Below are 179,851 nucleotides of genomic sequence, written 5' to 3' on the forward strand. Positions count from 1 at the left end.
GCCATCTTCAATGAAGCTGCGAGTTGCGCCGCCTGTTAGCGTGACAGGCTTTGTCGCATTCCAAGCAATCTCTAGCATCGAGCCATAAGAGTCTGGCGTTGGGCCTGAAATGGTGCCTGAACCCATCATGTCGCCAACTTCTACTTTGCAGCCAGTGATGGTGTGATGGGTAAGCTGCTGCGCCATAGACCAGTACATGTATTTAAAATTGGTCTCACAAACCACGGTGGCGCTATCGCTGTTTTCGGGCATGAGTTCTACTGATAAATTGATATCAAAGCTATTATTGCTGTCTGTTTCATTCAGATAGGCAAGGGGTTTTGGTTCTTGAGTCGGGCACGGGGTTTTAAACGGGGCCAATGCCTCCATCGTCACAATCCAAGGAGAAACCTGGGATGCAAAGGTTTTGGCATTGAATGGGCCTAAAGGCACGTATTCCCATTTTTGGATGTCACGGGCAGACCAATCGTTGAGCAGGACCATGCCAAAGATATGATCAAACGCCTCATCTACTGCGATGGGCTGACCGATGCTATTGCCTTTACCAACGACAAACGCGGTTTCAAGCTCAAAATCCAAACGCTTACAGGCAGAAAAAATAGGACGATCATCGGCATTTGGTTTGAGCTGACCTGATGGGCGGACAATATCAGTGCCACTCACGACCACGGTGCTGGCGCGTCCATTATAGCCAACGGGCATCTCAGTCCAGTTAGGCAATAGCGCATTACTTGGGTCACGGAACATCGTGCCGACGTTGGTGGCGTGTTCTTTTGATGAATAAAAATCGGTGAAACCAGGTACTTGTACCGGCAGGTGCATGGTGACGTCTGCTTGCTGGAACAATGCCTTTTTTTGTAAATCTTGATTGTCACGTAAATCTTGATTGTCACTAGATAGCAGGGTTTGAATGGTTTTGCGCGCTTGCGTCCAGTTGTCTTGACCAGAGTCAATGAAGGCGTTAAGCGTTGGTTGATCAAAGTAGGGACCGCCATCCAAGCTTAGTAAACCTGCGGCTTCGATGGCAGCGAGATCCAATACTTGCTCGCCAATCGCCACTCCAGAACGGCGCTTGCCATTAGCAGTGTCGCTAAAAATGCCATAAGGCAGATTATGAATTGAGAAATCTGAATCGCTTGCGATGTCGATAAATGAGGTGAGGGTTGAGTCAACCGTTGACATAAGATGCTCCTTGCGAAAAATAAATGATAAATTACGTTATAATTAATTGCTTACGAATAATGTAATTTATAGAAAGTCAGATTGCAAGTTTTTTATATAGCGAGCATCTATTGTATGGATGCAGCCAATGCTAAATAACATAGGTAAACATAATATTACGTGCCACCGAGACAAGTTTTTCTCATTCGCTGTGCCTGCGCAGACAGAGGCTTTGACTCAGCAGCACTTTGCTTTTTTATAGTGTATTGACGGTGATTTACATGAGTTTTGGACGAAAAAAAGGCTGAGCAGTTGCTCAGCCTTTCTTATTATATTTGCCGTTGTATCAAATTCGCTTAATTGCTACGCGAATCAGTTCAATAACGGGTTTAATCAGTCTTTTAAAACATCAGCCATGGCATTGGCCACATAGTCGATGTTGCTGGTATTTAAGCCAGCCACGCACATGCGTGAATTAGAAATCATATAAATACCGAACTCGCTCTGTAAGCGCGCGACTTGCTCAGGCGTCAAGCCAGTGAAGCTAAACATACCGTTTTGGCGCGTAATGTAATCAAAATTACGATTCGGAACTTTGCTTTCTAAGACGGATTTGAGTTTGAGACGCATGGCTTTGATACGATCACGCATCGCATAAACTTCGCTAACCCACTGGTCGTGTAGTGCTTCATCATTCATAACGATATCGACGACACGTCCGCCGTGTGATGGCGGGCTTGAGTAGATGCGACGTACAAAAGCGTTGAGCTGACCAAATACGCGCTCGGCTTCGTCCACGGTTGGGCACACAACAGATAAGCCGCCAACACGCTCGCCATAGAGCGATAGGTTTTTAGAGAATGAGTTGCTCACAAACAATGGCAGACCCATATCGACCGCTTTACGAATGGCATAAGCATCGCTGTCCATGTCGTCGCCAAAGCCTTGATAGGCGATATCCATAAATGGAATCAAGCCGCGCTCTTGAACCACGTCTAGCACAGTGTCCCATTGCTCACGAGTCAAATCCATACCCGTTGGGTTGTGGCAGCAAGGATGTAATAACACCACATCGTCTTTATTCAAGGTTTTGAAAAAAGCGATCATCTCATCGAATTTGACGCTATTGTTGGCTTTGTCATAGTACGGATATTTACCAACTTCAACATCTGAGCCTTCAAAAATGGCAATATGGTTGGCCCACGTTGGATCGCTGACATAACACTTGGCATGAGGGAACCATTCATTGATAAACTCTGCGCCGACTTTTAACGCCCCAGAACCACCAATCGTAGCGATGGTCGCAACCAAGCCATCTTGTAAGACTTTTACGTTTTTACCAAACAGCAGCTCTTGACAGCCTTTGCGATGCCCTGGCAAACCTGCCATTGGCAAATACGGACGAGGCGAGATGGGATCTGCAATGCGCTGCTCGGCAGTTTTTACACAATCGAGTACCGGCAATACGCCATCTTCATCATAATAAATACCAATCCCCAAGTTGACCTTGTTTGGATTGCTATCTTCCAAGAATTTTTCCATGAGCCCTAAAATCGGATCACCAGCGTAGTAGTCGACACGTTCAAACATGTTGCTTCCTTATAAAATATAAATCGAACCGCCAAAAATCATAGAGCAAATCGACGGCTAACTCAATATGAGATTCAGATATCTTGAATAATTCCCAGAATAATTACCCAAATGGCTTAGTTTTTTGACAATTTTAACGTTAAACGCGTTTTGTCAGTCAGCATTTAAATATGCTGTAGGTCATCAAAGTGACCAGAAAAGTAAGTTTGTAAAAACATTTTGAATGCGATAGTGGCGGGCGAGAGGGCGCGTGAAGAACGCTGATAGATAAAAAACTGACGCATTTTGATGGGCTGGGTCAGTGGTCTCATCTGCAAACCATTGGCGCTGACCCAGTCAATGACCTCTGGCATGTAAGGCAGGCACAATGTAATACCGAAGCCTTGACGCGTCATCTCAAGCGCGGTGGACATAAAATTCACCTTATAACGGGCTTGCTGGATATGACTTGAGATGCGCTCATCGAGCTCTGCGGTCACTTGTTCGATAAAGGGGCCTTGTAAGGTAATGAGCGGAATATCCAATAAATCCTCCCAAGTAATTTCAGGCTTTTGGGCCAGTGCGTGATCATCAGGCGTGACCACGCAAAACGGTAGCTGGTATAACAAATCCGCACTGATATCATCATCAGCCTGCATAAACTCAAGCTCCGTACCAACGCCCAAGTCTACCTCAATGTCTTGCACATGCCTGAGTAAGTTCTCAGCAGAGCAATCCAATAATGACACATCAATCTCAGGATATTTTTTGGCAAATTGAGCAATCACCGCAGGCATAGAAGACGCTGCAAACTGTGAGACGGCCAGTCGCACCTGTCCTTGCGCAAGGCTGGTTAAGCTACTGGCCTCATTTTCAAACAATTGCATCTCATTCAAGATACGCCGAGCTTGCGGCAGCAAATGCCGTCCTACTGCGGACAAAGACAGCTGGCGTGTGGTGCGGTCAAACAACACAATACCAAGGCTGGATTCTAATTCTTTGATCAAACCACTAACGGCAGATTGGGTCAAATGCATCTGGTCGCTGGCACGTGTAAAACTGCCATGGTCAGCGACTTTGATAAACGCGGTCAATTGGCGAAGGCTGATATTCATAAGTAAACCTGATAAATAAATCATAAAAAACAATTAGTCTTATAAATAAAGCTAATCTAATATAAATACAACGTCAACCAAAAAGATTGATGACCAATCGTTTTATCGCATTTTTACCACCAATTGAAATTAAGGATGATTACAATGGCAGATTTATTTGACAATCCAATGGGGCTACAAGGGTTTGATTTTGTCGAATTCGCCTCGCCTCAACCTGAAGCGGTCGCGACCTTGTTTGAACAACTTGGGTTCAGCCATGTTGCCAATCACAGATCTAAAGACGTGGCTTTATACCGTCAAGGTGACATCAACCTCATCATCAATCGTGAGCCATCAAGCCCAGCCAGCTATTTTGTCGAAGAGCATGGCGCAGGCGCTTGTAGCATGGGTTTTCGCGTTCAGGATTCCAAAAAAGCTTATGAGCGTGCCATCGAGATGGGCGCACAACCAATCAACGTCCCAACTGGGGTGATGGAACTACGACTGCCAGCCATCAAAGGCATCGGCGGCTCACTTATCTATCTGATTGATCGTTTTAAAGATGGCGAGTCCATTTATGATGTCGATTTTGAGTTTTTGCCAAATGTAGACAGAAACCCTATCGGCTATGGCTTTAAAGTTATCGACCACCTGACTCACAATGTCTACCGTGGGCGTATGGCGTATTGGGCAAACTTCTATGAGCGTATTTTTAACTTCCGTGAAATTCGCTATTTTGATATCACGGGTGAATATACAGGTCTGACCAGTAAAGCCATGACCGCACCTGACGGCAAAATTCGTATTCCACTAAATGAAGAATCTAAGCAAGGCGGCGGACAGATCGAAGAGTATTTGATGCATTTCAATGGCGAAGGGATTCAGCACATTGCCTTGGCCAGTGATGACTTACTTGCCAGTATTGATATGCTCAAAGCGGCTGGCATTCCACTCATGACCGCGCCAACGGCTGCCTATTATGAGATGCTCAATGAGCGTTTGCCAAACCATGGCGAAGATGTTGATGCATTACAAACTCGTGGCATCTTATTGGACGGTACAACAGAAGATGGTACGCCACGTCTATTACTACAGATTTTCTCTGAAACCATCTTGGGTAGCCCAGTATTCTTTGAATTTATTCAACGTAAAGGCGATTACGCAGAAGGTTTTGGCGAAGGTAACTTTAAAGCCTTGTTTGAGTCAATTGAGCGCGATCAGTTACGCCGTGGTGCCATTGGTCAGCAAGAAACTGAAACGCCTTAATGCTCGAACGCGACCATCGTGAGTACATTAGTAAAAGGCAAGTACAATAATAAAAGGTAACTAAAACAATAAACGGACAAGGCAAAAGGAGTTTGTCTTGTTCGCATCAGTCCAATCGTCACAAGTACGCTATAGTTGAAATATTTTAAAGTCGCTACCGTATTGCTGGTGTGAGTTTTTTGCAGTTTCTGTCTGCGAAAGCACAGCAAGCAAGAAAAATTTGTACCAGCAGCACGTATTTTAGCGATATTACTTTTCACCGACTGTGGTCTGTAGGACAGTGACGCTAAGGTCGTTGATGCAAACGCAATATACCCATTGCAATAAAAGGAATATCGGCATGGAACGCCTCCAACAGACAACTTCTGATACCAAGAATGCCAATGTCAACGCCAGTGCTAAGGACGCAACCTTAACACCTCTTAGTAATGACGGTTTTGGTCAAGAGGATGCCACGAATAAAAAACAGCCTTATGTCTCACATCAGCCAGATAGCCATGGTCACATTCAATATGGCGACCATGAAAACGCGATGTGGCAAGCGCTGCTCGAACGTCAAGCCAATGAGATACCTAACCGCGCCTGCTCAGCCTATATAGAGGGTTTGAGCAAACTCAACCTACCTGCCACGCACATTCCGCAGCTCAGCGATATTGATGAAGTCTTGCAAGCCACCACAGGCTGGCAGACGGCGGCTGTGCCTGCGTTAATCAGCTTTGGCAAATTTTTTAAACTGCTCGCCAATAAGTCTTTTCCTGTAGCGACGTTTATCCGTCGATTCGAAGACATGGATTATATCGAAGAGCCTGATATTTTTCATGAAATCGTCGGGCATTGCCCACTGCTGACACACCCTGCGTTTGCAACCTTTAACGAAACTTATGGCAAGTTGGGTCTTGAAGCCACCAAAGAAGAAAGATGGTTTTTGGCACGGCTTTATTGGTTCACCATTGAGTTTGGTTTGGTTGGGCGTCGCCCTGAAGAGCGCAGAATCTATGGCGGGGGTATTCTAAGCTCACCTTCTGAGACGATTTATGCGCTTAGTAATGAGTTACAAAATCCGTCACAGCCAATCCCAGAGTGCCGAGCTTTTGACCTGCTGGACGTGTTACGCACGCCATATCGTATCGATCAGATTCAGCCGATTTACTATGTCATTGATGATTTGGATACGCTGTTTGACATCGTTGACAGTGACATCATGGGCATGGTCAAAAAAGCCATGTCATTGGGATTGTTTGAGCCAAGTTATTCCATAAAAACCAGTTGATGGTGGTAAGACCATCGTCAATTTACAATATAAGTGATACAACCATCATTGAGAGTACTTTAGGATTAAATATTTCAATCGTCGTAGCACCACATCGACATGGATGTACACCAATTAAAAAACACACGTTAAAATAAAAGGACATTATAATGACTGCATTATCACAAGCCAGCTGTGAAGCCTGCCGTATCGGCGCACCGACAGTGGATACGGCTGAAGCAAATGAGCTACTACAACAAATCCCTGATTGGTCACTGATCGAAGTGGATGGCATCAAACAATTACAGCGCCAGTATAAATTCAAAAATTTTGTCAAAGCAATGGCATTCGCCAATCAACTTGCAGACATCGCTGAAGCAGAAGGGCATCATCCAGGCATCTTGGTAGAGTGGGGCAAAGCGACCGTGACATGGTGGTCGCATAGCATCAAAGGCTTGCATCACAACGATTTTGTTATGGCGGCTAAGACCGATCGTTTATTGGATTCGTAATCCGATTGGCAATCGCCAAGCAAACTCATTAAACTTGCCCCCACTTAAATTCAATATTTAAATTCAACCTAACGCCAGACTGTACTGGCGCTTTAAGGATGTGTGATGCCGCCAAAAATATTAACCCAAATTTCACCGCAACTGGCATTTATGATTTCTGCCATTGTCATTGCCATCATGGGCGTGACCATGATTGGTTTTGGCTGGGTACCACATTTATCATTGATACTCGCTATCTGTTTTTTATTGGCTATCGGTTTGTATAAAGGCTTGAGCTTTGATGACATGCAAATGCAAATGGCATCAGGGGTCATGCGGGGTATTGGTGCGATATATTTGTTCTTCTTTATCGGTTTAATGGTTGCCGCTTTGATGATGTCAGGTGCCATTCCAACCTTGATGTATTTTGGTTTTCAGCTGATATCACCTGAGTACTACTATATTTCTGCCTTTGTCTTAACCTCAATTATCGGTATTGCCTTGGGCAGTAGTTTGACGACGGCGGCGACGTTGGGCGTGGCGTTTATTGGTATGAGTAATGCCTTTGATGCCAATGTTGCGATTGCGGCGGGCGCAGTGGTATCGGGTGCGTTCTTTGGTGATAAGATGTCGCCGTTATCAGACACTTGTACCATCGCGTCATCGGTTGTGGGTATTGATTTGTTTGAACACATTCGTAATATGATGTACACCACAGTACCTGCATGGATATTGACAGTTCTGCTTTTTTGGTTTTTTTCAGGACAGACGGCAGGCTCTGATCTTAGCGAAGTGACCATATTGCAAGGCCAATTGATAGAGAGTGGTTTGGTACATTGGTATGCAGTGCTGCCTTTCGTGGTGCTGGTTGGGCTGGCTATTTTTCGCGTCAATGCGATCTATACCATCATTTGCACCATTGCTGTGGCTTTGATCATTACTTATTTGCATAGCTCGCCAAGCTTTGGTCAGTTGGGTGGGTATTTGTTTGCAGGTTATGCGCCTGCTGAGTCATTAGAGCTGGGTGAGGTAGGCGGTATGCTGTCACGCGGCGGTGTGCAAAGCATGTTCTTTACGCAAGCGATTGTGATATTGGCATTGAGCCTTGGTGGACTGCTGACGGCACTCGGTATTTTGCCTGCCTTGTTGTCTGGTATCAAAGACACTTTGACGACATCAGGACGTGCCATATTTGCCGCTGCCATGTCAGCACTCAGCATCAACGTGCTGATCGGTGAGCAATATCTGAGTATATTATTGTCTGGTACGGCCTTTCGCCCCACGTTTGAGCGCTTAAATTTGCATCCCAAAAACTTGTCTCGTACGATTGAGGACGCAGGCACGGTTATCAACCCATTAGTGCCTTGGAGCGTGTGCGGTGTCTTTATCAGCCAAGCGCTCGGCGTACCTGTTTTGGATTACTTGCCTTACGCGTTTTTCTGCTATCTGTCTCTAGGGCTGACGATATTATTTGGCTTTACGGGTATCACGATTAGCCATGTAAAACGCCATGAGCCGATTAAAGCAGTCTAAAAAGTTTTAAACCGCTAACGTCTTGATGATAAAAGTGATAAAAAGTGAGGGCGCACCTCTACTAGAGGTGCGCCCTCACTTTTTAAATGCCTTTTTTAAGCGCTTTTTTTAAACACCTTGTAGCATGACCGTGTCGTTGTTTAGCGATACTTGATAGGCTGCCAGTGCTACGTCTACATCATCTAAACACTGTCCTGTAGCAAGATTAAAACGCTGCTTATAAATCGGCGAGGCGACATACAGTACTTCTTCATCTATACCAGCCTCATTGACAATCGTCGTGCCACCAATCAGACCGCGAGACAGTACATTGGCTTGGCTGAATGGGTCATAATTATCAATGGCAAAAAGGTCGTTTTTTTTGGTACGAAAGATGGCAATTTGCTTGCCGTCTATCAGTGCACACACGCCAGTTTCAGGGAGAATGTCATTAAGTGGGCAAACGGTGTGCTGTTTCATAGCGTGTTATCCTTAAAGGTTATAGCGATAAGCGACGATGGTGTGCTTTGCTAAAACACAAAGCACATGCAAAGTTATAAAGTTATTAGGCCAACTCAACCACTCTAATGGCAGATTTCTCAGAATCAGTGGCAGGGCGAATTTGCTCGCGTTCGGTCACAAACACCACATTGTCATCGCCTTGCTCACTATTCACAAAATGACGGAAGCGTTTGAGCTTTTCGGTGTCATTGATCGTCTCCGCCCACTCGCAGACATAATTTTCGATTAACAGCGCCATTTGTGTCTCAAGCTCCTCAGCGATTCCCAAACTGTCTTCAATGATGACCGCTTGTAAGTACTCAAGCCCGCCGTCTAGACTTTCGCGCCATTTTGACGTGCGCTGCAATTTATCGGCTGTTTTGATATAAAACATGATGATACGGTCGATATATCTGACCAAGGTTTCGGTATCAATGCCAGTGGCAAACAGCTCTGCATGGCGCGGTGTGATACCGCCATTACCACCGATAAATAAGTTCCAGCCGTTTTCGGTTGCAATCATGCCAAAGTCTTTGCTTTGTGCTTCGGCACATTCTCTCATGCAGCCTGAGACGCCCATTTTTATTTTGTGCGGTGAGCGCACGCCTTTGTAGCGATCCTCCAACCTCAAAGCCAGACCCATACTGTCGTCGACCCCATATCGGCACCAGTCATTACCCACACAAGACTTGACGGTGCGTAGCGATTTGCCATACGCATGACCTGTCTCAAATCCTGCCTCTACCAATTGTGTCCAGATATCGGGCAGCTGCTCCATACGCGCACCAAATAAGTCCACACGCTGGCCGCCCGTGATTTTGGTGTAGAGATTAAATTCTTTTGCGACTTGCCCGAGCACGATGAGTTTGTCGGCTGTAATCTCGCCACCCGGTACGCGTGGCACGACTGAGTAAGTGCCGTCTTTTTGGATGTTGCCCAAGTAGTAATCGTTGCTATCCTGTAGCGGTGTCAGCTCAGGTTTTAGCACGTAATCATTCCAACACGATGCCAAGATAGAGGCGACAGTCGGTTTGCAAATCTCACAACCATGACCGCGACCATGTTCGGTTAGCAGCTCATCGAATGTCTTGATGCCGTGTACGCGAATCAAGCTGTACAATTCCTGACGAGAATAGGTAAAGTGCTCGCATAAGTCGTTTTTGACTTCAAACCCAAGCGTTTTTAGCTGATAACTCATGGTGTCTTTTACCATCGGTGCACAGCCGCCACAACCTGTCCCTGCTTTGGTCACTGCTTTGACGTCAGAGATTGAGTACGCACCGTTTTCAACCGCTGAGCAAATTGAGCCCTTTGTCACGTTATAACAAGAGCAAATCATGGCCGTGTCGGGCAAATTGTCAATGCCCATCATGGGTTTTTCGACGTTGGGCAGAATCAAGCTTTCAGGATGGGCTGGCAGGTCAATGTCATTGAGATACAATTGCAGTAAGTTATTATAATCTTCGGTATCACCAACCAACACCGCACCAAGCAAGCGTTTGTTATCAGCAGTAGTGACCAGTTTTTTATAGATGCCTTCAGCAGGGTTTTGATACAGGTAGCTCAGGCCGCCTTCCGTCCTGCCATGAGCATCACCAATACTACCGACATCGACGCCCATTAGTTTTAACTTGGTACTCATATCAGCGCCTGTAAAGGTTTGCTCACTATTACCTGCAATTTGTGCGGCACAAATACTGGCCATGCTATAACCGGGTGCCACGAGGCCAAATACTTGATTGTCCCACACGGCGCATTCGCCAATAGCGTAGACGTGATCGGCATTGGTGCGACAATGCTCATCGATCCAAATGCCGCCACGCGCACCCATGACAATGCCGCACTCTGGATTGTTTTTGATAATGGCATCTTGTGGTCTAATCCCTGCGCTAAACACAATCATATCGGTGTCCAGCGTGGTGCCATCGGTGAACTGCATGGTGAGGTAACGAGCATCATTGTCTGTGTTATCAGCGTCAGAGACGCAATCTGTATGAGAAATAATTTCTTGGGTGTTCTTACCTGTCAAGACCGTGACGCCCAGCGCCTCGATTTTGCGCTTTAAAATCTCACCGCCCGCAGCATCAAGCTGCACGCCCATCAATTGCGGCGCAAACTCGACCACATAAGTCTCCAGACCCAGCGTAACCAAGGCTTTTGCTGCTTCTAGTCCAAGTAGGCCGCCACCGACGACCACGCCTTTTTTGACGCTTGGCAATTGGGCAATCGCCAAAATCTCATCCAAATCTGCAATCGTACGATACACATGACAGTGTGGATGCTCACGACCTTTGATGGGAGGCACAAAAGGATAAGAACCCGTTGCCAGTACCAGCTCACTGTACTCAATCTGCTCGCCACTTGCGGTGGTGATAGATTGGTTGGCGGAATCAATATTCACAATCTGTTGGTTTAGATGCAGCTGTATCTGCGATGACTCATAAGCGGCTAAGTCCACGAGATTCAGTTTATGGGCGTCTTTGTGCTCAAAATAACTGGATAAATACACACGGTCATAAGCAGGGCGGTCTTCTTCTGCAAAGACATGAATCTCAAATTGTTCATGCAAGCCTTGCTCAATGGCTCTTTCAACAAAATGATGACCGACCATGCCGTTGCCAATGACAATCAAATTACCTTTTTTTTCTAAGACCGCATTTTTCATGACTGAGTTTTTTTCAATTGTGTCGTTTGTGCCCATTGTAGTGCTGCTCATGCGTCTGTCCTCTATATCGCTGATAAATGACATTTAGATGCCTACTGATACAGAGCATTCAATAACTGTGCCAAGCACTCTTAGGTTGACGTAATTTTGAGGCATGCTCTTAGGAGTGGTGGTCAGACATATAGGGCGAACCCTAGGCGTCTTAATGGTTTTCAAAGACTCAGCCTAAACAAAAGGGACGTAGGTATCACTGTCTAGACCCATAATGGGGAGATGAATTCTCTGTCTTGTCTCAATATCTAGATGGCAGGCCATTGCACCAAAATAGATAAAATTATGCACCAATTTGGGTTCAATAGCGGTTTGTCAAATGGATGACAGTATTTGCGTATATAGGTATCTACTTATTATTATCCAAACATTCATCCAATATTATTACTATCCCTCAAGCCTTGATAAAAAAGCGCTGTAGCACTGATTGAGTATCCAGATTCATTTTATGGAAGCAGCTTTACCATGTAACTGGCATAGCCATTGCACCGCATCAACTGTCTCATGAATTATTTCATGAGCAATTGACGCTTTGTGATAACCGAGAACTTCACCATTTAAGGAAGCTGCCGCCTATGTCATCGCCATCATCGAACCCCGTTGCTACTACTAAAGATAAGCTGAATGTGCTGTCTTTCGCAGGTAAAAATAAAATCCTTCATTTAGGTTGGATGGCGTTTTTTCTGACTTTTTTTGTATGGTTTAACCATGCACCATTTTTGTCCGCGATTGGTGAGACATTGAACCTCACAACCGACCAAGTCAAAACGCTATTGATACTAAACGTGGCATTGACCATCCCAGCGCGTGTCATCATTGGGATGTTGACGGATCGTTTTGGGCCGCGTCTTGTCTATACAGCGATTTTGGCTATCGGTGCCATACCCTGTTTTACCTTTGCGTTCGCGCAAGATTACAACACCTTGGCACTGTCTCGTTTTTTACTGGGCTTTGTTGGTGCAGGTTTTGTGGTGGGTATTCGTTTGATGAGTGACTGGTTCCCGCCCAATGAGCTTGGCACGGCTGAAGGCATTTATGGCGGTTGGGGTAACTTTGGCTCAGCCGCTGCGGCGCTACTATTGCCAACGGTAGCAATCGTGGCGGCGGCGATTGTGGGCGGCGATGAAGGCTGGCGTTATGCCACGGCCATGTCAGGTGTGGTGATGGCGCTTTATAGTGTGGTTTTTTATAAAATGGCACGTAACACGCCTAAAGGGGCGACCTACTTTAAGCCCAAAAAATCAGGCGCGATGATGGTGACCTCAGCCGGTGATTTTTGGCTCATGATGGCATTCAAATTGCCGATGTATTTGGCCTTGGCGTTACTAGCGTGGAAGCTATCGCCTGCTGGTGTCAGTTTGCTTAGCCAGTCTAGCGTCACGCTTATCTATATTGGCCTTGCGGTACTGTATGTCTATGAGTTCATCAGCAGTTACCGCTTTAATAAAGAGGTCTTTACCACGCCGGTACCTGACGCGCATCGTTATGATTTTAAGCAGGTTGGTATTCTTAATATTCTGTATTTTGCAACTTTTGGTTCAGAGTTGGCGGTTGTCTCTATGTTGCCCTTATTTTATCAAGAAACCTTCAATTTATCGGTTGTGATGGCAGGTGTATTGGCATCGAGTTATGCTTTTATGAATCTGATGTCACGTCCAGGTGGTGGTTGGCTCAGTGATAAATTCGGTCGAAAAATCACCCTATTGATTCTGACAGCAGGGTTGGCGGTCGGTTATCTATTGATGGGTATTCTGGATTCAACGTGGCCGCTGGCTCTCGCTTTGTTAATTACTATGTTTTGCTCTTTCTTTGTGCAGGCGGGCGAAGGCGCTGTGTTTGCGGTGATTCCATTAATTAAGCGTAGTATGACAGGGCAGTTCGCTGGTATGACTGGTGCTTATGGCAACGTCGGCTCAGTGGTTTATCTCACCATTCTCAGTCTGGTGTCTTATCAAGTGTTTTTCTTTGTGATTGCTGCAACGGCAGTGGTTGGGTTTTTTGCGCTATTTTTACTCAAAGAGCCTGAAGGCGTCATCATTGAAGAGATGCCCGATGGGACGTTTGCCGAGATTCAAGTCAGTCACAGCTAAGACGGTTAAAGCTAAAACAAGAAAAACAAATAGGAATGACATTGAATACGATGCTAAAAGCCCAACCAAGCGCCAATCAAGAAAAACCTCAATATGGTGCTGATAAAAGCCCGAAGCAGGCCACTACGGATGCAAGGGCTGCTATGAGCGCTGTTATTGAATCCAGTCATCCTAGAGACGATGTTGCCTTGTGGTGGCTGGATTTTTTTACCACAAACGGTCGTAAAACCGAAAACCAAGACAGTCTACTGATCACCACTTGTTTGATGCCTCACTTGTCACAACAGGCATTGAACAAGCAAAACGCATACACGCAACCGACGATGTTGCCATCTTCACAGTCGAAAGCACCACTCTTGGTGCTTATGGCAGATGGCGTGAGTGCTTGCCAGTTCCCAAAGCAGGCAAGCCAGCTGGTCGTCAATACAGTGGCAGAAAAAATAACGTTGGCGTTATCAAAGCTTGCGTCTGTATCGCCTGAGAGACAGCACCCAACGCAAGCCGTGTCAGTAGATTTTGATGATGATCAAGTGGCTGGCATCATCAAAATGGCGGTGAACAAAGCCAATGACATGCTGTATTTTCCGCAAACCTACCAGCGAGTGCCGCCGTTATTATCGACGTTATCAGGATTGTTATGTGTTGGCGATCGTATTCATTTGTTTCATACCGGAGACTCACGTATTTATCGGGTTGGGCCTGACAGTCTGACGGTCTTGAGTGAAGATCACCGTATTCATCGCGGTCAAGACAAAGGCGCGCTGTCGGCTGCTATTGGCGCAGATGGGCAGCTGGATTTGCAGCAATCGGTATTTACACTGCATCAAAACGAGTGCTTGGCCATCATGACCGATGGTGTTTATGAGCATATTGATGACGTCGAGTTGGCGTTTGAGCTGTGTACGGCGGCGACACAGATGGGTCAGAGATTATCTGAGATACCTAGTCCACCAGCAGATTTTTGTGTCAGTCAGACTGTTTGCGAGCAGGCTTTTGCAGAGGGCAGTCATGACAATTTGAGCATGATTATGCTGAGTATGAATGCGATGCCAACACTGTCTAATCATATAGAGAACCATATAGAAAAATTGGATACCCATGCAAAACCCGAGGCCGTGATTCATGACAATCATCGCTATCAGCTGACGCCAGTGTTAGAAGTCGGAGACAGCATCGATGGTTTTACCGTGGTGAGTATCATCGCGCGTACGGCTCGTAGTCAGGTGTATTGGGTAAAAGATGAGAGCGATCACGACTTTGTATTAAAGTCGCCCAGTCTCGATACGATAGAAGACGGACATTATCTGCGTGATTTTTTACAAGAGCGCAAAATCGGTCTGAGTCTGTCAAAACACCGCCGAGCTGGCGAGTCTGCTCACAATCAATCTGACCCAAATCGCTTGCAAGTAACGGAGTCAACCAAAGCTAGTGCTCACGGAATCGGATCTGGGTTAAATGTTTCAGGGCTGCTGCGCTATTATCCTGTCCCTGCCAGTACGATCTACTTGTATCACTTAACTGAGTATATAGAAGGTGAGAGCTTACGAGATTTTATTGATCGTCATGCCCCATGCGATGTTTGGCAGACCTACGACTTGCTTATCAAAATCGCTATGGCGGCCCGAGTGATGCACCGCAATTATCTACTGCATCAAGATATCAAGCCTGAAAACGTACTGCTGACCAAATCAGGTGCCATAAAATTAATCGACTTTGGTTCTGCAAGCTCGTCAATTTTAAAGGACAGTACGCGACCACCGAATGGCGATCTGCACTATGCTGCACCAGAGTATTACACCGATGCACCAAAAGGGGTTCATTCTGATCTGTTTTCAATTGCAGTGATTGGTTATGAGCTATTGACAGGAAAATTGCCATTTGGCTCACAAGAATTAATGAACCCGCAGCAGGCTTTAGTCATGCCAGCGAAACCGCTTCGAGAGCAAAATGTGCCAGCCACAAGTCAACAAGCGCTGATACGAGCGCTGCATCCCAACCCCAAGGTTCGTTATCAAGCAATTGGCGAGTTTTTGCAAGACTTCAACCCTGACAATAGTACGCGCAGCCGTGACCCTGAGCCACTCATCAAAAGCAACCCCTTGCTGGTGTGGCATGGCATTTGCTTCGTACAGACTGTCCTTATCGTTTTATTGTTGTGGGCGTATCTGTCGTAGTGTGCTTACTTTCAATGACATATCACCTCCTGTTTACTGCTGCGTTATGCTGCTAAGGAACGTCGCTTTATGTTGCTCCATACATCAAAAACAGCCGCCAATCTTGTTACTTGTACCGACTTAACCAAAAGATCAGCTTCTTTTGCTGCGATCAGTCATGCTGATGCAGGTGGTATGAGTCAATCTGATACATATCAATCTAGCGCTTATAAAATCAAGCAGGGTCATGATACAAATGACAGCGCAGGGGTCATCATCATTGGCGCGGGTATGGCGGGTAGTCGATTTGCCATTGAGCTTGCGAGGGCGCAGCAGCAAAGCATCCAAGAAAAAAATGCTCACTTAAGCGGCATGACGTTAGCTGATGCTTGTGTGCCACTGCCTATTACCTTGATTAGTAAAGAGCCACAAGTGGGCTACAACCGAATCATGTTATCGCCTGTATTGTCAGGAGAGACAGCGTTTGAGGACACCTATTTATACGACAAAGCAGATTACGAGGCACTAGGCATCACGGTGCTGGCTGGTTTGAGCGTGGATACCATCAATACCGAGCGGCAGTATATCAAGCTCGATGATGGGCAAGTACGTCGCTATGCAAAATTGGTCATTGCGACTGGCTCCACTGCTCGAATCATCCCATTTCCCAATCATACGGCAAAAGGCGTCCAGGTGTTTCGAGAGGTGGCTGATGTTACCGCATTGACCAGTTATGCACGTCAAAACCAAACAGGGCTGGTCATCGGCGGTGGCGTATTGGGGTTAGAAGCGGCTTGTGCAATGGCTGCGCAAGGTGCTCGCATGACCGTCGTGCATACAGGGGATTATGTGCTTAATCGACAGCTTGATCTGTCTGCTGCTCAGCTTTTACAAGATGAGTTGAGGTGCCGCGGTGTGAGCCTAGAGTTGTCTGCCGATACAAAAGCCATTGCCATCAATGACAAGGAGGAGGTGTGCGGTTTGGTCTTAAAAGACGGTCGCACCTTGCCAGCGGATTTTGTTGTCATGGCAGTCGGCGTCATGCCCAATACGTCCTTGGCAAAAGCCAGTGGGCTTGACGTCAATCGGGGCATTGTGGTGGACGATTGTATGCACACCAGTTGTCCTCATGTGTATGCGATTGGCGAATGTGTTGAGCTAGATGGGGAGCTGTTTGGTATGGTCGCGCCTATCAATCAGCAAGTCGATACGCTCGTCTCGGTATTAAAAGAAGCCGTCATATCAAGCTCTATTAAAGCAGACGATGCCAAATCTTTACAAGCGCACTGGCAACCCTTTATCAGCAAACTCTTATCGTTAAAGTTAAAAATATCGGGCGTAGCAGTGTTTTCAGCAGGTCAAGTTACTTTTAGCGATATGGAGGCTGAGCGCATTGAAAGGCTTGTTTATCGTCAGCCGGCCTTAAACCATTATCACTGCCTTTATATAAAAGATAATAAAGTCATCGGAGCCGTACTCTATGGAGACATTCATGATGGCAGCTTTTATAGCCAACTCATCACGGATAACATTGATATATCGCTTATCAAAGATGACTTAATATTTGGCAGCGCTTATTGTGATTTGGACGCACAGGCTATGAGTAACACAACCACTGATCACATACGCGATGAGGCATGTGTGACTGAATTAGTGGAGGAAGTCTCATGAGCCAAACGATTGCCACTCATACCATAAGCACTGATAAAGACATTAACCAATTGGCATCACTAGACACGGTGAATAAGACAACCAAAACCATTCGCACCACCTGTCCTTATTGCGGCGTTGGCTGCGGTGTGCTCGCTCAGACTGATGAGGTAGGGGCAATCAGTGTCAAAGGAGATCCTAATCATCCTGCCAACTTTGGCAAATTGTGCTCAAAAGGTAGTGCCCTTGCTCAAACGCTAGGCACGGAGCGCCGATTGACTCAGCCTTATTATCAAAACAAGTCAGCGTCCATGTGGCAGCATCATAGGATGCCGCCAGACACATCCACTTGCACTACTGCGGTAAATACACCGCCACTTATTGAGCATACCGATTGGAACACAATATTGGGCGATATTGCTGAGCGTTTGAGTGACACCATCGCAGAATACGGGCGAGACAGTATTATGTTCTATGTCTCAGGTCAGCTATTGACGGAGGATTATTACGTTGCCAATAAGTTTATTAAAGGTTTTATTGGGAATAATAATATCGACTCCAACTCTCGGCTGTGTATGTCGTCAGCGGTAGCAGGACATAAGCGCGCGTTTGGTGCCGATCTGGTACCGGGTAATTACGAAGATTTGGAAGCTTGTGATCTACTGGTGCTGGTTGGCTCAAATATGGCGTGGTGTCATCCTATCTTATTTGGACGTTTTTTGGCTGCCAAAAAGTCAAACCCAAACAAAAAACTGGTGGTGATTGACCCGCGCCGTACCGACTCTTGTGAGTTTGCCGATTTGCATTTGCCCATTGCGGCTGGCACTGACACGCATTTATATAATGGCTTGCTGTGCTATTTGGAACAGCAAGGCTGTCAAGATGATGCCTATACCCGTCAAAGCATAGGCGCTGAGTCGGCTTTGGCGGCGGCTAGAGAATGGACAATCGATAAGGTAGCATATGCTTGCCAAGTACCAAGCGCTCGCATTCGTCAGTTTTATGAGTTGGTCGCTGCCAATGACAAAACAGTGACAGCGTTCAGCATGGGCGTGAATCAATCCAAAAGCGGCACGGACAAGGTCAACGCCATTATCAATACCCACTTATTGACAGGACGTGTGGGTAAAATCGGCGCAAGTCCATTTTCATTGACCGGTCAGCCCAATGCGATGGGCGGGCGAGAAGTGGGTGCGCTGGCCAATTTGCTGGCGGCACACTTGGATTTAGACAACATCGATCATCGTCAGCTGGTGGTGGATTTTTGGGCATCACCTCAGCCTATCGCGGCAAATGTTGGGATCAAGGCTTGCGACGCTGCAGATGCAATATTGGATGGACGCATTAAAGCCATTTGGATCATGGCCACCAATCCCGTCGTGAGTTTGCCAGAAGCGGATAAGTTTCGCCAAGCGCTGGCAAAATGCGACTTGGTGATTGTGTCTGATTGCTCAGTGGACAGTGATACAGTCAAATGCGCCGATATAGTACTACCTGCACAAGGTTGGGGCGAAAAATCAGGAACGGTGACCAACTCCGAGCGACGCATATCGCGCCAGCGCGCATTGATGCCTGCAACTGGAATGGCAAAACCTGACTGGTGGATATTGTCGCAGGTCGCCAAACGTATGGGGTTTTCAGGGTTTGATTATCGACACCCTAGTGAGATATTCAATGAGCACGTGGCTTTGACAGCTTATGGTAATGATAAAAATCAAACCGTATCAGCCATCAACCAACCTCGTTATCTCAATCTCGCTAAAGATTTATCCCTCTTTATGGCAGAAGCAGAGAGTGACGGGCAAGCGATTCATTGTAGGCACATGCCAACGGCACTGAGCAATGAAGAGTATGATTCAATGCCACCATTTCAGTGGGGTGGTACGCGCATAGCCATGATTGATATAGAGAGTAGGCCGTTAGATAAGTCAGCAAGCAATATTACCAGCGTAGCAGCTTCGTGTACGAAATCACAGCTTATCGCCATTACGCCTGCTGCTGACGCCAGTGTCCCCAATCGGCACCGACACCAGCGAAGCGGTAAAAAAAGAGACGCACATCATGATATGAATACCTTATTAAGGAAAGATGTACCAAGCATTGACTTGCGCCTTATCACTGGTAGGCTGCGTGATCAGTGGCACACGATGACTCGCACAGGTCTAGCACCGCAGCTGAACCAGCACCAATCGGTGCCAATGCTGACCATCCATCCTGATGATGCCGATCAACTTGGTCTAAAGACGGACGACTTTGTACAACTCCAGCGCCAATACGAAGCTGGCATGTCAGTAGATGAAAAGGCAAGTTGTGTGCTGGTACAAGTGGCCATTAGTGATGGGATGCGAGTTGGTGATGCGTTTATGCCCATGCATTGGAGCAATGCGTTTGCCACCTTTGCTCGTGTGGGCGCGCTTATTCCAACGGTTGCCGATCCACACTCAGGACAGCCTGAGTTAAAAAACTCTGCCGTTAGCATGACAGCGGTGCCAATGCACACCTTTGGTAAGATTTTGGTGCATCCGGATTGGCAAGACGCTGTTATGGGGCAATTGCGCAAGGTTTTGGATGATTTTGAGGCAAAAATACGGCAAAAAAAAAGGTTTAGAAAAAACAAAGATATGACAAATAAATTGGATGCAGCAAGCCACTGTACCGCGATTACGTGGAGTCTCAGTCGTCAAACAAATAGCGTGTTGATCAATTTTGCTTGCCCAAGCATTGATGTCAGTCAGCCGCTGAGCACCTCTCATTTTTGGCAACAGTTCGCAGAAGCGTTGCAGTCTTCCAAACCATTACTATCGCAGCCACATAACATCCATACAGCGCATACGATCAATGAAAAACAGGATCAAATACGCTTAGTGATGACTCAGTCGGCTTATGATATGACAGGGGTAGAGCACACCGCAGCAGACAATCAAAACCCTTCTGAACAGCTCATCATGGCGGTTTATCTTGCGCCAATGCTTAGAGACTTACCCAGTATACATTGGCTTGATAGCTGCTTTGCTGATACTAGACAAATCCCTGTCAACCAACGTTATAAGTGGCTATTGGCTGGACGTCCTGCCAGTGGTTATGTCGATCCTGGGGCGCTGGTTTGTTCATGCATGTCCGTTGGCAAAAATATCATTATTGAAACGATTACGCAGCAAGGCTGTACCAGTGCGTCGGCTGTTGGGAAGCTATGCCGAGCAGGTACCAATTGCGGCTCTTGTGTGGGTCAGATTAACGAATTGATTGCAGAGTATGCACCGCTAACACAGGCTTAATAAGTCAGATGGCATGTCACTTGCAGTGTCTTATGTACGATTCAAACCGACTGAGTAAAAATTACTGTTTACCCAACTGCCTTATTCTTATGACGTCATTTTTAACACGCTACTTTTATTATGTAACGTTTATCACGTTGTTTTAGTGTACCCATACTGTCCTCAGGAGCGACCATCATGACCCATTTACCTGACTTTACTCACATCAGTGCAGCTTATGACTCTACTGCTCAAAATTATACAGAGAATAAAAATGACAAAAAGGGTGTGGTTTATCTAGTGGGTGCAGGGTCTGGTGATCCTGAATTATTGACACTCAAAGCATTGAGGGTGATGCAGCGTGCTGATGTGGTGCTGTATGACAGTCTGGTTTCTGAAGATATTTTGGACATGTGTGCGGTGACAGCTGAAAAAATATTCGTTGGTAAGCGCCGTGCCAATCATGCGCTGCCACAGGACAGCATCAACGAGCTGCTGGTCAAACATGCCCTCGCCAATAAAACCGTGGTCAGATTAAAAGGCGGCGATCCTTTTATCTTTGGGCGGGGCGGTGAGGAGATTCAAGAGGTGGTTCTTCATGGTATTTGCTTTGAATCCATTCCGGGTATCACGGCTGCCAGTGCGGCGGCCAATCGCGCGGGTATTCCGCTGACCCATCGCGATCACGCTCAATCGGTGCAGTTTGTGACTGCTTGCAAAAAACTGGGCGCACCCAATGACGACTATAGCGAATTGCTCGATAGCACTCAGACGGTCGTGTTTTATATGGGACTACATCGTTTGACTGAGATGACACGCGGACTTATTGACGCAGGCCGCGACAGTGCGACGCCCTTTGCCATCATCAGTCATGCCAGTCTGCCCACGCAGCAAGTGCTCATCGGGACATTAGAGGATATCGCCGAACAACAAGCGGTTGCCAATCTTCCCACACCAGCCCTATTAATTATGGGCGAGGTGGTCAATTTGCATAGTGAGTTTGCAAACTATAACCTTGCGGCATTGGGTCACACTTTGGAGGTCAGTTGTGTATAAGGCGCTTATAAATATGCGTACAAACAGTCATCAATCATGACGCCAATAGACTTTAATCACTGAATCGCTACGCTCTAATCCCAGTCTTTGTTGGATAAGTCCTCGAAGTGCTTTGGCTGTGCCAGCTTCCATCGCGCCCCAAACCTTGTCAATATGCAATGGATGCGTGGTCAAGTATTTGCCCAGTATATCGTCAATCAAAATGGCCAGCGCTTTACCGGAATTGACCTGACCTGTCACGACAGGCAGCAGCGTAAACGCGGTGTCTGTTCTGTCCGTCATCATCTTTATCTCATCAAAGTACGCTTGATCAGCGGCGTCTTGGGTGACACAAACAACCAAAGGCGCTATCGGGTTTTCCCAAAGCTCTAGCAATCGGGCAACGGTAGGCATTGAGGTTTCATCAGCGATCAGCAAGGCCTGACCGTCTTGTAAGTGAGCCGTTTTTTCAGGAAACTCGCGCTTACTCAAGACCGTATCGCCCGCTTGTAACGAGCGTGCCCAGTCACCGCCTGGCGTATCACCATGCAAAAATACATCGACCCATGCGCGTACGCCATCCGACGTCTGCCATGCTTTGCGCAAGGTGTAATAGCAATGAGCGCGTGTCAGAGTGGTGTTATCCCTTTTTGCGCTGGTGAAGTTATGAGCCAAATCAAACAAATACGCATAGCCTGCTTCATCAACGGGAATAGAGTTGTTGGGAGAAGCATTTATAGTAGGCGCTGTTAACTCAAGGCGAAGCATGTTTTGACTGACCTTATAGCTGTCTTGTACGACAAAAGTCTGAGTGGTCAGCTTGATGGTTTTTTTGCCAAGCTTTTTATCTGCTTTTTGTTTGAGCAAAATATATTGCGTATTTAAGTCGCTGAACTGAGTGATGGGTGCTGTAAAGGGAATAAAAAACGTCTGATCAGAGCTCTGAATGGACGTTTTTTTTGTGCCTGTCGGTTGTATTTGCAAAACGATGACCTCGGCATAGATAGCAACCAGTTGTACAGTTGCCTCGGCTATATCTTCTGAAGACAAGGCCGTAAAAGCCGTCAAAAATCCAATTAACTCATCATAATGTTCTTCATTGATATGCGCGATGGCACTAGCAATCTCAGGAAATCTCAAGGGTGTATAAAGGTTTGTTTGGTCATAACCAGCGTGATTAACAGCAGATACGGAGTGGGTCATAGGGATACTCACGAACAATAGTGAATGAAAAAAGAAAGCGCATTAGTTAATGATAATTGTTTTTATTATCATTTGCGAGTAGAATCAGTTTTTATTGACTTCCTAGTATGGTCATAACGACTTTCATCGATAATGAGTATCTATATGCTACGTGTAAACCAACTAACCATCAGCCGCCAAGGCAATACTTTGCTAGACAATATAAGCTGTGAATTCAATAGCAATGAGTTGATTGCCTTAGTTGGACACAATGGTTCAGGTAAATCCACATTGATTAAAGCATTGGCAGGTGAGATGAGCATTAATGGGGGCAGTATCAGTCTAGATGAGCGCCATATCGCTGATTACAGTAATAAGGAGCTCGCTCAGCAAATGGCTTATCTGCCTCAACAATTGCCAGATGCGGCTGGATTTACGGTAAGTGAGCTGGTGATGCTCGGGCGCTATCCGCATCAAAAATGGTTGCAAAAACCCAGTCAGATTGACAAAGACAAAGTCGAACAGGCGATGCGTACCACTCAAGTAGAGGCGTTTGCTGAGCGTACGACGACCACACTGTCAGGTGGCGAGCGCGCACGAGTATGGCTTGCGATGTGTTTGGCACAAGACACGCGATATCTGTTGCTCGATGAGCCATTAGCGGCTCTGGATATGCATTATCAGCTCGAAGTAATTCAGCTCATTCGTCGCTTGGTTGATGAGCAAGGCTTAAGTGTGATTATCATCGTGCATGACATCAATTTGGCAGCGCAATATGCCGATCGTATTATTGCCCTAAAAAATGGCCTTATTTGTCACAATGGCACTATCAAAAGCACCATGCAGCCGGACATACTGCGCAGTATCTTCAATGTGGATATGCAGCTACTGAGTCACCCTATCACAGGACACCCTGTTGCCGTCGCGTAATATCTGAGTCCGCTTTACTTATCCCTTTCATATTTGCCTAAAAAGATAGACTGTTATGTTCTCTGTCCTGACCAACGTTAAATCTCCTAGACCTATCATAAAACCTTTAATCACAAAACAGCTTAGCTCAGCTGGCACTAAAGCAATCTCGCTTCCTATAACTATACTCTCATTATTGACACTAACGCTCGCGCTTACAGCCTGTCAGAAACCAACGATGGGACAAAAAGACGCGCAGATAGACAAGCCTAATGACGTTAAAATCAATATTGCTTCTCCCGATTGGGGCAATGCCGCAACGTTGACTGCCATGGGTTATCCACCAATTGCGACAGGCGATGTTCGAGTGTGGGATAGATGGGTTGGCACACCAAAACTGCCAACCTCAACAGTTGATGTCGGTATCCGTTATCAGCCTAACGCTGAACTGATTGCTCAGTTACCCGTTGATATGGTAGTAGATAACTTTTTTTATGAGCATGCTCGCAATCTTTATGGTGATGTTCCCGCTGAGTCGGTGATGTTTGCGGCAAAAGGGAAGAGTGCGACTTGGGCGGATTATGCCGAGCCAACTCGGAAGCTGGGTACACTGATTGAGGAGCCTAAACTTGCGGAAGATTATATTGCCAAAAGCCAAGACGATATAAGTGTCGCTGGCGCACGTCTCCAAGAGCGGTATCCAAAAGTCAAAAAGTTTGCGGTGGTACAGTTCTCTGATGCCAATAACATGCGTATGTATGTCGCCAATAGCTTATTTCAGCCTGCACTTACGCAGATGCAAAAAGAGCTTGTGGTGCTGGATGAAGGCAACTCATGGGGCTTTGTCCCTATACGGATGGGTGATTTGGCACAGTTAGGGGATAATGTTTGTTTATTGATCATCGATCCTTTGAGTCCCATTACAAAAGCTGAGATTAAAGACAGTTTGATTTGGCAGCGTTTGGGTTATGGCAACAATCGCTGCATGGGTGAGTTACCGCCTGTATGGATTTATGGCGGCATGTCATCGTTGGTGGGTTTGGCAAATAACTTATCAGCAGTTGAATTAAAAGGCGGGGAGGCATCATGACCGCCAATACTACCAACCATTTTCACCGTGCGATTGGTCATCGTAATGCTGATCGCACCCATACTGATCATACTATAAATAATACCAACGCTATGACATCACTTTCTACTTCTCAGCCAGTACAGTCATCAGCAGCACAGTCTAAAATATCCTCTAAAACACTCTTTAATAAACGGCTAAAGCAGCGTGGGCAACCTGATAGTCCACCACCGAATCCATCACGACAAAAAAACGTTCTCGTAGCCACTGCTTCGTGGCGATTTTGGCTTATGCTCATTATGCTGATAAGTTTGTGTGTATGGAGTAGTTGGACGTTAATCGCTCAGGAGTGGACGCGTCCTTTAGGCGAGTTGTTTTTTCCAAGCTCGCAGTTGGATATTGCCAGTATGGCAACGCAGCTACATATAGTGGCGACCAGTATTGTGGCGTTGTTGGTTGGCGGGTTGCTTGGCGTGGTCAGTATCTTGCTCCAGCAGTTAGTCAAAAACCCCCTTGCTTCAGACACCACCTTGGGCGTTGGCGTTGGCGCACAATTGGCAATGTTGATTGTCACGCTTTTTTTACCAAGCTTGGCGATTTATGGTGGGATTTATGTGGCCTTTGTTGGCGCCATCATCAGTATGGGGCTGGTCTTTGCCTTGTCGGCACCCAGTCGCTTTAACCCTTTGATTTTAATATTGGCAGGTTTGGTGGTGAATATCTTACTCGCTGCCGTCGCCAATGTGTTGGTGCTGTTTTTCGCTGAACGTAGCAATGGCATGCTGTCGTGGGCAGCAGGATTTTTGGCGCAAAACAGCTGGCATACCAGCGTGATGCTTGCGATTACAGCAATGGTGATGACGGTTCTGTGTTTGCCTTTATTGAAGCCGTTGACCTTGATGAGTTTAGACGACATGCAAGCCAAGCGTTTGGGTGTGCCTATTAACGCTATACGCGCCATCGTGGTGCTTATCGTGGCTATTGTGACTGCGTTGGTGGTCAGTGAAGTGGGTCTGATTGGGTTCATTGGTCTTGGTGCTGCCAGTCTGGTCAATGCGCTGGGCGTATCCTCAATTAGCAAGCGTTTGGTTGCCGCTTTTTGCTTAGGGGCGCTGCTACTGTGGCTCACTAGCAATCTGGCGTTATTGCTTGAGCCAATCTTGAGTATGCAAATCCCAGCTGGTGCAATGACAGGAATATTGGGAGCACCGCTCATTATTTGGTTGATTTTGCGCCAGCGCCGTGAGCGAATAGAGACGGTCACGCCTATGCTGACAGGCACTCATACGCCTGTTATGCTTTGGCGATGGGGTGTGGGTGTGATGGTAATGATTGTACTGGCATGCTTGTTTGTACAAGATTTAAGTGGTTGGGGACTGAGTACAGAGTGGGCAATCACTCAGCAGTACAGGCTGCCTCGCAGCTTGAGTGCGGCAGCGACAGGTCTGATGCTGGCTGTTGCAGGCGTATTATTACAAACACTCACACGCAATCCGATGGCAAGTCCAGAAGTACTGGGAGTCAGTTCAGGCGCCGCGCTTGGGGTTATTTTAGGGTTTTTATTGTTACCCAGTTTGGGATTGTCTGCCGGCTCAGGTACGTTGTTGATGTCAGGATTGACTGGTGCGATAGCCGTATTGCTACTCATTGTTTGGCTGGCACGTCGAGTAAGCTCAGGCTATCTGCTCTTGGTCGGTATCGGCATTGCCGCCATGATGGATGGGGTGATGCATATGGTCAAACTGTCTGGTGATCCGCGTCTAGAGGCGATGCTCAGCTGGTTATCAGGAACGACTTATAGCGCCCAACCGAGTACCGTATGGTATCTCATTGGTATTGCGCTTGTCTTATTTGTCTTGAGCCTATTACTCATCAAGCCGCTGCGTGTACTGGGTTTGGGTTCAGGCGTTGCTCGTACGCTAGGGGTGGCTGTGACGCCAGTGACGATGGCACTATTGGCATTGGTGGCAGCGTTAAGTACGGTTAGTACGCTGGCTGTAGGGCCATTAAGTTTCATCGGGTTAATGGTGCCACATTTGGCGACCTCTCTTGGCGCGGTGAGACTTGAGCGTCAATTGCCTTTGGCGGCTTTATTGGGCGCAGGGGTGATGGTATTGGCAGATTGGATAGGGCGTTATGTCATCTTCCCCTATGAGCTGCCTGCGGGCACAGTTGCTGCCATCATTGGCGGTGCTTATTTTTTATGGCTGATTCGCAAAGTACCGATTACTGTCAGTCGATAGCTTTTTATATTAAAAAGACATGCGAACAATATTCATGAGCGTAAGCCCATGAATATTGTTGTGCGCGTCCTTATAAGCATGAATAAATCTTCATTTTGTACAAATTCTCAAGCCAATCGTTTAAAAATAAATAAAGTGGGTTGACAGCAGAGTAAAGGTCATCAATAATACGTCTCACAAATGATAATGATTATCACTTTTATTATCATTTACAATTTTATTGAGGTTGTAGTGGATTTACACTACGTTTTTTAAATGATGCCGACTGTCTTTATAACGACCATACCAATAACGGTGTGTTCAATGATGATGTCTATAAGCTGTCTGCAAACAGTAAAACTTGTACTCGAGTTTTGGTGCATAAAACGAATAAGGTTCGATGCCATGTCTACGTCTTTTTTAAAAGAAAAAAACAATAACAAACGCTATTTACATCGCCAAGCTCAGTTTGAATCTAAGGTGCGCAGTTATCCACGCAAATTGCCTTTTGCGATCCAATCAGCCACAGGTGCTTGGATTACTGATGTAGAAGGCAATAATTACATAGATTGTCTATCAGGAGCAGGGACGCTGGCACTTGGACACAATCATCCTGTGGTCACTGAGAGTATCAAACAGCTTTTGGACAGCAATCTGCCGATGCACACTTTAGACATTACCACACCATTAAAAGACAAATTTAGCGAATTCATGTACACACTCTTGGCGACCGAGAGAGATGAGTATTGCTTGCAGTTTTGTGGACCAACAGGCGCTGATGCTGTAGAAGCCGCGATTAAATTGGCAAAACAAGTCACTGGTCGTTCAGGCATCGTCAGCTTTAGCGGTGGCTATCATGGGATGACGCATGGCGCGCTCGCTGTCACTGGTAATTTGGCACCCAAGCAAGGCATCGAAGGTTTGATGAGTCCGGTACAGTTTTTACCTTACCCCAATGCGTACCGCTGCGCTTTTGGTTTGTCTTCTGAGCAAAGCGTTAGCGCTCACATCGCGTATTTTGAGAACTTTTTACAAGATGTAGAGAGCGGCGTGGTCAAGCCCGCAGCCGTTATTTTAGAAGTGATACAGGGCGAGGGCGGGGTTAATCCCGCACCGATTGAGTGGCTCAAGCAGGTGCGACGGGTGACCAAAGCACTGGATATCTTATTGATTATTGATGAGGTGCAAACAGGGTTTTGCCGTACAGGACGCTGGTTTGCCTATCAATATGCAGGCATTGATCCCGATATGATTGTCATGTCAAAGGCCATTGGTGGTGGTTTGCCGCTGGCAGTACTTGGTATCAAAAAACAATACGATGCTTGGCAAGCGGGCAATCATTCCGGCACTTTTCGTGGCAATCAACTGGCGATGGCAACAGGACTTGCGACCCTCAAATATCTAAAAGACCACGACATGGCATCTTATGCGGCTGAGATGGGCGCTTGGTTCATGGCAGAGTTAAACGGCTTACAAAAACGCTATCCTAGAATTGGTCATGTCAGAGGTCGAGGTCTGATGATCGGCATGGAGATTATAGATCCAGACCTTCCCAGACAGCGTGATGGTAGTTATCCTGCCGATAGTGCGACGGCGGCAAGCATTCAACAGGCATGTTTTAGACACGGTCTGGTCCTTGAAAAAGGAGGGCGCGGCGGTACGGTGCTGCGTCTCTTACCACCGCTTAACGTGACCAAAGACGAGCTACACCAAGTATTAGATAAGCTTGAGCGGGCGCTACAAGAAAACCAATAGCGCTCAGTCGCACATCGTCATTTCTGTATGACTGTTTTAAAAAAACGTATAACAACCATCGCTTCTCTTATGTGAATAGAGACGCAAGATAAACTGGTGAGGATACTTTGCATTTATTAAACGAGCAAACCAGTGAGCAATACCTCACGCAGATGCACAAAACGAGCGCCATTATTAAAGAATGGCTCAATGACAATAATATGTACTCAGGCGGCACACCGCAGCAAGTACAAGCGGCGACCTCAATCAATATCCAGTCACAAGGACGAGATATCGAGGCCATACTAGCGGACATACAAGACAAATTTTTGCCCAATTGTGTGTCCACGGCACACCGTCATTGTCTGGCGCATTTGCACCCGCCGACTTTGGTGATTGGTCAAATTGCTGAGATGATTATTGCCGCAACCAATCAAAGTATGGATTCTTGGAATCAAAGCCCTGCCGCCACTTATATCGAAAAAGATTTGGTGGAGTGGCTGTGTCAGCTGTGTCAGTTTGAAACCAGTGATGATGTTCAAATACACACCCAAACAGACGCTCAAGTTGATAACCAAACGAGACACAAGTCAGGTGGCGTGTTTACTAGTGGCGGCACCCAAAGCAATCTAATGGGGCTGCTGTTGGCACGCAATAAATTCTATACCGCTAAAGGCATTGATGTACATAAAGAGGGCATGCTGGGTCAGCCTCGCGGCATTATTCTGTGCTCAGATCAAGCGCACTTTTCTATCGAAAAAAACGCAGCCTTATTAGGGCTTGGCGTACAGTGCGTTGAAAAGGTAAAGACCGATGCGAGTGGCGCAATGCTTATGTCTCATCTACAGCAAAAAATAGCGGAGACTGGCGCAGATAATGTGATAGCAGTGATCGCTACGGCTGGCACCACAGATCTGGGCGCGATTGATCCTTTAACAGACATTGCCAATATATGTCGTGAGCAAAAAATATGGCTACATATAGATGCAGCATGGGGCGGGGCGTTACTTCTGTCTCAGCGTTATCGCCATCTTATTGAAGGTATCCAAGTAGCGGATTCCATCACGTTAGATTTTCACAAGCATTTCTTTTTACCGATCAGCTGCGGCGCTTTTTTATTAAAAAATCAACAAGATTTTGAGAGCATTCGTCATCATAGCGAGTATCTCAACTCTTTTGATGATGAAAAAGACAATATCCCAAATCTGGTCACTTATTCTCTTCAAACCACGCGTCGATTTGATGCTTTAAAGCTTTGGATGGCGCTTGATTCATTGGGGACAGAGGATTATGGCGTTTTGATTGACAACTGTCTTAGGACAGCGAGACAAGCGGCAGAGCTGATTGAAAACCATGCAGATTTTGTGTTGGTGCACCAACCGATTATCAGTAGTGTCTTATTTTATTTTAAGCCAAAAGATACCGCATTGTCTGACGGCCAGCTGTCTCAGTTAAATCGCCAAATTGCGCAGGACTTATTGATCAATAATATTGCCAACGTGGCCACCACTCAGTTTGAGCAGCACCTTTGCCTAAAATTCACTATTTTAAATCCTAATACGCAAGCCTGTGACATCAACAATATTATAAAACAGATGACTATCACAGGTTTTGATCGACTCCAAAATTATGAGGGACAACACTATGATGCACCATAAAACGCTTGATCGTTTGACACTACAAAACTTAGTGAACGCCTACAGTTATGAGACAGGTCGCGGCAAGATTGTACCCGTAGAGCAGCAGGATGGGCAATACAAACAAATCTCACAAGACAAGCCTGTTTTGGTATTAAACCTCGCTCCGCATGACACTATTATGGCGGTGCCCGTGGATAGAGTCAGCCAATTGGGTCAGCACCGTTTTGCTGATACACCTTCTGTATTGAATGAAGCTTCATTAAAAACCCCTTCGACAAATGATACACAGTCAGAGCCACAATGGTTAAAGCCTTCTGCTATGAGTCTTGCCTCTTTTATTATCGAAGACCTCGTGCATCAGTACAAAGATGAGGTAAAACTGGATGGTAATGGCGTGCTCAAACGCTGGCTTGAGAGTTATGAAGGGCTGCAAATTATTTTAGAGCATCGCAGTGATGAGATGGATGATATTGTCGATGATAGACAGAACTTTATTCAAACTGAGCAAAGTCTGATTTATGGACATGCCATGCATCCAATGCCCAAAGGTCGCGCAGGTTTTTATGGTGCTGAATGGGCAAAATATGCCCCCGAAACCAACAGTAAAACGCAGCTGAACTATTGGCTGGTGCATCCTGACTATATTGTCGAAGAGTTCGTCGATGGCGATAGTATTACCACTGAGCTAAAGACCAAGCTACTCGCGGATATGAGTAACTATCAACGACAGCTCATTACCCAATATCCTGATCATAAGCTATTGCCATTACATCCTTGGCAAGCGACGTTTTTGCAGCAACAAGCATGGTATCAAGCGTTAACGGAAAAAGGTCAGCTCTTTGATTTGGGCGTGCTTGGGTGGCATTTGCATCCGACGACCTCGGTACGTACGCTCGCAGCATTTGAGGCACCTTGGATGTTTAAATTGTCGCTATCGGTAGCGATTACCAATTCTGTGCGTATTAATTTGCCAAAAGAGTGTAAGCGTGGTATGCACGCTTGTCGAATATGGCGTAGCGACTACGGTGAGCAGTTGGGTGCTGAATATCCTACGATTGCCGTATTGAACGACCCCGCTTGGATTGCGTTGTCTATAGACGGCAAAATCATCGATGAGACCATTTGTATCTTGCGTGATAATCCTTTTACTCAGTCTATGCAAGTCACCAATCTTGCAAGTTTGAGTCAAGATCATCCCACTCGTCTCACCAATCGCTTTGCCACTTTATTCCAGTCTATCCATGAGCGTACCGGTAAGCAGTTGGACGAGATTGCGACCGAATGGTTTGATACTTATCTAAAAGTCGGTTTTATACCGCTTATCGATCTGTACTACAAGCATGGGCTTGCGTTTGAGGTGCATCAACAAAACAGTCTGATAGAGCTAAAAAATGGCTATCCTGCGAAGTTTTGGGCAAGAGACAATCAAAGCTTTGGCTATATTGCTGAATATGCCAAACCGCTTATTGATGCATATCCTGAGCTGATCAGTGAAGCAGAGTGCGTCATTCCAGAAGATTTTGCTGACTCGCGTATTGCTTATTATTTAGTGGGTAATACGATCTTTGGTCTCATCACCGCGATTGCCCGCACGCAGCTTGTCAGTGAAACCACTTTATTGGCAACGTTTCGATATTGCTTAGAGACACTAGACAGTCAGTATCCGCACCGCTCTTTAATCGATCTATTGCTGCGTAGTCCGACCTTGCCATTCAAAGGCAATCTGCTGACCAGACTTCATGCATTAGATGAGCTGACAGCACCTGTTGAAACCCAATCTATCTATGTTGATATTCCCAATCCTATAAGTGCTTAGGGTCGATATGGTCAATATTAAGGGAACCAGATGCAGGTCATTATCTTGCAGAACTGATAACCATTTCCTTACTTGTTGCATCGAGGATGACAGAGGTTTTGGAGCCTTTATCCCAGTTCTGCTGACAGGTATTTATAGTGACCTGACGATAGCTCGATATAAATTGATATGTGAATAAGTGCTATAAAGCAATAAGGAATCAACGTGTTAGATATTCTTGGTATCGGTTTGGGGCCATTTAATCTTAGTCTGGCGGCATTGCTCGATAAAATAGATGTCAATGCCAAATTCTTTGAGCAAAAGGCAGGATTTAATTGGCATAAAGGTATGCTCTTACCGCACACCACGCTACAAGTGCCCTTTATGGCAGATTTGGTGACATTGATAGACCCGACCAGTCCCCATTCATTTTTGAACTACTTGCATACGCAGCATCGATTGCTGAAGTTTTATTTTTTAGAGGACTTTAAGATTTATCGCAAAGAATACAATCACTATTGCCAATGGGTAGCAGGGCAACTAGATAGTTTGGTGTTTGATGCGCAAGTGATAGACGTGGCGTTTAATGACAATAGTGCTTGCTTTAACGATGACGATAGCGCCTATGCCAACACACATAACGGGTTTATCGTCACAGTTCAAGAGCGAGGCGAGCGAAAAACGTATTATGCCAAAAACTTAGTCATAGGGACGGGCACGCAGCCAGTACTGCCGCAAGCGTTGCAAAAACTGGCCAATCAAGCCCCTGAGCGCTGTATGCACACCGCGCACTTTGCTAATAATTTCGATTTTGAGGCGATTAAAGCACGGGGTAATAAAGAAAATAGGCATAAAGTAGACGATAGATTAACCAAAATCGTGGTTTTAGGGTCTGGTCAGTCATCGGCTGAGGTATATCGCGAATTGTTTGACCAACAACTTGATAGCAACGACGAACCAAGGTTCCAATTGGACTGGGTAACCCGCTCATCTGGCTTTTTCCCAATGGAATACTCGCCACTGGGGTTAGAGCATTTTAGTCCCGCTTATACCGATTATTTTTATCAGTTGGACGGCGTGACCAAAGCAGAAGTCGCGCCCAAGCAGGATTTGCTCTATAAGGGCATGGGGTTTGACACCATACGCGATATTTATCATAAGCTCTACGAGCGTAGTATTGGCAATCAATCACCACATACGACACTGCTGTCTAACTGTGCAGTGGTTGAGGCAAGCCTTGACGACACTTTATCTGAGAAGACTTTAAAAGTAACGTTTGAGCAGTGCGAACAGCAGCAGACGTTTACGGCAGATTACGACTGTCTCATCGCTGGCACGGGTTATCGTCATGCGCTGCCTGCTTGCCTAAATTCATTGCTGTATGCCATTGAGTATGATGAGTTTGGACAACCAAAGATTGATCGGCATTACGCCTTGGTGTATCAAAATCATGATAATAATAGCGGCAAAATATTCGTACAAAACCAAGAAATTCATACTCATGGCGTGGGCACACCTGACTTGGGATTGGGTGCCTATCGAGCTGGGCAAATCATTAATCAATTGATAGGTAAGACCGTATATGACACCAATGCGTTAGAAGTATTCCAACAATTTGGCGCGTCGGTCTAATGTCGTTGTCTTAATGTCAGTTCAATATAAAAACGAGTCAGCGTGACTGGAATGCTTATCTTTAAACGAGAAGTTTTGCAGCCTCTGTCTGCGAAGGCACAGCAAGCAAGAAAAATTCATTCCAGCTCAGCGTTGGTATATAACGTATCTGTTTTATTTAGAATCGACTATATCAATAAGCAGTATCGTGGATTTTTAAAAAAGCGTACGTCTCTACTGATAGAAATTTTACTTTTAAACCACACAAAATAAGGAGCTATTTATGCCGACCATCACACAGGATCTGCCAGATACTTACGCCGCAGAGGCTTATGAAAAAACGTTTGGGCTACGAGCTATCAAATATCCTGAAGACATGCCAATGCTCTATCAATGGATGCACGCTGAGCATGTGGTCGAGCAGTGGCAGCTACATCTGCCTATGCCGCAGCTGCAAGTACATTTTGAAAAAATGCTGGCCGATGACCATCAGCGTCTCTACATCGTACTTTGTGAGGATGTGCCTATCGGCTATGTAGAGATCTATGAAGGCGCTCGCGATCGTTTGTCTCACTATTACAAGGCCGACGAAAATGACATGGGCTGGCATCTGCTATTGGGTGATACTGCCGTCGTTGGCAAAGGGTATCTCAAACCAATAGTGATGATGCTTAGTAAGTTTATCTTCGAGCATACTGACGCCAAAAAAATAGTGGGCGAACCTGATAGTAAAGTTGAGGCGTATAAATGGGTGGCTGATGGTTTTGCCTATCAGTTACAACGATTGATCGATATGCCTGAAAAAAAAGCAGCGCTTTATTTTTGTAATCGTGAGGAATTTTTTGAATCGAGTGGCTATCTCAAATTTTATGGTGCGGCTGCTTTATGATTCGATTTTTTGTGGTTGCTGGAGTAAACGCGCTGTATCCGTCATGTCATTACGGGTCAATGATATAAATGATGGTATCTCTCAAGAGCCGTGAAAAATTGAGCAATGAGAAGTTGACAGGCAAGCCACGTCGACAAGTACTTTTGACCTTGTTGCTTGGCGGCACGGTCATCAGCTTTAGCAATAGCGCCCTCAATCCTGCTATTCCTGTTTTTATGTCGGTGTTCGACGTCGATATTGTGATGGGCGGCTGGGTACTGAATGCTTACGTGCTGTCTATGAGCGTGGGGCTTATGCTCAGTGGGTATTTGCATAAAAATTTTGCGTTTAGGCCAGTTTATTTGACCGCAATTATCGGGTTTATGCTGGGGTCGGTGATTGGAATGTGCGCGCCCTCTATGACGATGGTCATCGTAGCGCGTGCTATACAAGGGCTAAGTGGTGGTCTGACGATTCCGCTGTCGATCGGCATGCTCTACCAGATATATCCGCAGCATAGACACGGTAGAGTGATGGCGCTGTGGGGCATTGTTATTATGATGTCACTGGCATTTGGTCCGTTAGTTGGTGCTTACTTGGTTGAGCAGTTTACATGGTGGACATTGTTTGCCGTGACGCTGCCGCTAAGTGCAACGGTCACTCTGATGGTGTGGCGATTTTTACCAAATGTTGGCTCGCCCAAGGTCGATAAGACTTTTGATGTGATAGGGTTTGTCAGCTTGTTGGTTTGGCTGCTGGCTTTGATGACATGGCTGAGCACGCTCAAAACAGATTTTCATACCAGCCTTGCGAGTGTGATTGAGACCAGTCTGCTTGCTGCCATGTTCTTGCTATCTTTTATGGTTTGGTGGGTGTATGAGCGCTGTCAGAGTCAGCCATTATTAAACGTACGCTTGTTTAGCAATACCGTGTATTTGCACAGTACGATTATCAGCGTGACACAAACCTTGGGCCTGATGGTGGGTTTGTTGTTATTGCCTATTTTAGTTCAAGAGGTCATGGGTAAGAGTGCCTTGTGGACTGGCGTGCTTTTGATGACCGCGACGCTGATGTCTAGTATCACCACGCATTTTGCTGGCAAGCGCGTGGATAAATATGGCGCGAGAGACATAGGAATTTTGGGTATTGTCCTTAGTGCGTCGTCCATGCTACTGCTGGCATGGTGCTTGTATCAGCCAACGCTTTGGTTATTGATAGTGATCATGAGTATACAAGGGGTGGGTGTGGGAATGGCCTATCTGCCCACCACCACGGTCGGTTTTAGTAGCTTAGCCAAAGAGATGGTGACAGAAGGTGCTGCCCTTAACAACATCAGTCGCCGAATCGTCTCTACCGTCTTTATAACATTGGTGACGATTTATATCGCAGGACGCGGGGCACAGTTGTTAGCGGCAGGTAATAGACAAAGCGTTGGTATGGCTATTCAAGAGATTTTTGTTGCTTTGGCTGTAATTCTATTTTTGACCATTTTTTCGGCGCGGCGATTACCAAAAGCGGTCTGAATGAGTAAGTGATTAAATGCTTTATAGAACCTATGTAGTGAATGTGTCAAACCAACCGAATTGAGGCATTTTTTTAAATAAAAAACGTAAATAATTATCATTCGCTTTAATATTTATTGATTATATCGACTTTACTTAACCGTTTTTTTTCAGTTTTAGGAAAGGATATTTAACCATGAAAAATCATCAAATAGACCATAAAAGTCATGACCAAAAGATTGACGTGACTGCGCCGTGGCAAGCACCAATCGATCACAAAGCCATGCAGCGCGTGGAGCAGCGGGTGATTAAACAACTACTACAAGCCCTACTGTATGAAAACATTATTGAGTTTGACTATGAGAATGCGACATCGAGCGATGACGACACGCTTTTAGACTTTACCATCAAGACCGCTAATCATATCCATTATCAGGCTCAAGGTTATATTCATTATAGTTTTGACATCATTCGTTTTAACGATTGCAACGTACAGCGCGTCATTGATGGCAAGACTCATGATGCCACGCTTGAGAATGTCATTAACGATATCTTATTAAAGATAGAAGATGCCACGTTAAAAGACAGTTTTATCAAAGAGCTGCGTCATACTTTAATCAATGAAAACCAAGCACAGCGACTGTCACCGCATTTATCAGTACCAAACATGCCAGCAGCTATTGATAGGCTGACTTACGAGCAACTCGAAGGCTATTTGATGGCAGGGCATCCCTATCACCCTTGTTTTAAATCGCGTATCGGTTTTGATTTACAAGACAATTATGACTATGGGCCAGAGTTTGATCAAAATATCGAGGTGGTGTGGTTGGCGGTCAAAAAGGATTTGTTGGTCAGCAACACTGCTGCCGATATAGATGTTGATGAGTGGATTAAAGACTATGTGGATATGGATAAGTTTGCCGCGTTACATGACAAGTTAAATCATATCCTTACGACCACGAGTGAGCAGGGTGAAATTGAAGCCATTGTCGCCAATGCCAATACTGATGTTAAAGCCAATGCTTATGGTTTGATACCAGCGCATCCTTGGCAATGGCAAAATATCTTAATTTTAGCGCTACAAACCCTTATTAAGACACAAGACATTATCTATTTGGGCAGTACGGGTAACCAATATCGCGCTCAGCAGTCGATTCGCTCCTTGTCTATGTTGCAAGAAGACAAGGATTATCTCAAGCTCAGTATGCATTTGATGAACACTTCAAGTACCCGTATTTTAGCCAAGCATACGGTGATGAACGCGGCGGTCGTGACCAAATGGTTGAATCAATTGGTGGCAGAAGATGCGACAGCGCAGGCGCTATCTATTGCCTTTTTGGGTGAGACGGTGGGTGTCAGTCTAGATCATGAGGTACTACAAGCGCGTGGCTACCAGCATCCGCACATCTATGGCGGATTGGGGGTAATTTGGCGCGAAAACGTAAGTCGGTATTTATCAAGCAATCAAACGGCTTTTCCTTTAAATGGGGTCAGCTATGTCAATACGGATGGCTCTATACTTATTGATCCTTGGATTAAAAAGTACGGCGTCGAGGCTTGGACGGCTCAGCTTATCAAGGTGACGGTGGCGCCGATACTGCATCTCTTGTTTGGTCATGGCGTTGCCCTCGAATGTCATGCGCAAAATATCGTGCTGGTACACGAAGCAGGATTTCCTGTAAAAGTCCTACTAAAAGACTTGCATGATGGGGTGCGTTATTCCCCAAAACATCTGACTCGACAAGACTTGATTCCCAATTTTTATAGCTTGCCTGCCGTTCATGCGGCGCTCAATCGTGGCTCCTTTATCGAAACAGAGGATACGGACGGCATTCGAGACATGACGGTCGCTTGCTTGTTTTTTGTGGCATTCGCTGACATTGCTATTTTTATACAAACCCACTATCACTATCCTGAAGCTGAGTTTTGGCAACAGGTGTCTGACTGTGTGACTGAGTACCAGTCTTGTCATCCAGAACATGAGGCAAGGTTTGAGCTATTTGATGTCTTCGCGCCGCAAACGCGTATTGAGTCTTTGGCAAAGCGTCGCTTGTTCGGCGATCATGTATTTCCAATTAAATACATCAATAACCCATTAGCCAAAAGCCGAGCACACGCATCATGTTAAGTACTGATAAAACCGCCAATATCAAGACAATGCCAATCTTGCCAACTTTATATCCAGTTCAAACGGATCATCCCGCTATCAAACCAGATGCGGCAAGAATACAAAGCGCATTAATCACCTATCTGACCGAGTGTGTCTTGCTTGAGGAGTGGATAAAAGCGTCTTTGATCGAGGTAACAACGACGACAGATTATCTCGCAAGTCAAAAGTTGCAACCGCATTTGGTGTTATTACCAAGTGCTTATCAAACGTTTTTTGCTGAAAATAATCCGCTATTGGTGATTCAAACGAGTAAAGATAATCGCCTATTGTTATTGGTAGAGTCGGGGTATACATCGTCGTGGCGATTGCATAAATCTTGCTTGCCTGTTTTATACCGCCAACAAGATAAGTCTCATTTCAACAGCTCCGACCACGATAGCGACAACTCTAATGACAATTCGTTTCAACCACTAGAACCAATCGAAACCGTAGAGACGCTTTTGAATATTTTGCTGTCTGCGATGGATCGATCTTCTTTAAGTGAGAGCGGAATATTAAAGCTAAAAGAGAGCCTGCAAGCGGCGATCATTGCCAAGACCCAATCTGCTCGTGCCAACATCACCACGACAGTTTATGCTCAACCACATTGGTATCAAACCTTAATTGCCGCCGAGCAATGGGGTTCACTGATGGATCGACCTTTTCATCCATTGGCAAAGGGCAAACTGGGTTTTACGGCCATTGAATATGAGCGTTACATGGCAGAGTTTAATCAGCCCATTGCGTTGGCATGGGTGGCGGTTGCCAAAACCCATCTGATGGTGGCGGATCAGGTAGAGGACATTGACCAACAAAATCCAGCAGCTTATTTATTAGATGCAGCGCAGCAAAAAAAATTGGCAGAGGAGATGGTAGAGCGTCATTTGAGCGATACGCATGTGGCATTACCTGTCCATCCTTGGCAACTGACTCAATTGATTAAAGCTGGTTTTGCTACCGATTCTGTTGGCAGTGATGATATGAGTAACAATGCCATGAATAGCCACGCGGATAGCTATGCCAAGGATCTGGCAGATGGCACAATCGTCAAGCTCAGGTTTGATGCGGCAGTCACTTATGCCAGTGCTTCAATGCGTAGTATGTTATTGAGTGCGGATACGCCCCACAGTATCAAGCTGCCAATCGGTGTGTATGCCTTAAATTCAAAGCGGTATTTGCCCGCCCTAAAACTGATCAATGGTGAAAAAAACCAGGCAATTTTGATGCAGGCAAGACAGATAGATGAAGCATTGGCAGCGACGCTGCGGCTTTGGGATGAGCGTATTTGGTGGGGCTATATGTCACCGATGCATGTGCAAGACAAATGCTCGACCAACCCGTATTTTTATCAAGAAAAACCCACGCATCTGGGCGCAATGCTCAGAAGTTTGCCTACCGATCTGTGCGAAGATCAAACCCGCCTGATGCCGATGGCAAGCTTAGGCATGTTGGTCTACAAAGATGGCGTCAGTCACCATCCTTTTGATGAGATGATTCAAGCGAAGTATTTAAGCTCTAAACCAGCGCCTGATCAATCAGTATCTATAAACGCAGAATACATAAAATCTGCGGCTACCGAATACTTCAAAAACTTGTGCGATGTGTTTTTGGGTACGATGCTGCGCTGCTTACGTTTGGGGCTTGCACCTGAGATGCATGGACAAAATGTCGTGATGGTCAGCAAACGCCATCGTTTTACCAGTATATTACTGCGCGACCATGATTCGTTACGCATTTACCTGCCGTGGCTTGCGCATTATCAAATTGCAGACCCTGAGTATTTAAGCCTGCCCAATTTTAAAAACCGATTGTACCGAGACAGTCCGCAAGCACTGATATTTTATTTACAGTCATTGGGCATATTGGTCAATATCCGCGCCATTATTGAAGCGTTGTCTGAGCATTATGAGCTTAGTGAAAATAGACTTTGGCTTGAGGCAACGAGCAGTATTGATAATGCGCTGGCAAGTATTGATTTTGATACTGATCAAGCGCAGTTTGTCCGTGAGCAGCTACTGACCAATCCATACTATCCACACAAAACCTTGCTGCTGCCAGTGATTGAGCGCGGTGATGATCCGCATGGCAGCATGCCTGCAGGGGAGAGTAGAACCATCAATCCTTTTTTTAGCGCAAAAAATATCGAAGCAAACCCTATGGCACATTCAGTACACAAGCATAGTGAGGCAAAAATAAATGGATAACATCGATATTGAGACGCTAGTAGAGAGCTACAAAGACATCGGCACGTCGACGATTGGTCATCTAAATGAGAGCGGGTACTTACCAGATATCAAAGCGCTATATCCTTGTACGCACACGGTGGTTGGCAAAACAGTGACAGTGGTTTTGAACTCCGATAACACAAAGGTCATCCATCAAGCTCTGATTCAAGCGCAGCCGAATGATGTCTTATGTATTGATGCCCAAGTATTGGGCAACAAAGCCTGTTGGGGTGCGCTGCGTACTTGCGCTGCAATTTATGAAAAGCTTGCAGGCGTGATTGTTATTGGACAGGCAACCGATTCGTTACACATCCAGCAACTGGGTCTGCCTGTCTTTGCTCAAGGCGTAAGCTCGGTCACTACATTTAAAAGTAATGCCACAGAAGGCGTGCTGGGAGCTGATATCTGCTATCGTTTTGGCGAGCAACATACGCTTATCCGCTCAGGCGATATCGCTATTATGGATAACGATGGGGTGTTCGTACTGTCGCCAGAGGTTGCGCAGCAGTTATTACCTGACTGCCAAGACAAGCATCAGCAAGATGAGGAAAAGTTCCAGCTATTTTTTGACGCCTATCAAAACAAGCAACTGGATTCCTTATTCAGACAGTAGTCATACTGTTTTTTAGATGAATGAATGACAAATCAATTGGTTAAGTGGTTTATGTGTTCATACATGAGCGTATATCAATCATTTATCTGTCAAAGTCATGGCTCTGATAGAGAGCAGCCAAGCGATAGTTTGTAAACAAGTGTGGAAATGTAAATAATTATCATTTACAATGCGTCAGTCACAAACCTAGTACACTTTGTATTATAAGCCAAACATACTTTAACCTGTCTCCACTTATACAGATATAAGCGAACTAACCATGAAAAGTCATCATCAAGTTGCTCTCTCTCTTCTCACGCTATGTATCAGTCAGCAGTTATATGCACAAACGGATGTCAATGCTTCTACAACAGATGCCGTTGAAAACGCGGCTATCAGTGAAGTGCCAAGCACAACGTTGGATACTATTACGGTAACTGCGCGTGCTAAAACGGGCACAGCACTGGCACAAAAAATCAGTGAGATGCCAGCGGTCACGCAAGTGATTGGTGAAGAGGACATTCAAGCACAGGCGACAGGCAACCGTACCACAGGCGATATACTGGCTCAGCTGATTCCAAGTTTGGGTGCTAGTAGTGGCTCAACCAGTAATTATGGTACGACCATGCGTGGTCGTCCAGTACAGTATTTGCTTAATGGGGTGCCGTTATCAGGATCACGTAGCTTATCACGAGAGCTAAACAGCATTGATCCTTCTCAACTTGAGCGGGTAGAAGTGCTGTCTGGTGCGACGAGTATTTATGGGTCTGGCGCCGCAGGTGGTTTGATCAATCTAGTGACAAAATCCGCAGCAGGTGCTGGTTTTACAGGTCAGACTCGACTCGGTATCGACAGCAGTCGTGAATTTGAATCCGACTCTCTCGGTTATCATGTGGGGCAGAGCTTGGGTTATGGCGGCGAACGTGTCTATGGCCGCTTGGATGTGGATTACGAAAATAAGGGTGGCAAGTTCGATAGCCGTGGTGACCGAATCGGAACAGACGTCAATCAAACCGATCAACAAGATACCGAGTCATTAAGTGTCAATGCCAACTTAGGTATGGACATTGATGATAGCCAAAGCGTAAACCTTGCAGTGACCTATTACAACGATGAGCAAGATACTGATTATGGCCCAGATTACGGTAACAACTTAGGAGTATTATTACTCGGTACGCCGCCGTCTTTAAAAGCAATTGATGGCGCTCGGATAGAAGATCAGCCTTATACCACCAAAAAATCAGTGAACCTAAACTACAACAATGATGATGTTTTTGGTTCTAATTTAAGCGTTACAGGTTACTACCGCGATGAACAGGGACGTTTTTATCCTTCGGCTAAAGACGGCAGAAAACAAGCCCGTGAAGTATTGCTAGAAAACGGAATCGACATAGACAAAGCGAAAGAGCTGGCAGCTGATGCGAAATTCGTTATGCAATCAGAAGCCGATATCGAAGTGATGGGTTTACGTGCGGCGATGCAGACTGAGACTGAGCTTGCTGACAAGCCAATACTGTTGAGCTATGGCACGGATTTTGAGCGTGAGAACAGTGAACAAACTTACCATGGACAAGACTTCACCCAGTTCGAGGACAGTAATGGTCTGGTCTCAAAGGCAAATGGTATGAGCTATAATAGCGGGCCAGACACGACCATCGATAAAATTGGTGCCTTTGTCAACTCTGACATAGACATCACTGACAAATGGCATGCGAGTGCAGGCGTCCGTTATCAAAAGCTCAAATCAAAAACAGATACCTTTACCCCCTTTTATGAGCAGCTGTTAGAAGAATATTTTAATGGCTCTAGTACTGACTACCAAGCAGGTGACGTCGCAAAAGGTAAGACAGATCACGACAAAACCTTGTTTAATCTTGGTAGCAGTTATCAGCTGACACCGAACGATCAAATATTTGCCAATTTCTCTCAAGGTTTTACCACGGCTGATATACAGCGTGCGTTACGTGATGTACGCGCAGGGTTTGTGGTCAACTCAGACAACGTGCAGCCTATCGCAATCAATAATTACGATTTAGGCTGGCAAGGCAAGCGCGGTGACACCTCAGCAAGAGTAACGGGTTTTTATAATACTTCAGATAAAACCGTTCAGTTTACCAATGACTATACGGTAGAAGTGGTGGATACCGATGAGCGCGTCTATGGCGTCGAAGGTTCACTGACTCAAGATATCAGCGATAATTGGCAAGTGGGTGGCAGCGTGGCCTACACACGTGGCCAGTATAAGAAAGATGGCGATTGGTTGGAGTTAGACGCGGTACGTTTGACACCGCTCAAAGGTACGGCGTTTGCGCAATACAACTTTGATGAAGGCAGTAATATTCGTCTGCAAGCGCTGGCTATCGGCGGCGATGATAGAGCGTTCAAAGACCAACAAAAAGATCCCAAGGCGAGTGCGCAGCCAGTCACAGGATACATGACCTTGGATGTACTGGGTCAAGTAAAAATGCCAGTGGGCCGAGTCGGTTATGGCGTTTATAACGTCCTCAATAAAGACTATCAAACGGTTTATCATCAAACCACGTTTGGTGATCTCAATCGTCTGCCCGCAACAGGCACGACTTATGGCTTGAGTTATACGGTTGATTATTAAACTATCTAAAGTACAGATAATAAAAATAAACCCCACCATTTAAACATTTAAATGGTGGGGTTTTTACATTGCCGTTTATATCCATTAAAACATTAAAGCTTACGCTCTCTTGCTCGTGCAATGTCCAAAATCAACGCTTTTAATAGACTGATTGCCATCAAAATAATGATAAAGGAGAAGGGAATCGCCGCCACAATCATGGCTGAAGTAATCGCATTTAATCCGCCCGCCAATATCAACGCACCAATGACCGCAGTCAGTGCAATGCTCCAAACGATGATATGTTTTGGGCCGTTCTCGATATGGACTTCACCTGCCGCATTTAAGGTATTGACGACCAGTAATGCAGAGTCGGCTGACGTCACCAAATAGGTGAGTAGGAGCACAACCACCATCGACGATAAGACACCTGCCATCGCTGGATTTAGCATAAAACCAATAATCTCAAACAGCTGCGCGGTCAATCCTGAATCAAAAATCTTACCGTTTGCGATACCGCTTAACTCTAGATCAATGCCAGTACCACCAATGAAGGAGAACCAAACAAACAGGGTCAAACTTGGGGCAACAATACCAATCAAGCCAAACTCGCGAATGGTACGGTTTTTAGAAATACGTGCCAAGAACAGACCAACAAAGGGGGCAAACGCAATCCACCATGCCCAGTAAAAAATAGACCAGCTGGTTTGCCAAGCACCCAGCTCGGTATTAGGATCCCAAACTGTTACTGCCATTGCAGGCAGATGTATCACATAGCTAAAAATACCTTTACCCAGCATCTCTAACGCAAACATCGTTGCGCCAAAAATCAAGAAGAAAGCTAACAGTAAAAATGACAGCACCATGTTGATGTTACTGAGCCATTTAACACCGCGTCCAACACCTGATAGGGCTGAAATCATAGAAAGACACATGACCACAAGTAACGACATCAATAATGCGCCTGTCGTCGGTTCAGGATTGACTGCATCCGTGACCAGCCACGAAATACCAGTAATACTATACAATCCTGAGGCAAAAGAGCTGAGTCCAATACCGATGGTTTGCGCCACGCCAAAGATAGTCGCAATGACGGCAGCCACATCGATGATATTACCAAGTGGCCCTTCTAAGTGTTTGCCAAATAAAGGCGCAAGTGCCGAACGCATGGTGAGCGGCAAACCGCGTGTATAAGCAAAAAATGCCAAACAGATACCAACCAAACAATACGTCGCCCAAGCACTGATACCCCAGTGAAAAAACGCATAACGAAAGGCGGTGTCTAATGCTTCATCACTTTTGGGTATGACGAGATTATCAATAGGAGCCAATGCGTTAGCCGCGACCTGATCTTGATAAAAGGTAAAGACATCAGCGCCTTGCGGCAGTGCGATACCATTGCTGCTCATTGATGACAAAATGAGCTCTTTTGACATAATGATGTCAGGGTTATTCATCAAATGCCAAAGGGGTTCGGCGGCGCTATACGTTAAGACACCAATCCCAATCCCTGCACCAAATATCATCGAAAACCAAGAAAAATTCGAAAATTCTGGTTTGCCATTTGGGTCAGAGCCAAGCTTAATACGGCCAAATGACGGCCATAAAATAACCGTCAGACAGACCAAAATATAAAAGGCGATAGAATAGGTGTAGTAGCCGTTTAGATTGGCATACGACCAGTTCTTCATGGCATCGAGCATGGCACCAGAACGCTCGATGTCACTTAGAATCCAAATCACCACCAGCGTTACAAAAATCTTCGAGGTTACGGTGACAAAACGATTGAAACCTTTATAAAAACCTTTGTCATGGGTTTTTATCTTTAACTCTTCTAAAGGAGGACGGATAGCCATAGTTTTTTCCTTAAAACTTAATGTAGCTGACTACACCAGTTGGTTATCTCATGATAAAAGGATTAGCCATCGGCTCCGCCGAGATATTAATCCATGTGGTTTTTGTGCGTGTGTATTGCAGTACCGATTCGCTACCAGCCTCACGCCCGTAGCCTGATTGGTTATAACCACCAAACGGTGCAGTTGGAGAAATAGCACGGTACGTATTGATCCAGCAAACGCCTGCCTTAATTTGCTTAGAGACGCGATGGGCGCGAGCCAAATTCTGTGTGAATACGCCTGAACCCAAGCCGTATACACTGTTGTTTGCCATTGCAATCGCTTCATCTTCGGTATCAAACGCGACTAATGACATGACAGGGCCGAACATCTCAATGGTTTGCGTTTCGATGTCCGTATTCGGGCATTCGACGAGCGTTGGGCAAAAGTAGTTGCCATTTGCCAATTCCGCATCTTCAGGAGTCTGACCACCAAAGCGAATGGTTGCGCCTTGTGCGACTGATTTTGCTAATGTGTCTTTGATACGCTCAACCTGCGCTTTGGTGCATAAAGGGCCAACGTGCGTCTCAGGATTGAGTGGATTGCCAATCACGATGTTTTTGGCTTTTTCTTCTACGCGTTTGATGATTTCAGGCAAGATAGAGCGATGAACGAAGCCGCGAGAGCCTGCCACACAAGACTGTCCAGACGCGCCAAAGTTACCAGCGATCAAGCCGTTAGCAGCACTCTCCAAATCTGCATCTTCGAAGACAATGATAGGAGACTTGCCACCCAGCTCTAAGCTTGTGACCGCAAAGCTATTGGCAGAGTTTCTGACCACGTGACGCGCCGCTTCAGGCCCACCTGTAAAGGCAATCTTATCGACATCAGGATGACTGGTCAGAGGAATGGCGCAGTTTTCGGCATCCCCTGTGATGACAGAGACCACCCCTTTTGGGAAGCCTGCTTGCTCAATCAATTCAGCAAACGCAAACATCGGACAAGGCGCGACTTCTGACGCTTTTAAAATAATGGTACAGCCCGCCGCTAACGCTGGGCCAAGTTTGGTCGATGTTAAGAACATCTGGGCATTCCACGGTACGACCGCAGCGACCACACCGATGGGTTCACGAGTGGTGAAGACATGCATGTCAGGCTTATCAATCGGTAACGTCGCGCCTTCAACTTTATCAGCAAGACCCGCGTAATAACGATAATAGTCGCTGACATAGCGGGTTTGAGCGACCGTTTCGTGAGCCAGTTTTCCACTGTCTGTCGTCTCAATCTCACCAAGTCTCTCAGCGTTTTCTTCGATCAGTTCAGCCAAGCGGTACAATAACTTGCCACGCTGAGTGGCGGTCATTTTTGCCCATTCAGGATTGTTAAGGGCTGCTTTTGCACCGCTGACAGCACGCTCAACATCGTCAGGGCTGGCACAGGCAAACGTTGCCCATGCTTCGCCAGTCGCAGGATTATAGCTGTCCAAGTGTTGGTTGTTACTGCCTTCGCACCACTCACCGTTGATATAGAGCTGGTAATGAGGTTTGGTCATGGTGATTCTCCAAATTTTTTAGGTTGTCTGTTTAGCCCGCACTAGAGTAAGAGACTCAAAATATTTATGCAAACGCAGGCATGACATTATCAATAAAACGGCGTAACGAATCGCGTTTTTGCTCATACGTCATACTAGAGTCAATCCAAAATGCAAATTCGTCATAACCCAATTCTTCATAGACTTTGAGCTTTTCAATGACTTGCTCAGGCGTTCCTATTGGCATGTTTTCTAACATTTTTTCAGGCGCATACATATCGATTGCTGCCATTTCTTCTTCGCTCAATGGCTCAAGCAAGCCTTGACGAATGGGGCGCTCGTTTTTGAACCACGCGCCAAAGTAGCAGTAAAAACGACTGATGGATTTTGCTGCTGTCGCCACATCATCGGCATCACTACCCACATAAGCGTGCTGTAGTAGCATGATTTTTGGGTTCTTACCTGCACCATGTTCAGCTTTGGCATTTTTAAACGCCGTCATGAGGTTTTGAATTTCTGTCATGCCTTGCCACAGTGGGGTGACTTGCACGTTGCAACCGTTTTCTACTGCAAAGTTATGGCTATGAGGGTCACGAGCTGCAATCCACATAGGCACGCCGCCACTTTGTACCGGTTTTGGTGCTGAGGTGGTCGATGGGAATTGGGTGAATTTGCCATCGTGGGCATAGTCGCCTTTCCATAGTTTTTGGACGGCAGGGACAAGCTCTCGCATGCGTCCGCCCGCTTCCATGGCATCCATACCCGGCATTAAGCGCTCGTACTCAAAATTATAAGCACCGCGCGCGATACCCAAATCCAATCGGCCGCCTGTGATGATGTCGGTCATGGCAGCTTCGCCAGCCAATTTGATCGGATGCCAAAAGGGTGCAATCACTGTACCCGTGCCTAAGCGCACGTTTTTGGTGTGATGGGATAGATCAATCAAATTTAAGAATGGGTTGGGGGCGATGGTAAAATCCATACCATGGTGTTCGCCTGTCCAGATAGCGTGCATACCGCCTTGGTCGGCCATTTTTGCCAGCTCAATAAAATCACGATGGAGCTGTTCATAAGATTGTGATTCGTCGAGGCGTTCCATGTGTAGGAATAGTGAGAATTTCATAAGGCATATCCTTTGCTATTTGTTTTTACTGACTGTATTTACAGGTCATGTTTGTTTAAGTGTCGTTTAGCTATAAAGTTTAATGGACGCGGCCCTTTTCTTCTTGGCCAACATAGACGCCATAAAGACCGTTTTCGCTCTCTGCGGCGTAGCGAGCCATCATCGAATTCATGGCTGAGGTCGCAAAATCTTGTTTTTCAATATCATCGATTGCCACGTATTCACCAAGCCCTTGGGTCTCTGCTGAGTTTGCAATGGCGCGGTAAAAGATATAGTTGGTATTGGTTTTGGTGTTTTCATAGATTGAAAACACAGCGCCTAATTGCGCATCTATACCGTTATCTGTCAAAAACTGTTTGATGGTGCTGACTGCGTTGGTATTGTCATCGGTTGTCGTATTAGGTAAGACAGCTTTGCCTTCGCTTTTGTTGATAATCACTTTACCGTTATGCTCGATAATAACGCCAACACAGACGTGTTTTTCTTGGGTGCTGATGTCTGCCGCTTCGCGCTCTAAGGCCAAACTAAAATAACCGCCTGACGCATAACCCAAACCATGGCCTTCACGATTAGAGAAATTCAGTACTTCTCCGACTAGAAGATTGTGGTCACCTGCATCAAGGTTGCGTTCGGTTTTACAAGAAAAATGTGTGAGCGCACCATCAATGACAGGGTTGCCTTGCTCATCCTTGTGCCACTCAATCTGACTAAAACGGTCTTCTTTAGAGCTGGCAAAAATGTTCGATACAGCCTGCTGATCTTCACTTAGAATGTTGACAACAAAGCTGTCACAGTTGGCAAATACCTCAAAGGTAGATAAAGATTTTGCTGGGCAAACCAGCAGCAATGGCGGATCAAGCGATACCGAGGTGAAGGAGTTGGCTGTAAAACCGACAGGCGTACCATCTTTACTCACCGCTGTTATCACAGTCACCCCAGTCATATAACTGCCAAAGGCGTTGCGTAGCATTTTAGGATCAAGTTGTTTCATGAGAACCTCTTTTTCAAATTAAGCATATTTTAGATTACACATTGGCCGTATGGTGCGCGTCGCACTGGGCAAAAAACCTTTCCAAGGCGCTATTAACGGCATTGGCGTGTGTCATTTGTGTCATATGGCGCGCTTCTGGCACGATAACAGCATTGGCATTCGGCAGGATTTCAGCCATCGTAAGCGACATCTTAGCGCTTGAGTTGATGTCCATCTCACCTGTCAACAATAATGCAGGAACGCTAATGGTTTTGAGTTCTGCTGCTGGAATACCCCGCAGATGTGCGAACATCTGATAAGCTTGCGCGTACCCCAAACGGTTACCATTATTTAGCCATGAGCGGCACAGCTCCGCTTCATTGTCATATTGCGGATTACCATCGAACCATCTGGCAATCGGCTTATCAGTCACATTTTGATCAAGATCGTTGAGTAGTGATTCTGCGCGAGTTTGTACATCTTGCGCCGCATTATCAGGACGATTATAGATGGCATTGAACGCGGCAACGCCTCTGACCATTTTTGGGTAACTGACCGCCGTTTGTAGGGCAGTCATTGCACCAAGCGAGTGTCCAACGACAATGGCACGCTCTCCAACCACATTTTGGATAAAAGTGTTTAGAGCCGCCGCAAAGTCTTCTAACATAAGCGTGGGCTTGGGCAATAAATCACTTTCCCCATGTCCTGGCATATCGATCACATAACAACGATAACGGTCGTCAAAGGCTGATACCTGCTGATACCAGCTTTCTGCTCGCAAGCCCACGCCATGAACAAAAACGACGGGAGTGGTTTTGTCATTTTCATGCTGATTGTCTTGATTACCATTAGAGTAATAAGCAATGCCGTCAGAGATTTTGCGTGACCATTTCATCAGTAACTGCTCCTTAAACGGCGGCTGGGTTATTCAAATCGTGACCGAGATCTTTTAGGTCTTGGTAACGATCACCAATGCGATGATGAGGACGACCACCAGTGGCACCGCCTAACACAATCACTACTTCATCGTCGCGAGGCGCATCAGGAATAGCAAATTGAATCGTCAAATAATGCGAGCGGCGCCCAGCGTCATCTTTGTCCATCAATGGAACCATGATAGGGGTGTTGGCAGTGCCACGTGTATTGGTAAAGGCCAAATACGTATTGGCAGACAAGGCTTCACGATAAAAATTGCCAAAATGTAAGGTATGAATCAGACCTGAGGCATGTTCGATTTCGCCATTTAGACCCACTACAGCGGCTTTACCATAAGCTTCAATTTGGTCAGCCCCACCTGCTAAAGCGATGATTTTGTCCGTCAGCAGTTTACCTAGTACAGGGGCGAACGCTTTGATTTCAGGTTGCAAGTCTTCAGCATAACGACCAGCCCATGGATTGGTCACAACAGCTGCAACCGCAAACATGCGTAGAGGTGTATCGGCTGACTTATAGCCTTCAACCAAAGTCTCTTCTTCAAAAGTGACGATTTTTCTGATTTCTGGTTTTTGCATGATGGCTTCCCTTTTAAATAATCTTGAGTAATAAATGGTTTCTAACAATATTGGTATACCATAATACGGTATTAAATAAATTACTAGCTTTTTTTGAAAAAAAATATTATGGTATACCATGATACGATGTACAAGCTTACTGCTTTTTTGTGCCATACTCGCTATACTTCTTTTTTACATCTAAGAGAGCAGAGACCTTATGTTAGAAAAAGTAGAAAAACCAAAGACCCTAAAAGACACAGCGCTCGAGCAATTGCGCTTGGCTATCATGATTGGACAGCTTGCACCAGGTCAGCGATTGGTGGAGCGTACGATCTGTGAGCAGTTGGGTGTCAGTCGTACCGTGGTACGAGAGTGTATAAGGCATCTAGAAAGCGAGCATTTGGTGACTTTTTCTGCAGGCGGTTCTTCAGTGGCTGTGCTTGAGAGCGATGAGATTCGTCAAATCTACCATTTGCGAGCCATGCTCGAGAGTGAAGCGGTTCGGCACTGCGCTGAGCAAGCCAGCCCTGAGTTAGTGGAATTATTGCAAGAAGGGTTGATTCAAATCCGAGACAATTTGCATGCAGGAGATGTGGTCGAAGCACTGGCGCATTCTTATGCCTTTTACGAGCGTCTCTTTGTGACGGCTGGCATGACGGTTGCGTGGGAGTTGACAGAGCGCTTGAATGGTCGTATCGGTCGTTTGCGTTTTATGACCTTATCGACCAAAGAGCGTTCGGTAAAAGGCCCAAACAATCTACAAGACATCGTCAACAATATTGCCAAAGGTGATAGTAAAGCTGCTGTTAAAGCTTGCCGCAAACATATCGATGAAGCCTGCCGTATGGGTTTGCATCTCAACCAACAATAAATAATAGGGAATAATCATGGATAAAACACGATTTGAGCTTGGTCTCACCAAGCGTAAAGCCGTCTTAGGCGCTGAATATGTAGACAAAAACCTACAGGCCGCCGACGATTTCAACCGTCCGTTTCAAGAAGCGATGACAGAATGGTGCTGGGGTTTTGGTTGGGGTGATGAGGCCATCGATGCCAAAACCCGTTCTCTGATGAATCTAACCATGATTGCGGCACTCGGCAAAATGCATGAGTGGGAGCTACATCTAAATGGTGCCATCACCAACGGCTGTTCGGTGGAAGAAATTCGTGCCGCGATTCATGCCATCGCAATCTATTGCGGCGTACCCCAAGGCGTAGAATGCTTTCGCATTGCCCGTCAAGTATTAACCACACGCGGATTATTAGAAGCCTAAAAACCTGCTGGAGAGAGAAATGCAATTAAAAAACGATGCGTTGTTTAGACAACAAGCCTTTATCAATGGCGTGTGGTGTGATGCTGACGATAAGCAAACCCATGAAGTACTGGATCCAGCGACAGGAGAGGTCATTGGTACGGTACCAATGATGGGCGGTGATGAAACTCGTCGCGCCATTGAGGCTGCGGACACGGCGCAATTAACATGGGCAAAAAAAACGGGTAAAGAGCGCAGTATTGTTTTGCGTCGTTGGCACACGCTGATTGCCGAAAACATCGAAGATTTGGCGCTACTCATGACGCATGAGCAAGGCAAGCCAATCGCTGAAGCTAAGGGTGAGATTCAAAGCGGACTCGATTATCTAGAATGGTTTGCTGAAGAAGCGAAACGGGTTTATGGTGATGTGATTCCTGGCCACATGGCAGATAAGCGTTTGATCGTCATCAAACAACCTGTTGGGGTTACCGCCGCTATCACTCCGTGGAATTTTCCACACTCAATGATTAGTCGTAAAGCAGGGCCTGCCTTAGCAGCCGGTTGTCCAATGATTGTCAAACCTGCGATGGAGACACCATACTCAGCATTGGCAATGGCGTATTTGGCACAGCAAGCGGGTATTCCTGACGGTATTTATAGCGTGGTGACAGGGGATCCGATTGCGATTGGGGAGGAGATGACCACAAACCCGATGGTCAAAAAAATCAGTTTCACCGGTTCAACGCGCGTGGGTAAAATCCTGATGAAACAGTGTGCTGATACGGTCAAAAAGATGTCAATGGAGCTGGGTGGCAATGCACCTTTCATCGTTTTTGATGATGCTGACATAGACGCTGCCGTCACTGGCGCGATGATGAGCAAGTATCGCAACAGTGGTCAGACATGCGTGTGCGCCAACCGCTTATTTGTGCAAGCGGGCGTGTATGAAGCGTTTTCACAAAAACTGGCAGAACAAGTACGCGCCATAAAAGTCGGTAACGGCTTAGAGTCAGGGGTGACACAAGGCCCGCTAATTTCGAAAGCTGCGGCTGATAATACCGAGGCGTTGGTTAAAGATGCCAAAGACAAAGGCGCGACGGTACTGTGCGGTGGTCAACGAGTCGATGCGGATAAAAACTTCTTTAATCCAACCATTTTGACCGACGTCAACAATGACATGCGGATTGCTAATGAAGAAATTTTTGGCCCTATCGCGCCCATTTTTAAATTTGACACAGACGAAGAAGCAATTGCCTTAGCCAATCGTACTGAGTATGGCTTGGCAGGTTATTTTTATAGCCGAGATATTGGCCGTGTATGGCGTATCGCTGAAGCGCTTGAAGTCGGTATGGTCGGCGTCAATACAGGTATGCTGACCACGGAGTTGGCACCGTTTGGCGGGGTTAAAGAATCTGGTCTGGGGCGTGAAGGATCAAAATACGGTATCGAAGAATACGTTGAAACCAAATATATTTGTTTAGATATCAGCTGAGATAAATGACGAATATCATAACGTGCGGCTGAAATAAATTTTGTGATTGCTGTGCTTTCATCGACAGCTACCTAACATGTATTTTAGCCGCGCTGTGTTTATTTTATAGTGAATTAAAAACACGCTTATTATTTTGCGGGTATCGGCTCATCCCAGTAAGGCGGTGAACCGTAATACCCTTCAATAAAATCAATGAAGCATCGGATTTTATGCGGCAGTAGTTTTCTGTGCGCATACACCGCATACAAGCCTAACGTTTCGGGCTCATATTCAGGCAGCACTATCACCAGCTTACCGTCTACAATGGCTTCGCTGGCAATAAAAGTGGGTTGCAGCGCCAATCCCGCACCTGCTATCGCTGCATTGACCAGCAAATCTCCATTATTACTGCTCAGCCCGCCATCTCGCTGACTGCTCTCTATACTCAGTCCTTGATAAATCTCTTCTTTACTGCTTCTTTCCATATAGCTGTAATGTAGATAACGATGATTTTTTAAATCTTCAGGGTCGCGAGGGATACCATGCTTGTTGAGATAGTCAGGCGAGGCACATAAGATGACTCGAATAGGCGCTACCAGCTTAGCAATCAATGAAGAGCTTTTGAGCTGTCCAATACGAAGCGCCACATCAAACCCTTCTTCCACAATATCTACCTTACGATCTGTTAATTGTAAATCGACATTGACTGAAGGGTAGAGGGTCTGAAAATCCGTGATCAATTGCGCCATATGTTTTAATGCAAATGACACGGGCGCGCTGATTCTTAACGTTCCTTTAGGCTTTTGTTGAAACCCGCCCAGTTTGGACTCCATGTCATCGATACTTAACAGTATTTGCTGAGCATGCTGAAAATAGTGCGTGCCAGCTTCTGTTAGACTGACTTTGCGCGTGGTGCGGTTGAGTAATCGTATCTCAAGACGTTCTTCTAGCTTTGACACATACTTGCTCACTAACTGCGGCGACAGTTGCATCGCGGTTGCAGCATTGCTAAAACTGCCTTCAGTGACGACTGACACAAAGGCGCGCATGGCATCGATTCTGTCCATTACTGATGATTTCCTTGAAATGACTACGAATATTATTATCAACATTTTGTTGTTAGTTATTTGCTATTAGTTATCTTACTCTTTTACTTTGTTGATAGTAAAGTGTATTGCCTTATCGAGACGAACATAAGTCTCCACATACATTTTATAGAGTAACCATCAATGACAAATTCAACCTTAAAAAAAATCTTCCTATCAAAAGCTGGGATAGCCGCGCTAATACTGCGTGTGCCAGTTGGTCTTATTTTGGCCGCGCATGGTGCGCAAAAGTTATTTGGCTGGTTTGGCGGTAATGGTTTGGCAGGCACTGCTGGCTGGATGAGTAGTATCGGGATTGAGCCAGGTTATCTGATGGCCATATTGGCTGGTAGCGCTGAATTTTTTGGTGGTTTGGCATTGGTGTTAGGATTATTGACCCGACCAGCCGCAGTGGTTGCCGCCTTTACCATGATAGTCGCTATTTTTTCGGTACATATTAGTAATGGTTTATTTGCAAGCAATAATGGCTATGAGTATGCGCTAACCTTATTGGTTGTATTGGTTTCTTTGGCGATACAAGGCGGCGGCCACCTAAGTCTTGACAATCAGTTGGCAAAAAAATAAACCACTTGTGGACGTTATAGCCAATTACTCAAAATCAGTCTAATGTGTCCAATCAGCCTTTACACACGTCTGTGCAAACTCCTCTTGCGCCGCGTGTGTTTAGGGAATGATGTTATCTAAAAAAATCACTTTTGTAATTTTATCCCTCACCAATATACTTATCCCTCTGCTCAATCAATCTGCTTCGTTCAAAAATAATAATTTTAGATGTCTTCTAACAATATGATATTTATATTAAAATTTTTTACTCTAATTCGTAAACAATAATAATTATCATTATTGTTTGTATTATCCTTACAATGTTGCTAAAGTGTGCATTCTTTATTGCTGAACAGTTAACTGTTGTTTGGTTTGTCTGTTTTAAAATGTGGCCTGTATCAATATGCTGACCATTTAGTGTCTATCAGTTGCAGTCAAAGAATGCCAGTTTTTCTTTTTGATCAAAATTCCATTGTGTTTGCTCAAAACATAAACACACTTTAGCCTCACATTATTCATTTTTACATCGTGTATGTGTGCTATTACTGAGCTTTCTTTGATGGATGACGCTAAAAGGTATTGATAAAAACAAGTACTTTCAGGATTGTTATTTATGCCGATGTTATCAACACCTTCTTATAAAAAACCTGTTCATACAAAAAAATTATCCCGTTTTGGGACTGGTCAAGCGCTGTTGAGTGTCGCTATTGCCTCTATTCTTAGTACGACGGCATTTGCCGCTGAAAGCAATCAGCTTACGGCACAAGAAGCGACTGAGCAGCAAGAGATGCCAAGCACTCAGCTTGATACCATTGTTGTCTTAGCGGCTAGAGATGAGTTGGTGCAAGCACCAGGTCTATCTATCATTAGTGAAGAAGCCATCGAAAAAGCATCGATTTCTAATGACATCTCAGAAATCGTGCGTAAAATGCCAGGCGTAAATTTGTCAGGTTCGTCTACGTCGGGCCAGCGCGGCAATCAGCGCCAAATCGATTTGCGCGGTATGGGCCCAAATAACACACTTATTTTGATCGATGGTCGACCAGTCACTTCTCGTAATGCCGTGCGTCCTGGTCGCGGCAGTGAGCAGGACACCCGCGGTGACTCACAATGGGTACCGCCAAGCGCCATTGAACGTATTGAAGTTTTGCGTGGACCTGCAGCAGCTCGCTATGGTTCTGGTAGTATGGGCGGCGTGGTCAATATCATAACCAAAGCACCGACCAAAAAAGAGTTTTCAGTATCAGGTCATTATGAGCTGCCAGAGAGTAATTTTGAAGGCGACGATTGGCGGACTAACATCAATATGGCAGGCCCGCTAACAGATAAGCTGTCCTTCCGTACCACACTTGGCTATCATGAGAGTGAAGGAGACGATCCTTATATTAATGCAAAAGATGCAGTCATTGTTGATGGGCGTGGTGGTCCAGAAGCTTCTGTTGCGGCAGGTCGTGAAGGGGTCGAAAATATAGATGCGCGCCAGCTGTTTGAATACGCGATGGATGCGATGAATACCGTTGGCGTTGAGATTAATTATAGTAATCAAAGCAATCGCTGGGCGGGTGATTCGCAGTTTCAAACCGTCAATGATGATTTGGTCAATGCCTTAGCGGGTCAAGAAACCAACAAAATGGAGCGTTATGGCGCGGCATTCACTCACCGCGGTGAATATGACAATAGCAGTAGCAATAGTTACTTAGAATATACGCGTACTGTCAATGAGCGCCTCAACGAAGGCAGCGCAGGTCGTAATGAAGGTCAAATTTCAGTTCCTGGTGAAGGAGAAGAGTACACTTGGACAGAAGCGACTTATGACACGCTAAATGCAAAATCAGAGTGGGATATCTACTTTGACCGTCATACGTTGACGGCGGGTGCAGAATTCCGTGGTGAAAAACTGGATAATCCAGTGGTTGCCAACTTAGCATTTGATGACGGGTTTGAGTTCGGTGATACAGAGACCGATCCTTCTAAGCGGGATCCAAAGACAGACTCGTATCTTATCGGTGCTTATTTAGAAGACAATTATCAACTCAATCCTGATTGGTATATCACGCCTGGTATCCGTTTTGACTATCATGATCAGGCTGGTAGCAACTGGTCACCCAGTATTAACACCACTTGGAACTTTAGCCCGAACTGGTCGGTAAAAGCAGGTGTCAGTCGCGCATTTAAAGCGCCTTCACTTTATCAGCTTGATCCGAACTATATCTACTATACTGGTGGTAATGGCTGTCCATCTAATGTACCGCTCGATCAACGAGGCTGCTATGTCTTGGGTAACCCTGATTTGGATCACGAAACCTCTTGGAACAAAGAGTTGACCTTTACTTATAAAGACAATGATGGGCTCAATGCAGGCTTAACTTACTATCATAACGATTATGACAATCGGATCGGTGCAGGTGTCGATCGTGTAGGTGTGATAGGGGTCGTGGCAGATGGCATTGCTACCAGTCGTTCTGTATTCCAGTGGGAAAACCAAGGCGATGCGGTTATCGAAGGTCTTGAAGGATTTGTCAAAGTACCTGTCACAGATACCGTCACATGGTCAACCAACTTAACGGGCAACATTCGCTCAGAGCGTAAAGATACGGGCGAGCCGCTATCGTTAATTCCTAAATTCACAGCGAACACAAGTGTCGATTGGGACATTACCCCGCGCTGGAATACAGATTTTGGCGTCAGCTACTACGGAACCATCGAGGCACCTAATATCTCTGTGACAACTGGCGATGAGCTTGGTACTGCAAAACTTGACCGTGAACCTTATGCACTTGCTAATGTGAGCACGCGCTATAATCTAACGGACGCTATCACCGTCGGCGCTGGTGTCAAAAACATATTTGATAAACAAGTCAAACGAGAAGGTACGACGACCAATGCTGGTGCGCGTACGTTCAATGAACCCGGTCGTTATTATATCTTTGATGTCAGCGTTGATTTTTAATACTGATTCACTTTGATAAATAGGTTTTTTGCGAAAATGAAAGGTTTGAGTATATGCTTAGACCTTTTTTTATGATGTCTTTTAAGGGGGAATTAACGCTACATAGCTACTGTCGCCTGATTGTATCAAAAACGATACAGCGCTGATCCTATCTTGACAGTGAGAATGGCGCTCACGTATATTTTAGGATGCCAACTTCGATGTCAATGACTTGCTGCTTGGCGGTAAATCTATCCAAGGTATTGTCGAGGGCGACTCAACCACTAAAGTCTTTATTCCGCAGCTGGTTGAGCTGTATCTACAAGGACGTTTCGCCTTTGACAAATTGGTCAGGTACTATGATTTTAAAGACATCAATCAAGCCGCAAAAGACAGCGAAAAAAGGATCACCTTGAAGCCAATTATTCGTATCGCGGATCATGCTTAAGGCTGTTTATTTATAAACATAGGAGCGTGTATGGTGTCGAATATATCATTGTCATCGCTCCCTTTATCGATGATACTATGCTCTAATTTTAGACAGAATAAGATGCGCAATTGTGGTGTTATCTTGGGCTTTATGGTCTTATTTTTGGCTGCATGTTCTATCAATCCACAAGAAAAAGGCACTATTGTCCTCAATAACAAAAGCGATTATCTGTTATCTGATATTAAGATCAAATATACCAATAGTAAGCGTGTGGACTTGCTCGGCGATTTGCCTGCGCATACGCCCTATACGTATAAAATTCACTATACAGATTCTGAGGATTCTATCACCGTGTATTATATGGATCACGAGCAACGCAAAAAATCGCTAACGGCCGTCGGTTATGCTGCTAAATATGATCGGCAGCGTTATGTGCTGCACATTAGCTAATTAATACCCATTTAAACTACTGTTACCTAGTCCAATATTTAAAAGACTTCTATCACATGATAGCGGTCTTTTTTTTGGGTATTCAAAACAGAGGAGCCTGATTGCTATGCTTCTTTCTGAAATAAATAAGAACACTTTTCACCATAACTGTTTACCTTCCGACACTTTCGTTATAGTATAACGTTTTTTTTGAAATGTTATACTATAACGGAAGATATATGAGAAAAATTGCTTTAGTTTCTGTGTTAATCGCGCTAGCAGGGCTGGCTTGGTACGTCATCGCGGGCTCAAAAGCAGCCGATGGTCAATCAACCACCACTACGCAAAAGGAGGATCAACAAAACCTTATCGTAGTCACTCCTTGGGAGCTGACCTCTCTTGATCCGAGTAAGTCAGGGTTTATTTTTCAGCGTTTGCAACTTGCCGAAACGCTTGTTGACGCGGCTCAAAACGCTGATCTACAGCCCATGCTTGCCAAAAGCTGGTCTGCCAATGACAAAGGCGATGTTTGGACGTTTGTACTGCGTGATGGTGTCAAATTCCATGATGGATCACCATTGGCTGCTGAGGACGTGGTAAAAAGTCTGGAGGTCGCATTAACCAAGCCGACGGCTCTAAAGTCTGCCTTTATTTCACAGATTAAAGCGATTGATAGCCAAACGGTTGAGATTAGATTAGAAAAACCATTAATGTCCTTGCCTGCTTACTTGGCGCATTCAACCAGTATTATTTTGGCAAAATCCTCGTTTGATACTAACAATGAAGTCAAAGCCTTGATTGGTACTGGCCCTTATTACGTCACCAAATTTGAACCACCACAAAAAATTGAACAAAAAGCCTTTGCAGACTACTGGGGCGAAAAAGCTAAAATCAAAGATGTCACGTATCTGGCAAACAGTCGGAGTGAGACTCGCACGTTACTGGCGCAAAGCAAACCCAATTACCTCATTTTTACCTTAGATTCAGCGAGCCTGACACGCTTGCAGCAAGACCCAAATTTGCAAGTCAAATCAAAGTCGCTGGCTCGTACTATTCAATTAAAAGTCAATGCCAAAAACCCTTTATTCAGTGATGCCAAAGTGCGTCAAGCGCTCAGTGATGCCATCGATAGACGCGGTATTGCTCAGTCTGTCATGCGTACAGACAATGCAGTGGCTGAGCAAATACTGCCGCCTATTTTTAAAGACTGGCAAATCGATACGCCTACCCAAAGCGCCGATCCTCAAGCAATCAAACAGCGCCTACTAGACTTAGGGTTTACGGCAGATGCAAGCGGCATGCTACAAAAAGACGGCAAGCCATTCACATTCACTTTACGCACCTTTTCTGACCGTCCAGAACTACCAATCATTGCAACGGCGCTACAAGCCCAGTGGAAAAAAATAGGGGTAGATGTAGACGTATCTGTAGGTAATTTTTCAGAGATTCCAGCGGGTCATCAAGATGGCACGCTAGAGATGGCGCTGTATGCCCGTAACTATGGCATGACGCCTGACCCAGTGGGGTCACTCATAGAAGACTTTGATCCAAACGGCAGCGATTGGGGTGTCATGAATTGGCAAAATGCGGCATTGAGCAAGGATTTATTAACGCTTGAGACGACCAAAGGCAACGATATAGCGACCAAAAAGCGCGTCTCAAAAATTATTTTTGATGAGCGACCTATCGTGCCGGTGGTGTACTACCAACAAAATGCCGCCGCTCATAAATCATTAAAGGGTTTAGAAATCGATGGTTTAGAACGCAATTTTTATTTAAACAAATTGTCTTGGTAATTGGGCTATGTCTTCATTTTTATCACCATTTTTGAAATGAAGACATGCGCTAGCTGTTGCCGTAACTCGCTTTATACATTTGAAAAATAGTGATTAATAACTATGTTTAAGTATTTTTCCCATCGTTTATTACAACTGGTCTTTGTCATATGGTCGGTTGGGACATTGACGTTTATTTTGACCCGAAGTTTACCTGGTGATATGGCGTACCGTATCGCTGCCAGTCGTTATGGTTATGATCAAACCGATGCCGCTGCGGCCGCCATTGTGCGCTCAGAGCTTGGTTTGGATCAAGCATGGTGGCACAGCTATATGGAGTGGCTAGTCGATTTGGCGCAGCTCAAACTGGGTCATTCATTGGTAAGTGGTGAGTCTGTCTGGAGTGAGATCGCGCATCAATTCGGGCACACACTAGCACTGGCACTTGTGGCATTGGCCTTATCACTTATCATCGGCCCGCCTTTAGGGTTACTGGCGGCGCAAAGACCGAGTGGGATATTTGACCGTTTAACCTTGGTGGTTAGTACCGTATTGCGCTCTGTGCCCGTTTTTATTATTGGTATTGCTCTAATCACACTACTGGCCGTACAGGTCAAGTGGTTGCCCGCGGCAGGATATGGCACGCCGCAACATTACATTTTGCCTGCGTTGACCTTGGCGATTGGGCTAGCGGCGGTCTCTATCCGCGTCAGCCGCCACGCCATGGTACAAGTGCAGACGTCTGAATATTATCATTTTGCTCATTTAAAGGGGCTTGGTAAATGGACGGCGTTTTGTCGTCATGGTCTGCGCAATGTGGCCATTCCGATTTTGGCATACCATTCAGTGCAGCTGGTGTATCTGGTTGAAGGGGTGGTGATTGTGGAGAGCTTGTTTGCATGGCCGGGGAGTGGTCATGCGCTGGTGCACGCGATTGTCGCTCGTGATGTGCCGATGATACAGGGCACCGCACTTATCATGGGCGGTATGTTTGTCGTACTAAATATGATGGTGGACTTATTGAGTAGCCTGATTGATCCCCGTATTGATTTATCACGCTAACGGTCATCAAAAAAGCAGCGATCACACATAAATCCACCAGTGTCAGCGCATTGATAAATGGGTACAGCGTCAAGCTCGCTTGCCTCATACTCATTTTCAAAGGCTTTGACTGTAATACTAGGAAGACTAACTTCATGAATGTTTTTAAATCATTTGGCAAACCACAACCCTCCCAGAGTTTTGGGGGTATTTTATTACTCTTACTGTTAGTGTTTGCCTTTTTGCAGCCTATTTATTATCCAATGGATGCCAATGTCCAAGATTTAAACGGTATGTTACAACCCTCGAGTCTCAGTCACTGGTTTGGTACCGATCATTTTGGACGAGACATGCTGGCACGGGTGGCCTCCGCCATTCGCTTGTCATTTTCGCTTATTGTGCTGTCAGTGAGTTTTGCCTTATTTTTTGGGCTATTGCTGGGTGTGCTCAGCGGCTATTTTGGCGGCTGGATTGACTTTGTTTGCAGGTTTCTGTGCGACATCGTGATGGCGCTACCAGGGCTGCTGTTCGTCTTGTTGTTTGCGGCTATCGCGCCAAACAGTTTTTGGTCACTATATCTTGGTATCTCATTAGTGTTATGGGTAGAGTTTTTTCGTATGGTACGCGCCATGACGCAAACCATTGCCAGTAGCCGAGAAATTGAATCCTCACGGTTGATGGGTATGGATTTTTTCTATTGCTTTAAGCGCCATTTTTTACCAAAAATTTTGCCTGTCATCGCAACCCTAAGCGCCTTTGCTGCGGGCAATGCGGTATTAGCACTGGCGACCTTGGGCTTCATTAACGTGGGCTTGCGACCACCAACGGCTGAGCTTGGGCTGATGATGACTGAGTTGTTTCCTTACTATTATCAAGCGCCATTTATTTTTCTACAGCCGATTATCGCGGTGTTTGTTTTAGTACTAAGCTTACAGTTAATGTCAGGGAAAACAAAATGATAGACCAGCAAACAGCAAAAAAAGTATTGGTGCAAACCAACAATGTAGCAGTGTTTACCAAGTCAGGACAGAACTTGGTCGAGCCTATCAGTTTGACATTGTATGAAGGACAAAACGTCACTATCTTGGGCGAAACGGGATCAGGCAAGAGCTTACTTGCGCAAGCCATCATGGGTGCTTTGCCTGAGGAATTGGTCGCTCAAGGTGACATACTGATCGAAAACCAAGCACTAGACAATGCGCAATTGCGTCAATATTGGGGCAGGCGTATGGCGATGCTACCGCAAGAGCCGAGCCGTTCTCTTAATCCAACCATGACCATGCTCGACCAAGTGTGGGAGAGTTTGTTTTTCGTCGCCAAAAAAGACACCAACACCAGTAAGCAATTGGCAAAAGAAAAAATCGAGCACTTGGGACTGGCTAAATCCGCTGATTATTATCCGCATGAGTTGTCAGGCGGCATGGCACAGCGCGCCTCATTTGCGATTGCCACCTCGGGCGGCGCGTATATTGTCATCGCGGATGAGCCTACCAAGGGCTTGGACGACGCCAACAAGCAAGCAGTCATCGCGCTGTTGAAGAACGTCGCCGAAAATGGCGGTACGCTTTTAACGATTACGCATGATATCGATGTGGCAAGATCACTGAGTGGTGGTGCCAATGATCGCATGATGGTCATGAAAAAAGGCAAACTGTTAGAACAGGGCAATGGCGAGCAGGTACTCAATCATCCCGCGTCAAACTATGCCAAGCAGCTGATCGCAGCGGCACCGCACAACTGGCAAAGTCAAGATAGGACGGTCATTCAAGATAGCCCCTTGCTCACTGTGCAAGACTTAAGTCTGGCTCGTGGTAAGCGAGTTTTGTTTAAAGGCTTGAGTTTTAGCTTACAAAAAGCCGAAGTGCTGGGCGTGATTGGTGGCAGTGGTATTGGTAAAAGCTCGTTAGGTGATACGTTATGTGGTTTGCTAAAACCTGCCAGTGGCACCATTACGTGGCAGGAAAAACCCAATAGCCATCAAGTGCTAAAGTTATATCAAGACCCTCCAGCTGCCTTTGCCTCGCATGCCAGCTTACAAACATTGCTCAACGATGTCATTAAAAAGCACCGTTTAGATGCCAGTCGCGTACCTGTCTTGTTAGAGCAGTTAAAACTTGATAAACAGGTTCTTGAACGTAACGCGCTCAATGTCTCAGGTGGGGAGTTGCAACGGGTGGCAATTTTGCGTGCATTGCTCTTTAATCCTGTCTTGCTGTTTGCTGATGAGGTCACCTCCAGACTCGATCCCATCACCCAAAAAGAAACGCTGGATCTGCTAGTAGCGCAGTGCAAAGCGCAAAACTGCACACTAATCATGGTCAGCCACGATCATCACATCATGAGACATTACTGCCATCAGGTGATTGATTTGGAGTCATTGGCGGTATAGCAAATATCAAAGTGGCTGATAAAGCGGAACCTACTTACTTATGATAGTTAATCTTAAATAAAAAAGGTACGGCCATCATAAGGCGCAGCAAGCAAGAAATATGACGCTGACAGCCCTGCATGTATTTTATATTGAATTGACTATAAGAAAAGTCCAAAAAACACGCGTTTTTTGGACTTACTTTTTATGTAGGATAGTGACGTGCTAGTATAAATTTTCTTTGGGGTTTAGCTCAAAGAGTTGAGTTTACGCTGGCGAGATTGATAGCGGCTATAATAATAAATTGCCAAACCCGGTATGTATAGCAGCAGAGACAATAGGAGATTTTCAACGCCTGCTGCATAAATCAGCCAGACACCATAAACACTTGCTCCAAGACCGATGGCTTTGATACTCCAGCGCTCTGATTGAGCAAAGGAAACTTTGACCAAATACGCTCCTACCAAAAAATAAGGGATCAGGATCATCGAGGTGGAGATAATCACCAAGGTGTTATACCCTTCGCCCGTCCAAAAAATCATCAATAAGCAAAATTGAACCGTCAAACTGGTGAGCATCAGTGAGGCAGTCGGTGTGCCTTGCTCATTTTGCTTAGTAAAGATACGCGGAAATGCATTGTACTTGGCCGCCGTAAACGGCACTTCAGCCGAGTAGAGAATCCAGCTCAAATAAGACGCCAGTACCGAGACAATCAGGCCAATACTAATGACCCATTTACCCACATTGCCAGTCATTTGCGCCATGATTCCTGCCATTGAAGGATTGCTCAAAGCAGCGACATCCATGCGGCTCATGACCCCAAGCGACAGCAAAGTGATTGCAATATACAATACCAAAGCAAAAATCACGCCTATATAGGTGGCGCGACCGATATCAGAGCGCTTCTTTGCGCGCTGCGATAAGACAATGGCACCTTCGATACCTGTAAACACCCAAAGCGTGATCAGCATCGTCCCTTTAACCTGCTCCATAAAAGGCACATTCAAAGTCTCGCCTGCGCGGTCAGCCACGAAGGTTTGCATATCAAAAGCATAGTAAGCAAACACAATAAACGCAATGAGTGGCAAACTTTTGGCTAAGGTCGCCAGCAGATTGATAAAAGCCGCTTGTTTGACACCGCGTAGTACCAAATAATGCACCAGCCATAAAATAGCAGATTCACCTATGAGCGCCCATAAGGTATTGCCTTCACCGAACACAAGGCTGTCGGGCGTATCTATAAAGCTACCCAATGCAGCAAACGCCACCACCAGATAACCCACCACGCCAATGGTGGCGCACAGCCAATAGCCCCATGCCGAAAAGAAGCCTGCCAAGTCGCCAAATCCTGTTTTGGCATAGGTATAAATACCGCCGTCCAGCTCAGGCTTGAGACGAGATAAATGCAAAAAGCAGCCAGCGAGGAACAAAATACCCACACCTGTGATGAGCCATGCAGTGATGATCGCATCCACACCAGCGACTTCTGCCATGTTTTGCGGCAAGCTAAAAATGCCAGCACCGACCATCGAGCTAAACACGATGGCAGTGAGCATGGTTAACCCAATTTTTTGTCCGTTTTGCATCGTGCTATCTCTGTGTTGTGGTAGTGCCTGTGAAGTGCTGGCTCAGCTCCTGAATATGCTCAGGGCCAATACCGCAGCAGCCACCAATCAATGAGGCGCCTTGCGTTTGCCATTTTTGCGCCCATGTCAGATACGCTGGCGGTGTTAGATCTTCACGCACTTCATCAAGGCCATCATTGGCAGTGGCGTCTTTTGGTTGCGGCGGGAAGGCGTTTGCATAAGCACCAAGCTTGATCTGCGTGGCACCTTTATCTTGCAAAACACTTTGCGCCACATCAAGGGCTTGGTCGATCACTTCTGGCTGACAGCAGTTAAACAAGATTGCTTCTACCTTGAGATTGGCTAGAGTGGCGATGGCTTCTTCTACCGTTTCGCCTGAGCGCAAGCGCGGTACATCAAGATGCTCGCTGTCCTCCAACGTGAATGATACCCAAAGTGGCTTGTTGTCAGTATCTAGCGTGTCTAACAGTTCACGAACAGCAACAGACTCTGCGATCAGGCTTTGAGTCTCCGCCAGCCAAAAATCCACATGAGGCGCTAAGCCTTTGATAAGTGGGGTGGCAATATCTTCTACGTGTTCCGCATCAAACAAGTCGGCACGGTATGAGCCAAATAATGGCGGGATAGAGCCAGCTACCTTGGTGCTTGTACCTTCAAGCTCGACTGCTGCACGCGCCATCTCGCCTGCTGAGGCAGCCAAATCTTGTGCCTGATTGGCAAAGCGTTCATCGCCAATATGAAACGGTACGAGCGCGTAGCTATTGGTAGTGATGACTCCAGCGCCGCTTTGGATAAAGGCACGGTGCACATCGCGGACGATCTCAGGTGCTTCGATCATCGCAAGCGCCGACCATTCAGGCTGACGAAATGGTGCACCGCGCTTTGCCAACTCTCGTCCCATACCGCCGTCTAGAATTGTGATTGTATTGGTTGACATAATAAGTCCTTCTTTGTTGTAAATAGACACCTCTACCATCGCTCTTTTTTGGATAGTAGAATTATTTCAGGGTCGAAATACTAGGCGTAATAAAGAAGATATGCAACCAAAAGTTTGGCAACATTAAAAACTTATCACTTTTACTGTCTCTTTCTGATTTTTAATGAGTGTTTTAAAGGTAGTAAATAGTGAGTAGATGATTCGATACGATCATCTAGTCGCAGGTGATTATTGGCAGTATGGCTAAGTATAGCTGGGCATATGCAGTAGCGTTACTTTCGCTTAACAACTGTACACGCGGCCATCGTTGACAGCCCAACTTTAATCTGGGCATTATGGATAGCGAGAGACTCTCACAACACATAATAAATAATCAAAGGAGCATGATATGAAAGCCGCACGTTTTTATGACAAAGGTGACATCCGTATTGAAGACATTCCAGAACCTACCGTTGAGCCGGGTACGGTCGGTATCGACGTGGCATGGTGCGGTATTTGCGGCACAGATTTGCACGAATTTATGGAAGGGCCGATTTTTATCCCGCCATGTGGTCATCCGCATCCCATCTCAGGGGAGTCCGCGCCAATTACCATGGGACATGAGTTCTCAGGGGTGGTCTACGAAGTCGGCGAGGGTGTCGATGATATCGAAGTCGGTCAGCACGTGGTGGTTGAGCCGTATATCATTGCCGATGATGTCTCTACCGCAGAAGGGGAGAACTATCATTTATCAGAAAATATGAACTTTATCGGATTGGGCGGACGCGGCGGCGGCTTGTCGGAGAAAATCGCGGTCAAACGCCGCTGGGTACATCCTATCTCAAACGACATCCCACTAGACCAAGCGGCACTCATTGAGCCATTATCGGTCGGCTATCATGCCTTTGTACGTAGTGGCGCAAAAGAAGGTGATGTGGCATTGGTCGGCGGCGGTGGCCCCATCGGTCTGTTATTGTCGTCAGTTTTAAAAGCCAAAGGTCTGACGGTTATCTTGACCGAGCTGAGTGCCAAGCGTAAAGAAAAAGCCAAAGACAGTGGTGTTGCCGATTATATATTGGACCCTACCGAAGTCGATTTAAAAGAAGAGGTGATGAAAATCACTGACAATCGCGGCGTAGACGTGGCGTTTGAATGTACCAGTGTCAATGCGGTGCTGGACTCACTCGTCGAGCTGACCAAACCTGCTGGCGTGGTGGTGATTGTCTCTATCTGGAGCCATCCTGCAAAAATCAGCGTGCATAGCGTGGTGATGAAAGAGTTAGATATTCGCGGCACCATTGGCTATGTGAACAATCACGAAGACACCATCAAGCTGGTCGAAGATGGTTTGGTTGATCTTGAGCCATTTATTACCCAGCGCATCAAGCTAGATGATTTGATCTCTGAAGGGTTTGAAACGCTGATTCACAACAATGAATCTGCGGTCAAAATCATTGTGAATCCAAATTTATAAGCGATATTTTTTGAATAAAGTTGACCTTATAAAGTAATAGTCAATGATAAGAAAAAAAGCGCCATCTTATTAGAATGGCGCTTTTTTTTGTTTCGAGCTAATAATCGTCATGTGATGGATTTATAAAAACAAAGTAGCGTTATTTTTTATTAAAACGGAAACATCAGCCTTAGGTGATGCACCATAAGCCCTTTTATACTCTCGATTAAACTGTGAAGGGCTTTCATAACCTACGAGACTACTCGCTGTCATTGCGTCGACACCTTCGAAGGCCATTAAGCGTCGTGCTTCTTGCAGCCTTAATTTTTTTTGGAACTGAAGAGGGCTCATCAGCGTGATAATTTTAAAATGTTTATGAAATGCAGATAGGCTTAAATGTGCTTCTCTTGCCACGGCCTCAGCACTAAATGGTTTGTTAGCGTTTGCTTTTATCCAAGCAATCGCTTTTGCTATCTGTTTACTTTTTCCAACCCCTAAACTCTGTGCCATCAAATGATGTCCAGCAGGTGTTGAAAGCAGCCGATAAAGAATCTCTCGCTTAATCAATGGTGCTAAAAACTCAATATCTTCAGGGTTATTTAATAATGAGGTTAATCTCATAATAGGGTCGAGAATATCCTGTGTTGCTTGCTCTATTCGAAGTCCTGATGAAATAGGGCTGTTAACCTTTTGTTTATCATGAATAGCGACTACCAAATCCGCTAATATAGACGAGTCTATGTTTAGCTTTATACACAGATAAGGCGCTTGTTTTGACGCTTCTATTACTTGTCCTGTTAGCGGCAAGTCAAAAGAGACTGACAAATATTTAGACATGTCATAGTCGAATATTTGTCGCCCCAATATTACCCGTTTTTTCCCTTGTAAAACGATACATATCGCAGGCTTATGAAGCGTCCATAATTCTTCGGTAGGATAATCGCTTCTAATGATTTCTAGATCAGGAATTTTAGTCGTAAAAATCCCACTCTCTATTGCATGGGGAGTGATGTTCTCAATGATGTTAGTAATAGTACGATGCATAGCCTTACCTTTATCATTTACTCCAAGAGCGAATACTCAGCTATAGCCGTTATCGTCAACACTTAACTCCTAATATATATAGTTGATCCTAAATAAAATGGATACAAGAAATGATAGATCGAGACTGGAACCAATTTTTCTTGCTTACTGTGCCTACGCCGACAGAGGCATCAAAAAATTAGTCCCATTCTCGCTGTACCTTTTTTATATTGGATTGATTATAGAATTTTAAGGGGATGTTTTAATCGTTGATATCAGTTTTACGAGAATAATCCGCCCATTTATTCAAATCATTTTGACGATTGCTGTTTGCAGTACCTAAATATTCAATCGCATCAGAGCCAGCAGCCAATCGCATGGGGCGTGTGGGTTTTTGCGCTATTTCGACGAGCAATTGCCCTAACTTTTTTGGATCGCCAGCTTGCTGTTGGTTTTGAGAACGATACGCATCATTTAAAGCTTTGGCGTATTGCGCATAATCATCGATGGCTATTGTGCCAAATTTCACTGACGACTGGTCAAGAAAATCTGTACGAAAGAAACCTGGTTGGACGATGGTTACGTCTATGCCAAATTGCTTTACTTCCAAGGCTAGGCTTTCTGAAAACCCTTCCACTGCAAATTTTGCCGAACAGTAAATGGATGAATTCTCAAAGCCCAAACTACCCCCTATTGAAGAGATATTATAAATCAATCCTGAGCGTTGCTTGCGCATGAAGGGTAGCACTGATCGACACATTGACATTAAGCCGAAAACATTGGTGTCAAATTGTGCTTTCACTTTTTCTGGTGTGACTTCTTCAAATAACCCAAGTTGGCCAAACCCTGCATTATTAACCAGCACATCAATACTACCAAATTTTTTAAAAGCTGTTTCTGTGATACGTTGAATTTGTGGTTCGTCACACACATCTAACTCTAGTAGGAGTAGGTTTTTGGTATCATCAAACACGTCTTTTAATTTTTGCAAGTCTCTTCCAGTCGCTACCACGTTAGCCCCTGCTAGTAATGCTGCACTCGCTATCTGAAACCCTAACCCTCTAGTAGCCCCAGTAATTAACCACGTTTGCTTGTGTAAATTATTCATTGCTTACTCCTCATTGTTTATAGGTGCATTGTGCAAGAATAATGCAATACAGTAATAGATCGATTTTGCGCGATGATTGCCTAATACTATCTGTGTTTTTACCCAAGCAGCGGAAACTGATACAGATAAGCATAAATAAACGTAGCCACAAACACTATGATGACGCCCAGCCATACCAGTGAGATTTGTCCTTTTGACCACGACACACGCCAATTGATTTTACCTCGGGCGGTCAGCCATTCCATCATACTAATGGCAATCGTCAGCCATAATGTCCCCACCAAAAACCCACCCATCACGTCACTCAGATAATGCTCATTGAGTACGATTCGGCTCAATCCTATGAGCAAGCATAATAAGAGCGCGAGCGATAATATCCGAACTTGGCGAATAAAGCGTTGGCTAAAGCGAATCGCCATATAAGCGAGAAAACCATACAGCGCAATACTGATGGTCGCATGACCACTGGGAAAAGAATAAGTATGTTCCATCAGCAAAATATCAATCGGTCGTGACCGCTGAAACACCATCTTGCTCAAAAACGTAAAGGCGGTACTGCCGATGGTTGAGAGTAGCAGACCGACCAAAATATAAGGCTGACGCACGACCGCGCAGAGGATTGCTGTTAGCAGAATGATTAAGCAAGTAATCGGCGTAGAGCCTAAACTGGTGATAAAAACAAAAGCAGGCACGATGCTTGAATCTTGTAGCACGCTCATATGCTGCGACACAAACAGATCGGTGGTCACAATAGAGTCGGCCTCCACAATATCCTCGACCAAGCCTGCAAACAGCGCCAGAATATATACATTTAAAAGCGTCAAAACGGTGAGGATTAGACCAGAAAAATGACCACGGGCAAAGCGCTTGGTAATAAATCCAAACATTGCTGGGTATCTTTGCTGTAGACGTATCATCAGCGGTAGGCGTGCGATATGTCCGCGCAACCAAAAATCGACGCAAGAGAGCAACGCCAATATTCGCTTACCATAGCGAATCATGAGGCGTTGTATCAGCCATAACAGTGCTATCGTCAAAATAAGCACCATACCCAAGCTGATGAGCTGAGGGCGTTGTTCAATGAGCGCAATCATGGATAGCTTATTCCTTTATCGTGGCTGATATGGCACTAAATAATGCGCTTATCATCGTGTCTACTATGTCGGTTGGTTGGATACAGGGATTGAGACTATAGATGACATGTTTGATAACGTCTAGTCTAAATAATCGGCTGATACTGTAGCAGACCACGCGCTCATTGCTGTCTGATTTTCTTTACCATATGTCATTATTTGAGCGTTTTGCGCCATTCACTACTGCTTTTGTATTAGCGCAAAGCGGATACCTATTTAAAAGTAAAAATTGCAAAAAATAAGGTGATAAATGGGCGGCAAAGCTGCTACCTTTAACACTCGTTTTCCTTTTTTATTATTCATAGAGAGTATCGGTAAATATCCAATGAAAATATCAGCTCAAAAACCTCTAGCCAGTCTAGTACTTAGTCTACTGGCTGCAACCTTATTCATCTCTGAAACGGCTCAAGCAGCATGCTCCGATGCGTGTTTAAAGGGTAAAGTGGATGCGCAAGCCAAACAGTTGATGGCAGCGCATAATATTCCTGGTATGGCGTTTGGCATAATCGTCGATGGCAAATCACATTTTTATAACTATGGTTTGTCTGACAAGCAGCGCAACCAGCCTGTGTCAGAGGACACAATTTTTGAGCTGGGTTCGGTAAGTAAAACCTTTACTGCCACGCTTGCCAACTATGCTGAGTTAAACGGCACATTGGCGCTAGATGACACCGCAGACAAATATATTCCTTACCTAAAAAATAGTGCCATTGGTAATACCGAGCTGATCAACTTAGGAACCTATAGTGCTGGTGGATTGCCATTACAGGTGCCTGAAGATATTGAGAATGATAAGGAGTTGTTGCAATATTATAAGTCTTGGCAACCTGAGTTCCCTGTCAATTCCACTCGTCTGTATTCTAATGCCAGTATCGGACTGTTTGGACATATAGCTGCGCTGAGTATGGACACTGACTTCACCAAGCTAATGGAAAACAAGCTATTGCCTTCACTAGGTATGAGCAATACTTTTGTCAATGTGCCTGCGGATAAGATGGGTGATTATGCGTTTGGCTATAATAAGGCAGACGAGCCAATCAGGGTCAACCCCGGTATGCTAGATGCAGAAGCTTATGGCATCAAATCGACCAGTGCCGATATGACCCGTTATCTGGCTATGAATATAGGTCTACTGCCTTTAGACAATCAGATGCAGCAAGCACTAGATAATAATAGAAAGGGCTACTATCGTACTAACTCATTCACACAGGGGCTTGCGTGGGAAATGTATTCGTTACCGACCACATTGCCAACGCTTTTGGAAGGCAATTCAACAGACACTATTTTAAAACCTCAGCCGATCCAAATGAATGAACCACCAGCGCCTATACGCGATGATGTGTGGGTCAATAAAACAGGGTCAACGAATGGGTTCGGGGCTTATATTGCGTATGTACCTGCGAAAAAAACAGGCATCGTCATTTTAGCCAACAAGAACTATCCGAATACAGAACGAGTCAAAGCCGCGTATACGATTTTAGAAAGTGCGATTGGTCAATGATAAAATGAGTCATTGATATGAATGATAGGGCATCAGCATGATGCTACGCAGCAGTGATACCCAAAACATCAGGGCAGTGGACAAAGACTCTAGGGTTTATCTGGCGTCTTTGTCGCTTAGGTTCTTTATCATATCGATTTAGAAGCGTTTAACAGTAATTAAGAGCAGCCCTCGACCAAATAAATGGCTTCTGGAATACCGATATCGATACTCTCTACCTCACCTTTTAACGCACGCTTATTGTCTACCGTCCACTCAGTCTCGCTAATGATGTTATTACTGAGCTTTTGACCACCTTTAATATGATACTCAATTTGAATGGACAAGGTGTCGTTTGCATCATTCATCTTAATATCTTCTGGCTTTAAAAGTGTGCCCACATCATTGTTATTGGTCACGATAAAATTGACGTTCGCCGTCAAGTTGTAATAATCACCTTCAACGGCATATTTATCAACAGCATAAGTAAGACTGTCATCATGCGCGTTCATGACCGCCGTAGCAGTATCACCCACATGTACACCCGTATAGAATGGCGTTTTGGGATCTCTAATCGTAATTAGCGCTACTTTGCCATCTATGACTTGATATAGGACAGACGCGCGTTTGCCGTAAGCTTGATCCATATAGGATTGTTTTGAATCGCTCACATAATAGCATTGCTCGTTGTCACTCTCTTGTTTGGTCAGTCCTAAGTCCGCCAAAAGCGCAGGGGTCACCACTTGTCCAAAGCCCAGCTTTTGATAGCCAGATGGACTCACCGCTTGGTCATCGGTAGGACTTGTTTCGGTGCTGGTTGGTGCTTGTTCTGTGACATTTTTATCATTAACAGCAGCAGGGGCTGGCGTGTCCGTTTGCGCCGATGTTGTATTTTCATCAGCTTGGGCTGCACTATCATCAGAAGGTGAGGGTTGTGACTCGCAGCCTGTAAGCAATTGTATGCCGCCCACAAGGCAAGCTGAAAATAATAGTGACGTCACTTTTTTGGACAATAATTGGTTATGAGAATCAAACATGGTCATACTCCTAAAAACAAACTTCATATCGCTTAGCCACATAGCGTAATAGCATAGCATTGCGATATCAATCCTATATATACAAAACAACATACGCAGATTTGCCGTGCCATCTGGCAATTTATTATTGACTTATAACACATTAATGTTAATCTAACCACTCTTTGGGGAGTAGCCTGCTTTCGTCTTACGAAAGCGTTCACATCAACATACTTGGCCACATGCCATGGTGTGAACACCGCTCGGTTGGCGAGACCATCGATATATACACACTGCAGGTCGAGGGTGTGGGTATGTCGTGGACTCTATACTCGACCGAGAGAATCAAAATGAACCCTATCGCTCTTCTTTTACTTGCTTTTTCTATGTCTACTGATGCCTTTTCTGTGGCCATTAGTAAAGGAGCAGGTCTCAAAAACCCACGTTTTACCGAAGCTTTGAGAATGGGCCTTATTTTTGGCTCTATTGAAGCAATCACGCCTATTATTGGTTGGTTGATTGGTCGTTCTGCCACTACTTTTATAGATGCGTCTTTTATTGAGGCATGGGATCATTGGGTAGCCTTCGTCATTCTGGCAGGTTTGGGATTGCATATGTTGTATGCAGGTCTGAAACCTGATGATGAAGAACAAGAAGCACCATCACAGCATTCTTTCTTCAAATTGGCGCTCACCGCTTTCGGTACGAGTATCGATGCAATGGCCATCGGTGTCAGCTTGGCCTTCATTGACGTCAATATTTTCTTGGCAGCAGGTTTGATCGGTTTGGCGACCGCTATTATGGTCACGTTGGGTGTGATGCTAGGTAAAGCGCTTGGCTCACTGATAGGTCATAAAGCCGAAGCATTTGGCGGTGTCATGTTGGTTGTCATCGGGGCATGGATACTGATAAGCCATCTTTAAGGTCGCGACACTCATTTAAAATCCGTGCACTGAAAAATGGTATAAAGAGACGGGTATTATGTTTTGCGTGTTCGTTATCAGTGGCTACAAAACAGAGATATTTAAATTATCAAGGACGAGTGGGCAATCACTACGGATGACGCCAGTATGTATCATGGCATCATCCGTAGTAGAGCAGGCGTTAAGTTCTTACTTGCTTTAAGTGCTTTTTGAGGACGTGGTCAAATATAAATGGTCCAAATGGCAAGAACGAGCCAATAACGCCTGCAGGTACGGCCCAAATAGGCATTTTTATTCTCATCGCTGTTGTGACTAGTACAACGATATAAGCCACAAATAACATACCGTGTGCCATACCGACATATGTCACAACCTCTGGAATGCCCATCATGTACTTCAAAGGCATGGCGATGCCTAGCAGTAATAAAAAAGAAGTCCCTTCTAAATAGCCCATAATCATAAGGCTTTTTAACGCCATGTTTTGTGCCTTATTGAGGTGCGGTATGGGTTCAATACTTGACTGAGAGGGCAACACGGTATTTTCCTTTTATGACCATTAATAAATAATAAGAAGTAAGGCGGCGGTATATCCCGCCGTTTTTAGTATCAATGTTTGCTATTTTAGAGCAAGGTAGCCTGCATCAGAAAAGTACTGCTGGCCAGCGCTTGAGCGCAAATAATTCGAGAAATCGGTCGCTATGTCTGAATCGCTGATGACAATACCATCTTGTAAAATAGGAGGATAAGAATCGGCTGCCAAGGTATAGAACTGGTCGGGCGTGGCCTTGATTGCGGTGAGCTGTGACTGCGCGACAAACCCATAATCGACACTCCCTGTATGAGCATACTGAAATGCCTGCCCAATATTTTCAGCTTGTATGAGACGCTTTTGTTCAGTAAGCGCGTCATAGAGGTTCTGAGTTTGTAAATAAGACTTTGCCGATTCGCCGTAAGGGGCAAGTTTTGGGTTGGCAATGGCAACTTTTGTATTCGATCCAGTCGTTAGTATGTCATTCAATGTGGTCGGATTAAACTCTTTTAAAGAATGCGTCACGCTATAAAGTGCTAGCTGACCTTGAGTATATGTAAAAGGTTGCGACCATGCTTGATTGCCAGACGTTTTATTATTCAAATTTTCTTTGACCAATTTAGCAGGAAATGCTTGGTTGGCGGCCAAAAATATGTCGTAAGGGGCGCCAGAGGTAATCTGAGCATATAACTTACCTGAAGAAGCGTAGGTAACTTCAATCTCTTGAGCAGGCAGGTTTTTGTCGGCTTTATATCCTTCAATAATCTTGGGCAATACATCTGACAGATTGGCTGCTGCTGCGATACGAATGGCGTCTCTGTGTTCGGTGGCGTTAGCAGTATCTAAAGAGGTAGAATTGGCGGTTTGTTCTTTGGTACATGCCGTTAGCATGAGTGCCACGCAGGCTGTTGTGACAATTAGGGGTTTGATCATTACTCAACCTTGTTATTGATTCTTATTATTTAACTTTTACTACTTTAATGAGATAAATAGGCTTTATAGCAGTATCTTCTTAAATTCTCAACTGTGCTTGCCGTATTTCATACAAGTCTTCTGCCCAATCAGATGATTACCAAGCACGCTTCATTGAGAAATAGTAAAGCATAATGACATATACAATAATAAATAAACCCTTGTCAGCACTAGTCTACAAGGGTTTTTTAATATCTTAATGTGTGAGGCGTTGTAGTCATTAACCAGTATTGCGTAAACCTGCTGCCAAAGCATTGATACTACGAATTAATGGGTCTTCAACGTCAATATTGCTCTTGTCACTTTCATGGTGTTGCGCATCGCCTTTTTGTCTGGCACGTTTTAACAGCTCGATTTGTATATAGTTAATGGGGTCTAAATACGCATTTCGCCATTGCAGGGACGCGGCAAGATTGTGCTGATTTGATAATAACGAGGTTTGCTCAAGTAACGCGTTCAGACCTGAATAGGTCAGTTCGTGCTCTTCTATGACCGCTGCCATAATCTTATCACGCAAGGCTTCATCATCACACAACTGGCTGTAGGCTTGCGCGATGCTCATCTCAGATTTGGTAAATGCCATCTCGATGTTGCTAATAAACACGCTAAAAAACGGCCAATGAGCGTTCATCTCTTTCATCAACGCTTCATCTGCTTTCACACTATGCAGCGCACTACCGACCCCGTACCACGCTGGCAGTGTAAAACGAGCTAATGACCAACCAAAAACCCAAGGAATCGCCCGCAAAGTGGTTTTGCTTGGCACGCCTTTTTTGCGATGCGAGGGACGTGAGCCAATATTCAATAAGGAAATCTCTTGTACAGGGGTGACCTGTGAATAGAATTGATAAAACCCTTCGGTATGGTCGGTCAATTCGCGATAGCGACGCTCGCCTGCCTCTGCCAACCGCGCAAAGAGCGACTCATAATTGGGCAGCTCAGCGGGTTGTACCACAAACCTCGACGAGCAAGCTTTTAGCGTACCTGTGATACCCATGGTCAGCTCAAACACTGCGGTATCGGTGTTGGCGTATTTGGCGTAAAGTACTTCGCCTTGCTCTGTGACTTTGATTTGACCGTGCAGTGTACCAGCAGGCTGAGCGGCAATGGCATTGTGTGTGGAGCCACCACCGCGACTGACAGAGCCACCGCGTCCATGGAACAAGCGCGTTTTGATGCCATATTTTTCGGCAATACGATCAATGGTTTGTTGTGCACTATAAAGCTGCCATGCCGAGGTAATGATGCCGCCATCTTTTGAGGAGTCGGAATATCCCAGCATGATTTCTTGCGTGTTATCTGAGTTTTGAAGCAATCCTCGATACAGAGGATTGTCTAACACAGCAGGTAAAATCTGATCGATGTTTTTAAGATCTTCGATGGTCTCAAACAAAGGCGCGACTGGTAAATCAGCGGATAAATGCCCCTCGTCATCCACGCTACATAAGCCTGCAAAGCGCATGAGCAACAGCACTTCTAGTATTTGGCTAGCGTTGTTGGTCATCGAAATCACATAGCTACCAAAGGTGTCTTGTCCGACCAATTTGCGCAATGTCGCAACCGAGTTCATCAAGGCCAATTGTTCGCGGGTTTTATCCGTTAAATCATCGGTATAAATCAGCGGTGTACCCGGTTTTTTGAGTAAGCGCGTCAGCCACTCTTGACGCTCTGTTTCATTAAGCGTGTGATAGTCGGGCAAATTTGAGGCGCTTGCAAAAATATCTGCAATGACTTCGCCATGATAAGACGACTCTTGGCGAATATCGAGGGCCGCCAAATGAAAGCCGCACGTTTTGACCAGACGAATCAGATCAAGCAGCAGTCCTTCACCATGCGCAGTATCATGAGTATTGACACTTTGACGAATGATGCGCAGATCTTCTAGCAGTTCTTGCGGGTTAGTATAAGCGTCTTTTTTGGCGTCGCTGTCAGCCCCTTTGCTTTGAATCAGTTGATTGGTGGCTTTGACTTTGTTCAGAATTAAAGAGAGTAATCGGCGGTAAGGCTCGTTGCCATAGTCATCAAGGTTGTAATCAAACACGCGCTGATCAAGCTCGCTATACTGGTTGATTTTTTCATAGACGTCGGGCGCAACCGTCACGATGGTATCGCTATGAATCAGTTGGCGGCGCAGTTTTTTTAGCAGCACTTGATAGTGACGCAGCACGGTATCAGCGTGCATGAGCACAGCAAGCTCTGTGGTCTCAAACGTCACAAACGGATTGCCATCTCTATCGCCACCGATCCAAGAACCAAAGCTCATAAAGGCGGGTAAAGGGTAGTCGCTCAATTCTGGATAGATATCGACAATGGCGGCTTTCATATTGCGATACACCTTGGGAATGGCATTAAATAGGCTGGCATTAAAATAATGCAGACCGTTATTTATTTCATCATAAACCAAGGGCTTACGGGTACGTACCTCATCAGAGGACCACAGCAAATCGATGGTTTGCGCGGTTTGCGCTTTTGCTTGCTCATAAGCAAGGCTGTTTTCATCAAAGTTGTTTAACGCATCGCTATGGGTAAATAGACTTTGTAAAATATTCATCGTCGTGCGGCGGCGCGCTTCGGTAGGATGCGCGGTAAAGACGGGGATGAATGTTAATTGATCAATGAGTTCCTGCATTTGCTCAGGTTCAATATTTCGTTCACGGCACTCAAGTAAGGTGCGACGAAACGATCCTTCCCAGCTTTGTTCGGATTGAGCCCGTAGTGCCTGACGCTGCTCTCGTAAGTAGTTTTCTTCACTCAAATTGGCTAAGAAAAAATAAATAGAAAAACTGCGAATGACGTTTTTTAAGGTTTGATTGTCTAAAGAGGCGATAAAATCGATGAGCTGCTGTTTATGGGTATCATCAGGTGCGCGTCGCTGCTGGATAAACCCTTTTCGCAGTGTCTCAATGGTATGGATGGTTTGCTCTCCAGTCTGACGAGCAATGGCGTCACCGAGGAACGATGCCAGTAAGCTGATGCGTTCTCGTAATACGTCGTTATCTATAATCATCCTTGCCCTCTTATCAAATTGGTTAGCAAAACAGCCGTATGGTTATAACGGCAGTGCCCTCAAAGTGTGGTATGTATGCTGATAGTTGATAGGTATTGTATAAAGCCATTCTGAATGTAGCGTGATACTCATAAAATAGAGCGTTTATCACGTGGCGTCAAGATACTCTCTGATGAGCACATTATTTAATCATCATAACCAAGCCTTTTTGAGGGTATGTCACGCAACTGACAGCGATGGCAAAAAATTTTAAGTTTTTTTATTCAATAGTATTTATAGCAGATTCATAGACTTAAACGTCATGAAACAAATGTGCTTTGCTGTATTAAGGGGAGTAAGGGTCGATGTCGCATTGTAATCTAAAAACCATTCTGTTAACTTCGAATAACGATAATACGTTTATCAATACATAAAACATGGCTGTATAAAAGACCTTAATCTGATTTTAAAAGACTTTCGTCTGATAAAAAGGATAAAAATAAGAGGCTATAACTATGCTGGATTTAGCGAATATGACTCCAGAGCAGGTAAGAGGTTTAATCGGAAAAAACCAAATCAATCAGCCCACATCTGGTATGTGTACAGGTCACATCCAAGCCAATGTCGTCATTGTTCCTAAAAGTCTGGCATATGATTTTTTGTTATTTGCCCAAAGAAATCCAAAGTCTTGTCCTGTACTAGACGTGACGGATGTTGGCAGCTCAGAGCCACGTCTCATGGCAAAAGGCGCAGACTTAAAATCTGAAGTACCCAAATATCGTATATATAAACATGGCGACTTAGTAGACGAGGTATCAGATCTAAAAGATTACTGGCGCGATGATCTGGTTTGTTTTCTTTTGGGGTGTAGTTTTTCTTTTGAGTCTGCACTATCAAATGCCTCCATCCCTATTAGGCACGTAGAAGACCATCATAATGTGCCGATGTACCTCACCAACATAGATACTGAACCTGCAGGCCAATTCCATGGAAAAATGGTGGTCAGCATGCGCCCGATACCCTATAAGCTTGTGACGAGAGCCGTACAGGCCACTTCTCGGTTTCCTCAAGTGCATGGCGCACCCATTCATATAGGCGATCCCAGTCTCATTGGTATCAATGACATTCATTCTCCTGATTTTGGGGACGCATCTATCATAAAAGCAGGCGAAGTTCCTGTATTTTGGGCATGCGGTGTCACGCCGCAAAGTATCGCCATGACCAGCAAACCCGAACTTATGATCACGCACGCGCCAGGCTATATGTTTATTTGCGACCCAAAAGATGAAGACTTGGCAGTGCTGTAATGTCTGTCCCTTGCACTCGCTTATATTAAGTATTTTAAAAACCAATTCCTACCAATCAGCTTATCAAAGGCGCATAAACACAACGTCTTAATCAAAAACCATTGCTCACTTTTATACTAACGGAATAGCAAAACACATGAATATGAATATTAACTTCACGGATTTAGAAAAACTAATAAAACTGGCCGAAAGCTCAGACATAAAATCTTTAGAACTGACCGATGGCGACACACGTATCTCTATCGTTTGTCATGCTGATGGCAATGACAACGGCGAACACCATTCTCCTACCAACGCCCCTCATTCAGAGCAGCGCTCAGCAGCAGGCGCTTCTACTCAGAAAACCAGTAACAATGATAGTGAGATGACAAGCTCTGATACAACTAACGAAACAGTAGCTACTGAGAACGCACCCAATCAAGTAACGGCTCCAATGCTAGGCACTTTTTATCTGCGTCCAGAACCAACTGCTGATGCCTTTTTTACAGTCGGTGATCAGATAGAGGCGGGGCAGACGCTGTGTATCATCGAAGCCATGAAAATGATGTATGAAGTCAAGGCAGAAACGAGCGGTACGCTTAAAGAGGTTTTGGTAGAAGAAGGTGAAGTCGTAGAGTATGAGCAGCCTTTATTTGTGATAGCGCCAAACCGTTAGGGTCAAGCAATACCGCGTCCATAACGCTACATAAATACTGTATTTGACATCATATTTTTTAGGAAAACAGACATGTTCTCAAAAATCTTAATTGCCAATCGTGGCGAGATTGCTCTACGTATTATCCGAGCTTGCAAACAATTGGGTATTCACACCGTCATTGCGCATTCTGAAGCCGACAAAGACTCACTGCCAGTACGCTTAGCCGACGAAAAAGTATGTATCGGCCCTGCTAATGCCACAAACAGCTACCTGAACCAAAGAGCAATCGTCTCTGCTGCCAAAATAACAGGCTCACAAGCCATTCACCCAGGCTACGGATTTCTGTCCGAAAATGCAGATTTTGCGGCTTTGATTGAAGAGTCAGGACTGATATTCATTGGCCCAACCGCAGATAACATCAGAAAAATGGGTGACAAAGTTGCTGCAAAAGAACAGATGACGATGGCTGGTGTACCCTGCGTACCGGGCTCCGAGGGTGCGTTGCCTACTAAGCCAGAGCAAGTCATTAAGATTGCCAAAGACGTCGGTTATCCGGTAATCATCAAGGCAGCCAGCGGTGGTGGCGGTCGCGGTATGCGAGTGGTCGAAAAAGAAGCGGATTTGCTGTCTGCCATTGCTATGACCCAAACAGAAGCCAAAGCCAACTTTGGCAGTTCAATCGTTTATCTCGAAAAATACTTACAAGCACCTCGCCATATTGAGATACAAGTACTGTCTGATACGCATGGCAATGCTATCTATTTAGGTGAGCGCGATTGCTCAATGCAGCGTCGTCATCAAAAAGTCATTGAAGAAGCGCCAGCCCCCGGTATTACCGAAACGCAGCGTCAACAGATCGGACAGGCATGTGCGAGGGCGTGTCAAAAAATGCAGTATAGAGGGGCAGGCACGTTCGAGTTTTTATACGAAAATGGCGAGTTCTTTTTTATCGAGATGAATACCCGCGTTCAGGTAGAGCACACCATTACCGAGATGATAACGGGTGTGGATATTGTCCGCGAGCAAATAAGAGTGGCTGCGGGCTTATCACTTGCGCACAAGCAAAGTGATATCGCGATCACAGGGCACGCTTTTGAATGCCGTATCAATGCTGAAAATGCCAATACGTTTTTGCCCAATGCAGGACGTATAGATTATTGTCATATGCCAGCAGGGTTTGGGGTTAGAGTGGACAGTCACATCGAATCCAACTATACCGTGCCGCCCTCTTATGACAGCTTGATTGCCAAAATATGCGTACACGATCATTCAAGAGAACAGGCGATAACAAAAATGCAAGCTGCCTTATCAGAGGCGCAAATCACAGGTATCGATACCAATATAGGTCTGCATCAGCGTCTATTTAAAGACAAAGTATTCTGTGACGGTCAAATGAGTATTCATTATCTGGCTGAATGGATACAAGACAATATATAACGATACATAATAAAAATGAGCGCCAAAAAAACACAAAAGCTGAAAAAAAATGGAGCGCATACAAATGGAACGACAGTGGCAAATATGCAGTGAAACCAATCTGGCTTTATTCTTACCAAAGCCAGTGACGCTAGACAAACAACGACAATGCTGGGCGTTAGCGGATATTATAAAAAAAATGCCAGAAGTTATAGAAGTGGTGATTGGCATGAATACGCTCAGTGTATTTACGGTTTCATTGACCCTGACTGAGCTCAAAAATGTAGAGCAGGCGTTATCTGAGTTACTAAATGACATGCCCTCAAAAACCATAAAAGGCAAGCATGTCGAAATCCCTGTGCATTATGGTGGTAAGTACGGCCCTGATCTTGCTGCTATGGCAAAGGAATTGAACCTCTCGGTGGAAGACGTTGTCAATCTGCATACTGAGGCGACTTATACCGTATATTTCATTGGTTTTCAGCCAGGATTTCCTTATCTTGGCGGCTTATCAGAATCGCTCTATTTCCCCAGACATGCCATACCTCGAACGCAAGTACCAGCAGGCTCAGTCGGTATAGGCGGCGAGCAAACGGGAGTTTATCCTTTTGAGTCGCCAGGCGGTTGGCAGCTACTGGGTCAAACCGATACGGCATTATTTGACTTGACCAAAGACTCTCCGACGCTGCTTAACGCAGGCGATACCTTGACGTTTACAGCGATTGATATTCATGAATAAAGCTAATATGAATAAAAAATATAAATAGGTGATATCAATGAAAATTTTAGCCGCAAGTGCCCTTGCTAGTATCCAAGATTCGGGACGATTGGGCTACCGAAGCATGGGTGTGGGTAGAAACGGAGCAATGGACAGGTGGTCTTTGCAAGCTGGCAACGCATTGATGAAAAACAAGCTTAACGAGCCAGCGATTGAGATTGCTTTGGGTGGTTTGACCATACAGTTTGAAGAGGCGGTCAGTTTTTGCCTAACAGGTGCTTTATACGAAGCGTACTTAGATGACGAGCGCATTCCTTGCTATTGGCGTATCAATGCAAAACCCAAGCAAACGCTCAAGCTGGCACGTCCGTTACAAGGTATGTATACCTACCTATGTGTACATGGCGGCTTTGATATTGAACCAGTGCTGCAATCGACCAGCACCAATACTAAAGCGGGCTTTGGCGGGTTTGAAGGTAGGTATCTTAAAGCCGATGACACCTTAAACGTAAGAACAACTTCAAGCTTACCCGTTATCGGAGTGGCTCGCCTTGCGCCAACTCAAATGATCAGAGTGATAAAAAGTAGTGAGTATGAGTGTTTTACCGCTGCTTCCCAAGAAGCGTTTGAAACACAAAGCTGGAAATTGCAAACTAACAGCAATCGTATGGGCTATCGCTTAGCTGGCGAGTCCGCACTTGAGTTTGCTGAGCCTGTAGAGATGAGCTCGCATGGCGTGGATATTGGTATGATTCAAGTACCACCGCAAGGGCAACCCATTGTATTGATGGCAGATGGGCAGACGACGGGAGGCTATCCCAAAATTGCTACTGTTATCAATGCAGATATTGGACTGATGGCACAAATTCGGTTCGGTAAAACGTGTCAGTTTACGCTCGTAGATTTAGAACAAGCATTACATGAACAACAAAAAAGACACCATTACATTAAGAAAATTAAGGAATATGCTGATGAAAATTGATTTAAATGCCGATGTCGCTGAAGGCTGCGGGCAAGATGATAAGTTATTGACCATCGTCAGCTCAGCCAATGTCTGCTGCGGTCTTCACGCAGGGTCTTATGAGGAGATGTTGGCGACCTTGCAGTTGGCTAAAGCAAACAATGTAAGAGTCGGCGCGCATCCAGGATTGAACGATAGAGAAAACTTTGGTCGTACCAATCAAAGCTTGGATAAAGCCAGTTACCGCGCTTTATTGGCCTATCAGTTGGGGGCCACCAAAGCGCTCTGTGATTTGGTGGGTGTGCCTTTGGAGTATGTCAAACCACATGGTGCGCTGTATAACCAAGCAGCGGTTGATGAGGCGTTGTCAGATATTTTGGTCAGTGAAATCAAACGCTTTGACCCAAACTTAAAAGTGATGGGCTTGTCGGGTGGTCACCTTGTCAAGTCAGCGAAAAATCATGGTTTAGTGTCGATATCAGAAGTGTTCGCCGATCGCAACTATGAGGAGGACGGCTCATTGGTCTCCCGTAGTAAAGACAATGCATTGATCACTGATACCGATGAAGCAATCAATCATGTATTACAGATGATTACGGAGGGAGTCGTTACCAGCGTAAGCGGCAAAAAAGTGCCAGTAGAGGCGCAAAGTATCTGTTTACACGGTGATGGGGAACATGCCATTTTATTTGCTCAAGAGATTAAAAAACAGCTAGAGATCAAAGGTATTAAGATATCCGCTCAATAGTAATTTGAATCGACTTATTTTGTATAACACAAGGATGTTCATGAGTACCTTAAAAAAACACAATACCGCCATTTTGGGCGCGGCCTTTTTGATGGCCACATCAGCTGTCGGACCAGGGTTTTTGACCCAAACGGCTACCTTTACCGAAAGTCTGATGGCAAGTTTTGGTTTTGTTATTCTAATATCTATTATCATGGATATTGGCGTACAGCTTAATGTTTGGCGCATCGTCGCTGTCTCTAGAAAACGGGCGCAGGAAATTGCCAACTTAGTGTTCCCAGGCGTCGGTTACTTGCTTGCATTTTTAATCATTGCAGGCGGGCTTGCTTTTAACATTGGTAACATTGGCGGTGCAGGTCTTGGCATGCAGTCTATGTTCAATATCTCGCCGATCACAGGGGCGTTGATTAGTGGTGTTGTCGCAGTGGCCATATTCTTAGGCAAAGAAGCTGGCCCGATAATGGACAAGTTTGCTCAGCTGATGGGCTTTATCCTCATCATACTGATCATTTATGTGGTGTTCAAATCTGACCCACCATTGGCCGAAGCCGTCACTAAAACCATCATGCCCGATAAGATTGATGCAGTGGCTATCGTGACTTTGGTTGGCGGTACGGTTGGCGGTTATATCACGTTTTCAGGCGCACACCGCTTATTAGAAGCAGGCGTGAGCGGCGAAGAAAATCTGGGTGCGGTGACGCGAAGTTCAGTGTCTGGTATTTTGATTGCTTCTGTGATTCGTGTGTTCTTATTCCTTGCTGTGTTAGGCGTGGTGTCTCAGGGCTTTACCTTGAATCCAGCAAACCCAGCCATGTCGCCTTTTGAATATATCTTAGGCAATGCAGGCAAGGTAATTTTTGGTATGGTCATTTGGGCCGCCTCTGTGACTTCTGTGATTGGTGCTGCCTACACTTCTGTGTCTTTTATGACCAATTTTCATCCGTTTATTGAAACGTACAAACGCTATTTTATTATTGGCTTTATCGTCATCTCAACGCTGGTGTTTGCCACTATCGGTAAGCCTGCTCAAGTATTGGTATTGGTTGGTACATTAAATGGTTTGGTACTACCTATCGCCATGGTTATCATTCTGATCGCTGCTTATAGAAAAAACATCGTTGGTAACTATAAGCATCCTATTTGGATTGCCGCATTTGGTTGGTTGATTGCCATTGTGATGAGTATTTTGAGCGTGATAACCATCGCGAAATATCTTGGTATGAGTTGATAATTAATTAAGGGGTTTATGATGGATATAGAGCAAGTAGAACGTGTGGTCAAGCTGGTTGAGCGCAGTCAGTTACACGAAATGACGATTGCGAATAACGGGCAATCTATTACTGTGGTGAATAATGTAGCCTCACAGAATAGTGGATACCCTACAGAGGCCATACTAACACATGAGTCAAAAGAGGCTAATAATGTAGTGTTAGAGGTATGCGCGACTTATGTAGGAAACGTATATTTAAGCGAAGATGATACAACTGAGAATCTGGTACACGAAGGAGATAGTATCGAAAAAGGGCAAACGATTTGCTTTATTAAGGAGTTGACCCGTTTGCTCCCTGTTATCAGTGATAAAGCAGGTATCGTTGACACCATTTTAGTTAAAAATGGACAAAACATTGAATATGGTCAGCCTATTTTAAAATTGAAAAGCAGTACATATAGTTAATCCACTATAAAATAAATACAGGGCTACTGAGATAAATTTTGCGCAGCCTCTGTCTGCGAAGGCACAACAAGCAAGAAAAATTTGTTCCAGTAGCGCGTGCTAATCGACGTACCTCTTTTATATAGGACTGTCTATATCTTATATGGGTTAACTTAGCATTTAGTCAGCAATTTATTGGTTTCGTATTTGACGGTATCTTGTCTTTATATGGGCTTGGTACCGTTATTTTTATGGGCAGTGACTAAAGGTTTCATTATTAAGAAATGCTGAGAAAATTGGTAAATATCTGCTGTTGGAATCACAACACTTTCATAACAATGGCTGCTATGACGACAGATAAAATAGAACACGTATCCAAAACTGAAACCATAATTCAAACAATAAGGACGGTTTATGACTATGCATAAAACTATTTTAATCACTGGTAGCACGGACGGCATTGGCAAATTGGCCGCTTTAAAACTGGCAGAAGCAGGTCATCAGGTGTACCTGCATGGCCGCGATGCGGACAAACTGGCTAGTGTCATTGCAGAAGTAAAAGCCGTAGCGACAGGCGACGCGGTAGATCATATTGATGGATTTGTCGCTGATTTCTCTGATTTAACGGCTGTGCTCAAGATGGCCGCAGACGTCAATGAAAAATTGCCAAAGCTGGATGTCTTGATAAACAATGCAGGAATTTATACCACATCAGCTGCAACGACCAAAGATGATTTGGACATACGCTTTGTGGTCAATTACCTAGCACCTTATGAGCTGACCAATGCGCTATTACCGTTACTCAAGCAGTCTAGTAAAGCGCGTATCATCAATCTAAGTTCAGCCGCTCAGACACCGATATCATACGAAGCGTTTGCAGGACAAACCACCTTGGATGACAAAGCTGCCTATGCGCAAAGTAAGCTGGCGCTCACGATGTGGAGTATGGCCTTAGCTGATAAGGTTGCCAACGATGATATCAGTGTGATTGCTGTGAATCCAGGATCATTGTTGAACACCAAGATGGTTGACGAAGCGTATGGTCATCACTGGTCATCAGCAGACAAAGGCGCAAATATCTTAACGGCACTTGCCATCTCAGATGAATTTGCTAATGACACGGGTAAATACTTTGATAACGATATTAAAGATGGCGACCATGGTGATGCGAGAGGCGAATTTGGTCAACCGCATGCCGATGCGTTAGACAAAGAAGCCATTGCCAAGCTTGAAGCGCAAACTCAAACCGTATTGCAGTCCATTTTTGCCTAGCACGTATGTTTTACGGCATCCATAACTATTAGAAATTAAATAATCAAAAATACTTTTATTAAAAATAGGACAACATATTATGACCACCATCAAAGCCATTGGCTATCAAGACAATCTCGCCATCGATAACGAACAAGCGCTACAAGACATTACCCTTGATAAGCCAACTGCGACAGGCCATGACATTCTGGTAGAGGTCAAAGCCATATCCGTCAATCCCGTAGATTATAAAATCCGTCAATCGCGTCCTGCACCAGAGGGTGAGTACGCAGTGATTGGTTGGGATGCGGCGGGCGTTGTGACGGCTGTCGGCGACGAAGTTAGCCTATTCTCAGTCGGGGATAAGGTCTATTACGCAGGGGATTTGACTCGTTCAGGGAGCAATGCTGAATATCAGCTGGTTGATGAGCGTATCGTTGGGCGTATGCCAAAATCGTTGTCATTTGCAGAAGCGGCAGCATTACCGCTGACTACGATCACGGCTTGGGAGATGTTGTTTGAGCGCCTGCAAGTGCCTGTTACTGATAGCTTGACAGATAAAAATGGTGGTGACGAGCGTGCTAACGACGTCTCGGTGTTAGTTATTGGTGCAGCGGGAGGCGTAGGTTCTATCTTAACGCAGTTGTTAAAAACACGAACTTCTGCCACAGTCATCGGTACAGCATCACGAGATGAGAGTGTACAGTGGTTAAAGGATCTAGGCGCAGATCATGTCATTAATCATCGTAACCCATTGTTTGACGAGCTACAGAAGACAGGCATCACTGAGGTAGATTATGCCATCAGCCTAAACAACACCGACGATCATTATGCAGAAATCATCAAATGCTTGAAGCCACAAGGTAAATTAGGGCTCATCGATGATCCTGAATCTTTAGACGCCAAGGCGCTTAAAACTAAATGTCTGAGCCTACATTGGGAGTTTATGTTTACGCGCTCTATGTTCCATACGCCAGATATGATTGAGCAGCATCGTTTATTGACGGACGTGGCCAATATGATTGATGCAGGCGAGATCAAAACCACCGTTGCTCATAATCTTGGCACTATCAAAGCTGAGCATGTACGCCATGCCCACCAAATGTTAGAAAACCAACAAGCGCATGGCAAAATTGTATTAGAAGGTTGGTCTGCGTAGGATTCGCTATCTTGGTAGGCTTGATACGTGGCCTACCAAGATAGCGCTGGTGCAAAAAATAGCATAAACTATCCGATAAAATGCATCACTCTATAGATTTTTCAGTTCCATTTCTTGAGTCTGACTTTCTATTTGTTGGCGTGTCTCTGCATCATATCAACTACTGGTAAGAGTTTCTTATTCGTTAAGCTGTGCTCCTTAACACCTTCTAAAATAGTTTCGTAACCATTATGAAAATGAATGTCACCACCTTTATTGAGCATCAGCTGTAGCAAGTCAAGTTCCTCTGGCTGTCCGTTGATATAAGCTAAAGGAATAATATTCTTTAGATTTGCTGCGTTCGGGTTAGCGCCAGCTTCAAGTAAAGCCATAGCAGCACCTACATTTTCCTTACGCATTGCATAATGTAGAGGAGTCATGCAATAGCAGTCCTGAGCATTGACATCAACACCTTTATCAATAAGGTATTCGATACTTTCACGCGGTGGCATTTCTTGATTGAAATCTATTAAAGTAGAATGTAGCCAATTCCATTTTTCTGATTCAGTTGTTCTATCAAAACTACATGCACCAGAATCAACGAGCTCGTCAATTTTATTAAAATCAGCTTCATCAAGTGCTTCTAAAAACTCAATTGCTTGCTCTGTTCGTCTCTCTATACCCATAGTTCAGTACTCACTTAGATCTTAATTCTGAGGACAAGGTAGCAGTAAAATGCAATAACTTTATCAGTAAAAAAGCTATGAAATCTTAGACTTGTAAACACGAAAATGATAACGGTGGTTATTTTTTATAAAAACAATATTAAGCCATCACTGCCATATCTTACCCAACACCCTAAACCAATTTTTTGACGTGACTTTTTCAATAAGCGCATCAGAGAAGTGGCGTTGTTGCATCCGATCAATCAGCTTAGCGATTTGACTGATATCAGACAATTCATCAGGCAATAAGCAACCATCAAAATCAGAGCCAAAGCCAACGTGATCTTCGCCTAGATGGTCTATCAGATAAGCAAGGTGATCGACGATCACATCAAGGGAGGTCTGCGCATCTCGCTGCCCATCCGCACGCAGAAACGCCACATCGAAGTTCACCCCAACCATACCACTGCTTTGTTTGATGCCAGCCAGCTGTCGATCGGTTAGGTTTCTTGCTTGCGGACATAGAGCATGGGCATTGGAGTGGGTTGCGACAATCGGCTGATTCGCAATCTCTAACGTATCCCAAAACGCACGCTCATTCATATGGGACACGTCAATCAGCATGTGCTTATCACAGCAAGTTAAAATAAGGTCTTTGCCTTCGGGGCTTAGACCAGAGCCTGTGTCTGGAGAGTGCGGAAAAGACGCATTTAAACCATCACCGAATAGACTTTTTCTATTCCACAGTGGGCCGATACTTCTGAGTCCTGCTTCATAAAATACATCCAGCAACTCAGGCTCAATAGCCAAAAACTCAGCGCCTTCAAGATGCAAAACGATAGCCAATTGATGGTTCTGCTGACAGGCTTTGATTTGTGCCACAGATGTACAGATATGAACCTGACCGTCTGATCGCGCCTGCAATTGCTGGGAAAGTTCTAATTGCGCACAGCAAATATCAACGACTTCTTGCGCAGTGAAGTCTGAGTTTGATGAGTTAGCTAGTTTGTCAGGATGATTGTTTTTTACATAAGCATAGGGCGGTAAGAAAATAGAGAATAATCCGCCTATCCAACCTGCTTGTCGGCAGCGCTTTAAATCTAAATGTCCTGGGAGCGTGCCATAAATAAAATCATGCACAGGGTCGTCAGCCGAGCTTAGCCACAGGCGGGTCAATAGATCATTATGACCATCAAAAATTACAGGCTGATTATTCATCATTAATCCGTGACCGTACGCGTGGGAATCAGTTGCTCTTGACTTATACTTAATAGTTTAGAATTTTTAGGGTTCCTAAAGCGTAGCTCTTCAAACGGAGTTGGCGTCTCGCTATTGATACGTGCTTCCTCGATCAGGTAGTGATAAGGTGATTTGCCACATACTGGATCGGCGTTTTTTGCATCGCCCGTCAGCATAAACGCTTGGCAACGGCAGCCACCATAATCGCGTTCTTTATCGGGGCAGCTTTGGCACATATCAGGCATCCACTCATCACCGCGAAACTGATTAAAGCTTGCAGAGTCATACCAAATATCTTTAAGTGGTGTTTGGCGTACATTAGGAAATTCTATAGGCATCTGTCTTGCGGCATGGCAAGGTAGGGCAGTACCATCGGGTGCGACGGTCAAGAAAATCTTACCCCAACCATCCATACAAGGTTTTGGACGTTCTTCGTAGTAATCAGGCACCACAAAGATCAGTTTGCATTTGATACCGCGATCTTCAATTTTTTTGCGGTATTCATTGGTGATGCGCTCGGCTCTGACCACTTGCTCTTTGGTCGGAAGTAAACCTTCAATGTTTTCAAACGCCCAACCGTAAAACTGGCAAATAGCCAGCTCAACCGTATCTGCTTCAAGCTCTAAGCACAACTCGATAATCTGATCGATCTGATCGATGTTTTGGCGATGAATCACAAAGTTGAGCACCATCGGATAGTCATACTGCTTGACCAGACGTGACATCTCATACTTTTGTTCAAAGGCATGTTTGGAACCAGCTAAGAGGTTATTTACTGTGGGGTCGCTGGCTTGGAAGCTGATTTGGATATGCTGCAATCCTGCGTCTTTTAAACTGGCAATGCGTGCTTCAGTCAGTCCCATACCTGAGGTGATGAGGTTGGTATAAAAGCCTTGCTTGTGGGCATAAGCAACCAGCTCTTCCAAATCTTGGCGAACGAGTGGCTCACCGCCCGAAAACCCAAGCTGCACCGCGCCCATTTGCCGCGCTTGGTCAAACACAGCAAACCACTCCCCAGTTGTCAGCTCTTCTTTATACTGAGCATAATCAATGGGGTTGGAGCAATATGGACACTGTAATGGGCAGCGATAAGTCAGCTCCGCCAGTAGCCATAATGGTAGTCCTACTGGCGCAGTCATACTAAATCGATCCAATGTTCACGCTGGGCGACAAGCATGTATTCGATAATGTCTTGCTCGATTTCGGGAATATCACCAAATATCGCTTTTACCTTTTGGATGATATCCGCAATGGAGGCTTGACCATCGATATGCTGACCAATGATGCTAGCGCTGTCATTAAGTTTGATCATACCTTCAGGGTAAAGCAACACATAAGCATTTTGGGCTGGCTCAAATTGAAAGCGATAACCATGACGCCATATAGGTACGATAGAATGATCTAACTCAGGTATACTCATTTGAACAATCCTTTATGCCAGACTTTATCCGTCGTTACGCTTTGGTAGGGCGCTTGGTCATGCACATAAGCCAAGCTCAACGCATCCAAAATCGTCCATAAAATATCAAGCTTGAACTGTAAGATTTCAAGCATACGCTCTTGTTGTTCAACCGTTTTGAATGAGTCGAGCGTAATGGTCAGACCATGCTCAACATCGCGGCGAGCTTGACTCAAACGTGAGCGGAAGTAGGTATAGCCTTCTTCTTTGATCCAAGGATAATGTTTGGGCCAAGACTCTAAGCGAGACTGATGAATCTGCGGAGCAAACAGCTCAGTCAGTGAGCTACTGGCGGCTTCTCGCCATGAGGTGCGACGCGCAAAATTCACATAAGCGTCAACGGCAAACCGCACACCTGGTAAAACCAACTCTTCAGAAATCACTTGCTCACGCGTCAAACCAACCGCTTCAGCCAGACTGAGCCACGCCTCGCGGCCACCACCATCAGGATACACACCATCTTGATCAATCATGCGCTGGATCCACTCTTGACGCACCCGCTGATCGGGACAGTTCGCCATGATGGCTGCGTCTTTTAGTGGAATATTGATTTGATAGTAAAATCGGTTGGCAACCCACGCTTGAATTTGCTGCTGCGTTGCCTGTCCTTCATGCATCATGATATGAAAGGGATGATAAATATGATAATACTGACCTTTTGCCAAAATCGCTTGTTCAAACGCTTCTGTGCTCAGTGCTGTTTTTTCTTCTTGCATCGCTTTTACCTTAATATTTCGGTCTTCACCTTACAACTCAATCTGCATGCCATCAAAAGCCACTTCAACCCCATGCTGTTTTAGTTGGGCTTTTTGTTCAGACTTTTCGTTCAGTATTGGATTGGTGTTGTTGATATGGATCAATATCTTGCGTGAATTGGTGAGTTGATCTAAATAATGGAGTGAGCCATCTTCGCCACTGATGTGCAAATGCCCCATGTCTTGACCGGTTTTTGTACCGACGCCGCACTCTTGCATCTCATTATCAGTCCATAGCGTGCCATCAATCATCACGCAATCAGATGCTTTCATGATTTGCATGACGTCATCGTCAATTTTGCCCAAACCTGGGGCATAGAACAACTGCTTTTGTGTTTTTAAATCTTTCACAATCAAAGCAATATTGTCGCCATCGTGTGGATCATTGCGATGCGGAGAATAAGGGGGTGCTGAACTTCTGATAACCAATGGCGTGAGCTCTAAATTGCTGTAGCCGTCAATTTGAAAGCTCTTTTTTGGATCGATTTGATTGTATTGTAGGCCGCCGTTCCAATGCTTTAGCATCGTAAACAGCGGAAAGCCTGTGCTGAGGTCTTGATGCACCATGTCTGTACACCATATCCGAATCGGGCATCCTTCACGTAGGGTCAATAGGCCTGTGGTATGGTCAAGTTGACTGTCCATCAATACCACATCGGTAATTCCTGTGTCTCTCAAGTGACGAGCTGGTTGAGCCGCTTTAAAGTCAAATAACTGCTGGCGAATATCAGGTGAGGCATTGAATAGTATCCAATCCACGCCATTTTCTGATATGGCGATTGACGATTGGGTACGCGTCTGTGCGTCAATAGTGCCAAGGCGTACGCCATGACAGTTGTCGCAATTGCAATTCCACTGCGGAAAACCGCCACCAGCTGCTGAGCCTAAAACATGAATATACATAAATCAATTTTTCCAAATTTCTAAAAAAATAAAAGCCCTAATTATCTAGGGCTTTTAATGTACTGAGTTCTAGTAAATCTTAACGTGCTTCAAAATACATAGTGATTTCGAAACCGATACGGATGTCTTGAAAAGCGGGTTTAGTCCACTGCATGGGATGTCTCCGAAAAATTATTATGGGATCATCATTAAGATGAATGAAAGTAACCATCTATAAAGTAACTATATATCAATGGTATTATAAGCCGACCCTCAATGTCAATTTGTTAAAAATTATGTTTGAAGGGTTTTGGTAACAAAGACTGACGATAGTGAACGCTCTGACTCTAATGCTTAGGTTCTATAAAGCACTTTAACCACATGCCAGCCAAATTTGGTCTTCACTAAGTGCGGGGTCAGTATCTCACCGCTGAAGCAAACTTTATCAAATGCGGGTACCATTTGACCTTTTGTAAACTCGCCTAAGTTGCCGCCTTGTTTACCTGATGGGCAGGTGGAATGTTTTTTAGCCAGCACATCGAACTGAGCACCTTTTTTGAGCTTGGCAAGGATGTCATCAGCCTGTTCTTTGTGTTTTACTAAAATGTGTAATGCGCTAGCGGTACGAGCCATGATGGAGACCTTTCATAAAATATCGATTATCAAGGCATTATATCATGGCTTATCTTAGTTGCTAACCTCGCTTGGATACGCTATCAAATGGTAAGTGAGAATATAATTCTAACTAAGATAGCTAAAAATAGCTTTCACATGTATTAAGAAATCTTAGTATGAATAGCGGCCTAAACTGAAACCACAAGTTAATTTTTCGGGTAATAAGCAGCCGACAAGGGAATTTCTTGAAAAAATGCATCATCAAGCGCATGAGCTATGCTTTATCGCGAACTCAGTGAAAACTGAGGTGGTGACGGAGATTGTGGTTTAATATGGGAGATTCTATTGGCTTATTATGTGTATAAGATTAGACAAAAATATGCTAATTTTATACGTGTTAGCTTCTACACTTAGTTATTTGACAAAATAGTTATGGCGCTGGCTTTGAATTAAGCTAACCCACGAAAAGCGGAGGTCAACACCGTGTGGGAGTCATTATGTCTAAATGGCAAAAGGAGTTGTATGGTGGATTTAGAGTTAGATCACATTTTTATACTTACCGATAAACCAAAAGAGGCGGGTGATCTTTTAGTTTCTATGGGGCTAGAAGAAAGTTTTAGTCGGGATCATAAGGGGCAGGGTACTTCCAATCGTCGATTTGCGTTTTCTAATGGAATGCTCGAAATATTATATTTACGTGATAGTGAAGAGTCTAATAATGGTCCAGCTAAAAATTTGAGGCTTCCTGCACGGATACAAAAAGAAAATGCATCGCCCTTTGGAATAGTTCTGACTCGAACTAACGATTCAAAACTAGGAATGCCGTTTAGTGGTTGGAAATATCAACCAGATTATTTTGAGCCACCCAATGCATTCCATGTTGGAGATAATTCTGAGATATTAGAAGAGCCTTTGTGTATTTATGTGCCTTTTGTTGGTACAGTTAGCAGAATTGAAGAGATAGGAACATTTAAGTCTATTAGTAACGTTCAAGTATCTGTTCCGCTAGGGAACATGTCAGATACGCTACGTACATTACAATCGGCTGATAGACTTGAAATTGAGCTTGGTAGTGAGCACATGGTAACACTTACGCTTGACAATGAGCGTAGTAGATTATCTAAAGACTTACGACCAGTTTTGCCATTAATCATTAATTGGTAGGCACCGAAATATAACAAGTGGTTACTATGGGCTGCAATACGATTTGCGCTCTAAAGCCCAAGAACCAAGCGCTAGGTGAATCAAAACGGAGTTGATATATGTTGGAAATTAGACCTATTCACTTCGTTCAAAATGATAACACATGCCTTTTGCAGATTAACCCGGCGTTATGTGCCTTTCAGTCAATTATAAGGTTAGTAACAAATGAAAAATGTCATTAGTGACGATAAAATCAGAGACTTCCGAGATTTAATAAATTCTAACTCAAACTTTGTATATCAAATCTATAAGAATAAAGGTGGTAAGAACCTCTTTAACCTAGTCTGTTCTTGTCTAGACTGGATTACAGTATCAGTTCGACATTTAGAAAATGCACCTGAGCTTGATAAAAATATAGATACAAAATCTATGCAGGTCTATTCTTTGATATCTTCGATTGACCTCATATCTGAATCAATCAAACAACTGCACAGAGTCTTTGTAAATGAAAATAATATACCATTTTTAGGTGAGAAAAAGTGTTTTAATGAGCGACTGTTTTCTAATGAAGATGATAACGAATATTTCAAAACTATAAGAGCTTGCTTTGGTGCTCATCCTGTAAATCTAAATCAATCGAAATCAAAGCGCTTTGCTAGTTGGCCTTTTGAGAGTCATATCAATAGCAGCGATTTATGTGTCCATTTATACAGTAGAGATATAAATGAAGAAGATCTATTGTTAAACGTGAATATAAATGAGTTATTAAAATTTCTCGTTATTCGATATGACTACTTAGATGTTATTTCAGACAGGATAGAAAGTTTATTCAGCAAATATCGGAAAGACCTTTCAGATCAAATGATTGAAACGAAATCTGATCCGCTTGAACAGCTCTATATTCTTAGAAATGAGTCTAAAAAACGCTTAGACAACGATTATTATAATCGTGAAATTGATGATCTAATTATGATTTTCGAAGCAGAAGTTACTGATCCTGAACTTGTGCAAATAGCTGATAATTACAAAGAGTCTCTCTTACCTCTGATTGAAGAAATTAAGAGTAATCTTCAAGTGATGAACATCGTTGATTTAGAAAATGACTCTATAGTTAGAGTTCGCTCAAACCTTGGCGGGCAGTTAAACTATGAGCTATCAAAGTTCTATAGTTGGGTGTACGGTGATAGAGACGATCCACTACTGAGCTACTACTTTGAACGATTTAATGAAGTTACAAAAGGTAAGTTTAATTTCACTAGTTGTGATGAAATTAACCTGACGTTTCTTAAAGCAAAGTTGATGTTAGCCGAATAGAATACAAAATCAGGAAGGTTTATTCTTATAACCACAAATGGATTAAATTCATTAGTGAATCCATTAACTCTTTAAACCACAGATTGACTTGTTTTCGTTCAATACTAGCACTGAGCTGACTGTCAACACTTGAACGATATGAATCTTTACTTCTCTTTTAATTGTGCCAAACAGCATAACCTCGCGTTTTAAACACTTCTACGCCGAAAAGCACTCATTAATAGCTCTATTCATAACAGCAAGGCTCAATCGGTCATAACCCATTGAGCCTTACTATCTATACACTTACTCTATCGGAGACGGCTTACCATGTGGGCTTGAGCGTAGATATTGTTTAGGCGCTTTGACTTTTGCGCCAAGCTTTGCAGCAGCGTGCCAAGGCCAGTGCGGGTCGTATAGCATGCCTCGTGCCAATGCAACTGCATCCGCTTGCTGCTTGGTGATGATACTTTGCGCTTGCTCGGCTTCGGTGATTAATCCCACTGCAATGACGGGTATATTGACCGCTTCTTTTATCGCGGTTGCAAAAGGCACTTGGTAGTTAGCTTCCACAGGAATTTGCTGTTCTGGACTCAGTCCTGCGGTGCTCACATGGATATAATCACAGCCTAACGCCTCTAGTGCTTTAGCCAGTTCGATCGTTTGTGTAAGATCCCAGCCGCCCTCCACCCAATCGGTTGCAGACACACGCACACCCACGGGCTTTTCACTTGGAAATTCAGTTCGAACCGCTGTAAACACGTCAAGCAGCAAGCGCATTCTATTCTCAAGATTGCCGCCGTATTGATCATCACGGTTATTAGAAAGCGGGGATAAAAACTGATGTAATAGATAGCCGTGCGCCCCATGAAGCTCAATCAAGTCAAGACCCAGCGCATCTGCGCGTTTTGCCGCATGGACAAAATCACTTATTAACTCGTCAATATCATTTTGAGTCATTGCTGTAGGCACGGTAGAATTTTCATCATATGCAAGCGCTGACGGTGCCACCGTTTGCCAACCATTTACCTTATCAGGGGCAATCGAACCGCCGCCGTCCCATGGTTTTTCGGTTGACGCTTTACGCCCAGCATGCGCAAGTTGTACACCTATCGGCATAGGGCTGTACTGTCTGATAGCGGTGAGTGTTTTATCCAGTGCCGCTTGCGTCCGGTCATCCCATAATCCCAAGTCCGCATAGCTGATACGTCCTTGTGGGTTGACCGCAGTCGCTTCTAAGATAAGTAGTCCTGCGCCGCTCAAACTCATTTGGCCCAAATGAATCGTATGCCAATCGCTTGCCGCGCCATCATTGGCGGAGTACTGGCACATAGGGGCGATTATAATACGGTTGTCTAATGTGAGTTGCCCAAGTGTCAAAGGCGAAAAAAGTTGGCTCATGGTGAATCCTTAAAAAACGCGCCTATAGGCACGGAAAATAAAATACAAAAGCGATATGAATTATTTATGGTCGATGCTCTTTAAAAGAGACGTGAGACTGGGATGAGTGCTGCGCAGTCTTTGTATGAACAGCGTGCAATAAAAATCTATACCCGTCTCACATTATGATGAACGTATCAATTTTATTGAGAACTGACTATGTGTGATTACCGCTTGGATAGTTGATGGGGATGACTGGTTATTTTTATAGGGCGCATTTAACGGCAGGTTGTTAGATTTAGACTCAGGTCGTTTAAAAATTGTTAGTAGGTATTTCTTCGTATGATGTTTCACTACTTGGTTTTTACTACAATGCTTTTGCAAGGTATAGAACGGCTAGAGAGCCGCTATCTTGGCTTAAGTGGATTGTCGATTAAGAATTATCGATTTGCTATGAATAAAGTGTAGATGAGCAAGGTGAAGACAACCTCAAAAATCAGCTAATGTACAGATTGTCTTCAATGCTATTTTTCATATGTAGCAGGCGAGGGGCGATGTCTTCTTCTAATTTATCACGACTAAGGACGAAGCTTGGTGCGCCGCAGTTAAAGGTCAATAGGCCTTCAGTCGGATGCATCAATGCTGTGGCAACCGCGTTAACGTCTTTTTGCCATTCACTGATAGAAAAACAATAGCCATAATCGTCATAATCTTTAAAAGCTTTATCCAGCCCGCGTCTGATTTTTAACCAATCGTCTTTATGCTTCGTACGAATGGCATCCAGTATGAATTCTTGCTCCGCTTGCGGCATGCTGGCTAGGCAAGCTCTTCCCATTGAGCTTAAATGAATCGGTAAATACGAGCCAACATTGCGTCGCATGGTTGTGGTGCTAGATCCTTGCACGACATTGAGATACACCATCGTTAGGCGATCACGAGTAGCCATAGCCACGGCACTATTAGCATAGTCTGCCAACTCCTCCATAAAGGGGGTGACCAAATTATTGATAGAGATATTGACCATCATGGTATAGCCAAATCCCAACACGCCTACAGAAAGTTGATACTTGCTACTATTTGGAGATTGTTTTAGATAACCTAACTTGACTAAGGTATAAGTGAGACGCGTGATGGTTCCTTTCGGAAGCCCTGTTAATTGACTTAACTCTTGGTTTCCTAAGAAAGGACGTTGCGGGGTAAAACAACGTAGCAGCTCAAGTCCTCGGGCTAAAGCAGTGATGAACTGTCTATCGCTTTGATCTCTCATCTCTGCAATGGGCTCTAGCAACTCAATATGCGTCGTATGATTAGCGCCTTCGTCTGTAGGATTTTTAGTGGTCATATATTCTTATTTAGTCTCAATTAAGTGAAGGTAAGTACAAGGGTACATACTACTTGTAAGGCTATTTGTATCGTCAGATTAACATAAAAGCGAATAGAATATGATTGGGTAAAATTTTTCGTAGCCTCTGTCGGCCTAGGCACAGCAAGCCAGAAAAATTTTACCAGTCACGTATTATAATATTGTGTGTTCCTTACTTATTAACATGCATTCAAATTTTTACTACAGCTATTATAATCTATTTCGCTATGCGGTACATACTTGGACGACTATTGTGCTTTTTGTGGATCATATTGCTGTTCTTTGATAAACAAGGTTGGGATAAGACCACATAAGAAGTACGCGCCTGCCATCAACAATAAGCCTGCGCCGATAGAGTTGTGCATGGCCATATAACCAATGGCGACAGGGGCAATCACTGAGCCGAGTCGTCCAATATTGAAAGCCCCGCCAATCGCCGTTCCGCGAATAGCGGTGGGGAAGCTCTCGGTCAAGTAAGTGGCATTAATGGCATAAGGAATACCATATAAGAAACCAAAGGTGATCATCAGCCAGCCGATGTTTTCTGGCGTGTGCATATAGACCAAAATAGGGATAAATAAGGCGGTGCCCATGGTACCAAAGGCAAACACGATTTTGCGACCGATTTTATCAGCGACAAGGCCTGCGACGACTTTAGCAAACATCATGGTCAAATACGTACCCGCCATGTAAAGTGCCATCTCTTTAAATTTTATACCAAGCTCGGTTTCTAAATAAGAAGGTAGCCAGTTACTGACCCCAAAATAACCAAAGAGTAATAATCCTGAGCTCATCGACCATAAGATAAACATCAAGCGATGTTTTGGATTTTCGAATATGGCTTTATACGGGTTTTCAGGTTTTTGAAGTGAGTTTTTGAGTCCGTTAAGCTTAAGTGCGCGCGCCGCTTTCCAAGACTGCGGCTCAGGAATCAAAAAATACATAGAGATTGAGAGAAGAATAGGGATAAAGGTTAAGAGATATAAGGTGCGCCAGCCATAGGCAGGAATGATCCAAGCGGAGATGCTCGTGATCACTAAAGACCCTAAGGTGAAACCGGTCATTAGTGCAGCAAGCACGGTCGTTCGATGTTTAGTCGGCACCATCTCAGACATCAAGGTATTGGTTGCGATATACAAACTACCAAGACCCAAGCAGGCGACGAACCGTAAAGCCACAAACTGCTCATAGCTCTGCACAAATCCGCTAAAACCAGACAAGATAGAAAACATTGCTGTTGCAATCACAATAATACGCACGCGACCAAAACGATCACAGGCCCAGCCGCCAAACACGCCGCCGATGGCCATACCAAATAAAGACCAACTGCCAAGCGCGCCCGCTTGAACATTGGTCAGCCCAAACTCCTCTTTCAGACTTGAGAGGGTAAAGGCAAGAATACCAATATCGGCACCATCACATAACAAGACTAAAAAACAAAAAAAGAATGCCAATTTCCAAGGTTGCTTTTGTGCAGCAACCAAGTCTGGATTTGAAGTTATAGCAGCACTTTTCACAATATATATCCTTATTGTTGTGAGAGTAAAACACTATAGTGACGTGGCTAACATGACTGAGGTATCTGCGTCCTAGCAAATACCTCAATACGTTTTGATAGAGTTAATGCCTGCTGATAGTCAAACCAATGGCATTGAAATAGATGAGTATTACTCGCTCACTTCTTTGATCATATTGCGTGCAATGATGATTTGCTGAATCTGAGTCGTCCCTTCATATAAGCGGTATAAACGCACATCACGATAAAAACGCTCAATACCATAATCAGCGATATAGCCTGCGCCGCCATGAATTTGAACGGCTCTATCCGCGACGCGGCCACACATTTCGGTAGCAAACATCTTGGCACATGAGGATTCGGTCACGACATCTTTGCCTTCATCACGCAGACGAGAGGCATCTAATACCATAGATTTGGCGGCATAAATCTCTGCCTTTGAATCGGCAAGCATCGCTTGAATGAGCTGAAAATTGGCAATGGATTGGCCAAACTGTTTGCGATCTACCGCGTAATGTAGCGCGTCATTTAACATACGTGTAGCAGCGCCTGTACTGGCAGCTGCAATATGTAAGCGACCTTTATCCAGCACTTTCATGGCCGTTTTAAAGCCTACGCCCTCGACACCGCCGATCAATGCACTGGCAGGAACGACGCAGTTATCAAAGGTCACATCACAAGTGTGCGCGCCTTTTTGTCCCATTTTTTTATCAATTTTGCCAAGTGTGATACCTGGCGTGTCACTCTCAACGATAAATGCTGAGATGCCGCCAGAACGTTTGTTTTGCGGATCCGTACGCGCCATCACGGTAAATACCCCAGCTTGAGGCGCATTGGTTATATAGCGCTTGGTACCATTAAGTACGTAATTGTCACCATCTTTGATGGCAGTGGTTCGAAGTGATGCAGCATCCGAGCCTGACTCTGGTTCGGTCAAGCAAAAAGAGCCAATAATCTCACCGCTGGCAAGTTTTGGCAGATATTTTTGTTTTTGTTCTTCGGTACCGTCAATCACAAGACCAGACGAGCCAATACCATTGTTCGTACCTATCAATGAGCGAAAGGCAGGTGAGGTGCGCCCCAACTCAAAAGCCACAATGACTTCCTCTTCCATCGTTAAACCAAGGCCACCGTAGGCTTCAGGAATCGTTAATCCAAACAAACCCAATTCACGCATTTGCTCAATGATGTCTTCTGGTAGTCGATCGTTTTCTGCTACCCAGTCCTCTTTTGGTATCAGCTGATCGGTGACAAACTGGCGGACGGTTTGGACGATATGGTCGAGTACTTCCTTATCTCTAATCATGGATTTCTTCCTTGTTGAAACAATGGCTAAGCTTGCCTAATGGGGGTGTTACGATTCATTCGAATAAACAGCATAATAGATAGTTTAGTAAATTACAACGATTTTGGTTCAAAAAACCGCAATGCGGTATTTAATGATACTGGAATATAGTAGCATGATGATTTTCTTTTGATTATATCCATGTTTATCGCTTCACAAATCAAAATAAAAAGTATATATTGGAATTAAATATCGCTATGCGGTATTTATTATTTTAAAGGAATTGTTTACAAAGGTTTAAAGGGAAAAATGTCATGGAAGAGCAAATAATTTTGACTGAGCAGCAAACGAACGGCGTTTGCGTGATAACGCTCAATCGACCCAAAGTTCGTAATGCGTTAAATACTGAACTACGTCAAAAACTGGCAGATATCTTTATCCAGCTCAATGATGATCCACAGACTAAAGTCATTGTGCTAACTGGTGGTGATAAGGTATTCGCAGCTGGCGCTGATGTTAATGATTTTTTGACGGCAAAAACCGTCGATGTATATCTACGTCATAGTGAGCGTTATTGGGATGCGATTACCAATTGTCGCAAGCCAATTATTGCTGCGGTCAATGGTTATGCGCTTGGCGGCGGCTGTGAGCTGGCTATGCACGCTGACATCATTGTCGCTGGCAAGTCTGCTAAATTTGGTCAACCAGAGATCAAAATTGGGCTGATGCCAGGAGCTGGGGGCACGCAGCGATTGTTTCGCGTGATTGGCAAGCATAAAGCCATGAAGCTGATACTAACAGGCGATATGATCAGCGCTGAGGCCGCGGATCAAATGGGATTGGTTTCTGAAGTGGTAGACGATGAAACCACCATCAAGCGTGCCATTGAAATTGCTGAAAAATTGGCCAGTTACTCGCCCATTGCATTGATGCAAATCAAAGAAGTGGCCAATCTTGGTGTGGATATGCCACTACAGGCTGCATTGGCTTTGGAGCGTAAAGCCTTTCAGATTTTGTTTGATACTGAAGATCAAAAAGAGGGTGTGAAAGCCTTTTTGGAAAAACGTGACGCCAATTATAAAGGTCAGTAGCGTGTGGTTTGCTAAGGATAAGCAGACCAATTTTTTGAAAATAAAATTATTCAACAAGATCATATAAAGGACGACTATGACCGCCAATACAACAAATATCAAATCATTGGCCATCATCGGCACAGGTGTCATGGGCATGGGTATCGCCCAAATTGCTGCCCAAGCAGGTATTCAGGTGCTTTTGTTCGATGCCAAAACGGGCGCTGCTGCACAAGGGCGTCAATCTCTTCAAACCATGCTCGAAAAACTAACGGCGAAAGGTAAGTTCACTGACGCGCAGCTTCAATCTGCTCTAGAAAACTTGATAGTGATTGACAATATAGCCAACATATCTACAGTAGATGTCGTTGTTGAAGCCATTGTTGAAAACCTAGAAATCAAACAACAGCTTTTTAAACAATTAGAAAGCATTGTGCCTGCCGAGACGATTTTGGCAACCAACACTTCCTCATTAGCCGTGACCGCGATTGCTGCCAATTGTGTGCATCCAGAACGTGTGGCTGGATTTCACTTTTTTAACCCAGTGCCGCTCATGAAAATTGTTGAAGTGATTCCGGGACTTTCTACTCATCCATCCGTCGTCGAGACATTGACTGCATTAGCAACGCGCATGGGACATTTAGGGGTGGTGGCAAAAGACACGCCAGGCTTTATTGTCAATCATGGTGGTAGAGCTTACGGTACAGAGGCCTTAAAAATATTGGGAGAAGGGGTTGCCAGTTTTGAGGATATTGATCGCATTTTGCGTGAAGGGGCTGGCTTTCGGATGGGGCCGTTCGAGCTACTCGATCTGACGGGTATCGACGTCTCTCACCCCGTGATGGAATCGATTTATACCCAGTTTTATCATGAAGATCGTTACCGTCCCCATCCCTTAACCCGTCAGATGCTGATAGGAAAAAAGCTCGGTCGTAAAGTTGGTGAAGGCTTTTATCAATATACAGAAAATAAAAAACAAGAGGGTCAAAAAGTCACAGAAACTGCATCTAAACAGCCATCGCTTGAGGTGTCAGCATCTAATGCAGCCATTACCTCAGTTTGGATTGGCGCTGACGTAGTAGAGGATAAGCAGCAGCTGATTGACTATTTGAATGCTAACAATATCAACATCGACAATGGCGATAAGCCACAATCTGACAGTCTGGTATTACTGGCAATGTATGGCGAGGACACAACCAATGCTGCTATGCGCTATCACGTGAATCCCAAACAAGCGGTTGCCATCGATATGCTGACTGACTTGTCAATGCATCGTACGTTGATGCCAAGTATCGTCACCCAAGATAAGTTTGTGGCACAAGCCTATGCTTTATTTGGTAAACATCCAGACAAAACCATCAGTGATAATGAAAAGTCAATACAGGCTACGGTTGGTGTCACACTCATCAATGAAAGCACAGGCTTTGTGGCGCAGCGAGTCATCGCAATGGTGGTTAATTTAGGCTGTGATATTGCACTGCAAGGTATCGCCTCTCCTGACGATATTGATAATGCGGTTAAGCTGGGACTTGGGTATCCCTACGGCCCTATCTCATGGGGAGATAAGCTTGGTGCTGAGCGGATATTACTCATTTTAGAGCGTATTTATGGATTAACGGGCGATCCGCGCTACCGTTCTAGCCCATGGTTACAGCGCCGTGCCACCTTAGGTATCTCATTATTTACTCAGCAGCAGCATGGTTCATGCCAATGATCTAGCGTACAAAAATGTAGTGACGAAACGATGTGTTTTATTCAAATACATTCTAAAACAACAACAAGGAACAGTTATGTTAGATGCTTATATTTATGATGGATTAAGAAGCCCGTTTGGTCGGCATGGTGGCGCTTTAGCAACGGTTCGTCCTGACGACTTGATTGCCACGGTGATAAAGAATTTGGTGGAAAAGCATCAACTACCTAACGATATTTTTGATGAAGTATTGATCGGTAATACCAATCAAGCAGGCGAAGACTCACGCAACATTGCCCGTAATGCTGCGCTGCTAGCAGGGTTAGATGTAAAAACACCAGGTCAAACCGTCAATCGCCTGTGCGCTTCAGGATTGTCAACCGTCATTGATGCAGCGCGTAGCATTACTTGCAATGAGGGCGATATATTTTTGGCAGGCGGTGTTGAGTCAATGACCCGTGCGCCTTTTGTCTTTGCTAAGACCGAGCAGCCTTTTAGTCGTGAATGTAAAGTATTCGACACCACTATCGGCAGCCGGTTCCCTAATCCTCTCATCGAAGAGCAGTTTGGCAACGATAGCATGCCGCAAACAGGTGATAATGTGGCGCGTAAATATGATATCAGTCGTGAAGCTGCGGATAAATTTGCAGCCGCTTCGCAAGCTAAATACCAAGCTGCCAAACATGCTGGGTTCTTCGACGATGAAATAACACCAATTATGGTATCGCAAGGCAAAAAACTCCCTGAAAAAGCGATAACGGAAGATGAACATCCACGTGCCAGCTCTACGGTTGAAGCATTACAGAAGTTAAAACCGCTGAATAAAGAAGGTGTCGTCACCGCAGGCAATGCGTCAGGCATCAATGATGGCGCCGCTGCATTAATTATCGGCTCAAAACAGGCAGAAGAAAAGTTAGGCTTCAAGCCTATTGCCAAGATTCTTGCGTCTGGTGCCATGGGTGTTGAGCCAAATATTATGGGCGTAGGCCCTATTGAAGCTATTAAGCTTGCGTTAAAACGGGCTGATTTAACCCTTGATGACATGGCAATCATTGAGATTAATGAAGCATTTGCCTCACAAGTACTGGGCTGTCTCAAAGGTTTAGATATTGATTTTGATGACAAGCGCGTCAACCCCAATGGCGGAGCAATTGCTGTTGGGCATCCGCTTGGGGCGTCAGGAGCAAGAATTGCATTAAGCACCGCGCGCGAGCTACAGCGTACTGGTGGCAAGTATGCAGTAGTCAGCTTATGTATTGGTATTGGGCAAGGACTTGCCATGGTGATAGAACGGGTATAAATCTTCTACGCTACCTTTATTACTACGGTTCTCGCCACATTATTTTATGATCAAGGATGACAATAATGACTTCGATACTTAACCAGCATGAGGATTATCAGCAAGCTCAAGACGCTTATGGTTTTCCTTTAATCATTAAACAACTACTCAATCGTGCCAAGATTGCTTCTACCAATCAAACCATTAGTTACGCTGATAAGGTCACTTATACGTATGCTGAGTTTTTTAAGCGCGTCAACCGTTTGGCAAACGTGCTTAAAACCATAGGTTTGCAAGCTGGTGATGTGGTTGCTGTTATGGATTGGGACAGTCATCGTTACCTTGAAGCCTATTTTGCTGTACCTATGTCTGGCATGATTTTGCAAACGGTCAATGTGCGTCTGGCTGAAGACAAAGTACTGTACACCATCAATCATGCCAAACCGAAAGCGTTGTTGTTAAATGCTGAATTTGAGCCAATGGCAAAAAACTATCGTCAGGATGCACCTTCTATCGAGAAAGTTGTTTGGCTCGATGACACACAGTTTGATAAGACGAAGCTCGACGACACAAAGCTCGATAACACAAAGTATAGCGAATATGAGCCACGAACTGAGCAAGTCAGTATGCCGGATTATGTCGAAGGGGAGTATGAAGCCCTATTAGCTGCGGCCAGTGACGCGTTTGATTTTCCAGATTTTGATGAAAACACCATTGCCACGACATTTTATACCAGTGGCACAACAGGCGACCCAAAAGGTGTCTTTTTTACCCATCGGCAAATCGTATTACAGACGCTGGCAAGTACGCTAGCATCCGCATTAAATGCTGAAGGTCAAGGCGCTCGCTACAATGATGTATACATGCCAATGACACCGCTATTCCATGTGCACGCTTGGTGTTGGCCATATGGAGCAACCATGATAGGACTCAAACAAGTGTATCCGGGACGCTACCTCGCCCCAAGGTTGGTGGACTTAATTGAACAGCACAAGGTGACACTCTCACATGGCGTGCCAGCAATTTTACAGATGTTATTAAAGGAGATGGCTGCGCGAGGACGTAAGTTTGATGGTCTCAAATTATTGTTAGGTGGCTCAAAGCTCAATGAAGGCTTAGCCAAAGCGGCCATTGAAAGCGGTATCGAGTTCATGTCTGGGTTCGGTATGTCAGAATCCTGTCCTGTGTTATCTAGAGCGGTATTTGATGATAAAACGGATTCAATGGAAACGCCAGAGCAGCTTAACTATCGCTGTCTTTCTGGCTCGCCAATCATGCTCGTCTCCATGGAGATATGGGACGAAAATGGCAAGCCTCAACCCATGGATGGTAAATCTACAGGAGAGTTGGTTATTCGAGCGCCTTGGCTGACCCAAAGCTATTTTAAAAACTCAGATGCTGGGAATGAGCTCTGGCAAGGTGGCTGGATGCATACCCAAGATATTGCCAGTATTTCCTCAAGTGGTACGTTGAGTATTACGGATCGGCTAAAAGATGTGATTAAGTCTGGTGGTGAATGGATATCCTCGCTTGAAGTTGAGACTATTTTCTCGTTTCATCCAAGTGTCGCTGATGTGGCAGTAATTGGGATACCAGACGAAAGGTGGGGCGAGAGACCGTTAGCGTTGGTCGTCTTAAAACCTGACTATGTCGATACCAAGGCGGCTGATATTTTAGCGTTAGGCCATCAGGCAGTGGAAAAAGGATATCTGCCAAAGTATGGCGTACCAAACGAAATCAAGTTTTTATCAGAAATGCCAAAAACCAGTGTGGGAAAGCTTGATAAAAAAAGAATGCGGATGATGTGCGCAGAAAAACTGATTTGATTCAAAGAATGCTTCTTAATAATCATACAACCCTCATTTGAGGTTACTGCTTCTTTTAGTAGGTGTATTCATAGGCCAGTTTATACATAGATTTATAAATAGATAGGTACATCTATCGGCATGACGAGACGAGAATAATATGAAGGCTTTAGGTATATTACCAGAAATACAAGAAACGCTTAATAAAGACAAGCGTCACCCTATGCATGGTTTTGCTGCCATTTACTCTCAACAAGTAGAGTGGGGCGATATGGATTCTTTTGGTCATGTCAATAATGTGGTCTATTACACTTACGCTCAAAATGCTCGTATTTACTATAACAGTCAATTGAATTTATTTAATGAAAAGACTTTTTCTGTCATGGCAGCATCGTCTTGTCAGTACTTCAAACCTGTAACTTATCCCGATACCTTATGGATTGGCGTTCGAGTCAAGAAAATTGGCAATGCCAGCTTGATTCATGAATACACTTACTATAGTACGGCTATGAATACTATCGTTGCCAAAGGCGAGTCGGTACTGGTATATCTCGATAAAGAAAGTGGCCAAAAGAAAAATATTGATGAGACTAAAAAAGCGGCGATTATGGCTTTTGATCATGTTACTTAATTTGTTTGGCTGAAACAAACGTCTATAAACAGTTGGGCCTTGCTTATCGTTTTTACAGTCTATTAGAGTAAGTATTTGGCAGTCAAAAGCCCCACGCCGTATAAGGTATGGGGTTTTATGATAATATATAATCAAGGTTTTCTTTCTTCCTGCTTGCGGCGTTGAACAACTTCTAATTATTCTTAGTGTTAGCGCATTCTACAAGCCATACTCAACAAATTATGTCATAGCGTAATTATTCTTCCCTATTCTACTGATACCTCTCTTTACCCATAAGCCAGCTCATGCTGTCCATTATCTATTCTACCTCTGCAATACCAATCTTAAGCACCTAACTAGATCATCACATATACATGCTTGTCCCGATTCGCTCTATGCTGCTAATTGAGTAACACTTGCATTATTACTTCTAATCTATCAGTGTTTTAACGCTAACTTCTGCTTATAAAACTCGCATTACATTTTCCATGATCAATCAAAAGTTATTAGCTGTGCTTATAAATACTATTAATTTATAACGTTTGACTGTGACTTTTCAGCAACATATATTAGAGAAAAACAAGTAAAACCTATTAAATTTAGCTATCTACCATAAGATATAGCCAAATATGCTTCGGTAAGTATATTAGGATTTTTAATACGATTTTTTAAATGCTTTACAAACAAAGGAATGTTCAAAATGAAAATTTACAACCACGAAAATCAAATGCTTCATCATCCGCAAAGCTATTTTTCTCGAGGGAAAATGCGTCAGCCGCAAGAAAAGCCTGAGCGTTTGACTGAGCTTTTAAAAGCACCAGAAGCTCTAAACTTGAAAATTATGATGGCTGACGAGATAGGTATTGCCCCGATTTTAGCAGTGCATGACTTGGGGTACGTGAATTTTTTGAAGAATGCCTATAGTGAGTGGATAGCGGTAGACGAAGACATGGGTGAAGAGGTCCAGACTACTATCTATATGCCAAATAATAATGATGGCTTAGGTATTTTGGCAAAAGCCGCTAAGTATCAAGCGGATGGTAGTGCCCCTATTGGTGAACATTCATGGACGTCTATTTACTGGTCGGCTCAAACGGCACTTAATGCAGCCGAGGCCTTATTGAATGATGCAGATCATCAAAACTCTAATGAGAACAAGGTGCAAATATGTCTAACCAGACCTGCGGGGCATCATGCTCGCAAGAGCGCGGCAGGTGGTTTTTGTTATCTAAATAATGCTGCCATCATCGCTGAACATCTTCGTCAGAAATTTCAAAAAATTGCCATCATAGATACGGATATGCATCACGGTCAGGGCATTCAGGAATTATTCTACGACCGTAATGATGTGTTATATACGTCTGTACATGGCAGTCCTATCAATTTTTACCCAGTCGTCGCAGGTCATGAGCACGAACGAGGTGTAGGGGCGGGCTATGGATATAACATCAACTTTCCGATGCCACATGGCACCGATGAATCTGGATTTTTTCATTACGTCGATCAATCAATCGACGCTCTAAAACTCTTTGACCCAGACGTTATTGTTCATGTATTAGGGTTTGATGTTTATAAAGATGATCCACAAGCCAAATGTCATGTTAGCACCGAAGGCTTCAAGATTTTGGCAGAAAAAATCCAAGCAATAAACAAACCTGTCATTGTGCTGGTCGAAGGAGGATATTGCATAGAAAAGCTCAATGAAAACTTACAAGCTTTCCTCTCTGGGTTTACTGCGGAAAGGACCATCGATAATGACTAGTTGTAGTCAGTGATTGATTGTTTATCGAGCTATCTAACGAAAATAAAACCTTTAGAGGTCAGACTAAAATGATAAAAAATACTGAGATCACTGCCAATGAGAGTCGCTTATGGGCCTCTTTGATGGATATGGCCAAGATTGGTCCAGGTATTGCTGGTGGCAGCAACAGACAGGCGCTAACAGATGAAGATAGTGAAGGTCGTACTCTTTTCAAGAGTTGGTGTGACGCTGAAAATATGGTGGTGAAAATTGATGAGCTTGGTTCTATGTTCGCTTTTAGAGCGGGTACTGATCCAAATGTACGACCCATCATGATAGGTTCTCATCTTGATACGCAGCCTACAGGCGGTAAATATGATGGTATCTTGGGCGTTTTGGCTGGCCTAGAAGTGGTGCGTTCACTCAATGAACATAACATTAAAACTAAACACCCAATCGTTATCGCAAACTGGACAAATGAGGAAGGTTCACGCTTTGCACCTTCCATGATTGCATCAGGCGTCTATGCTGATAAATATGATCTCGAATACGCATACCATTGCAAAGACCCAGACGGCATTAGCATAAAAGATGAGCTAATACGCACAGGCTGGCTCGGCGATATGCCTGTTGGGGAGCCTAAAATACAGGCTTATTATGAATATCATATTGAACAAGGTCCCATCTTAGAAGCAGAAGATAAGTTAATAGGGGTGGTGACGCATGGCCAAGGTTTGGCTGCTCTTGAAGTGACATTGACAGGCAAGGCTGCCCATACTGGCTCGACACCCATGACCATGAGGTCAAACACTTCTTTGGCAATGGCCAAAATAATTCATGTCACCCATGATTTGGTCATGGACAACCAACCCAATACCGCAGTGTCAGTGGGCAAGATTGATGTTTCTCCAAACTCTCGTAATGTGCTTCCGAGCAAGGTGGTATTCACCATAGATATAAGGGCGGCTGCACAAGATAAGTTTGATGAGTTATGTGATCAGATAAAAGCTAAGGTGCATCAAATATCATCGGCGCTCGATGTGAGCTGCTCAATTGAGGTAGTAGGGCACAAAAATCCTGTCGCTTTCGACACTAAGTTATTAAACATCATTCGTAATGCAACCAGTAAGTTGGGCTACTCAAATATTGATATTTGCTCTGGTGCTGGACATGATGCTTTTTGGATAGCAGATGTGGCACCTTCTGCGATGATTATGTGTCCGTGCGTGGATGGTATATCGCACAATGAAGATGAAGAGATTTCCTCTGAATGGGCGATTGCAGGCACGAATGTATTGTTACATGCGGTGTTAGAAACAGCGATTATAGAAAACTGATAGGTAGCATGGGCAGGGCATTCAATCGGTATTTCATGATCGTAAAGTATAGAGGCGCTCTATAAATCAGTAACGCTCCTATGCCCTACAGCATTCATGAATTAGTTTATTTTGATAATGACTCATCGTCTATGAATGCTTGAGTGTGACCGATATAAACATTTATGAGGATAATGGCTCGACTTAATAATATAACAAGGATGTTCAATATAAGAACCTCCCTCCATTCTGAAAGTGGTCAGTTGTTTCGGTATTGATATTGGAGTGATTGTTACTACAGAATATACAACAATCTATAGGGAATTTGATTATGTATAGTTCAAATGAAAGTTTGATTTTAGGTTCTTTAGTAGTGATATATTTCTTATTTTTATTTGGTGTATCGTTTTATATCAATAAGAAAAGTATTAAGACATATGACGATTATAACGTTGCAGGAAGATCCGTATCGATCTTTCCTCTTATTCTAACGTTTGTAGGCACTGCGGTTGGTGGTGCGACGTTATTAGGTTTTATGCAGAATGGCTTTTTATATGGAATGGGACAACAATGGCTAAATTTTGCGATTTTCATATCAGGCGTGCTGATGCTGGCGTTCTTTTTAAAGAGAATTCGGGCAATTGGCGAAAAATATCAAATGGTAACCATTGCAGATTATACGGTTTTAAGATTTGGTGAGGGCGCTAGAATTCCCACAGTGGTCAGTGTTTTGGTTGCCAATAGCTCATTGACCGGAATGCAATTTGCAGCCATTGCCACCATACTTAATTTGACAATGGGATTAAATATAACAACGGGTATTTTAATCAGTTGGGTCTTACTGACGTTAAAAACCTATTACGGTGGAATGAAGTCCGTGATTTGGCAAGATGCCTTTCATGGAACGATACAGACCGTTGGTGTGTTTATCTTGTTTGTAACCGTAATCTTGGCGTCTGGCGGCTTGCAAGCAGTGTCTACACAAGCCGAACTTGCTAATCAGAGTGAATTTTTGAGTATTCTTGGTATCTCGCCTTCAGAAGTGTTTGTTTACCTATTAACCATTGGCGCTTATCAGTTCCTTAGACAGGACTTGTGGCAAAGATTCTGGGCTGCTGGCAGCGCTAAAATAGCCAGAAACGGATATTGGATAGCTGTTGTCTTAGGTGCTGTGACTGCTTTTATGATTATTGCTATCGGTGTTATGGCCCGCTTTGGGTTGAATCTAGGAGACATTGATTCTAGCCTCACTTATTACATAGTGATTGGAGACGTATTTAGTTTTCCAATGATTGTAGTGATGATTATTGCTCTGCTTGCAACAGTCATATCAACAGCCGATTCTTTTTGTATGGCTGGCGCCTCTTCAATTATCAACGATATCATCAAACCAAGATTGCAGGATGGCCCAGACCTTGACAGTCGCTTGTTAAAGTATAGTCGTCTTTCAGTTTTGCTAGTGTCAGTCTTTTCTTTACTGCTAGCGCTATCTATCCCAAAATTGGTTGGTCTATGGGTGACGGGTGCCGCTATGTTGGTGTCAAGTTTGTTAGCACCAGTGATTGCTGGCTTATTCTGGAAAAAAGCGACTCGATTGGGTGGCATAGTGGCCATGTGGGTTGGTTTAATCGTTGCAGTAACTTGGCAAATACTTGGACACCCATTTGGTTTGCATCCGATATTTATTGGTTTCCCAATCTCAGTCTTGTTAGTTATTGTTGTGTCGTTAATGACCAGTGATAACAGTAGTAATATTTAGTAGCTGACAAACTATTTAAAATAATGTGGAGCTAAAAGATGACTAGTTTAAAACATGGCGGTCAAGCAATTGTAGATAGTCTCCAATTACATGGGGTTAATCGTACCTATGTGGTTCCTGGTGAAAGTTATCTATCGGTATTAGATGGATTATATAATGCTGATATCCAAACAATCGTATGTCGACATGAAGCAGCTTGTACCTATATGGCAGATGCCCATGGTAAATTTACGGGTCAGCCTGGTATCGCTATGGTGACTCGTGGACCGGGTGCGGCGCAAGCTTATACTGGTATTCACACGGCTTGGCAAGATGGTGTACCGCTTATATTGTTCATTGGACTTATCCCTGTTTCTGATAGAAACCGAGAGTCGTTCCAAGAATTTGACCCGAATCAGTGGTTTGGCAGTCAATGTAAGCGCGTATTAATATTAAATGAAGTGTCAAGAGCCTCTGAGATTGTCGCAAAAGCATTTCATGCGGCGTTAGAGGGTAGACCGGGTCCTGTGGTTGTCGGACTGCCTGAAGATATTATCAAACAAGAATTCCATGGGCAATTGCATCCGGTGATTCCCATCGCTGAAGGTGCGGTAAGTGATGACAAGCTTGATATAGTAGTGAATGCATTATCCATTGCCAAAAAGCCGCTGATTTTTGCAGGAGGGCAAAATTGGACGACAGAGGCTTCTGCTCAGCTAACGAAGTTTGCCGAAGACAACGCCATTCCTGTTATTCATGACTGGCGCGCCTCAGATAGAGTGGCTTTTGACTCTCCTGCCCATGCAGGTTACCTAGGTTATGGGCGCTCGGAGGACTGTGCCGCATTGATTGAAGACGCCGATATAGTGCTGACGATAGGTACCGTATTAGGGGACGTTGCTAGTGATGGTTATAAATTGCGCCAGTCCTTTGACAAGCCTAATTATGTTGTTAATCTAGATACAAGCTTGCGTGGTCATAGTGGTTCAGTGACTGAGCATATCGTCGCTAGTCCTATTAGCTTTATCAAAGCAATCAGCCAAGCATCGCTGGCAAGTTCAGCGTCGCGTGAGATTTGGTTTAACTATTGTCATGAGCAGCAAAGAAAAGATTGTGCTTTTCCAGAAATACTCGTAACAACTGATAGTGCTGAGCAAACAAATACTGATCAGACATACGCCAGCATGACTTTGGTGATGAAAGAGCTGGTAAAAATCCTTCCAAAAGATGCCGTATATAGCTTTGGTGCAGGTAATCATTGCCTATGGGCACAGAAGTTTTTACCAACGCATATTTTTCCAAGTCAGTTGAGTAGTAGAAATGGGGCAATGGGCTATAGTGTGCCGGCAGGTATCGCAGCTGCATTAGAGTCGCCTGAACGTTTATCGATAGTGGTTACTGGTGATGGCGAGTTTATGATGAATGAGGCGGAGCTCTCCACATCCACTCGTTATGATGCGCCTGTTTTAATTGTCTTAATGGACAATCAGCAATTTGGTACCATTCGCCAACATCAAGAAGCGCATTATCCAGATCGAGTGTCTGGCACTCAGTTGCAGAACCCAGATTTTGCAGCACTCGCCAATGCTTTTGGGGCACATGGTATACGAATTGATAATAACAAAGATATCGCAACTAGTGTGACCGATGCATTGAGAATCGTCACAAAAGAGCGTAAGACCGTATTGCTGCATGTGATTACAGATCCTGATGAGCTAACACCTTAGCTATCCATTAGCTTGTCGTGACAAGGAAGGATCATGACAAGCCATACAATAAATAAGCATTTATACTGGCCCATTATCTCTAGCTGTATTGTATTATAGACTGAGGACAATAATGAAAGGCGCTAAAAAATTAGCGGTTAAATACGTATCGCAGAGACTGAGCCTGACGTATTTTTGGCAGACCTTTCATGTTAATTGGTTATCAATATATTTAGAATATAAGTGCTGAAATTACCATGATACAACGGAAATTAGCAGACAATTTAAACTGGACATTACTGCACGTATTAATTGCTATATGCGAAGAGGGGAGTATTAGTGCGGCGGCTGATCGTCTCAATATTACCCAATCTGCTGTTAGTCAAAGTCTCAAAAAGCTTGAAGAGCAACTCGAAAGCCAGCTTGTTATTCGTAATACCAAGCCGCTGGAGCTTACACCGATTGGTCGCTATTGTCTTCAAGTGGCTCAAACAATATTCACTGAGATTACGTCTATTGAAGCGATGAAAGGTACTAACTTACATCTATTGGAAGGTCATATTAAACTGTTGGTTGCTAGTCGACTGCACAATCCAAAATATAATGATTTTTTAGTCTATTTCAAAAAAAAGTATCCAAATATTACGCTAGATTTGACGGTCAAATCTAGTATGGATATTTTAAATGATTTAAAGCAAAAAAATCCCGCTATTGGTATTTGTTTAGCAAAGCATACATCCGATACACTCAATCAAAAGATGCTCTTCAATCAACGTTATTATCTATATTGTGGCTATCACCATCCTTTATTTTCGGTGAAGGAATTGAGTTTTAGTAATATATTAGAAGAAAATTTTATTGCATTTAATAGCGAAGCGATTGGTGATGTTCTCTCGCCAATAATGTTATTTAAAGAAGCCCATGATTTTACTGGCCATGTTAGTGCTTATACAAATAATTTAGATGAGCTGGTTCGATTGATTTACACAGGATATGGTATAGGCGCTTTGCCAGATCAGTTTGTTGCTGCGACTCATCTCGCATCTAAGCTTAGACGCCTGCCCCCAAGTGATGGGATTGCGGACATACCTATATATATTTTCTGGCACAAGCATCGCGCTTTGTCCGCTATTGAAGCCAAATTTATCGAGGAAATTATAGAATTTGATGTGTCTCTTTGATAGATATTCTATAAAGAGCATACTATCTGATTTAAAATGAAATGGTGGATGGTAACAGGTGTGTCTTGAATGGTGATTATCATTGATTATTATGTTCGGTCGTTAGCTTGGATGACATCTATCATTGTTTTTTGTTCACTGTCTTCTGATGGAGAATAAAAAACCCCATAACGTATAGGCTATGGGGTTATATGATACTAATTGATGGTGCGCCCACAGGGACTTGAACCCCGATCGGTCGCTTAGGAGGCAACTGCTCTATCCTGTTAAGCTATAGGCGCACTATGGAGTGACATTGTAGGAAAAAGCCATCATAAAAGCAATCCACAAAGCCCAAATAGAGGCAATTTATCATGGTTTGCCGTTACTAAGAGCATCAGCGACGTCTACAGAAGTCTCATTTGATGGTTTTTCTGATGAGGTGGTTGGACTAAACAAATCATTAACACTGTTTTTATAACCTTCGATATTATTATAGTCATGTTTTTTTAATATATCTTGCCCCGCACTAGAAAGTAAGAAATTACGAAAATTAATCGCAGCAGTGTTATCAGTCAAAATAACACCTTCAAGCATTTGATCGCCTTTGAGCGCATAGCTATAGGAATTTAGTGTGCGAGTATCGGTATGATTATCATCACCTATTTCCATATCCGTGCTATCTTCAATAATTGAGTCTTTATTATCTTCAACAATTTGACTGCTATCAGATTTGTTTTGGTTGATTTTATCTTGAGCCGCCTTTAGCTCTGCCTGTAAAGGCGCTAGTTGTTTTTTGGGTAGACTACTGTTTGAAATAATCATGTCTGTACTGACAATGAAGTCTGAGTTCACTTCATTGCTAAAAGCGTCATCAGACAGGGTTAGTAAAGTACGAGAAGGCACGTAGTTTGCCTCAACCTTGATGCTTGGATAACGTGATTCAAAACGGATAATGACCTCGTCTAACGCCTCTTGTAAGCTTTTTTCGGCTTGTATATGTAACATACTATCGGAGGTAGGCGTTTCGCTATCGTCTTCAGCGATTACCTTAGGTTCGTTTTCACTAGCCATGATAGGCAGTGGATTGGTATTTTTACGGTTATTAACCCATAACCAAGTGAAGAGAGCAATACAAAGTATCAACAGTAAAATTAGTCCAGCTATCAGTAGCTTGTAGTCTTTCATATGTGACCGATCTTCTGTTCGTGAGTGATTCAAAGGTGACGTGAGACACGTGACCTGTTATTTAATTTAAAGCGGTTGATGCAGCACTTCATCAGTTAACTCTGCCAACATTTCTGCAAAAACGTCCTTTTTTACAGCAGGTACGTCACCTTGATTGCCCGTATGATTGCTTTCACCAATCTCAGCGGGAGAGGCGTTTGAAGAGGAAATCGGTTGGCTGTCAATCGCTTTTACAGATGCTTGATGGGCTGCTAGTGGCGACTGTCCTTTCATGAGCTTATCTTTAAGCCATTTAAAACCATGGGTCTCCCACCATGCTTCGAAGCGTGGTAATGTGCTGCCATGCACTGCCATAGGCAAATTTAACGTCCGCAATTTTTGTGACAATATAGGATCGCTAATGGCTTGGTGAATACTGAGGTAAAGCCCACTGCTGTCATCGGTATAGAGGCGCTTATTTTGCCATGATCTGTCATCGATTTTCATACGCGGCAGCTGCCATAACTCGCCACGATAATACACCACGTATACGCGTTGTTTTGGATGTACAAAAATAGCATCAATGGGGCGTAAAAGCATAATGTTAATTCATTCCGTGAATGATAAAAGTTAAGTTTATGTAATGTGTTGGAAATCAATTCAAAGGGCAGTGGTCTTCTTTCTTTTTTTAGTAGCTATGAATAGAACCATAAAACGACACTCATCGTCGCAAGTTATTATAATCCTGACATCTACACTAGTAAACGATAACCATCAATGGCACACTGAGACTGCCATTATTTATATTCATAAATAGTATGCTAGCAGAAATGCAACACGGTCACGACTGTCAAATATGTATTGATGAGTACGGTTTGTGGCTTGATTTTAGTCTCCTCGCTACCCTTAATTTCAGATTTTTTTGTCTTTTTTGCTTTAATTTGTGTTTGTCGGTCTTATTATCCTACTACTCCAATCAGATTATCCGCTATGTTTACCATTATTCAGTCGCACCGTACCGAAAAACTCGTCGATCAATTGCTTGTGCAATATCAGTCAAAGAACCAATCTGTGTTCGAGCCTTTTATTGTCATTGTGCCTTCTATGGTATTGGGTGACTGGTTGGACAAGACGATTGCCAGTCGTGCTGGCATTAGTACGTTGGTGCGTACCAAATTTTGGGGTCAATATCAGTGGACGCTGATGCAGGACGTGCTAAGTCGCCATAATGACTATGTGTTAGAGCATAACCCTGAGATGGCTGTGTTAAATGTGCCTGAAGTTGCCGTATTATCGCCAACAGTGATGCAGTGGCGACTGTTTGGATATCTGACTTATTATCAAGAGTTGATTGTCAAAAATGAAGCGCATCCTGTACATCCGCTACTAGCCTCTTTGATTGATGAGCCAAAAGAAAATGGGCAACAAGACGCGCCACAGTCAGACATGGTACAACCAGATAAGGCGCAACAAGATGCGCGTATTTGGCAGCTGGCCAGTGATTTGGCTAGAGTGTTTAACCGTTACTTAACTCATCGTGAGGATTGGCTGGCGTTATGGTCACATAATAAGCCACTGAATGTAGATGCACTGATCGCAGACAAAGACGCGTTATCATTGCGCTTTGACAAATATGCGCGCGGTACGCCTGAATGGTTGGTGGAGCATTATGTGGAGCTGGAAGCTGCGCAGCGATTCTTATGGTCGCATTTGTTTGCTGATGTTCATCAGCACCGTGTGACCATTGAGGACAACTTTTGGTCAGCTTTGAAGCACAATCAGGCAAATGAGCGTGATCAATTGCCTAAGGTATTGCGCATTTTTACCATTCAACAATTGCCTCAGACTGAGCTTGATTTTTTACAGCGCTTATCGCAATACATGGACATCACCTTATTACACTACAATCCCTCAAAGCTATTTTGGGCAGATATCGTCGATAAGTCGTGGTTACAGCGTCAACAAATTATCAATCCTGAAAGTGTGTTTTTACGCGATTATGGTCACAGCTTGCTGTCACGTTTGGGCAAACAGTCTCGTGATACCTTTGCCATGCTTGCCAATCTATCAGGTAATGAGCAGTACCAAGAGGCGCTTGTAGAATGGCAAGACAATTTTGATGATGGGTTTGGTGATGAGACTGATCAAGGTGTTAATGACAATATCTATAATAATGATGACACTTATCAGCAGACGCAACATAGCCCAAGCTTATTGCGACGTTTGCAAAACGATGTATTGATGTTGGATGAGCAATCAACACAACAAGCGACAGCGGCAAAAGTGTCAGAAGCGGTCAGTCAGCAAATTGAGTTGGGCTTTGAGCAAGAAGCGTCAGATACGCCTTGGTACGACGATGAGGTGCTAGAAAATAAACGCTTTGAAAAGGATCGTTTTTGGGACATATCGTCGCAAGATAATAGCCTAAGCATTCATTCATGCCATAATTTACAACGTCAGCTTGAAGTGCTGCGTATCATGATTGGGCGCTGGCTCAACGAACCCACTAAACCCAATGAAAAAAAACGCCACATATCTGACATTGTGGTGTTGCTACCCGATGTTGAGCGCCATCATGCACTCATTGGATCTATATTCGTCAGTGGTAAAGGTCAAGATGGTTTGACTCTGCCTGCAAAGGTAACGGGTGTTGTCGATACTGATATTCGTCAGTTATGGGAAGCCATTATCGGGTTCTACAAATTATTAGGCAGTCATAGCGCCCGTTTTGAAGCAGCTGAGGTTTTAGACTGGCTGATGTTGCCGCCTTTGTTTGAAAGCTTTGGCCTGACTCATGAGCAAATGAGCCGTGGTTGCGATTTATTGATAGAAGCAGGTTTTATCCGCGGGTTTGATGAGCGACACCTCAAGCAAACCTTAGACGCTAATGACTACGATTATCGCTTTAGTTTTGCTCAAGCATTAGACAGATTGGCTTTAGGACTGGTGATGCCAGAGGCCAGTTTGAGCGATTGTTTATATCCTTTACATGAAGATGATTGGGCGAATACAGCAATGCCTGAGATGAGTTTGCCGTTGCCACAAGTGAGCCTAAATGACGCGATGATTGTAGAGGCCCTTAGCCGTATCTATATAGGTTTGGTTGAGCGGCGTGACGATCATACACAAAGAATGAAAGCCGAAGACTGGCTCGATCAGATTGAGACGCAAGTGATCCATCGTTACTTTGGCGATGTCGATCAGACGCGGACGATGCGCGCCATATATAACGCCATGAACGGCTTTAAGTCAAGTTTGCGCGCCAATCGTCATTATAGACAGTATTCTAGTGGTGATAGTGCTAATCAAGAAGTTGAGCAAAGGCTGGCAGGTGTTGAGCAGCTACCATTAAAGCTAAGCTTTATGTTAGACAGTATCGAGGACGAGTTAGAAAGTCAGCAAGTTAGTGCTGAGCCAACGGGCGTGATTACGTTTGGTCGATTTGGCGCACTTAGGAACGTGCCTTTTGAATTGGTTGTCATGCTTAACATGGATCTCTCTGAGTTTCCTGCGCGTGACCGTGATAATCGATATGACTTGATTAAAGCCACTAATGCTCGTCGCGGTGATAGAGTCAGTGAAGATGATGACAATGGCGCATTTTTGGATGCGCTGCTATGTGCACGTAGTGCGTGCTGGATATTTTATAATGGTCAAAGCCTAACGGATACGCATGAGCACTTACCAGCCAATCCAGTCAGTGAGTTGCTACAGTTTTTGCAGGGTGAAGTACAGTGGCAAGTAAATTCGCTTGAAACCTTGCCTGAAAATATCGATCCAACGACTGAGAGTCTCAAACGCTATTTACCTAAATTGATTAAACAATGGCTGGTGACTGAGCATCCAGCACTGCCTTTTCATCGTAGCCTGTTTGAGACAGACGTGGAAGACGATGGTGAGCAGGAAGTCCAGAGTAACGCATCTGTCAGTGAGGGTCAGTCCACTGTTGACGCTCATGATCATCATTTCGTCACAGTATCCGATGAACTAGATACTTTATTAAATAAAGCCATGCGTAAAACCAAATTGGCACAAAAAAAACAATTTCCACCCGCGCCATTATGGCAGGCTGTGTTCAACACCTTAAACGGTAGAGTAGCTAGTGAGCACGCGCAATTGGTTGGCTTACCAAATAGAGCACAGTACGAAGCAATCGCGACGATGCTTGGTCAAGGCATTGGTCAATTGGGAAAAATAGATGACCAGACTTTGTCTGTATTGACTGATATGTTAGCGCTAGATCATATTCCTGATGTCAATAGTACGACTAAAGTGCTTGCTGATACCTTATTTGATATTGGAGAGATAGATATCGAAGGAGGGTTGGTCTATCAGGTACGTCACCCTGCCAAAGCATTTTTACGTACTCAAAAAGTGCATGTGGTACAAGGCGAAGAAGCGATGGCGTATCAAGAGCCGTTATTTTTGGATAATCTGACGACTTATCAGATCAAAGAGCATTTGATTCAGTCATTGGTGGCCGATGCAACTGCGTCAAGTGAGGGTGATGTATCCATTGAAAACGCCAACGCCACTATGATGTATCAAAAAATGATACCAGCAGGGGTGGCTCGCCAAACCACCATACCTAACCAAAAGCAAAAATTACAACAGCAATGTGCCGAATTTAGAGAACAACTAATTGCTAATGGATTCGATGGTCTCAGCATGGGCGATGATTACGATGAGTCATTAGAGAGCAATGGTTTGCAGCTGCTTACCCCAACGATAGAAAAACCTGTTGAAGTCAGAGATTTGGCAATACTCTTAAATGCGAGCCATCATCAATCAGACAGCGATTCAAATTGTCAGGCAACAATAGAAACATGGCGTACACTACTGCCTACTTCTATTAAAATAAAAGGCTCAGTACCGATATTAGTGCCCGTGTCAGCACCGTCATCAGTATTGACAGACACGGATAACCAGCCAAACCTGTCTTATGCTGAGCAATCCCCCAAGCAGTGGTTAAATATCTTACCCAACTCAGCCAGTCCCAGACACTTACTCAAGTTTTGGTTATCGCATTTATATTGGCAAGTCGCCAGACGCACCACTACTGAACAAGTGGCATTGAATGATGGTGTCAGCATTTGGCGCTTTAATAAACCCAGCTCACAAGTGGATAGTTATAAAAATGCGATGACATTTAGACTAAGTCCTATTGTGTATGAAGATGCTGTCATTGAGCTGATCAAGTGGGCGATTTTTGGCAATCTGTCAGGACAAGTACCGATTACACTATTGCCTGAGTATGCACTCAGTTACCTTGGTAAGTGCGCAAAAGCTGAAGAAAATGAGAGCACAACTGAGCGTTATTGGCCAAAACGAGCAGATTTTTCTGACTGGTTAAGGCCTAGCTATCATTCAGACGCGGTATACGATACTTGCGCGCAACATGCCATTTGGCAGTATCTATTGCGTGATCAAGATGCTTTTAAGGCGCTATCAGGGGCATTGACCACTTTGGCGCAACCACTGTATGAGCCGATGTTTTCTGCATTAAGCGGTTTAGATAATTAGCTAGCATAAGTTTATTTCGCCCAATTCATTTTGCTTAATTTTTTTTGACCTCATAGATTTTGACCTTGTAGATAATAATGAAAAGTATCCGCTTATATGACAGACTTTAGTGACACAACTGATATCTCTACACAACCGCATTTATTTGACGACTATTTAAATGAATGTGATGATTTGACCTTGATGGCTGAGCCTAAGGCAGAGGCGATACCAGCAGTGGACGTCGAGTTAACGGGTAAGCACCTTATCGAAGCGTCGGCAGGGACTGGTAAGACGTGGACGCTAACGGGTATTGTGCTGCGCTTGTTAATTGAAGCACGGCGCGCGCCAGAGCAAATCATTGCCACGACTTTTACGCGCGCGGCTGCAGCGGAGATGCGTCAGCGTATTCATGACCGTTTGGTGGATTTTTATCAGCTATTACAATGGATTAATAATCTAAGTGCTGACACCAAGAACAGAACTATATTATATCCCGATGTATTACAGATAATGCCTGACAGTAAGGAGGGTAGACAAGCAGATAATGACACAAGTATTGATTCAAACGCTCAGACAGACATTGATGAGCTTAATCAAGATTTTACCCATGACCAGCAAGTTGCAACTGAAAAGCGTGTCCAAGCAAAAGATGCGCGTGACAATTGGTTGATAGAGCAAGCCAAATATGTGCGCTTAGATAACATCATGCAAGATCCTATCAACTTACATTTAGTGAGTTATTTATTAGATCATGTCTATAGCTACCCGATGGCAGAGGCGTTGCGACGCACCGCACTGGTATTAACCACATTGGATAAGCTATTTGTCGGTACGTTAGATAGTTTGGCGCAAAAATGGTTGACCGAATACAGCAGCGAAACTGGTCATCAGCAAGGTATGGCGATCATTGAAGACAGCAGTATTGAGCAAGTAACCGACAGCATCATTCATGATGAGCTGCGCCAATTTCAAAGCCGCTTATATCATGAGCAGCCTAAGCTGTATGCATTGATGGATCAGCAAGGAAAACTGACAGCAGTGAGCGATCATAAAAAGTTTGTTTCTCGTTCGCTTAATTTTATTTCTGCGTCAATTGATGAGATTGTGGTAAGTGATTTTTCGTTTGAGGGTTACGAACGGCTTATAAATACTATTGTTGAGCACAGCGAGGAGCTTGATATTTTCTTTAAGCCTGACGGTGAGTATTATGAAGTTCCGAAAGGGCAGTTACTCAATAACCGAGATTTTTGGTCAAAAATCGTTCAAAACTTACAGGAGTTTGGTCCAGCTGCTTATAAGTTTATATCTGATAAAAATAAGAAAACCAGTAAATTGATTGAAGCTTTCCAGAAGACGGACGATATAGGTAAGCAGTTCTATAAGCCAAAAGATGGCGAAAGAGTGAACTTAATATTTAACGAGTTGCAAGTCGTTCGTGATTTCAAACGATACATTGAACAAAGTAAAAAGCTGGATGAATACATAAACACTGTTTTGGCCAATCTTAACCGTCACATTGTGCTTGCCGTACGTGATAGGCTGCCAGTGATTTTAGAAGAGCGAGGGGAGACGACCTTTAGCTTACAAATGGTGCGTTTAAACCAAGCACTAACAGGGCGACAAGGGCATAAGCTGGCACGTTATATTCGTCATCATTATCCAGTGGCGTTAATCGACGAGTCGCAAGATATCAATGGTGAGCAAGCCATTATGATTGAAAGCATTTATTTGCCAAAAAATAAGCGAACACAAGAGCAAAAAGACAAACCATTAGGTTCTAATAAAGCCAATCGTGAGTTTTTGCTATTGGTGGGTGACCCAAAACAGGCCATTTATGGGTTTCGTGGTGGCGATGTGGCCAACTACAACTATATGAAAGCCCAGTTTGATACCAGCAGTCGTTGGACGCTCGATACCAACCGCCGCTCAAATGCCGGTGTGATTCATGCACTAAACTGCTGGTTTGGTATGCCAACAGCAACAACTAATAATAATAAACTGTCGCAGCTGGGTGGCGGTATTTACTACCAATATATCAAAGCATCACGACCTGAAAATCAGCTGTCTTGGTTTAATCATCAAGACATGATAAACAGCGACTTGGTGACTGAGGTGCTCTCTGCTCAGCCAGTGAGCGTATTGCATTTGCCTAATGGTAAAGACGTCGAGCTTGAGTACGATGAGCATGAAATCACTGCGCGTCATATTGCCACTTTGCTCAGCAGTGATCAGACACTAAAAGGCAAAGCCATTCAGCCTAGTGATATTGGCGTGCTGGCACGTGCCAAAAAAGATTTAAAGCGAGTTGAAGACGAATTAGTGAAGCTGGGCGTACCGACTTTGACTACCAGTGATGTCAGTATTTTTGAGACTATCATGGCAGAAGACTTGGCAGCACTGCTCAGCGCCATGCTGTATCCGTACCGACATGACATGATCAATCGGGTACTGACCAGTCACCTTTATGATCTCAGCATCAAAGACGTCAAAGCGATGATGACAGACCATGAATCAGGTATGGTTGAGACCGATAGCACAACGCGCGCTCATTCAAAAAATACGCCAACAACTGAGAACAAAAAAAGCTATCAAGACTTTATTACCTATCTAAAAGAAGGGGCGCAGCGCTGGCAGCATTTTGGCATATTGTCGGCGCTACATTACTTGTTGGACAGAAATCCTGTACAGTCAAAAGGCGTTTGGCAATCTTTGGCAGCGCACGCTGACGGGGATCGGCATATCATGGATCTACGCCATTTAATGGATGTGTTGGCGCAGTATGGCACGGGCATGGGCGAGCATGAATTGCTGGCTTGGTTTAGGCAGCACATAGATGCCGCGCCCAATAGTGATTGGGCCAAACAGTACCCACTACCGACAGAGTCTGGCGTGCAGCTGATGACTATTCATAAGTCAAAAGGGCTTGAGTTCCCTATTGTCTATGTGCTGGGTATGGGTGATGCTAGCCGAAAATCAGGCACCAATGAGAAGTATGGATTGTATTTATATAATGCCGAGCAAGCCCCTTCCGCGTTAGCGCAGCAATCACTACAAAATCAATTGATAGGCAATCAGCGCCGTTTTTCACCACTGCAAGGCTCCGCCACCACAGACGATTACTATACTGAGATAGAGACCAATGAAGGTTTTGATGAACTGCGTAGGCTCGGTTATGTGGCATTTACGCGTGCCAGTGAGCAATTATATATAGTGTTGCAAGAACCGAAAAAAAATGTAAATTCTCACTTAAAGCCTGTGTTTTATTGGTTTGACGCGCCAGAGGCAAATTTTGAGTTACCTGATCGGCTAAAAGGCACGATAGGCATGATTAGAGGTCATAGAGTCAATGAGTTCCATAATGACAGCTCTGCGAAACATGCCAACTCAGCAAGAGCAGGCTTGAATGATGCAACCCAGCTTACGTTGATCAAACCCATGACAGAGTCTATTGAGTACGATGCTTTTTCAAAGATCATGAAAACCAACTACTTTTATGGCTGGGCGAAGACCAGTTTTACCGCGCTTGCCCGTCAGTTGGGCGAATCGGCACAAGCGATGGTGATAGCAGATGAGCGTATTGATGATGCCATAGATATTGATATGAGAAGCGAATCTGCTCCAACTGATCCATTGTCTAATGGCAGCGACTCTCTTAAAGAGGTCAATGAACTGAGTCTCAAGTTGGAAGATGATATCCGCTTTACTTTTGTTAAAGGGGCGAATGCTGGTACATTTTTGCATGAAGTATTTGAAAAAATTGATTTTATCAATAAATCGCAGTGGTCTGGAGTGATTGATAGAGCCGTTAGTAGCTATCAATTACCGCTCGTTTATAGCAGTGCCAAGCAGCAAAGTCGTAGATTACAAGGGCAAGAGGGTGGAGCAGGTGGCCTTATTGAGGCGGATTTGATAGATACGACGAAGCATGACGCATTAATCGATTGGATTGAAGAGGTGATACAAGCACCGTTATTGGCATCCAACCAGCCCTTAAGTTCTCTTAGCACCAGTCAGCGGTTTGCCGAATTAGAATTTAATATGGGGTTGTCAGAGCAGTTCAAAGCACAGGACATCAATAAATTGTTTCAACAGCATCTGCCTGATGACACAGACAAACACGTCAATTTGGTGCCACAAAATAAAATGCATTTATATCGTTATCTTCGTGGTGAAATTGACTTAGTATATGAGCATGCGGGCAAGTATTACGTGGTTGATTATAAGAGTAATTTTTTAGGAAATAGCCTAAGCGATTATAATGAAAATACACTCAAGCAGGCAATGTCAAAAGCGGGTTATTGGTTACAAGCAGCCATTTATCAAGTAGCGTTGCATCGGTTTCTCTCCATGAGAATCAGTGATTACACAGGCAATGAAGAGAAATATCTGGGCCCTGTGGAGTATGTATTTTTACGTGGCGTATATGGTTCACATGCCGATGCAATCGATACTGTATCACCCAATACGAGTGAGCATGCTGGTAACGCATCACCTAATGAGCACTATGGATTGGTGACTTGGGATATTCCAATTGATTTTATTAAAGGATTAGACACATTGTTTGGCACGCCAGATTCCTAAGTACTAAATATAAGTCAGCTATCCAAGTCAGCCATACAATAAGATTGTATCGATTAAACAGATCAATATAGAGACAAGTAGACAATGAGTAATAACAATAAGAGTAAGGCCGCGATTGGGATACAAGAAAGCTGGGCCAGCAGCCTCAGTGACTATATTCTGTTACGCCGTCAGCAGACGCAGGTAGCGTATCACACGACGCATACAAAAGCTGATATCAATAGCGAGCAAGTCGATAAAGCAGAAGACAGTAATTTATTCACAGCTTTTTTCGTGATGCTGGCGACGCATTTAGAAGAGGGACATACAGTATTAACTGTTGAGGAAGCTGAGGATGAAGTGCCATTGCAAGACCAAGTCAATCATGAGGTCGTTGTGTTATATAAATGGCAAAAAACCTTATTAACCATGCTAGCAACACCAATTTTTGCCCTGATAAACACCCAAATCAATACACAAGTAGAAGAAGATTTGATAGCTGACGTATCACTGTTTTCTTTGCTGGAGATATTATTCGATAAGGGCGGGCAGCTTTGGACACAGCTTACCCTTAGTAACCATGAAAAAGAGATGCTAAACAAGCGCTTTACTATGATTGTTAGCTTATATCAATTACTGAAAAATACAGATTTGGCTTTTTTCATAAATTTGGTTAACCAACACGCTTTATTCGCAGAAGTGACAACTGATATTGCGAAACAAAATAGCCTAAGTAAAGACAATAAACCTATTATATATAAAAAAACCAAAGATGAAAAAAAATCAGCAATATCTATAATTTTTTGGCTACATCGCTCTTGGCAGGCAGAGTTTAACTTAGCAAAGCATATTAGTACTATTTTAGATCAACAAATAACTCCTCTGAAATTATCAATACCCAAACATCTAAATGAACAACAAGTAAAAGCCATCAATGTTGCCAACAATAATGCGTTTAGTATCATCACTGGTGGTCCAGGGACAGGTAAAACCTATACAGTCGCTCAGCTCGTCATTGCGCTACAACAAGCCACAGAGAGTAGGGATGAACAACAGGAGAGCATTAGATTCAGTACAGATAGCGCAAGCTTAGCGCTTGCAGCACCGACGGGTAAAGCGGCACAGCGTATGCAAGAGTCTTTGCAAGCGGCTCTAGATGCGTCAGAGGTGAAAATGCAATTACAAGAAGCCAAAACCATCCATCGTTTGCTAGGCATCGGTCGAACGGGTAGACCGCGTTATGATGCCACCAATCCATTGGGTGAGGATATTATCATTGTTGATGAGGCGTCAATGCTAGGTGTTGAGTTGGCTAACTATCTTGTTAGCGCTGTAAGACCAGGCGCAAGGCTAATATTGTTAGGAGATGCTAACCAATTAGCGGCGGTAGATGCAGGAGCAGTATTGGCTGATTTGTGCCGTATTCCGATGCTGCAATCCATTCATGCTGAACTGCTTGAAAGCCGCCGTTTTAGTGCAGAATCAGGCATTGGTAAACTTGCGTATCAAATCAATAAAGCAGAAACAGACACTCAACAAATTTGGCAACTGTTAAAACAAGATGATGCATTGAGCTTTCAATATGTGAATACGATACAGACAAACGATTTAAATGATAATAATATAAAAAATAGCCTAAGTAAATATAAAATTTTCAAAGAAATTTTAAAAAGCTACCATCCTTATATAGCAAAGATTAAGAATCTACTAAAGAATCCAGTAGAAAAATCCATGCCAGAATCAGTAAATGAAACAGTCGCATCACTATTCGAACTGTTTAACCAATTTAGAATTCTAAGTGCTGGTCATAATGGTGAATGGGGCGATCACTATATCAACAATTACCTCACCCAGTGGCACCGTACAGAACTAAAACTACCATTGGGACAAAATACATGGTTCCATGGTCGTCCAGTTATGGTTCTGCAAAATAACTATGAGCTAGGATTGTTTAATGGGGATATCGGTTTTTGTTTGCAGACAGGGGATGAGAGAGGTCAATTAGAGGTTTTTTTTGAAAACAAGTCACAAGGTATCGCTGTTAATCTACTGAATGAAGAAGTGATTGCGACTGCGTATGCAATGACCATTCATAAGTCACAGGGATCTGAGTTTGATCATGTTGCCATTACTTTTGACAATAGTCATGCCAGACTGCTCAGCAAAGAGCTTATTTATACAGCGGTGACGCGGGCTAAAAAACAAGTGACTATCTATAGTACAAAGTACGCATTTGAAAAAGCAGTTCAAACCCCAACTGAGCGTCATACTGGTTTAGGACTACAATTTTAGTCACTATCCTTAGCCATACTTTTGCTTCAGCTAATAAAAAAGCATCCAATTCGGATGCTTTTTTAGGATTCAGGTATAAGCTTTACACTTTATCTTCTTTGATTGCATAGATGCCAGGTAAGTGGCGCAAGTAACCATGAAAATCCATACCACAGCCGTAAACATAACGGTCTGCAACATTGATACCCACAAAATCTACCTCAAAATCTGCAACTTTACGATCGTGTTCTTTATTAAGTAAAACACAAGATTCAATCGATAAAGGCTTTTCTTTGCTCAGTTCTTCAACGACTGCTTTTAAAGTAATACCTTCATCAAAAATATCGTCAATCAGCAATACGTGCTCATTTTCGATACTAACATCAGGTTTGAATTTCCAATCAAGTTCGCTGGTGCCTTCGTTGTCACGATAACGTGATGCATGAATATAATGCATACGATGGTAGAACGTCAGATGCGTCAATAATTGACCAGCTGGGATAAGACCACCATTCATTACAACCATGACGATAGGATTTAATCCCGCATAGTGTAGGTTAAGCTGGGCAGCAAGACGCTCATAAGCAGCAGCAACTTCGATACTACTAATAAGGCACTCTGAATTACGCAGGGTTTTTTCTATTTCTTGATTACTAATTTGGGTCATGATTTGCGCCTTGGATAAAAGTGCCGCCTATTTTAGCAAATTTTAGTAAATTTGCCCAACATTACAGTCCTAATAAAAACGACCTGTCGGTTATTCTGATTTTTCTATGATAAAAGGACGATAATAGTCTGCCAAACGATTTAAAGAGCGATCTGGCAAATCAGGTAAGAGCTTATTAAGTGCCATATTCATACCCTTATCAATAGCAGCTTTTGCAACTGGCACGGACTTACGCTTAATCATACCTAGCTTTAGCGTCTCAGCATAACGGCTGATAAAATGCGTGAGCGTTTCTTCGTTCATCGTTTCAAGCGCAGTCTTAAATGCTTTTACGTCTACGTGTTCAGGCGTGATAGCAGCAAAACCTGTATTAACGGTTTTGGCATCTGCATCAGACAACTTAAACCCCACACGCTTTATGCCATCATTATCGATAAATGTTGCTTTGTCTCTCAAAAAATGAAAACTTGGCATCACTTCTTCGTTGCTTTCTTTGCCGAGTAAAATATTGAGCAGGGTGTCGGTTGAGCGCTCAATCATGGCGACAATTTTGCGCATAGCGGCTTGACGCTCAGGATTGGGAATAATCTCAACCAAACCAACCAATAAATTGTCAATCAAATCACGCGCGGTTTGATGAGTAAGGGCATCACGATAGGGGTAATAATCTACTTGCTCATCTGAAGCAACGACTTGTTCGGCCTCACTGATTAATGCTTTTAATTTATCTGAAGGTACGAATCCAAAATAATATGCCATCATGCTTCCTTTATTTGTTGTTTTTAATGCCTTACCAACGTTACATTTTTGGTCAAATCAGTTACTATTTAAGAAGAATACCAAACAAAGGCTCATCGTAATACATGCTAATTACTTGTGTGCCTCAATTATAAAATGCAGGGCTTTATTGAATATAGCCAGTATTGCGGTATTTTTACGATTTATCTAATAACCGATGAGCTGAATCATTCACCGCACACTAATTTAGCATATTTTCTATATTCTAATTTAAAAAGCTTGAACTTATAAGGCTAACTAATACTTATCTAGGGAGAGATAAATGAATAGTGCTATTGTACTGTTATTTGGCGTTGCCGCTATGCTATGCGGCTACTTGTTTTATTCAAAGTTTATCGCCACTAAAATTTTGGCATTAGACAATAGTCGTCCCACGCCAGCTCATACGATGAAAGATGGCGTAGATTATGTTCCCACCAATAAGTACGTATTATGGGGTCACCATTTTACCTCAGTAGCAGGGGCAGCACCAATCATTGGTCCTGCTATTGCTGTCATCTGGGGCTGGGTGCCTGCCATTATTTGGGTGGTATTGGGCACGATTTTTATGGCTGGTGTCCACGATATGTCAGCCATTTGGGCAAGTATGCGTAATAAAGGTCAATCGATTGGCTCTATCGCTGGTACTGTAATGGGCACACGGGTGCGCAGTTTGATGATGATCGTTATCTTTTTACTGCTATTGATGGTCAATGCCGTATTCGGTGTTGCTATCGCTAATATGATGATAAAAACGCCTTCAGCGGTATTACCAGTATGGGGCGCACTCGTGGTGGCCTTTATCATTGGTCAGTGTATTTATCGTTATAAGATGAATCTGCTTTGGGTATCAATCATTGGTGTCACGGCTTTATACGGACTTATCTATCTTGGCCCCATGTTCCCGATTGTATTACCTGAGACCGTTTTTGGATTGCCTGATAATGCGGTATGGATTCTAATTTTATTTGGTTATGCGGCAGTTGCGTCTTTATTGCCAGTATGGATGCTGCTGCAACCACGCGATTACATCAACGGCTTGCAGTTATTTGTCGGTTTGATTTTATTGTATGCAGCCATTTTTATTGCCACGCCAGACATTGTCGCGCCAGCCATCAACACGGCATTACCCGTTGGCACACCGTCACTCATGCCATTGTTGTTTGTGACGATTGCCTGCGGTGCTATTTCAGGCTTCCATGGATTGGTAGCCACAGGCACCACGTCCAAGCAGATTGATAAAGAAGAAGATGCTCGGTTCGTTGGTTACTTTGGTGCATTTGGTGAGGGTATGCTTGCGCTGGGTGCCATACTTGCTGCCACAGCAGGTTTTGCGACATTGGCAGATTGGCAAGCGGTTTATCAAAAATTCGGTGATGGTTCTATCGGTGCCTTTATTGATGGTGGCGCTACCATCTTAAATGCAGGGGTTGGTATTGATCTAGTCTTATCGCAAACGATGCTAACAGTCATGGCAGCACTATTTGCTGGTACTACTATGGACACTGGCGTGCGTTTGCAGCGTTATATTTTCCAAGAATTTGGAGAATTTTATAATTTGCCAGCATTGAACAAAGGCGTTGTCGCAACGTTACTTGCTGTTGGAAGCTGTTTGTTATTGGCATTTGGCGCAGGTGGTATTGATGGCGCAGGTGGTATGATTATCTGGCCACTATTTGGTACAACCAATCAGTTAATGGCCGCACTGACCTTAATGATTGTCACCGTAATCTTATTACGTAAAGGCAAGCCTGTCTGGTATACTTTGGCACCATTGACGTTCTTATTAGTCATGACCGTCTTTGCACTACTCATTCAGCTTAAAACTTTCTACACCGATGGTAATTGGCTGCTCATCATTATGGATATCATTATCTTGATAGCAACCATTTTGGTGACGTTTGAGAGTCTGTCAGTATTGCGCAAAGAATGGACACTTCACAAAGGTAAAAATAATACCTAAGCAGTAAATGAGCAATGAAATGAAAAAGCGCTAGCAGCAATTGCTGGCGCTTTTTGTATTGGTGTGTATTGGGTAGGCGTGATAGATTGGATATGAGTAAAACGTAAAAAGATAAGGCATAAGACCTGAAAGAATAACTACTAAAGAGAGTGTGATGAAAAAATCAAATATACCAGATGATCATGCAGACATTCAGCCATGGTGGCAGCGATTTATGTCTGGGCTCAATGAGTTTTATCATGCACCTTATCGCCAAACAATGGCACGCGCTGTCCGTGATGAAGAAGATTTTTTTATGCTGCTACTATTTGCAGAGAGTCTAGGTATTGATAATCCTGCCAGCTTCTATACCTTGGAGCTACAACCGCTATTTTTAGAGAATTTTCATGAATGGCACACCCGCATGGGTATGGATAGATGTCCTTTTGATCATGTGGGTTGCTGTTAATTGTTAATTGTTAATTGCTAATTATTAAAAGCCCCTATGACTGTTGCAAATTGATAAAAATGAGAGATGAGTATGGCATTACAAGCTCTACAGACACTGGTCGAACAATTAAAAACACAGCCTATTGTATTTATCGGTGGTAAGGGCGGTGTGGGCAAAACCACCACAGCGGCTGCACTTGCCAGCTATTATGCCAGCCAACAACAAAAAACGCTAATTGTCTCAACCGATCCTGCCCACAGTTTGGGTGATGTACTGAACGTACAATTAACCAATGAAAAAACCGCGATCAATCCTTATCTTGATGCGATTGAGCTCAATCCTGATGTCATCGTTGATGCGCATTTTGCTCAAGTTGAGCGTACGATCAAATCTTATACCAACCCTGATATGATACCAAAAATTCGTGAGCATCTACGTTTGTCAAAATCCGCACCTGGCGCACAAGAAGCCGCTATGCTCGAATCTATGTGTCAGCACTTGGTCACGGCAGCTGATGAACATTATGAGCACATTATTTTTGATACAGCGCCGACAGGACATACGCTGCGGCTGCTTGTCTTACCAGAGATGATGGGCGCGTGGACGGATGGATTACTTGCCCAGCAGCGAAGGCAGTCTAAACTGCGCTCAGTATCACTACATTTAGACAATAGCGCTCAAAAAGACAATCAGCAAAAAAGCGAGATTGCCAATCCATTTGCACCAAAAAAACAAGACCGCTGGGAGCGAGCGGTGTCTGTGCTAGAAAAGCGCAAACAGCTGTTTCGACAGGCAGGGATACTGCTACATGACCGTGCGCAGACCGCTATTGTATTAGTCATGACCGCTGATGTACTGCCATTGGCTGAAACCAAGCGAGCCGTAGAGCAGTTAGAAGATAGTAAGCTCGCGCCAGCCGCCATCGTTGTCAATCAGCTTATAGCACCAAACCAATCTGATGCGTTTTGGCGTCATCGCGCTGATCGTCAGCAGCAGTTGATGCAAGATATCGAAAAAAGTTTTACCAAGTATCCGCTGTATCCCATTTATCTACAACAAACGGATGTACGCGGTACGGACGCATTGAGCAACTTATTAACCACTAATCTGCACGCTTATTAGATTGTAACTTGGCAGACAATGACCACGCCATATCTGCTCGCAGTAACTGTGCCTGTTCTGACTTACCACTACTAAGCGACGACCATTGCGGTTTGCCTCGTGCTTTTTTCAACTCGCTTGGCAATTTATGCATGGGCCACGGCGTAATTGAGCGATTTGAGTCGTCTGTCTCATCATCGTGAGCTGCTGAGTCAGATGACTCAAAGGTATTTGTCTCGCCTTTATACAAAAGCTGTGTCGCATCGGTTGCGGCATGTCCACGGTGGCGTAGGGCAGTGAGTAAGTCTATTGCACGCGTGGCAAGCAATGTCAGTGTCGCAGGATCAATGTATAAGCGTTTTACGCCAGTAATCTTATCAGCAATACTACTGGTATTAGACAGCAACCCGCCTGCGATACCGCCAATCGCTGCGCCCAGTCCTAACGTTGTGCCCAATGCCGCAGCATCAATTCCCAATCCCAACAAAGCACCAGCCGCAGCACCTGATGTGGTACGAATGCCATAACTTTTTAGCAGTTCAGGATCGAAAGGATCTTGCTGATACGCTTGCAATTCAAGAGGCGTCGCTGCCACTGCATTGTCATAAAACTTGTATAAATTGAGCAAGCTATGCTGCATGGTGCGCTCGCTTTGTCTCACCGCTTCCTGCATTTGCTGCAACACAGGCATTGGGTCGTCATCTTCGTCAATCTCACGTACAAAAGCCGCCACATTTAACAAAAAATCTGCAATGATAATATTGGCCTCATCGTACAGTTGCGCCCAATCTTCAGCACGTCGCGCTATCAGTTGCTCAAGTCGCTCAGAATGAGTGAGCATGGTGGCAAGGTTTTGCCATAAGCGCATCTCATCCTCAAATTCAAACGCTACCGAATCGAATCGTGTTGAGATATGCAGATTACGTCTTGCCAGCATGGTCTGCCAATCATCAATATTGGCGTCTTGGCTATCCGTAAAGTTAAAGACAGGCATAACAGGTATGGCAGCCCAAGATAAAATGGCCAGCTCGTCTTTGTATTTACCCAACACGGGCTCACGGGCATCAACGACATAAATGGCCATATCACTTGCCAGCAATTGCCGAACCACTTTGGCTTCTTGACTGTAATCATAACTTTGCGAATCATAATGGCGAGCCGCGCCATCATCTGACGCTTGGGCGATATCTGCTGCCAAAAACTGCTGTAAGCGCTCGATGCCATCACGGCGACTGGCCGTATTGTCTTCTAACCAGTCCATCAATCCTGAAGCATCCTCCAAGCCAGGCGTATCGTACAAGGTTACCAGCACTTCACCCGTTTGACTGTCCGTTAGCTGAGCACGCTCAACATGCCGTGTGGTTGCCGCTTCATTTTTGACTTCACCAAAATAAACGTCTCTTAATAAAGTGCGCAAGATAGAGGTTTTACCTGTGTTGGTGTGACCAACGACCGCCAGCTTTAGGGACTCACCACTCGCGATGGTTTTTTTAAGAGGCATATGACTCGGGTCTGGCTCTTCACTTGATTCTTGTAGGTTATGTGCGTGTGGTGCTGACTCAGCATTGGTCATAGGCGTGGTCTCATATGCTTTGTCAGCAAAGAGACCTTTTGGTTTATGATGTTCTCGATTGTCATTGTCGCCATCGAGAGATTTTTTATTGTCATGGTTCATACGAGAGTCTTATTGTGGTGAGTAGTATTCAAAAAATATAAAAACATAGTAGCGGTTTATGGTAAATAAGTCAGGCTCGGTATCGGTATTCATACACAATTGCTAATGGGTTTTGGACGAGGCCACACTGGGCGGATAAAACAGCACTTTAAGTTTTTTCTTGATACCTTTGGCTCGAAAAAACCGTTGCCACATCCGATAAAACACACCAAAAATTAGGCCGATAATATGGTCATGACTGTCTTCACCAACGGCACCATATTTTACCGGATTATTAATAGTGTCTTCTTCTACATACGTCCCAAACCATCGATCAAAGACAATCAATACTCCGCCATAATTTTGGTCAATGTAGTTATCATTAGTGCCATGATGGGCACGATGGTTGGATGGCGTATCAAAAATGTATTCAACCCATTTTGGGAATTTGCCCACTGTTTCGGTATGAATAAAAAACTGATAAATCAGATCCAACGCATAAAAGAAAAACACCCATACTGGATGCACGCCAAGTATCATCAGCGGCACAAAGAAAACCCACCAACCTGTGACTGAATACAAAAGACTTTGGCGCATTGCAGTAGAGAGGTTCATATGGTCATCAGAATGATGCACGACATGGGCTGACCAAAACCAATTGACTCGGTGTGAGGCGCGGTGAAACCAGTAATAGCTGAATTCAACCGCGATGAATATGGGAATGGCAGTCAGCAAGGTCACCTCGATGGTAAACAAGCGATATTGATATAACCACAAGCAAATAGGCAAGACGATGAGCGCTTGCACAATCAGCTCAAAACCCAAGTAAGAACCGCCTAAGCTAAAGTTGGTCATCGCACGCTTCCAACCAAAGCTGCTGCTACAACCCCGTTTGGATTGATAAAACCATTCTGCCAAAAACAACAGGAAAAAAGGCCCGCCAGCGAGCGGTAATAACCATTCTTGCCAATGTGTAGGTAAAACACTGCTTAGCATTGGCTGCCACGAGTCAGGCACTATGGCCAATATATGCTGGTTCAACGTATTTTTATAGTCATCCAATATCTGACCGTACTGGCCTAGGGTCATAAGATTGTTATCTGCTGCCATGCTGGACTCCTATCCACTATACCGTCAACCCACTATAAACCTTCCTTGTTATTTCAACATCATACTAAACTTATAAATTTGCATGGATAAAAATGGTGCCCTGTCAGTTCTTAGCGTCTATATCACAAAATTGTCTACAGGTTACGATCATCAGCGCTATCACCAGCATGGCTGTCAGAATTTAATAAACCTATTTTTCGAGCAGAAAGGGCGGTTTGCCACTGCTGATAACGCACGTTTTTAGGATTGTCTGACGATGTATCAGCACCAATAGGACTGCTTCCCAGTAATTGTACGATCAACCCTTCTGTCGCATGACTGGCAATTTGATCGAGTTTACGTAGTGTGCCACGGTCAGGTAGCGCGCTTTCATGAATGCCCAATAATACCTGTACTGGATGGCTATCCAGATAAGACGTGAGCCTTGCCATATCATCACGGTCATCGATAATGCCAAAATTTTCAACCTCAAACTTATCATTAAAATGAGCGTCTAAACCCAATTGCCACCAATCATCCTGATCTGATGGGTATTCGAGCAAGGCAACCAGTTTTTTGCCCGCACTGATCGTCGCTGTTGGCGCAATAGGCGCTGGTGCTTCTTTAAAATCATCGGCATCCACCACCTGACGCTGCCAAAAGTGCAAAATCTTTTGATAATAGGGCAGTTTGATATCCAAGCGCATTTTTTTGCGGCGAAACATGAGGGCACAAAACGACCATGCAATCGCGCGCGGCACGATACCATACATCAGCAAGCTACCGACGAGCAAACTTGCCCATTGACGCGCAACAGACAACGGCATCGCTTCTGTCACCAAGCGGCTCTGGACGATAGCAGTGCTGTCTGGAACCTCAAACCCCACCATACTTGGCAACCAGCCAAGCACTCGCGTCAAGGTAATTAGCGCCTGATCAGAAAGTAAGGTGGACTCCCAGCTAAAACTATATTGACGTACAACCAGCAAAAATATAATCGCAAAAAGCATGCCTGTTAACGTGGCGAGCCATAACTGGTGGCTAAACTTGCCCAAATACCAGCGCATACCGCTGTGATGCAATTGGCGCTCATATAAATCAACAGCGGCGATAGTGACATCATCTTTGCCGCGTATAAGATAACTAGGACTCACAAAATTGGCGAACCAATTTGAGGATTGTTTGCCCTGATTGATAAGTGCCATTACCAGCCAGCCGACCAGCATCAGCGTATGAAAACCCAGCAAGCAGACCAACACATAAAAGAAATTCACCACATTGCTTTGTAACAAGGTGAATAATCCTAAAAAGCCTGAGACACACCACAAGATGCTCATGACAATCATGATGCCTTTGATACGACCATCAATCTTACCCAATACCCGCGCCAATGCCCCATTGCCATCAATACGCGCGGCGCGGCGATGCAGCTTTTGGAGCGGTTTGCCATCCTCACGTTGTAGTTTTTCTGTGATGAGTAGCGGATCAGTGGCAAAGACGTGTTGCTCCGTCTCAAGCGTGCGTACCAGCTCAGTCAGTTGGTCTTGGGGGGATAGCATAGGTCGGTAACATCCGTATAAAAACGTTTATTTGGTAGGCAGTTTTTGAATATTGTAGCGTATATATAATTGCGGTTTTATACCTTTTTGTCATGGCAAATTCAGTAAAAATGCGCCAAAATTAATCATAATAGGACGATATGAATGACCAGTTTTATAAGACGCCATGGACACTCATCACAAAAATAATCAAAAAAAAGGAATTGTTATGACGGATACAACGACGGACAAAACCTATCTCATCATTGGTGGTACGGGCGGCATTGGCAGGGCCATGGTTGAGCAGCTCATTGACAGTGAAAAAAGCAGCGAGACGGATGGGCCTCGCGTTTTTGCGACGTATCATAGAAATGTGCCTGATTTTGATGCAGACAATCTGTATTGGATACCCATGAACATCTGTGACGAGCAAAGTATCCAGCAAGCCGCTGATGTCATCAAGCAGCAAACCGCGCATATTGATTGGGTGGTTAATTGTGCTGGTTTATTACACACGGACGCGCAGCAACCAGAAAAAGCGCTACGGCAGATTGAGACGGCGTTTTTTTTACAAAACATGCAGGTGAATGCTTTGGCAAGTTTGCTGATTGCTAAGCATTTCAAGCCGTTCTTAGCCAACGCTCAGCGTACTACGGACAAACCAGCCATATTTGCAACGATATCGGCACGCGTCGGCAGCATCAGTGATAATCAATTAGGCGGCTGGTACAGCTACCGAATGAGCAAGGCGGCGCTCAATATGGGCATGAAAAACCTGAGTATTGAATGGGCAAGATCACTAAAAGACGTGTGCGTCGTTGTCATGCAGCCAGGCACGGTCAACACGCAGCTGTCTGCGCCTTTTCAAGGAAACGTGGCTGACAGACACTTGTTCTCGCCAGCCTATAGTGCTGAGTGCTTATTAGAAGTGCTAAATGGCATGACCGCCGCGCAATCAGGAAGTTTTGTCGATTGGGCAGGTGAGTCCATACCTTGGTAGGATTTATGAAGATGAGAGACGTGTCGTGGCATACAGCCCAATTGAGTTGTATGCCTCAATAATAGCTTAAATCATAAGATACAGCAGACCCAAAATAAACAACGCTGCCATTATAAACAGCAGGCCGCTCAACACTTTGGTCGTGGTATTGGAATTACTTGGTGCGCGCTCTTTTCTCACTTTGGTTTTTTTGGCAACACGCAGCACCATTTTTACGTGTTCAATATTTTCTTCAAGATACGTATCGCCTTCAGGCACAAAACCCAAAGATTCATAAAAGCTGAGCAAATAGGTCTGAGCGGAGAGAATGATCGGCGTTTTTTTGCCGTATTTTTTGCGGCAGCAAGCGATGGCTTGAATCATCATTTGACGTGCCAGACCCTCTCCTCGTTGCTCTGCCAATACCAGCACTCGACCAATGGCCGGCATAGGAGTAGGTGGGTGCGCGGTTTTTATACCAGCAGCATCGACATTGGCGCTGAGGTTGGATTTAAGCTTATTAAATTCAGGCGGAATGATACGGCAATACCCCGCCAACGCTTGATTCTGATGGGCAATCAGATGCAGACAATCAAAATCGGTATCATCCATGTCTTGATAAACACAGTTTTGTTCGACCACAAACACTTGTGAGCGCGCTTTTAAAATATGATACAGATCAACTGAGGTCAGCTCATCAAAGGTTTTGATAGAAAATTCATAGGTCATAATTAATTGGCTTTTGGCAAATCGGTTATTAGATATAAAGTGAGATGAAACGTGGGCGCACATATCGTCAAAATACCGCGCGGTTTCTAACAAATGGCATTATAACGATATATGTGCTTATCAACCATGGATAGTTTGGCTGATCTTGTCCAAATTCAAGCTATCAGACATGGCACTAAAGATCTCAAAGTACTTACCACCTTTGGCATAGAGCGCCTCATGCGTGCCTGTTTCTACCACTTGGCCGTTTTCTATCACCACAAGATCGTCTGCATCGATGATTTGTGCGATGTTGTGCGATACCATAATTACCGTGCGGTCTTTTTTGATCAGATCGAGGCTTTTTTTAACTTGTTGACTGGCAATGGCGTCAAGACTGGCCGTTGGCTCATCCAAAAACACAATCGGTGGATCTTTTAAAAACATTCTTGCCAGCGCAATACGCTGCTGTTGACCGCCTGATAGAGATTTTGCGGTACTCTCATAACCCTCTGGCAACTTGACGATTTGCTCATGAATGGACGCTTTTTTGGCGGCCACAATGATATCTTCTTCGCTTGCCTCAATATTACCATAGCGAATATTTTCACTGATTGTACCCGAGAAAATATGATTGCTTTGCAGTACCAGCCCGATATTTTGACGCAGCTCATGGGTATCACACTCCGCCAAATCGCGCCCATCCAACAATATTTTACCTGCATCTGGCTGATAGAACTTCACAAGCAGACTGATAATGGTGCTTTTGCCAGCACCACTTAATCCGACCAAAGCCGTAATACGATTGGGCTTGATGGTAAAGCTGACATCTTTTAATGCTTGTGTGCCATTGGGATAGGTAAAATCGACGTTTTGAAGCTCGATATGACCTTTTAGGTCTCGACTTTTTACGCCATCGACATTTTCTACTTGCTTATCATCTTCCAAAATATCAAAAAACCCTTCGGCATAGGTCAACGCATTATTGATCTGATCATAGATGCGGTGCAGCTGACGAATAGGGGCCGCGACATTTTGAAACAGGAGGACATGGAACAAAATCATGCCAATGGTCATCTCACCTTTTAACACAAAATAAGAGGTGAGTAAAATAATAGCCACCACGCCAATTTGTTCGATAAACGTCTTTATGGCATCGTAAATAAACCCAATACTACGGATACGCAGCTGATTGTCCGTCATGTCTTTTTGAATATTAAAATGCTTTTCCGCTTCTATGGATTCACGGACGAAAGACTTGACCACACTGATTGAGTTGATGAGTGAGATTACCAGACCACTTTTGGCTTCTCGAAACCCACGCATCTGCCGACGAAACCCTTGTAGGCGTTTTGCTTGTTTTTGACTGATAAAAAAGTAAATGGGAATAATAAATAAGCCGACCAAACCGATCCAAAAATTGGTCGAGAACATAATAATCAGTGAGACAATGGCGCTGGCAAACAGCGGCAGCATATCAATAAAAAAGTTCTGTACCAAAGTGGTCAGGCTACTGACGCCATAGTCAATACGGGTTTGCAGCTTACCGCTGTCGTTTTCGCTACTGGTATAAAACGACATGCGATACGTCAAAATACGCTCGATGATTTTTTGTGACAAGTCGCGCGACAGATTGATACGAATTTTTTCACCAAAAAAACGCTGCCCAAATGAGACGAATATCGACAGTATTTCTTTGGTCAATAACACCGCGCTGATAATGGCCAGCATTCGCACGCCAGCGGCCCAAGGATCAGGCAAGGTAATGATTTCGGTCAAGGTATCGACCGCATAACGCAGTACAAAGGCATTGACCTGCGCGGTAAACGAGCCAAGCACCGTTAATATCAAAGTCGCAATGATAAGCATTTTATAAGGCGCAGCAAAAACAGCCAGTTTTTTGAGAATATCCCACAGCAGCGCCCGCCGTTCTTTTTTCTCGACTGGCGGTTTTTTGTCTAATTGCACACGGCGGGGTTGGGGAGATGTTGGCATTTTTTTATTTTACCAAAGCTATCATTTCTTTGGACCTTTCAAGGTATTTATTTTATTTGCTAGCATGTTCAGCTCATTATCTTTTGAGCTATATATCTTTAACAGTAAGTCTTCGACTAACTCATAAGCATCCATAGCATCATCAGCGGTTATTCTGTCACCAGAATGACTTCCAGCATTCCCCAACCACTTTAGTGCAAAAAACTTAGTTTTTAAGCTCTCATGCTTTTCTGGTAGCTTTTCAATTCTTCTATGCAAATTATTTATCTTCTCAACACCTTGGTCTGTAAGGATTTCTTCGATAGAGACTCTTACTAAATTCGCTGCTGCGGAAGGAGCTGTAAAAAATAATTCAAATGATTTATTTAATAATTTTTTAATATCATCAGGAGTATCTTTTGGAATAGTGATTAAATTGAGGTTTGGATAGAAGAATAAAGGTTTGTAATAAGTATAATATTCATCAGGCTGACTAAAATTATCGTAATCAACTGCACGCTCAATACCCACACCTGCATGCCCAGTACAAGCAACAACCTCGCCACATTTATCATTAATACATTTAAACATGCAATTAAAAATCATTTGCATGTCCTGAAATTCAGAATATTCCTTACGCTGATATAGCTTGGAATCAACCGTTTCAACCGATTTCAACGTATCCTTATTTAGTCGTAACAACCCTTTATTACAGCGGGGGCATAAATAGTCGGGCGCTTCTTCTTCAGTGAAGGTATCTGTATACAAATATCTTTCCATTTATTAACCCTTAATTAAAACGCATCCGCTGGCACAAAAACCTCACCGACCATAATACGCCTTGCTGAGCGACTCATCGACACTTTTTTGGCTTGCCAGCGTCCATCGACCTGTTCAGTCTTACCACCGACCAGCAATGTACCTGATGGATGACCAAAACGTACCTCTGTCAGCTCACCACCGCCAGCAGCCTCGTTAACGAGTGTGCCTTGAGTGGTTGCTGCTGCAGCAATGGCTACTGCTGCTGTGCCCATCATGGCATGGTGCAATTGACCCATACTCATGGCACGTACCACTAAGTCAATCTCACCTGCATCGACCGACTTACCACTAGAGGACGTATAGCTCTGTGCTGCGCTAACCCAAGCGACTTTAGGGATGTGTTGACTGGTTTGCGCCTCAGAGACATCTTTAAACACGCCCATCGCCACACCGCCTGTAGCGCGGATTTTTTCAAGCTTGGCAAGTAGCGCGCTGTTACTATTGATGTCGCCTTGTAATTCAGTACCAGTAAAACCTAAATCTTCAGCTTTCATAAAGATGGTTGGGATACCTGCGCTGATAAAGGTGGCTTTGACGCTATCAGTATCAAGACCGCAGCCGGTCACATCGAAATCATCGACCAAGTTACCAGTAGGGAACATGTCGCTTGTGGCATCAACCGGATCGATAAACTCAATTTTAACTTCAGCTGCTGGGAAGGTCACACCATCTAACTCAAAGTCGCCCGTCTCTTGAACTTGTACTTTATCATTCGCGTCTTTATAGACTGGCACGTGCGCAATAATCGTTTTACCGATATTTTCTTGCCAAATGCGTACTTCACAAATACCGCTATCTACATTGTCATCGATGCTATTAGCAATCTTGTCGGTATCAACCAAACCCATATTAATAGCACAGGCACCGACGGCTGCGGTTAAGTTGCCACAGTTACCTGCCCAGTCAATCATAGGCTTGGCGATATTGACTTGTCCGAACAAGTAGTTTACATCATGGTCTGGTCTGTCAGAGGCCGATAAAATTACCGTCTTTGAGGTACTAGAGCTACCATTGCCAAGACCGTCGATTTGCTTGCCGTAAGGATCTGAGCTGCCGATGACACGTAATAGGAAGTTATCCCGCGCAGAGCCTGCGACTTGGCAACGCTCAGGTAAGTCAGACAATTTAAAGAAAGTGCCTTTTGAGGTGCCGCCGCGCATATAGGTAGCAGGGACAGATAGTTGCGGGGCGAAAGAAGCTTTTGATTTAGTATTGGTTTGGGCCACTGTATTAAGTCCTTTTTATATTGTTATAAGATTGGGTATGGCGTCATCAGCAAGTAAACACGAACGACTAAGAACGCTCATTAATAATGATAACGACAGGAGATAATCGTGAGGTAGTTATCATCGACGGCATATACCAACCGATTGGCGTCATCGATGCGTCTTGACCAAAATCCAGATAGATTTTCTTTTAGGGGTTCAGGTTTGCCAATGCCTTCAAATGGATTACGCTTACATTCGGTGATGAGTTTATTAATACGTTTGAGTGTTTTTTTGTCTTGCGTTTGCCAGTACAGATAGTCTTTCCACGCAGCGTCTGTCCATGCTAGTTGTTCACTCATTGTTAGACCCTTTGCATTGATTCAAGCCTTTGAGTTCAAGCACTTTCAATATCGCCATCCGTATGTTCATTATTATCGCTGCTACCATCACCTTTATCACTATCTTCTGCCGTATCAATTAGCTCACGCGTAACCGTCTTGCCAGCTTTATATTGGGCAATAGAGTCCGCTAAGTGCGCTGCATTGGCAGGAGATTTCAATAAATAGACGGTTTCCATCAGACTATTGTAATAATCAAGCGACATCACAACGGCATCATCAGCGTCACGGCGGGTTACGATAGTGGCATTGGCATCATCGTTTACCGTATCTAGGACAGATTTTAAATGCTTTCTAGCTTCTGAAAAACTAACAACTCTCATGGTTTACTCCTTTCATGATACGTTTCATAACTTGTACAATATATAGTACATATTACGCTATTGATTAAGTAAACTCAATATTTAGCTGCTATCTAACTAATACTTAGGAGTAAGTGACAAAACTCAGTGTATAGAACGTAAAAGCAAATAAAAGCCGATGTCATATAAATAGGTTATACAACATCGGCAACTTTCATACTTTGCTGCTTATCACGCTAAAACCTGCAGGATAGCCTTAGACAATATCTAACGTCCCTTCGATAAACTCTTTAGCAAAGCGTTGTAGCATACCGCCAGCATTGTACATTTTTACTTCATCAGCCGTATCTAAGCGGCAGATAATAGGCGTCTCAGTAGTACTGCCATCGGTACGATGAATCACTAGAGTCATTAACCCGCCAGCCGAGACTTCGCCTGTGACATCAAAAGTTTCTGTACCATCGATATTTAGCGTATGACGAGTCACTCCTTCCTCGAACTGTAGCGGCAGCGCGCCCATGCCAACTAAGTTTTGACGATGAATACGCTCAAAGTCTTCAGCGACGACGGCTTCCACACCAGCGAGACGCACGCCTTTGGCAGCCCAGTCACGGCTTGAGCCTTGACCATAGCCGTCGCCTGCGATGATGATCAGCGGCTGCTCACGGTTCATGTAGGTTTCAATTGCTTCCCACATGCGCATGACTTGACCTTCTGGCTCAACGCGCGCCAGTGATCCTTGGACAACCTCACCATCTTCATCGCGTACCATCTCGTTCAATAGCTTAGGATTGGCAAAGGTCGCACGTTGCGCGGTTAAATGGTCGCCGCGATGGGTTGCGTATGAGTTATAGTCCTCAGCAGGCAAGCCCATGGTATCGAGATACTCGCCAGCTGCTGATGAGCCAAGAATAGCATTCGACGGTGACATATGATCGGTGGTGATGTTATCACCCAATACTGCCAATGGACGCATACCTTTTAGTTTGTTCATCGCTGCCATTTGACCTTCCCAATACGGCGGACGGCGAATGTATGTGGTCATTTCACGCCAGTCGTACAATGGGCTTAACGCTTTGCCCGTGTCTTTTTTGGCTTCATCAAACATTGGGATATATACGGCATTGAATTGCTCAGGCTTAACAGCAGCTGCAACAATGGCATCCACTTCTTCATCATCAAACCAGATGTCTTTTAGATACACATCATTGCCGTCTTGGTCTTTGCCCAATAAGTCTTTTTCGATATCAAAACGGATGTTACCAGCGATAGCATAAGCGATAACCAGTGGCGGCGATGCTAAAAATGCTTGCTTGGCATACGGATGGATACGACCGTCAAAATTACGATTACCAGATAGCACTGCCGTAGTGAACAAATCATTGTCGATGATTTCTTGCTCGATGTCAGGGTCAAGCGCTCCGCTCATACCGTTGCAGGTCGTACAGGCAAAACCAACCACGTCAAAGCCGATTTCTTGTAGCTCTGGCATCAGGCCTGCTTCTTCTAAGTACATCTTGACCGTTTTTGAGCCAGGTGCTAGTGACGATTTTACCCAAGGCTTACGCAATAAGCCTTTGGCATTCGCGTTACGAGCGACGAGGCCTGCGGCAACCATATTTCGTGGATTTGATGTATTGGTACAGCTAGTAATAGCAGCGATAATCACTGCGCCATCTGGCATCAGACCATCTTTTGGTTCAGGGAGTTTTTGATCAGGCGCATGGGCGATGCCTTTGGCAACCAAATCATCGGTAGATACGCGGGCATGGGGGCGCGAAGGGCCTGCCATATTGCGACCCACTGAGGACAGATTAAACTCAAGCACACGCGCGTATTCGGCTTTTTCCATACCATCGGCCCATAGGCCCGTTTGTTTGGCATACTGCTCAACCAGTTTAATCTGTTCCTCAGAGCGACCTGTCAGACGTAGATAGTCAATGGTTTGCTCATCGATATAGAACATCGCGGCAGTGGCACCATATTCAGGGGTCATGTTTGAGATAGAGGCGCGGTCACCGACACTTAGCTGGCGTGCACCGTTACCGAAGAATTCGATATAGGTAGAGACCACACCTGCGTCGCGTAAGAACTCAGTCATCGCCAGTACAAGATCCGTACCAGTGATGCCTTTTTGCAATTTTCCCGTTAATTTAACACCCACATAATCAGGCAGGCGCATATAGGATGGATTACCTAGCATGACGCTTTCGGCTTCTAGACCGCCCACACCGATTGAGATAACGCCTAGCGCATCGACCATCGGCGTGTGACTATCCGTACCAACCAACGTGTCAGCGAATGCGACTTCTTCACCGGCTTTATTATGTACGACCTGTACGACAGGTGACATTTTCTCTAGGTTAATCTGATGCATGATGCCATTGCCCGGTGGTACGACGTTGACATTGTCAAAGGCATATTGGCACCAGTTAATAAAGTGAAAACGGTCATCGTTGCGGCGCTCTTCAATCGCACGGTTTTTCTCAAAGGCATCGTCTTCGAATCCTGCGTGCTCAACCGCCAATGAATGATCAACGATCAGCTGTGTTGGTACGATAGGGTTTACTTTGGACGGGTCACCGCCTTGCTCAGCGATAGCATCACGCAAGCCTGCCAAATCAACAAAGGCTGTCTGACCCAAGATATCATGACACACCACGCGGGCTGGATACCAAGGAAAATCAAGGTCTTGCTTGCCTTCGATATGCTGCTTTAGCGCATTGGTTAACTCTTCTGGTGGGCAACGACGTACGAGGTTTTCGCACAATACTTTTGAGCAGAATGGTAGCTTGTCATACGCGCCAGCTTCAATACTCTCGACAGCCTCACGGGTATCGAAGTAATAAAGGTCAGTACCGGGAAGTGGCTTTTTGAATTCATCGTTCATTGGTTGTACTAGGGCGTTGTCCATAAGTCACCTTTAGCGGTTGGCTAATTTTAATCAATTATTCAGTATCGGTAGGGGTCAAAAAATCCATCTTTTAGCATAACCTAATACGGATTTTATAGATTTTACTAGGAAAAAATATTCAAATATCATATATATATATATAAGAGCGCAGCAAATTGGTAAAAAATTCTAGCGTTTAGCATATGTTAAATACGCTTATATCTTTTAAATACCCAGTATGCTGCTGCTCCTAGAGCTATAACGATTGGTAGCATTATCCAGATACTAATCCAAATACCGATCAATACGAAAACTATGCAACCAATCGCAATGAGAGCAAGTGGTAATAAATAAATAAAAAGCTCATCAACTAAGCCGCACAATAACTCTAGTGCAATCCTACGAAAGGTAAGCTTTTTTCGCCATTTTTTTAATTTATTTATCATTATATGCTCTTAGTTTTAAATCGCTAATCACGCGCACTCATATCTGGTACAGGGCGCAGCTCTTCACCCGTATATTCTGCACTTGGGCGAATGATACGGTTATTGGCACGTTGCTCAAACACGTGAGCGGCCCAGCCAGTCAAGCGTGAACAGACAAAGATAGGTGTGAACAGTTTGGTTGGGATACCCATGAAGTGATAGGCTGATGCATGGAAAAAGTCAGCATTGGCAAACAGTTTTTTCTCGCGCCACATGACTTCTTCAACGCGTACTGATACTGGATATAACACCTCATCATTCACGTCAGCGGCCAATTTTTCAGACCATTGCTTGATAACGACGTTACGTGGATCTGATTCGCTATAGATCGCATGACCAAAGCCCATAATTTTGTCTTTACGCGCCAGCATTGCCATCATCTCTGTCTCGGCTTCGTCAGCTGAGTTAAAGCCCTCAATCATATCCATTGCGGCTTCGTTCGCGCCGCCATGCAAATGTCCGCGTAATGAACCGATTGCACCAGTGATACAAGAATGGATGTCAGATAAAGTAGAAGCACACACACGCGCGGTAAAGGTCGAAGCGTTGAACTCATGCTCTGCATAGAGGATAAGCGAGACGTTCATCACTTTTTCGTGTAGCTCGTTTGGCTTTTCGCCTTTAAGCAGATGCAAGAAATGACCGCCAATCGTCGCGTCATCGGTTTCGGTCTCGATACGCACATTGTCATGGCTAAAGCGATACCAGTAATTAATGATGGCTGGAAATAGCGCGAGCATACGATCGGTCTTATCGTTTTGCTGAGCAAAATCAGTTTCAGTCTCAAGGTTACCGAGCATAGAACAACCAGTACGTAACACGTCCATTGGATGAGCGCTGGCAGGAATACGCTCAAGCACGTCTTTTAGCGCTTGCGGTAGACCGCGCAGGCTTTTTAATTTGGCTTGATAGGAATCAAGCTCGCTCTGATTAGGCAAGTTGCCGTATAGCAGTAAATACGCGACTTCTTCAAAAATACATTTATCCGCCAGCTCTGATACGTCATAGCCGCGATAGGTCAGACCAGAGCCTGATTTGCCAACGGTCGATAATGCTGTCTTACCAGCGACTTGTCCGCGAAGTCCTGCGCCTGAAAGTTCTTTCTGTGCTGCCATGTTTACATTCCTTTTGTGGGTAGCTTCTAACAGTGAAAAATGCTGCTTATTATGGTTATTTATTATCTGCAAACAGCTTGTCTAAGGTTTGCTCAAACTCGTGATAGTTTAAGAAATCATAAAGCTCCATACGCGTCTGCATGGTATCGACGACTTTTTCTTGCGTACCGTCATCCAATAGATGCTGGTAGACGTTTAATGCCGCTTTGTTCATGGCGCGGAAGGCTGATAGTGGATACAGCACCATATCCACGCCCACACCGTATAGCTGGTCAGTGGTATATAGATCGGTCTGACCAAATTCAGTCATGTTGGCGAGGACTGGAATATCGAGTACATCCGTAAATTTACGATACATCTCGATATCGGTGAGCGCTTCTGCAAAGATCATGTCTGCGCCCGCCTCTTGGAAAGCAACGGCACGTTCAACAGCAGCGTCTAAGCCTTCAACAGACAGCGCATCGGTACGAGCCATCACCACAAAATCAGAATCCGTTTTGGCATCCAATGCCGCTTTTAGGCGATCAACCATCTCAGAGATACTGACGATTTCTTTATTTGGGCGGTGACCACAGCGCTTTTGCGCAACTTGATCTTCGATATGGACGGCTGCCACGCCTGCTTTTTCCATTTTTCTGATGGTTTGGGCAATATTAAACGCACCGCCAAAACCCGTATCGATGTCAACCAATAATGGCGTATCAACGGCATCCGTGATACGGCGAGCGTCCTCTAGCACATTATCAAGGCTGGTCATACCAAGGTCAGGCAAACCAAATGAGGCGTTTGCCACGCCGCCGCCAGAAAGATAAAGCGCTTGATGGCCAACTTGGGTCGCCATCATCGCGGTATAGGCATTGATCGCGCCAGTGATTTGTAAAGGTTGATGATTATCGTTTTTTTGCTTCAAGGCACTGCGAAAGCGTGCGCCAGCGGAGGTTAAAGTCATGTCATGATCCTTACAAGGAGAGTGAATATATCCGTCATTGTTATCGATTATACTCAATTTTCTCTATCGAAAAAGTCCGATTTTTCTATATTTGATTAATATTAATTTAAAGTTTATTTAATTATTTTAATAGTATTCAATTAATAAATAGCATTATCCAAAAATGAGTTATTTACCAAAACCACTATTCATATTCATAAAGCTAAGCCTTTTACACAACTTAAATTTTTACATTTAATTACAATTGTGAAAAAGGGGGTGCATATTGCTACGAAAATTTTGAGTATAAAAAAGCCCTCGTAGCAAGGCTAAAAGGGCTTTAATCATAAAATCTAAAAGGTTAATTAGCCAAATATACCAGCGAAATTGGCTAAGAATAAGAGTGTAAACCCTGCCAAGAATATCAAGCCTGCAATAGACCATGCATTCATGCCAGCCGACAGCTTTTTATGGTTTTTGACCAGTGAGTAGTTTAACCAACCAAAGATAGGCGCAGAAATAAATGCCGATACCATGGCAAATTTAAGCATCGCGCCTAACTGACCTGTGAAAAAAGTGATAATGACCAAGCCACCACCGATGGCATAAGTTGTCCAAAAAGCGATTTGCTTTTTATTAATCTCATTCTCACCTTTGATCAAACGCCAGCATTCGGCATTGGCACGACCATAACCGTCCGCACAAGTAATCGTGGTGCCAAACATACACATGAAGGCGACAAAAGCGACCAGTAGTCTTGACCAATCACCAATGGTGGCCGTATACATATTAATCAACTGATTGATATACGCGCCGCCAACCAACTCAATCTCTTGACCTGAGCCATACTGGACAAACACACCCAGCGCCAAGAAAAACAAGGCCAGAATCGCTGAGACCAAATACCCAACGTTAAAATCAAGTAAGCCTTGACGATGAGTCGTATGATCGGTTTTAACCTTGGCGGACGTCCACATAGAAGTAATGGCGGCAAACTCTAATGGCGCTGGCATCCAGCCCATGAGTGCCACAATAAATCCTAAAGTTGCCAAATTCCAAGGCGTTACCGCGACAAAGTCAGCAGCCATGACGGTGGGCTTGCCAGCCGCAATAACGACGGCGGCAACGGTGGCTGCCGTTAAGGCAATCATAATCCATTTGGTGACACCATCGAGCAACTTATAATGACCGGCTATTAAAAAGAACCATGAGACCGCAACGATAATTATCGATAGGGTGATGGTAGAAAACTCGAGAGAAGCGGGTAGCATAAATCCTAAAATCACTGCAGCAAGCAGCGATACCGCCCCCGTACTAATAACGGCTGACAGGATAGAGAGAATAAAATATACCCATAGGTATACCTTTGAGCGTTTGGCATAGCCTGCAATCAGACTCTCACCCGTATCGTAGACGTAGTCAGTGGCAAATCGAAAAAACGGATACTTAAAAAAGTTGGCTAAAACAATCATAATCGCCAACTGCCAGCCATATATGGCGCCTGCCTGCGTCGATGAAATCAGATGAGAACCACCAATAGCAGCAGTGGCCATCAAAATACCTGGACCGAAGATGCGCCAACTAAAGCCTTCCTGGCTGGCAGCGCTATCAACAGTATCAATCTGTTGTGTAGTCATAAATACCTCAAATTATATCAAGCAAAACCCTATCACCATTAGATGACAGGGTATCTGCAGCGAGAACACTGAGTTAAAAAACGGAAAAGGAAAAAAACAAAAAACAGACGTTTAGCAGCGACTTTAGCACACCTATAATGATACGAGATAATATTTATTTGCTTCATTTATATCCACAAATTGATATAAACTGGTTTAACTGATTAGTTTATGTTGAAAAAATATACTATTAAAATAGTAAAGCTTAATAATAGATACATATTTACGTAAACATACTAGCGATTAGGTAAATTGCTGGCGTCGGTAAGTGATGCCGCGTTGCTCATACACATGGTAGATGGCAGTGAGCAACGCAGGAATCTTGGGATGCACAAAATCTTTAAGAGTATGCAAGTAAACAGGGGAGGTGACGTTCTCATGCACCAAACGCTGATAGCTGATTTGCTCAGTACGCACGGTTCGTAAGCTGGCGGGTACTAGCGTAATACCTTCACCCGCGGCCACCAATCCCAAAGCCACTTGTAAATCGCTTACGGTTGTGGTGGTAAAGGGGGAGATGCCATATTGGGCAAATAAATGTAGCAAAGGTTCGGTGATAGGCTCGCTCAAAGATGGCTGCACACGGTTTGATAGATTTTTTGTGTTAACAGGTGCATGAGCGGTCAGTTTGGTGCTTTTTGATTTTGCGGTCGCTGTAGATATAGGCAGATGGGTTTGGTGATATAAGATTAAGCGGTTATTGGCCAAATCTATCAAACGCTGCTCACTCACCTGTGCTAAAGGATGTGACTTTGGTAGCGCGACCACATAACGCTCATGACGAAGGAGTATTTGTTGAATCCATGGGTCTTGATGAGCAAAGCGGCCAAAACCGATGTCTATTTCACCTGATTTGAGCGCATCCATTTGTTGATATGAGCTGATATCCTTGAGTGTGACCTCGATATCAGGGCTGAACTGTTTTAATTCAGCGATGATTTCGGGGAGCAATCCGTACAGCACAGAGGGTACAAAGCCAATATTTAATACGCTACTGGGGGCTGATAGACGCTGGGTCATACTGGTGACCGTATCAATCTCTGTCAAAACGGTGCTGATTTTGTCGTAAAAGAAGGCACCTGCTTCAGTCAGATTTAGGGGTCTGTGGTAACGGTCAATCAATTCAACCCCCATGTCGGTCTCAAGCTGTTTGAGCAGGCGACTCAGACTGGGCTGTGACAATCCTGTTTGGGTCGCCGCCGCGCTAAAGCTACGCAGATCTGCAACGGCAATAAATGCATTAAGCTGTTTTAAGTCCATGGCCTCAACTCTGTGTTTCAGACGATATGTTGATATCTTCGATATTGTTATTTTCGCTTTGGTGGACTGCACATGTTAAAAATGTTATCACCAGTAAATAAATTGTGCTTGAAGATAACGAGGGGAGCAACTATATTGTTCGTTAACGACAACGTTACATTTTGGTAAGAAATATCATCACTTCATTCTAGCAGTCATTTAATAACAGTAGAATCCACTGGTTTGGTATTATTCTATGAGCGACGAAAAAAACGACATCGATACGGGTTTTGAAGAAAAACTGGCGGAAATTGTCGATAAAAAATCGCGTAATCGTAGCAATCATAATATTTATGAGCGCTTCATCAACCGTGTTCAAGGTGATAATGACGGCGACGATAGTGAAAATGAGCAGTCAAAACCAATGGATCCATTGGATACAGACGACGATGCCTTCATTTTTGATTTTTACGATGATACCGATACTAGCAGCCAGGCTATAGATTCTTCTCTAACAAACGCTTCTTCAACAGGTCTTGCTGAGACTGACGGCAGCGCTGATGAAGGCAATGACAGTCAACCTGATACTTTAGAGCCGCCCACACCATCAGCCATTCAAGCAGTGCCAGTACAAGATAGGCTGGCAAGTAGTAAAAAACCGCTTATCATCGGTATGGTTTTTGGTTCATTATTGATTATTATGATCGTGCTAGCGCTTATTTATACAGGGGTTTTATCAACGCCCATGCAGACTACAGCGCCTGATAGCACAGAGGTAGATAGTGCTAGTGACTCAGAAAAAGCCGCACCAGACACTGCGCCAGCTGTCACTGTCAATACACCACCATCGTCTAACCCTGTCGAACCATCAGTCGCCAAGATTCAAGATACGGTGGTTAGTGAGAATCCAGAGGTAAGTAATACTTCTAAGACAGCCGAAGCATTGCCTGCTGCATCTAGTACAGATGCCGCGATTACTTATGAAGACTTTAGAGAAGAGTCTCAAAATACGCTGTATCGCGAAACTGATGACTAGCCAAATTGCAAATGCCATCATTCTGTTGTTTATCACGTAATTTTACACCCTACACCTCACCCTTAGCCATATGCTCCTCATAGGACAGTCGAATGTGCGCGCCAATGTGGCGGATCGGATCGGGCGGCACCCAGCTTGGTGCTGCATTTTTTAAGATAAACTCCAGCTCTGGGCTGTCTTTACCGCAAATATATTCTGCCATATAGTGACCCAAGTAAGTGCCTTTTGCCACACCAACGCCGTTCATGGCCGCGATGACATACACGCCAGCAGTATGCTCTTTAAAAACAGGCTCATGGTTCATCGTCACACAAATCATACCGCCCCACGTGTACTCAAAAGGCACATTGGGCAGTTGCGGAAAACGTGCCAGATACGATTTGCGGTGTTTGGCTGTTACTTTATCAAGTACCGCTTGAGGGCTGGATAGATTGGGCTGATAGTTCAATGTATTACGAATAAAAATTCGCTTATCAGCAGTCAGGCGTACCGTGGTGCCAGCAGGATGGGCAGAGGTGAGTCCCCAAGGTTCTATGTCTTTCAATGACAAGTCTTTGCACTGACTCATTTCCTCATCAGTCAAAGGTCGCGTCAAACTGGCATAAGTAAATATCGGTGTGATTCTGTTAGAGGATACGCCAAATTTTTCTGTAAAAGCATTGGTGGCCAGTACGATACTATCAGCACTGAGGCGCGCTTTTGGCGTTTGGATAGTTTTGTTGGCAAAATCTATCTCGCGTACAGGGGTATTTTCTAACAAAGTGACATTGTCAGGTAAGGCGCTGGCTACCGAAATGGCTAATGCTGCTGGGTTCACTAAAATGTTTTTGGGCGTATAAACGGCGCGCTTGTAGTAATGGGTTCCCAATCTTTTTGCTAGCTCATCACCACTGTATATCTCGTACGGCTCTCTCATGCACTCTAGCGTATCTACAAAATCAGCCAGATTGGAGAAATGCTTTTCTTCATGAGCGGCTAAGTACTTGCCAGCCTGATGCCAGCACACGTCAAGACCTTGCTGCTTTTGAATACGATCCAAACGTTGAATTGCAAACTTATTCAAATCTCGGATTTGCGTTGTTGCTTGTGTGTCAGGTTCTGTTGGATCGACGTTGTGAGGCAAATCAATGATAAATCCTGCGTTGCGACCGGAGGAGCCTTGACCAACTTCCATGGCATCAAGAATGGCAATACGCGCCTCTGGGCGCAGCTGCGCCAATCGGTCAGCAGTCGCCAGACCGGAGAAGCCTGCACCAACGATGATGATATCAAAGTGCTCATCTGCTTCGGCTTGCTGTATGGGCATGGGTCGCTTAAAAGGCACGGACTCAAACCAGCCAAGCTGACCATCTATGGCGGGCAATCTTTTGATCTGTTGCATTCAAGGTGCCTCTATAATCATCAGGTGTTTTCGTGTTTGCTGTAGCGCTCGGATAATCTATCATAAAATATTGATGTAATCGTCCGCTGATACCAATGTTTTGTATTTAACCTGTGCTGGCTAAACACAAATATATGGCTATTTATATTCAGATGGAGTTTTCCTTAAATGCATAAATCATTGAGCAAAGTTCAATGTGGCGTTTTTTTAAACGTATTCGTGATGATCATAATACCGAGTATGACCAAGCCTGCGCCAAGCCAAAATCGCATCGTTGCTGACTCATGCAATATCAGCCACACAAAAAACATCGCAAACAATGGCTCTGATAACTCAATCACTTGTACCTTGGACGCAGGCAAATAAGTGAGTGCACTGGTGGTACAGTAAAAACCTAAAATAGTTGGAAAAACAGCCAAGCCTAGCAGTCCAAGAATAGAGTGATATCCTATATGTACAGGCTCAAAGGTAATAATAAAGGGGATGAATAACAATAGGCTGCCAAATAGTAATAAGTATTTGGTCAAATAAATCCCGCCTTGCAAGCCAAAGCGCTGCATCAATACCGAAAATAACCCATAACCGATACCAGCCAGCGCGGCAAAAAACACCAACGTTAAATCAACACTGCTTGTCCAAGAAATCACAAAAATACCAGCGATTGCTAATAAAACGCCCAAAATAGTATTAAGCAATAGTTTTTCTTTAAGGAGTAGTGCGCCAAATAGCGTGGCTGATATGGTTGCTGCTGCCATCAAAATCACCACCACATTGGCGGGATTGCCATACTGATAAGCTTGGGTCTCAAACACAAACAGCGTAAAAATACCAAAAAAGGCACAAATAGCAACGGTGGCCATGATGCGCTTATGGCTAGCGTGCTGATTAAGCGTGCCACGTGTAGGCATGATGAGCTGTTTGTATTGTATGGGCCTTGGCGTTTTACTCAGCATAATAGAAAGCAAGGCAAAAGCAGCAAGCGTCTTTAAAAAGGCGACATCGTTACTTTTTAGTCCTGTATTCATAAGTAGCACGCTGAATATGCCTATCGTGGCATTGAGCGCTACCGCTGCCAAGGCAAATAAAGCACCCTTTATGCTCATGACATTTGGTCTATTAAAGTACGGATTAAGCACTATTATCTCCATGATCTGATGCTTAAATGATAATTGATGATAAAAAGTTCAGTTAATATCAATCCTGACCCGATAAACTCAATACTCAAGAGCACTTCACCTTAGAGTCAATGCTAAAGAAAGTCAGATACTTGGTATTATTTATAAGCCAGTCTTCTTCCTAGCCCTAATTTCACATTTGCCAGTAGTAACCCCGATAATATCAATATCATTGCCAGTATCTTCCACCATGTCACAACTTCCCCCGTGAGCACTACGGACGTTGTCATACCGAATATGGGAATCAGTAGCGCAAATGGCATCACCTTAGATGCGGTGTTTTTGCTGAGAAGATGCGACCACAGCCCAAAGCCCACTAGGGTTGAGATGTATACGATAAAGCCCAGCGACAGCCACGATCTCATCGATGCCTCGGTAAAGGTTGCCAGCTGCCATGCATCGGTCTCAAATATAAGCGAAGATAACGTCAAAAACACACAAGCGATCAGACCGCCCCATGCTACCAGTGCCAGAGCAGACAAAGCGGATGCCTTATTTTCTTTAGTATTGGAAGAAACAGTCCCAGAGGAAACAACAGGCACGTTTGTTTTTGGCTGCGCCGCTCTTAGGGTTGCCTGTGCCGAAGCCTGCTTGGAGGCAATATTACCAAAGCTCCAGCCCACTGCGGCAATCAAGATGCAGACAAATCCAGCCACAGGCATATCACCGCCGAGTTTAAGTGCAATCACGCTAAGTCCCAATACTCCGACCAGCATACCAATGATTTGCATGCGACTGACTGCTTCGCCTAGGATAAAGTACGCCAACAACACGGTGATAAAAATCTGAATTTGTAGCAACAGCGCTGTCAACCCTGGCGATGCGCCCAGATGCATGGCGGTAAATATAAAGCCGTACTGTATGACAAAGGTACCGACAGCATAAATCAGTAAAGTGCGGTTAAAGGTAGGGGGTTTAAGAAAAAACACCAACGGCACTGCGGTAAAGAAAAAACGCAGCGCCGTGAGCATCAGGGGCGGGAAGCTCTCAAGTCCCCAAGCAATAAAAGTAAAATTCACACCCCAAATAAAGGTAACCAGTACAGCCAGTGCAGTGTATATAGGGGTCATATGATTATCCCAGATAATTATCTTGCGTTTTTTATAATTTAATTGCCATTGTGCTTACTTTTTAGCGCCACAGCATGACAGCGCAGTACAGCGTCATCAATACAATCAGTGCATGGATAACTCGCATCACACGCGGCAAATGCACCAGTTTGCGCAGCCAGTGCCCGCCTGCCGCCCAGCAGCTGATCGATAAGATATTGATGATGGCACACATAATCAGTAATACTTGATTGTCTAGCCACGAGCTACTGGTATGAAACATCGCCAGACTGGGTGCCACCACTGTCATGGTCCATGCTTTTGGATTGAGCCACTGAAACAGCAATGCCTGTCCAAAGCTTAGTGGTAACTCGCCCACGCGGTTTTTTGCGGTGGTTGCGCCACTTGTTTTACTTGCCAGCTCCTGTTCTAGTGCTTCATTGACAACTGCGGTAAAGTCCGTTTTTGCCATATGGTAGGTGAGCCATAATAGATAGAGCGTGCCCAGTACTTTTATCGTCAACATAATCACCGGAAAGCTGACCACTAAAGTTGCCATACCCCAATAGCTCAGTCCAAGCATGACAGCAACGCCTGTCGTAATACCAAGCATATGCCAGCGACACGCCCAAAACCCACATTTAATACTGCCATGTAGCAGCATTAAGTTATTGGGACCGGGTGTGATTGAGTTAATGAATAAAAAAATAGCCAACGCGGTGATGCTACCTTCCAAGCCTGCCGTCATGCCCATTTATCTATTCTCCTCAAAACTTCAATGTGATTGAAGAGATCAACTATAGTTTATATGACCACAACAGACCCGATACAGTTCCACTGATGGTGAACAAAGTGTATAGTCATCCTTAACATGACAATTCTTAATACTCAGGTTTTTATAGTCAAAAATAAGTGCATTTATCATGGTCGAAAATTACAAACTTAATCCTAATTTGACGAAGACCGCTGCCGTCGCTGAATGGTTACAGCAGCGGATTGACTGGCAAATTTACTTACCAAATCAGCGTGTGCCATCGGTGCGAAAATTAGCAAAACTGATGGGTATCTCAAGCTTTACGGTGGTGCAGGCCTATGAGCAACTGGTGGCGACCAATGTATTGGTGGCTAAGCCAAGCTCAGGCTACTATGTGAATCTGCAAGCAACACTCGCTCAGCCTAATAATGATAAAAAAATCGGTACCAAGTACCCAGTCATAGACACGCGCTGGCTAGTACAGCAAGTATTTAGTGACATTCCGCATCACCGATCACCAGGGGTAGGCACCCTACCCAGAGACTGGGTGCGTAATGACAAGATGGAATGGGCGATACGGCAGGTCACTCAGCAAGCAGATAGCTTCATCTACGACTATGGCGCGGTGCAAGGCTACCTGCCACTGCGTCAGCAGCTGGTTCAGCAGTTGAATGTACTTGGTATGCAGACCTATGCAGACAATATCATCACCACCGCAGGCATATCGCAAGCCATCACCATGGTTGTCCAACTATTGACCAAAGTGGGCGATACGGTGGTGGTTGATGGGCCGGGCTGGTTTTGGCTATCGAGTTGCCTACAACAAAAAGGACTCAATGTCGTCGCGGTCGAGCGCGATCATCAAGGCCCCAATATTGAGCAAATGCAAAAGCTGTTTGAGACATATCATCCTAAGCTGTATTTGACCAACAGCGTGCTACACAATCCCACCTCTTATAATTTACATCCTGCTCGGGCGCACCAAGTGCTCAACCTTATCCATAAATATGATGCGTACATTTTTGAGGATGATTTATACGCCGCGTTTGTACCGGACAGTCAAGTACTGCGTTATGCCAGTCTTGATCAGTTCGAGCGCGTGTTTTATGCGACAGGGTTTTCAAAATCGATGGCCTCAGGCTGGCGCGTCGGCCTATTGGTATGCCCAGATAATTTCATCGATGATGTGCTGCGTATCAAAACCTTGAGTAATATGAATACGCCAGAATTTGGTGAGCGCGTCATTCATCACCTATGGACACACGGCGAGTATCGTCGGCAGATTAAAAAAGTCCATCAACACTTATATGATGCACATGAGAAAATGCGTAAGGCATTACCAAAGATTGGACTTGTCTATCCTGAGCATGCGCAGGCGGGACTTTTTGTGTGGGTAGATACTCATCAAGATACCAGCCAACTGGCACTAGATGCCTATAGCGACGGCTGGCTTGTGGCACCCGGTCAGCTGTTTCGTCCAGATGCCAGTGCCTCAACCCATCTGCGCTTGAACGTATCGACGACTAGCGATGCGTTTTTGGTATGGTTGGGGAAGTATTTAGACAATTAAATATAAGTCTCTGTTTTATTCAGGTGCTTAAAGTCAGTTTTTTTTGGACTGACTTTTTTTAAATCTATTTAGAACCGTCTCGCAGCTTATCTATATAGTCTGCCCAGTCCTGCATCATCTCTATCCTCGTATCAATCTCATCAAGTCTATTATAAGCGCCGCCATGTGTGTCTTTAATGCGATGACCGAGCTGCAGTTCTGTGACGATATCCGAATACCTCAGCTCAGGCTGCTCCATGAGTAAGGTTTTGGCCGATGCTCGAAACCCATGCGCGCATTGCACGTCTTTGTAGCCCATGCGATGGAATACCTGTACGAGCGCGGCCTTACTAATATAAGCATTATTTGAAGCGCGCGTCGACGCAAAGACATAATCGTTATGACCGCTGACAGAGTGAATGTGTCGTAAACGTGCGATGACTTGGGTAGCCAATGGCACCACCAAATGTGAGACCATATCATCACGACCTTCACCTTTAGTAGGGGAGAATGCCCATACATTGTTGTCCCAATCGATATCCTGCCAGCGCATCGAGCGCAAATCGATACTACGGACAAACACATAAGGTAGTAGGTTCATGGCCGCAAGTGTGATCTTGCTTGCCCCTTTAAAATTGGCCATATCCTGTAAGAGCGTTGCAAACTGATCAGCCTTGGTAATGGCTGGCAAGTGATGACCTGAGCCAGCTGGTGCCAGCTCGCCACGCGTGTCAATCGCCACATTTCTATCGCACAATCCGCGCGCGACGGCAAAAGAAAACACTTTTTCGGTATACAGCCGTGTGCTTGCACCCACGAAGGTGGCTTGATTATCATTGTTTTGAATGGCCTCACACACACTGAGTATTATCTCGCTAGTGATATCGTTCATTCTCAACTCACCAATCTCATGACACATATAACCCAGACACAAATCCCAAAACTTGAGCGTCGATTCACTAAACGCAGGCTTTTTAGATTTGCTATGCTGGCGATTTGATGTTTTGTGATTTCGCCATGCTTGTGCAATTTCAGCGAAAGTGGCGTTTTTTAGATGAGCGTACTTATTGACTTGCTCTTTTTGCTGTATGGCTTTGGGATCAGAGCCGTTTGCGACCATGTTAAGTATGGTTTCCGCTTTATACTTAACCTCGTATAGATTGATGTCCTCGACCTTACCCAGCATCATTCTGGGCCGCTTGCCTGTGATGTGGGGATGGGCGTAGCGTAGGTAGTATTCTTTTTTGCCATTTGGATAGACGCGGATACTCAGACCCGCGACGCCTGAGACGCTGACCGAATAGTCCTTATCTCGGTATTCAAGTTTATTAATATCATTTGCATTATCGACAGCCATAAAGGGTATCCGTAATTTTTATAAAGGGGCGAGTGACCGTAGGCAACAGTTATGTCATAAGACAGTATTGGACACTGACTGCTGGACACCAATATGGACACTGGTATTTGTTATACCATTCTTATAATCCTTTTAAATAAAAGATTATGACTATTAATCATCCCCAAGGTTCACTTGGGGATTATTTTAGCATAAAGAGCCATATTAAGTTAAAAACGTGCTAACTAGGAGAGGTATTAAGAAAAATAAATGGGTTAAAGCGACTAATGAGCGCTTTTACAGTCAGATAATTTTATTAAATATCGCCCGCACGCCTTATATTTCAATAGATTGAGAGATATTTTTATAAAAATCATGCTCGCTTACGTGCATAGAATTGGTTTATCAGGGTGATGGTAGGATTCTGTGTAAATTTGGGGGACAGCGATTTTTGATGGTTTAATGTGGAAGAGCTAATAAAAATAGACTTATATCAGTTATAATTGACTATTTGTAATATAGCTGTTCAGTAGGGTTAAAAAGTCATTTAGTATATGCTGATTTGGTGTATCACGTAAACCAAGTCGGCGTTGAATAAGATTCTGGGCATATGAGTATATGCCTTAAAAGAGTGAAAGGGATTTATAGAAGATGAAACTAAATGAAATTATAAGAATAATAAGAGAAGTCGCAGTAGTCTGTGTAGTCTGTGTAGTCGGATATCGAGTTATTAATTCAGACTTCAATATAAACCTTGGTACACTTTCAGCTACAGATATAGTAGCCCTATTGCTAGCTTTGTTCGCTGTTGGACTTTCTGTCGCTTTTTATTTCAAAAGTTCTGATTCAAGTAACAAGTTTTATGACAATATGCATAAGTTCACTCAAGATACGTCGGTTGTGCTTGGGACCATACAATCTGGTTTCGGCGAACAATTAAAGAATATAGAGCAAAAATCTCAAGATTTAAAAGAAAGCGTAGACAGATACTATACATCTAATGGTGCGGATGTCTCTGAAGAGATAGCAAGAGAAAAAGCAGCCACAGAAAAGCAAGTTTCAGATTCAGAACAAGAACTGGGAAAAATTATTGAAACCTTATTTGAAAAGTCAAAATTAGATGATTCGGAAAAACAAATTTTAAAGTCAAAACTTGAAGAAAAAGAGCTTGAGCTAAAGACGTTTCAAAGTGAACTTAATTTTATTTCTAATGAAGAGTGGGCTGATCTTAACACAGGAGTTAATCACCATTTAACTAGTCTTGTGAAAAGAAAGTTGAAAGAGGATGATATCGATAAATTGCGTCCAATGGAAATTTTCCTAAGTATCCTGTTCTCTGCTAAGAGTAAGGAATTTTTAAAGGATATGCACAAATTAGGTTACTTGGAAAACAGTTCTCCAAAAAGTGTGAAGGATATCACTGCCAGTGGTGAAAAGCTATTTATGTCTATTTTAAATAGGGTTTTGCCAGACAATTGATTTCGCACCATAAAGAATTTTTATTTTCAGTATTCATCACCAGTACATCTTAACCCAACTTTGTATTCTTCTATGTAAAATTGACTGGTGTTGATCTATGAAATATTGCGACTACCTATTGAAGACTATTTTGAAGTATTAGTTAATATCCATGATAAGCAGAAATAAAAAAGCAGACATCTCGATATCTGCTTTTTTTATTTCTAAATTATCCTTTAAACAATGATTAGCCTTGAGGTTTAATCAAGTACTTCTCACCAGTCGCTTGCTTGCCATAAGCAGCGATAGATTTTAATTGTAGCGCTTCTTCTAGCGTGACTTCATGCGTATAGCTGCTCGCAAAGGTAGTAGTGATTTCTTCTGCCACGCGCTTACGCATGGACTGAACCGTTTCACTACCTAGCTTGCCAAGCGCATTGAATAACAAGAAGCCATTCACACCCCACGCAAAACCAAAGTTACGGTTTAAGGTAATTGGGCCACGATCGAGCGCGCCATAGATATAAGCTTGCTTAAAGGTATTTGAGCCATAGACGCTGTATTCTTCCACGTCATGAGTGATGGCCGCTTCCATACAGTTTAGAATATCGCTGGACAGCTTGCCGCCACCAATAGGGTCGAATGAAATCGTTGCGCCCGTCTCGATGATTGCAGCGGTTAAGTCCTTGGTAAACGTCTCACTGCTTGAATTGACCACGTATTTTGCACCCATATCACGCAGTAGCTTTTCTTGTGATTCTTTACGCACGATATTGATCAGATCAATGCCATCTGCCATACAAATACGGTTGAGCATTTGCCCGAGGCTAGATGCCGCTGCCGCATGGATAATAGCTTTGTGACCTTCAGCGCGCATGGTTTCTACCATTGCCAGTGAGGTGAGTGGATTAACAAAAGACGAGGCAGCCTCGGTAGCAGTCGTGCCATCCTTCATCTCTATGCAGCTTTTGACATTTACGCAGTGGTACTGACGATATGTACCGCCGCCAATCACAGCGACCATTTTACCCATGAGTGCTTGCGCCGCTTCTGATGAGCCTGCTGCAACGACGGTACCAGCGCCTTCATTGCCAACAGGGGTGTCTTTGTTTACCCGCGTTTTGAGCGCTGGCATGACTTTCTCAGGCACATCAGCGGTAATCACAGGGCTATCATCAGTGCCTGACTGTACAGCGGTTGACATATCAGCGGCGCTGAACATCACCCCAAAGTCAGACGGGTTTAATGGCATGGCTTCCATGCGTACGACCACTTCGTCAGCACCAGGCTGCGGCATCTCGATGTCTTTTAAAGATAGGGTTAGTTTGTTGTCATCACTGATGGTGGATACCAGTTGTTTATTTTTATCGGTCATCATGTTTTCTCCTATGAATGATGCGCGGCATCACTCATTATTGTTATCGTATGGGTGTTATTTTAGGCTGAGCTGCTTGTATCTGAGCTTTTATGTGTGTCATAAACTCAGGCATATTGGCGACGCGATCGGCCTCTATTTTTTGGGCAATGTCAGATTGACTCATGGTCTTGTTCCATTCTTTCATACCGGGTATCTTTGCTAGCACGTCCCAGTCAAGTTGGGTTGAGGCGCAACCAATGACGACGACGTTTACATAGTGTATATAGATGTCAGCCATCGTAAGCTCTTGACCCGCAATCCAAGGTGAAAACTGGCATAACTGGTTTAAGGCAGGAATCCCGCGGGCGAGCACTTGACGTACTTCTTGTTTGAGAATATCAGGAGCTTGTGTACCTGAAAACACATAAGGGATGAGACGGCGGCTCGGTAATTCAAAATACAGCTCTGCTATTTTCATGATTTGACGCACGATTGCACGCTCGGTCACTGACTCAGGATATAACGGTGTATCAGGGTAGGCCTCTTCGATAAAATCACAAATGACACTCGACTCTGATAGTGTCACGCCTTCAGCCGTTGTGATAGCGGGGACTTTACCCACAGGACTAACGGCCAACAACTTGTCGTTGTCAGTAAATATAAGATGTTCTTGAAAGGGTATTTCTTTGTATAACAGCGCATGTTTGACGATGTTGTAATAGTTACTTGTGGGAAAGCCATGCAAAGTAATCATAAATTATTATTCCATTACGGATGTGAGTATTGTTTTTAATTGTCATGTTCAAGCCACACCCATTATTACTGTTTTTCATGGGGTGATATATAGGGCAAAACGCGAATCACTATTGCCTTTAAGACAATAATAAGGTCAAATTACTGAGTAATTGATACAGATATGTAAAAAATTGACGGTTTATTGAATGGAGATAGATTTTGGATCAGCTACGCGCGATACGATATTTTAGTAAAGTGGTCGAGACAGGCAGCTTTACCAAAGCAGCAAAAGTGTTTGATGTGCCACCATCTTCACTATCAAGACGAGTGTCTGATTTAGAAAAAAGTTTGGGCGCGACATTACTCAAACGGTCAACCCGAATTGTCAAACTGACAGAGGTAGGGCAGGTCTACTACAACGATGTACAGCAGATATTGAATCAACTTGAGCAAAGTAAAGAAACGGTACGCAGTTACCAAACAACGCCAATGGGGCGTCTGCGTATCAGCTCGATGGTGGGGTTTGGTGAGAAGATATTGCTGCCGTTGTTAGAGGAGTTTAGCGCATTATATCCTCAGATTGTACTCGATGTCAGTTTGAGTGATGAGCTGTCAACACTGGGGCGTGATGATGTCGATATTGCGATTCGCGGTGGCTACGCACCGAACGAGCGGGTGCTTGCAATAAGGCTCATGGATAATGAATTTATTCCAGTGGCGTCCCTCAGCTATTTGGAAAAATATGGCGTACCTGACCATGTCACGACGTTAAAGGAACATCGGGGACTTTATTTTAAAGCGCCATCAGGGCGAACCCCTTGGTTATGTTATGTGGATGAGCAATGGCATGATGTCTCAGGGTCCGTAGTTGCGATCTCAAACAACGGGCCGTGGTTGGCACAAAGAGCCTGTGCGGGCGACGGTATTTTAATGTCTACGCGCTGGGCGTTGGCATCCTACCTTGAGTCCGGTGCGCTACAAGAGCTGACGTTTGAGCATGAGCTGGCAGTCACTCAGCATGCGGACATGGCGATTTATTTACTATATCAAAAACAGCGATATTTGGTACCCAAGGTAAAGGCGGCGGTGGATTTTTTGGTAGAAAGGATAAAAGAAAAGTAGCAGGTGTGAATGAGTAGCTTAAATAAAAATATGATAATTGATTTATATATGCTAAATATTTTGCTTGTCTAACCCGGAAGGGTAAGCGCTAAGATGATCTGGTTCTTAAAGAATAGGGTGTTATGACTATAACAGGTACAAGAAATAGTTTGCCCCTGTTATGTAAAGTTATGCGTCAGCGCCGCCTAGAATTTTGTCTAGTTGCATTTCTGTTAAAACACGATCTTGAACAGGTTGTTTCGCCGCGTTAATCTCATCAACACCCCAAACTAAGCCAACAGGTGTGCGTGTTGGGCGTTTACCAGCAGGCATGTCTGCTAGGGTCAAATAAGCTTCTACGACCATTTGTGGATCAGGTGCTTGATCGCTCTGCATAAATTTACCGAACTCTTCGAACATAACGGCAGGGATATTTGCCAATTCGCCATAGCTGTCCAGTATGTCTGTACGTGATGGTTGTTGTCCTGATGCGCTTAAACCTGTTGGGAAGGGGCCTGGTTGTACAATGGCAACATCGATGCCAAATGATGCTACTTCGTAGCGCAAACCTTGAAGGTAGCCTTCCAAAGCATGTTTTGTCGCGGCATAAGTTGAGAAGTATGGTGCTGAAATTTGACCAACCATGGATGAGGTATTGATGATCAGGCCGGACTTAGCTTCACGCATAGTAGGCAAAACTGCCAGAATAGTACGCATAGCGCCATAGTAGTTGGTTTCCATCTGCTCGCGAGCTTGATCAATGCTAAAGGCTTCAGTAATGCCAAGGTACATTACGCCAGCATTGTTTAGCAAAACATCAATTTTTCCTGCTTTATCTAGTATGCTTGCAATGGCGGTTTCGACAGAATCGTCATTGGTGACATCCATATCAACAACATGGATGGAATCGCTATACCCTTCTAGTTCTGTTTTAACGATAGCGTTTTTCCCTTCTGGGCCACGCATGGTGGCGAATACTTGATAGCCTTTATCTGCAAAATCTTTTACTGACTTTTGGCCAAAGCCACTGCTGCTACCTGTAATAACTATGCTTTTCTTTGTATTGCTCATTTTTCTTTCCTATTCGATTTGCTAATTAAATACCAGTCGGTATAATAAGCGTAAAAGAATAGCGTGTCAAATTAAAATACTAGGTGGTATTAAAATGAGTTTAGATTCAATTAAGTCTCCAAGGGGGCGACCAAAGACCCTAGATCGTGATCATGTTCTAGAAGTAGCAATGAATTCCTATTGGAAGGAGGGCGTAGGTAATTTATCTCTTAATGAAATCTGTAGGAGATGTGATATCTCGAAGCCAGGTCTTTATCGTGAGTTTTCAAACGAAGATGGGCTGATGAAAGCTGTCATTCTTAAGTATCACCAAGAGGTGCTAAGCCCTGTTCAACACATGTTAAGCGGTGATGCTCCGTTTCGAGAGACGCTTGGTAATCTAGTATCATTTGCCACTTCAGTAGATGATAGTGAAGGTGCGCCAAAGGGATGTTTGTTGATAAAAATATGTGAAGCGCAGATGCATTTAGGTGAAGCAACACGAGCACAAATTGATTTGATTCAAGATCAAGCACTAGCAGCTTACAAGCAGTGGGTAGAGCATGCAAAGGCCAAAGGTGAGTTTTCTGCAGACATGTCATCTGAATTTGCCGCGACTTATATCGATGCTCAGCTAAGTAATGCCTCATCGCAGCTCGCTCGTGGTGTAGATCATGAAACGGTTAGGAAGCTACTGTTAGTCGCTTTTTCTATGCTGGAATGAATATGCCAGTCAGTTTATTATTTCTGCACAAATAAGGCGTTTGCTTATTTAGGTAAAAGAGCGCTGTGGTTCTCCGTTATCGATGCCGAATGGCCGGCTTTGTATCGGGCATTTTCACAATGGCTAGCGCCAGATAACTTTGATGAGGTCGGCAAGCAGCGAGCCCGACTGAGCGAGTTAATTCAAAAAGCTCTTCGACAACAGCTGTGAAGAGCGGCATCCATATACAGCCAAGACCACCATTTCTGTTTTTTAAGCATAAACTGACAATCACTCAGAATAATGACACGACCGTCTATTTACTATATCAAAAACAGCGATATTTGGTACCCAAGGTAAAGGCGGCGGTGGATTTTTTGGTAGAAAGGATAAAAGTTGGTAGTGAGGTCTAAAGAACGTAATACCATAGACCTCTCTTCTAAAACTATTATTCGGTTTTTTTAGAGGATTGATAATGCTGGTAGTGTCTTTGGATCTCTATATACTCAGCAATACGCTTGGCATCATGCCACACGCCCCAAATAAAGCTAGAACCTTTGCCCGACAAGTAAGGCAACCCAACAAAATAAAGCCCCGGCTCACTGGTGACGCCTTTGTTGTGTATCGGCGCGCCGTTTTCTTGAAAGATATCAAACGGCAGCCAATTGTAGTTGTACCCAAAACCTGATGCCCAAATAATGCTAGTGATGTTGTCTTTGTCAAAATCCAGCTCATGAATGGGATTTTTCATAGCGTCAGGCATGTCCATGAGGATCTTTGCTTCGGGCTCCTCAGGCAACTCTAAACCATTGCTTTCAATGTATCTGTCCATTTCTTCAAGATTGTCCAAATAGCTTTGTTCTGCACTGACAATGTTATCCACCAGATCATCATTAAACGAGACGGTCTTGTCGGTAAATGCCTTGGTCATGCCGACCAGCTGGATGCCTTCATGGCCCATTTTTCTAAAATCAACACTTTGACCACCATTCATACCGCTTACTGCAAACCCCTTAATGGGTCGTTGCGGCGGCGTGGTTTCATGCCATGTGCCCAAAACACCCAGCCACCACACATTGTCTCTGTCTCTGTATTTGCGCGGTGGACGCTCATGCGGGCCAACGGATAAGTATACCTTTTTACCCGCACTATTGAGCTCTGAGGCAATTTGTACCCCTGAAGAACCAGCCCCAACAACCAATACAGCACCCTCAGGTAACTGATTGGGGTTTTTGTATTGGTCAGAATGTATTTGATATAGATTTTTGTTTTGAGGCGCAATTTTTGGAATGATGGGTTGTTGGAATGGACCCGTTGCAACAACAATATTGTCGGCGACAACAGTGCCTTGACTGGTTTCGATAGTAAAACCCTTCTTATGCTTATTTTTTAAAACGTTTTGTACTTCGACGCCCGTCTCAATCGGTGCGTCAATCATCTTGGCATAGTTTTCAAAATATTCAGCGACTTCGCCGTGCGGCACAAAGCTGTCTGGATCATGGGGGAAGTCCATATTAGGGAATTTGTCATGCCAGCAGGGTCCGTTGGCGACCAATGAATCCCATCTACGTGTTCTCCATGCTTCAGCAATTCTGTTCTTTTCTAAGACTAAATGCTCAATACCTAAATTGCTTAAATGTTCACTCATAGCGATACCAGCTTGACCTGAACCAACAACCAAGGTGTCTACTTTCTTGTTATTAATTGACATAGGACCATTCTCTCTACATAAAAATGAATATTTTGAATAACCGCGCTATGAAGATCTGAATTTTTATAGATCACATTCACTGCCATTATCTTAATTTTTCTGTATGTAGAATGACAATCGTATGTCCTGAATAGCTACCTCAAAAAAACCGAATCACTCTGATATGGCTGAGCCTAATCACTGGAAAGGAAATCTTAATTTGCCTTGATGTTGATTTGCGACATACTGGTTGTAAGGCGATACAACATGCTATACCCCTGTTGACGCTTAGCTACTCATCTTATTTATTCACGCTTGAAGACTGACATGAGGTCGTCCATGAAACATACACGCATTCGCACCTTTAACACCCAAGATACTTATCCTGAGCAAAATATCGACAATGATCTGTGCCAAGCCGTCGTCGCAAAAGGCAGTATTGTATTTTTACGCGGACAAATCGGCCAAGACTTAGACACCAGTAAAAGCGTGTGTGTGGGTGATGTCAAAGGCCAAACCGAGCAAGCCATGCACAATATCAGCATGCTACTCAAAGAGGCCGGTGGCGAGCTTGCGGACATCTGCAAAATCACCATTTATATCATCGATCCTAGATACCGCGAGGACGTCTATCGGGTGGTTGGACGCTGGCTAAAGGGTGTGCATCCTGTATCGACAGGCATTGTCGTTTCTGCGCTGGCACGTCCTGAATGGCTGGTTGAGATCGACGCGACCGCTGTAATTTAAAACCATAATTATACTAAGGATATATAATGACATTTTCTATTATTGCGCGATGTGAAAAAACAGGGCAGCTCGGTGCAGCGATCAGCTCCTCATCACCCGCCGTGGCCTCTAGATGTATTCGTGCCAAGGCAGGCGTTGGTGTGGTCGCCAGTCAAAATATCACTGACCCTAACTTGTCGCAAATACTGATTGAAATGATGCAATACAATCTAACTCCGATTGATGCTGGTCATGAGCTGATTAAAAGTACTGAGTTTATTCAGTATCGGCAGCTGATGGCACTCAGCGCGACCGATGTGCCTTTTGTGTTTAGTGGTGAGCATACCTTAGGGACGTTCGCGACCGCGCAAGGTAAGCGTGCTGCTTGTGCTGGTAATATGCTGTCTAGCACGGCTGTGCCTGAAAAGATGCTCATGACTTTTGAGCAAAGCGAAGGCTCTCTTGCCAGCAGATTGCTTGAAAGCTTAGTATCGGGTTATCACGCAGGCGGTGAAGAAGGGGAGGTGCATTCGGCAGGGTTGCTGGTAGTAGACAAAGCCACATGGCCGATTGTTGATCTACGAGTGGATTGGTCAGACACGCCCATAGAGGACTTACAGAAATTATGGGACATCTATGAGCCGCAATTAGATGACTATATTGTGCGAGCCTTGAATCCCACTATTTCACCGAGCTATGGCGTGCCTGGAGACTTATAAACTGCTATTTAATAAAAGGGATCTATCGTGTTAAGTCGAATTACGTTACGTCAGATGGAATATTTTGTCACTACCGCAGAAAGCGGCAGCATCATCATTGCATCTGAAAAAATACATATATCCTCGCCGTCCATATCAGCCGCGATTGCACATATGGAAGAAGAGCTTCATGTCCAACTGTTCATTCGCCAGCATGCTAAAGGCTTGCTTTTGACCGAAATTGGCGAGCAGGTAAAAGATGCCTGTAAAGTTATCTTGGCACAATCCTCTGATCTGTATTCAATGTCGGCTGACTTCACAGGCATTATGCGCGGCAAGATCAAAGTCGGTTGCTTTTCAGCCTTTGCGCCTTTTGTTTATGCTGAAATCATACATGGCTTTGCAAATTTGTATAAGCAGGTAGATGTAGAAGCGGTGATTGACGATCATCACAATTTAACGCAAGAGCTCACAAAAAACACTTTAGATCTGGCTTTACTGTATGACTTACATATTGATGAAAACGTCATCAACTTTACGCCGCTGGCTGACTTACCGCCGTACGTCTTATTGTCCGAGACGCACCCGCTGGCCAAACATAAGGCTGTGACATTAGAAGAGCTGGCTGAATATCCAATGATCCTGCTGGATATGCCCTACAGTAATGATTACTTCCTGTCTTTGTTTCGCAAGAACAACCTCAAGCCCAACATTATCGACACCTGTAAATATGTCGATGTGATCCGCTCGATGGTGGGGAATAACATTGGCTACACCATCTTAAATGTTCGCCCAAAGAGCAACTTATCTAACGATGGTAAAAAATTGGTGATGGTCAGAATATCTGGCGATATGCGCCCCATGAAAATCGGCATTGCCACGCCCAAAAATGCCACCCTGACCAATGTGCAACAGGCATTTTCAAGTCGCTGCCAAGCCTTTATCTCCAACCAATACATACCTGGCATGAGTGTCTCGTATTTCTCCGAAGCACATATCAAAAACCAAAAAGAATAAGGAAGGCGCATGCAACATCACTCAGAATGCCTAACCGTATTAGAACAACTCATTGCTTTTGATACCACCTCTTACAAGAGTAATTTACCGCTGATCGACTACGTCAAACACTATTTAGACCACGACAATATCGACATTACCATCGACTACAACGACGCACAAAACAAAGCCAATCTATTTATCAGCACAGGCCCTAAAGACAGCGCTGGCGTGTTGTTATCGGGCCATACCGATGTGGTGCCTGTTGAGGGGCAAGACTGGGACACCAACCCCTTCACAGCAGTATTCAAAAATGACAATGTGTATGGTCGCGGCACGGCAGACATGAAAGGGTTTATTGCCTGCGCCTTGGTCATGATGAAAAGAGCGGCGGACATGCCCTTAACTTATCCGCTACAGCTGTGCCTGTCCTATGACGAAGAGATTGGTTGTGTGGGCGTCAGGCATATCCTAACGCAACTGAGCAGCATAATTGTGCCGCCTAGAGTCGTGATTATCGGTGAGCCGACCTTGATGGATGTGGCCACCAGCCATAAAGGCAAGGCTGTGTTTCAAGTGAGCTTTCACGGTACAGAGGGGCATTCTGCGCTAGCGCCAAACTACGCCAATGCCATCCACGCGGCAAGTGCCTTTGTACAAAGCTTGATTGACAGTCAGCAAGTGATTGCCAAAGAAGGTCATCAGGATACGGGGTATGACATTCCGTACTCGACCATTCATGTGGGCAAGATTCACGGCGGCACCGCGTTAAATGTCGTACCCAATCTGTGTCAATTAGATTATGAAATTCGCAATGTCGCAGAAGACAGTATTGCCACGATCCAAGCACAGATTTTAGAGCATTTTGCGGAAAAAGACTCAGGCTATCGTTATGAGATGCAAGACATCAATCAATATCCTGGGCTAATGACCAACCACGGCCAGCCAGAGTTGAAAAGCATTCAGGCGTTATTGCCACAGTCCAATATCACCAAACTCTCTTTTGGTACAGAGGCAGGCTTGTTCCAGCAACATTTTGACTCGCCCATTTTGGTTTGTGGCCCAGGCTCTATCGAGGTTGCTCACAAACCCAATGAATACATTGCTATTAGCCAATTAAACGCTTGCAGTCACTTTCTAGACAAGCTGGTTGCGACATTATTATAGCTTCACTCCTTAACGAATTTTAGAGGACAGATCATGCAATTTGATTGGGCATATACTTTTAGCTTGCTAAAAGACACAAACTTTTGGCAAGCCACCTTGACCGTGATTGAGCTTAGCGTATTAGTATGGGTTTTGGGCATCGTCCTTGGCTTTGTGATGGCACTGGGTAAAAAATCTAAACTCAAACCTGTCTCGTTACTAAGCCGCGCCTATATATGGCTGTTTCGCAGTATTCCTTTGTTGGTGCTTCTGATTTTTATCTACAGTATGCCGCAGGTGTTTCCACAGACCAGCGTGATCCTGTCTTCATCGTTTATGTCTGGTCTGATTGCTTTAACCTTATGTGAGACTGCCTACATCGCTGAGATTCATCGCGGCGGCCTGAACTCAGTTCATCAAGCTCAGATAGAGGCAGGCAAGGCCTTAGGCATCAAACCAATGGGTATTCAACGACTCATTGTGGTGCCGCAAGCGTTAAGAATAGCGCTGCCAACCTTGAGCAATGAGTTTGTGGTTATCGTTAAACTCACCTCACTGGTATCAGTTATTTCTTTGACTGAGATTCTATTGGTCGGACAGCGTTTGTATGCACAGAACTTCTTAGTGCTTGAAACCATGCTGGCGGTCGCATTTTACTACATCCTGATTGTCACTGTTTTTGGCTTCTTGATTCAGCGCTTTGAGAAGTTTATCGATATCACGCAAAAGAAGCCTGGTATTTTGAAAGAAGGCGAGTTAGTTGGTAATATCAGTAGCAATAAATCATTGAACAATTACAAAGAAATAAACCAAGAGCGAAAAGGCGATTATGCGCTGGAAGCCATTAATATCCATAAATCCTATGGCGAGCACCATGTACTAAAAGGTATTGATCTTAACGTAAAATGGGGCGAGGTGGTGTCGATTATTGGCCCATCAGGCTCAGGGAAAACCACCTTTATTCGTACGTTAAATAGCTTGGAAGCGCTTAATAAAGGCACGGTTAATTTGATGGGTAATCCATTTCTAAAGGATACCGTTCTAACCGATAAATCCAAGCCCTTTAGAGAGCAAATTATAAATATTGGTATGGTGTTTCAGAATTTTAACTTGTTCCCGCATAAGACCGTGTTAGAAAATATCATGCTGGCACCGCAGTACCACAAGGTGTATGACAAAGGCATCAATCAGCTGACTGCCATTGCAATGCTCGATAAAGTCGGCATGAAGGCCCATGCAAAAAAATACCCGCATCAGCTCTCAGGTGGTCAGCAGCAGCGGGTAGCGATTGCCCGTGCACTGGCGATGGAACCGTCGATTATCTTGTTCGATGAGCCGACCTCAGCGCTAGATCCTGAGCTGGTGAGTGAAGTACTAAAAGTAATGGAACAACTTGCCAAAGAAGGCTTGACCATGATTATTGTCACGCATGAGATGAGCTTTGCTTTTGATATTTCCGACCGTGTTATCTTTATGGAAGGCGGTCATATTGTTGAGCAAGGATCACCTGAGGCGCTTAGAAACAGTACCAACGAGCGCTTTAATCAGTTTGTACAAAATATCAATTAAAAGTAATGACTGATTTTCATAGATCAGTTTTTATATTAATCAGAGTCGCTAAAAAAGCCCTTATATCATCGTATATAAGGGCTTTTTCTTTAGCATTGTATCTTTTATATCAGGCAAGTATGGATGGGCTGGACAAATAGAGTTTTACTAAAAATAGATTAAAAATTATTCCATAAAATCAGGCTCTTGTATCAGCAGTAGCCGTTTAACCTCTTCTAAATGTGCTTCGCTAAAGTCCTCAATAGACTCCCAGTCCTGAGCCGTCTTTTCTGCGACGTCATCGGGGATGAGGCGCAATGGCTGATTGGTCGCGTAGGCAGTTGTGAGCACTTGGCAGGCACGCTCAATGGTGTACATGTCATCAAATGCCACACCGATGCTGTGCGAGCCGATCAGCACCCCATGATTGCCCATCATCAGACGACTATGCTCGCCTAATAAGCTGGCGAGTCGTTTGCCTTCCGCGTTGCTATCAGCCATACCTTGATAGCAATCATCGTAGCTCACACGGTTAAAATAGCGCGCCGTGTTTTGATCAATTGGTTTGATGATCGGATCTTTTAGCGTCGAGATGGTGGTGGTATAAATCGGATGTAAATGCAGCACGCATTTGATATCTGGTCGCAAAAGATGGATTTGGCTGTGTATGGCCCACGCGGTGGGGTCAATTTTTGCTAATAACTCGTCATTAGGATTATTGGTATCTAACAAAATTAAATCACTGGCTTTAATGGTAGAAAAGTGTTGCCATTTTGGATTTATCAGAAATTGACTGCCATCTTCAGATACCGACGCACTGAAATGGTTGGCGACTGCCTCGTGCATGTTCAGGCGTGCAAACCAACGAAAACAAGCCGCAAGGTCAATACGTGCCTGTGCTTCGCTTTTAAGATTGTTATTCTTAAATTCACTCATAAATCACCTCTGTATGTAAAATTATTACTATACAGAGTGCATTGAAAGCAAAGCGATTTTTTTAAATAGGATTTGCAGTAGTAGTGGGTAGGTTTTTCAAAATTGCTTTTAATAGGTCGTCTTTAGTATAAATGAGTTAAGCGATAAAGAGGTTATCGACACCTTGAGTACGGTTGTTTAAATTCATTAACCCACTAGGAATGACTACGATGAAGCCATTAAAACTGATGTTACTTTCTGCCGCTGCAGGCTTGGTATTAAACGCCTGTTCGAGTGAAGCACCTGCCACTACGCAAGAAAACAGCGCTGCTACTACTGAGAGTGCCAGTGCTGGTACTGACAAGCGAGTACTGACCATAGGCTCTGATATGACCTTTCCGCCCTATGAGTATCTGGATGAACAAGGCAATCCAGGCGGGGTAGATGTGGAGATTATGGCCAAATTAGCAGAGCTTAATGGTGATATCACACCCAAATGGGAAGACACCAGATGGGCAAACCTCATTCCCGGACTAAAAGGGGATAAGTTTGATGTGCTGTATTCGTCAATGTACATTACTAAAGATCGCTTAGCGCAGATTGATATGATTCCTTATTACAAAACGGACATCTCGCTACTGGTGCGTGGCGATTCAGACATGGCGCCACAAGGCGCAGATGACTTATGTGGTCAAAAAGTTGGCGCGATGAAAGGCACAGAATTTGTCAATCAATTGGGGAAAATATCTGCCAAATGCGTGGAACAAAACCAAGGCGCTATCGAAATTCGTGAATACGAAACCTCACCACAAACCTCTCAAGCATTACTGTCTAGAGCGGTAGATATTCAGTATGATGATGCCGCCGTCATGAAAGCTGCGGAAATGAAGCTTGGTGACCGCGTCAAAATCACCTCAACACAAGAGCTATATCCCATTGTCGGCGGGATCGGTGTGAAAAAAGGTGATACTGAAACCTATCAAATAATCTCAGACGGTATCGAACAAATGAAACAGTCTGGTGATTTGGAAAAACTACTGAGTGTCTACGGTCTGACTGTTCCAACTCAAGCAGATATTGATCAAATAATGAATTAATGTAGGGAAGGGGGCGCAAATGTTAACCAACGAACAAATTCAGCAGTATCACGATAAGGGCTATTTAGTAGTAGAAAACGCGATTGATTCTACTGATCTCACAGACCTTCTTAATCAAATAAATTTTTGGATAGATGAGAGTAAGGTGCATACCGAAGCTTGGGGTTCAACATTAGATGGTAGAGCAAGGTTTGATATTGATCCAAAAGATCATAGTGCCAAAAACCCCTCTCTACGCCGTGTGACATCACCAACAGAAATCTCTGAGTCCTTTGCCAATATGGCACTTAAATCCAATATGTCAGACATGGCAAGCGACTTGATAGGCGGTAATGGCACATGCTTTCACCATAGCAAAATCAATGCCAAGTTGCCCAATACATCGACTACCGTTAAATGGCACCAAGACTTTCCGTTTACGCCGCACACCAATGATGACATGCTCACCGCATTGCTGATGATTGGTGAGGTTACGATGGAAAACGGACCGCTGCTGGTGGTGCCCGGTAGTCATAAAGAAAATCTTTTTTCCCATTGGGAAAATGGGAAGTTTGTCGGTAAAGTGAGTGATGACATAGAATCAGAAAAATGCCAACAGTTTGTACCCTGTATCGGTAAGCCAGGTTCTATATGCTTTATGCATAGCAGATTACTGCATTCATCAGGACCGAATCAAAGCGATTTGCCAAGATATCTATTCATCTCGGTATACAAGGCAGAAGATGCACATGCGCTATCACCAAACCCGTTACCAAGTAAGCATGAGGGCGCTTTGGTAAAAGGTGCGATAAGTGGCAATGTTAGATTGACTCCCAACCTTGTACAGCTGCCAGAAATACCTAAGGGTGCATCGTTTTTTACTCAGCAAGAAATGGCAACGATGGGTTAGTATGACTACAATGATATAACAGTAGTAAAGATTATATTCATCGCCGTATAGAAAGGCAGATACTAAGGATAGTGTCTGTCTTTCTATACGGCGATTGTTTAAGTGGAGCAAGACAGTATTCTATTGAGCAATCCTAGAGAGGATATTTTTAATGGCTATACTGATAGCTGACAGTTTAGTTAAATAGCAATGTATCTATACCGTGATAGTATCGAAGGTTCCGTAAATAGATTACTTGAGATTGCTTATTTAACATAATATACATTATGCGAAAACTAACTAATGGTTTTAGGGGTGAGACTAACCAATGGTTTATTGACAGTCTAGAACTCACTGTAATGCCTTAACGCTTGCCCATAGCGAAAAGATGCTATGTGCGCTACAGGCTGATAATTGAGGGGTCTCTATCGTCATTTACCGAAAAGCTGTAACTGGAGGAAAAAGAAAAAGCCCACGTATATAAAATACATGGGCTTTTGTATCAGAAATTACTGAGGAACTAGTTGCTAACTTACCTCTGAAATCAGTAGCTCACTTGTAAAATTAACAGAGTTAAATTTATAAAATCGGTCATCAACTACAAACTCACAATTCTCTGAATCTTGCTTAATTAAGACTTCTGAAATAACACCTTCTACAGTAACAACTAAATAATCCAGAGACGCAGAACCCTTGAAAGGTTTATGTGTAAACTTGACCTGAGCACCTAGATATTTGGTAAAATCTTGAATAGCCATAATACGAACTCCTACTTAGTTCTGTTGTGGTTAGCAAGGCTTAAAGATTGCAGTCTTTAAGCTTTGTGTTTATAGATTAAAAATTCCTGTTGTAATTCTCTACATCCAGTCTCTGCTTAGCAACCGCCTTCCTCATGAATGAATTCAATTCCCTGGACACATCAGAATAATTAGCCTTACAGAGCTTGGTAAACTCCTCCTTTAGCTCAGAATTGACCCTAAAGGTGATCGTTGTATCAAGCTCAGTACTAAAATCAGTTTTGCCAGTATCGAAGAACATATTTAAACCCGTAAAAGATGAAAGCAGACCCCTACTTTATCATTAGTACATTGTAATAACAACGTACTAATTAAGAATATTTATAAAAAACAAAGGAAAACCTTTAGCAGCAAGGGATAGAGAGGTAAAAAAGATAGGTATATAGGACGAAATCTCGGACTAGAGTCCACCATTAGAATACGTGGACTCTTTTACGCCCCGC

Annotated in this window: 139 protein-coding genes, 1 tRNA gene, 4 pseudogenes and 1 riboswitch (1 of these 145 running past the window's edge); of the genes and pseudogenes, 79 read left to right on the forward strand and 65 right to left on the reverse strand. The window is 44.2% G+C overall.

The features are described from left to right. The 3 genes from fahA to CZ794_RS10400 all read right to left on the reverse strand — a co-directional run. A protein-coding gene (gene fahA, locus CZ794_RS10390; RefSeq protein ID WP_087041516.1) for a fumarylacetoacetase crosses the window boundary here: on the reverse strand, positions 1-1,182 show its 5' portion. It extends 108 nt beyond the left edge of the window; the window shows 1,182 of its 1,290 coding nt (coding positions 1-1,182); the start codon lies at positions 1,180-1,182; its stop codon lies off the left edge, out of view. A 372-nt stretch (positions 1,183-1,554) separates the two neighbouring features. After that, the gene (locus CZ794_RS10395) at positions 1,555-2,751 is read right to left on the reverse strand and encodes an amino acid aminotransferase (protein WP_087041517.1); all 1,197 of its coding nucleotides are present in this window, start codon (positions 2,749-2,751) and stop codon (positions 1,555-1,557) included. Between the two features lie 164 nt (positions 2,752-2,915). Beyond that, positions 2,916-3,845 carry a LysR family transcriptional regulator gene (locus CZ794_RS10400; RefSeq protein ID WP_087041676.1) on the reverse strand — a complete coding sequence of 310 codons (930 nt, stop codon included), beginning with the start codon at positions 3,843-3,845 and terminating at the stop codon, positions 2,916-2,918. A 144-nt stretch (positions 3,846-3,989) separates the two neighbouring features. Between CZ794_RS10400 and hppD the strand changes: the two genes are divergently transcribed. From hppD to nhaC, 4 genes are all read left to right on the forward strand, one after another. Further along, positions 3,990-5,090 carry a 4-hydroxyphenylpyruvate dioxygenase gene (gene hppD / locus CZ794_RS10405; RefSeq protein ID WP_087041518.1) on the forward strand — a complete coding sequence of 367 codons (1,101 nt, stop codon included), beginning with the start codon at positions 3,990-3,992 and terminating at the stop codon, positions 5,088-5,090. A gap of 340 nt (positions 5,091-5,430) precedes the next feature. Continuing rightward, the gene (gene phhA / locus CZ794_RS10410; protein ID WP_087041519.1) at positions 5,431-6,360 is read left to right on the forward strand and encodes a phenylalanine 4-monooxygenase; all 930 of its coding nucleotides are present in this window, start codon (positions 5,431-5,433) and stop codon (positions 6,358-6,360) included. Positions 6,361-6,509: 149 nt separating this feature from the next. Next, positions 6,510-6,851: a 4a-hydroxytetrahydrobiopterin dehydratase gene (locus tag CZ794_RS10415; RefSeq protein WP_087041520.1), complete on the forward strand. Its 342-nt coding sequence runs from the start codon at positions 6,510-6,512 to the stop codon at positions 6,849-6,851. A 105-nt stretch (positions 6,852-6,956) separates the two neighbouring features. Next, positions 6,957-8,363, forward strand: a complete 1,407-nt coding sequence (nhaC, locus tag CZ794_RS10420; RefSeq protein ID WP_087041521.1) for a Na+/H+ antiporter NhaC — start codon at positions 6,957-6,959, stop codon at positions 8,361-8,363. Between the two features lie 108 nt (positions 8,364-8,471). Here the strand turns inward: nhaC and nirD are convergent, their stop codons facing one another. Continuing rightward, a complete protein-coding gene (gene nirD, locus CZ794_RS10425) occupies positions 8,472-8,822 on the reverse strand; it encodes a nitrite reductase small subunit NirD (RefSeq protein ID WP_087041522.1) in 351 nt (116 codons plus the stop codon). Positions 8,823-8,907: 85 nt separating this feature from the next. After that, entirely contained in the window at positions 8,908-11,508 is a 2,601-nt protein-coding gene (gene nirB, locus CZ794_RS10430) for a nitrite reductase large subunit NirB (RefSeq protein WP_087041677.1), read from the reverse strand. 626 nt (positions 11,509-12,134) lie between these two features. Between nirB and CZ794_RS10435 the strand changes: the two genes are divergently transcribed. The 5 genes from CZ794_RS10435 to cobA all read left to right on the forward strand — a co-directional run bounded on the left by CZ794_RS10435 (position 12,135) and on the right by cobA (position 21,762). Beyond that, positions 12,135-13,649, forward strand: a complete 1,515-nt coding sequence (locus CZ794_RS10435; protein ID WP_087041523.1) for a NarK family nitrate/nitrite MFS transporter — start codon at positions 12,135-12,137, stop codon at positions 13,647-13,649. Positions 13,650-13,792: 143 nt separating this feature from the next. Continuing rightward, the gene (locus CZ794_RS10440) at positions 13,793-15,823 is read left to right on the forward strand and encodes a bifunctional protein-serine/threonine kinase/phosphatase (RefSeq protein WP_087041678.1); all 2,031 of its coding nucleotides are present in this window, start codon (positions 13,793-13,795) and stop codon (positions 15,821-15,823) included. 69 nt (positions 15,824-15,892) lie between these two features. Then, a complete protein-coding gene (locus tag CZ794_RS10445; protein WP_256958940.1) occupies positions 15,893-17,473 on the forward strand; it encodes an NAD(P)/FAD-dependent oxidoreductase in 1,581 nt (526 codons plus the stop codon). Next, the gene (locus CZ794_RS10450; RefSeq protein ID WP_087041524.1) at positions 17,470-20,727 is read left to right on the forward strand and encodes a molybdopterin-dependent oxidoreductase; all 3,258 of its coding nucleotides are present in this window, start codon (positions 17,470-17,472) and stop codon (positions 20,725-20,727) included. The genes CZ794_RS10445 and CZ794_RS10450 overlap by 4 nt, the downstream gene beginning before the upstream one ends. A 177-nt stretch (positions 20,728-20,904) precedes the next feature. Beyond that, positions 20,905-21,762, forward strand: a complete 858-nt coding sequence (cobA, locus tag CZ794_RS10455; protein ID WP_087041525.1) for a uroporphyrinogen-III C-methyltransferase — start codon at positions 20,905-20,907, stop codon at positions 21,760-21,762. A 30-nt stretch (positions 21,763-21,792) separates the two neighbouring features. On the opposite strand, the gene CZ794_RS10460 is transcribed toward cobA, so the two are convergent. Next, positions 21,793-22,944, reverse strand: coding sequence for a siderophore-interacting protein (locus CZ794_RS10460; RefSeq protein WP_087041526.1), 1,152 nt, complete (start codon positions 22,942-22,944; stop codon positions 21,793-21,795). Between the two features lie 144 nt (positions 22,945-23,088). On the opposite strand from CZ794_RS10460, the gene CZ794_RS10465 reads away from it, so the two are divergent. The 13 genes from CZ794_RS10465 (at position 23,089) to CZ794_RS10525 (ending at position 43,850) form a co-directional block, all read left to right on the forward strand. Further along, positions 23,089-23,853: an ABC transporter ATP-binding protein gene (locus CZ794_RS10465; protein WP_087041527.1), complete on the forward strand. Its 765-nt coding sequence runs from the start codon at positions 23,089-23,091 to the stop codon at positions 23,851-23,853. A 217-nt stretch (positions 23,854-24,070) separates the two neighbouring features. Then, positions 24,071-24,922 (forward strand): ABC transporter substrate-binding protein, encoded by an 852-nt coding sequence (locus CZ794_RS10470; RefSeq protein ID WP_143515718.1) that lies wholly within the window; start codon positions 24,071-24,073, stop codon positions 24,920-24,922. After that, positions 24,919-27,144, forward strand: a complete 2,226-nt coding sequence (fhuB, locus tag CZ794_RS10475; RefSeq protein WP_256958941.1) for a Fe(3+)-hydroxamate ABC transporter permease FhuB — start codon at positions 24,919-24,921, stop codon at positions 27,142-27,144. The genes CZ794_RS10470 and fhuB overlap by 4 nt, the downstream gene beginning before the upstream one ends. Positions 27,145-27,528: 384 nt before the next feature. Next, positions 27,529-28,878 carry a diaminobutyrate--2-oxoglutarate transaminase family protein gene (locus CZ794_RS10480; RefSeq protein ID WP_087041528.1) on the forward strand — a complete coding sequence of 450 codons (1,350 nt, stop codon included), beginning with the start codon at positions 27,529-27,531 and terminating at the stop codon, positions 28,876-28,878. 107 nt (positions 28,879-28,985) lie between these two features. Beyond that, positions 28,986-30,515, forward strand: a complete 1,530-nt coding sequence (locus CZ794_RS10485; RefSeq protein WP_087041529.1) for an aspartate aminotransferase family protein — start codon at positions 28,986-28,988, stop codon at positions 30,513-30,515. Beyond that, positions 30,502-32,313, forward strand: coding sequence for an IucA/IucC family siderophore biosynthesis protein (locus CZ794_RS10490; protein WP_087041530.1), 1,812 nt, complete (start codon positions 30,502-30,504; stop codon positions 32,311-32,313). The genes CZ794_RS10485 and CZ794_RS10490 overlap by 14 nt, the downstream gene beginning before the upstream one ends. Positions 32,314-32,517: 204 nt before the next feature. Continuing rightward, positions 32,518-33,924 carry a lysine N(6)-hydroxylase/L-ornithine N(5)-oxygenase family protein gene (locus tag CZ794_RS10495; RefSeq protein WP_087041531.1) on the forward strand — a complete coding sequence of 469 codons (1,407 nt, stop codon included), beginning with the start codon at positions 32,518-32,520 and terminating at the stop codon, positions 33,922-33,924. Positions 33,925-34,186: 262 nt separating this feature from the next. After that, positions 34,187-34,792, forward strand: a complete 606-nt coding sequence (locus CZ794_RS10500; RefSeq protein ID WP_087041532.1) for a GNAT family N-acetyltransferase — start codon at positions 34,187-34,189, stop codon at positions 34,790-34,792. Positions 34,793-34,860: 68 nt separating this feature from the next. Continuing rightward, positions 34,861-36,294, forward strand: a complete 1,434-nt coding sequence (locus CZ794_RS10505; protein WP_087041533.1) for an MFS transporter — start codon at positions 34,861-34,863, stop codon at positions 36,292-36,294. 175 nt (positions 36,295-36,469) lie between these two features. Then, entirely contained in the window at positions 36,470-38,401 is a 1,932-nt protein-coding gene (locus tag CZ794_RS10510; protein ID WP_087041534.1) for an IucA/IucC family siderophore biosynthesis protein, read from the forward strand. Then, positions 38,395-40,626: an IucA/IucC family protein gene (locus tag CZ794_RS10515; RefSeq protein WP_087041535.1), complete on the forward strand. Its 2,232-nt coding sequence runs from the start codon at positions 38,395-38,397 to the stop codon at positions 40,624-40,626. The genes CZ794_RS10510 and CZ794_RS10515 overlap by 7 nt, the downstream gene beginning before the upstream one ends. Next, complete coding sequence (locus CZ794_RS10520) at positions 40,619-41,260, forward strand: RraA family protein (protein WP_087041536.1); 642 nt, start codon at positions 40,619-40,621, stop codon at positions 41,258-41,260. The genes CZ794_RS10515 and CZ794_RS10520 overlap by 8 nt, the downstream gene beginning before the upstream one ends. A 259-nt stretch (positions 41,261-41,519) precedes the next feature. Further along, complete coding sequence (locus tag CZ794_RS10525; protein WP_087041537.1) at positions 41,520-43,850, forward strand: TonB-dependent receptor; 2,331 nt, start codon at positions 41,520-41,522, stop codon at positions 43,848-43,850. A gap of 92 nt (positions 43,851-43,942) precedes the next feature. Here the strand turns inward: CZ794_RS10525 and CZ794_RS10530 are convergent, their stop codons facing one another. The 6 genes from CZ794_RS10530 to CZ794_RS10555 form a co-directional block, all read right to left on the reverse strand. Continuing rightward, positions 43,943-45,685, reverse strand: a complete 1,743-nt coding sequence (locus CZ794_RS10530; RefSeq protein WP_087041538.1) for a BCCT family transporter — start codon at positions 45,683-45,685, stop codon at positions 43,943-43,945. Positions 45,686-45,728: 43 nt separating this feature from the next. Beyond that, positions 45,729-47,216, reverse strand: a complete 1,488-nt coding sequence (locus CZ794_RS10535; RefSeq protein WP_087041539.1) for an aldehyde dehydrogenase — start codon at positions 47,214-47,216, stop codon at positions 45,729-45,731. A gap of 64 nt (positions 47,217-47,280) precedes the next feature. Next, positions 47,281-48,318, reverse strand: coding sequence for an LLM class flavin-dependent oxidoreductase (locus CZ794_RS10540; RefSeq protein WP_087041540.1), 1,038 nt, complete (start codon positions 48,316-48,318; stop codon positions 47,281-47,283). Positions 48,319-48,397: 79 nt separating this feature from the next. Continuing rightward, positions 48,398-49,309 (reverse strand): flavin reductase family protein, encoded by a 912-nt coding sequence (locus CZ794_RS10545; protein ID WP_087041541.1) that lies wholly within the window; start codon positions 49,307-49,309, stop codon positions 48,398-48,400. A gap of 34 nt (positions 49,310-49,343) precedes the next feature. Then, a complete protein-coding gene (locus tag CZ794_RS10550; RefSeq protein WP_087041542.1) occupies positions 49,344-50,183 on the reverse strand; it encodes an alpha/beta fold hydrolase in 840 nt (279 codons plus the stop codon). 13 nt (positions 50,184-50,196) lie between these two features. Then, complete coding sequence (locus tag CZ794_RS10555; RefSeq protein ID WP_087041682.1) at positions 50,197-50,799, reverse strand: amino acid synthesis family protein; 603 nt, start codon at positions 50,797-50,799, stop codon at positions 50,197-50,199. Between the two features lie 199 nt (positions 50,800-50,998). Here CZ794_RS10555 and CZ794_RS10560 point away from each other — a divergent pair, with 199 nt between their 5' ends. From CZ794_RS10560 to CZ794_RS10570, 3 genes are read left to right on the forward strand one after another with little or no spacing between them, the layout of a single operon-like run. Then, a complete protein-coding gene (locus CZ794_RS10560; RefSeq protein WP_087041543.1) occupies positions 50,999-51,652 on the forward strand; it encodes a GntR family transcriptional regulator in 654 nt (217 codons plus the stop codon). 16 nt (positions 51,653-51,668) lie between these two features. Next, positions 51,669-52,055, forward strand: a complete 387-nt coding sequence (locus CZ794_RS10565; RefSeq protein WP_087041544.1) for a carboxymuconolactone decarboxylase family protein — start codon at positions 51,669-51,671, stop codon at positions 52,053-52,055. Between the two features lie 19 nt (positions 52,056-52,074). Then, positions 52,075-53,526 carry an NAD-dependent succinate-semialdehyde dehydrogenase gene (locus CZ794_RS10570; protein ID WP_087041545.1) on the forward strand — a complete coding sequence of 484 codons (1,452 nt, stop codon included), beginning with the start codon at positions 52,075-52,077 and terminating at the stop codon, positions 53,524-53,526. Positions 53,527-53,654: 128 nt separating this feature from the next. Here CZ794_RS10570 and CZ794_RS10575 read toward each other — a convergent pair whose 3' ends face one another. Continuing rightward, positions 53,655-54,572: a LysR family transcriptional regulator gene (locus tag CZ794_RS10575; protein ID WP_087041546.1), complete on the reverse strand. Its 918-nt coding sequence runs from the start codon at positions 54,570-54,572 to the stop codon at positions 53,655-53,657. A gap of 162 nt (positions 54,573-54,734) precedes the next feature. Between CZ794_RS10575 and CZ794_RS10580 the strand changes: the two genes are divergently transcribed. The 8 genes and pseudogenes from CZ794_RS10580 (at position 54,735) to CZ794_RS10615 (ending at position 64,147) form a co-directional block, all read left to right on the forward strand. Next, the gene (locus CZ794_RS10580) at positions 54,735-55,175 is read left to right on the forward strand and encodes a DoxX family protein (RefSeq protein ID WP_087041547.1); all 441 of its coding nucleotides are present in this window, start codon (positions 54,735-54,737) and stop codon (positions 55,173-55,175) included. A 592-nt stretch (positions 55,176-55,767) separates the two neighbouring features. Beyond that, positions 55,768-58,104 (forward strand): FepA family TonB-dependent siderophore receptor, encoded by a 2,337-nt coding sequence (locus CZ794_RS10585; RefSeq protein ID WP_087041548.1) that lies wholly within the window; start codon positions 55,768-55,770, stop codon positions 58,102-58,104. Positions 58,105-58,294: 190 nt separating this feature from the next. Beyond that, positions 58,295-58,531: pseudogene (locus tag CZ794_RS10590) on the forward strand (NAD(P)-dependent alcohol dehydrogenase); the annotation flags it as partial. A 102-nt stretch (positions 58,532-58,633) separates the two neighbouring features. Next, positions 58,634-58,963 (forward strand): hypothetical protein, encoded by a 330-nt coding sequence (locus tag CZ794_RS10595; RefSeq protein ID WP_087041549.1) that lies wholly within the window; start codon positions 58,634-58,636, stop codon positions 58,961-58,963. A gap of 218 nt (positions 58,964-59,181) precedes the next feature. Further along, a complete protein-coding gene (locus tag CZ794_RS10600; protein ID WP_087041550.1) occupies positions 59,182-60,738 on the forward strand; it encodes an ABC transporter substrate-binding protein in 1,557 nt (518 codons plus the stop codon). Between the two features lie 102 nt (positions 60,739-60,840). Continuing rightward, positions 60,841-61,779 (forward strand): ABC transporter permease, encoded by a 939-nt coding sequence (locus CZ794_RS10605; RefSeq protein WP_218778317.1) that lies wholly within the window; start codon positions 60,841-60,843, stop codon positions 61,777-61,779. 134 nt (positions 61,780-61,913) lie between these two features. Next, positions 61,914-62,717: an ABC transporter permease gene (locus CZ794_RS10610; RefSeq protein WP_143515720.1), complete on the forward strand. Its 804-nt coding sequence runs from the start codon at positions 61,914-61,916 to the stop codon at positions 62,715-62,717. Beyond that, positions 62,714-64,147 (forward strand): ABC transporter ATP-binding protein, encoded by a 1,434-nt coding sequence (locus CZ794_RS10615; protein WP_087041551.1) that lies wholly within the window; start codon positions 62,714-62,716, stop codon positions 64,145-64,147. Before CZ794_RS10610 ends, CZ794_RS10615 begins: the two co-directional genes overlap by 4 nt. Positions 64,148-64,374: 227 nt before the next feature. Here the strand turns inward: CZ794_RS10615 and CZ794_RS10620 are convergent, their stop codons facing one another. After that, positions 64,375-65,712, reverse strand: a complete 1,338-nt coding sequence (locus CZ794_RS10620; RefSeq protein WP_087041552.1) for a basic amino acid/polyamine antiporter — start codon at positions 65,710-65,712, stop codon at positions 64,375-64,377. 4 nt (positions 65,713-65,716) lie between these two features. Beyond that, positions 65,717-66,634, reverse strand: a complete 918-nt coding sequence (locus tag CZ794_RS10625) for a homocysteine S-methyltransferase family protein (RefSeq protein ID WP_256958954.1) — start codon at positions 66,632-66,634, stop codon at positions 65,717-65,719. 403 nt (positions 66,635-67,037) lie between these two features. Here CZ794_RS10625 and CZ794_RS10630 point away from each other — a divergent pair, with 403 nt between their 5' ends. Next, positions 67,038-68,102, forward strand: coding sequence for a 2,3-butanediol dehydrogenase (locus tag CZ794_RS10630; RefSeq protein WP_087041553.1), 1,065 nt, complete (start codon positions 67,038-67,040; stop codon positions 68,100-68,102). Positions 68,103-68,222: 120 nt separating this feature from the next. Here CZ794_RS10630 and CZ794_RS10635 read toward each other — a convergent pair whose 3' ends face one another. The 3 genes from CZ794_RS10635 to CZ794_RS10645 all read right to left on the reverse strand — a co-directional run bounded on the left by CZ794_RS10635 (position 68,223) and on the right by CZ794_RS10645 (position 71,306). Beyond that, positions 68,223-69,125, reverse strand: coding sequence for an AraC family transcriptional regulator (locus CZ794_RS10635; protein ID WP_087041554.1), 903 nt, complete (start codon positions 69,123-69,125; stop codon positions 68,223-68,225). Between the two features lie 241 nt (positions 69,126-69,366). Further along, complete coding sequence (locus CZ794_RS10640) at positions 69,367-70,212, reverse strand: SDR family NAD(P)-dependent oxidoreductase (protein ID WP_087041555.1); 846 nt, start codon at positions 70,210-70,212, stop codon at positions 69,367-69,369. 98 nt (positions 70,213-70,310) lie between these two features. Continuing rightward, complete coding sequence (locus CZ794_RS10645; RefSeq protein ID WP_087041556.1) at positions 70,311-71,306, reverse strand: phosphatase PAP2 family protein; 996 nt, start codon at positions 71,304-71,306, stop codon at positions 70,311-70,313. Positions 71,307-71,670: 364 nt separating this feature from the next. On the opposite strand from CZ794_RS10645, the gene ampC reads away from it, so the two are divergent. Beyond that, complete coding sequence (gene ampC / locus CZ794_RS10650) at positions 71,671-72,846, forward strand: class C beta-lactamase (RefSeq protein WP_087041686.1); 1,176 nt, start codon at positions 71,671-71,673, stop codon at positions 72,844-72,846. Between the two features lie 158 nt (positions 72,847-73,004). Here ampC and CZ794_RS10655 read toward each other — a convergent pair whose 3' ends face one another. Further along, positions 73,005-73,862: a hypothetical protein gene (locus CZ794_RS10655; protein WP_087041557.1), complete on the reverse strand. Its 858-nt coding sequence runs from the start codon at positions 73,860-73,862 to the stop codon at positions 73,005-73,007. A gap of 154 nt (positions 73,863-74,016) precedes the next feature. Then, positions 74,017-74,184, forward strand: a riboswitch (yybP-ykoY riboswitch). Here CZ794_RS10655 and CZ794_RS10660 point away from each other — a divergent pair. Further along, positions 74,156-74,764 (forward strand): manganese efflux pump MntP family protein, encoded by a 609-nt coding sequence (locus CZ794_RS10660; RefSeq protein ID WP_256958943.1) that lies wholly within the window; start codon positions 74,156-74,158, stop codon positions 74,762-74,764. (Overlaps the previous riboswitch by 29 nt.) A 181-nt stretch (positions 74,765-74,945) precedes the next feature. Here the strand turns inward: CZ794_RS10660 and CZ794_RS10665 are convergent, their stop codons facing one another. From CZ794_RS10665 to ppc, 3 genes are all read right to left on the reverse strand, one after another. Further along, positions 74,946-75,242, reverse strand: coding sequence for a DUF3817 domain-containing protein (locus tag CZ794_RS10665; RefSeq protein ID WP_179207301.1), 297 nt, complete (start codon positions 75,240-75,242; stop codon positions 74,946-74,948). A 138-nt stretch (positions 75,243-75,380) separates the two neighbouring features. Continuing rightward, entirely contained in the window at positions 75,381-76,226 is an 846-nt protein-coding gene (gene modA / locus CZ794_RS10670) for a molybdate ABC transporter substrate-binding protein (RefSeq protein WP_087041560.1), read from the reverse strand. A gap of 259 nt (positions 76,227-76,485) precedes the next feature. Next, positions 76,486-79,272, reverse strand: coding sequence for a phosphoenolpyruvate carboxylase (gene ppc, locus CZ794_RS10675; protein WP_087041561.1), 2,787 nt, complete (start codon positions 79,270-79,272; stop codon positions 76,486-76,488). A gap of 494 nt (positions 79,273-79,766) precedes the next feature. Between ppc and CZ794_RS10680 the strand changes: the two genes are divergently transcribed. The 10 genes from CZ794_RS10680 to CZ794_RS10725 all read left to right on the forward strand — a co-directional run bounded on the left by CZ794_RS10680 (position 79,767) and on the right by CZ794_RS10725 (position 89,102). Further along, a complete protein-coding gene (locus CZ794_RS10680) occupies positions 79,767-80,558 on the forward strand; it encodes a putative hydro-lyase (protein WP_087041562.1) in 792 nt (263 codons plus the stop codon). A 136-nt stretch (positions 80,559-80,694) separates the two neighbouring features. Next, positions 80,695-81,213 (forward strand): acetyl-CoA carboxylase biotin carboxyl carrier protein, encoded by a 519-nt coding sequence (gene accB, locus CZ794_RS10685; protein ID WP_256958944.1) that lies wholly within the window; start codon positions 80,695-80,697, stop codon positions 81,211-81,213. A gap of 72 nt (positions 81,214-81,285) precedes the next feature. Beyond that, positions 81,286-82,632, forward strand: a complete 1,347-nt coding sequence (accC, locus tag CZ794_RS10690; protein WP_087041563.1) for an acetyl-CoA carboxylase biotin carboxylase subunit — start codon at positions 81,286-81,288, stop codon at positions 82,630-82,632. A gap of 64 nt (positions 82,633-82,696) precedes the next feature. Continuing rightward, positions 82,697-83,350 carry a 5-oxoprolinase subunit PxpB gene (gene pxpB, locus CZ794_RS10695; protein ID WP_087041564.1) on the forward strand — a complete coding sequence of 218 codons (654 nt, stop codon included), beginning with the start codon at positions 82,697-82,699 and terminating at the stop codon, positions 83,348-83,350. Between the two features lie 37 nt (positions 83,351-83,387). Continuing rightward, complete coding sequence (locus tag CZ794_RS10700; protein WP_087041565.1) at positions 83,388-84,311, forward strand: biotin-dependent carboxyltransferase family protein; 924 nt, start codon at positions 83,388-83,390, stop codon at positions 84,309-84,311. Further along, a complete protein-coding gene (gene pxpA, locus CZ794_RS10705; RefSeq protein WP_218778318.1) occupies positions 84,301-85,038 on the forward strand; it encodes a 5-oxoprolinase subunit PxpA in 738 nt (245 codons plus the stop codon). Before CZ794_RS10700 ends, pxpA begins: the two co-directional genes overlap by 11 nt. Positions 85,039-85,078: 40 nt before the next feature. Next, positions 85,079-86,266, forward strand: coding sequence for an NRAMP family divalent metal transporter (locus CZ794_RS10710; RefSeq protein ID WP_087041566.1), 1,188 nt, complete (start codon positions 85,079-85,081; stop codon positions 86,264-86,266). Between the two features lie 18 nt (positions 86,267-86,284). Next, the gene (locus CZ794_RS10715; RefSeq protein ID WP_256958945.1) at positions 86,285-86,713 is read left to right on the forward strand and encodes a biotin/lipoyl-containing protein; all 429 of its coding nucleotides are present in this window, start codon (positions 86,285-86,287) and stop codon (positions 86,711-86,713) included. A gap of 393 nt (positions 86,714-87,106) precedes the next feature. Next, complete coding sequence (locus CZ794_RS10720) at positions 87,107-87,964, forward strand: SDR family NAD(P)-dependent oxidoreductase (protein ID WP_218778319.1); 858 nt, start codon at positions 87,107-87,109, stop codon at positions 87,962-87,964. Positions 87,965-88,052: 88 nt separating this feature from the next. Continuing rightward, positions 88,053-89,102 (forward strand): zinc-binding alcohol dehydrogenase family protein, encoded by a 1,050-nt coding sequence (locus CZ794_RS10725; RefSeq protein ID WP_087041690.1) that lies wholly within the window; start codon positions 88,053-88,055, stop codon positions 89,100-89,102. Between the two features lie 128 nt (positions 89,103-89,230). On the opposite strand, the gene CZ794_RS10730 is transcribed toward CZ794_RS10725, so the two are convergent. From CZ794_RS10730 to ppiC, 8 genes are all read right to left on the reverse strand, one after another. Then, positions 89,231-89,767, reverse strand: coding sequence for an ankyrin repeat domain-containing protein (locus tag CZ794_RS10730; protein ID WP_087041568.1), 537 nt, complete (start codon positions 89,765-89,767; stop codon positions 89,231-89,233). A 147-nt stretch (positions 89,768-89,914) separates the two neighbouring features. Further along, positions 89,915-90,967 (reverse strand): dipeptidase, encoded by a 1,053-nt coding sequence (locus CZ794_RS10735; RefSeq protein WP_087041569.1) that lies wholly within the window; start codon positions 90,965-90,967, stop codon positions 89,915-89,917. Beyond that, a complete protein-coding gene (gene pqqE, locus CZ794_RS10740; protein ID WP_087041570.1) occupies positions 90,967-92,124 on the reverse strand; it encodes a pyrroloquinoline quinone biosynthesis protein PqqE in 1,158 nt (385 codons plus the stop codon). Before pqqE ends, CZ794_RS10735 begins: the two co-directional genes overlap by 1 nt. Next, complete coding sequence (gene pqqD, locus CZ794_RS10745; protein WP_087041571.1) at positions 92,121-92,405, reverse strand: pyrroloquinoline quinone biosynthesis peptide chaperone PqqD; 285 nt, start codon at positions 92,403-92,405, stop codon at positions 92,121-92,123. Before pqqD ends, pqqE begins: the two co-directional genes overlap by 4 nt. After that, positions 92,402-93,160, reverse strand: a complete 759-nt coding sequence (gene pqqC / locus CZ794_RS10750; protein WP_087041572.1) for a pyrroloquinoline-quinone synthase PqqC — start codon at positions 93,158-93,160, stop codon at positions 92,402-92,404. The genes pqqD and pqqC overlap by 4 nt, the downstream gene beginning before the upstream one ends. A gap of 30 nt (positions 93,161-93,190) precedes the next feature. Next, the gene (gene pqqB, locus CZ794_RS10755) at positions 93,191-94,102 is read right to left on the reverse strand and encodes a pyrroloquinoline quinone biosynthesis protein PqqB (protein ID WP_087041573.1); all 912 of its coding nucleotides are present in this window, start codon (positions 94,100-94,102) and stop codon (positions 93,191-93,193) included. Between the two features lie 79 nt (positions 94,103-94,181). Then, on the reverse strand, positions 94,182-94,256 hold the full coding sequence (gene pqqA / locus CZ794_RS14005; protein ID WP_075107140.1) for a pyrroloquinoline quinone precursor peptide PqqA: 75 nt from the start codon (positions 94,254-94,256) through the stop codon (positions 94,182-94,184). A 179-nt stretch (positions 94,257-94,435) separates the two neighbouring features. Continuing rightward, a complete protein-coding gene (gene ppiC / locus CZ794_RS10765) occupies positions 94,436-94,714 on the reverse strand; it encodes a peptidylprolyl isomerase PpiC (protein WP_087041575.1) in 279 nt (92 codons plus the stop codon). 504 nt (positions 94,715-95,218) lie between these two features. On the opposite strand from ppiC, the gene CZ794_RS10770 reads away from it, so the two are divergent. Further along, the gene (locus tag CZ794_RS10770) at positions 95,219-95,860 is read left to right on the forward strand and encodes a hypothetical protein (RefSeq protein ID WP_087041576.1); all 642 of its coding nucleotides are present in this window, start codon (positions 95,219-95,221) and stop codon (positions 95,858-95,860) included. Between the two features lie 204 nt (positions 95,861-96,064). Next, the gene (locus CZ794_RS10775) at positions 96,065-97,153 is read left to right on the forward strand and encodes a hypothetical protein (protein WP_087041577.1); all 1,089 of its coding nucleotides are present in this window, start codon (positions 96,065-96,067) and stop codon (positions 97,151-97,153) included. 285 nt (positions 97,154-97,438) lie between these two features. Here CZ794_RS10775 and CZ794_RS10780 read toward each other — a convergent pair whose 3' ends face one another. From CZ794_RS10780 to CZ794_RS10795, 4 genes are all read right to left on the reverse strand, one after another. After that, a complete protein-coding gene (locus CZ794_RS10780; protein ID WP_087041578.1) occupies positions 97,439-98,533 on the reverse strand; it encodes an NADH:flavin oxidoreductase/NADH oxidase in 1,095 nt (364 codons plus the stop codon). A 475-nt stretch (positions 98,534-99,008) separates the two neighbouring features. Further along, on the reverse strand, positions 99,009-99,854 hold the full coding sequence (locus tag CZ794_RS10785) for an IclR family transcriptional regulator (protein WP_087041579.1): 846 nt from the start codon (positions 99,852-99,854) through the stop codon (positions 99,009-99,011). A 269-nt stretch (positions 99,855-100,123) separates the two neighbouring features. Further along, entirely contained in the window at positions 100,124-101,392 is a 1,269-nt protein-coding gene (locus tag CZ794_RS10790; RefSeq protein ID WP_087041580.1) for an MFS transporter, read from the reverse strand. 150 nt (positions 101,393-101,542) lie between these two features. Then, positions 101,543-102,697: an acyl-CoA dehydrogenase family protein gene (locus tag CZ794_RS10795; RefSeq protein ID WP_087041581.1), complete on the reverse strand. Its 1,155-nt coding sequence runs from the start codon at positions 102,695-102,697 to the stop codon at positions 101,543-101,545. Positions 102,698-102,990: 293 nt separating this feature from the next. On the opposite strand from CZ794_RS10795, the gene CZ794_RS10800 reads away from it, so the two are divergent. The 10 genes from CZ794_RS10800 to CZ794_RS10845 all read left to right on the forward strand — a co-directional run bounded on the left by CZ794_RS10800 (position 102,991) and on the right by CZ794_RS10845 (position 116,815). After that, the gene (locus tag CZ794_RS10800; RefSeq protein ID WP_087041582.1) at positions 102,991-103,767 is read left to right on the forward strand and encodes an enoyl-CoA hydratase; all 777 of its coding nucleotides are present in this window, start codon (positions 102,991-102,993) and stop codon (positions 103,765-103,767) included. A gap of 76 nt (positions 103,768-103,843) precedes the next feature. Then, positions 103,844-105,460, forward strand: coding sequence for a 3-hydroxyacyl-CoA dehydrogenase (locus tag CZ794_RS10805; protein ID WP_087041583.1), 1,617 nt, complete (start codon positions 103,844-103,846; stop codon positions 105,458-105,460). Positions 105,461-105,536: 76 nt separating this feature from the next. After that, on the forward strand, positions 105,537-106,739 hold the full coding sequence (locus CZ794_RS10810; protein ID WP_087041584.1) for a 3-oxoadipyl-CoA thiolase: 1,203 nt from the start codon (positions 105,537-105,539) through the stop codon (positions 106,737-106,739). A 65-nt stretch (positions 106,740-106,804) separates the two neighbouring features. Continuing rightward, positions 106,805-108,544 carry a long-chain-fatty-acid--CoA ligase gene (locus tag CZ794_RS10815; protein ID WP_087041585.1) on the forward strand — a complete coding sequence of 580 codons (1,740 nt, stop codon included), beginning with the start codon at positions 106,805-106,807 and terminating at the stop codon, positions 108,542-108,544. A 139-nt stretch (positions 108,545-108,683) separates the two neighbouring features. After that, entirely contained in the window at positions 108,684-109,154 is a 471-nt protein-coding gene (locus tag CZ794_RS10820; protein WP_087041586.1) for a thioesterase family protein, read from the forward strand. 679 nt (positions 109,155-109,833) lie between these two features. Beyond that, positions 109,834-110,895, forward strand: coding sequence for a histone deacetylase family protein (locus CZ794_RS10825; protein WP_087041587.1), 1,062 nt, complete (start codon positions 109,834-109,836; stop codon positions 110,893-110,895). 68 nt (positions 110,896-110,963) lie between these two features. Next, complete coding sequence (locus CZ794_RS10830; RefSeq protein WP_087041691.1) at positions 110,964-112,211, forward strand: Zn-dependent hydrolase; 1,248 nt, start codon at positions 110,964-110,966, stop codon at positions 112,209-112,211. 310 nt (positions 112,212-112,521) lie between these two features. Continuing rightward, positions 112,522-113,949 (forward strand): sodium:solute symporter, encoded by a 1,428-nt coding sequence (locus CZ794_RS10835; RefSeq protein WP_087041588.1) that lies wholly within the window; start codon positions 112,522-112,524, stop codon positions 113,947-113,949. A gap of 38 nt (positions 113,950-113,987) precedes the next feature. Further along, positions 113,988-115,655: a thiamine pyrophosphate-dependent enzyme gene (locus CZ794_RS10840; protein WP_087041589.1), complete on the forward strand. Its 1,668-nt coding sequence runs from the start codon at positions 113,988-113,990 to the stop codon at positions 115,653-115,655. A 236-nt stretch (positions 115,656-115,891) separates the two neighbouring features. Then, positions 115,892-116,815 carry a LysR family transcriptional regulator gene (locus CZ794_RS10845; RefSeq protein ID WP_087041590.1) on the forward strand — a complete coding sequence of 308 codons (924 nt, stop codon included), beginning with the start codon at positions 115,892-115,894 and terminating at the stop codon, positions 116,813-116,815. Between the two features lie 205 nt (positions 116,816-117,020). On the opposite strand, the gene CZ794_RS10850 is transcribed toward CZ794_RS10845, so the two are convergent. From CZ794_RS10850 to CZ794_RS10860, 3 genes are all read right to left on the reverse strand, one after another. Continuing rightward, positions 117,021-117,096, reverse strand: a tRNA-Arg gene (locus CZ794_RS10850). A gap of 70 nt (positions 117,097-117,166) precedes the next feature. Further along, a complete protein-coding gene (locus tag CZ794_RS10855; protein ID WP_087041591.1) occupies positions 117,167-117,982 on the reverse strand; it encodes a hypothetical protein in 816 nt (271 codons plus the stop codon). A 66-nt stretch (positions 117,983-118,048) separates the two neighbouring features. Beyond that, complete coding sequence (locus tag CZ794_RS10860; protein WP_087041592.1) at positions 118,049-118,561, reverse strand: hypothetical protein; 513 nt, start codon at positions 118,559-118,561, stop codon at positions 118,049-118,051. A gap of 390 nt (positions 118,562-118,951) precedes the next feature. Here CZ794_RS10860 and CZ794_RS10865 point away from each other — a divergent pair, with 390 nt between their 5' ends. From CZ794_RS10865 to recD, 3 genes are all read left to right on the forward strand, one after another. Continuing rightward, the gene (locus tag CZ794_RS10865; RefSeq protein WP_087041593.1) at positions 118,952-123,484 is read left to right on the forward strand and encodes an exodeoxyribonuclease V subunit gamma; all 4,533 of its coding nucleotides are present in this window, start codon (positions 118,952-118,954) and stop codon (positions 123,482-123,484) included. Positions 123,485-123,580: 96 nt separating this feature from the next. Beyond that, the gene (locus CZ794_RS10870; RefSeq protein ID WP_087041594.1) at positions 123,581-128,047 is read left to right on the forward strand and encodes a UvrD-helicase domain-containing protein; all 4,467 of its coding nucleotides are present in this window, start codon (positions 123,581-123,583) and stop codon (positions 128,045-128,047) included. Between the two features lie 84 nt (positions 128,048-128,131). Then, positions 128,132-130,318: an exodeoxyribonuclease V subunit alpha gene (recD, locus tag CZ794_RS10875; RefSeq protein WP_087041595.1), complete on the forward strand. Its 2,187-nt coding sequence runs from the start codon at positions 128,132-128,134 to the stop codon at positions 130,316-130,318. An 82-nt stretch (positions 130,319-130,400) separates the two neighbouring features. Here recD and CZ794_RS10880 read toward each other — a convergent pair whose 3' ends face one another. Both CZ794_RS10880 and CZ794_RS10885 read right to left on the reverse strand, forming a co-directional pair. Further along, entirely contained in the window at positions 130,401-130,964 is a 564-nt protein-coding gene (locus tag CZ794_RS10880; protein WP_062844549.1) for a hypoxanthine-guanine phosphoribosyltransferase, read from the reverse strand. 90 nt (positions 130,965-131,054) lie between these two features. Further along, positions 131,055-131,723, reverse strand: a complete 669-nt coding sequence (locus CZ794_RS10885; RefSeq protein ID WP_087041596.1) for a hypothetical protein — start codon at positions 131,721-131,723, stop codon at positions 131,055-131,057. A gap of 301 nt (positions 131,724-132,024) precedes the next feature. On the opposite strand from CZ794_RS10885, the gene CZ794_RS10890 reads away from it, so the two are divergent. From CZ794_RS10890 to CZ794_RS10900, 3 genes are all read left to right on the forward strand, one after another. Next, positions 132,025-133,704 carry a carbon starvation protein A gene (locus CZ794_RS10890; RefSeq protein WP_087041597.1) on the forward strand — a complete coding sequence of 560 codons (1,680 nt, stop codon included), beginning with the start codon at positions 132,025-132,027 and terminating at the stop codon, positions 133,702-133,704. Between the two features lie 154 nt (positions 133,705-133,858). Beyond that, positions 133,859-134,152, forward strand: coding sequence for a cory-CC-star protein (locus tag CZ794_RS10895; protein WP_087041598.1), 294 nt, complete (start codon positions 133,859-133,861; stop codon positions 134,150-134,152). Positions 134,153-134,224: 72 nt separating this feature from the next. After that, entirely contained in the window at positions 134,225-135,256 is a 1,032-nt protein-coding gene (locus CZ794_RS10900) for an ArsA family ATPase (protein ID WP_087041599.1), read from the forward strand. Here CZ794_RS10900 and CZ794_RS10905 read toward each other — a convergent pair. The 3 genes from CZ794_RS10905 to CZ794_RS10915 all read right to left on the reverse strand — a co-directional run bounded on the left by CZ794_RS10905 (position 135,237) and on the right by CZ794_RS10915 (position 139,537). Further along, positions 135,237-136,736, reverse strand: a complete 1,500-nt coding sequence (locus tag CZ794_RS10905) for a DUF3482 domain-containing protein (RefSeq protein ID WP_373407922.1) — start codon at positions 136,734-136,736, stop codon at positions 135,237-135,239. The genes CZ794_RS10900 and CZ794_RS10905 overlap by 20 nt on opposite strands. 276 nt (positions 136,737-137,012) lie before the next feature. Further along, on the reverse strand, positions 137,013-137,999 hold the full coding sequence (locus CZ794_RS10910) for a sterol desaturase family protein (protein ID WP_218778320.1): 987 nt from the start codon (positions 137,997-137,999) through the stop codon (positions 137,013-137,015). Positions 138,000-138,133: 134 nt separating this feature from the next. Further along, entirely contained in the window at positions 138,134-139,537 is a 1,404-nt protein-coding gene (locus CZ794_RS10915; RefSeq protein ID WP_087041601.1) for a DUF2868 domain-containing protein, read from the reverse strand. A gap of 208 nt (positions 139,538-139,745) precedes the next feature. On the opposite strand from CZ794_RS10915, the gene CZ794_RS10920 reads away from it, so the two are divergent. Next, positions 139,746-140,516 carry an SDR family oxidoreductase gene (locus CZ794_RS10920; RefSeq protein WP_087041602.1) on the forward strand — a complete coding sequence of 257 codons (771 nt, stop codon included), beginning with the start codon at positions 139,746-139,748 and terminating at the stop codon, positions 140,514-140,516. A 66-nt stretch (positions 140,517-140,582) separates the two neighbouring features. Here the strand turns inward: CZ794_RS10920 and CZ794_RS10925 are convergent, their stop codons facing one another. From CZ794_RS10925 to CZ794_RS10980, 12 genes and pseudogenes are all read right to left on the reverse strand, one after another. Next, the gene (locus tag CZ794_RS10925) at positions 140,583-141,224 is read right to left on the reverse strand and encodes a GNAT family N-acetyltransferase (RefSeq protein ID WP_087041603.1); all 642 of its coding nucleotides are present in this window, start codon (positions 141,222-141,224) and stop codon (positions 140,583-140,585) included. Between the two features lie 120 nt (positions 141,225-141,344). Continuing rightward, positions 141,345-143,072: an ABC transporter ATP-binding protein gene (locus CZ794_RS10930; protein ID WP_201509312.1), complete on the reverse strand. Its 1,728-nt coding sequence runs from the start codon at positions 143,070-143,072 to the stop codon at positions 141,345-141,347. 147 nt (positions 143,073-143,219) lie between these two features. After that, on the reverse strand, positions 143,220-143,957 hold the full coding sequence (locus CZ794_RS10935; RefSeq protein ID WP_087041605.1) for a DUF4145 domain-containing protein: 738 nt from the start codon (positions 143,955-143,957) through the stop codon (positions 143,220-143,222). A 14-nt stretch (positions 143,958-143,971) separates the two neighbouring features. Continuing rightward, complete coding sequence (gene prpF / locus CZ794_RS10940; RefSeq protein ID WP_087041606.1) at positions 143,972-145,225, reverse strand: 2-methylaconitate cis-trans isomerase PrpF; 1,254 nt, start codon at positions 145,223-145,225, stop codon at positions 143,972-143,974. Between the two features lie 80 nt (positions 145,226-145,305). Then, positions 145,306-145,566: a Txe/YoeB family addiction module toxin gene (locus tag CZ794_RS10945; protein ID WP_037025847.1), complete on the reverse strand. Its 261-nt coding sequence runs from the start codon at positions 145,564-145,566 to the stop codon at positions 145,306-145,308. A 113-nt stretch (positions 145,567-145,679) separates the two neighbouring features. Continuing rightward, positions 145,680-145,928 (reverse strand): annotated as a pseudogene (locus CZ794_RS10950) (type II toxin-antitoxin system Phd/YefM family antitoxin); the annotation flags it as partial. Between the two features lie 235 nt (positions 145,929-146,163). Further along, positions 146,164-148,797 (reverse strand): Fe/S-dependent 2-methylisocitrate dehydratase AcnD, encoded by a 2,634-nt coding sequence (gene acnD, locus CZ794_RS10955; protein WP_179207302.1) that lies wholly within the window; start codon positions 148,795-148,797, stop codon positions 146,164-146,166. A 209-nt stretch (positions 148,798-149,006) separates the two neighbouring features. Beyond that, positions 149,007-149,246, reverse strand: coding sequence for a hypothetical protein (locus tag CZ794_RS10960; RefSeq protein ID WP_087041609.1), 240 nt, complete (start codon positions 149,244-149,246; stop codon positions 149,007-149,009). A gap of 23 nt (positions 149,247-149,269) precedes the next feature. Then, the gene (gene prpC / locus CZ794_RS10965; protein WP_087041610.1) at positions 149,270-150,400 is read right to left on the reverse strand and encodes a 2-methylcitrate synthase; all 1,131 of its coding nucleotides are present in this window, start codon (positions 150,398-150,400) and stop codon (positions 149,270-149,272) included. A gap of 55 nt (positions 150,401-150,455) precedes the next feature. After that, positions 150,456-151,349: a methylisocitrate lyase gene (prpB, locus tag CZ794_RS10970; protein WP_087041611.1), complete on the reverse strand. Its 894-nt coding sequence runs from the start codon at positions 151,347-151,349 to the stop codon at positions 150,456-150,458. Between the two features lie 344 nt (positions 151,350-151,693). Next, positions 151,694-152,965: an NRAMP family divalent metal transporter gene (locus CZ794_RS10975; RefSeq protein ID WP_087041612.1), complete on the reverse strand. Its 1,272-nt coding sequence runs from the start codon at positions 152,963-152,965 to the stop codon at positions 151,694-151,696. Between the two features lie 282 nt (positions 152,966-153,247). Continuing rightward, a complete protein-coding gene (locus CZ794_RS10980; RefSeq protein ID WP_087041613.1) occupies positions 153,248-154,264 on the reverse strand; it encodes a LysR family transcriptional regulator in 1,017 nt (338 codons plus the stop codon). A 235-nt stretch (positions 154,265-154,499) separates the two neighbouring features. Here CZ794_RS10980 and CZ794_RS10985 point away from each other — a divergent pair, with 235 nt between their 5' ends. Next, positions 154,500-155,279, forward strand: coding sequence for a hypothetical protein (locus tag CZ794_RS10985; RefSeq protein ID WP_087041614.1), 780 nt, complete (start codon positions 154,500-154,502; stop codon positions 155,277-155,279). 49 nt (positions 155,280-155,328) lie between these two features. On the opposite strand, the gene CZ794_RS10990 is transcribed toward CZ794_RS10985, so the two are convergent. The 4 genes from CZ794_RS10990 to CZ794_RS11005 form a co-directional block, all read right to left on the reverse strand. Next, positions 155,329-156,660 carry an FAD-binding oxidoreductase gene (locus tag CZ794_RS10990; protein WP_087041615.1) on the reverse strand — a complete coding sequence of 444 codons (1,332 nt, stop codon included), beginning with the start codon at positions 156,658-156,660 and terminating at the stop codon, positions 155,329-155,331. 191 nt (positions 156,661-156,851) lie between these two features. Then, a complete protein-coding gene (locus CZ794_RS10995) occupies positions 156,852-157,763 on the reverse strand; it encodes a DMT family transporter (protein ID WP_087041616.1) in 912 nt (303 codons plus the stop codon). Positions 157,764-157,933: 170 nt separating this feature from the next. Next, positions 157,934-158,905 (reverse strand): EamA family transporter, encoded by a 972-nt coding sequence (locus CZ794_RS11000; protein WP_087041617.1) that lies wholly within the window; start codon positions 158,903-158,905, stop codon positions 157,934-157,936. A gap of 61 nt (positions 158,906-158,966) precedes the next feature. After that, a complete protein-coding gene (locus CZ794_RS11005; RefSeq protein ID WP_087041618.1) occupies positions 158,967-159,638 on the reverse strand; it encodes a LysE family translocator in 672 nt (223 codons plus the stop codon). Between the two features lie 169 nt (positions 159,639-159,807). Here CZ794_RS11005 and CZ794_RS11010 point away from each other — a divergent pair, with 169 nt between their 5' ends. Further along, complete coding sequence (locus CZ794_RS11010) at positions 159,808-161,208, forward strand: PLP-dependent aminotransferase family protein (protein ID WP_087041619.1); 1,401 nt, start codon at positions 159,808-159,810, stop codon at positions 161,206-161,208. A 64-nt stretch (positions 161,209-161,272) separates the two neighbouring features. Here CZ794_RS11010 and CZ794_RS11015 read toward each other — a convergent pair whose 3' ends face one another. Then, the gene (locus tag CZ794_RS11015; RefSeq protein WP_087041620.1) at positions 161,273-162,544 is read right to left on the reverse strand and encodes an integrase arm-type DNA-binding domain-containing protein; all 1,272 of its coding nucleotides are present in this window, start codon (positions 162,542-162,544) and stop codon (positions 161,273-161,275) included. A gap of 630 nt (positions 162,545-163,174) precedes the next feature. Here CZ794_RS11015 and CZ794_RS11020 point away from each other — a divergent pair. Further along, positions 163,175-164,002: a hypothetical protein gene (locus tag CZ794_RS11020; protein ID WP_087041621.1), complete on the forward strand. Its 828-nt coding sequence runs from the start codon at positions 163,175-163,177 to the stop codon at positions 164,000-164,002. 226 nt (positions 164,003-164,228) lie between these two features. Here the strand turns inward: CZ794_RS11020 and CZ794_RS11025 are convergent, their stop codons facing one another. Beyond that, positions 164,229-165,359, reverse strand: coding sequence for a zinc-binding dehydrogenase (locus CZ794_RS11025; RefSeq protein ID WP_256958946.1), 1,131 nt, complete (start codon positions 165,357-165,359; stop codon positions 164,229-164,231). A 40-nt stretch (positions 165,360-165,399) separates the two neighbouring features. Next, entirely contained in the window at positions 165,400-166,092 is a 693-nt protein-coding gene (locus CZ794_RS11030; protein ID WP_087041622.1) for a glutathione S-transferase family protein, read from the reverse strand. A gap of 200 nt (positions 166,093-166,292) precedes the next feature. Here CZ794_RS11030 and CZ794_RS11035 point away from each other — a divergent pair, with 200 nt between their 5' ends. Further along, entirely contained in the window at positions 166,293-167,195 is a 903-nt protein-coding gene (locus CZ794_RS11035) for a LysR family transcriptional regulator (protein WP_087041623.1), read from the forward strand. A gap of 168 nt (positions 167,196-167,363) precedes the next feature. Here the strand turns inward: CZ794_RS11035 and CZ794_RS11040 are convergent, their stop codons facing one another. Further along, complete coding sequence (locus tag CZ794_RS11040) at positions 167,364-168,245, reverse strand: SDR family oxidoreductase (protein WP_087041624.1); 882 nt, start codon at positions 168,243-168,245, stop codon at positions 167,364-167,366. 169 nt (positions 168,246-168,414) lie between these two features. Between CZ794_RS11040 and CZ794_RS14305 the strand changes: the two are divergent. Both CZ794_RS14305 and CZ794_RS11045 read left to right on the forward strand, forming a co-directional pair. Further along, positions 168,415-168,528: pseudogene (locus CZ794_RS14305) on the forward strand (helix-turn-helix domain-containing protein); the annotation flags it as partial. Continuing rightward, positions 168,529-168,948 (forward strand): hypothetical protein, encoded by a 420-nt coding sequence (locus CZ794_RS11045; RefSeq protein WP_256958947.1) that lies wholly within the window; start codon positions 168,529-168,531, stop codon positions 168,946-168,948. It abuts the pseudogene before it with no gap. A 427-nt stretch (positions 168,949-169,375) separates the two neighbouring features. Here the strand turns inward: CZ794_RS11045 and CZ794_RS11060 are convergent, their stop codons facing one another. Beyond that, positions 169,376-170,638: an NAD(P)/FAD-dependent oxidoreductase gene (locus tag CZ794_RS11060; RefSeq protein WP_087041627.1), complete on the reverse strand. Its 1,263-nt coding sequence runs from the start codon at positions 170,636-170,638 to the stop codon at positions 169,376-169,378. A 318-nt stretch (positions 170,639-170,956) separates the two neighbouring features. Between CZ794_RS11060 and CZ794_RS11065 the strand changes: the two genes are divergently transcribed. The 6 genes and pseudogenes from CZ794_RS11065 to CZ794_RS14315 all read left to right on the forward strand — a co-directional run bounded on the left by CZ794_RS11065 (position 170,957) and on the right by CZ794_RS14315 (position 175,752). Then, positions 170,957-171,364, forward strand: coding sequence for a RidA family protein (locus tag CZ794_RS11065; protein WP_087041628.1), 408 nt, complete (start codon positions 170,957-170,959; stop codon positions 171,362-171,364). Between the two features lie 26 nt (positions 171,365-171,390). After that, positions 171,391-172,062, forward strand: coding sequence for a DUF1028 domain-containing protein (locus CZ794_RS11070; RefSeq protein WP_087041629.1), 672 nt, complete (start codon positions 171,391-171,393; stop codon positions 172,060-172,062). 27 nt (positions 172,063-172,089) lie between these two features. After that, positions 172,090-173,058: a LysR family transcriptional regulator gene (locus tag CZ794_RS11075; RefSeq protein WP_087041630.1), complete on the forward strand. Its 969-nt coding sequence runs from the start codon at positions 172,090-172,092 to the stop codon at positions 173,056-173,058. A gap of 9 nt (positions 173,059-173,067) precedes the next feature. Next, positions 173,068-174,204 carry an acetylornithine deacetylase gene (gene argE, locus CZ794_RS11080; protein ID WP_087041631.1) on the forward strand — a complete coding sequence of 379 codons (1,137 nt, stop codon included), beginning with the start codon at positions 173,068-173,070 and terminating at the stop codon, positions 174,202-174,204. 33 nt (positions 174,205-174,237) lie between these two features. Then, positions 174,238-174,882: pseudogene (locus CZ794_RS14310) on the forward strand (amino acid ABC transporter permease); the annotation flags it as partial. Between the two features lie 135 nt (positions 174,883-175,017). Then, positions 175,018-175,752: an amino acid ABC transporter ATP-binding protein gene (locus CZ794_RS14315; RefSeq protein WP_256958956.1), complete on the forward strand. Its 735-nt coding sequence runs from the start codon at positions 175,018-175,020 to the stop codon at positions 175,750-175,752. A gap of 165 nt (positions 175,753-175,917) precedes the next feature. On the opposite strand, the gene CZ794_RS11090 is transcribed toward CZ794_RS14315, so the two are convergent. Next, positions 175,918-176,667: a class II aldolase/adducin family protein gene (locus CZ794_RS11090; RefSeq protein ID WP_087041633.1), complete on the reverse strand. Its 750-nt coding sequence runs from the start codon at positions 176,665-176,667 to the stop codon at positions 175,918-175,920. Between the two features lie 209 nt (positions 176,668-176,876). On the opposite strand from CZ794_RS11090, the gene CZ794_RS11095 reads away from it, so the two are divergent. Both CZ794_RS11095 and CZ794_RS11100 read left to right on the forward strand, forming a co-directional pair. Further along, positions 176,877-177,743 carry a transporter substrate-binding domain-containing protein gene (locus tag CZ794_RS11095; RefSeq protein ID WP_227681463.1) on the forward strand — a complete coding sequence of 289 codons (867 nt, stop codon included), beginning with the start codon at positions 176,877-176,879 and terminating at the stop codon, positions 177,741-177,743. Between the two features lie 19 nt (positions 177,744-177,762). Beyond that, on the forward strand, positions 177,763-178,632 hold the full coding sequence (locus CZ794_RS11100; protein WP_087041634.1) for a phytanoyl-CoA dioxygenase family protein: 870 nt from the start codon (positions 177,763-177,765) through the stop codon (positions 178,630-178,632). A 506-nt stretch (positions 178,633-179,138) separates the two neighbouring features. Here the strand turns inward: CZ794_RS11100 and CZ794_RS11105 are convergent. Beyond that, positions 179,139-179,369, reverse strand: a complete 231-nt coding sequence (locus CZ794_RS11105) for a hypothetical protein (protein ID WP_087041635.1) — start codon at positions 179,367-179,369, stop codon at positions 179,139-179,141. Positions 179,370-179,851 lie beyond the last annotated feature (482 nt).

The sequence above is a fragment of the Psychrobacter sp. JB385 genome, from assembly GCF_900163785.1.
Taxonomy (GTDB): Bacteria; Pseudomonadota; Gammaproteobacteria; order Pseudomonadales; family Moraxellaceae; genus Psychrobacter.

Bases quoted from the DNA above. Each gene is read 5' to 3' on its own strand.
- CZ794_RS10445 (WP_256958940.1), top strand. From the start codon at position 15,893: ATGTTGCTCCATACATCAAAAACAGCCGCCAATCTTGTTACTTGTACC.
- CZ794_RS10890 (WP_087041597.1), top strand. From the start codon at position 132,025: ATGAATAGTGCTATTGTACTGTTATTTGGCGTTGCCGCTATGCTATGC.
- CZ794_RS10905 (WP_373407922.1), bottom strand. From the start codon at position 136,736: ATGCCTCTTAAAAAAACCATCGCGAGTGGTGAGTCCCTAAAGCTGGCG.
- nhaC (WP_087041521.1), top strand. From the start codon at position 6,957: ATGCCGCCAAAAATATTAACCCAAATTTCACCGCAACTGGCATTTATG.
- CZ794_RS10840 (WP_087041589.1), top strand. From the start codon at position 113,988: ATGACTAGTTTAAAACATGGCGGTCAAGCAATTGTAGATAGTCTCCAA.
- modA (WP_087041560.1), bottom strand. From the start codon at position 76,226: ATGATCAAACCCCTAATTGTCACAACAGCCTGCGTGGCACTCATGCTA.
- CZ794_RS10680 (WP_087041562.1), top strand. From the start codon at position 79,767: ATGCTGGATTTAGCGAATATGACTCCAGAGCAGGTAAGAGGTTTAATC.
- CZ794_RS10480 (WP_087041528.1), top strand. From the start codon at position 27,529: ATGTCTACGTCTTTTTTAAAAGAAAAAAACAATAACAAACGCTATTTA.
- CZ794_RS10900 (WP_087041599.1), top strand. From the start codon at position 134,225: ATGGCATTACAAGCTCTACAGACACTGGTCGAACAATTAAAAACACAG.
- CZ794_RS10920 (WP_087041602.1), top strand. From the start codon at position 139,746: ATGACGGATACAACGACGGACAAAACCTATCTCATCATTGGTGGTACG.
- CZ794_RS10785 (WP_087041579.1), bottom strand. From the start codon at position 99,854: ATGACCACTAAAAATCCTACAGACGAAGGCGCTAATCATACGACGCAT.
- CZ794_RS10595 (WP_087041549.1), top strand. From the start codon at position 58,634: ATGCGCAATTGTGGTGTTATCTTGGGCTTTATGGTCTTATTTTTGGCT.
- fhuB (WP_256958941.1), top strand. From the start codon at position 24,919: ATGACCGCCAATACTACCAACCATTTTCACCGTGCGATTGGTCATCGT.
- pxpB (WP_087041564.1), top strand. From the start codon at position 82,697: ATGGAACGACAGTGGCAAATATGCAGTGAAACCAATCTGGCTTTATTC.
- CZ794_RS10975 (WP_087041612.1), bottom strand. From the start codon at position 152,965: ATGACTACACAACAGATTGATACTGTTGATAGCGCTGCCAGCCAGGAA.
- CZ794_RS10910 (WP_218778320.1), bottom strand. From the start codon at position 137,999: ATGGCAGCAGATAACAATCTTATGACCCTAGGCCAGTACGGTCAGATA.
- CZ794_RS10880 (WP_062844549.1), bottom strand. From the start codon at position 130,964: ATGACCCAAATTAGTAATCAAGAAATAGAAAAAACCCTGCGTAATTCA.
- CZ794_RS10535 (WP_087041539.1), bottom strand. From the start codon at position 47,216: ATGACCAAACCTCATTACCAGCTCTATATCAACGGTGAGTGGTGCGAA.
- CZ794_RS10520 (WP_087041536.1), top strand. From the start codon at position 40,619: ATGGATAACATCGATATTGAGACGCTAGTAGAGAGCTACAAAGACATC.
- CZ794_RS10990 (WP_087041615.1), bottom strand. From the start codon at position 156,660: ATGCAACAGATCAAAAGATTGCCCGCCATAGATGGTCAGCTTGGCTGG.
- CZ794_RS10865 (WP_087041593.1), top strand. From the start codon at position 118,952: ATGTTTACCATTATTCAGTCGCACCGTACCGAAAAACTCGTCGATCAA.
- CZ794_RS10550 (WP_087041542.1), bottom strand. From the start codon at position 50,183: ATGAAATGGTCACGCAAAATCTCTGACGGCATTGCTTATTACTCTAAT.
- CZ794_RS10470 (WP_143515718.1), top strand. From the start codon at position 24,071: ATGGGACAAAAAGACGCGCAGATAGACAAGCCTAATGACGTTAAAATC.
- CZ794_RS10525 (WP_087041537.1), top strand. From the start codon at position 41,520: ATGAAAAGTCATCATCAAGTTGCTCTCTCTCTTCTCACGCTATGTATC.
- CZ794_RS10505 (WP_087041533.1), top strand. From the start codon at position 34,861: ATGATGGTATCTCTCAAGAGCCGTGAAAAATTGAGCAATGAGAAGTTG.
- CZ794_RS10885 (WP_087041596.1), bottom strand. From the start codon at position 131,723: ATGGCATATTATTTTGGATTCGTACCTTCAGATAAATTAAAAGCATTA.
- CZ794_RS10500 (WP_087041532.1), top strand. From the start codon at position 34,187: ATGCCGACCATCACACAGGATCTGCCAGATACTTACGCCGCAGAGGCT.
- pqqD (WP_087041571.1), bottom strand. From the start codon at position 92,405: ATGAGTATACCTGAGTTAGATCATTCTATCGTACCTATATGGCGTCAT.
- CZ794_RS10815 (WP_087041585.1), top strand. From the start codon at position 106,805: ATGACTTCGATACTTAACCAGCATGAGGATTATCAGCAAGCTCAAGAC.
- CZ794_RS11090 (WP_087041633.1), bottom strand. From the start codon at position 176,667: ATGAGTGAATTTAAGAATAACAATCTTAAAAGCGAAGCACAGGCACGT.
- CZ794_RS11070 (WP_087041629.1), top strand. From the start codon at position 171,391: ATGACATTTTCTATTATTGCGCGATGTGAAAAAACAGGGCAGCTCGGT.
- pxpA (WP_218778318.1), top strand. From the start codon at position 84,301: ATGAAAATTGATTTAAATGCCGATGTCGCTGAAGGCTGCGGGCAAGAT.
- pqqC (WP_087041572.1), bottom strand. From the start codon at position 93,160: ATGCAAGAAGAAAAAACAGCACTGAGCACAGAAGCGTTTGAACAAGCG.
- CZ794_RS10860 (WP_087041592.1), bottom strand. From the start codon at position 118,561: ATGCTTTTACGCCCCATTGATGCTATTTTTGTACATCCAAAACAACGC.
- CZ794_RS10660 (WP_256958943.1), top strand. From the start codon at position 74,156: ATGTCGTGGACTCTATACTCGACCGAGAGAATCAAAATGAACCCTATC.
- CZ794_RS10530 (WP_087041538.1), bottom strand. From the start codon at position 45,685: ATGGCTATCCGTCCTCCTTTAGAAGAGTTAAAGATAAAAACCCATGAC.
- CZ794_RS10835 (WP_087041588.1), top strand. From the start codon at position 112,522: ATGTATAGTTCAAATGAAAGTTTGATTTTAGGTTCTTTAGTAGTGATA.
- CZ794_RS11000 (WP_087041617.1), bottom strand. From the start codon at position 158,905: ATGACCCCTATATACACTGCACTGGCTGTACTGGTTACCTTTATTTGG.
- CZ794_RS10825 (WP_087041587.1), top strand. From the start codon at position 109,834: ATGAAAATTTACAACCACGAAAATCAAATGCTTCATCATCCGCAAAGC.
- CZ794_RS10805 (WP_087041583.1), top strand. From the start codon at position 103,844: ATGACCGCCAATACAACAAATATCAAATCATTGGCCATCATCGGCACA.
- CZ794_RS10995 (WP_087041616.1), bottom strand. From the start codon at position 157,763: ATGAGCATAAAGGGTGCTTTATTTGCCTTGGCAGCGGTAGCGCTCAAT.
- ppiC (WP_087041575.1), bottom strand. From the start codon at position 94,714: ATGGCTCGTACCGCTAGCGCATTACACATTTTAGTAAAACACAAAGAA.
- pqqE (WP_087041570.1), bottom strand. From the start codon at position 92,124: ATGACTGCGCCAGTAGGACTACCATTATGGCTACTGGCGGAGCTGACT.
- CZ794_RS10820 (WP_087041586.1), top strand. From the start codon at position 108,684: ATGAAGGCTTTAGGTATATTACCAGAAATACAAGAAACGCTTAATAAA.
- CZ794_RS10630 (WP_087041553.1), top strand. From the start codon at position 67,038: ATGAAAGCCGCACGTTTTTATGACAAAGGTGACATCCGTATTGAAGAC.
- hppD (WP_087041518.1), top strand. From the start codon at position 3,990: ATGGCAGATTTATTTGACAATCCAATGGGGCTACAAGGGTTTGATTTT.
- CZ794_RS10930 (WP_201509312.1), bottom strand. From the start codon at position 143,072: ATGCTTATCATTGCGACTTTGATATTAACGGTGCTTGGCTCGTTTACC.
- CZ794_RS10895 (WP_087041598.1), top strand. From the start codon at position 133,859: ATGAAAAAATCAAATATACCAGATGATCATGCAGACATTCAGCCATGG.
- pqqB (WP_087041573.1), bottom strand. From the start codon at position 94,102: ATGTATATTCATGTTTTAGGCTCAGCAGCTGGTGGCGGTTTTCCGCAG.
- CZ794_RS10985 (WP_087041614.1), top strand. From the start codon at position 154,500: ATGAGCGACGAAAAAAACGACATCGATACGGGTTTTGAAGAAAAACTG.
- CZ794_RS10855 (WP_087041591.1), bottom strand. From the start codon at position 117,982: ATGAAAGACTACAAGCTACTGATAGCTGGACTAATTTTACTGTTGATA.
- CZ794_RS10560 (WP_087041543.1), top strand. From the start codon at position 50,999: ATGTTAGAAAAAGTAGAAAAACCAAAGACCCTAAAAGACACAGCGCTC.
- CZ794_RS10465 (WP_087041527.1), top strand. From the start codon at position 23,089: ATGCTACGTGTAAACCAACTAACCATCAGCCGCCAAGGCAATACTTTG.
- nirD (WP_087041522.1), bottom strand. From the start codon at position 8,822: ATGAAACAGCACACCGTTTGCCCACTTAATGACATTCTCCCTGAAACT.
- CZ794_RS11060 (WP_087041627.1), bottom strand. From the start codon at position 170,638: ATGTCAATTAATAACAAGAAAGTAGACACCTTGGTTGTTGGTTCAGGT.
- CZ794_RS10810 (WP_087041584.1), top strand. From the start codon at position 105,537: ATGTTAGATGCTTATATTTATGATGGATTAAGAAGCCCGTTTGGTCGG.
- CZ794_RS10800 (WP_087041582.1), top strand. From the start codon at position 102,991: ATGGAAGAGCAAATAATTTTGACTGAGCAGCAAACGAACGGCGTTTGC.
- CZ794_RS10440 (WP_087041678.1), top strand. From the start codon at position 13,793: ATGAGCGCTGTTATTGAATCCAGTCATCCTAGAGACGATGTTGCCTTG.
- CZ794_RS11015 (WP_087041620.1), bottom strand. From the start codon at position 162,544: ATGGCTGTCGATAATGCAAATGATATTAATAAACTTGAATACCGAGAT.
- CZ794_RS10770 (WP_087041576.1), top strand. From the start codon at position 95,219: ATGGTGGATTTAGAGTTAGATCACATTTTTATACTTACCGATAAACCA.
- CZ794_RS10575 (WP_087041546.1), bottom strand. From the start codon at position 54,572: ATGGACAGAATCGATGCCATGCGCGCCTTTGTGTCAGTCGTCACTGAA.
- CZ794_RS10980 (WP_087041613.1), bottom strand. From the start codon at position 154,264: ATGGACTTAAAACAGCTTAATGCATTTATTGCCGTTGCAGATCTGCGT.
- CZ794_RS10720 (WP_218778319.1), top strand. From the start codon at position 87,107: ATGACTATGCATAAAACTATTTTAATCACTGGTAGCACGGACGGCATT.
- CZ794_RS11095 (WP_227681463.1), top strand. From the start codon at position 176,877: ATGAAGCCATTAAAACTGATGTTACTTTCTGCCGCTGCAGGCTTGGTA.
- CZ794_RS11065 (WP_087041628.1), top strand. From the start codon at position 170,957: ATGAAACATACACGCATTCGCACCTTTAACACCCAAGATACTTATCCT.
- acnD (WP_179207302.1), bottom strand. From the start codon at position 148,797: ATGAACGATGAATTCAAAAAGCCACTTCCCGGTACTGACCTTTATTAC.
- CZ794_RS10510 (WP_087041534.1), top strand. From the start codon at position 36,470: ATGAAAAATCATCAAATAGACCATAAAAGTCATGACCAAAAGATTGAC.
- CZ794_RS10565 (WP_087041544.1), top strand. From the start codon at position 51,669: ATGGATAAAACACGATTTGAGCTTGGTCTCACCAAGCGTAAAGCCGTC.
- CZ794_RS10600 (WP_087041550.1), top strand. From the start codon at position 59,182: ATGAGAAAAATTGCTTTAGTTTCTGTGTTAATCGCGCTAGCAGGGCTG.
- CZ794_RS11045 (WP_256958947.1), top strand. From the start codon at position 168,529: ATGAAAGCTGTCATTCTTAAGTATCACCAAGAGGTGCTAAGCCCTGTT.
- CZ794_RS10640 (WP_087041555.1), bottom strand. From the start codon at position 70,212: ATGAATAATTTACACAAGCAAACGTGGTTAATTACTGGGGCTACTAGA.
- CZ794_RS10795 (WP_087041581.1), bottom strand. From the start codon at position 102,697: ATGATTAGAGATAAGGAAGTACTCGACCATATCGTCCAAACCGTCCGC.
- phhA (WP_087041519.1), top strand. From the start codon at position 5,431: ATGGAACGCCTCCAACAGACAACTTCTGATACCAAGAATGCCAATGTC.
- CZ794_RS10635 (WP_087041554.1), bottom strand. From the start codon at position 69,125: ATGCATCGTACTATTACTAACATCATTGAGAACATCACTCCCCATGCA.
- nirB (WP_087041677.1), bottom strand. From the start codon at position 11,508: ATGAAAAATGCGGTCTTAGAAAAAAAAGGTAATTTGATTGTCATTGGC.
- CZ794_RS10710 (WP_087041566.1), top strand. From the start codon at position 85,079: ATGAGTACCTTAAAAAAACACAATACCGCCATTTTGGGCGCGGCCTTT.
- CZ794_RS10935 (WP_087041605.1), bottom strand. From the start codon at position 143,957: ATGGAAAGATATTTGTATACAGATACCTTCACTGAAGAAGAAGCGCCC.
- CZ794_RS10655 (WP_087041557.1), bottom strand. From the start codon at position 73,862: ATGTTTGATTCTCATAACCAATTATTGTCCAAAAAAGTGACGTCACTA.
- ampC (WP_087041686.1), top strand. From the start codon at position 71,671: ATGAAAATATCAGCTCAAAAACCTCTAGCCAGTCTAGTACTTAGTCTA.
- CZ794_RS11005 (WP_087041618.1), bottom strand. From the start codon at position 159,638: ATGGGCATGACGGCAGGCTTGGAAGGTAGCATCACCGCGTTGGCTATT.
- CZ794_RS10515 (WP_087041535.1), top strand. From the start codon at position 38,395: ATGTTAAGTACTGATAAAACCGCCAATATCAAGACAATGCCAATCTTG.
- accB (WP_256958944.1), top strand. From the start codon at position 80,695: ATGAATATGAATATTAACTTCACGGATTTAGAAAAACTAATAAAACTG.
- argE (WP_087041631.1), top strand. From the start codon at position 173,068: ATGCAACATCACTCAGAATGCCTAACCGTATTAGAACAACTCATTGCT.
- CZ794_RS10400 (WP_087041676.1), bottom strand. From the start codon at position 3,845: ATGAATATCAGCCTTCGCCAATTGACCGCGTTTATCAAAGTCGCTGAC.
- CZ794_RS10735 (WP_087041569.1), bottom strand. From the start codon at position 90,967: ATGATGAATAATCAGCCTGTAATTTTTGATGGTCATAATGATCTATTG.
- ppc (WP_087041561.1), bottom strand. From the start codon at position 79,272: ATGATTATAGATAACGACGTATTACGAGAACGCATCAGCTTACTGGCA.
- CZ794_RS10490 (WP_087041530.1), top strand. From the start codon at position 30,502: ATGATGCACCATAAAACGCTTGATCGTTTGACACTACAAAACTTAGTG.
- accC (WP_087041563.1), top strand. From the start codon at position 81,286: ATGTTCTCAAAAATCTTAATTGCCAATCGTGGCGAGATTGCTCTACGT.
- CZ794_RS10460 (WP_087041526.1), bottom strand. From the start codon at position 22,944: ATGACCCACTCCGTATCTGCTGTTAATCACGCTGGTTATGACCAAACA.
- prpB (WP_087041611.1), bottom strand. From the start codon at position 151,349: ATGACTTTAACCTCCGCTGGCGCACGCTTTCGCAGTGCCTTGAAGCAA.
- CZ794_RS11030 (WP_087041622.1), bottom strand. From the start codon at position 166,092: ATGATTACTTTGCATGGCTTTCCCACAAGTAACTATTACAACATCGTC.
- prpC (WP_087041610.1), bottom strand. From the start codon at position 150,400: ATGGCAGCACAGAAAGAACTTTCAGGCGCAGGACTTCGCGGACAAGTC.
- CZ794_RS10830 (WP_087041691.1), top strand. From the start codon at position 110,964: ATGATAAAAAATACTGAGATCACTGCCAATGAGAGTCGCTTATGGGCC.
- CZ794_RS10615 (WP_087041551.1), top strand. From the start codon at position 62,714: ATGATAGACCAGCAAACAGCAAAAAAAGTATTGGTGCAAACCAACAAT.
- CZ794_RS10570 (WP_087041545.1), top strand. From the start codon at position 52,075: ATGCAATTAAAAAACGATGCGTTGTTTAGACAACAAGCCTTTATCAAT.
- CZ794_RS10610 (WP_143515720.1), top strand. From the start codon at position 61,914: ATGAATGTTTTTAAATCATTTGGCAAACCACAACCCTCCCAGAGTTTT.
- CZ794_RS10585 (WP_087041548.1), top strand. From the start codon at position 55,768: ATGCCGATGTTATCAACACCTTCTTATAAAAAACCTGTTCATACAAAA.
- CZ794_RS10415 (WP_087041520.1), top strand. From the start codon at position 6,510: ATGACTGCATTATCACAAGCCAGCTGTGAAGCCTGCCGTATCGGCGCA.
- CZ794_RS10925 (WP_087041603.1), bottom strand. From the start codon at position 141,224: ATGACCTATGAATTTTCTATCAAAACCTTTGATGAGCTGACCTCAGTT.
- CZ794_RS10545 (WP_087041541.1), bottom strand. From the start codon at position 49,309: ATGAAACAACTTGATCCTAAAATGCTACGCAACGCCTTTGGCAGTTAT.
- CZ794_RS11100 (WP_087041634.1), top strand. From the start codon at position 177,763: ATGTTAACCAACGAACAAATTCAGCAGTATCACGATAAGGGCTATTTA.
- CZ794_RS10540 (WP_087041540.1), bottom strand. From the start codon at position 48,318: ATGAAATTCTCACTATTCCTACACATGGAACGCCTCGACGAATCACAA.
- CZ794_RS10775 (WP_087041577.1), top strand. From the start codon at position 96,065: ATGAAAAATGTCATTAGTGACGATAAAATCAGAGACTTCCGAGATTTA.
- CZ794_RS10845 (WP_087041590.1), top strand. From the start codon at position 115,892: ATGATACAACGGAAATTAGCAGACAATTTAAACTGGACATTACTGCAC.
- CZ794_RS10945 (WP_037025847.1), bottom strand. From the start codon at position 145,566: ATGAGTGAACAACTAGCATGGACAGACGCTGCGTGGAAAGACTATCTG.
- CZ794_RS11010 (WP_087041619.1), top strand. From the start codon at position 159,808: ATGGTCGAAAATTACAAACTTAATCCTAATTTGACGAAGACCGCTGCC.
- CZ794_RS11040 (WP_087041624.1), bottom strand. From the start codon at position 168,245: ATGAGCAATACAAAGAAAAGCATAGTTATTACAGGTAGCAGCAGTGGC.
- CZ794_RS10780 (WP_087041578.1), bottom strand. From the start codon at position 98,533: ATGAGCCAACTTTTTTCGCCTTTGACACTTGGGCAACTCACATTAGAC.
- CZ794_RS10715 (WP_256958945.1), top strand. From the start codon at position 86,285: ATGATGGATATAGAGCAAGTAGAACGTGTGGTCAAGCTGGTTGAGCGC.
- CZ794_RS10620 (WP_087041552.1), bottom strand. From the start codon at position 65,712: ATGCAAAACGGACAAAAAATTGGGTTAACCATGCTCACTGCCATCGTG.
- CZ794_RS10435 (WP_087041523.1), top strand. From the start codon at position 12,135: ATGTCATCGCCATCATCGAACCCCGTTGCTACTACTAAAGATAAGCTG.
- CZ794_RS11105 (WP_087041635.1), bottom strand. From the start codon at position 179,369: ATGGCTATTCAAGATTTTACCAAATATCTAGGTGCTCAGGTCAAGTTT.
- CZ794_RS11020 (WP_087041621.1), top strand. From the start codon at position 163,175: ATGAAACTAAATGAAATTATAAGAATAATAAGAGAAGTCGCAGTAGTC.
- CZ794_RS10915 (WP_087041601.1), bottom strand. From the start codon at position 139,537: ATGCTATCCCCCCAAGACCAACTGACTGAGCTGGTACGCACGCTTGAG.
- CZ794_RS10395 (WP_087041517.1), bottom strand. From the start codon at position 2,751: ATGTTTGAACGTGTCGACTACTACGCTGGTGATCCGATTTTAGGGCTC.
- CZ794_RS10580 (WP_087041547.1), top strand. From the start codon at position 54,735: ATGACAAATTCAACCTTAAAAAAAATCTTCCTATCAAAAGCTGGGATA.
- CZ794_RS10960 (WP_087041609.1), bottom strand. From the start codon at position 149,246: ATGATAAATAAATTAAAAAAATGGCGAAAAAAGCTTACCTTTCGTAGG.
- recD (WP_087041595.1), top strand. From the start codon at position 128,132: ATGAGTAATAACAATAAGAGTAAGGCCGCGATTGGGATACAAGAAAGC.
- CZ794_RS10730 (WP_087041568.1), bottom strand. From the start codon at position 89,767: ATGGGTATAGAGAGACGAACAGAGCAAGCAATTGAGTTTTTAGAAGCA.
- CZ794_RS11025 (WP_256958946.1), bottom strand. From the start codon at position 165,359: ATGATGACCGATAAAAATAAACAACTGGTATCCACCATCAGTGATGAC.
- CZ794_RS10605 (WP_218778317.1), top strand. From the start codon at position 60,841: ATGTTTAAGTATTTTTCCCATCGTTTATTACAACTGGTCTTTGTCATA.
- CZ794_RS10555 (WP_087041682.1), bottom strand. From the start codon at position 50,799: ATGCAAAAACCAGAAATCAGAAAAATCGTCACTTTTGAAGAAGAGACT.
- CZ794_RS10700 (WP_087041565.1), top strand. From the start codon at position 83,388: ATGAAAATTTTAGCCGCAAGTGCCCTTGCTAGTATCCAAGATTCGGGA.
- CZ794_RS10665 (WP_179207301.1), bottom strand. From the start codon at position 75,242: ATGGCGTTAAAAAGCCTTATGATTATGGGCTATTTAGAAGGGACTTCT.
- CZ794_RS10645 (WP_087041556.1), bottom strand. From the start codon at position 71,306: ATGATTGCGCTCATTGAACAACGCCCTCAGCTCATCAGCTTGGGTATG.
- CZ794_RS10450 (WP_087041524.1), top strand. From the start codon at position 17,470: ATGAGCCAAACGATTGCCACTCATACCATAAGCACTGATAAAGACATT.
- cobA (WP_087041525.1), top strand. From the start codon at position 20,905: ATGACCCATTTACCTGACTTTACTCACATCAGTGCAGCTTATGACTCT.
- CZ794_RS10870 (WP_087041594.1), top strand. From the start codon at position 123,581: ATGACAGACTTTAGTGACACAACTGATATCTCTACACAACCGCATTTA.